Raw genomic sequence first — 230686 nt, 5'->3', positions numbered from 1 at the left:
TAAAGACGGCGTAGGATTATCTGGAGACGCATTGACGAAATTAGATGGGCGTTTTGTATTGGCAGCTACCCAGGAACTTTATGTCAGTGATGGTGAAGCATCTACACTCTATTTATCGGGCTGTTCAACCATGAGCAATTTCCAGCTGACCTTTGACAGTGCGGCCACCAATGATTACAGCAACTACCAGATAATGGCAAATTTATTAGATAAGACGAATCAGTTACAGATTACGCCTATTAAGGAAGTTCAGGATGCCGGTGAGGGCGAGCGGTTTGTGATCGAAGGAATCGCTACATCCAATGCTTCAGGTTATGATAAAGATACTGCTTTCTTTGATAGCATCTATGTGCAGGATCAAACCGGCGGAATTAATCTATTTCCCGTATCCGGAGATATAAGAACGGGCCAGACCATCAGAGTGTTTGGAAAAACTTCTTCTTATCAGGGAGAGAGACAGCTGGCAGTAGAAAAACTTATGGTAATTGATGCGGATAGAAAGGAACTTCCAGAGCCTGTTAAGGAAACCACCCAAGAAGCTTATGAGGGCAAAAACCTGGGCAGTCTGGTCACGGTAAGCGGCAAGGTTATTTCCGTTGATGCACCGAATAATCTGGTAGAAACGATTATGCTCCAGGATCAGTCAGGGAAACCTGCAAGAATCTTTATCGACGGATATATTACGAAGGATAAGGTAATAAAGGATCTGAAAATCGGTGCCTATATGTCTGCGGTAGGACTTTCATCCAGAACTGTCATAGGTGATTCTGAGGATTCTGTTCCCCGTATACGAGTTCGTGACCGAGACGATGTGAAACTTGCAGAAGAACCAAACATCCCCGAAAAGCCAGAGATTCCTGAAAAGCCGGAAATTCCTGAAAAACCAGAAATTCCCGAAAAACCAGACCGTCCCGGCAGCAAAGACAGAGAGGAAGATTCCGGCAGAACGGTTACAAAGTCCCGTGAAACCAATCCCAACGTAGAATGGAAGCAGAATACCAGAGGCTGGCAGGCGGTTAAGAAAGATGGAACATACGCAAAAAATGAATGGTATCAGTGTTCCTATCAAGGTCAGGTGTCATGGTACCGTTTCGACACAGAAGGATATATGATTACCGGCTGGTACCTGGATGGAGACGGCAGCTGGTACTACATGAGCGAAAATCATGATGGCTCATACGGTGCTATGGCTATGGGCTGGAAATGGATTAACGGAAAATGCTATTATCTCAATCCGGATCTTCAGACAACGCAATACAAATATGGCGCTATGCTTAAGGGGACCATTACCCCGGACGGTTATGCTGTCAATGCAAATGGAGAGTGGGTCGTAGATGGAGTAGTGCAAATCAGGTAAAACAAAGCTTGGCGGACTAATACCAAGGTTTACAGAACTCATTGCTTTTGCAGGTCAGAAATGTAGTATATTTCCATACTTTCTGACCTGCTTATTTTATGGAACGACAAAACCAGCAGGAGAAGAAGGATCAGGTGCTGATGAAAATAGATTTTTTTCAGAGTGTAATGATTAAAAAGCGTAAGTAGAATGTAGAATTGTATAAAAATATAAGGAAAAATGTCGAATATAATGTCAAAATTTGACACATTATTTCAAGGTGTGAAAAAATAATTCGTAATAAATGAAATTCTTTGACAAAAAGAGTTCATAAATATATAATGGAAACAGCTTTGGAGGAAAGGAAAATGGAAACCAGGAAGAAAATAAGTAAGACATAAATGAAAGAGAAAGGTATGTCTTAGGAAAGGAGAATACGGATGATTGATCTGTCTAATATGGTCACGGAAGCCAGAAATCCAAAAACCATGAATCTTGATGAAATGCTTCCTCTGGATTTAATCCGTATTATGAATGAAGAAGACAAAGAGGTAATTCAGGCAGTAAAATCCCAGCTTGATAAAATCGCCAGGATCGTAGAATGGTGCACGAAAAGTCTGGAAGGAACCGGCCGGCTGATCTATATGGGAGCCGGTACAAGCGGAAGGCTGGGACTCTTAGATGCGGCAGAATGTCCGCCGACATTTGGCGTGGAACCGGGAAAAGTGATAGGGCTGATTGCCGGAGGAGAAGGTGCTTTTATAAAAGCCGTGGAAGGTGCGGAAGACAGCGAAACCCTGGGAGAGGAAGATTTAAGAAACATTCATCTGACAGCAGATGATGTGGTCATCGGCATTGCCGCAAGCGGCAGGACTCCTTATGTATTAGGCGGACTGCGGTATGCAGGAAAAACCGGATGCAGGACGGGGGCCATTGTATGCAACAACGGTTCCGCTATGGCGGAAGCAGCGGAGATCACCGTTGAACTGGTGGTGGGCCCGGAAATCCTGACCGGTTCTACCAGGCTGAAGGCAGGTACGGCAGAAAAGATGGTCTGTAATATGATATCCACTGCTGCCATGGTGGGTGTAGGGAAAGCATACCAGAACCTGATGGTGGATGTGGTACAGACAAATACAAAGCTGATAAAAAGGGCGGAGAACATCGTAATGGAGGCCACGGGATGCAGCCGGAATGAGGCCAAGGAAGCACTGGCTTGTGCAGACGGCCATGCAAAGACAGCGATTGTATCCATTTTATCGGGATGCAGGGCACAGGAGGCGAGGGAGAAGCTGGCAAAGGCACGTGGACATGTGCGTTATGCGATAGACCAGATATAAAAATAATGGAGGGGAAAACATGAAAAAAAGAAAACTATCCGTACTATTGACAGCAGCCATCATGGCCAGTACACTGGCTGGCTGCCAAACTGCCGCAAAGGGCACTGCGGTACAGCAGAGCAATGGAAAAGACATTGTCAAGGCATTGCTTCCGCCTGTTTCTGCATCCTATCAGGATAAACTGGTGGAATATGCAAAGGAATTCAACGAAGCCAATCCCGAAATGGAGCTGCAGATCACAACGGCAAGCTGGGAAGATATTACGCAAAAGCTGGATGTTCAGGTAAACGCAGGATCTCCGCCTGATATCGCATTCATCGGTTCTAACGGAGTCACGAAATATCTGGACACGGAAATGCTGGTAGACATTTCCCAATATGCGGATAAGGAAATGATAGAAGATTACAATGCGGATATTATAAACTATTTCAAAAACGGCGACGGGCTTTATGGATTCCCGGCCTATGTGGAGGTACAGGCGATCGGCGGAAACAAGGCCATGCTGGAGGAAGCAGGAATTGACTGGAAGGGAATCCAGGAAAATGGCTGGACCTATGATGAATTCCGGGAAGCCGTCAAAAAGGGCGTTGTAAAAGACGGAGACAGCTATTCCCGGTACGGCTTTGTTTTTGCCTGCTCAGGCGTAGCGGCAAAGGATTATTTTTCGATTTTTGTTAAAAATGCAGGTATGCCTTCCGCCTTTAATAAGGATTTGAAGTATACATACACCAGCAGTCAACTGGTTCCGTTCTTAAAAGACATCAGGGCCTTAATCGATGATGGCTCCATGCCGAAAGAACTAAGCTCCGTTGATGCGGGAAAACGATGGAACATGTTCTTAACCGGGCAGACCATGATCACCGGCAAGGGGCTGTCGGTTTTTGAAAAGTCTGCTACCGATAATAATAAAAAGCTGGCTGCAAAGGACGGAAGTGCAGTAGAAGGAAGCCAGGAGGTGGAATACATTGTATTGCCGGTTCCTACGTTCCAGGGAAATATCCAGCAGGCGCAGGGTGCGGTAGACGGATATGTGTGCTTCCGCGGAAAAGATGAACCAAGTCCGGAGCATTTAAAGAACGTGGCAAAGGCCGCCTATTTCCTGGCAAGCGGAAAAAGAGCGGCAGAAACCTGTCAGGAACTTTATATCAGCCCCATATGCAAATCCGGAGAGGAAGCATTTGCAGCCCTTCCGCCCATGGAAGGCAAAAATGAGAACAATACAAAAGCAGTTAAAAATCTTGCTACCCAGGTTGCGGAAGCCAGACCTGACATTCCGGCTGATTTAGGGGCAAAGGCCATAAAAATTGAGGAAGAGGTTATTCTGCCAAAATTCCAGGGTTTGTTAGCTGGAGAAATCACTCCGGAGGAGATGCATGAAGCCATTAAAAAGGCTGCTGTGGAAGCCTTTGGCGAGGAAGGCTGTGTCATGGATTAATGAAAAATGAGTTTCATAGAATCTCATGATTTTTCGGGCATTGGTAATCGTAACAGGTGCCAATGCCCATTTCTTATCCGCAGGATCATTGTGTTTTTAGAGAGAAGGGAGAGGGTAATGGGTATGCAGGCAGCAAAGAAAAAAAAACGATTAAACAATGACGCCAAATGGGGGTATGTCTTCGTGCTCGTGCCCATTTTGTCATTTATTATTTTTACGTTATATCCGGTTGTACAGGCAGCGATTGTAAGCTTTCAAACTTATAAGCCTTTAAAAACAGAGTTTGTGGGATTTGCCAATTACAGTAACACATTAAAGAACGGACTTTTCTTTAAATCCATCTGGAACACTGTGGTGTATACGGCCGTAACGGTACCCGTCTCCATCCTCGTGGCGTTCATCATCTCTATTCTGTTAGTCCCCTTTAAGAAAAGGAGCCAGTCATTTTTTAAAGCAGTATTTTATCTGCCCGGGATTGCATCGGGAGTAGCCCTCTCCTTTGTGTGGAAATGGATATTTGATCCTCTGCCGAGCGGTCTGTTAAATTCCGTGATCCGGTCATTTGGAATCCAGAACCAGAACTGGCTTGGCAGTTCTCAAACAGCCATGCTGTCGCTGATCATCATGACGATATTCTCAGGCATCGGTCCTACCGTTATTATTTATGTGGCCGCATTGCTTGGGATTGATCCCACCTATTATGAGGTTGCCAATATTGATGGAGCGACTTTTTTACAGAGAATCAAGTACGTTGTATGGCCTATGGTCAAGCCGACCACCGTTTTTCTCACCATAACAGGAGTGATCAATGCGTTTCAGACATTTCAGACGGCGTTTTTAATGACAGGGGGCGGGCCGGATAATGCCACTACCATGGTGGGATTATTGATATTTAACAATGCCTTCAAATATTTTAATTATGGAGAGGCATGTGCCCAGGCATTATTATTGGCAGGAATCATCGCAGTCTTTGCAGTTTTCCAGTTTAAGGTAATGGCTGCAGACGTAGAGTACTAGGAGGGCTGGTATGGGTTTATTCAGACAATATGGAAACGATCAAAAATATAAATTAGTGTTCAGAACTGTGATAATGACAGCCATCCTGCTTATCTTAGGTCTCCTGACCCTGTTTCCGATTTATTACATGATTATCTCTTCCTTTGGGGCGCCAAATGAGATAGGGGCAGCCAGTTACACTCTGATCCCCAAATATTATACATTGGATTCCTATAAATTCTTTTTTGGATTCAGCAAAAGCTCGTTCCGGTGGATTGTAAATTCCATGATCGTTGCAAGCACCGTCACATTAAGCAATGTGGTTTTTGCCGGAATGGCAGGGTATGCGTTTGCAAAAATAAGATTTCCCGGAAGTAAAATATTATTTTTCCTGCTGCTGTTTGCGATGATGGTACCCTATCAGGTCACACAGGTCCCTCTTTATATCCTGGTAGCCAATGTACTGAAGCTGACAGATACTTATACCGCATTGATCGTGCCGTCCCTGGTCACCTGCTACAATGTGTTTATGGCGAAGCAGTTCTTTTCATCCCTTCCCACCTCCATTTTGGAAGCGGCAAGAACAGAAGGCTGCAATCAGTTTCAGATCCTGATAAAAATCGTCATGCCTATTTCAAAAACAATTTTATCCGTTATGGCAATCATGACTTTTATGGGAAACTGGAATACCTTTTTCTGGCCGTTTCTGGTATGCAACAACGAGCAGATGCAGACCATCCAGGTGGGGCTTAAAAATTTCAGTTTTGCAAATACCACTTACTTTTCCCCTATGATGGCAGGCGCAACCATCTCGGCATTGCCCATGTTTATTCTGTTCTTTGCCTTGCAGAAATATTTTCTGGAAGGAGTAACGGTGGGCGCGGTAAAGGGATAAGAGAAGGAAGAATGGAGGAAATAAGTTGAAAGAACCATTTGTGATAGGAATGGATGGAGGCGGGACCGCCACCACCGTAATGGCAGCAGGACTTCATGGCGGCCTTATAAAAAAATTCCGGTTAGGGCCTTTAAACATCAATGGACAGTCCCGGGAATCGGTAGAACATACTTTGACGGACTTAAAGAAAGAACTGGAACAATCAGGTCTGAATCTGAGGGACTGCAAAGGGATCTGCATTGGAGCCGCCGGAATCAGCAACCGGGATACGGCAGAGCTGCTGACCGGGAAATTGAAAGAACAGGGGATGCAGGGAGTCATCAGGCTGGTGGGAGACCATGAAACAGCTCTGGCAGGCGCTCTGGAGGAACCGGAAGGCGTTATTTTAATTGCCGGGACCGGTTCCATCTGCTGCGGGATCCATGAGTCCGGGGTTAAGTTCCGGGCCGGCGGCTACGGTCACATCATCGATGACGCCGGAAGTGCCTATGCCATTGGAAGAGATATATTAAAAGCAGTGGTGAGGGCAGAAGACGGCAGAGCAGGCCGGACCTTATTGAAGGAAAAAGCATTCCGCTTCCTTAATGCGGAATCCGTGGAAGATTTAATCACCTGGCTGTATCAGACTGGAAGAAGCAAAAAAGAGATCGCTGCCCTGGCCCCTCTGCTGGAAGAAGGGATCCGGGAAAAGGATGAGGCTTCCATTGAGATTTTGGACCATTGTGCCGGGGACCTGGCGGAGCTGGCCGGAGCCGTACTGATTCATTTTGATTATCCGGTCTCTCTGGTGGTGAGCGGAAGCGTATTGATGAAAAATAAAGAAATATACCACCTGTTCCGTGAAAAGGCTCAAAAAAGATTTCCACTGCTGGAAATTATGAAGATGAGGGGAGAGGCCGCCCAGGGAGCTGTCAGGATCATATTACGGGAGATGGAAGAAAGGAACGGATATGGAACAATACCTGGGAATTGATATAGGCGGTACTTACATAAAGTACAGTCTTATGGACCCGGAATACCGGGTCCTTCATGAAGGAAGCGCACCAACGGAAAAACAGCCGGCCAGGTTTCTCCGGCAGTTCATGGAGATCGTGGAAACCTATGTGGATCAGATAAGCGGCATTGCTATCTGCATGGGCGGCTTTATCCATCCGGTGACAGGAGAAAATACGGATTTCAGTGTTGGAGCCAATTTCAGGGCATATCGTTTAAACGATGAGATAAACAGGAAATATCCGATTCCCGTAGCACTTGAAAATGACAGCAATTGTGCCGCATTGGGAGAAATGGTCCGGGGAGCAGGAAGGGGCTATGAGGATATATGTATGGTCACCTTTGGGACCGGGATCGGCGGCGCCATCATCATAAACCGGAAATTGCACCGGGGCAGCCACTTTAAATCCGGTGAGGTGGGCTTTACCGGAGTCGGCCTTCGGGAGGCGGACGGAAAGCCGGCGGCAGAAGGGGCAGGAGCCACCTCTCTTCTGGTGAGAAAAGGATCGGAAATCCTTGGCAGGGAAGTGGACGGATCGTATATTTTCAGCCATTTAGACCACCCGGATATTAACCGGATATACCGGGAATGGCTATACAAGGGTGCAATGGTAATCGGTAACTTTGCAGTTACGGTGGATCCCCAGATCCTTTTAATCGGCGGGGGAATCAGTGAAAATGAGATATTTATAAGGGATATGAAAGAAGCGGTATATACCCTGTATCCCCATCTGGAACCGTATACGGCCATAGAGGCCTGTGAACAGGGAAACATGGCAGGGAGAATCGGAGCCCTGTATTTATTGCTGCAAAGCAAAGAAGGAGGCGTTCAGTCATGAAAAAAGGTGTGAAGATCGTGGCAATCGGAGGAGGGTCCAGTTACACACCGGAGCTGGTGGACGGATTTTTAAAACGGTACGAATCATTGCCTGTGGAGGAACTATGGCTGGTGGACATCCCGGAGGGCCAGGAGAAGTTAGGGATTGTAGCTGAATTTGCAAAGCGCATGGTAAAAAAAGCAGGAGTTCCAATGGAAATCCATACAACCCTGGACCGGAGAAAGGCTCTTTCCGGAGCTGATTTTGTAGTTACCCAGCTGCGGGTCGGACTGCTCCAGGCCAGAGTGAAGGACGAAAGAATCCCCTTAAAGCACGGACTCCTTGGCCAGGAAACCAATGGGGCTGGAGGTTTGTTCAAAGGGATGAGAACCATACCGGTCCTGTTGGATATCTGCAAAGACATGGAGGAGCTGTGCCCGGAAGCATGGCTGATTAATTTTACGAACCCGGTGGGCATGGTCATGGAGGGATTGAACCGATACAGCAGCTTTCGGAGGTTCATCGGACTGTGCAACATACCTTACGGCATGCATAAAGCAGTGGCGGATCAGCTTGGAAAGTCCATGGAAGAGGTGAAAATTACCATGGGCGGCTTAAATCATATGGTTTACGTGACCAGAGTGGAAGCGGATGGAAAGGACATGACGGAAGATGTGATCAGCCATTGGGGCGAAGGCGGCACTGTGAAGAATATCAAGGCAGTCACCTGGGACAATGATTTTGTAAAAGAGCTTGGAGTGCTGCCATGCTCCTATCACAGATATTACTATATGGCAAAAGATTATCTGGAAGAAGCCCTGGAAAAGTATGAAAAACATGAGACCAGAGCCGAGCTTGTGGAACAGGTGGAAAAAAAGCTGTTTGAGCTGTATCAGGATCCGGAATTGAATGAAAAACCGGAATTGCTGTCACAGCGGGGCGGTGCCCATTATAGTGATTCGGCATGCAATCTGATCCATTCCATTTATAATGACAAGGGAGATATTCAGGTGGTAAACACCGTAAACAGAGGTGCCATTAAAAATTTTAGGGACGATGAGATCGTGGAAGTAAGCTGCAGGATCACAAAGGAAGGACCGGTTCCGGTAAATGGCGTGGAACTGCCGTGGACGGTCAATGGTCTTTTGCAGCAGATCAAATCCTTTGAAATTGCAGGCTGCCAGGCGGCCGTAACAGGAAGCCGGCAGAAGGCCCTGCTGGCCCTAATGATCAATCCCCTGGTTGGCTCCCAGAAAGAAGCAAAGGCCGTGCTTTCTGAGCTGTTGGAAGCACATAAGGAATATCTGCCTCAGTTTTTTGAGGATAAGGAGCGGTCGGAATGAAATTTTTGGATTTGAACCAAGAGAATGCAGGAATCGCTTTTGAATTGTTTGAAGATGCGGTCAAGGCAAAAGAAGTATTGTTCCGGCCATTGGAAAACCAGAGTGCCTTTTCCGGATTTTTTATGGAAAACCAGGCAGATGAGGTACATAAGATCACCATTTTAGAGGAGCATGGCTGGGGATTTGCTTCCGGCTGCTTCTTAAACGGTGAGGACCGGGCTTATCTGTCCGTGATTGTTGTAAAAAAGGAAATGCAGGGCCGGGGAATCGGAAAAGCAATGCTCGCCTGTCTGGAAGACAGACTTCGGAAGGAAAGCAAAGTTTCAAGGATCGAAATTGTTTTCTTTAATCCCATGATGTTTTCCTGGTATATTCCAGGGAAAAAGAAGGCGGATCATCCCAATGCTCCGGGAGTGGATGTGGGGAGCAATGCCTATCTTTTCTTTAAAAATTGTAAGTACCGTGATTTTGCCATGCAGAACAGCTATTATCTGGACCTTAATGATTATCTGGTGCCGGATTTTGCGGCAGACCTCATAGAAGAACTGGAAAAAGAGGGCATTACAATAGAAGTCTATGATTCTGGCAGGCATTACGGTATGGAGGAAATGATACATAAGTTCCATAATCCTTTGTGGGAAAGAGATATTCTGGGAGAAACGGCAAAGGGAGAACACAGCCGTCCCATTCTGATCGCAGCACACAATGGCAAAGTGATCGGCTTTACAGGGCCTTTGGATGTGGAAAAGAGCGGGAGGGGATTTTTTTGCGGAATCGGCGTGGATCCGGATTACCGGGGGAAAAAGATATCAACGGCCCTGTTTTGCAGGCTATGCACAAGTCTGAAGGAAATGGGTGCAGATTTTATGAGTCTTTTTACCGGAGAAAATAATCCCGCAAGAAATATTTATGAAGCCGCAGGATTCCGTATTGTAAGGACCTGGGCGGATATGAGGAAGGAATGGAAGGACCGATGAACGGGGAAAGAAAGTGCATCATGGCAATCGGCGGTCATGTGGGGGATGCAGAGCTGACAAGCGGCGGATTCCTGGCGACTATGGCATTAAAGGGCTGTCAGATCGTTACCGTAGCATTGACCGGCGGGGAAAGAGGGAATCCGCCTGGTATGCCGGTGGAAGAATACAGAATACAAAAGGAACAGGAAGCCCATTCCTTTGCCGAAATGCTGGGAGGGGAGGCTGTGGTATTGCCTTACACAGATGGAGAATTGCCGGACAATGATGAGGTGCGGTTTCAGCTCTGCGATATAATCCGCCAATACCGGCCCGCTGCATTGCTGACCCATTGGAAGAACAGCATGCATAAGGACCATGAAACAACCCACAGGATCGTAAAGGATGCCCAGTTTTTTGCAGGACTTCCCGGGCTTGAGAGGAAATACAGTGCTCATTTCGCAAAAGGACCCTATTATGCGGAAAACTGGGAAGATTCGGCTGGCTTTGAAAAATATATTTACCTGGAAGTTTCAAAAGAAGGATTTGAGCTATGGAAAAAGGCCATTGACACCCATTGGTTTGCCGTGCACAGCCCGTCTTTTCCCTATAAAGAGTATTATGAGCATCTCATGAGGGTAAACGGCTGTCTGGCAAGAACCGGATATGCGGAGGCTTTTGATTTGGATCAGGAACAAAAAAAGGTTATATTATCGGAAGTGTAAAACCACTTCCGATAATCGTATGGATGGCAGTGATTAACTGGATATGCAGGCATATCCGTTTAATCCGGCAGGAGGCAGGTTATGGTAAAAAACGGGATCGATTGTGTGGACCGCTGGCATAAGGTCTTTGACGGGAAACGTCTGGGTCTGATCACTTCTATTTCAGGCGTTGACAGGAATTTGAATTCTACCATTGACATACTTCATAAAAAATTCCGGCTCACGGCCCTGTTTGGACCGGAGCACGGCGTCAGGGGAAATATAGGAGCAGGCGGAGATGTTGAGGATTACAAGGACCCGGATACCGGATTGCCGGTATACAGCCTGTACCGGAGAAATTCAAAGAGGCTGACCAGGGAAATGCTGGATCTGGTAGACGCCGTTGTATATGATATCCAGGATCTGGGGGTCAGATATTACACCTACATATCAACGATGATCTATGCACTGGAAGAGTGCGCAAGGTTTCATAAGGAGCTGATTATCCTGGACCGTTATAATCCTCTGGGAGATCTGGTGGAGGGAAACTGCTTAAAGCCCGGATTTGAAAGCTTTGTAGGGGCATATCCTCTGTGTATGCGCTATGGGTTAACCGTGGGAGAACTGGCCCTTATGGTAAATGCGGAGAAGAACCTTGGCTGCCGGCTGACAATAATTCCCTGTGAAGGTTTAAGCAGGCATACCATGCATCCGGATACCGGCCATGTGTGGGTCATGCCAAGTCCGGCAATGCCAAGATATGAGACTGCACTGGTGTATGCAGGAGCCTGTCTTTTTGAAGGAACAAATATTTCGGAAGGAAGGGGAACTGCAGCACCTTTTGAAATAATCGGTGCGCCATTTATAAATGCAGGTAAGCTTGTGAAATATATGACAGAGAAAAAGCTTCCCGGCGTGTTGTTTTCGACCGCTTATTTCACCCCATTTTTTTCAAAGTTTCAGGGAGAAGCCTGCGAAGGAGTCCATATCCACGTTACGGACTGCCGGGCCTTCCGGTCCACGGTCTGCGGTCTGGAGCTTCTTGATGCAATAAGGACCATTTATGAAGACCGCTTTGCTTTCCTTGATCCTTATGAGGGAAGTACCAGACCAATGGAAGATCTTTTGTTCGGCTCAGACCAGCTTACAGGGAAAACAGCTTCAAAGGAAGAATTGCTGGCTGGTTTCGAACGGGATTCAAAAGCATTTTCAGAACGCAAAAAGGCATATCATCTTTATGGATGAAAGGGGTGACGTGAGTATGGGGGAAATGACATTAAAACAGAAGATCGGACAGATGATGGTGGCAGGTTTTCCAGCCGGGGAATTAAGGGAAGAAATGACAGGGCTGGTAAGAGAGCATAAAGTGGGGAACGTTATTTTGTTTTCCCATAATATTAAAAGCAGGGATCAGCTGAGGGCACTTTGTGATTCCATTCAAAGGCTGGTGAAAGAAGAAACCGGAGAATATGCTTTTATCACCATCGACCAGGAGGGCGGAGTTGTAAGAAGACTTCCGGAAGAATCGGTCAACATACCGGGAGCAATGGCTCTTGCACAGACCGGAGATAAGAAAAATGCATATGAGGCGGCACTGCTTACGGGGCAGGAATTGAGAGAGCTGGGGATCAATTTCAATCTGGCTCCGGTTCTGGATATTAATAACAATCCCCATAATCCGGTAATCGGTGTACGAAGCTTTGGTCCGGACAGCACCGTAGTTACCGAATACGGCTGTGAAATGGTGAAAGGATATTTAGATTCCGGAATCATGTGTTCGGTAAAGCATTTTCCGGGACATGGGGATACGGCAGTGGATTCCCATCTTTCCCTGCCCTGTATCGGAAAATTCTATGAAGAACTGGAGAAAGAGGAACTGGTTCCGTTTAAAGAAGCTTTCCGTAAGGGGGTTCCGGCGGTAACTCTTGCTCACATATTGTTTCCAAGAATTGAAAAGGAAAATTTACCGGTCACCATGTCAGAAACCATGATCCAGGGAATACTGAGAAAAAAACTGGGCTTTCAGGGACTGGTGATTTCGGATTGCCTGGAAATGAATGCCATCAAAGAATATTTTGGTACTGCTTTCGGAGCGAAAAAGGCCATTAAGGCAGGTGCTGATTTGATATTCATTTCCCATACGGCAGGCCTTGCGGCGGAAGCGGCAAGGGAAATAGAAAAAGCAGTGGAAACCGGCGAGATTCCCATGTCCCGGATCGACGATGCCGTGGAGCGGATCCTTGCATACAAGAAAAGGTATGCTTCCCCCCATGCAGATACGGGAAAAAAATCGGGAAAAGAACCGGAGCAGTTTGTAAAGTCGCTGTTTCGCGAAAGCATACGGTTTACAAACCGGGAAAGGGGATACTGCCATCTGCTGGGAGATAATCCTGTATTTTTAAGCTGTTACGCCGATCGTTCCACTTTGGCCTCCAGCCGATTCATGGATGATCTGCTGTTTGCAGCATATATGCAGGAAAGGTTTGGAGGAGATGCATACTCTTTTTCCATAGATCCCGATCCCGGTGAAATCGGCGAAATACTGAAAAAGGTAGAAAGTAAGGGATATACGAATCTGGTGCTCGGCACCTATAATGGGCATTTAAACCGTGGACAGAGTTCCCTTGCTAAAGAACTGGAACAATTAAAGATCCCCATGGTTATGGCAGCATTCCGGAATCCCTATGATCTGGATGAAGTTGGTAACGGAGTGGATAAAATAGCGGCATATGAATACAGCAGGCAATCCTTTGAGGCGGTATTGCCTTTGTTTAAGCAGTGCGTCTGTAATTGAATCATACCATGAAACGTCATATGGCACCCTGATGAAATATCCTCCGTCTGCTGGTAGGTTTTCGTAATTACCCTGATACACCGCGGCGGAGGATTTTCCGGTCTATCCGGTCTTGTATCATCCTGGAATAAAATATATATTTCCGGACCATTCATTTCTGAACAGTAAATCAATCCTGATTTTATCACAATTCCTGTCTTATGATTTCTGAAAGAATCCCCTGGTATGGCCAGCCGTAAAACCTATGCTTGACAGGCTGGCAGAAAGCAAAATGAAATAATTGTTACTTTTCCCGTAGTATGATAAAATGTTTTCATTAGTATAGAAGGAGGGATCGTTATGAAACGATTGGAAACAGACCTCCATCTGCATTTGGATGGCTCCTTATCCATTGATACGGTAAGGCTGCTTTCTGCGCAGATTGGATATGATTTTGAAGGGCAGGGCGGAAGAAAGAGCCTTGTTGCAGGAGATAACTGTGAAAGCCTGGTGGATTATTTAAAGTGCTTTGATCTGCCGGGGAGGCTGCTTCAGACCGAAGAAGCTCTGGAACTGGCTTCCTGGCATTTGACGGAGGAACTGGCTTCCCAGGGACTGATCCTCAGTGAGATACGCTTTGCCCCCCAGCTTCATACGGGTAAAGGACTGTCCAAGGAAAAAGTATTGGAAGCGGTCATAAGAGGCGTTAAGAAGGGGACAGAAAAGTCACGGATGAAAGCAGGCATTCTTCTTTGCGCCATGGTAAACGGGCCGGACCGGGAAAATGAGGAAACCTTTGAACTGGCCCAGGCCTACTTAGGGAAGGGAGTCGTGGGAGTGGATCTTGCAGGACCGGAAGGGATGATCCCCATGGAGCATTTTGAGCCGCTCTTTCTGGCGGCCGGGCAAAAGGACATTCCATTTACCATCCATGCAGGAGAGTGCGGAGATTATGAAAATATCATAAAGGCGGTCCATTATGGGGCAAAACGGATCGGACACGGATGCGCGGCAATCCGTTCGGAGGCATGTATGGACCTTCTAAAAAAGGAAAAGATTACCTTAGAGATGTGTGTGGTCAGCAACCTTCAGACAAAGGCGGTACCCTCCATTGAGGACCATCCCTTAAAGGCCTTTTATGACCGGGGGATCCGGGTTACCTATAACACGGATAACATGACCGTTTCTGATACTACCCTGGAAAAGGAAGGGGAACTTATTAAGAAATACATGGGCTTTACAGAAGCAGATTTAAGACAGATGAACCGGTACGCCCTGGAAGGGGCCTTCCTTGAAGAAGGGGAAAAAGAAAAATTAATTGCATTTTTCGACAAAAATAATTATAATGAATGTTAACTACGTTTAAAAAACAGGTGAAAACCAGGAATGCTACAAAAAAAGGTGACGGCATATGGCAGATAATCCGAAAATGGAACAGAATAATTTGGCAGCTTTGGAGATGGAACGTCCGGAGAAGCGGAAGGTAGATATCGATCTGGAAGCTCCGGCTGATTTTACCAGCCCGGACGTGCTTTATGAAGAATTGGTCCACAGCATAAGGAGATATCATCCTTCTGATGATATCACGATGATAGAAAAAGCATATCATATTGCGGAAGAAGCGCATAAGGACCAAAGACGCAAATCGGGTGAACCCTATATCATTCACCCTCTTTGTGTTGCCATTATTCTGGCTGACTTGGAGATGGATAAGGAGACCATAGCCGCCGGGATCCTCCATGATGTGGTAGAGGATACCATCATGTCCTTGGATGAGCTGAAAGCTGAATTCGGAGAAGAGGTAGCCCTTTTGGTAGACGGCGTCACCAAGCTGACCCAGATCTCCTGGTCCATGGATAAGATGGAGATCCAGGCTGAAAACTTACGGAAAATGTTTCTGGCCATGGCAAAGGATATTCGTGTCATTATCATCAAGCTGGCGGACCGCCTGCATAACATGCGGACCCTTCAGTACATGAAACCGGAAAAACAAAAGGAAAAGGCAAAGGAGACCATGGAAATCTATGCCCCCATTGCCCACCGCCTTGGTATTTCCAAGATCAAGATCGAGCTTGATGACCTGTCCTTAAGATATTTACAGCCGGAAATCTATTATGAGCTGGCAGAAAAAATATCCTTAAAAAAAGATGCCAGGGAAACCTTTGTAAAGAGCATTGTGGATGAAGTGCAGGACCACTTAAGGTCCGGAGGGATCGAAGCCAGGGTAGACGGCCGTGTAAAGCATTTTTTCAGCATCTATAAAAAAATGGTGAACCAGAACAAGACCCTGGACCAGATTTATGATCTGTTTGCAGTACGAATCATCGTAGACAGCGTCAAGGACTGCTACGCTGCCCTTGGGGTGATCCATGAAATGTATAAGCCCATTCCCGGCCGTTTCAAGGATTATATAGCAATGCCCAAGCCCAATATGTACCAGTCCCTCCATACCACTCTCATTGGAAATAACGGGCAGCCCTTTGAGATACAGATTCGTACTTACGAGATGCACCGCACTGCAGAATACGGAATTGCCGCCCACTGGAAATACAAGGAAAGCGGAAGCGGACAGGTGGCGGCAGGCAAAGAGGAAGAGAAGCTAAGCTGGCTGCGCCAGATCCTGGAATGGCAGAAGGACATGTCCGATAACAAGGAATTCCTGAATATGGTAAAGGGAGATCTGGATCTGTTCTCCGACAGTGTTTACTGCTTTACTCCCTCAGGAGACGTGAAAAATCTTCCCGCCGGTTCCACGCCCATTGATTTTGCATACTCCATCCACAGCGCGGTAGGCAATAAAATGGTGGGAGCCAGGGTCAATGGAAAATTAGTGAACATAGAATATGTGATCGAGAATGGGGACCAGGTGGAGGTCATTACATCCCAGAACAGCAGAGGCCCCAGCCGGGACTGGCTGAATATGGTAAAAAGCACCCAGGCCAAGAACAAGATCAATCAGTGGTTTAAAACGGAGCTGAAAGAAGATAACATCCTTCGCGGCAAGGAAATGGTGGACCGGTACTGCAAGACAAAGGGAATCAATTACCCTGAGATCAACAAGCCGGAATACCAGGAAAAGGTCATGAAACGCTATGCCTTCCGTGACTGGGAATCCGTCCTTGCTTCCATCGGACACGGAGGCCTAAAAGAGGGCCAGGTCATCAATAAGATGGTGGATGAGCGGAATAAAAAGCTTAAAAAGGATGTGACGGACAACAGCATTTTAAATGATATAGAAGATATGAGCAGCAGGCTGCCTGTGAAGCGGCGTTCCGGCAGCGGAATCGTGGTAAAGGGGATCCATGATCTTGCAGTCCGTTTTTCCAAGTGCTGCAGTCCGGTTCCCGGAGATGAGATCGTGGGCTTTGTTACCCGGGGACGGGGGATCTCCATCCACAGGACAGATTGCGTCAATGTCTTAAACCTGCCGGAGGATGAACGAAACCGTCTCATTGACGCGGAATGGCAGCAGGCAGAGGGCGATGACACCAAGGAACGGTATTCTACGGAAATCAAAATCTTTGCAAATAACCGGATCGGTATGTTTGTTGATATATCCAAGGTGTTCACGGAAAGACAGATCGATATCACCTCCATGAACTCCAGGACCAACAAGCAGGGAAAGGCCACCATTACCATGACCTTTGATATCCACGGCGTGGAAGAGCTGAGAAAGCTGGTAGATAAGCTAAGACAAATCGAAGGGGTCATAGACATTGAGAGGACTGCGGGATAACGCAGTTTTTCTCATTTTGCGCAAGCCATGAGCCGAACGAATAAGCAGCAGAGTTCTATAAAGATAATTTGAGTTAGGAGATAAAGACATGAGTGATTTCAGAATAAGGACCTATCCTGTAGGCCAGCTTGGAACCAACTGCTATGTGATGTACCGTGAATCATTAAAAAAAGCGGTAATCGTGGATCCTGGCGGTGACGGGACATATATTCTGGATATGTGCAGACAGCTTTCCCTGATCCCGGAGGTTGTTTTATTAACCCATGGGCATTTTGATCATATTCTGGCGGTGAAAGACATTAAAGAAGCGTTTCCTGAGGTGAAGATTTTGGCCGGAGAACAGGAAAAAGCACTGCTGAAGGATCCGGCGGTCAATTTGTCATCCGCTTTCGGCAGGGCCTGCACGGTCAATGCAGATGAATATGTACGGGACGGAGCCATTCTTTCCTTTGGTGGAATAACCTTCCAAGTTTTGTTTACTCCCGGCCATACCGCAGGCTCAGTCTGTTACCTGATCCAAGCAGAAAGTGTTCTTATAAGCGGAGATACTCTTTTTTCGGGGTCATTGGGAAGAACGGACTTTCCTACAGGCAGCCAGTCCATGATCTTAAGTTCCATTAGAGAGCGGCTTTTTGTCCTGCCTGAGGAAACTCTTGTCTATCCGGGCCATGGGGACATAACCAGTATCGGTCACGAGAAGGTGTACAACCCGGCGGCTGGAAATCGAGAATAAGAGACGCCGTACCGGTATCTCACCATGTCCAACATCTACGGACGGATAAAGAGGAAACAATATGATAGGATTATTATTAGACGACCAATCCTTTGAACAGGATATCAGGGAGCTTCTGATGGCTTTTTATCCCGGAGAGGGTTTTGTCCATGAGGAAAGCCCGGGGGAAGCATACCGCCTTCTTGTACGGGGGAGGAAATGGAAAGATGCTTTTGAGCTGACGATTCAGGATTTTGAGAATGAGATCACAAAATCGTCATCCACAGAGGCAGATTTTTCCGACCGTTTTGACACCAAGAACCGGATCAAGCGGATGCTATACGGCATGGTACAGGAACTTACGGGAATGGCCCTTCCCTGGGGTACTTTAACCGGAATCCGGCCTACTAAGATAGCCATGACAAAGCTTTCCCTGGGTTATACGGAGGATGAAGTCCGCAAATACATGAAAAACACTTATTTGACCAGCGATGGAAAAATAGATTTGAGCCTGGAGATCGCCGGCCGGGAGATGGAACTGCTTTCCTCCATTGATTACCACCGGGGATACAGCCTGTATATCGGAATCCCTTTCTGCCCGACCACCTGCCTTTATTGCTCTTTCACTTCTTTTCCCATCGGACAATGGGAAAAGCGCATGGAACAGTACCTGGAAGCCTTATTTAAGGAAATGGATGATACGGCGGAGAAAATGGCTGGCAGGACCCTTGATACGGTTTATATCGGCGGAGGGACGCCTACTTCCCTTTCCTCCCTTCATTTAGAGATGCTCATAAGCAGACTGAAAACCACCTTTGATTTTACCAGGGTGAAGGAATTTACTGTGGAAGCCGGACGGCCGGACAGCATCACACTGGAAAAGCTTCAGGTTTTAAAAAGCCACGGAGTGACCCGCATATCCATTAATCCCCAGACCATGAAGCAGGAAACCCTGGATCTGATTGGACGCCGCCACACCGTAGATATGGTAAAGGACCGGTTTCACATGGCCAGGTCTTTGGGCTTTGATAACATCAACATGGACTTAATCATCGGCCTGCCGGAAGAGGATATGGAGGATGTAGTACGCACCATGGAGGAAATTCAGGCTCTTGGGCCTGATGGCATTACCGTTCATTCCCTTGCCATTAAGCGTGCGGCACGCCTTAACATGTTTAAGGATAAGTATGGAGATTTAAAGATCACAAACACGGAGGAAATGATCGGCCTGACTGCTTCCTATGCCAGAAACATGGGGCAGGAGCCTTATTACCTGTACCGCCAGAAGAACATGGCCGGCAATTTTGAAAATGTTGGTTATTCCCTTCCGGGCAAAGCCTGTATCTATAATATTTTAATTATGGAAGAAAAACAGACCATTGCAGCCTGCGGGGCAGGAACCACCACCAAGGTGGTATTTCCTTCAGAAAACCGTCTGGAACGGGTGGAAAATGTTAAGGATGTAGAACAGTATATTGCCAGAATCGACGAAATGCTGGCAAGAAAAGAAAAAATGCTTGCAAATTTAGAAATGTAATTTACAATAGAGGCATGATTTGATGAAGAAAGTCCAATGGGACTTCCATAAAATTTAAAAAATAACGGAGAGAACGAAATGGCATTAAAAAAGAAACCGGTTACCGGAATGAAGGATATTCTTCCTGCCGAGATGCAGGTACGGGAATATGTAATGAACCAGATACGTGAAACCTATGGCGGCTTCGGCTTTCATTCCATTGAAACTCCCTGTGTGGAGCACATCGAGAACCTTACCAGCAAACAGGGCGGGGACAATGAAAAGCTGATTTTCAAAATCATGAAGCGGGGAGAAAAGCTTAATTTAGAGAGCGCTCAGGCGGAAAACGATCTGGTAGACAGCGGTCTCCGGTATGATCTGACCGTTCCCTTGTCAAGATATTATTCCAACAATGCGGCGTCTCTTCCTGCGCCCTTTAAATCCCTTCAGATGGGGAGTGTATGGAGGGCAGACCGTCCCCAGAAAGGACGTTTCAGACAGTTTGTCCAGTGCGACATTGACATACTGGGAGATTCCACCAGGCTTGCGGAAACGGAACTCATCCTGGCAACTACAACCTTGCTTGGAAAGATCGGCTTTAAAGGATATACCGTAAGGATCAATGACCGGAATATTTTAAAGGGAATGGCGGCTTTCTGTGGTTTTCCGGAAGAAGCTTACGACCAGGTATTCATTATACTGGATAAGATGGACAAGATCGGCAGCGATGGCGTGGCCAGGGAACTGGCGGAAGCCGGGTATGACCAGGATAAAATCAATAAATATTTATCCCTTTTTGAAACGGTGGCTCCCGATGCTTCCGGAGTGCGCAGCCTGGGGGAAGCCTTAAAGGATTCCATGGATCAGCAGCAGGCGGAGAATCTGGCAGCCATTATGGACAGCGTAAGCCAGATTTCCACCAGCCAGTTTCATATTGTTTTTGATCCCACTTTGGTGAGAGGGATGTCCTATTACACCGGAACTATTTTTGAGATCCAGGTGGACGGCTTCCCCGGCTCTGTAGGAGGCGGCGGCCGTTATGATAAGATGATCGGCAAATTCACGGGCATGGATACCCCTGCCTGCGGATTTTCCATTGGATTTGAACGGATCATCACCATCCTGATGGATGAGGGCTTTACAGTTCCCGGAAAAGAAGATAAGGTGGCGTTCCTGATAGAAAAGGGCGTCAGCGATGAAGTGCTGAACGGGGCCATGAAAGAAGCGATGGAAAAACGGGCAAAAGGTGGGACCGTTCTGGTTTCTCAGATGAATAAAAATAAAAAATTCCAGAAAGACAGCCTTCAGAAGGAAGGGTATACACAGTTTAAGGAATTCTATAAAGACGCACTGAAGTAAAGATCAGAAGGAAAGCCCTGAGGCATACCAATATGTGGTAAAAGACACGGGCAGGAAAGAGGAACGCCCAAGGGCATACCTATATGCCCCAAAAAAACGGGCAGGAAAGAGGAACGCCCAAGGGCATACCTATATGCCCAAAAACATGGGCAGGAAAGAGGAAATTATGGCAGAATCAATGTTAGGCTTAAAAAGATCCCATAGATGTACAGAGGTTACAAAAGACAATGTGGGCAGTGAAGTCACGGTTATGGGCTGGGTCCAGAAAAGCAGGAATAAGGGAGGAATCATTTTTGTTGATTTAAGAGACCGTTCCGGGATCCTGCAGATCATATTTGAAGAGAGCAACTGCGGAGCGGAAAGCTTTGCAAAGGCTGAAAAATTAAGGAGTGAGTTTGTCATTGCGGTGGCAGGTGAAGTGGAAAGCAGGGCAGGCGGCGTGAATGAGAACCTGGCAACAGGCGAAATTGAAGTGCGGGCAAAGAGCTTAAGAATCCTTTCCGAATCCGAAACACCTCCCTTCCCCATTGAAGAGAACAGCAAGACAAAGGAAGAACTACGATTAAAATACCGTTACCTGGATCTTAGAAGACCGGATATCCAGAGGAACATCAGAGTGAGAAGCCAGGTGGCTACCTTAACAAGGGCATTTTTAGCGGAAGAGGGTTTTTTGGAGATCGAAACCCCCACTCTTATTAAGAGCACGCCGGAGGGTGCCAGGGATTATCTGGTTCCAAGCCGTGTCCATCCAGGCTCTTTCTACGCCCTGCCCCAGTCTCCCCAGCTTTATAAGCAGCTTCTTATGTGTTCCGGCTATGACCGCTATTTCCAGTTGGCAAGATGCTATCGTGACGAGGACTTACGTGCCGACAGACAGCCGGAATTCACCCAGATTGATATGGAGCTTTCCTTTGTGGATGTGGAGGATGTGCTTGAGGTGAATGAACGGCTGTTAAAGAAATTATTTAAAGAAATCTGCAATTTAGATATTGAGCTTCCCCTTACGAGAATGACCTGGAGAGAAGCAATGGACCGCTTTGGTTCTGACAAACCGGATATGCGTTTCGGAATGGAGCTTAAGAATGTTTCTCAGGTGGTAAAGGATACGGAATTTGCCGTATTCAAAAGCGCCCTGGAAAACGGCGGTTCTGTCCGGGGAATTAATGCTGAGGGACAGGGAGCCATGCCGCGTAAAAAGATCGATGCACTGGTAGAATATGCAAAGGGCTTTGGAGCAAAAGGGCTGGCTTATCTGGCCGTCAATGAAGATGGGACCTATAAATGTTCATTTGCAAAATTCATGACAGAAGAAGAGCTTCACACTCTGGCAGAGGCAATGGGAGCAAAGCCGGGAGATTTACTTTTATTTGCAGCAGACCGGGACAAGGTAGTATTTGACGTACTTGGCAACTTAAGACTGGAGCTGGCAAGACAGCTTGATCTTCTGAAAAAGGATCACTTTAAGTTCTTATGGGTAACAGAATTTCCGCTGCTTGAATATTCCGAGGAGCAGGGACGCTTTACTGCCATGCATCATCCGTTTACGATGCCGATGGATGAGGACTGGGCGCTGATTGACCGTGATCCAGGCGCTGTCCGGGCAAAGGCATACGACATTGTGTTAAACGGCACAGAGCTTGGCGGGGGTTCCGTCCGTATCCACCAGAGCGATATCCAGTCCAAGATGTTTGAAGTGCTGGGCTTTACAAAGGAACAGGCGAAGGATCAGTTTGGCTTCCTCTTAGACGCGTTTAAATACGGTGTTCCGCCTCATGCAGGTCTTGCTTACGGCCTGGACCGGGTGGTCATGCTCATGGTGGGCGCAGACAGCATCCGTGATGTAATTGCATTCCCCAAGGTAAAGGACGCCTCCTGCCTGATGACAGAAGCACCGGCTCAGGTGGATACAAAACAGCTTGTGGAGCTTGGAATAGAAATCAGTGACGAAAAGGAATAATTGAATCAAGAGGGATGTCCCTCTGCCGAAAATGTCAGTTTAAGGCGGAAGGACATCCTTTTTTTGTATTTATGTCACCTGAATCCATGGAAAAGCCTGAGAAAGAAATGAAATTATTGAAAAATATCGAAATAATTATATACTAATTTTACATTTATCTGATATAATAGAGGAAAACGTAATTTAAAAAGGAGGGTTTCAAAAATGAAAGGAAGTAAGAAAAGAAAGTTTCTGTCACTATGGCTGGCTCTGCTCATGGTCATGTCCCTGACAACGGGCATATCCTTCTCCTCGCTGGCGGCAGACCGGGATATCGTGGTCCTCTACACCAACGATGTCCACTGCGGCGTTGACGGCAACATAGGATATGCGGGACTGGCTCTCTATAAAAAAGAGATGCAGGCCCAGACTCCTTACGTGACACTGGTTGACGCAGGGGATGCCATTCAGGGTGCGCCCATTGGAACACTGTCAGACGGAGGATATTTAATCGACATTATGAATAAGGTCGGTTATGATTTTGCAGTTCCGGGCAACCATGAATACGATTATGGGATGCCCCGCTTTCTGGAGCTGGCTGGTAAATTAAGCTGCGGCTACTATTCCAGCAATTTCATGGATTTGAGGACAGGCACCACAGTATTTGCTCCCTATAAAATTTTTACATATGGTGATACGAAAGTAGCCTTTGTGGGAGCTAGCACACCGGAAAGCTTCACCAAATCCACACCGGCTTATTTCCAGGATGGTAACGGAAATTACATTTACGGTTTTTGTGAAGATGAAAATGGACAGAAGCTTTACACGCAGGTCCAGTCTGCTGTAAACAGTGCAAAAGCGGAAGGGGCGAATTATGTAGTCCTGGTAGGCCATTTGGGAGAGAACGGCACAACAGACCGTTGGACCTCTGACAGTGTGATCAAGAATACCACGGGGATTGATGTGCTGATTGACGGCCATTCCCATGAAGCATATGGAAAGTACGTAAAGAATAAGGACGGCAAGGACGTGCTTCTTACCCAGACCGGTACCAAGTTAGAAAATATCGGAAAACTGACGCTCCGCACCGATGGAACGATCACCAGTGAGCTGGTTTCACAGGTTCCGGCAGGAGCAGGCACCAGCGCTTATACGGTAAAAACCGGTGATTCCTTAAGCAGGATCGCAAAGAGGGAATTAGGCTCTTATAACCGTTGGAAAGAAATTTATGATGCAAACAGAGACAAGATCAAGGATCCCAATGTCCTGACTGTTGGAATTCAGCTTGTGATTCCGGGCAAGAGTGCGGTGACGGCTGACGGAAAAGCAATTGACTATGATACAGACAAATTTGTAAAGGCCATTCAGGCCCAGTATAATGAGACATTAAAGACGGTGATCGGACACACGGATGTGGAACTTACGGTGAATGATCCTGCCACAGGAAACCGTGCGGTCAGAAGTGCAGAAACAAACCTTGGTGATCTGTGTGCAGATGCATACCGTTACGTACTTGGAGCAGATATCGGATTGTCCAACGGCGGCGGTGTGAGAGCCAGCATAAAGGCCGGCAACATCACTTACAATGATACGCTTACCGTGTTCCCATTCGGCAATATGGGCTGTGTTGCGGAAGTTACCGGCCAGCAGATCAAGGATGCCCTGGAGATGGCTTCCCGCAACTGCCCCAAAGAAAACGGCGGTTTCCTGCAGGTATCCGGTCTTACCTATACCATTGATACTTCCAAGACTTCCAATGTCCAGGTGGATGATAAAGGTAACTTTATAAAGGTAAACGGAGCATACCGAGTAACTGATATCTTGGTAGGAGGTGCTGCTCTTGATGTGAACAAGACCTATACCGTTGCCTCCCATAACTACATGTTAAAGTCTGCAGGTGACGGCTTGACCATGTTTAAGGGAAGCAAGGTGATCCGGGACGAGGTCATGACAGATGTAGATTTACTTTCCGCATATATCCGCAGCAATTTAGGCGGCAATGTAGGTGCTGATTACGCAAATCCGGCAGGTCAGGGCAGAATTACCATAAAATAACCATATAAAAGGAAGACCAGCCTGCTCCGGAAACATGGGGCAGGCTTTCCCATTGCTTCTTTTGACAGAAGATGATACACTGATAGACAGAAACAATTATAGATAAAGGATTAGGAGATTGATATTATGTTGTTAAAAAACCCGCAGACCCGTTTTGAGGAAATATACCCGATTTATAAGGAGTCATTTCCTGACATTGAGCGCCGGACGAAAGACGATCAGAAAAGGGTTTTCGGAAATCCCTGCTACGGAGTGCGAGCCATTGAAGAGGAAGGAAAAATTCTGGCGTTTCTTGGATACTGGAACTTGCCCTCCTGTGTTTTTTTGGAGCATCTGGCCACGGCGGAAGCGTGCAGGGGCAAAGGATATGGAAAACAACTGGTGCAGGAGGTCATGAACGAAACAGAAAAGCCTGTGTTTTTGGAAATAGAGCCAGTCACTGAGAAGGATCCAATGACCAGGAGCAGGGCGAGCTTTTACAGCAGGCTGGGATTTCATGCCAATACGTTTCCTTATGAGCAGATGCCCTTAAAACCTGTGGACAGACCCACTCCATTGTGGATCATGAGCTATGGAAAGCCTGTGACGGAAAAGGAGTTCTGGCCCTATAAGAAAGAAATATATGAATTGGTATATGGTGTGGAGATCGCGTAAAAACAGAAGGCGTGAAAACAGAATGCCCCAAACGCCGGTATCATGCCGGCTTCGAACGGCGATAACCCCAGATTAAAATGCCGGAGGTTCAAATGAAGAACATTCCCAACTTGATTACTATGACGAGGATATTAGGAACCTTGGCTTTGCTGATTTTAAAACCGTTCTCAGGACAATTTCTTTTGATCTATTTTCTTTGTGGTATCAGCGATGTTTTAGATGGGATGATAGCACGGAAGATGCATATCATAAGCCAGAAAGGTCAGATTCTGGACAGCATTGCCGATGCGTTTATGGTCACTGTTGTACTTCTTCTCTTTTTTCCGGGTTTTAAACTGCCTTTATGGGGGGTATATTGGATCGTTTTGATTGCCGCCATTCGTCTGGCTTCCTTAGGCATTGGCTTTATACGATACAAACAGTTGGCTTTTTTACATACCTATGGGAATAAAGCGGCGGGGATCGTTTTATTTTGTTTTCCACTTCTCTATATATGGTTAGGATTATATACAGCAACCATTTTGGTTTGTTTTATTGCAAGCATTTCGGCGGTAGAAGAATTGATCATCAATATTATTTCTAAAAGGTTACGGAGAGATATTAAATCTATCTTTTCATTATGCTTATAGCACAGATTCATTTGGAATTAAAAGGTGATTTGGATATGGAAGAGAATTTATTTGTAGAAATCATAAAAGAACAGACATACCGTGCCTTATGGGAGGTAAAAAATGTGATCGATTGTGTTCCGGATGAGTTATGGAGCAAAGCCTATTGTGAAATGCCATGTTGGAAACACATTTATCATATGCTTCATTCCTTAGATCTTTGGTTTATAAATCCAAGAGATAAAGGGTTTACAGAGCCTGATATACATGAAAAGGATTTAAACAGCTTAGAGGTAAGTCCAGGCAAATATCTCTCAAGAGAAGAAATAAATCATTATTTTTTTGATATTGATATAAAAATAAAGGTTTATCTTTCAATATTAACGGATAACCAGCTATTGGATACTCCACCGGATTGCGAATATAATAGATTTACTTTGATTTTAGCACAGTTCAGGCATTTGCATACCCATATGGGAATGATCATGGGCTTTATTATTGATGACACAGGCTTATGGCCAAGAGTATTGGGGTTAGAGAGCGGTTTTCCGATTGGAGAGTACAGTAAATATTTTTAATAAGTCATGTTGCCAGTAAGACTTAGAAAACTTACGAAGCTGATGAAACACCCATACAATTAATGAATAGAAATATAGGGGGTGGTCAGAAAATGGCTGGACATGGATTCTGTAATGGCTTTTTACTATGTGCCTATAAATATATGTCTCAAAAAGATATTGAATTAGTATATAAAATACCGAGAATATAATATAAAAATATAGCACTGAATATTTATAACCCATATTCAATGCTATATCTAAAATTATTTATCTGCAGTCCGTAGCCGGCATCATGCCGGCTTTTTTCTTTGCTTATTTCTAAGTTATTCTACACGGAAATCATATTGTCTGACTTCCATTATTTTGCCAGCTCTAAGATATCCATCACCTGCTCTTTCCCCAGAGGAACATAATGTCCGATTGTACCGTTTGAAGTCGCCCGGTCTGCCATTTCTTCAAAATGTTCTCTGGTGATTCCCATCTCTGTCAGAGAGGTTCTTAAATTGAGAATTCTGAAAAATTCCGTAAAACGGCGGCGGAGTATCAGGGCCATTTCGGATATGGAATGGTCATGGTAATCTGCGTGGAAGATACGGTTTGCAAGTTGTGCCGGTTTTTCCGGCTTTACTTTTTCCATGTATTTTAACCATGCCAGAAGCACCACTGCCATGCCTTCCCCGTGTGTAATACCGTATTGAGCGCTTATCTCGTGTTCGATGCGGTGGGAACCCCAGTCAGCTACCCGTCCGGTATCCAGAAGATTGTTATGGGCAATGGAGGCGAGCCACTGAATCTCAGCCCGTGCATGATAATCGTCCGGATGGGCCATTAAGCGTTCTCCGTTTAACAAAAGGGCCTGTACCGCTCCTTCAATCAGGAAATCCGTGGTATCCACAAAGGGGACGTCGGTAAAATACCGTTCCAGCAGATGGGACAGGATATCCGCAATTCCGCAGCTGGTCTGATACGGTGGAAGGGTTAAAGTAAAGGCTGGATTCATAATGGCAAAGCGTGGAATGATGACGTCACTTTCAATTCCAAGCTTGTGAAGTCCGTTTGAAAGAATGGAACAGTTGGAAGTTTCGCTTCCGCTTGAAGGAAGGGTGCTGATAACGCCCATGGGAAGAGCAGTACAAAGAGTGGCCCTGCCTTCGAAGAAGTCCCAGACATCTCCGTCATATGGGATGCCTGCGGCCACAGCTTTTGCTGTATCGATAGCACTGCCTCCTCCAACCGCAAGAATAAAGTCGATATTTTTCTCTTTTCCAAGGGCGGTAAGCTGGCGGACCAGTTCTATTTTCGGATTTGGAACAACCGATCCATTTTCAAAAAACACGATGTTTTCCTTTCTGCAGGCATCTTTGACCGTGTCAAAGATACCCAGGGTTTTGATGAAATCTCCGCTGTAAACAAGCAGGAGTGAATGAACGTTTAAATCGTGCAGAAGAGCTTGGATTTCTTTTTCCGAATCTTTGCCAAAAATAATTTTTGCCGGGTTGTGATAATTAAAGTTTTGCATAATCAGTCTCCTTTTTGATAGGCAACTTACAAATACTCTAAATGAATTTTTTTATTTATGCATTCAGTTTCCCATCTTGACGGCAGAGGCTTGTCTGTAATGATTGTATCCACCACCGACAGACCGGCGATCAAAACAGAGGCATTGCTATAGAACTTGGTATGATCGGCAATCAAAAAACGTTTTCTGGAGTGATCGATCATCCCTTTCCGCACCATGGCCGATGCCAGATTGTTGTCGGTCAGTCCAAAGGTCATGTCGATGGCGGGGCAGCTTATGAAAGACTTGTCTGCAATGTATTCGTTAAGCTCATTGGTGGTTTTATAGCCGATGAAGGAGTTGGTCTTTGCATGAAGTTCTCCTCCTAAGCAGATGATGCGGGGAGCAGCATTGGGCTGCTCGTTGAAAATATAACATATTCTTAAGGAATTGGTGATTATGGTAATGGGAAGCCCTGCTTCCAGAATTGCCTGGGAAAGCTTTAAGCAGGTCGTGCTGGCATCCAGCATGATGACATCTCCTTTTGAAATAAAGCTGAGAGCATGCTCTGCCATTTGCCGCTTTTCCATCGGAAAAAAGGTTTCCCTTAATTTTGCGGGAACTCCTAAATCATTTTCTTCTGGTAGAAAAGCTCCACCGTATATGCGTTGTGCTTTTCCCGCCGCTTCCAATTCTTTTAAATCCCGCCGTATGGTTTCCATGCTGCAGTCAAGAGCCTGGCATAAATCAGAAATAAGAACGCTTTTATTTTTCTTTAATTCATTTTCAATATAAGCTTGTCGCTCAATTTTAAACATATTAATCTCCGGTCTTTTTTAATAAAGGGCAATGCCCTTGTAAAAAACGCTACATAAAGTTTGTTATCATTTTTTTATTATAGCATCTATACAAATAGAACGCAAGCAAAATGTGATGTTTTGAAGTATTTCGAGGTTTTTAGACGTATTATGACGTATTAAAAGAAGGTTTAATGACAATATGTATAAAAAAATAACATTAAAATAAAAAAATATATGCAAATATTATTGACATATGTGGTTTTGTGATGTATCTTTAGAAAGACAAGCAACATCCCACACAAAAACGGTCTTTTTATCAGATGCGGAAAATTAGCATCTGAATTAGAGAAAATGTATGGGAAGGCTGATCAAAAAAGCGTACGCATAAAGTTGACAATCATTAATACGTTAGGAGGAAAAGTTATGTCTGAAAAGAAAAAAGGAAGTATTATAGGTTTGATGCCATTGATTGTATTTTTAACACTGTATCTGGCCACAGGTTTTGTCTCCGGCAGTTTTGATAATATGCCGCTCATGATAGGCATTTCCATTGCATGTTTTGTGGCATTTCTTCTGCAGAAGCCAGGGGAAGAAAAAGTGAGCTTTACAGATAAGGTTACCATATTCTGTAAAGGCGGGGGAGATGATACCCTGATATTGATGGTGATCATTTTCCTTCTTGCCGGCGCTTTTTACAGCGTGGCGAATAATATGCATGCGGTGGATTCCATTGTAAACATCGGCCTTACCATATTGCCGACCAGAATGCTGCTTCCCGGATTATTTTTGATAGGCTGTGTCTTGAGTTTTTCCATGGGAACCTCCATGGGAACTGTTTCGGCCCTGATGCCGGTGGCGGTTGACCTTGCTGCTAAAACCGGTGTCAATGTTGCACTGATTGGCGGTGTAGTGGTTGGAAGTGCTATGTTCGGCGACAATTTATCCTTTATTTCTGATACTACAATCGCCGCCACCCGTACGCAGGAGGTCAGTATGAAGGACAAGTTCAGGGCCAATTTCCTTATGGTACTTCCTGCTGTCATCATTAACCTGGTCTTATTGAGTTTTGTTCCCATGGGGAAGGAGGTTGCGGCCCAGGTATATGATTTTAATGTTATTAATATTCTTCCATATGCGGTTATCATTGTTTTGTCTCTGATTGGTATGAACGTTATACCGGTTATGGGCCTGGGGATTTTAAGCGGCCTTGTTATTGGCATGATGCACGGTGATTTTAATCTCTTAGAGTCTCTGGGTATTCTGCATGAAGGCATGACCTGGATGGAAGATATGTCCTTGATTGCAGTATTGGTTGGAGGCATGGTGGCACTGATGAAGTATTTCGGCGGTATTGATTATCTGCTGGAAAAATTAACGAATAAAACAAAAAGTGCCCGTGGCGGGGAACTGAGCATAGCAGCATTGGTTTCACTGCTTGATATATCAACAACCAACAATACGATTTCCATTATTGCTGCCGGTCCGATTGCCAGGAATATTGCGGATGCCCAGGGAATCGACCGCCGCCGTGTAGCCAGTATTCTGGATCTGTTTTCTTCTGCTTTTAATGGTTTGCTTCCTTATGCGGGACAGTTGCTGGTAGCCGGAGGTCTGGCCGGGATCAGTCCCACCGCCATCATGCCATATGTATGGTATTGCCTGTTGATGCTTGCTTCTGGTGTGCTGTTTATTGTAATCGGATTTCCAAAACAGTTTGGCAGCAGCAAATAATTTGCAAGGAGAATAGGAATGAATACAAAATATACGGAACATTTTTTGATGAAGCTTGAAGACGTTAAGAAGTATGCAGCCGAGGTTATCTGTTTTTTCGGACCGGAAGCAGAGCTTACAGTGTCTGAGATTGGCGATGGCAATATTAATTATGTTTTTCGGGTATCTGAGAAAGCCACAGGCCGTTCCCTGGTCATTAAGCAGGCGGATAAGGTGTTAAGGGCATCAGGCCGTCCCCTGGATTTACACCGTAATAAAATAGAAGCGGAAATATTGAAAATACAAGGCAAGCTGGCACCTGATTATGTGCCCGGGGTCTATCAGTATGATGAAATCATGTGTGCTTTGTCCATGGAAGATATTTCTTCTTATAAAAATCTTCGCAAAGAAATGCTTTTAGGGAAAACATTTCCCCGCCTGGCGGAAGATATTTCTTCATTTTTGGTGGATACACTTCTTCCTACAACGGACCTTGTTATGGAGAGAGGGTTAAAAAAGGAATGGGTTAAATTGTTTACCAATGTGGAATTGTGTGATATCTCGGAGGATCTTGTTTTTACTCAGCCTTATTATGATTTGAAAGGACGCAACTGCAATATTGTTACACCGGGAAATGAAACGTTTGTGGAATCCTGCCTGTATTCTGATGAGGAATTAAAAGGAGAGGTGGGGAAATTACGGGATGACTTTATGAACCATGCTCAGGCATTGATTCATGGGGATCTTCATTCAGGCTCCATCTTTATAAATAATGAAGGAATAAAAGTCATTGACCCGGAATTTGCATTTTATGGTCCTATGGGTTATGACATTGGAAATGTGATTGGCAATCTATTCTTTGCATGGACGAACAGGGCTTATCTTGAACCGGAAAACAGCGAATTTTTAAAGTGGATTGAAGAAACGGTCATCCAGTGCTACGATATGGTAAGAGATAAAATAGATAAAAAGTATGATAAGATTGTTACATTTGATATGTACAGAAAATCCGGCTTTAAAGATCATTATATTCATAAGATAATGGCTGATACCCTGGGATATGCAGGTACAGAAATAATCCGCCGCGTTGTGGGAGATTCGAAGGTAGAGGAAGTAAGCGGCGTGGAAAATGCAGAAAAACGAATTGAAATAGAAAGGGCCTTGATTTTAACCGGGATTGTCCTGATTAAGGAGAGGGAAAAGCTTTCGCAGGGAAAGGAAATTGCCGATCGGTTTCATGAAATCATGGAACATCAGGTAATTGGAAAGATGTAGCCTTTGTGACGTTTTTGCTGACAGGAAGGCGTGTACCGGTAGTAGAAAGGAGTAAGTAATGAAAAGAGGAGACGAAGGCTTGGCATTTATGCTGCGCTATGAAAATGTTGCATGGTATGAAGACGGAAAGGTACGAATATTAGACCGGCGCATTTATCCGGTGAGAGCGGAATATGTAGTGTGCAGAAAGCATGAAGAGGTGGCTCAGGCCATTGCAGATATGGTTACCCAGAGTGCGGGTCCTTATACTGCAGCTGCCATGGGAATGGCACTTGCCGCTTATGAAGTTATGAAGAGCGGCAGGGCAGATGTGGAAGAATATATGGAACATGCTGCTTATACGCTTTCTCATGCCCGTCCGACAACCGTGAACGCTATGGTGAAAATCACGGATGGAGCCATGACAATCGTAAGGGAGAAAGTCAGGGCCGGGGAAACCGGGCAGAAGCTTGTGGATGCCATGCAGGAATATGCGTTTCATTATATAAACAATAACTATTTGAAATACTGTAAGGTAGGTTCTTATCTGGCTGACCAGATACCAAAGAATGGAACTGTTATGACCATCTGTTTTGCAGAAACAGTCATTGGAACAGCCCTTCGGGAATGTCGTAACAGAGGGAATGAAATTAAGATGATATGTGCAGAGACACGTCCATATTTTCAGGGAGCACGCTTGACGGCCAGTGTTGCCTGTGATATGGGGTTTGATGTAACAGTTGTGTCTGATAACATGCCAGGATATGCCATGAAGGAGAAAAAGGTTGATGTATTTACTTCCGCTGCGGATGTTATTACCATGGATGGCTATGTAGTCAACAAGGTGGGTACATTTCAGATGGCACTTATGGCAAATTACTGGGGGATTCCTTATTATGCAACAGGAGAACCTAACGAAGCTCATAAGACCATAGATACGGTCAGAATCGAAGAACGTGATCCGGACCAGGTCCTGGAGGCCATGGGGACCAGGGTAACTATGCCGGGTGTGAAGGGATATTATCCGGCTTTTGATATCACTCCGCCCAAGCTTTGTGATGGTGTGGTAACGGACAAGGGGATTTTTGCTCCGTTGAATTTAAATGCATATTTTAACCAAATCAAGTAGGGTTGCGGATTGCGAAGATCCGCCAGACATAAAGGTTCCATAAAGACCGGGGAGAGGGCTGATTTTAGGAGGATAAAAATGTTATTACAAGATGAAAGAAAATTAATTGTTGAATATGGAAAGAGAATGAGCCAGGAGAAACTTTCGCCGGGAACAAGTGGTAATTTAAGCATTTATAATGAGGAGAAAAAATTGATGGCTATTACGCCTTCCGGAATAAATTATATGGACCTTCGTCCGGAAGACGTGGTGATTACGGATCTGGAAGCTAATATCGTTGATGGAAGCCGTAAGCCATCCAGCGAGTGGGCGCTTCACTCGGTTTTTTACAGAGATAAACCGGAAGCCCGCGCGGTAGTCCATTCCCATTCCATGTATTGTACGGTCCTGGCGGCTTTAAATCTGCCTGTAAAGGCGGTTCATTACGTCATAGGCGATGCCGGAGCGGCTGAAGTGCCATGCGTGCCGTATCACACATTCGGGACGGTGAAGCTGGCGGAAGAGTCTATAAAGTACTGTGGAAACGGCAAGGCAGTACTTCTTGGAAATCATGGACAGATTGTATGCGGCAGTGATCTTAAGAGCGCTTATGGTCTTGCATGCAATCTGGAGTTTCTGGCAGAAGTCCAATATAAAGCAATGTGTCTGGGAAACCCTGTCATCTTAAATGACGAACAGATGAAGGAAGTGATGGAGAAGTTCAAGACCTATGGCCAGGCGAATCATTAAAAGCAATTACTTAGGGGGGGATGCAGTGATGCAGCCCCCCTTCTTCACAAGATAAGCAACAAGATGCATATACTGAATTTAGTATAGTAAATATAGCAATTAAAAATGTCTAAAGGAGCCGGTGGAAGTGAACCAATATAAAATTTGCGTATATGCAATCAGTAAAAACGAGGAACAGTTTGTAGACCGCTGGATGGATGCTGTATGCGAAGCCGATGCCGTCATTGTGACGGATACAGGCTCAACCGATCATACGGTTGAACGGCTTCGGGAAAGAGGAGCCATTGTTTATGAAGAGACCATATCGCCGTGGAGATTTGACACGGCCCGTAACGTGGCATTAAGTCATGTCCCTGAGGATGCGGATATCTGTGTTTCAAACGACTTAGATGAGGTCTTTGAGCCGGGCTGGAGACAAAAGCTGGAATCCATATGGAAACCGGGACACACTCGTGCACGGTACTTATTTACATTTGCCTGCAATCCTGACGGCACACCCCAAAAGCAGTATCCCATGGAAAAGATTCACAACCGCCATGATTACCGCTGGGTACATCCGGTACACGAGATCCTGGAATATACCGGTGCAGATTCAGAAAAGATCACATGGATCAAAGGGCTGGTTCTGAATCATTATCCTGATTTGTCAAAACCCAGAAGCCAATATCTGCCTCTATTGGAGTTATCGGTCCAGGAGAATCCACTTGATGACAGATCAATGTTCTGGCTTGGAAGAGAATATATGTATCATAAAAAGTTTGATAAGGGGATTGAAATGCTGAAAAAGCATCTATCCCTTCCAACCGCTAAATGGAGTGAGGAACGAAGTGCTTCCATGCGGTTTATCGCGCGGTGCTATGAAGAAACGGGAAACATGAAAGAGGCCAGGTCGTGGCTTTTCCGCGCTCTGGCAGAATGCCCGGATGTGCGGGAACCTTATCTTGCATTGGTAAAATCAGGTTATAAGGAAAAAAACTGGCCGATGGCCTATGCCATGGCAGAAAAGGGTTTAACGATCACAGAAAACACAGGGAGCTATCTGGTAGATCCTGAAAGCTGGGGATATGCCCTATATGATTATGGCTCCATCAGTGCTTTTAATATGGGACTGTACGAGAAAGCCAGGGATTATGCCAAGAAAGCCCTTGCCATAGATCCATCCAACCAAAGGCTGCAAAATAATCTGCTGCTTATTGAAGAGAGGATAAAAAAACAGGAACAAGCGGAGGAATACTCATGAAGCTAAAAGTTTGTGTCTATACCATTTGTAAAAATGAGGTTCAATTTGTCGATAAATGGATGGACTCCATGAGTGAGGCTGATTTGATTGTGGTCACAGATACCGGCTCTGAAGATGGGACTGTTGAAAAGCTGAAAGAACGGGGCGCGGTTGTATATGTGGACATAGTAAAGCCGTGGAGGTTTGATGTGGCGCGGAATCTTTCCCTGGATCATGTGCCTGAGGACGTGGACATCTGCGTCTGTACGGATCTGGATGAATTATTTGAGCCGGGCTGGCGTAAAAAGCTTGAAGAAGCGTGGCTTAGCAAAAAGCCGGGAGCGTCCATACCCACCGCAAGAACAGGAAGGTACTTATATAACTGGAGCCTTAAGGAAGATGGGACTCCCAATATTCAATTTTATTATTTTAAAGTGCACAGCCGGAAGGGGTTCATCTGGAAATGCCCGGTCCATGAATATCTCCAGTATATAGGAAAATTGCCCCTTGAAACCGTATATATCGAAGGTATGGTTCTCAGCCATTATCCGGACCCTGAAAAATCCCGTGGTTCTTATCTTCCCCTTTTGGAGCTTGCTGTAGAAGAAGCCCCGGAGGATGAGAGGATGCGGTATTATCTTGGCAGAGAATATATGTACAAGAGCCAATGGAAAAAAAGCATTGATACCCTTAAGGAATATCTTGCTTTGCCGTCTGCTGTTTGGAGTGATGAACGATGTGCCGCAATGCGCTGGATTGCCAATTCCTGTTATAAAATTGGAGATTTCAAAGGGGCATATACCTGGTATTATAAAGCCATTGCAGAAGTACCGGATATACGAGATCCCTATGTGGAGTTTTCTAAAATGTGCTATGAATTAAAAGACTGGGCAATGGCGTATTTTTTAACGAAAGAAGCCTTGAAGATTAAAGATAAGTCGAAAACCTTTGTCAACATGGGATATTCCTGGGACTATACTCCGGATGATTATTGCTCCATAGCTGCTTTTTGGCTGGGTATGCCAAAGGAGTCCCTGGAACATGCAAAGTGTGCTCTTCAATATGCGCCCGATAATGAGCGGTTAAAAAGCAATTATAATATTATTGCTGCTGCGCAGAAATCAAATTGTCCTTAAAAACCGGAACGTGTTAATTCTGATATTATAATATGTTCCTGTAAGGATTTCAGAAAGGGTGTCAAAATATGCAAAATCACAGTGATGGTTATGAAAGGGACCCGGCAGTGACAAGACAGGAGTGTTCAGAAAAATATAGTGGTTGTAGACGGAGCTGTTGTTCCGGCCCAACAGGCCCTACAGGGCCGCCGGGACCACAGGGCCGGCAGGGTCCTCAAGGTCCGCAAGGTCCGCAAGGTATAAGAGGTTCTCAGGGAGTACGAGGTGACGTGGGGCCGGAAGGTCCATCTGGCTGCCGGGGGCCCATGGGTCCAAGAGGTTGTCCAGGCCCGACCGGCCCCCAAGGCCCCATGGGCCCCCGTGGCTGTCCAGGCCCCACCGGCCCCTTGGGCCCAACGGGTCCGACCGGTCCGAGGGGAGATACCGGTCCAACGGGTCCCCAGGGAGTTACCGGGCCTACCGGACCTCAAGGACTAATCGGTCCGACGGGCCCAACGGGTCCCCACGGAGAAACGGGTCCAACGGGCCCGCAGGGATTAATCGGTCCAACAGGTCCGACCGGTCCGCAAGGAATAATCGGCCCAACGGGTGCAGCGGGTCCCCAGGGAGCTATCGGTCCAACCGGCCCAACGGGTCCCCAGGGAGAAACCGGCCCGACCGGCCCGCAAGGACTAATCGGCCCAACGGGTCCGACGGGTCTCCAGGGAGATACTGGCCCAACGGGCCCTCAAGGATTAATCGGCCCGACCGGTCCGACGGGTCCCCAGGGAGATATTGGCCCAACGGGTCCGACCGGTGACTCTGTTATAATTGGACTAAGTAAGTGAAAGCCGCTATATCAAAGGGTTTTCGCTAATCTTAGTCCAATTTTTTTACCCTATTTACCCATTATCCAAAATCTTTTTACCCAAGAAAGGAGCGCGCCGATGGCAAAAATCATTGCAATTATCAACGAGAAAGGCGGAGTGGGCAAAACAGCCACGGCTACCACCCTTGCCTATCTCCTATCCAAGAGAGGACACCGTACCGCCCTGCTTGACTTTGACGGTCAGGGGCATTCCAGTATTATCTTTGGCGTGAAGAACCCCAATAAACTGGAGGTGACAATTAACACCCTGTTACGCAAACTGGTTGAGGACGAGCCTTTACCCGAACCCGAAAGCTATATCATCAAGACCGGGTGTGGTGTTGACCTGATCCCATCCAATACCCAGCTTTTCACCCTTGAACGCAATCTCTGCAATGTAGATTTCAGAGAGAGGATTCTGACCCAATATATTGACACCATCAAGGATAGCTATGAGTACATCATCATCGACTGTATGCCGCAAATGGGTACTCCGATGATTAACGTGATGATGTGTGCCGACAGCATTATCATCCCAACGCAGGCGGAGCTTTTGTCCGCCCAAGGACTTGCGGAACTGCTAAAGCACCATCAGGCCATTCAGAGGAACAGTAACCACCGCTTGCGTATTGAAGGAATTTTGATTACCATGGATTCCCCCAACACGATACTTTCGGCACAGGTAAACGAACTGATTCAGCGTGGTTTTGCGGACAAGGTTCCTATTTTCAAGACCCATATTCCAAGATCCATCAAGGTTGCGGAAGCCGTGCTTCACCATCAGACCATTTGTGAATTTCTGCCGGGAAACCCTGCGGCAATCGCCTATGGGCAATTTGCGGACGAACTGCTTTCGGGTGGACATGGTAAAATTGCGGAAAGGAGCGTTTAACCTATGGCGATACCAAAACCCAAGGCGCCCTTAATTGATTTTGATGAAATGCTGGGTATAGAAACTCAGCACGATACCGCCCCTGCTCCTGTGCAGGTCGGTATCGTGGATATGGATTTCAGTTTGATGGAGTCCTTTCCAAATCACAGGTTTAAGCTCTATGAGGGACAGCAGCTCACAGATATGGTGGACAGTATCTGCCAGTTTGGAATTCTGCTCCCCATTATCCTGTGGTACACTGAGGATGGGAGATATATCATTCTCAGCGGACACAATCGTAAAAATGCCGCCCAGCTTGCCGGGTTTGCAAAAGGTCCCGTTATCATCAGAGAAAATCTGACCTATGAGGATGCCGTCCTGATCGTGACGGAAACCAATCTGCGCCAGCGTTCTTTCTCCGATATGAGCCATTCGGAACGTGCCTACTGTCTTGCACAGCATTATGAAGCCATGAAATGCCAAGGCAAAAGAAACGATCTTTTGGCAGAGATTGAAATGCTCTTAAACCCGCAGGATACCAGCGAAAATGAAACCTTGGCTGAACCTCAGACGAGGTTTAGAACAGACGCAAAACTTGGTCAGGATTATGGGCTTTCAAGGGACAAAGTGGCGAAATACATCCGTATTTCAAACCTGATTGAACCTCTCATTTTCCGTGTTGATAGTGGTGAGATTGCCTTTCTTGCCGCCTATGACCTCTCTTTTGTAGAGGACGAGGCACAACAGCAGAGAATTGCCGACCTCATGGAGTCCGACAGCTTCAAGTTAGATACGAAAAAGGCGGAGTTGTTCCACGGCTACTACAAGGCTGGAAAGCTAACTGACACCGCCATTGTGCAAATCCTTTCAGGGGAAAAAACACGCAAACCCAAAAGCAACAAGCCACAGCCGGTCAAAATCAAGCCTGCGGTCATCTCCAAATATTTTACCGCACAACAGACCCAAAAGGAAATTGAGGAAGTCATTGATAAGGCTTTGGCACTGTACTTTGAAAATCAAGAATCGGAGGTGACAGCTTGAGTAAGGCGACCCTACTTGCCGACCTATATAAAAAGTCGGTACAGGAATACACGAAAAATCCTGTGGAGTGGAAAGGTCTGCTGTCCTGTGTGGCGAGGTATTACAAGCGTTCCTTTGATAATGCGGTACTCGTTTACGCACAGCGGCCTGATGTAACCCAGCTTGCCACCTTTGACGAATGGCATGACAAGCGAATTGACCGAAATATCAATGCAGGAGCAAAAGGCATTGCGGTCATCGACATGACAAACCCCACAGCAAGTTTGAAGTATCTCTTTGATTTCATGGACACCAATGGCAGTGAGCAGAGTTTCAAAAAGGTTATGAGCTACCTTTGGGAGTTGGAAGATCAGTATAAACCCAGCGTAATGGCGAGATTTCACGAAAAGTACAATACCCCAGCCTCCAGCATCGAAATGTGCCTGTATAAGATGGTACAGCAACGGGTTCGTCAGGTTTTACCGCAGAACATGGAAAATTTCAAGGTGCGTGACGAAAGCAGCGTACTCTACGATGCGCCTATTGAAGCGGTAAAAGCGGAATTTGTGGAGCTTATCACCGACAGCGTAGCTTATACCATGTTTTGCAAATGTGGGCTTTCCACTGAGATGTTTGATGAACACACCTTTGAGAACATCAGCCACTTTAACAGCATGGAGCTGTTTATGACTATGGGAAGCTGCACGGTTTCCCTTGCAAGACCCATATTGAGAGAAATCCATCAGGAAATCCAACAAATTAAAATCGAAAGGAGCCAAATTTATGAGAACCGAACCGTTAATGAACCTCAGTTACCGGCAGGCCGAGGACGGTCTGCTCTACCCCGAACTGCAAATCTCGGAGAACGAGAAAACCGATCAGATGCCGGTGGGCAGATTCGGGAACCTGTGGAAGAACTTCATGCTGGAGAACCACCCGCACCGCCTGTCGGAGCTGGTAGCACAGGGCAAAATCAACGAGATGATTTTGAAAGTGGACGAGGAAGCCGAGAGCCGCAAGGAACGGCTGATACAGGAGCTTCTGACCGCACAGCCGATGCCGGACACCGAGGACACGATGGAGAGAGCCGCCCACATGGGCATGATAACCGACACAGCGGAGGAAATCGTGATCGGCGAATTGATACTGCAACCCCGATAACACAAAGAACAGAGCCGCCCACAGATGGTAAACAGCCGTCTGTGGGCGGCTTTTTTTCTGTCCCGCCTACATCGAAACCACCTGAACCTGTTTCCGTGCAGGAAGCCCCTGAACAGGTTCCTGCACTGGACGAGGAAGAAATCTCCGATCTCATTGATGTGGTGCTGTGTGCCGATGATATTACCCCTGACACAAGGGAATGGGCAGCGGAAATCCATAAATTCTTTGAGGGTGGGCACAAGCAGACTACGAAAGCCAAAATCCTGAAAGCCTTTTATGGCAAGCTGGATACCGACTACATCACGGAAACTGGAGAGCATCTATATCTCACCGCAGGCGATGATGGATTAACCCTTGAAATCAAGGGTCAGCAATTCACCGAGGACTATGGCACGCTCGTCAGCCGGATTGACCGTTTGATTCTGACCGGGGCATATCCGTTTAGCTCCGCAGACACCGTGATTGACGATTATGCCATCCCCGATGAACAGGAGGAAATGCAGGGCTTTACAAACGAGGATGAAAATAGTCCTGATAAACCGCTTGCGTCTGTCGAGTTGTCTGAAACGGATAGACAAAAAATCATTGACGAATACCTCCAGTATGGCAGCGGCACACAAGGCGGCAGACAACGAATTTTTCAGATTATGCTGTCCATGCCTACTAAAAAGGATCGTGTGTCATTTATTCGGAAGGAATACAATTCCTACGGCAGTTACAGTAAATCTCCCAATGGCGACCAATGGCATTTGGAATCTACCCCCAAGGGGCTGGCGATTGATTATCGACTTGGTTCGCTGGAACTGCACGAAGTCCTTTCATGGAATCAGGTGGAAAGCGGCATTTCCGACCTGATTCGCCAAGACCGCTACCTGACAGAAAAAGATAGAGTAGAGATGGAAGCCGAGGGGCAAACGGTGTACTTGCCCGCTCCCGAAGTGTCAGAGCAGGAGGCTCCCGACAGGCAGATTACCCTATTCGATACAATCCCTGTCATGCAGGACAGCTATGAGGACGCCGCCGAGGACAGCAACGACGACCTGATTGATGGAAACTCCATGGAGCTGGTGCAACTGCCTTTTCAGGAGGGTGACCGCATTTATTACCATGACCGTGTGTTTGAAATCGTTAAATTCCTGCACGATGGGCGCACGGTAGAGATCGGAGATATTGCACAGCTTAAAAATCTGAATGGGCTAAAAATTACCGAGCGTGTGCCGCTTTCAGCTATTGCGGACTGTAAGCCGTTAAAAGACCATTACACAAATGGCGAGATTGCTACCATGGTGGTAGAAAGCGTACAGAGTGGTGATTTCTCGGAAGAAACAAAGGCTGCCATCCAAGCCGCCACCCTTGTCAACCAGTCCAATGATGAGTACAACCGTACCATTATGGATGATTTCCATGCCCGTGCTTGGGGTGAAGGCTTTAATTACCGTTATTCCCCCGACCATCATCTTTACGATGGCGGCCCGAAAACCAAATTCAAAAACAACATTGCAGCCATTCGGCTTCTCAAGGAGCTGCAAGCACAAGGGCGCCCGGCAACTGCGGAGGAACAGATTACCCTTGCCCGGTTTGTGGGCTGGGGCGGCCTTGCAAATGCGCTGACACCGGATAAAAACGGCTGGGAAACAGAATACTCGGAAATTAAAGAACTGCTGACCGACGAGGAGTTGCAGGCGGCACAGAAAAGTACCCTGACCTCCTATTATACGGAGCAGAGCATCGTCAGCCATATCTATAAAGGGTTGGAGCGCATGGGGTTTCGGGGCGGTAATATCTTAGACCCCGCCCTTGGTACGGGCAACTTCTTTTCCGTATTGCCGGACAGCATGGAGTCCTCCAAGCTCTACGGCTGTGAAATCGACCCCATCCCCGGACAGATCGCAAAACATCTTTATCCCAATGCGGATATTCAGGTGATGGGCTTTGAAAAGACGGCTTTCCCTGACCATTTTTTCGATATGATGGTGGGCAACGTGCCGTTTAACTCCATCAAGGTGGATGACCCCCGATACAATAAACACAACTTCCACATTCACGACTATTTTATCGCAAAATCACTGGATAAGGTCCGTCCGGGCGGCATGATGGCGCTGGTTACCTCCAAATTTACCATGGATAAAGCAAATTCCAGTATGCGCCGTTATATTGCCGGGAAAGCAGAGTTGATTGGAGCAGTCCGCCTGCCGAACAATGCGTTCAAGCAGGTCGCCGGAACCGAAGCCACCACAGACATTCTCCTTCTGAAAAAGCGGGAACGGGAAATTGTGCCGGACGAGGAAAGCAGTCCTTGGCTGACCGTAGAGCAAGACCAAAACGGCGTTCCCGTGAACACCTATTTTATTGACCACCCGGAAATGGTGCTGGGTGAGATGGTGTTTGACGAGTCCATGTTCGGCAACGAAAAGACCACCGCCTGCCACCCGATAGCCGGAGAGGACTTGAATGAACGGTTGGAGCGCGCCATTTCCTATCTGGACGGCGAATATACCGAGGCCACCTCCGAATATGAGGGCGAAAAGGAAGTGCTGCCCGAATCCATTCCCGCCGACCCCAATGTGCGCAATTTCAGCTATGGGCTGGTAGACGGAGAACTGTACTACCGTGAAAACTCTCGGATGTATAAGCAAAACATCACCGGCCGGAAAGCCGAGCGTATTCGTGGCATGGTGGAGGTTACGGCAGCCATCCGCAGTCTGATTGACTTCCAAAACAGCGAATATGCAGACCTCCATGAACTGCCCACCATGGAATATGAAAAGCAGCTTCAGGAGCATATCGCCCATCTCAACCATGTTTATGATGCCTTTATCAAAAAGCAGGGGTATCTCAATTCATATGCCAATGTGATTGCATTTTCAAGGGATTCCAATGCCCCTCTGCTCCGTTCCATTGAGGCGGAGAAGAAAGACCAGAAGGATGTATGGGAAAAGACTGCTATCTTCTACAAAGCGACCATCAAGCCCAAGGTCATGCCCAAAACGGTGTTTTCGGCGGAGGAAGCCCTGATGGTATCTCTCAACGTAAAGGGCAAGGTTGACCTTGCCTATATGTCCTGGCTCTATCAGTATCCCGATCACCGCAAGGCTACACCGGAGGAAATCATTGATGAGCTGGGGGATAAGATTTACCAAGACCCCGATGATTACACCGGCAACCCGCACACCGGCTGGAAAACCGCTGACGAGTATCTAAGCGGCTATGTCAAGGATAAGCTGATGACGGCAATCTTGAAAGCGGATGAAGAACCGGAACGGTTCAGCCGAAATGCAGAGGCATTGAAGCTGGTGCAGCCGGTTCCCCTGACTCCGCAGGACATCAGCTTCACCCTTGGCTCCACATGGATTCCCCCGGAGATTTACCAGCAATTCATGTATGACACCTTTCAGACTGCGCCCAGCAATCAGGGTGGGCGTTTTAGTATCTCCCTTGAGTTTTCCAAATACAGCGGTGCCTATTACATTTCTAATAAAAGCGCAGAAAGCAATTCCGTAACAGTCAACCGGTCTTACGGTACGGAACGGCTGGGCGCCTACGAAATACTGGAAACCACCCTCAACCTCCGACCTGTGGAGGTCAAAGACCCGGTTGATTATATTGACCCGAATACCGGGGAGGAAAAAACGAAGTACGTTCTTAATAAAAAGGAAACCATTCTGGCCCGTGAAAAACAGGCGGAAATCAAGATGGCCTTTGAAAGCTGGCTGTTTGCCGATCCAGAGCGTGGAGCAAGCCTGACAAAGCTCTACAATGACCGTTTCAATAACATCCGTCCCCGTGAATATAGCGGTGATGCCCTGCTCATGCCGGATATGGCGGAGGGCATCAAGCTCCGTAAGCATCAGAGTGATGTCATTGCCCATGGGCTTTACAGTGACGGCAATCTGCTGATGGCACACGAGGTTGGCGCTGGGAAAACCTACGCCGCTGTCGGCCTTGGCTATGAAATGAAACGGCTGGGGGCAGTCCACAAGCCCCTGTATGCCGTACCAAATCATCTTGTTGGCGAATGGGCGGCTCACTATATGAAGATGTACCCTAACGCCAATATTTTGGTGGCCGAAAAAAAGGATTTTGAGCGAAAGAACCGCCGCCGCTTTGTCAGCAGGATTGCCACCGGTGAGCATGACGCCATTATCATGGGGCATAGCAGCTTTGAACTGATTGGCTTATCCAGAGAACGCCAGCTTGCGGCTATGGAATCGGAAATGGCGGCTATCACAGCGGCGATAGCGGAGGTAAAAGCCCGTGACGGCAAGGACTGGACGCTCAAACAGATGCAGATTTTCAAGTCCAACCTCCAGTTTCGCTATGACAGGCTGTTTAATGCAGAGAAAAAAGACGGTGTTATCAACTTTGAGGAATTGGGTGTAGACGCTCTGATTGTGGATGAAGCCCATGCCTATAAAAATAACTTTTCCTATACGAAAATGCGGAATGTGGCCGGAGTTACCGGGGTCAGCAGCCAGCGCGCCATGGATATGCACCAAAAATGCCAGTATATCAATGACCTGAACAATGGCAAAGGTGTGATTTACCTGACCGGTACTCCCATCTCCAACACGATGGCGGAGTTGTATGTCCTGCAAAAGACCTTGCAGCCATGGGAGCTGGAAAAGCGTGGCCTACTGATGTTTGACGCATGGGCAAGTACCTTTGGCGTGGTGGAGTCCTCCTTGGAAATCAAGCCGGAGGGCAACGGCTACCAGATGAAGAACCGTTTTGCAAGGTTTCACAACTTGCCTGAGCTGATGGCTATGTTCCACATGATTGCAGACATCAAAACCGCTGATATGCTGGACTTGCCTACTCCAAAGCTGAAAACCGGCGGTCCACAGGTTATCAAAACGGAATGTACCCCGGAGCAGAAACGCCTTGTAATGGAGTTGGGAGAACGGGCGGAGAAAATCCGCAACGGCCAAGTGGACAGCTCTGAGGATAATTTCCTGAAGCTCACGCTGGAAGCCCGCCTGCTGTCCACCGATCCGAGAGCCGTTGACCCGAATTTACCGGATGACCCCAATACGAAGCTCAATGTCTGCGTCCGGAAAGCGGCTGAAATCTACCATGAAACCGCTGAGAACCGCTTGACCCAGCTTATTTTCTGCGATCAAGGCACGCCCAAGGGTGACGGCAGCTTTAATTTTTACGAGGCTACCAAGGCGGTGCTGATTGCACAGGGGGTAAAACCGGAGGAAATTGCCTTTATCCACGATGCCAAGACGGACGTACAGCGGGAGCAGCTTTTTGAAAAGGTACGAACCGGTGAAATCCGCATACTGATGGGCAGCACCGGGAAGATGGGCACCGGCATGAATGTTCAAAATAAGCTGGTGGCGCTCCATCATCTCGATGTGCCGTGGCGCCCCTCCGACCTCATTCAGCGCAACGGCCGCATTCTCCGTCAGGGCAACGACAACGAGGAAATTTCCATCTTCAACTACATCACAGAGAATACCTTCGATGCGTACCTGTGGCAGATTTTAGAGCAGAAACAGCGGTATATCAGTCAGATTATGACCGGTCGCTCTACCCTCAGAACCTGTGAGGATGTGGACAGCACGATGCTTCAGTATGCCGAATTTAAGGCCCTTGCAACCTCCGACCCAAGAATTAAGGAGAAGATGGAAACGGATAACGAGATCAGCCGCCTGACGGTGCTGAAATCCGCATGGCAGAGCCAGCGCAATGACCTTCAGTACAAAATCGGAAAACACTATCCAAGCAAGATTGCCGCAACCGAGCGTAAAATAGCAGGAATGGAAGCTGACCTTGCCGACTATACAGGAAACAAGCCGTCCGAGTTTCAAATGACCATTGACGGCAGGCTCCATGATGAGCGAACCAAGGCTGCCGAACACTTCATGGTCCGTTCCCGCAAGCTGGGGCGAAGCACCGGGGACACTCTTGATATGGGCAGCTATGCAGGCTTTCCGGTCCGGCTAGTACGCCGTATGGGAGATGGTGTTGGCATCCAGCTCTGTGGCAAATGCACTTATACCACAGAATTGGGTGAGTCGGAGCTGGGAAACATCACCCGCATCGAGAACCTTGCGGAACGCATTGCATCAGAATTGGAAGTCGCCAAGAATGAGCTTGCGGATTTGCACCGCCAGCTTGAGGCGGCAAAGCTGGAGAGTGAAAAGCCCTTTACCAGTGAAGAAAAATTGGTGCAGTTACAACGGAAAAAGGTTGAGCTTGACCTTGCTTTAGAATTTAAGGATACCCCTGACCCTGTTTTAGAGCCGGATGAGGATAATACGGATGTAATGAATTATGAGCAGGACGGTGAAGAAGGTGTGCCCGTCAGAACTACACCGCCCTCTGCACAGCTCACTTTGGAACAGCGGCTGTATCGGAAGCTGGCGGTTTTCGCAAGTCCTATCCTTGAAGGAGAAGCCTATTATATGAAGCTCAAAAGCGAAGGCTTTGAGGATTTGGTGCTGGAAGCCATAGGCGGTGATGAGTACAGTATTGCCCATTATTACAGACAAAATGGTGATTCCATGCGTGACCCTGAGATTACCTATACCATTGACAAACAAACCTGTTCCATTCACCCTACATCGTTCTTACAGGACGATATAGGGCTTTTTTATGATACGGACAACGTGCCGCCGTCAAGGGTGCGTGATTTGAAGGATTTCATGTCACAGTGGTTTACCAACATCAAGGAGCAGGGGTTTGAGCCTGAGAAGGTATCCGTATATTCATCGGAAAATGAAGATGAAAGCGAATTTGAAAGATAGGAGGGATTTTTTTGAAACACGATATTTCACCGGAACTGGCCGAGCTTTTCAAGAAAAAAGCATCAGTCTTAGGGTATTCTGTTCGTGAAGAAGCTGCGGAGCATGACCCGCAGCTTCTTTTGTCTGCTTTTCGGAATCAGGAGGAAATCTGCAAATTTGAAAAGACCGGCGCCATGCGTTTCAGGCGGGACAGCCCTTTTGTGACGGAACGTAAGGAACTGCACAATCTGCTGTTAGACCTAAAAGAGCGTTATGATTTATACCTGAACGCAAAACCGCTTGATTGTGAAGGGGTCCGTGATTTTCGGCTGATTTCAGAGTTTGGAAATCATCTTCTTGCCGCCAAGCAGTCCAAGGATAATGAAATCCGCTTTGTCACATGGCAGTACGACTATGACCGCACCGGAGTGAACCTTGGGCATTACTATGAAACCAATTATCAGGGGGCGCTGGGGGATTTTACCGTGCGTTCCGGTCTGCTTGACGAAAACCGGCTTTTCTCAGAGGATGAAATGGCGGTCTTATATGCCTCCTGCGTATTTCGTGGACGGCATGACGATGACCTGACTTTTGAAAGCGAAAAGGAATTGCAGGCCGTCATAGAAAAACTGGAAAGCAATCTGCCCCAGCAGAGTATGGCGCAAGAAGCCGCGCCGGAACAGGAGGTTGAACATGGAATATAGCCAAATCAATACCATTACCAAATTCGGCCCGGACGATTATTCCCTGTGGACGCTCACCATGCCCCGTGACCAGTTAGGGCAAATCCGGCAAGGTACACCTGTTGTGGAAGGCGATATGCGCCGGGTTTTTGAGGAAATCCGTTCCGTCGATTATCAGCCGGAATCGGTATGCAACTTTGTCCTCCCCCAAAGCAAGGGTTTACGCCTGTTTCGGGTTGATATGGGTGAAGATTTTGCAGACAGAAACCGGCATAACGGCTGCTCTGTCCGTGGCTCCAGAGAACAAATCATGGCGGATCTGCGTGAGGTACTCAAGGGGCAAGGCTACCACCTGTATGGGAACGCCCATTTTTTGAATGTGGATGTGCTGGAAACTCTCCAAAAAATTGTGGAGCATAACACCGACTATTATCAAACGGACTTCAATTACGATATGGAAAAACTGCGGGCGGCCGCCAATGACCGTAATGCCCAACGGCATTTTCTATGGATGAGCCGGGGCAGCGGAACATGGTGCTTTGCAGAACCAGAGGTCTATATCCGCAGAACCAATGCGCATAACACATGGAATTATTACGGCGCCGGGAATAGGAGCGAACACGTTAAAACCTTTTGGATTGAACTGAAAGGTATGCGGGATGAAATGGTTATGGGCGATATTGTGGAGATAGATTATCAGAAGCACTTGGACTATCTCTGCACCCATTCCTTTGAACCGGCGGCCGTAGAAGTAGTGTTCAAGAACCCCAACGGTTTGCGCACCTTTTCTTATCAGGAATATGACGAGAATTATCAATCTATCGCCCAGCGCTACGGTACAGTGGAACGAATTGCATTTCAGGTGGAAAACTCCGTTCAGTTTGCCCGTGCGGTCATAGAAGCACACGGACTGTTTTGGGACGCCACCGAGCCGATGGGGATTGATGATTATGTGAAACGGCTGGATCGTGACCGGCTCCATGATTATGGCTATACCGCCGATGATTTGGTTCTAACCGGTCCTTTGGATGCGGAAAAGGCGGTGAAAAACGGTCTTTCCTGCTATGCCCTTTCCCCGGATTGCTCCAAGGAGCTGATTGCCGACCGAGAAAATTATCAAGAACACCATTACAGGGGCGCTTTGTTCGGCATGACAGCCGAGGAGCGGGACACCTTGCAATATTTCAAGCAGGACTGCACCCCGCTGTTTTCCCATGAGGAAATGCGGGAAATCTGCTCTCTTGCGGTACAGGCAGGGATGGAGAACCATCCTGAAAAGTCTCCCCTGCTGGATCGCATTATCCATAAAGCAGAGTGCGCCATGTCAAAGGCGGAAATCTCGCCTGCTTTGGAGCAGGAACATCAAATTGAGATGGAGGATAGAGAATGAAAAAGAAGATGAATCCCAAAACCAAACGGGCGGTGGTGGTGCTTTCCATCATCGCCCTGATTATTTTTATTATCGGGCTGGTAAGCTGCTCTATTCAGCTTTCGCAGAAAAACCCGTCACTTCCTGCTGTGACGGACAGCGGCAATCCGGTTCCCACCCCTGACGATAAAATTGTAATCCCCAAAATCGACCAAGGGAACCCCGGCAATCTGATTGATGATGCACCCCCGGAGGAAATCGAGAACGGTGGCAAAGATATGGAACAGGGAAAGGCTAAGCCTTCCCCTGCAAAACCCACGGAGAAACCGCCAGTATCCCCCAAGCCGGTAAAGCCTGCCGACCCTACCATGCCACCGGTTACTCCAACCCCTAAACCAAGTGAGCCTGTGAAGCCGACAAAGCCCACTGAGCCACCGAAGCAGGAAGAAAAGCCAAGTACGCCCGACAAACCGGGCGGTGGCGGTTCAGGCGGCGGCAGTACCAGTTATCCCGCCGCTGTGGTAGAAATCCTTATCCCTGAGTACAGTCACGCGGATATGGAGTTTGAGGTAAAGACCACGCTGCGCAACGTGAAGTCGCTGGATTGGACTATTACCGAGGACGGAAAAGATACCCCGCAGGGGGATTTTCTGAAAGGCACGCTTGATAAGAATGGCGGGAACATCACCATTACCCAGCCGGGGCAGTATCTATTGACCGCTGCCGCTAAAAATCATGGAAACCGTACCTATACCTTTACCAAGACCATTACCATACATCCCACTTTTGAAATCAAGGTGGGGGCAGACAAAACCGCCCATACGGATCAATCCTTTGTGGTAAAAACTACGCTTTCTGACAATGTGAAGCAGCAATTAAACTGGCATATCTACAAGGATGGCAGCGAGGTGAAATGGCAGGAAGCCGTAACAGGCTCCCTTGCCAATGATGGCGGCTCCATTCAAATCAAGGATAAGGGCAGTTATATCCTGAAGGCTACCGCCTACGATGAAACCAGCCGGGAATTTTTCGGAAAAGCTGATGTGACGGTTTATCCCATTGTAGAAATCGGCGTACAGGTTCCTGTCGCCGCCCACACCGATACCCCCGTCACCGTTGCTGTGAACACCAAGGAGTTGGGAGATCTCACACTTGTATGGACTGCAACCAAGGATGGGGAGGAAATCCCCCTGGCCGACTGTATGGAGGGCAAGCTGGACAATTCGGGCGGAACAGTGCGTTTCCTCGGCAAAGGAGATTACAGCCTGATCGCCACAGCTACCGATAAGGCTGGCAGGGTGTTCAGCGGAAAAGCGGATATTAAAATCTACCCTGTGGCAGCCTTTGCGTTTGAACTTCCCACCACTACCCACACCGATAAACCCATTGAAATAAAGGTAGTGTCCTCTGAATTGCAGGACATGACCGCTGACTGGACGGTACTTTACAATGGAGAGATTACCCCTGCCACCTCCGTGCTGGAGGGCAAGCTGACCAATGCGGGCGGTACGGTACGGTTTAAGCAGAAAGGCGCCTATACGCTGAAAGCTACCCTGATTGATGCCCTCGGACGAGAATACAGCCATTTGTCTAGCATTGTTGTCTATCCTGTTGCGGAAACAGGTTTTTATATCCCCCCTCAGGCCCACACCGACACAGCCGTGGAAGTCAAGACCAGCTTTCAGGAAGCAGACGGCTTGACTGCTGAATGGAGCTTGGCGAAGGACGGCAAGCCAATCACACTGGAAGACGGCTTTGACGGAACCCTCACCAATGAGGGGGGCAAAATCCGCTTTAACAAGATTGGCGAATATATTTTACAGGCGGCTGTTACCGACAGCACCGGCCGCAGCTTTACCTATACCGCCCCTGTTAAGGTTTATCCCGTCATCACGGTTGCAATGGAACTTACCAAGGAAACCCACACGGATAAGGGGGCAACGGCTTCTGTCAAGCTGTCAAACGCCGGTTCCCTGCCTGTGGCTTGGAGCATGGCGAAAGGCAATGTGCCGGTACAGCCGGAGCATGAACTGACCGACAAGGGTGGTTCTATCCGTTTTTTAGAAAAGGGCAGTTACACAGTGAACGCAGCCGTAACCGATGAGGCCGGGAGGACTTTTGAGGACAGCAAGACTGTCAAGGTTTATCCTATCCCCGGCATGGCGTTCAATCTGCCTGCCGCCGTTCATACCGATGATATGGTGACGGTTGATACTGCCCTTACCGATATGGAGGGGCTGACAGCGGTATGGTATGTTGACAATACTTATGGCTTTCAGGATTGGGCGGTTTACATCGACGGCCAACTCAGCAATCAGGGCGGCTCCATTCACTTCAAACGTGCGGGAGTATATGATTTGCAGGCACGGGTGACAGACGCCACAGGACGAGTATTCCACTTTAACAGCGGAAAAATCGAAGTCCTGCCGGTGCTTTCCCTCTCCTTTGAACTTCCTGCCACCGGGCATACCGATACGCAGATCGAGGTCAGAACGAGGGGAAACAATAACGTGCTGCCGGTAGAATGGTCGCTGATGAAAAACGGTACGGTCATTCCTTTGGAGCAGGCTGTCAGCGGCTCTCTCAATGCACAGGGCGGTAAAATCCGCTTTATCGGGAATGGTGAATACCGTCTGACCGCAACCATGATGGATGCGCTGGGCAGGATGTTTACCGCCAGCAGACAGATCAGTATTTTCCCCCTTTACAACTGCGATTTCTCTATGCCAGCGGCAATTCATACAGGGCAAAACTTTGTTGTCAACATGAGCAGCTCCATCAATCTGAACGGCAAGAGTATTGTATGGACGGCAACGAAGGATGGCGCAGCCGTGGCAGTTTCCGACTTCTTTAAGGGGACGCTGGGCAACGGCGGCGGTACGGTTCATGTGAATACAGCCGGAAGCTATCAGCTCACCGCATCTATCACAGATGAACTGGACAGAGTGTTTGCCTGCACCCAAACTATCACGATTACCAATACCGCACCCAGCAAGCCGACCCTGACCGCTGGTGTGACAAGGACATATGCAGACGGCAAATTTTTGGTGAACCTCACTGCCGCCAGCACCGACCCGGATGGGGATACGGTCATTTATGAGTTTGAGGGTAAGACCGCCGATAATTATTACCCCATTGGAACGCATACCGTCAAAGTAAGAGCAAAAGACAGCTATGGCGGTATTTCTGATTGGACATCAGCAACCTTTACTGTCGCCAATGCCGCGCCCGGCAAGCCTGCTTTTTCTGCCAGCGTGACGAGAACAGCCAAGGGTGGAAGTTTCCTTGTGAATTTCTCCGTAAGCAGCACCGACCCGGACGGCGATACTGTTATTTACGAGTATCAGAACATGACCGCTGACCGTTATTATCCTGTTGGTACGCATACTGTCAAGGTAAGAGCGAAAGACAATTATGGCGGTGTTTCCGATTGGGCAGCCGTGACCTTCAGCATTTCCAGTTCTGCGCCGACCCGTCCTGAAATCACGAGAACACCGGGCGGAAATAGCGTTGTACCAGGAACGCCTGTTACCATCACCGCAAGCAGTGTTGACCCGGACGGAGATAGTATCACCTATGTTTGGGAGGGCAGACCGTCACAGACGGCTACCTACCCCCTCGGCAAAAACACTGTAAGAGTAAAAGCCGTTGATAGCACTGGTACAGAATCGCCATGGGCAGCTATTGTTTTCTTTGTCATGGATGCAAATGGCAGCGGTGGTATGATGTTGACTGGTCCCGATTCTACCATCAACGAGAACGGGATTGAGGGGGCGACCATTGCAAATTATACCTTTAATGTACCTCCCGTTTCCGGTCACAGTGGGCAAGACTATGGTAGAGTGCGTGGATACAATGTAATGACCGGCGCGTGGGATCAGCTTGACTATGGGACGACCAGCAATGGCATATCCTTCAGCCGGAATTTAACACCCGGCGTATATTCCAAGCTGGAATTTTACTATTATACCAACCACTCGTGTATGTATAACAAATCCAATATTACCTATACGGTGGAATATCACTTTGAATAAGTAAAACATTTGCTTCGGGGCATCGCCAGCCATGGTGATGCCCCTATACTTTTTGGGAAAAGGAGGTCACAATGCAGGGATTTTTGAAACCTTATCAGGTGGAGCAGATTAAAAAGAAATACCCGCCCGACACACGCATCCAGCTTGACCACATGGAAGGAGAGCGTGATATGCCTGACGGCTTGCAGGGCGTGGTGAAGCACGTTGATGACCAAGGGCAGCTACACATGGCATGGCAGAATGGGCGTTCACTTGCGCTTATACCAAATGAAGATCAGTTTCATATCATCCAGCCTGAACAGAAACCGGAGGGAAATAAAATCCGTGTGCTGGTGGTGGAGCCGGGGAAAGCCCCTTATACCCAGCAAATTGAAAATGATTATCGGGCTATGCAGAAATTGGTGGACGGCTGTATTGAATTTGTTCCCTTGCCGGAACTGAGTTGCCACCTCTACTGCAATGAGGAAGGCAAGCTGATTGGTATGCCCGGAAACCGTCGCCTTGACAACAAAGATATTATCTGCGGTTCGTTTTTCATCTGCGCTGGAGATGAAAACGGAAACGATATTTCTCTGAATGATGAGCAGCTCCGCTACTACACCGAGCGTTTTCGGGAGCCGGAGCAATACACCGATGAGGAAGCCCACCATGTTGAATGTGAAATCAAGATTATGCCCTCCGCAAGCGACAGTATTGAGGATGTTATGCGTATGCTTGGGCTTTTGCGGGACGGCAATGACGGAATGGAGAGATAGTATGGAAGAAAATCAAAGTAAGCTGGATAGCTATATTGACTATATCAATGCACATATCCTACCTTTTATCGACTACGACGAGCTTGACCGTTCCTACCAAACGGAGGAAAAAGCGTATGCGAAAGGGATTTTGAACCGCCTGCATACGGCTATGCTGGAGCAGTATGGAGATACCCGGCTTGTTTGCGGCCATGGCGATATACAGGAGGATTATGCCGTGGTTCCCGGCGTGATACAGGGAAAGAAAACCGGAGAAATTGCCCTTGCTCTGCTGGGCATAGACCTCTCATCCTCCGGCGAACACTGCCAGACAGAATTTCTCTGTAAGTATGGCGTGATCTCACAGGGGAATAACGACTTGCCGAAAGCTCTTGCCGGTGAAATTACCGTAAGGTATCTTCCCTATGACTATTGTTATACTGCCGATATTTCCGGTGACATTCATATTTCTAAGGGTAGGCTGCCGGAGGGTATCAAGGAGATTCTGCAAACCTTTCAGGAGCATACTACGGAGCTTTTGTTTGAAGAAAACAAGGATATGGATATGGAACGCTGATCGTCCTGCTTGCAGGGCGGTTTTATTATGGAGGTGAATGAGATTGAGAACACAGTCAAGGCCCATGCCATTTACTGAAGAACAGATGAAACAGGTCTTTGACACAAACCTGATTGATTTTGCCGTTCAGAACGGCTTTCAGATTGAAAAGGGCGACCGACACTCTGTTCATGTAAAAAACAGCGGCGGTCTTTACCTTTTCAATCATGGGCGGGGATATTATTGCTTCACCACTGAAAAAAAGGGCAATATCGTTGACTTTGTGAAAGACTATTTTGGGCAAGATTTCAAGGGCGCCGTGAAAATGATTTTGGGTTGCCGTGCTTATGAAATGACCGAACACTATGTCCCCCCCAGCGAAAAAAAGCCCAAGGGAGATTTGGTTCTGCCACCCAAGGACAAGAATTTCAACCGCACCATTGCCTACCTGACGGGGACTCGTGGCATTGACAAGGAAATCGTCTATGCCATGATAAACGCCGGTAAGGTTTACGGCGCAAGGACAGAGAAAAGCGGCTATTCGTTTCATAACTGTGCCTTTGTCGGATATGATGAAGCCGGTAAACCACGGTATTGTGCTCTGCGGGCGCCAAGTGCAGACAGCAGCTTTCGGCAGGATGTGGAAAATTCGGATAAGACCTATGGTTTTTGCATGGAGGGAAAATCAAATCGGGTGTACGCCTTTGAAGCCCCCATTGACGCCATGAGCCATGCCACCCTTTGCAAATTTCACGGCATTGACTGGAGGGAGGATCACCGGGTAGCCGAGGGCTGTCTGTCGGATAAGGCACTATACCGTTACCTTCAGCACCATCCTGAAATCACCGAGATTGTTTTTTGCTATGACAACGACATGGATGGCAAGCTAAAGGACGGTACACCACACAATCATGGTCAGGTGCAGGCGGAGCTTTCCGCTGAAACCTTTGCGGATTTGGGGTATAACACCTTTATCCAGACCTCGAAAAGCAAGGATTTTAACCTTGATCTCCTTGCTTTTCGAGAAGTTGCTGACCATATACAGCCGTTAAAGCTGGAATCGGAGCTGGAGCGGTAAAAGTAGCGAAACAGGCTAAAGCGGAAAATACCATGCAGGTATTTTCCGCTCTTTACTGATGCTCTAATTGTGGTCAGAATGCAAGTGCTGCTAATTCGTTCACCTTTGATTCAATGGTTCTTATGACTTTAATAAATTCTTCATCACTTTTGCCTGTCGGATCGTCCAGTCCCCAATCTTCTCGGTGCTTGCAGGGGAGGAACGGACACTGAACATTACAGCCCATCGTCACCACAATATCCACAGGAGGAATATCAGACAAGAGCTTACTATATTGTGTTTGCTCCATATCTATACCGTAAAGTTGTTTCATCAGTCGTACAGCGTCCCCATTGATTTGCGGTTTGGTTTCTGTTCCGGCTGAATAACACTCCAAAACATCACCTGCAAAATGGCGGCCCAACGCTTCAGCAATCTGACTGCGACAGGAATTATGGACACAAATAAATGCGACTTTTTCCATCTGATCTCCTTTCTTACAATGCGAGCAATTTATCATCTTTAATTTCTTCGGCGTTCCACCTGATAACGGCAAAGTTATCATGGGAGATTTCGCCCACTTTATTTATCCACTCAATTTCATGACTGGCTTTGGCTTTCAAAAGCTGATTGCTTGTTTCGGTAGCGTAAAGAGAGGAATTGATAACCCACCATTTTGTTGCGATCTCGGCGCGCTTCAAATCTTCCTCCAACCGCATGGCTTCAAAGACAGGCGTCGTTTCTGCAAGGGTTACGATGATAACCTCTGTTTCATCGGTATTGCGGAGACGGGGCAGCAGCTTTTTGACCGCTTCGGGGATGTCCCCCTGTGTACGTTTTACCTCGCGGTGATAGCTCTGCGTGGAATCAAGCAACAGCAGTGTATGGCCTGTAGGTGCAGTATCAATGACAACAATCTCATTTTCAGCCCGCTCCACAATCTCGGCAAAAGCACGGAATACGGCGATTTCCTGTGTACAGGGGGAGCGCAAATCTTCCTCCACATAAGCAACATCATCTGCCGACATGGTTTCACGCGCTTTAGAAAGTACTTCTTCCTGATAACGCCGAAGTTCTTCTTTTTCATCAATATGGCTCATGGTAATGCCACTTGTTTCGTCCATGACAAATTTAAGATGGGCGGCGGGATCGGTAGTTGTCAGATGGACCTTTTTCCCTCTGGACGATAGGCCAAGCGCGATGGAAGCGGCAATCGTCGTTTTCCCAACACCGCCTTTGCCCATCGTAAAAATGACTTTTTTCCCGCTTGTATCCAAATCATCAATGACCTTACGAAGCGTGGGAATATCAGCGGCATTTAAGGTATTGCCACTCACGAAAAGGCTGTCTTTGACAAGCAGATTGCGGACATTTTCTATGCCAGTAATATTGTAGGCGCGTAGCGGTACAAAGTAGGCAGCAATATCTTTCAGTCCAGCGGGCATACCGGCAAGTGCCTTTTGCTGCTTATTATACAGGCTTTCAGATATGTTGTCGTCATAGGCAGGCAAGACACCATTCACAGCCAGAAGCTGATTGTGTACACCCAAATCGGCAAGTTCCTTTGAAGCCCGCTCCGCTTCTTTGAGAGGGGAGCTTTCAGGCCGGGATACGAGGACGAGGGTGGTTAATTTGCTGTCGGCCAAGGTGTCTACCGCTTCTTTGTACATTTCTTTGCGTTCTTCCAAGCCAGAGAGCTGTCCTAAGCAGGATGCGCCGTGTGTGCTTTCGCTGATGAAATTGCTCCATGCGCTCGGCAGTTGCAACATCCGCAGAGTGTGGCCGGTGGGGGCAGTATCAAAAATAATGTGGTCATATTCCTTTGCGGCAGCTTGATCTGTAATAAAGTTTGTGAACTCATTGAAAGCAGCAATTTCAACCGTGCAGGAACCGGAAAGCTGTTCTTCCATGTTTAAAATCACCGCATCGGGCAACTTACCACGGTAAGGGGCAACAACGCTTTCGCGGTATTCGACCGCTGCCTGTATTGGGTCGAGGTTTGCAACTACAAGCCCCGGCACTTCCGCAATCGATACACCTTTACCATCAAGATCGGTATTAAACACATCCTGCAAATTGGATGCGGGGTCGGTGCTGACAAGCAGCACCTTCTTCCCGCTGTCAGCGAGGGTCACAGCGGTAGCACAGGCAATAGAGGTTTTTCCAACGCCGCCCTTGCCTGTATAGAACAGGTATTTTGTAAGGTTTAGATGTTGCAAGTCAAACTGTTTCATTAGCAGCAACCCTCCGAACAGCAGCACCCGCCATCTGCTTTTTTGTTTTCAGTCGCTTCCAGATACGATGCTGGGATTTCAAGCCATGCTGCAATTTCCTCATTAGTGGGGTATGCCTTGGTTTTGACAATTTTACCGTCAATGACCGTGGCAGGTAAAGACTCGACGCCATCGCCCATAATCAGTCTGTTGATATCGGTGTTGTTAATAAACGCTTGCGGGGCGCTATTCAAATTAAAGCGAGCGGCGGTAATGCCGTTCTTTTGTAGATTATTGAACACTGTGGAAATACGGAGCAGTTCGGGATCAACACCGACACCGCAGATACCGGTTTCACAGCACATGGCTGGTTCATAGATGGACATTGTTTTCATAACAGCACTCTCCTTATAATAATTGAATGTTTCTACTATATCAGGGTAACAGCATACACCCTTGGGATTGTTGGCGGCGCAGTTGCTATCTTTCATTGCGCCTGTCAGTTTGATAACTTCATCAACAGTTCTTGCTCCCTTGTTCCGAATAGCATTGATGATGTCATTCTTTGTAACGTGATTGCAATAACAAATGTACGCCTGCGATACTTCTGCTTTCTCATCCTTCACTAAGTTATTGCTTGACGGTGTATCACCACAGCAACAGTTGCTATCACAGCAGCTATTTTTACCGCTAAAAAACTTATCGAGATTGTCTGGAAGCTTATAGGTTTCTGTTCCTTGAGATTGCCCACCGTAGATGGCCTTTAAGATGCCGTCCACAATCATCGGTACAGGCGGCTGCTCGTAGTTTTTACCCTCGTAGACGAACACCCGACAGTCAACGCTATCACCGCATAGGTCACCGCAATCCGCGCATTCGCTTTCTACAAGCTCATTGCAGATATCCACGCCGTTCACGCGGATGGTCGGAGAGCTTATAAAGCGATATTCCTCCGCAAGCTCCCTCGATGTAATGTTAACCGAGTTGATCTTGACTTCAAGACCGAGTGTATCAAATACGCCGGACAGGATTTTAAGCGCCTGTTTGAGCGTTTCATCTGTTGCCATGCACCGCTCGCAGGTATTCAAATCGAGATAGAGAAAATCAATAAGAAGCTGCTTCATTTGGCAAACCACCCTTTCGTCCGATTGACTACATTCACAAGGATCAACATAACAGGCACCTCTGTCAGCACTCCAACTGTGCAGACAAGAACCACGGGTGAGGTCGGGCCGTACAAAGCAATCGCCACGGCAACGGATAATTCAAAGAAGTCCGATGCGCCGATTAGCGCGGCGGGTGCGGCTATGTTATGCGGTTGTTTGCATACTTTGCACATGAAATAGGCAAAAGCGGCTGTAATGACGTTTTGCAGGACTAAGGGTACAGCAATGAGCAGCACATGAAGCGGATTGCTTAAAATGGCGTCGCCCTGAAAAGTGAATATGATAATGAGGGTTAGCAGCAATCCAATGGTGGTAATGCCATCAAACTTAGGAATAAAATTTTCATTAAAGTGCTGTATGCCTTTTTTCTTGACTACGATATTCCTTGTCAAAGCTCCGCCAACGAGTGGTATTACTACAAACAAGACAATGGACAGAAACAGGGTATCCCACGGCACGAACATATCATTTACGCCCAGCAGGAATGAGACGATGGGCACAAACGCCACAAGAATAATGAGATCATTGACAGCCACTTGCACAAGCGTATGTGCAGGGTCGCCCTTTGTCAGATTACTCCATACAAATACCATCGCCGTGCAGGGGGCGGCCCCTAAGAGTACGGCTCCGGCCACATAGCTTTTAGCGAGGTCTGCGGGGATCAGATTTTTGAACACCACATAAAAAAAGAACGCCGCCAATCCGAACATCAAAAACGGCTTAATAAGCCAACTTGTTCCGCTTGAAATGATCAGTCCCTGCGGGTTGTTGCGGACATTTTTAATCGACTGAAAATCCACCTTCATCATCATAGGATAAATCATAATCCATATCAGCACGGCGATGGGGATGGATATTTGTGCATACTCAAAGCGTCCCAAAAAGACTGGAACGGCAGGCAGAAATTTGCCTATTAAAATACCTGTCGCCATGCAAATGAGTACCCATACCGTCAGATATTTTTCAAAAAAGCCGATACTTTGATTTTGTTTATTCTTTTCCACAATTACACTCTCCTTCCTTACAAATGCAGTCCTCTTTGTCAATGGTAATGGCGCATAAAAAATTTTTGAAATCTTGCACCTTTTCACTGTTCAGTGAGTAGTACATCCACTTACCCTCTTTACGCCCACTCACCAAGCCGCAATCGCAAAGGATTTTCATGTGGTGAGAAAGGGTTGGCTGCGTAATATGGAACTTCTCTAAAATGTTGCAGGCACATAGCTCACCGCAGGACAGCATATCCACGATCATAAGCCGGTTCATGTCTGCAAGGGCTTTGAACAACCCAACATTTTCAGCGTATTTATTGCTCAATTAAATCACCTCACATAGATAATAGTCTATGTGTATTATATGCCAACACATAGATGGATGTCAATGTATTGGGAGATTTTATTTTAATGAAATAAGAAAGGTGGCAATAGAGTAGTTCAAATTAAAAGTTAACCATGTTGTCTAATAGAAACCACATGGGAGCAACTTCCTTTTCGCTCTTTTCGGGAGCGAAGCAACCCACGCCCCCACCGCTTGCCGGTGGGGGCTACTTAATGCCAAAATCTTAGATTTTGGAGTTAAGGCAGGAATAGGCGGGTTCCACCCGCCAAGAAAACAGCTTACAGGCAAAGCCTGTAACGGGGTTCCCCATCAGATAGAAGTGTTCCAAACGGAACACCGTAGAAAGGAGGCTGTGATGCCTGAAAAAAGCCTGAAACGGTCTATCAATTTTTCGCCCGAAACCTTGAAAGCATTGGACACACTTGCGGCGAAAAACAACACTACCACCTCGGAACTGGTCCGTCAGTTTGTCGAAAAGGGGCTTTCCATTGAGGGATACACGCAGGACATTGATTTCATCGCAAGGATTATCCGGCAGGAGCTGATGGCAGTTTATCACCTTGAGGATATTAAGTCCGTGGTGGAACAGCAGACAAACCGCATTGCCAAAATGCACATGAAGTCCGGTAAAATTGACGCCGCTGCCTTCTTCCTGCTTATCAAGGTTTTAATGAACATTGCCCATGAGGGTACGGAGGATCAGTTTGACCAGATGCTGAATGAGGCCATCACGCTGGGCGTTGACTATATGCAGAAAAAAGATTTTCAAATCAACAGCTTTTTGCAAGACACAGACAATCTGCGTAGACTTGCAGAGAAACTGTAATGAGAGGAAGGGAACATGACGAACATTTATATTCTGTCAGCCTGTGACGCATGGGCAGGCACAGACAGTATGCGTACATTAGGTGTTACCACCGATGAAACCATGCTTTATGCCATGCTTGCCGCCAAAATCAAAGCCGGTGACATGGAATATGGCGGTTTTGGTGATGAGAAAGCATGGCTCTGTTTTCAAGAGGATTTCAAAAAAGAGGAAGTCAATTTTAACAAGCTCAAATACGGCTTTGTACAGACTTATGAGGATATGCAGATCACAGAGCCGGTTTCCCTTGCACAGTTCCCTGAAGCGGGCGCAGCTTATGAGGAGATTACCGGAGAAAAAGCCAAATTAGAGCTTGAAAAGTTGGAGCTTGATCGCCGCAGTTTGATTTATTCTGAGGTGGAGATCCGCACGGACTTCGGCTATACCTGTTTTCTGATGGCGGGTTTTTGCGACCGTGATAGGCTGGAGGCAGACGAAAACTTTCAGGCGTTTATGGAGGGCACTACTGATTCAGAGGTAAATGCCAGTGTGTATTCCTACTCTGTGGGAACCGGGGAAAGTGTGTCGCCCAATGAGGACGAGCTTGCCATCATCAAGCAGTATGCAGATGAACTGGGCGAGGAATATGATGTTGACTCCATCCAAAGAGATTTTATCAGCTTCTATTACGAAGCAGAACAGGAGTATTGAGCACATGACACAGGCAAACCGATACAAAGAACTTGCCGTACTGACAAAGCGGGTTGACAACCTCGACCCTGCTTATCATGCGGCTTTTTATCTTCTATCCTATGACCCAGAGCTTTACGAAACCGCCCGCAGATTTGTGAACGTGGACGGCATCGGCTTCTCCGGCATGAAACGGGCGGCCCGTGACTTTGACGAGCGCACACGCTTTGTCGTTGACATTGCCCACAACCTGTTTTCCTACAACAGCCCTTGCAAGGCTACTCCCTTTGAAATCTCACGGCTGGGCTATCCCTACTTGGAACTGGTGTGCAATTCCTTTTATATTGCTACCGGGGAGGTTAAGGTTGTTTTGGAGCCGGGACGGAACGGACAGCTTGGAATCAAGCTGGATGACAACCATTATCAGCAAAGTAAGCGTATCCAGCAGAAAATTGAACAGCTTCAAAATGCTATGACTGCGGACATGGTGCAGGACGAGGCCACAGAGCCGGAAAGGTAAGGTGAATTTATTATGATTACAGGAGTTATCCGTTATCAGGGCGGCACGCTGGTGGTGGAGCTGCCCTGCGGAGCTTATGAGCTGGCGGAGCATTTGGGCAGTATCGGCATTCGTTCCCCGGCTTCGGAGATTTTAGCCCATGGCACGGAACAGGTTGAGGTAAAGCTGGCAGCCGATGAGCCAATCGGAGCATTCATTCTTGCCAACCTTCGGGACAGCGACACTCTCTCCGGTGTGAACCTTGCCTGTCAGGAGGTAAACCGTGTTTGCCCCTTTGGATATGAGGAATTTCTGGATATGCTCGATCCCGACCCGCAAGCCGGTTTCAACCGCTATGCGTTTTACAAGCCCTACGAAACCCTGCCGCCCAGCACCGCAGGGGGCATGAAATTCATTTTGGAGGAAAGCAGGCGCTATCACTCCACAATGGAGAATTACCGCACTGTATGCGAAGCGGAGGCCGCGGAGGACGACCGCAATATCAGGGAAGTAAACCGCATAATGGAGTCCGGCGAGGATGAATGGGAACGCTGACGGGAGGTGATGGGCAATCTCCCTTTTAGTCTATAAGCAGAGATTCAAAAATCCCAATTATAAAAGCACCGCTGGCAAGAATTATGCTCATGTGCGCTATATTGCCACCAGACCGAGGGTTTCTAAAAATGAGGGCATGAATCATGGATTGTTCGGGAAGCTCTCCCCTGGTCCTGTTACCGAGTTTGAGGACTGGCGTGATGTGGCAAGGCTGGTCTATGTCAATTCCAAAAAGCATATCACCATGTACCGCAGCGTGATTTCGTTTGACGAGGAAACAGCCGCCGAACTGAACCTGACCGACCAAAAGGCATGGCAGCGGTATATTGAAAACCACATTATGACGATTGCCGAAAAAAACAATATCCGGCGTGAGCATTTGCAATGGGCCTGCGCGCTCCACAAAGAAAAACACCACCCCCATATCCATGTGGTATTTTGGGATACCTCATCACGGGTCAAAAATCCCTTTACCCCGCCTGCCGTTCCCAATGCCATCAGAAAGCAGCTCATTAAAGATACCTTTGCGGAGCGCATCCGTGCCTATGGGGAGCAGAAAAATAAGTCCACCGCCGAACTGCGCAGTATCAGCAATGAACTGGTAGACGAGTTTGAACAGCATCTGCGGCGGCTGGGCAAGGATCAGTATAAGCGGCTCCGTGATGACTATGATGAGGAAAATGAACTATCCGGCAGCTTTGATTTTGACGATGAGGTTCTGAATGAAACCGCCGACCGTGTATTTCGTCTTAAATCCGCGCTCCCGCCCACCGGCCGCATTGCCTATCAGCTTTTGACCCCGGAGATCAAGGCCAAGGTGGATGAGCTGGTATCATATCTTCTTGAAAATGTCCCTGCACTTAGGGAGCAGAAAGAACGCTACATAGACAGCAAAATGAAGATGACCCTGCTATATGGCGGCAGTGATGAATACCTCGGCAGCCTGCGGAACCGCTTTGCCGGGGAAGCGGACAAAATTATTGCAAACCGTGTGCTGGGTATGGTAAAGACCTTGAACCGGCTGGACTATGAAATAAAGTCCGAGGAATACCAAAGCGCCCGCCGTTCCTATTTTGCTGAACAGATGTTAATGGAAGCGTTGGATATGCTTTCCGGTCTGACCCGTGATAATGACAGCCGATTTGATGATTGGGAGAAGAAAAACGGCCGGGAGCTGTCAAAGGACGCGAAAAAGGAACTGTTTTTGAAGCTGCAGGATAAAGGCTATGAACATTAACCTTCAGGGAGGAATGTAGATTGAAAACAAGAAAAGAATTTTTTGAGGACTTCTTTGCACGGCTAACCAAAATGGGTTTCCGTGTGGAAAGCATTATGGAAAGCGATATAGCTGCCGAAGTCTATGATGAAGGCTCCCTGTTCTGTGTGGTTACACAGGATGGGGAGCTTATTTTTGAAACCTATGGCGGCGATAAAGTCCGGGCTTTGGAACAGGCGGCCGGAGAAACCCGCACCGACCTTTCCTGCTGTATGCGACCGCCTTTTGCGGATATGGAACGGACGGAAACGGTCCTGCTGACAGGCGGCTCCTACATCAAGGTGTTTGAGAGTGCCGGGGTGGTGTTGCTCTGCCGCCGCACAACGCTGTTTGGATATGAGTTTGTTACCTGTCAGAAAGCCATGCCAAAGCACAACACCAAACGCTTTTACAGGGAACATTTCTTCTATGATCCCGTATTGGCGCAGGATGATTTTTTGGAACGCAGCGGCTTAAAAATACCGGCTCCGCTTTCCTTTTCTCACGATGAGCTTCGGGCGCTGGTATCTTGCTGTGCAAGGTGCGTCATGCTGGATAATGAGATGGACGGCGGACAGGAAAGCTGTATCCGTGAACTGATGGCAAGGATTGAGGAAAGCCTGCCGGGGCAGCTTGACCTCTCCCCCCGCCATTATTTTCAGAATGAAATGTAAGGAGATTGCCTATGAAAACCAAAACCGAGTTTTATCAAAGCTATTTTGAAACCCTGCAAAAGAAAGGGTTTACCGTACAGCCCTCCACTTCGCCGGACTATGTGGCGGATATTTATCACAGGGATAAGCTGATCGCCTTTTTCACCAAGAATGACATGGTGATGAAAAATCCCTTTGTGGAGGTACAGGATAAGCTCATGGACAGGATACAGACCCTTGCCAAATCTACGGCGGTAGCTTGTGGGGTCTGCTCGGATAAGCCCTTTGACGAGGAAAACGCCGTGAAGCTGCCCAACAACCTGTATCGGATCAATGAACATAACGGCGTGGTGCTGGCCTGCAAGCATCATCCCCTGTTTGAGTATGTGCTTTCCACCTATCGCTGTGACGAAAATAAAAACCCTATCCAGCGCCAGTATTTCTATAACAAAGAGGATGCCTTTGAGAGCTTCGCTACCAGAAGCGGCTTGATTGATGAAAAACGGCTGTTCTCCGAAACGGACTTGAAAGTAATCTATGCGGGGCTTGTCAAAATGCGCACCATTGACAATGACATGACACAGGACGATTTTAACTCTGTGGAACGGCTGGTGGATAAAATTGAGGACATTATGCCGGAGTTGCAAAAAAGAGAAAAGGCGCTGGATTTCTCTTGGCTCTTTGGCAGCATGGAACGAGGGATTGAACGAGAATAAAAAAGTGGCTGCCTTGTTAGGGCAGCCGTTTACTTTGCCATCAGCTTTGCGAAATGGAGAACCGCATCAGCCTTTTCTTGATTCAGCACACGGACACTTTCTATAAGTTCCCGTTCGTATGCAGTGGGGTACAGCACATCGTTACTTTCGTTATAGAATTCCGAAATCGTTGTGCCAAGGCGTTTCAATAGCTTTTCAAGCACAAGCACAGACGGCTGGCTTTCGCCTTTCTCAATTTTGCGAATATAATTTTCCGATATGTCAGTTTCCTTTGACAGCTTATAAACACTAATGCCCCTTTGCGTTCGGAGCTGTTTGAATTTTTGAGCTAAATCCATCGTTATCCTCCTATATTCTATACTTCTTTTATTATGCTGTATAACACAACAAAATATAAGATAACGATAGTGGTTGATTATACGGATATATAGTTGTATTATCTAGGTGTAGTTGAGCAACCCATCAGATAAGGAGAGTGATTTTATGAACCATCCAAGTGGAGAGTCGATTTGGGGCAACATCAATACTGCCCTTGAAATCGCACTGAATATTTATGTTATTGTAGCAACAGATGAAAACGGCATTGAGCGTGAGGGGATTATGGTCCCGAAAGATAAGGCCAAGGAGGTATTGTCGGACAAAGCCATTTCCATGGCAGAGCAGGACGGGGATTGGCTCTGCTACGGCGAGGACATCAAAGATGTTCCCATGTATGAAATGCTTCAGCGGCGTGTGGCCGCCTGCAAGCGCATGGAGGCCAAGGCGGTGGAGATGATGGAGGAAATCAGGCGTGACGGCAAACTGCGTCTGACCGATTACTTTGGCGAGTGCGCCCCGCCTGCCCAGCAAGAAAAAGACAGCACCCCTCCTGTTCAGGTGAGAAACGGTATCTATTTCGTACAGTCAGGCGGACAGGATTTCTTTGCTGTCCATGAGGCAGTGGCTGATAATTTCATGTCTGATATGGCTGTAGCCTTTGGAACCCGTCAGGGCGAATATCTGCTTTACGATCTGACCACCGCCGTTGTCCCTCTTTTTGAACTGCGCCAGCTTTATGAGGAAGTGAGTGACCTGATTGTTTCCGAGGACAGCCTGCTGTCTACGCTGAACACAAACTTCAAAACCTATGTTTTGTACTATAACGAGCTGATTCAGGAGGAGGCGAAAATCCCGCCTGTGAACGCTCCTGCCAGCCTATTCCTGCAAAAGCAGCTTGACCGGTCAGCCAATGAGCCGGAACACACGGATTTCGAGGAAAATGTCGCGAAGGAATCCCATGATCATAGCGAGGAATCCGAGGACTTCGGCTATGAGCCTTAAAATTTGAATTACCAATAGAATAACGGCAACCGCCCCCCTGCACCGCATTGATGGTGCAGGGGGGCATTTTTTTGTTTTTCAGGAGGTGAACAACTTGAACATGGTGTATATCGCAAGTCCCCTGCGTGGGGACTATAACACCAATATTAAAAATGCTGTGGAGTATTGCAGCCTTGCAGGGGAGCAGGGTGTCCTTCCCCTTGCCCCTCACATCATTTTCAGCCAATGGTGCAACGATACCATTCCTGAACAGCGTGAAAAAGGCTTGCAGCTTGGCCTTGCCCTGCTGGAAAAGGTCGATGAACTTTGGGTCATGGGAACTGAATTCAGCCAAGGGATGCAGGGAGAGGTTGAATTTGCTCTGAATCACAAGATACCGATATTTTTCGTGACCCACCCCCATGACCCAGCTTACTACCCTGTCAGTGCCGATGAAAACAGGCTTTTAACTTCAGTTGACTGTACCCCCGAAAGCAACCGGGAAAACTACGAGGGGCAGCTTGTGGTACTTCGGCATGAACATCTAAAGCCGGAGTATAGGACACCCCGCAATCAGATATGGACTGTCACCCATGGCCCCGGCTGTCGCCCGGATTATGTCCACAGTGATACCATTCACCTAACGCACCCCGTGGACGGGGATCGTATGGCTGTTGGACGAGGTGAGGTATGGGGAGTTGCGGCGCCGGAGGCTTTGGCGTGGATTAGCAATGCTTACTCTGAGTTTGACGCCACCCTGCTCCCCGGTGCTACACCGGAAGGGGAGCTTTGCCGATGAAGAAAAAGGAAAAGCTCATTTTAGGCTCCATCATCATTGGCCTTGGCACAATTTTCAACCTGTTCTTTACTGCGGCTCTGCATGGGCTGCTGTCGCATCGGGTCCGCACCTTGACTTTACTCCCGTTATGGGATTGTATCACAGGGCTGTTTACCCAGCGCCAGCAGCTTTTGTTGTTCTTATCCTTTGAGGGATTTCTGTGCCTATGCTGTGTCCTGTTTTGGGTGCAGAACAACCGACCCTATCAAAGTGAGCTTGTGCGGGTAGCCGAGGACATTTTTACTCCTGCCCCGGTAGGACAGTATCAGCACGGTTCGGCCCGGTGGCTGCGGGAAGAAGAAAAAGGCAAGGTGTTTGGAACACAGGTCATCCATCCGGCGCATCCCATTATTCGCAAGCTGCTGGACACAGGATTTGATGATCTGCCGTTTGTGAAGAAAAGCGAAAATGAAGGTATGCTTTTAGAGCAAGTGGAAACCGGGCAAGGTACGGCGGCACAGGACGAATCCGTCACACTGCCTGTTCCTATAAATCCAAAGGAAGAAAAGGAGGACATGATACAGGATGAGGACTTTGAAACGGTGGATTATGACCTTGCGGCTGCGCATTTAACCAAGGGACAGCCGCAGGATACCCCGGCTGTCCCACAGAATAAACCGGAGAAAGAGAAAGCAGACCCCTACAAGCTGTTTAATGAGGGCGGCATCGTGGTAGGCACGGAGAAAATCAGAGCGAAAGAGCTTGGAGAGCCGTCCGAACGGCTTTACTACATTCCCGATGATACCCATACCCTGACCATCGGCGCTACCCGTTCCGGCAAGACCCGGTGCCTTGTCATCCAGTCCATCTGCCTGCTGGGGCTTGCCGGGGAAAGCCTTGTCATCAGCGACCCCAAGGCCGAACTGTTTCATTACACCTCGGTATTCCTTAAAAAGCTGGGCTTTGAGGTAATCTGTCTGGATTTTAAGAACCCTGAAAAGAGCACCCGTTACAATCTCCTTCAGCCGGTCATTGATGCGGTCAACAAGGGTGACATGGAGCGTGCGGAAATGTATGCGTGGGATATTACCAACATCCTTGTGGGCAATGATGTTTCCAACGAGAAGATTTGGGAAAACGGTGAGAAATCCACCATAGCAGCGGCGATTCTCTGTGTGGTAGTGGACAACAAAAAGCGGCCAGAGTATCAGAACCTGACCAATGTGTACTGGTTTATCGCGGAGATGAGTAAATCCGTGGGCGGCAAAACTCCTATGAGTGAGTACATGAAAAAGCTACCCAGCAGCCACCCGGCACGGGCGCTCATGTCCATTGCCGAGGTTGCGCCAAGCCGCACCAAGGGCAGCTTTGATACCTCGGCACTGACTACCCTACGCCTGTTTACCAGCCGTTCGGTCTACTCTGTCACCCATAAGAGCGACTACAACATTTCGGAGATCGGGCAGAAAAAGCAGGCGCTGTTTATGATTCTGCCGGACGAGAAAACAACCTATTACCCTATTGCCAGTCTAATGGTATCCCAGCTCTATGAGTTGCTGGTCCGTCAATCCGATCAGCGGGGCGGCAGGCTGGAACGCCGGGTCAACTTTGTGCTGGATGAATTTGGAAATTTTACAAAATTGAATGATTTTCCAAATAAATTGACAGTGGCGGGCGGACGAGGGTGCAGATTTAACCTCTATCTGCAATCTTTTGAACAACTTTCCCTAAAATACGACAAAGAAACGGCGGCTATCGTTAAATCCAACTGCCAGACATGGATTTATCTGCAAGCGGATGATAAGGAAACCTTGCAGGAGGTATGCGACAAGCTGGGTAAGTACACCACCAGCGCCTATCAGCTTTCCAGCCAACATGGAAGGTATGTCAATCCATCCAGCTCCCACAGCATCAGCCTTGTGGCAAGGGAGCTTTTGACAACGGACGAAATCCGTAGAATCCAGCGACCGGCACAAATTGTCATCAGCCGTTCCCATCCGGCTATGATGAACGCTCCCGACCTGTCACAGTGGTATTTTAATCAGATGTGCGGATTGGGCGGCAAGGAGCATAACCGCATGGTGCGGGAAGTAAGGGAAGCAGCCCGGCCGGTTCTATCTGACATGACAGGCGATATTCCCCTGTGGAACATTTGGGTGTATTACGCCAAGGATTTGCAGATGAAAGAAGCCCAGCAGAAGTCACAGGCGTTTGCTTCTCAGATGGGTGCAATTTTTTCAGAAAAAGGGTTTCGGAAAGGAGGTTCCAAACACAGTGAAAGTGAAGATGGAACAGATGATTAAAAAAATCAGAGCCAAAGGTAAGGCGGTGAGTGCAGTAGCGCTCACCGCTTTTCTCATGCTTCAAAACAGCACGGTGGCCTATGCCGCCGGGATTGGCGACAGCCAGATAGCCAAGGGTACGGAAAAGCTCATTCAGGACGCCACCACATGGCTGATGATTCTGGCTCCCGTGGTGGCGGGTCTGCTCATTATCTATTTCTGTATCAGGCGAAGCGCAGCGGACGAGATGGATCAGAAAAAATGGAACAACCGCATTGTGGTTGCGATTGTGTCCTGCATCGGTGCGGTGCTGGGCAGCGCCACCCTCAATATCATCATCGGCTATTACCAGTAAGCCGATGAACCCTTCGGTATAAGGCCGGGAAACCTCTCCCGGCGTTATCATAACTCAAAATCTATCAATGAAAAGGAGAGCAAACACGATGAAAAACTTTATGAACAAGGTCATTTCCAAGGTAAACGATGTGAAAGAAAAGGCGAAGGACACCGCCATGGCGGTCGTTTGGAAGCTCCAGCAACTCAAAGCAAAATCCGGTGCGGTTCTTGCCCAGCAGTCCGGCGAGGGCTTTGTGGACACTGCCCTCAAGATTTTGATTTCTGTGGTGATCGGCGCCCTCCTTCTGGCCGGGCTTTATATGCTGTTCAACGACACTGTACTGCCTACGCTGGTTGAGCGCGTCAAAGAGCTTTTCAATTACAGAGGGTAAGACCCACAATGACCCATGCTGCCGTTATGATGCGGCGGCACGGGATTTTTATAAAGGTAAAGGAGAAATTGAAGATGAAAGTAACCGCTAAAATCGTTGCGCATTTGAGTGACGAAGGCAGACTCAAGGCCATTGCCACGGTCTGCTTGAACAACGAGTTTCTGATTACCGGGGTGCGCATTGTCGAATGCGAAAAAGGCCCCTGCGTATTTATGCCCAGCAGGAAAACCAATGCCGGGGATTACCGGGACATTTGCTTTCCCATCACGCCGGAGCTGCATGGTCAAATCAAAGACACCGTGCTGGAGGTTTACCATAGCCAAGGGGAAGAAACGGTCCCGGCAGAGTAAGCCGCACGGAATTTATGCCCTGCGGGAGATCCCGCAGGGCAAGGAGGTGATGTTCGATTGGAAGTAATTCTTGTACTGCTGATTGTTGCGATTCTAAACGGCGCGGTGATATTCATTGATGAAATGCTCTCCGGTCTTGTTCCCATGACATTAAACGCCGACCAGTACATGACGGCGGTAGGCGGCGGCAGTATGGTGAGCGTGCTGTTTGATATTCTGCTGGGCTTTGGCGTGTCCCTCATTATCCTCAAATTTCTGAAAAAAGGATTTGAGTGCTATGTCATGTGGACGGACGGCGACCCGGACGCAGAACCGGCCTATTTGGTCATTCGTTTTATCCAGGCCATTGCCGTGGCGGTCTGCTTTCCGGTCATGTACGGCTGGCTTGCCGAGATCACGCAAAGCCTGACGGATGAACTGATGGCGGCAATCAGCGCAAGCACAGGCTATAACTGGCAGGCTTGGGTAAACGGGATCAGCTCACTCGGACTGGTGACAGCCATTTTCGGGTTGGTTTTCGTGATATGCTACTTTGTGCTGTATTTCCAATTCCTGATGAGAGGGCTGGAAATTATGATTCTGCGCATTGGCCTGCCTCTTGCCTGCGTCGGCTTACTGGACAGCGACAAGGGCATTTTCAAGACCTATATCAATAAATTCTTTCAGACCACCTTTGCGGTGGTGGTGCAGATATGCCTTTGCAAGCTGGGTGTCGGCATGATGATGAATGTAAGCATAATGAATATCTTTTGGGGCATTGCCTGCATCGTGCTTGCCATCAAGACCCCTCGTTTCCTCAGTGAGTTTATGGTTCCCACCGGCGGAGGCGGCGCAGGTGTCATCAACAATATGTATCATTCCGTCCGCCTTGTGGGTATGGCAAAGGGTATGGTCAAGTAAAGGCGGTGATGAAATGATAACCCTCGACGATATTTCCACGGCGGTCATTTCCCTTATCCGCTTGGGTGCGGTGTTCCGCTTTATTTACTGCATGATCTGCCTGCAATCGGCAGAGGAAGAACAGGCGCGGTATAGGAAGCGGGCGAAAAACACCGTAGTTTTCTATGTGATCGCCGAATGTATCTGGCAGATCAAAGAGATTGTGTTCTACTATTACAATATATAGGTACAACTCATCTTTTTCCGAACAAAATATAACTTGACAAACAAATAAAACTTTGTATTGACAAAGGCAATAATGTGAGGCAATATAAACATAGCAAACAAAAAATAATTTGTTCGTCGAAGGAGGAAGATTGAAGTATGTATAACTATATTGTGAAACTAGAAATTGCAAATGACAAAAAAAGAGAGGAGTTTGATTTAAGAACTATCAAATCAGAAATCCAGAAAGCAATCGACAAGTACCATGCGTTGAAAACAGTCCGCAACAAAAAAAGTCTAACATTTAGCGTTGAGCAGAAGGTTCTCGAAATAAAAATTGAGTCCCCAGTACAACTTGATGTTCCTAGTAAAGCGTTGGCAAAGTTCACACGACTGTTACTCGAACTATCACCGGCTCTTGCTGGCACAATTAACAATGGGCGTGTATTTCAGTCAGTGCAAACAAGCATTCCCCCCAGCGATATAGATCGAATATCGTCATGTGATACGTTAAAAAAGATAATTGATTTATTCTGCGGGGAATTGCAAACAAACGCAAACTTGGAATTACAACGGAAGATTAAAGCCTTACTTTTTAATGTCGAAGAAGTGATAGACTAAGTTATACCCTCACAGCACTCTCAAAGTATTTTTGACTTTGAGAGTGCTGTTTTTATAAATGAATTTTTCGTGAAGGAGGTTCTCTATGTGTTAAACGATATCAATCTGTACATTCCCACCGGCGTAAAAGCCGAAAATGAACTGTTTAACGGCTTCGGAAAAAGGGAGCTTTTTCAGAGCATCATCGGCTCTTTGTTCGGCGGTGCTGTGGCGGCTCTTTTGTGGCTGATTGCCGGAAATGTGGCGCTGACCGTAGTGGCAGTCCTGTCCGGCATTTTCGGTTCGGTGATGATGTGTACCAAAGACCAGAACAATCAAAGCGTGGTTGACCAAATCGGGGATATGCTCCGGTTTCGGCGCAGCCAGCAGATTTACCCCTACCGTATGCAGGATGAATGGGGTATGAGATAGGAGGAAGCATTTTGACGTTTCTTGACCTTTTTGCAGGAATCGGCGGATTCCGTAGAGGTCTCGAAAGAAGCGGACATACCTGTGTCGGTCATGTCGAAATTGATAAATATGCAAATAAAAGCTATATGGCAATGTACGAGCTTGCACCTTGTCCTTATCGGGAAGATGCAGGCTCTAATTTTTCTATGATGTGTAAACCGGAGGTGAGAAAAAACTGTGATGGGAAAAACTGCACAGGCGAATGGTACGCCAAAGACATTAAACAAATCCGAGCAGGAGAAATTCCAAAAGCTGAAATCTGGACTTTTGGATTTCCTTGCACTGACATTTCCATCGCAGGACGCATGGAAGGTCTTAGAGGAAGCCGAAGCGGACTGTTTTTTACAGTCGTTGGCCTGCTCAAAAGCGCGAGTCCCGAAAATCGACCCCAGCGGCTTATCGTTGAGAATGTTAAGCATCTGCTGTCAAGCGAGAATGGCGGGGCATTTACCACCGTTCTCGCTGAACTATGGGAAGCTGGGTATGACTGCGAATGGCAGGCCGTCAATTCAAAGCATTTCGGCGTTCCCCAGCACAGGGAGCGAGTGTACCTTGTTGGACATTTTGGAGGAATCCGTGGACGAAAGGTATTTCCTATCGGCGGAGCAAACACGGCGCCTGTTAAGCAGCTTATCGGCGGAAGCCAAGGAAAACGGGTCTACGACATAAACGGTGTTTCCGTGACTCTGACAGCGGAGGGCGGCGGTTTTGCCGGACGTACAGGGCTTTATGCCGTGTCCGTCAACCGCAAAGAAGGAATTATCGAGGCTATCAATCAGGCCCATACCCTGACCGCCAGCGACACCCGTGGTCTAAACCGCAATCAGGATCAAAATGCTGTGCTGTCAGAGATTGCACCCTGTGCGGCGTTCACCGCCTTCAATCAAGATATCAAGCAGAGCGATCATGCGGGAGGTATTGTCTGCTTGGGCAATACCAATCCGAGCGGCAATGGTATGAATGGAAACGTATACGGTACGCAAGGCCTTTCACCAACACTCACGACGAATAAGGGAGAGGGATTAAATGTCGCCGTTCCTGCACAAATCCATACTTGTGCCGCTTTTATTGATATGAATGAGGATGCGGAGCTGACGCAAAACGCCCGGTGTATCCGGGCAAGGCAATATTCAGGCATTGGCAACCACCGGGGGGAAACCTCCGGTGTCTTTTTATGCCACGGACACCCGGACTGCGTGATGGCAGTTATCACTCCCGACCGCATGGAAAAGCGGCAGAACGGCAGACGGTTCAAAGAGCCGGGAGAACCCAGCTTTACACTGACAACGCAGGATCAGCACGGCATCCTGCTGTGCTGCTGTGAGGGGTGGAAAGACGGTCTGCCTATCAGAGAGGATAAAAAAGACGGCTGCACAATGGCGTATCCCGGCGACGGAATCAATCTGGCCTATCCCAACAGCCATAGGAGCAGAGGGCGTGTCGGCCGCCAGTGTTCCCAAACCCTGATGACAGGCGGGAGCATGGGCGTTCTCCTATGCTGCCGTATCCGCAGGCTGACGCCGAGAGAGTGCTGGCGGCTGCAAGCCTTTGAGGACTACCTGTTTGAACGTGCAAAAGCGGCAGGCATCAGCGATGCCCAGCTTTACCGACAGGCTGGAAATGCCGTTACGGTCAATATTGTCTATGAGATTGGGGTGCGCCTGCCGGGTGGCTGCCTATGAGGTTTTCTGTTCTTTATGTAGACCCACCGTGGTCTTATAAGGTTTATTCCCAAAAGGGACAGGGGCGCAGCGCCGAAAACCATTACCATACCATGAGCGCCGAGGATATTTTTAACCTTGATGTGGCAGGGATTGCAGATAAGGACTGTGTGCTGTTTCTGTGGGTGACATTCCCTTGTCTGCTGGAGGGGCTGAAAGCCATTGAGCGTTGGGGGTTTACTTACAAAACCCTCGGCTTTTGCTGGGTCAAGCGGTGCAAAAAACAGCAGAAAAATGGTTTTGGGGACTTGGCTTTTGGACGAGAGCCAACCCCGAACTGTGCCTGATCGCATCGAGGGGCAAGCCGAAACGCTTATCCAAAGCGGTTCACTGCATTGTAGATACGCCGGTGGAATACCATAGTAAGAAACCGGATGAGGTGCGCCGCCGTATTAAACAGCTTATGGGGGATGTTCCCCGTGCAGAGCTGTTTGCGAGGCAGCAGTATGACGGCTGGGTGTGCCTTGGCGATGAAATCGACGGCCTTGATATACGGGAAGCTATTAAGCAAGTCAAAGAAATGGAGGGATGATATGGCATTTGAAGAACGGCTTTCGCTGCTTCTTTCTAAAGCTCATGACGATTACAATGAAATGGTACGAACCGCCAATTTTATGGACGGCGATGTGGAAGAACTGGCGGAAATGATTACTACGGCAAGGCAGCTTCTGACCCATATGGAGTCCTCACTTTCGGGATGTTATTCCGATGTGGAGGCTCTTTTGTTTTATGGCAGACCCTTGACGGCAGCCTGTGAGCAGATTAAGGAAAATGGCGGTTTCCTGTGGGACGGCCTAATAGAATATTTCGACCGTTTTATTCTGGATACCAAACAGCATATCGGAGAAGTATTGGCACAATGGGACGCGCTGCCCATGGATGAAATGGAACGGGCAGAAAACTACCGTGCCATGGTACAGCGGATCACCAGCTATCAGCAGGAAGAAGAACCGAGGCTTATACAAAGAGAATACTGGCAAAGTGAGTATGATGACAAGCTGAAGAATGACTACGCAGATTGTCAGGAGTACCTGAAACGCTATGAGGAAATCCGGGGTAAGCCGAACATCGAGTTTGAACACTTGATTACCGTCCTGTATCAGCATATGAAAGAATTTAATCGCTTCACGGATACACAACTACAGGCTATGAGTAGATTAGATGATCCGCTTACATCTACTTACCGTTGTCTGGTCTGCTTTGGAGAAAAAGCTACCGACAAGGAAACTCTCGACCGAATTATCTTAGGAATGGCCAATGCGCGCACGACAATCTTAGCACAGAAGCAGAAAATGCAGGAGCAGACCGATGAACTGGAACGCTGACGGCTGGAGTCTTTTTCTTGCCTGCCTGCTCCTTGCCCTGTTTGCAGGAAGCCTGTGCGACATGGCCATCAGCAGAATACTAAAGCAATCCGCACCGAAAACCGCCGTTCTCAGTATGACTGTGACGGCGGTTTTTCTCTGCTTGTACGGATTTACCCCAACGGCTCTGCGCTGTGTCCTGCTGTGCCAGGTCCTGATGGTGGCCGGGGTCTTTGACCTTATGACCTATGAAATCCCCGACTGTCTGCATTTGATGATTGCCATGGCAGGGCTGATTCACTTTCAGCCCCTGCCTGCGCTTTTGGGTTTTCTAATCGTCCCCTTGCCATTCCTGATTGCCGCACTGAAAACGGAAAAAATCGGCGGCGGTGATGTAAAGCTCATGGCCGCCAGCGGCTTTTCCCTCGGCGTAACAGGCGGTATCTGGATGATGATATGGGGGCTTGCAATCGCCCTGCTTTGGAACCGTGCATTTTGCAGGGAGCAAAAAAGCCTGCCCCTTGCGCCGTTTTTAGCTTTCGGGGCATTCCTGACCCTTTTCCCAACTTAATAACGATATGGAGGATAACAACAATATGAAAGATTTACTTAAAAACAGAATTGTGGTGGGGCTGCTGTGCATTATCACAGCCCTCATCATTTGCTTCGGCTTGACACCCATGTTCAATAATGCGCTCCAGTCCAAAGTGGAGCTGGTGCGTGTCACCACTGAAATTAAAAAAGGCGATGAAATTACGGCAGGCATGATTACCGCCGTGGAAACCGGCGGCTACAATCTGCCCTCTGATGTGATCTATAAAAAAGAGGATGTCATCGGCAAATTCGCCAATGCCGACCTCTACAAAGGCGATTACATTTTGAAAAGCAAGCTCTCCGATACGCCCCAACTAAAAAATGAATATCTCAGCGGACTGGACGGCACGAATAGAGCTATTTCCGTCACCATCAAGAGCTTTGCGGCCGGTTTGTCCGGCAAGCTGGAGCGTGGGGATATTGTCTCCCTGATTGCCAGTGATGTGGGCGAGGCCCGAAAAACCCTTATCCTTGATGAATTGCAATATGTTGAGATTATCGCCACCACCGACAGCAGCGGCAACGACCGCAATATTCAAGAGCAACCCAAGGACAACGAGGATACCGAGCTTGCCAGCACCATCACCGTTCTTGTCACACCGCAGCAGGCAAGGCTTCTTGCGGAGCTTGAGCAGACGGGAAAACTTCACGCCGCCCTGGTCTATCGTGGCGGTGCTGAGAACGCACAGAAGTTTTTGACCGAGCAAGCCAAGCTGCTGGAGGCCCTGTATCCTGTAAAAAGCGAGGGCTTAACCTATGAAACCGAAAATAATGACAGCACCGGGGCACCGGCTCCCGACAGTGTGGCCGGGGGTGTGTCTGCAAACGGCAATATTCCAGATACACAGGACTAAGAAAGGGAGGCCAAAACCATGGAAGAAAGCAAAGTAATTGCCGTCATGGGAAGTCAGGGCAGCGGTAAAACCACCGCTGCCCTAAAACTTGCCCTTGCGCTTTCGGCGGCGAAGAAGAATGTGATTGTGGTATTTTGCGACCCCTTTACGCCGGTGATCCCTGCCGTACTTCCCGCCCATGTTCCGCATGATACCTCGCTGGGAAACCTTTTGACGGCTCCTGCGCTTACACAGACCACTATCCTGAACGCCTGTGTGCCTACGGAAAAAAGCGATTATATCAGTCTGCTGGGGTATTGCGCAGGAGAAAGCCTGATGCACTATCCGCAGATCACAAGGGAAAAAGCAGTGGAGTTTTTTGTCCTGCTCCGCTATCTGGCAGATTACATCATCGTTGACTGCACATCAACCTTTGAAGCAGACCCGGCATCCATCGTAGCCATTGAACTGGCGGACAGGGTGCTGAAGCTGGGAACCGCCAACCTGAAAGGTGTTTCCTATTATCTGACCCACAATCCCATGCTGGCGGACAGCCGGTTCCGTAAGGATACCCATAGCACCGTTATCGGAAATCTCAAAACAGGACAGGATTGGGAGGCTGCGGCACAACAGCTCGGCGGCGCGGATTTTGTGCTGCCCTATGCACCTGAGCTGGAACAGCAGTTTGACGAACTTGCCCTGCTGATGCCACTGACACAGACGGAAAGCGCAGGGTATTCGGCGGCAATCCAACGAATTTTGGGGATACAGCCGGAGAAATCCAAACCCAAGGTCACATCTGAAGCTGCCCCGGCATCACAATCCCCCAAAAAAGCAAAGAGCAAGATAGCCTTTCGACTTCCCTTCGCCAAAGGCCGGGGGGAGTTTTGATGCTCTCCACCGGGCATATAGAGCTAAAGGACGCCAATGCCTATGTGACGCAGCACCACCGCCACCATAAAGCCGTAAGAGGACACCGCTTTTCTCTTGCCTGCTATGAAAATTACAGGCTCTGCGGTGTTGCCATTGTAGGCAGACCTCGATCACGCCGCATTGACCAGCACATGACCGTGGAGGTACTGCGGCTTTGTACGGACGGAACACGCAATGCCTGCTCCAAACTGTACGGAGCCTGCCGCCGTGCGGCGAGGGCATTGGGTTATGGCAGGCTCATCACTTATATTTTGGATGGAGAAACCGGAAAAAGCCTTTTGGCAAGCGGCTTTTCCTATTGCTACACCAATAAAGGCGGAAGCTGGAACCAACCGGGCAGACCGAGAACCGATAAGGCTCCGGTCTGCCCGAAACATTTATATGAAATCATCCTGAATCGAAGGGAGGACGTAAATTGCAAAATGTCTTAAATATTCATAACAATGCGGGATTGATGGGCGGAGAAATCCGCCTGCGCCCCTTTGCCGAGGTCTTGAAGGATGTGCAGGAGTACATCACCAAGAACTATGCAGACCAGTTAAAAGATGACCCGGAGCAGAGCCGGACGCTGATCGGCAGCTACATCCGCAAATATCTTGAGGAAAAGCAGCTCGGCGTGGACGGCACGGAACCGGAGGAGCTTGCCGAACTCCTGTATGGAGAAATGACCGGCTTTTCCTTTCTCTCTAAGTACCTCTATCGTGATGATGTAGAGGAAGTGAACATCAACCAATGGGACGATGTGAAGGTCATCTATGCAAGCGGCGAGGTACTCCCCACCAAGGAGTCCTTTACCTCACCCCAGCACGCCCTTGATGTCATCAAGCGTATGCTGCACAAGTCCGGCATGATACTGGATAATGCCAAGCCCTATGTGATTGGCCATCTTTCCAATAAAATCCGTATTACCGCCACATCCCCCGGCATTGTGGACGAGGACAAGGGGCTGTCCGTGTCTATCCGTATCGTCAACCCCCGAAAGCTCAAAAAAGAGGAATTTGTCAGCTATGGAACTGCCACCGCCGAAATGCTGGATATGCTTTCGGTGTTTTTTAATTATGGCGTTTCCATGTGCATGACCGGGGCGACTTCCTCCGGCAAAACGACGCTGATGAGCTGGATACTCGATCAGATACCCAACGACAAGCGCCTGATTACCATTGAAAAAGGCTGCCGTGAGTTTGACAGCGTAAAGCGTGATGAATTGGGCAGGGTCCTTAATAATGTCATTCACTTCATTACCAAGGAGTCCGACGATCCCAAACAGGTGGTGTCCATGGTGAAGCTCTTGGAGCTTGCCCTTACCATGCACCCTGATTTTCTTGTGGTGGCGGAAATGAAAAGCGAGGAAAGCCTGCAAGCCATTAAAGCGGCAAACACCGGCCATACCTCCCTGACCACCATTCACGCCAACGGCTGCGAGGATACCTATTACCGCATGGCGGCGCTGTGCAAAGAAAGCAGCTCCATGGATGACGCTACCTTGATGGGACTTGCCACAAGGGGCTTTCCCGTGGTGGCCTTTGCCAAGAAGCTGGAGGACAACAGCCGCCGCCTGATGGAGATTGCCGAATGTGTGAGTGTAAAGGCGGGCGCGCCCATGATGCGTACCCTGTACCGCTTCAATATTACCGATACACTCACGGAGAATGGAAAGCCCAAAATCATCGGTCACTATGAAAAGGTTCACGAACCGTCTGAGAGCCTGTGCAAGCGGCTCCGAGAGAATGGTATGCCGCTGAAATTACAGCAGCGGCTTTTAAGTGCGTAAGGGAGGTGCATTTGATGAGTATGGTAGCCTATAAAGCGCCCTATCTTCTGCAAATTATGATGGATGATGAACCGCTGAACCCCCGCACCGACTACGATAATTTCGGGCATATGATTTGCTGGCACAGCCGGTATAACCTTGGCGATCAGCATAATTTCGAGGACACCAACGATTTGCTAAAGACTTTGGTGCGTGACAGTGTTTCGCCCGATACCCTCATTGCCTATGTGAAATCCGGCAAGACAGACAAGGTGAAGCTGGAATATGACCGTTCGGCGGCAAGCTGGGAAATCAGCAGCTATGATACCTATTTTAAGAAATGGTATCACGAGGCTTCTATTGAGGGCAGGCTGGAAGTAAATCGGCAGGAGATTTTTGAAAGCCTTGTGGACGCCCTGTCAAACGCTGACCTCTATACGCTGGCTGTGGAGAGAAACATCATTCTGCCCCTGAACCTGTACGACCACTCCATGCTCAGTATGTCGGTCAGCTCTTTTATCAGAAGGTCGCAGCACGCCGAATGGGATTCCGGTCAGGTAGGCTGGATTTACGCCACACCGGAGGATATTGAAAAGGAATACGGCAGCCTGACGCCGGAGAGCTACGAGAAAGCCAACGCGCTTTTGAAATCCGAGGTGGAATGTTATGACTACTATCTCTCCGGTCAGTGCTACGGCTTCCGCCTTTATGAAAATGGTGAGGAAACCGATAGCTGCTGGGGCTTCTTGGGCAGCTTTTCGGATATGGTAAAGGAGATTGCGTCCCAAAGCCTGCCTAAAACCCATCAGGATATGGTGGATGATTTGCAGGAAGTGTCCGATACCGTGACGAGGTATAAAGGCTATGAGGACTTGATGGAAGATTTAGAGGAAATGGAGGTTTAGCACAGTGACAATACTCATAACGATTGCGTTTTTACTGGCGATAACGGGCAGCTTTATCCTGCTTTCGTTATCGCCCTTTTCTTTTTTGGAGGGGCTTGCGGAATATGTGAGGCCCCGAAACACCACACTCAAAAGCAGGATCGCTAAGAGCAGGAAGAATAAGCAGCCCAAAGGATTGAAGCTGCTTTTTATTGAAACCAAGGAGATTTTGCGTATCACCGGAAAAAGCGGGCAATTTACGGCACTCTGTATTTTGTCCATGTTTCTGTTTGTGGTGGGGGCTATGATTGCCATCACCATGAAAAACAGCTTTCTTGTGCCGGTACTGGCGGTGGGATTTGCGCTTTTGCCGTTCTATTTTGTGAAGCTGACCGCAGGCAGGCATAAGAAGCAGATCAACACCGAACTGGAAACGGCGCTGTCCATCATTACTACCAGCTACCTTCGGGGTAAAAACACGATTATCCGTGCCATTGAGGAAAACCAGCCGTACCTAAATCCCCCGGTGGCCGAGGTGTTCCGGGGTTTCTTGTTGCAGGCAAAGCTCATCAACTCCAATACCAAGGAAGCCTTAGAGGGATTGAAAGCAGGAATTGACAACAGCGTTTTTCATGAATGGGTGGACGCGGTAATAGCGTGTCAGGATGATTATAACTTGAAAAACATTCTGCCGCCTATTGTCGCCAAATTGTCGGATATGCGTGTGGTATCGGCTGAATTGGACTTACTTTTGTTTGAGCCGGTCAAGGAGTATATCACGATGGTGGTACTCCTTTTGGGCAGTATTCCTCTGATGTATTTTCTCAATCAGGAATGGTATCACACCTTGATGTTTACGGACTTCGGGAAGATACTGCTGGCAATCTGCGCTGGGATGATTTTTGTATCAGTGGCGGCCGTTGCGAAACACACACGCCCCATTGAATACAAGCGATAAGGAGGCGCTATACAATGCACAGTATGATTTTAATTTTCTTCGCCCTGTTTCTGATAGCAGGGCTTTATCTTATTATGGCGGAGCTTCTCAGTGTACCGACCTATAAGGCGACCAAGGCGATTCTCGGCATGGGTAAAAAGACGAAAAAACAGGCACGGGATTCCGACGCCTTTATTATGGAACTGGCGGTCAAACTGTCAAAAGTCCTGCCTATGGATGACTACAAAAAACGCAAGTTGACCGCCATTCTGAAATCTGCTGAAATCCCCATGACTGCCGAGGTCTATGCGGCACAGGCAATCGTAAAAGCAGGACTGATTTTTTCAGGGGTCATTCCATGTCTGCTGTTTCTGCCAATCCTGTCGCCGGTGTTCGTGATTATTGGGATTGCCGTGTACTTTACGGAAAGCACCAAGGCGGAAAAGCTCATTACAGCAAGGCGGCAGGACATTGAATATGAGCTGCCCCGCTTTGTGTCTACGCTGGTGCAGGAGCTGAAAGCAAGCCGTGATGTGCTTTCCATTTTGGAGCATTATCAGAAGAACGCAGGAAAAGCCATGAAAAACGAACTTGCCATCACCACTTCGGATATGCGTACCGGCAATTATGAGGGAGCATTGGCCCGGTTTGAGGCCAGAGTGTCCAGTGCCATGCTGTCAGACATTGTGCGGGGATTGATCGGTGTACTCCGGGGTGATGACGGTGTGGTATTTTTTCAAATGCTCTCCCATGACCTCAAGCAACTGGAATTGCAAAGGCTGAAACGGCTGGCTATGGAACGCCCGCCCAAAATCCGCAAGTTTTCCTTCCTGCTCCTTGGCTGTATGCTGCTCCTGTATATGGGGGTCATGGGGTATCAGATTCTCGGCGCTATGTCGGGAATGTTTTAGGGGGTGCGGCTATGCTTAGAAAAGTATTGAAATCAAAACGAGGCGAGGGTTATTTAGATGTGGCCGTGGGTATTCTCTGCCTGCTGCTGGTGGTATCTTTCGCCGTTTCCCTGTTTCCGATCTTTACCACAAAACAGCAGCTTGATATTTTCGCCGCGGAGATTGTGCGTGAAGCGGAAATCAAGGGAAGCACCAGCGTGGAATCTCGTATTTCCGATATGCGTGAGCAGACCGGCCTTGACCCGAACATCCGCTGGGATTGTGACTATTATAGCGGACGAAAAGTACAGCTCAACGGCGATATTGAGGTGGTTCTGACTGATACGGTGGACATTGGCTTTTTCATCTTTGGTCCGTTCCCCATTGAGCTTCAGGCCAAGGCAACCGGAAAATCCGAAGTCTATTACAAGTAAAGGGGGCGGAGCTTATGCGACTAAAAAAAATTATAAAAGATAAAAATGGCGGTTCAACGCCCCTGACGGTTGCCCTGATTTTAGGGCTGCTGCTTCTGATCTGTGCCATCTCGGAGTTTTTCAGGCTGGGTATCATCGTGCAGGGTGTCCGTGACGGACTCCAGCAGGCGGTCATCACGGTAGTCACCACCAATTATGACGAAGCCTACAACGGACTGCGTGAGGGGTATTCCGGCGGTTATATCCTGTCCGGCGATAGCTGGCAGGAGAACCTTGACTATGATGATGTGTATTACCGCCTTGATAATCTGCTTGGCACGGATGAGCAGGACGGCTACCACATCAAGCGGCAGGACGAGGGCTACGAATACCGCCTGTCAGGGCTTTCCGTGGAATTGTCCAACGCACCCCTGACGCCGGGGAACGCCGACAACAATCTGGAAGCGGACGCCCGAATCACCATTGAAATTCCTCTGTCCTTCGGCTGGGGGCAGCTCCCGCCGTTACAGATGGAATTGCGTACACGGTCAGCCTATATGCCTAAATTCTAAAATGACAGTTTCTGCCCCCTGAAATGTCTGGACGCGCAGGAAGATTCAGGATATAATGAAGTTGGGTAAAAACAGCGATATGGGTAAATAGGGCTGAACCATTCATAACAATATGAAAGTGAGGCCATCATATGAAAAAGAGTTATACAGCCAAGAAAAAAGCGGTTATCACCGCATTGTCCCTTGTGGCAGTCTGCCTTGCAGGAGGACTTTTCTATTACATCAGCAATATGGGCGGTCAACCGCCGGAAACCCCTGCGGAAAGTACGCCCCCTGCCGAGGTTGAGGTTTTTGTGCCGGAAATTAAGCCGGAAACAGCGCCGGAGGTCAAACAGGACGGTAATACATCTGAGGCTCCACCGTCGGAAACGCCATCCACAGCACCGGAACAGACGGCACCGCCTGCCAGCAATGAACCACAGGGACAAGTAAGCAAGCCGTCTGATGGGAAACCGAAATCGCCGTCAGAGGCCGTTCCTCCGTCCAGCCCTCCGCCAGCCAATTCTCCTAAGACTGAACCGAAACAGGAGCAGCCGCAGGGTGGAGAAAAGAAAGACGGTAAAATCTTCGTGCCGGGATTTGGATGGATTGACGATGAGGGCGGTGGGTCTGATGTGCATGAGGCCCCCAACGCCGGAACCGGTGATCCGGTTGGTGATATGTAAAAACGGAATACCCTATCCAAAGGGATACAGCGATTGATGGCTGTATCCCTTTTTACTTTGGAGGTGAAAACTTGAAACGATTGATTTGTGCATTGCTTTTATTGGCAATGCTTTTTTCTTTGTCTGTTCCCGCTTTTGCCGCAGACCCCAACATTGACGGTGGCGGTGGTGGCATGAATCAGGGAACCAGTCAGAACTCATGGACGCCGGGGCGCGATGGTGTCCGTATCACCATAGTCCGTGACAGCGACAATACACCCGTATCGGTCCCGATTGATTTGTCGAATGGGACAAATGGGGATATGGCTGTTCACTTTGGAAAGGTAAGCAAAATCTCTTATCGCAGTGGCATAGGATTGACCCCACATACAAGCAGCTATGTTTGCTACAAACCGAGTCAGTCCATGCCCCGCATTATCAGCTCAAACGGCTCCAGCAATATTGCGGCTATCCGAAGCTACTTCTGCCGTGAAGGAACTATTCGGGACATAGCAAATGCCACAGGATTTGATTATGATACGCTGATCGGCGGGAAGTATAAAATTCTTTTAGAGCCGATAGCGTATTTTAAGTACAACGGTGTGATGTTTGCCATGACTGCTACCGAAGCAGCCCTTTATAACAAACAGGTTGGAAACGGTTTGCGGAGTAAGATGGTATCCCTATCTCACAAAAATCTGCCACTGTCTATGTTCCTTGAAACCCCGGATTTAGGGTTTCCGGCATGGGGTGGGTCTACTACACAGGCACAGAATGATGAAACCATTATTGCAAACTTAGGGCTGGGTATTATACGCTTTTCCGAGCCTGACCCTGAGCCACCAAAGGAAAGCAATGTGATTTACCGCTGTGATACCGAGGTGGTAACGGCGGTTACGCTTTCGACCGGTTCACAAAAAACACCGGATAATCCTGCATACGCAAGGTTTACCATCAACGGCAGAACCTATTCCCATAATAGTATCTATATCCCGGAGGGCGGCTCACAACTTGCATGGGTGAAATGGCGTACCCCCAAAGAACCGGGATATATCACAATCTCCGTTTCCAGCAACTGCTCTGTGAGCAGCAGCGAGATTGTGGCACAAATTGTAGACCTCGATAAGAATCCTCCGCCCGATCCGCAGGCCAATGACCGCAACGATGGATTTTCTATCCCATCCAAGCCTAACAAGCCGAACGTGACTTCCCTGACATGGGGGGAATGGGACTGCTGGTGGCATGAGTATTGGGTATGGCACAGCGGCGGCGAGGATGAGGATGGTTGGTGGGAAGATGAGGGATGGTGGGAATACGCCTGGCTCTCTTATTCGGCCAGCCTGACCGCAGAGATGCAGACCAAGCCGGATGCAAAATCGCCTACGGCTTCTGGCAAGACAATGAAAAGCGGATATGGACTAAATGCCAACGTGTCGGCACAGGTCCGTTCCTCCGCACCCAGCAGCCACATCACTGGTGCGCAGAACGTGGTGGCATACTTCCCTGAGTTTAACTATACGACTTATTGGAGGTTGCTCAAACGGCTGAATACCGGATATTCCAGTACCTTTGAATTTCAGAAAAACAAGTACAGCACCTATGGCCGCCCCTGCCACTTTTCCCCGGTTTGGTTTCCTGACGGACGATACACGACCTATGCGGAATGTATCGACGCATGGACACCGGCCGGAATGCTGCAAATCAACCTGACGGATGACTTGACCATTCGAGATTCACTTTTCAGTGATTGGCATATTCGTCCGATAAAGTGAGGTGCCTATGGGAAACCGAGCAATTTACATCATTCGAGAAAATGGTGAGAATAACTACTTTTCGGCTCACTATGGGGCTAATGCCTTATCCCCGCTATTGCGTATGCTTCAGGCGCAGGAGCTTCAAAAGACATTTTTTCCGCCACAGCCCATACACCGGGTTTTTGAACATTTGGACTATGCTGGACAATATCAGAATCCCCGGCTGGGTGATGCGGATATGTTCTGCCAAAGGATTGCTCCCACAGAAATATCCGAATACAATAAGTCTTATGCGGAGCGCAGCGAACTTGAAATGCGTATGGTATTCGACCTCGATCAGAATTGCTTTATGATGGAATACAATCCAAACTGCCCATGGTATCACACCATGGGCAGTTTTTCCATCGACCTTGATGTGGGGCTGGATAACGTGCGAAAGCTCCTTGCCCATGCGGAAGAACGAGGAATCGAGGATTTTGGCAGGATGCTTACCATCTATCAGCGCAGTACCGGCCTTGAGGAAAAGCTGGAGTCTGCCCGTGGAGATATGAGGCTGACGGAATACCTAAATTCACCGCAGGCACAGCAGGATAGAGAACGCTACCGGCGGCTGCTCGATCAGGAGGCTTTTGACGAGGAAGCCGCCGAAGAAATGGAGGAACGATAAATGGAGGGACTTTTATTCCCGATTATTATGCTGACCGTCACCCTTGTGGGTGGCGGTCTTTTGCTTTTGTTCTTAAAAACGGCGAAGAAACGGCCGGTGTCAGACGAAACAGCAATCGCTATTCAGACCGCACAGCAGTTTATCAACGTGCGGGATGTAAAAGACAAATACCTATACACCAAGGATGGCTTGGTATTGGTTTATCTGCGTGTCCATGCAATCAGCATTGATTTATACAGCAAAGCCGAAAAAAACAATCTAATCAAGCAGATCACCGCCGAGCTATCGGACATTCAGTACCCGTTCAAATTTATGGCGGTAAGCCGCCCTGTAGATATTTCACCTTTGATTTCCGATATGCAGGGAATGTTAAAAACCGCTGATGATAAGCGGAAAGAGCTTTTACGGCAGGAAATTTTGCAGATGAGCAGTTTTGCCCTGTCCGGCGAAATTGTAGAACGCCAGTTTTATATTTCCCTGTGGGATCGCTATGAGGATGGCGTGGAAAAGGATTTGCTCAAACGGGCATCCCTGCTGGCGGAGAAGTTTACCACCAATGGAGTCGGCTGCGACATACTGACGGAAAAGGAAATCGTGCGGCTTTTGAACCTTGTCAACAACCCCTCCTATACCCATTTGGAGGATACGGACTTTGAGGCCAGCATCCCCATGCTAAAGGAGGACATTTATGCCTAAAAAACAAGCAGTACAGGAACGGGATATTATAAATGCCGCCCTGCTCAACGTGATTACCCCCATGGGGCTGGAATTTACCAAGAACAGCCTTTCCGTGGGGGAAAACCTCGGTAAGATTTACGGCCTGATCCGTTATCCGCAAAAGGTGGAAACGGAGTGGCTTTCTAAAATAACCAATATCCCCTCAACCATTGCATCCATTGGCTTTAAGCCGGTGGACAATGCCACCCTCATCAATGCCATCTCCCGAAGTGTGGTCCAGCAGAGAGGACTTGCGGAAGGAGCCAAAGACCCACTATCTCGTCAGCGTGCCGAAAAAGCCGCCGAGGACGGCGAAAAAATCATCATGCAGATCGACCGTGAGGGGGAAACCGTGGGGCTGATGAGTGTATCCGTCATGCCGATTTCTAAGGACGAGCGTACATTCAAAAAGGTATGCCGCCGTGCGGAGAGTATCATCAGTGTTCTCAAATGCAAAATGCGGGTCATTCCCAATCTGCAAAAAGAGTGCTTCCAGCACATTTCTCCGTCTTTTCCCACCAATGGAAAGATTGAAAGTATCCTGCAAAAAATCGTACCGCTTTCCACCTTCGTAGGCGGCTTTCCCTTTGCCAGCTCCGGTTTCAATGATGGAGAGGGTTACTATCTTGCACTGGACGCCAGCGGCAGCCTTGTTATAGTGGACATCTGGCGGCGCGGCAGCGATAGGACAAACAGCAATTTTGTCATTATGGGCAATTCCGGGGTAGGCAAAAGCACCGCCATCAAGCATATTATCATGTCGGAATACATGAAAGGTACAAAAATTATTGTAATAGACCCTGAAAGCGAATATAAAGACCTCTGTTATAATCTTGGCTGCGGCGGTGATTGGGTCAATGCTGTGGGCGGCGCTGGTGGCCGTTTTAATCCCCTTCAGGTCCGTCCGTCCCCCCGTGATGATGAGCAGGAAAATGAGGCCGACCGACTGTATCGTGATGAAGGTTATGGTATGAATGACCTGGCTCTCCACATGAAGAATCTTGAAATTTTCTTCAGCCTTTACATTCCGTCACTGACCGATATGCAAAAGGCGGTTCTCAAAAAGAGCCTTGTGGAGTTGTACCGCAATTTCAATATCACATGGGACACCGATGTGGCGGCACTTTCGCCAGAGGACTTTCCCATCTTTTCCGATCTGTATAAGCTGGTAAAAGAAAAAGCGGATACCGAACAGGACAGGCAGGCTTATGCTGACCTTTCCTTGCTGCTTTATGACATTGCCGAAGGCTCAGACAGCTTTATTTGGAACGGACACACTACCATAAAAAGTGAAAGCCGGTTCGTTTGTCTGGACACTAATGCCCTCCAAGGAACCAGCGATAACATCAAGCGAACACAGTATTTTAACCTCTTGACCTACTGCTGGGAGCAGATGAGCCGGAACCGGGATGAACGGGTGCTTTTAATTTGCGATGAGGCTTATTTGATGATCGACCAAAAAGTGCCGCAATCCCTTGTGTATCTCCGAAACGCCATGAAGCGTGCCAGAAAGTATGAAGCAGCCTTGGCTATTATCTCCCACAGTGTTATTGACTTCCTCTCTGAGAGCATCAGGCAGTATGGGCAGGCGCTCCTTGATATTCCTTGCTACAAGCTCCTGATGGGAACAGACGGCCCCAATCTAAAAGAAACGGCCAAGCTATACGACCTCACCGAAGCCGAACAGGAGCTGTTATTGGCTCGGAAGCGTGGACACGCTCTATTTATGGTGGGAGCGAAACGCCTGCACATCAACTTTGAGATTCCGGATTACAAGATGATGTATATGGGTAAGGCGGGTGGGCGCTGATGGCAGTAGACCCATTGACCGTAAAAATATTGACACAGATAGCGGCTCAGGTCGCAACTGATGAGCAGGCACGGAAGCGCCTGCTCATCATTATTTTGGCCCCGACAGTTACCTTTTTAATGCTCATTGCCTTAATCCTCTACCTAATTACCAGTCCATTTTCCGTATTGGCGCAGTGGCTGATCGGTGATGAATTGTCGGTGGTGGAGGATTTTCAAAAGGAGTATGGCTACAATCAGACGTTGGGTATTCACGAACAGGATTATATGGATGGCATCGGGCAGTCCTACGAAGGAATTGTGTTTGCAGACGGCGGCATGGAGGTGGTTTATTACAACCAGCTTGATGAACGCTGGTCGAGCACCATGTATGGAACATCCGGCACCATCGGGGAGGGCGGCTGCGGTCCAACAGCTATGTCGATTATCATATCCACCTTGACAGGAGAACCCCATGATCCCGTGGAACTGGCAAACTGGTCCGTGACAAACGGACACCGCTGCGAAGGTAACGGCTCCTATCACAGCCTGATACCAGCCGCCGCCGAGGGATATGGTCTATCCAGCAAAGGGAATTTGTCCGCACAGGATATTGTAGATACCCTCTCATCCGGCAAGCTGGTGGTTGCCATTATGAGCAAGGGGTATTTTACGAACAGCGGACACTTTATCGTCCTCCGGGGTGTTACCAGTGAGGGGAAAATCCTTGTGGCTGACCCTGCCAGCCACAAACGCAGCCAACAGGAGTGGGATCTGTCACTGATATTAAACGAGGCTCGGAAAGGCGCCGCCGCAGGAGGCCCATTTTGGGCGATTGGAAACTGACAAGGAGGCTAAACATGATTTTATATCTTTCATCTACGCAGCACACCAATCTGCTGGATTTTACCGGCTTGTATAATGCCGACAGTGAAATGCCCATAAAAAAAATGGTGGGCAATTTTGTTCTGAAACAATTTATCGTCTATGATATGCGAAACTTTTCCCATGTCACCGAAGTTGTTCTGGATCGTGTTGCCTTTGGGGACAGCGATGAAGAATTTGCCGAGGCCATAGAGGAATTTCTGACCATGTATAACCCCCGTATCAGTGTAATTTGTGAGGGGCTTTTACAGGATAACCCTCTGTTTCGTTCTTTATTGGAAAGCGGTGTGGGCAATATCGTCTGCTCCACTGATATTGCGGAAATCCAGCTTGAGATTTTAGAGTGCCTGAGTAAACAGGGCATGGTGCGTTACGCTGCCAAGGAGAGAACAAAAAAAACAGGAGGCAGGAAAACCTATCGCTTTGACTGTGAGAATGTCCATATCGCCGTGCTTTCCTCACAGCCGAGGATGGGAGCAACCACAACAGCAATCGGTCTTTGTGCGTGGCTGGCAGCGGTGGGGGCTTCTGTCTGCTATGTGGAGGAAAATGAAAGCGGTATTTTAACCGCCATGGCGGCCGCCTACGAAATGGAACCGGCTGGCGAGGACTGGCGGCTGGATGGAGTCCGGTACGGTATGGAACCAGCGGCAGAGCCTGTGAACTTTATCGTCCATGATTTTGGCTGTCAGCCAAATCCAAATGAAAAGGCGAATGATGCGGGTCTGCTGCTTATCGTATGCGGCACAAAGCCTTATGAACTGCCCAATTCTATGCGGCTTTTGAAACGATTGGATACCGTAGATGCCTATGTACTCTGCCCCTTTACCCATGAAGCCGTCAGGAGTGACTATGCGGCAATTCTGCAAAGCAATTTTCATAAGGTGCTGTTTTTGGAATACCAGCCTGAACCTACGGACGGTATGAGCAATTCCAAACAGTACAAAACGATGATGACAAAATATATCGCCGGGGCATAACGCCCCGGCGTAAGGAGGATTTTGATGATGACCAAGCAAGCGGAGCTGAAACAACAAGCGTATGCCAGCGATTTGAAAAGCCGTGCGCTTTCTGTATTGATTTACCTGATCGACCGATCCAATAAAGACCTGACCTGTTTTCCGGCTATTCCTACAATGGCCGAGCAGCTTCATATATCTGTATCTACGGTAAAGCGTGCCTTAAAGGAGCTGGCTGACGCAGGCTACATTCAAAAGGAAGCACGTTTCCGCGAAAGAAACCGTGGGCAAAGTGCTAACCTGTATACTTTGCTTTTTGTGGAGCAGTCCCCGGCACCTGATAATGATAATACCTCTGGTAAAGAACACGGAGATGATATAAATACACCTGACGAAGAAAAACAGGCAAAAGGCTACGTTGTAAAACATATCACATTCGATATGCTCTCTGAAAAGGCAAAAACAGAGCAGAACCCAAGCCCATCTGAAATAGTGCAAGAAGATGAGATAGGGCGCTCCGATTGTTATGACAGACCAATGCGGTCTGTTTTTTGCACCCCCGTTCAAACTGGTACTCTGTCAAAGTATATGAAACTTCAAAGAATGTTTGATAAATATGATTTTCCTATTTTATCGCTACCTATTCACCCTCCCTTTTTACGGTGGACGGGGGCGGAGTCCATTTTGGTGCCCCCTTGAACTATTCAAGTGAACTAATCGAAATAGCGAAAAGGAAGTTAAATGGGGGATTCAATTATGAGCAAGAGGCTTTCATTCCCTCTATTAGCAGCCGGGTATGCTCTATTGCTTGCTCTTTCAAATCAAAGTGGGGATAGCGGACACACCATTCATAGCTAACACCCCGTATCGCCATTACAAAATGCCGGGAAAGCGTTTCCAGCGGCAAGGAAGATGTAAATTCCCCGCTACGAAGGCCTTTTTCTAAAATGCTGTAAACCAATGCATAAAGCTCCCGGCCGTACCCCTTTACCGCTTCTGTACCTGCTGTTCCAGAGAGTAGCATCTGATAAATCTTAGTCATATTTTTGCAGCCGAACGTGTTGGCAAGCGTATCTGCAATTCTTTCTGCTAAAGCAAACAGCACCAATGAAGCTGGCATATCATCGGGCAGTGATTCCAAAAAAGTTTTGTAATCCGCATCAGTCTTCGCGGCATGGTCTGCAACCAAAATAGCAATCAGCGCATCCTTGGACTCGAAGTGTACATAAAAGGCGCCCTTGGTGATACCCGCTTCATCGGTGATGTCCTCTACGTTCACATCGGAGAAATTGCGTTCTGTAAATAACCTTTCCGCAATCTCATACAGCTTCTTTTTCGTTTCCGCTCCCTGCACCTTTCTTTTGTCAGGCTTTTTCTCTCTCATATTTTCTCTCCTCTATTGAATTTTCTCAAAAAGTAAAGTATAATAAAACAAGTAAGTGACTAAGTTCACTAATTTGGGTTATTTTTAATTTTAGTATAGCACCTGACAGCCTTTAATTCAAGCGGTCTATCTAAAATGGTTACAATTTTTCGTATTTTTCCTGACAAAAGTGTATGGGATCATTTGAAGATTCAATAGGAATTTTAGGATGCGAAGTGGAGGAAACGGTATGAGTAAAAGGAAACCAATTCAAAGGCTCACGGCTATGGTGTTGTCCGTCATCATGGTTATGGGTATGTCGCCTGTCTCGGCGCTGGCTGAAACAGGCGCATTTCCCATTGGCGCAAGCGGTGAGGTAACCGCTTTTGAGGCGCTGGAATCGGACATTGCGGTTCAGAATGTGCCGATTGGTACATCACAGGCGGATTTGGAACTGCCAAATACCCTGACGGCAACGGTACGGCTTGCGGCTTCGGGGGAAGAACCGGTTCTGGATTCCGGTGATGCTGATTCGGATTCAGGTAGCGCCGATACGGTAAGCGGGTCAGCGATTGGCATTGACAATATGGAGGATTCCGAAAGCGGCGAGGAAGCTGAAATCGCCTCCCCTTCCGATGCGGAGGAGACCGGGGGCAACATGGAAGCCGAGCCTGTAGAGAAACCTGTGGGCAGTACAGGTATACTCACTGCTCCCATGCCTGTCACATGGACTTCGTCCCCGGAGTACGACAGCGAAACAGCGGGCGAATACATATTCACGCCTGAGCTGCCGGAGGGTATTACCACTGCAAGCGGCGTGAAAGCACCGACTATCACGGTGACGGTAGGCACAGCGGCAATTACCGACACAGTTACGGCCTTTGACGATTTGCCCGATGAAATCCGCTGGCAGAACACCACCGAGCCGGAATTCCCGAAAACGCTGGACGGCACGGTGGATGGCAAAGCGGCACAAATTTCTGTGAAATGGGAGACGGAGCAGGAATTTGATGAGGAATACCCTGTTCGTGGTATATATGTGTTCACTGCCGTTTTGGGCAAAGGGTATGGCCTTGCGGACGGCGTGGAGCTGCCGCATATCACAGTGTATATTCCGCAGACGGTCGGCGGAAGAATGTCCCGCATGGCGGGTGGCGGCACAACGGACAGCCCGCTTGAAATCACCACGGCGGCGCAGCTTGCCGAAATCGCCGCGTTGGTGAACTCCCGCTCTAGCGGGCTCGAACTTTTCCTGTTCAACGATGCAGGCGCAAAGGTTAGCCTTAAAATGACGAACGACATCGACCTCTCGGCCTACTCCACCGGCGAGGGTTGGGTGCCAATCGGCACGGCCACGAATCATTTCAAAGGAACCTTCGATGGCGGCGGCCATCAAATCACCGGGCTGTATATCAACCGCAGCGCCGTTTATCAGGGTCTATTCGGCTGGGTGGAAAGCGGTGGCACAGTGAAAGACCTCGGCGTGACAAACGTCAATATCTCAGGCGGCGTTGGCGTTGGCGGTGTGGCGGCAGTGGCTGAAGGTGCGGTGGAAAACTGCTATGTCAGCGGTAGTCTCAGAGGCGGCGCCAATATCGGAGGCGTGGCGGGATGGGTTCGGGACACGATGGAAACCTGCTATTTTTCCGGGAGCGTGGAGGGCAGCTCCCCTGCCGGCGGCGTGGCGAGCGTTGTTTCCGGTGTGATGAGAAACTGTTACAGCACGGGCAGCGTCACCGTCGATTACGTGACTGTCGGCGGCGTGACGGGGCTTGTTTTCGGAGGCCGGATGGAGAACTGCTACTCAACCTGCAAGGTCAGTGTCACCATCAACTACGGCACTGCCGGCGGCGTGGCGGGAAGTGTTTCCGACGGCACGGTGCAAAACTGCGCCGCGCTGAACCCCTCGGTCTCCGGCACAAGCAATGCGGGACGCGTGGCCGGAAGTGTTTTCAGCGGCACGCTCACAAACAACTATGCCTATACCGGCATGACGTGCACCAGCGTCGGCACTACCCATAACGACGGCACAGCCCTGACCGCCGCCGACATCGGATCCGCAGGCTTCTTTGAAGCGCTGTTTGGCGATGACCCGGCATGGACATACGAAAAAGGCAAGCTGCCCGGCTTCGGCGCGGCGGTGGATATGCCGGGGCATATCGTGGACGGCAGCGACCCAAACTTCCGCGGCGCGGGCACAAGCGGGAATCCTTTTCAGATTTACACACCCGCCGACCTCGCCAAGCTCGCGGAGCTTGTAAACGCGGGGAACGCAAGCTATACCACCGCACACTATAAGCTGATGAACGACCTCGACCTTTCCGGCTATGCCGCCGGGGAGGGCTGGACGCCTATCGGCAAATCTGCATATGCGCAAGCATTTAAGGGTATCTTCGACGGCGGCGGACACACGATAAGCAACCTGACTATCAACCGCGTCGGCGGTGAGTATCAAGGCCTGTTTGGGCATCTCAGTAACGTCGGCAGCGTCCGCGCGGTGGTGAAAAATCTCGGCGTCGAAAATGCGGATGTCCTGGCGAAAAAGTATGTTGGCGGCGTGGCAGGCTATGTTTTTGGCAGTACGGTGCAAAACTGCTACAGCACCGGCAGCATCAGAGGCACCGCTTCAACCAGCTATGATGTCGGCGGTGTGGCAGGGCGCGTCAACTCTGGCACGGTGGAAAACTGCTACAGCATCGGCAGCATCAGCGGCACAAACAACATCGGCGGCGTAGCGGGCGCGGTCGTCGGTAGCGGCACGGTGCAGCACTGCTACAGTACCGCCACTGTCAGCGCCTCTGCCTACAGCGGTGGCGGCGTAGCGGGGTATCTTGTCAACAGCACGGTGAAAAACTGCTATAGCACAGGCAATGTGAGCGGTAACAACGATATTGGCGGCGTGGCGGGTTCCATTACCACTTCCAGTACACTCAAAGACTGCGCCGCGCTGAATCCCTCGGGCAGCGGTTCAAGCAATGTCGGACGTGTGGTTGGGAGCAATAGTGGCAGCACTCCTTCGGGCAATATCGCCTTTGACGGCATGACGGTCAATGGAAGCACGGTATCCGATGGCACGCTGATAAATACAAACGGCGCATCCAAAACAGCCGACGAAATCAACGCGGCGGGCTTTTGGACGATTGCAACCGACTTCACAGCCGATTGGGATACCAGCATATGGGATAAAGAACCCGGCAAGCTGCCCATACTCAAGGGCATGGCGGGGCAGGACGCTTCCATGCCCGCTCATCTGCGCCCGGCGGGCGCAAGCCCCTTTGAGGGCGCGGGCACCAGCGAGGGCGATCCCTACCTCATCAAAACCGCCGCGGACCTTGCCAAGCTGGCGGAGCTTGTGAATGCGGGAATCTCGCCTTATGCGGATGCAGGAAGGTATTATAAGCTTGTGAATAACCTCGACCTTTCCGACTATGGCGCAGGCTACGATGGCGGCAAGGGGTGGATTCCCATCGGTACGGATACCAAACCATTTAATGGAGTCCTCAACGGCGGAGACCACCAAATCACAGGGCTTTACATCAAGCGCAGCGCCCATTATCAGGGCCTGTTTGGCTGTATCAATATTGGCAGTGTGAAAAATCTCGGCGTGGCAAACGTAAATATCTCCGGTATCTTCAGCGGCGGCGGTTTGGCGGGGCTGATTTACGGCACGGTGCAAAACTGCTATGTCAGCGGCAGTGTCAGCGGCGTAAGCAACATCGGCGGCATGGCGGGATGGATTTATGGCACGATGCAAAGCTGCTATGTTAGCGGCAATGTTTCCGCAACCAATCCGGCCGCCGCCGTCGGCGGCGTGGCGAGCGTTGTTAGGAAGGGCGGCACAATGCAAAACTGCTACAGCACCGGCAGCGTCAGCGTCAGCTCTGTGGAACATTACAACTATATTGGCGGCGTGGTGGGAATTGTTTCTGGCACGGTGCAAAACTGCTACAGCACCAGCAACGTCAGCTCTACAAAAAATGCTGACTCTATTGGCGGCGTAATGGGGACTCTTCTCGAAGGCACGCTGCAAAACTGCGCCGCACTGAACCCCTCGGTCAGTAGTTCAAGTTATAGCGGGCGCGTGGTGGGAAATTGCTTCGCCCCCTATTTCTTATATAACAACTACGCCTTCAGCCGCATACCCGGCACATGGGCAAATGAGGGTCTAAATGCAAAAGACGGCATGGACGTAACCTCAGATACACTATTTGGCGGCAGCTTTTGGACGACTGCGAGCAATTGGAATACTGCCGCGTGGGACAGCAATGTTTGGACATTCGAAGACGGCAAGCTGCCCACTCTAAAAGGGCTTGCGGGGCAAAACGGCGACGGCGGGCTGTACATGAGCGCGCGGGACATTCAGTACGCCACGGTGGGCACGAGCGCCCCCCTCACCTATAACGGCAGTGAGCAAATCCCAACCCTGACCGTCACCTTTGACGGCGAAACGCTGACGAAGAACACGGATTATACCGTTTCAATCACCAGCACGGACGGCGGCGGCGCTAGCGCAGGGATAAACGCCGGAGAGGTGACGCTGACCCTGACCGGCATCGGCAGCTTCAAAGGTATAAAAACGGCGACTTATACCATCGGCAAGGCGCCTCTAACGATTGTGAGTGCATCGATCAATCCTAAATTCTACGACAGTACCATCACCGCGGAGGTTGCCAACGTGAGCTTTGACGGTTTACAGCCCACCGAAACGCTGGCGATCAGCGTAGATTACACCGTCACAGGTGCGCGGTATAACAGCGCCGACGCAGGCGACAACAAGACTGTAACCGCTACAGTTACGCTTGCAAACAGCGCCACAGCGAAGAACTACTCCCTGTTGAGTGATGTGCTGTCCATTTCAGGCATGACCATCGGAAAAGCTGACTTTTCATCGGTGGACCCTGTCAACAAGAGCCTGCTTTACAGCGCGGCGCACACCAATGCGACCGTAAACATCACCGGTTTACCCGACGACCGTGGAACAACGACCTTTACCGCCGGGACGGTGACAGGTGACACTGCCATCATCAGCGGCACAGTGCAGGGTACTGCCACTGGCATCAAATTCTCCACGAATGCCGGTGACATAGGGCAAACCGCCATCATTCCGGTGACTGCCACCATGCAGAACTACAAAGATGTCGTTGTTGACGTGGTGGTGACACTGGTTAATAAAACGCCCGTGACCATCACCGGCGTGATGGTGGCGAATAAGGTCTATGACGGCACAGCAATCGCCTATACCGGTACACCCGCCAATGGGCAGGGGTACATTGGCACCTATCAATATGTTTGGTCGAGCGGTTCTGCGCCCAAAGATGCCGGGAACTATACTCTGACCGTTAAAATTCCAGACAGCAATGCGGATTTTATGGGCGAGATTGAAATTCCGTTCATCATCAGTCCTGCAACAGTTACCATAACTGCAAAAGACAAGATCGCCTATGTGGGTGGTACAGCCCCTGCACTTGGCGAATCGGATTACACCGTGACCGGGCTTGCAAGTGGTGAAACACTAAATACTACCCCGACGCTTGCCTATACCACAACTCCGGATATGAGCAAGACCGGAACCTACACGATAATCGCCACCGATGCGGTTGCGCCCGATAGCAGTAACTACAATAGCACCATCACTTATATCACAGGGACACTGACAATTAGAAATAGGCCATCTGGTGGCGGAAACTCCTCAGACAGCAGCCCCATCATCATCACTCCTCCAGCAGCCGACAAGCCCAATTCTCCTACACAAGGGGAAATCAAGGTTACCGGCACAGGAGACGGCAAGGGCAACATCACAGTAAACATCACTAACAAAATTGTGACGGATGCTTTTGACAAGGCACTGGCGGAGGCCAAGAAAAACGGCAACGAGCAAAATGGAATCACGGTGGTTCTCCGTGTGGATACTGGCAGCAAGACCGGCTCCAATGTTACGGTCAATCTGCCAAAGGCCGTGCAGAACACCATCATTGCGAAAAAAATCGTGAACATCATCATTGTGGTAGACAATCCCGACATCAGAATCGGTATAGATTTGGCGGCTGTGCAGGAAATAAACAAGCAAGCAAAGTCTGATGTGAATATCACCGCCATCCGCATGGATAGCGGCAAGCTGACTGGAGATGCGAAAAAAGCCATTGGCAGCCGCCCGGTATTCGACTTCAAGGTGAACTACGGCAGCGGCAAACAGGTGCAGAGCTTTGGCGCAGGCAACGTATTGGTCACCATCCCGTACACCCTCGGTGCAAATGAAAAGGCTGGAAATGTGCAGGCGGTCTATGTGGACGCCAAGGGCAAGGTACACTGGGTCGTAAACTCGGTCTATGACAGTGTGGAACAGGTACTGCGCTTCAGCACCGATCATTTTTCCACCTACGGCATCGGCTATAAACAGACCAATACTACATTTACGGACATTGCAGGCCATTGGGCAAAGGAAGATATCGAGTTTGTGGCAAGCCGCGGATTGTTCAGCGGCACTTCCACCACCACCTTCAGTCCGAACACCGCCATGACAAGAGGAATGTTCGTCACGGCCCTCGGACGGCTTGCAAACGCCGATGTGAGCGGCTACACAAAAAGCAGCTTCACCGATGTGAAAGGCGACGCCTACTATATGGGCTACATTGAGTGGGCAAGCAAAAACAACATTGTAAACGGGGTTGGCAATGGAAGGTTTGCCCCGGACCAGTCCATCACCCGTGAGCAGATGGCGGTCATTATGCAGAACTATGCCAAGGTCATCGGATTTACATTACCGAAGGTTCATGTGGAAAATACCTTTGCCGACAGCACCAAAATCAATACCTACGCCAAGGAGGCAGTAAAGCAGATGCAGATGGCAGGTGTGATCAGCGGCAAGAATAGCAATTTGTTCGACCCGCAGGGTACAGCTACCCGCGCCGAGGTTTCGGCAGTGCTGCGCCGCTTCGTGGAGCTGGCGATTTCCAGCGATACCATGCAGGGCTGGACAATGAACGATTCCGGCAAATGGATGTACTACGAAAACGGCAAGGCCGTCACCGGGAAAAAGGAGATTGATGGCTCGGCCTATACCTTTGACCAGTATGGTGTGACATCGGATGTACCCAAGAACCTCCGATATACCGCCTACACCATACAAAAGGGCGACAGCTTCTGGAGCATCGCCCGCAAGCTAAACTGCACTATGGATGAACTAGAGAGGCTGAACAATAAAAGCCAGTTCTCTATCATTCACCCCGGTGATGTACTGCGGGTGCCGGAGAAGTAAAGAGCAAGAAACCAAAAGGAATAAGCGAGGTGCATCGGCACTTCGCTTATTCCTTTTTCCGTTGTAGCTTTAGCAGCGGTTCTAACTGAACAAAGTGAAGGCAGAACAATAAACTACCGGCTATGCCGGTAAGCTTAAAGAGCTTTAGCTTCAAGTAAAAAAACCTCCTATGGTAATGCCCCGGCGTAAGGAGTATTTTGACGATAACCAAGCACGCTGAACTAAAAAAACAGGCATATGCCAGCAGTCTGAAAAGCCGCGCGCTTTCCGTTTTGATTTATCTGATCGACCGATCCAATAAAGACCTCAGTCATGAACCTGCGTAACAGAGTACACCAAAAGGCGAATACAAGGCAGAGTGTATTACATTTGTAACGATAGCTTCTAAGCAGAACCAGTGTAATCATCAGCCAGAGGAAATAGCTGGCGACCAACTAGCTGATGTATTTACCATATTCCTTCCCCCGTTCACCCTGTATTTATCTATGGGCTGAAACTTCCCCAATTTTTCTCTACGGGCAAAGAAAACGCAGAGCAATTTCTGCCCTGCGTTGCTGATTTTTTTATATGGTCGGGGGTGGGGTGGGGGTCAATTTGCAGCCCCCTTGAACTACCCAATCTAACTGGTTATAAAAGTGAAAAAGTAAGTAATAGACTTCGGTTATACCGGTGAAGGTATTCTTTTTTCTACCCCTGTCGACAGGGATAACTCTGCATGAAAGCCTTTTTCATCGGCGTACAGATTGATTACACCGTTATACCGCTCCACGGTTTCCAAGACGGATGAAACTCCAAGGCCAAAGCCGCTTCGCTTAGAGGATAGATATTTCCCCCCTCTGGTTTTGAGTTCTCCGGCAAAGCTGTTGTCCACAACAAATTCAAGCTGGCCGTCCTGTACCCGTCCGGCGATAAAAATGGTCTTATCCCCGGTTTGCTGGCGCTGGCAGGCTTCCACTGCATTTTCCATCAGGTTTCCAAGAAGACCGCACAGATCCACAATCGGAAAATTCAGCACTGCGGGAAGCGAAAGCCTTGCGCGGAACTGGATACCGGCAGACTGCGCAAGATTACTGTAATACTGCACCAGTGCGTCCAGCTCGATGTTGTCAGTGAGACGCCCAAGCCGGGTACCCTCGTTGATTTCCGTGATACCACGGATATAGTTTTCAAGTTCCTCACAGTGTCCTTCTCCGGCCAGTGTCATCAGGGTGCGCAGATGATGGCGGAAGTCATGGCGCAGCTTTGCACTTTCTTCCACCTTCTGATTCATCTGCCGCAGATGTTCCACCTGCATGGTAAGCTGTCGTTTCATCTGCCGCTGTTCCTCGGCGTATACAAGGCTGTGGCGGTAACCCATGGTAATATCATACCCCAGCACCACGCCGGTTGCGATGACAAGGCTTAAGCTGCCCCATTCCTGAAACCAGCCGCTAAGGATTGGCTCGTAGTTTGGGAGAAGGCGATCCCAGACAAAGGCGCAGGCATAGATAATATCCGCATAGAGCAGTATGGTCGCTTTTTCTATCGTTCGGCGTACCGCCATAGCGGCGGTAAACAGAAGATAAACAGCGGTAAGTAACTTGAAACCGAAAACCAGATTGGAAAAGGCAAGCATCACCGGCAGTGTAAGATGCGCAGCAAATACCCCGTAAAGAAGCACCAACACACAGACAACTCCGGAGGTGGCACCGCTGATTACCTGCATAGTTCTATTTGTGCCGCAGATGCGATTGTGGAGAATGATCACAAGCAGCGTTACCAGATATCCGCTGACCAGTTCCACCGTGTACCATGGCTGGATCGGCAGCGGCAGGATACCATGCACCACGCAGTAGGAAGTAAACACTGCGGTCGAAAGACACAAAAGGAAAAAGATCCAGATATTGTTCCCCCGACGGGTACGGATGGCAAGATAAAAGCTAAAAATGGCAAGCATCAGTGTTACCGTGACCAAAATGAGGCAAATCCCGAACCGCAGTCCCCGGATTGTGTAAGTATTCAGAGGTTCGCCAAAGGAAGGCGGATAAACAAGGCCGCTGTATAAAAAGGAGTGGTCACTGACCGCAAGCAGAAGTGTCACCTTGCCGGAGGCTTCAAAGGTAATGACACGGCATTGGGTCTGGTCCTGATAATCGTCTGGGTCCGGTTCGCCCATTTGCAGCTTCAATTTATCATCAATGTAAAAGCGGTAAGCGGAATAGATTTCGGGCAGTTCAAGGGCATAGGTATGTTCCTCCTCCGGCAGGTACAGCGTTAAGGCGTAGCTGGCACTTCCATGAGGGGAGCGGCGGGAGTCGCCCATGGCAAAATTAGACTTTTCTCCAATGGACAGGTACTGATAATTGTCACCTTGTTGTTTTAAGGTTTCCGGTGTCAGCAGGCGGTCTGCATAGAAACGCCAACCGTCCCGCAGATAGCGGATGGGTATGTCCGTCCAGTCCGCTTCTGAAACATACAGCGCGCCGTTAATAGCCTGAGGTGCAGCTTTTGTGTACTTGTTGTCAAAATGGTATAGGGCGAGAAACAGAGCGGAGGAAAGGGCAACCATCAGAAGCAGTGCCAAAGACCGCCGTAATACAAAAGGTTTTTTATCCATGGCGTTTCCTCCTGAAAAGTGTAATTCCTCCCGCAGCTAAAAGCAAGCCGCCGGATACAGGAATCAGAGGCGATGTACTTTTCCCAGTCTCCTGCGTAGTTGATAGATCTGTAATGGTATAAGTTCCTGCCGCATCCGCTGCAAAGCGTAGAAGCTCCCCATCGTAGGAAACATCTGTAATTTGTTCCCCAGCTTCATTTTGAATGGTGATATCAGTATGTTTAGACTGTGGCATATATCGAAGCCGCAATACTGTTCCTGAAAGCTGCGTAACCGGTTTGCCTGAAACCTCCACTGCAAGCACAATCTGATTGCTTTCCAGCTGGGTCAGCCTAACAGTCAGAGTATCCGTATCCGACAGGTTCAGTGCTAAAAGCAGCTTGCTTGGAATACTGACGGTTACATCGCCGGAACCAAATACGACGCTTTCTTCCTCTTTACAGAGATCCTTTAGACGCAGACCGGAAATGACCGTTTGGGTAGGAGAATAGGATTCTGTAACAGTGGCAGATACCTGAGATTCTAAGCTTTTCTCCGACTGTGTAGTGTTATCGTCCGGTACTGGGTTGCCTACTGTTTGGGTATCGGAAAACACTGGTACCGCTGATTCAGTCGGAGTGGCAGGAGTCACGGCTGCCGATTTCTCTGTTACAGGAACCTGAGCCTGTGAATTGCCTTCGCTGTTATGACTGTCATTACTTTGAGAGTCACTGGGTGATTGTGGCGCAGATGGAGACGGCTCATCTTCATCTGTTGAGGAATTCTGTCCTCCCTGCGGTTTCTGTTGTTCTACTGATGAAGAGCCTGAATCCTGTGAGGGCTCATCTGTATCTGAGGAGGAATCGCTCGTATCAGGCGAATCATTATCATTACCTGAATTGTTATCCTCATTGGAATTATCGGGCGGATTGGTTGGGGGTGGAGCAGGTTGTGTACCGGTTCCTGAACCTCCTCCATTTACATCGCCGCCATCCCGGTCACCACCGGAATAATCAAGAATACTAAGCTCCCCGTCATATTGAAAGGTCAGAACACCGGTCTGACCGCCGGGATAGGTCACCTTAAGCTCATAAGTGCTTCCATAGGTAAGCACTCGCTGAGAAAGGTGGAGACCATCGGAGACAGACAGGAAGCCATCATTTAGGCTTGTCCATTCTCCGCCATCTTGCCGTAGCCATACAGCAAACTCAACCAGCTGTTCCTCCTGTGCGGCAGAAAGCACCCACGGAAAGTGCAGAAAGCCACGTCCCGCTACACAGCAATTAATATCCGGTTCACCGGGAACCTGAATGGAAACCGCGCAAAGCTGCCGGGGCAGAGAAACACCGTCTGCCAGAGTATATTCTGTTCCAAGGTCAGGTGATGTAAAAGCATAGTACACGCCAGCCGTAACAGTATCCACGGTATCCAAAGACCATGCACCTGAGATTAAGTCATAGGGATTGCCCTCTGCGTCATAGCCGATGAAGCCTGCGATGGAATCGGCAAACCAATTGGAAAGCTCCTCCTGCGTGGTTCCTACGGGGAATGCCACGGCATCCGTCCGATCTGGTTCATCAAAGCTGGTCAGAGTGATTGCAGCAGGCGTTACGGTAAGTAGCGGGGCAGTTACCTGTACGGAAATGGAGACCGTATTTTCTAGTCCTTCCAAAAGCGTTGTTCGGGCTGGAACAGAAATGTTTCCGATCACAGTGTAAGTACCGGGTGTTTCTGCATCCACTGTGCTGAAATCCCATGTAACAGACAATGTAAGCGGATAAGAAGAACCATCCTTTTGTGCTGTGGCGGGAATACTGATAAAATCCAGTTCATTCTGTAACTGTGTAAAGTCGGTATCTCCGCAATCCGTATTGAACGTGCCTGTGAAAGCATCTGGGGCAGTATAGGAAATGATGTTGCTAGTATAGTCAAAGCTGCCAGGAACGGAGCTGTCGTCAGTTCCGTCCGCTCCGACAGTGCTGTTGTCTGTATCGCTAGTTTCCTCATCATCCGTGATCATTCCTGCATCGGAAGGAGTCGAGGTGTCTATACTGTCATCCGAAACAGTCCCGCCACCGGAATCGGTAGAAGTATCCGTGGTTTCGGCAGGTATAATCGGTCCCTCCACCGCCAGTACAGGCGATGCAAGTGCTGTACAAAACAGAAAAGCGGTTAAAATCAGTGCAAGTATCTGCTTCATATTCCCTCCCCCCGCAGCGAGCCTGCGGAGAGACTCAGCCGCTTCTGCTGAACCTGTTTTTGCAGGCGGCGGCTGACCGGCAGCTGCTCCTCATTTTTCAGGATGAGATAATCAGCTTCTAGCTCCCGCACTTCCTTTAGGTTAATAACAATGCCCTTAAAGCAGGACATAAACTGCGGATAGGTGCATAGCTGCTCAGAAAGCTCCGAGAAGCTGCCGGATACCGGAACGAGACAGTCCTTTAAATGGATACAAGCACAGCGGTTCTGATAATCAGCATAGAGAATCCTGTCCAGCGTGATTTCCAGAAGCTGATTCCTTGTGGTAACCGTAACAGAGGGAACGCTCTGCGGCTCTGCAATCTTGCAATAGTGCAGTGCCCTTGAGAGTTTGTCCAATGTGGCTGGTTTTACGATGTAATCCGCAGCACGGACATCGTAGCTTTTTACACCAAATTCTGAGCTGGTAGTAAGGAAAATAAGATTCAGATTCTCGTCCAGCTGCCGCAGTTTCAAGGCGCAGTCCACGCCGTTTTCGTTGTTCAGATAAATATCCATAAAGACAACGTCATAGCTGCCCGGTATGTAATCGGCAAGAAATTCCCTGCCACTGTGGAATTCTGTAATTTGCATTGGTTGATGCTGATTGGTTTCATATTGCTTCAAAAGGCTGCGGAGTATTTCACACTCAGTAGCCATATCATCTACGATTGCCGCATTCATTTGAAATCCCTCCTTCTGTACATAATTATCCAGTTAACATTATACCATATATTTCAGAAAAAAAATAACCGCTTGTGCAGATTTTCGACCGCTTGATCATAACCCATTGAAAAACACTTGACAAAATGATACCCTAATAAAAACTATCATACTTCTTCGGTGGAAGAGGTGTGGTAGTTTTTTATTTGCATTTTAAGGAAGGAGGAGGTCGCGTGAATGTCGCATTGTGCGCGGCGTTCTTGGAAGAGGACGTCTGGGAAAACCGTCTGGTAACGGCGGCTCTCCCACAAAGGATTGAAATTACGGAGTGTAATAGCGCAGGGGCACTTCTAAAGATACTGGAATTAAAGCCGTTTTCGCTGCTCATTGTCGTGTTAAACGGTGTGGCGGGACTGGAAGCGGTACGTCGTCTCAGAGAAAAAGCACCGGACGTTCCTCTTCTTTGGATTTCCGATGAGGATTACAGCCTGTTCGGCTATCAGTACCGTGTAACCTGTTTTCTGCGCCGGACGGTATCCGAAGTTCAGCTTCGGGAAGCAGTGGCAGGCTGTTTGAAGATTTCGGGAAACGGAGAGGAGGAAACCGCAAAATGACAAAAAACATTGCGCTGTGCGGGATAGAGGAAGAACTTGTCAGTACACTGGAACACTGCGGCGAATTCCGTCTCTTACGCTTTGGTGACGAACCGGAGCGACGCGGTGATGTAAAGCTGGCCTACTTTCTGCGGGACGGTCCACCTGTAGCGCTTGCCATCGTGGGCTATCCCGGAGCAAAGGGACTTGCCGCCTGCGATTATCTGCGGACACAGAACCGCGCGTTACCCATCCTTTGGCTGTGCAGCCGCAGGGAATTTGAACCGGAGGCAAAGCGGATTGGTGTCGCTTTTTGCGGTACTGATTCCAAGGACACGAGGGTGGTTGTCTGCATTTGCGCAGCCTGCCACAGCGAGAGAAGTGACACGGGATGAGTTTTTGCCGTCCCCAAGCAGATGAAACATAAGTAAGACAAAGCTTAAAATAACGCAAAACGAACAAGGAGGAACACCTATGAACACACACAAACCAGCCCATAGGCTGACAGCACTTGCGCTGTCTTTCCTGATGGTATTTGGCATGACGCCGATTTCGGTGGCGGCACAGACCGCAGAAAGTAATAGTCCAAAGGGCGAAATCATCGCCTTTGGGACATTATCAGAGGAGATTATAACCCATCAGGTTGCCCTTGGCACCTCGCTGGAGGATTTGGATTTGCCCCAAAGCCTGAACGTGACCGTTCGGGTGGCGACAGCAGCCGATGAACCGGAACCGGATGAGCCTGTTCTGGATTCCGGCGAACCGACACAGGAAGATGATAACGGCACACAGGAGAGTGAGGAATCCTCCGGCGATGCAGATGGCGAAGATGCGTCCGCCCCTGCTGACGATGAACCGCAGGAAGGCACACCGTCTGACGCACAGGAGCCGTCCGCAGAGGAACCGTCCTATATGGAAATGAATATTCCCGTACCGGCAGAGTGGACTTCTTCCCCGGATTATGACGGCGATACAGCGGGAGTTTATATCTTCACCGCTGAATTTGAGGACTTTGCCGTCAGTGCGGAGCCTCCTGTTATCACCGTAACGGTGGGCACACCCACAGGGGTGGTTACCGCCTTTGATGCGCTTGCGGACGAGATTCGCTGGCAGTCGGTGGAGTATGGCACGGCGCAGGAGCAGCTAAACCTGCCCGCAAGCCTTGCCGCCACGGTGGCGGGGAAATCCGCTGAGGTGCCGGTCACATGGCAAGCGGAGCCTGCCTACGACGGAGACACCAAGGGACTGTATCTTTTCACGGCACAGCTTGAGGGGGTCTTGAGCACCACGGAAGAACTTCCCCACCTTGCGGTGGTGGTACGCGCTGGAGAGCCTCGCGTTGCCATGTTCTCTTTTGGCGGCGGCGCAACCGACACCGACCCGTTTTTGATTGGATCGGCGGCGCAGCTTGCCGAAATTGCCGCGCTGACCAATGCGGGTCAGCTTGAAACGATCTTCCTTGGTACGGCAAGCGGCAAGGTATACTTAAAGCTGGACAATGATATCGACCTTTCCGGCTACAATGCCGACGGCGGCTGGACACCCATCGGTAATTTTTCAAAAAACTTCAAGGGAAACTTTGACGGCGGAAATCACGTGATTACCGGACTGGCCATTAACCGCTCCCAAGACGTTCAGGGACTGTTTGGGTGTATTGAAGGAGGCTCGGTGCAAAACCTCGGTGTGGTGAATGCCAACATTACTGTCACCGGCGATTATGTCGGCGGCGTGGCGGGGTATGTTGATAGCAGCACGGCGGAAAACTGCTATGTCACCGGAAATGTAAGCGGCTCTGAGTATGTCGGCGGCGTGGCGGGGCAGATTAGCGGTAGCAGCACCATGAAAAACTGCTACAACACCGGCAGCGTCAGCGGCACAAGCAATGTCGGCGGCGTGGCGGGACGGGTTTACGGCAGTACGGTACAAAGCTGCTACAACACCGGCAGTGTCACCGGCACCGGTCAATATGTCGGCGGCGTAGCGGGAGATATTATCGGCGGCGGCAGGGTGCAAAGCTGCTACAGCACCGGCAGTGTCAGCGGCGCAGGCTTTGTCGGCGGTGTGACAGGACTTCTTGACGGTGGCGCCGCGCAAAACTGCTATAGCACCGGCAGCGTCACCGGCACCGGTCAATATGTCGGCGGTGTGGCGGGTCGGTCTGTGACCAGCACTCTGCAAAACTGCGCCGCGCTGAACCCTTCTGTTTCCGATGGCAGCAATGCGGGCCGTGTAGCGGGGGGTATTATCGGCGGTACTGCCTCCGGCAACATCGCCTTTAGCGGTATGACGGTAAACGGCAGTATGGTGACAGGCGGTGCGGCAAACAATAACAGCGGCGCAGACACAACCGCTGCCGCCCTCAAGGAAGATACAGGTGGTGTGCTGTCTAATCTCTTCACCTCAGCAGACGGCTGGACATACACGGCAGGCAAACTGCCCATCCTCGCCGATTTTGCCGCAGGTGTGCAGGATGATACCATGCCTACCCATATTGCAGACGGCACCGACCTGAATTTCCGTGGCGAGGGCACATTAGCAAACCCCTACCAAGTCAGCACACCTGCCCAGCTTGCCAAGCTGGCGGAGCTTGTGAATGCGGGGAATACAGACTATGACAGCAAATATTATAAGCTGATGAACAATCTCGACCTTTCGGGCTATGCAAGCGGTGAGGGCTGGGTGCCCATCGGGGCTGATTCACTAAAGCCATTTAAGGGTATTTTTTACGGTAACGGCAAGCAGATCACAGGACTGACCATCAACCGTACCGGCAGCACTTGCCAGGGACTTTTCGGATATATTGGTGCTGGTATGGTGGAAAACCTCGGTGTGGTGACTGTCGGCGTCAGCGGGAATGAATATGTTGGCGGCGTGGCGGGATATGTTGGTGGCGGCACAGTGGATAATTGCTATGTCACCGGCAGCATCAGCGGTAATGACTATGTCGGTGGCGTGACGGGAAATGTCAATAACGGCGGTAGTGTGAGATACTGCTATGCCACAGGGCAGGTAACCGCCACAGGAAGCAACGTTAATGCCGGCGGCTTGGTGGGACGTGTACAAAATGGCACGGTAACAAACTGCGCCGCGCTAAACTCCGGCGTAACAGCAACATCTACCGCCAATGGCATCGGTCGCATAACGGGGCGCCTACAAAGCGGAGCTCTCTCCGGCAACATCGCCTTTAGCGGCATGACAGTGACGGTGGGCGGCAGTCCCAAAGGCTCGCTGGCGGAGGGCGGCAATGAAATAGACGGCGAGGGCAAAGACAAAGCCGCCCTGCAAACAGCGGGCGCTTTCCCCTCAGCTTTTAAAACTACCCCGTGGACATACACAGCAGGCAAGCTGCCCGGCTTGGGTGGCACAGCGGCGGATATGCCCGCTTACTTACAGGCGGAGGGCGCAGCCCCCTTTGAGGGTTCGGGACTTACCAAAGACGACCCTTACCTCATCAAAACCGCCGCAGACCTTGCCAAGCTGGCGGAGCTTGTAAATGCGGGGAATAATTTTGCCGACAAGTACTTTTGGCTGGAAAATAATCTTGACCTTTTGGGCATTGACCCCAATGGAGATAATACCGGTTGGGTGCCCATCGGAAGTGATACAAAGCTTTTTAACGGTAAATTTAACGGCAACGATAAAACCATCGCCAACCTTACAATCAACCGCCCGAGCGTCGATTACCAAGGGCTGTTTGGGGCCATCGGCTCCAACGGTATGGTGCAAAACCTTGGTGTGGTAAATGCCAGTGTCAGCGGCAAAAGCTATGTCGGCGGCATGGCGGGGCAGCTTGCCGGCACTGTGCAAAACTGCTACAGCACCGGTAGCGTCAGCGGCACAAACACTATCGGCGGAGTGGTAGGGTATGCTCCCGGTACAGTGGAAAACTGCTATAGCACCGCCAGCGTCAGCGGTGCCGGAAACCAAGTCGGCGGTGTGGCGGGGTTCATTTTTGGCACCGTGCAAAACTGCTATAGCACCGGCAGCGTCAGCGGCAAAAATGACGTCGGCGGTGTGGTGGGGCAGGTTACTAGCTCCTCTGCCATGGTACAATACTGCTATACCTCCGGCAGCGTCACTGGCAACCAGTATGTCGGCGGCGTAGCGGGGAGAGTTTACGGCAGCAAAGTGCAAAACTGTACTGCATTAAATCCCTCCATTTCCGGTACAAGCAGCGTAGGGCGTGTGGTCGGTAGTGTTGAAAGCAGCGGCACGCTCAAGAGCAACTACGCCTACACCGGCATCCCCGGCACATGGGCTAATAAAGGGTTAGATGCCAAAGACGGCGCGGATTTAACCTCCGCCACGCTGTTTGGCGGCAGCTTCTGGACGACTGCGGCAAACTGGGATACCGCAGTGTGGGACCTTGCGGAGGGCAAGCTACCTACCCTAAAGAATATTTCCGGGCAAAGCGGCGCGCCTGAGCGGTATCTGCTGAATCTTTCCACCGATGAACTGTCCGTGGTTCTTTCGGGAACGGATGTAAGCGGCAGCGGCAGTGCCTACACCACCCTTGCGAGCGCTAACCCGCAGACGGTCACGGTAACCGTTGCCGGTATGGAGAGCTGGACGAACCCGGACATTACGGTGAAATGGCAGCAGGGTGCAGACATAAGCACCCTCACGGAAATTTCCATGACAGACGGCAGCGGCACATTCAATATTCCCGCCGAGTTTACGGGTAATATCACCGTTGCCGCCCAATCGGTCAGCAATCCTAATAATAAAACATCCGTCACTCTCGCGGTGAGCAAGCGGGACTTGACAGCGGCGGATTTTACAATTGAAGAAAGCGATAGAACCAAAACCTATAACGGATCGGCGCAGTCGCTTCCCGTCATCGCACCCGGCGGAGCGGGCACCTTAACGCTGAATTATGGCGGATCAACGACCCCTCCGACAAATGTCGGTACCTATGCGGTGACAGCAGATGTAACCGCCGGAACGGTGTACAACGCAGCAACGGACATTTCGCTGGGTAACTTCACCATTGGGTCAAAGTCAGTTACCATCAACGGCATAATCGCATTACCCCGTGTCTATGACGGCACCATCGCCGTTGCGCTTATCGATGGCATTCTTTCCGGCGTGGAAGACGGCGATGTCGGAGACGTGGGCTTCACTTTGGGGACAGGCACCACATCGGACGCAAATGCGGGAGAAAACAAGCCGGTTACGATAACCGGCTGTGCCCTCACCGGCGCGGCCGCGGGCAACTACACCCTAACCCAGCCTACCGATGTAACGGTGAACATCACCACAAAGTTGCTTGGCTTCGCCTCCGCCACGGCAACAAACAAGGAGTATGACGGTAATGCTATCGCTGCGGTTACAGCCGTCGTGTTCAGCGGCTTGGTTGACCGCGAGAGCCTGGTTCTTGGCACCGACTATACCGCCACAGGTATGTTTGACAGTGCAAATGTCGGCACGGGAAAAACCGTCACCGTAACACCCGTGCTCAATTCCACGGAAAGGGCGAATAATTACACCCTTTTCGGCACAGTAGATGCAACCGCTAATATTACCGCCAAACAGATTGACGGCACGGTTTCGATTGTCGTGACCCAAGGCGGCGGTGATGCGAGCAGAATTGACGAGGGCGATACCCTCACAGCGAATATAAGCGGCATTACACCGAACGGCGCAACCCTTTCCTACCAGTGGTATCGAAATGGTGTGGCAATCAGCGGCGCAACAAATCAGACTTATATAGTAGCAGACAGTGCCAGCGACACCATTGGCTCCCTCCTTGCCGTCAAAGTAACGGGAACGGGTAACTATGTGGGAACTTTGGAAAGCAACACGGTGGAAATCGGCAGAATCCCACTGGGGGGCAGCGTTTCCATCGACGGAACAACTGCATTAGGCGATACACTCACACTGAACACCGCTTCCCTGATCCCAAGCGACGCAACCACTTCCATAGTGTGGCTTCGTGAGGGTAGCATTATCAGTGGTGTGGACGGCAGCAGTTATACCATCACCGGAAGTGATATTGGAAAAGCAATCTCCGTACAGGTGACCGGCACAGGTAATTACAGCGGCATAATAATCGCCGAAAAGACAGTCCCCGCCGTCGTACCCGATGCGCCGGTGCTGACTGCCACAGCGGGCAACGCGCAAATCACACTGAACTGGACAGTGCCCTTTAACGGTGGCAGTACAATTACAAAATATCAAATTTCCAACAATAACGGCACAAATTGGACGGATGTCGATCTTGTGAATACCCATACCGTTACCGGGCTTACCAATGGCACGGCCTATACCTTTAAGCTTCGGGCAGTCAATGGAATCGGCAACGGTGCAGAAGCTTCGGCAGTGGGTACGCCTGCTGCGCCGCACTCGGGTGGCGGTTCTTCTTCAGGCAGAAGCTCCGGCTCCGGCAGTACCCCAACAACACCGGAAAAGACACCAAATCAGCCGGTAACGGCGGCCACTCCTGTCACAGCGACCGCAGGAACAAACGGCTCTGCAAGCGCATCTATCCCGGATAAATCGGTAACGGATGCCATTGCCAAAGCGCAGGCGGATGCAAAGGCACAGGGCAAAACAGCAAACGGCATCACCGTTGCGCTGGATGTAACCATGCCAAAAGGCACAGATTCCCTGACGGCAACGCTGACACGCAACTCTCTGGACAGCCTTGTGAGCGCTGGGGTAAGCAGCCTTGAAATCAATGGCTCCCTTGTCTCGGTAAGCTTTGACAAAAAGGCACTGGCAGAAATCCAAAAGCAGAGCACCGGCAATATCAACATCGCCATTGCACCAAAAACAAATCTTTCCGCTGGAGCAAAAAAAATGATCGGCACAAGACCGATATATGACATTACGGTAGGCTATGGAAGCGGAAAAACAGTGTCCAGCTTTGGTGGTGGAGTTGCAACAGTATCTATTCCATATACGCTGGGCAAGAATGAAGCAGTCGGTGGTCTATATGCGGTCTATGTAGACGCAAATGGTAATGCTACTCGCATTGCAGGCTCTGCCTATGATGCAAACAGCGGCTGTGTTATTTTCACAACCACCCACTTCTCGCAGTACGGCATCGGCTACACTGCGCCGACAGCAAAGTTTACAGATATCAGAACCCATTGGGCAAAGGAATCCATTGACTACGTGGTAGGCAGAGGGCTGATGTCCGGAACCTCGGACACAGCATTTTCACCCAATTCCGCTATGACGCGGGGAATGCTGGTAACAGCCCTTGGCAGACTGGCAGGAGTGGATACAAAAGCCTATACAAAGAACAGCTTCACGGATGTAAAAGCAGACAGTGCCTATCGTCCGTATATTGAGTGGGCGTACAGTAAGGGCATCATTCAGGGCATCGGCAACAGCCAGTTTGCTCCGGACAGGGCGATTACCCGTGAGGAAATCGCAGTAATATTTACAAACTATGCAAAGGCAACCGGCTATACGCTGCCAATCACCCGTGAAGCGAGCGTCTACGCTGATGCTTCCAGTATTGGAAGTGCATACAAAGACGCTGTAAAAGCCATGCAGCAGGCAGGAATTATGATGGGCGGCAGTGACAATAAGTTCAATCCAAAGGGAAATGCCACCCGTGCCGAGGTTTCCTCCATGTTAGGCCGTTATATCAAGCTGACCATCAACCCTGCCACAGCGCAGGGCTGGGCGCAAAACGATGCCGGACAGTACCTGTACTACAAGGATGGCAAAGCTCTAACCGGCACACAGACCATCGACGGTGTGAAGTATTTCTTCAATACCGATGGTACGCTGAAAACCGGCTGGGTCAAGGACGGCGATAACTGGCGTTTTTATTCCGGTAAGACAATGTTAGTCGGCTTTTGGGATCTTGGTGCAAACGGAAACAATAAGACCTATTACTTTACTAAGGACGGTCTGATGATATCCGGTAAGTGGCTTGAGATTGACGGCAAATGGTACTACTTCTACACTGATGGCTCCCTTGCCAGAAGCACCAAAATCGACGGCTATGAGGTGGACAAAAATGGAGTGAGAAAGACAAAGTAACCGATATTTCTAAGAAACAGAATTGAATTAAGGGCAAACCCATCAAAAGATGGGGACGCAAAGCCGAGGGTCTAAGGCGCACATTGTGCTATGATAGTCTGGCTGCAAAAAAACTGCAAAGAGCCTGCTCTCTATCATAAGGGCAGGCTCTTGTCATAAGCAGTTTTAGCTGAATTATTTGAAGTACAGACCTCTTTCGCTGTGCGCCATAGCGAAAGGGGTAACCACATGAGCATTCCAAACTTCCATCCTTTTCGGGGGTGGAAATAGAGACGGCGCACGACAAATTCATATAGGTAAATATAAAAAGACAGCATTTTGCTTTTACAGGCAGAGTGCTGTCTTTTTGTATTTGACAAAGTTCCTTTTGATACGACATTTTTCGGCTTTTCACTGCCGTGGTCCTCCCTCCGATTTGTTTCGCATTTTAGCAAAACAGATCGGAGGAAAGGAATATGAAGAATTATAAAGAGAGTGATTATGCACTGAATAAGTTCAGTGAGGGCATTGTGTACCGCTTTGCCGACCGTATTGTGGAAATTACATTGGAGGATTACCTTGCGGAGAATCCCGGCAAAACAGCAGAGGACTTTATGGAACTAAAAGCCCTGTCGGACGAAATCTATCATCAGCAGGTCATAGACGAAAATCGGACAAGCCGTTTGGATGTCAGTATCAATGGCTTAGAGGATACGGAGGCGCTTGCTACGGCTTCTCTTGATGTAGAGCTGATACATAAAAAAGATACTGAAAAGGCCATAGAAGCCGCCAGACAGCTTCTTGACAGCGGTGGATTAACAGAAGTTCAGCGGCGGCGGTTCCTGTTACATTTCTTTCAAGGATTATCCTATCGGCAAATTGCAAGCTGCGAAGGAGTGCATTTTACTTCTGTACATGAAAGTATAAAAGCAGCTACGGCAAAGTTGCAAAGGTTTTTTGACATTGGGTAACCTAAACGGTAAACAGCGAATAATTATTGTCTGTTGATACATGTTGCCCACTTCACCACGGTTTAAAAATGTCCTTATGATACCGTGGTGAAAGTCGAGGGGTTAAGGTCATTAGGAGGCTATGGTAGTCTAACTACAAAAATCACAAGAGCCTGATCTCAAAATAGTGAGCAGGTTCTTGCTGCCTTTTACAAATATCTCTGATATCAGGCAGAGCTTTTGCTATGAACGATGGCCAAAAAGCACAATGTGAGGACTTAATAGATAAAACAATCTCCTATGCAGTAGCCTGAAAAATAAACCAGCCATCCTTAACCGAAAACTGAAATACACCGCCATGCTTTTCCACGATATGAGCTATGCTTTTTGTGCCAAAGCCATGCCCCTGCTCTTGTGATATTGGAAGCCCTTGGTGAAATATCGGCTCTATCTGATAACTATTGTGTAGATCAATGCACAGCTTATTATTTTTGGAATACATACGCAGCCGGATGATGCGTTTGTTGCTGTCAGGTATCTGTTCACAGGCATGGATAGCATTTTCCATGGCGTTTGACAAGAGCGAGCAAAGCTCAGTATCGCTGAATGGAAGCTCATTCGGCAGTTTCGCATCCACCGTCAGCAGGATTGACCCTTGTTTCGCTTTCGTAGCGAAAGCGGACAAAATCAGGTTGACGGTTTCGTTTTCGCAAAAGCGTGTGGGCGTGATGGCATCCATATCAGACTGGGCAGTTCGTAGGTACTCTTTGATTCCCTCTATGTGTTCCTTGGAGGCCAACCCTTGCAAAAAAGCAAAATGGTGGCGCATATCATGCCGATAGGATGCGGCGTTCTGTTGTAACTGCCGCAGAGAAGCAAACTCTGTCTGCGCCAATCTAAACTGTGCATCCAACATATCCTTTTCTCTTTGAAGGCTTGCCTGTTTTTGTGTCTCAGCATAGTAAAGGATAACAAACACAAAATAGAAAACAGAGATTGTTGAGGGCATGAACTGTACCGCCCATTCGGTGCCGCTGTAAAGCACATCGGTGTAGATGGCGGTCACATAGTCAAACAGATAGTAAAAAAGCGGTACTCCGCCTAAGAATAAGCAAGATTTTGTGGACTTCTCCATCAACTGCCGAACAGATCCGGCTACATATCTTTTCAAGAAATAATAGGCCAAAAACACGGATGCTATGTAAAAAATATGATCTGCAAGCCTGCTGTCCAAAGCGGCTCCTGCAAGGAAACCAAACCAGCGTGGTGCTTGACAGCAAAGATAACCGGAAAGCACGCTGACAACGGAGATGAGCCACGGACGTTTATAGTATAAAGAGAATATCACAATCAGCGGCAGATGGATAATCAGCGGATACAGCTTTGATGTCAAATCTAAGCCCAAAAGCCACCAACTGGCGGTTTGAACGAAAAGGAAAATGACACAGAGCAAGCCCGTGACGAGCCTGTTTTTCTTTGTAAGTTCTATTCCCGCAAAGAGAACGGACACCGTGATGCCAAAGATCAAAGAAACCCCAAATCGCAAGAGTCCTATCACTGTTACTGCCATTTTAAGCGCCCCCCTCCATTTGATAATTCAGATATTGCTGCTTCATCTCCTTTGCCTTGCCCTGTGCAATAGGAACAGAGGAAAGGGTCTGCAAGGTGATCTGATGGTTTTCAATAGTATCCACATACTGCATATTCACAAGATAGGAGCGGTGGGGCTTCATAAAACACCCATATTTCATCAGATTATCGCAGACAGGGGAAAAGGCTTCCGTACATTCGATGACCTTACCGGAGCGAAGATGATAGAGCACGTTTCTGCCGATGACCTCGGTAAAGATCAAATTGGAGATCAATATTTTTTGAATACCCTCATTGCTCTTTATGATAACCGCATCCTCATCCTTTTCCATTTTAATCTGCTCCAGCAGCTCATCAAAGGTGAAGAATAGTTTCTCCTTTGAAATTGGCTTGAGTACATAGTTGATAGCCTTCACCGAATAGCTTTCCAAAGCAAACTCAGGCGATGAGGTAAAGAATAAAATCGGGGCGGTTTTGTCAAAGGTGCGAATTTCCTTTGCCGCATCAATGCCGGTAAAGCCCGGCATCATAATATCCAGACAGTATATATCAAACCGCTTTCCTTTTTCCAAGGCCGAAATCAATTCAAATCCGTTTGGAAATACGGCGTGTTCACAGTTTAGATGTCTTGATGTTCGATACAGGTCTATCAGCTGTACCATATTGGATAGCTCGTCAATATTGTCGTCACAGACCGCAATTTGCAGCATAAACACCCCTCCATGTTCTATTAGACTTCTTCGGATACTCTCGCAGGCTCTCCCTCCTGCAAATCGGGTCGTTGCCGATTACCGGGTTCAGATTTTATAACGGAATTTTCATCAGGAACATACTCCATGATGTCGCCGAAATCGCAGCCCAAAACACCGCATATCCGAACCAAAATATCAACGTATATGTTTTCATCTTTTGATATTTTCAGAAGCGAACCGCTGCTGATGCCCGCCGCCCTGCATAGCTCGCCTTTTCTTATTTTTTTGTCGATCATCAGTTTGAATAATTTGTTATAACTGACACCCATAACACGCCTCACGTCCCTCTAAAAGTCGAAAATCGTTTATACAAGTAATGGATTACAGTATATCATCAAATCATGGTAAAAACAAGATAAAAATCGTGCGTACTCATCGATTTTCGTGTGATATTGTGTTTTTTTACATCTAAAAGCAAAAAAGACAGGAGCCTACTTTCCTCCAAAATCATATTTCATGTCGAAAAAATCATATTTCATGCAGCGGACGGTTTTGCAGAAAGATTTCTGATAGATTGAACGTGGATAAATAAATGTTATTTCGTTCAATCAAAAAGGAGGAAAAACTATGAAAAAGCAATTTATGGGCATACTGCTCACTCTGTGTATGGCGCTTACCTTACTGCCGACAACGGCGTTTGCGGCGGAAGCTGTGACCATACTGTCTTACCCCGCAAAGACCGAATATACGGTTGGCGAGGGATTTGACCGAACCGGGATTAAAGCGGTGGTCACGATAGGCGGCGAAAAAAAGGACATCTCTGACGAAATCAGTTTCAGAAACTCCGGCAATGTGACGCTCAATCAAGGTACGGTATTTGCGTACATCGCAGGAAAGCAGGAGATTACCCTGCGGTGGACTGCTCCGGGCGAAAAAACAAGCCAAATCGTGGGAAAATATACCGTCACCGTCACCGGCGAATATGTTGCCCCTGAGAAGACGGCGCCCGCACCAACTGAGACTACTCATAAACTGTATGATGCGATAGACAACGGCTGGTACAGCATCCGCCTTGGCTCCATAGCCTCTGGTGCCGCCGGTTTGTGGTATGGCGCTGGAGATGACACTTTTATCAATATCGACGCCGCAGGCAACGCGGTGCTGCGCACAGGAGGCAGAGACACGAAATTCTATGTTGAAAAAAAGCGCATTGTAGACGCTAACACGGCTGAAATAACCATAAAGATGGCGGATGGACGTTATCTGGGAGTTGCGGGCGAAATTGATGACAGAGCGATGTATAAGGTCGGTACGAACCCGGTCTACCGATCAAAGCCGGATGGCGACATTGTCGGGGAGCTTCCGACAGGCACCATTCTGGAAGTGACCGAGCTCAAGGGCGACTGGGCAAAGGTAAACTATGAAGGTAAGGCGTATTATATGTGGGCTGCCAGACTGACAAAAGTGAGTGCGGGCGAGACACAGGTGGCGGCTGTGGATAAGCCTTATTTATGGCAGATAGAAATCAAGGATAGTGCTGTGGCGGCTAATGTTGTAATGCGCCCCTCCGAGAACCCCAAAATGATGGTGTTCACTCCTGAAAAAAGCTATAAGGACGGTGCGAGGGTTACCCTAACTCAACTTGTTGCGAATGTTTCTAACGTGCGTTTTGAGGACTGGGGAGTACCCGTTAGCAACACGGAAATGGCACAACTCTTCTCTGGTGTGTTCAATAATTTAAGTAAATACTATCCTGAAGAGAGCCCGGTGAAATGGACTAACGAAAGAATCACAACCCACGGACAAGCCGCTATAGATCAGTGTTACGGCTGGCGGGTCTTTACCAATCCCAATATGAATTGGAGCACGAATCCCACCTATGGGGAATTTACATCGTACCTGATCAAACTCATGGACTATAACAAAGGCCAGGTTAGCCGCAAGGTGGCTCCCTTTACCAAGGACACCATCAGGAGCTTTGCCATCGGTGGCGACACGAGCGCCAACGCAAAAATTACATGGGAGCAGGCAGCGACCCTCCAATATAAAACCATCTGGTGGGAAGAAAAAGAAAATGTGAGGTTAGGTGAAGTAAGCGGCGTGAGAGACAAAGTAGAGATTCTTCGGTTGGCCGTGCCGCCGCGGAACCTGAAGTCTTCCGGGGGGACGCCCGGACAGACACCTGCTCCGGCACCGACACCCATCAACACCGTTACGGCAACGCCTACCAACACTAAGTTTATGTTAAACGGTGCGGAGGCTGCGCTGCCCGCATACAGCATCGGCGGCAACAACTACGTTAAACTCCGGGATGTGGGCGCACTCCTGAAAACACGCTTTGAAGTGCGCTGGGAGGACGGCAAGGCGAAGCTGTATAACCATGCGGCGTACACCAAGACGAGCGGCGAGCTTACTGCAATCGGCAAAGACGGTAAAAGTGCGACACTAAGCACCACAGGCTTCGTATGGGGTGACACCGGCGCAGCAGTGACGGGGCTGACCGCCTACACCATCGGGGGTAACAACTATATCAAACTGCGGGACATCGCAAAGCTGTTTGACTTCGATGTGGACTGGCGTGACAGTAAGGCGTGGATCGAGCCTGATGTGTCGCCGTACACGGAGGACTAATTGCACCGCCTACACTTTACACTTACACTTTACAAACCAACCTCCAAAATCATGTTTCATGTCGAAAAAATCATGTTTCATGCAGCAGACGGTTTTCTGTGGCAGGGTTTTGATAGAGTGAACGCATGGGACTTTGCCCGATACAACCCAACAGAAAACGGAGGATTTAGAAATGAAAAGGTTACTGGTACTTATCATGGCGCTTGCCATGACGCTGAGCCTTGCAGCCTGCGGAGGAAACAATGCTGCTCCCGCAGAGTCTCCTTCCACACCCACACAAGTCGAGAAAACGGAATTTACAGCAGAGCAACAAGCACTTGCGCAGGATTTTATGAGCATGGCAGAGGAATTTGATGCAATTGCTGACAGGGTAAATGCAAGCCCTGAACTTCTGGAAAATGAAGAGCTTGTCACTGCTATGAATGACCTTTCCAGTGAAATTATCAAGGCGGACGAATACTTTGCCAGTCCTGAAACGCTCACGCCTGAGATTATGGGCGCCTTGACAGTAGCCATTGAGGTAGGCCGTTCATTCATCGCTGAAGCCGGTGCCGCTTTAGAAGAAATCGGCCATTGATATTCCCTGAACACCACAAAATTAAACGAAAGAAAATGGAGGAATTTATAATGAAAAAGTTACTGGTACTTATGATGGCGCTTGCCATGACACTGAGCCTTGCAGCCTGCGGCGGCAATGCCGAACCCCCTGCATCCACACCGGAATCCACCCCCGCCGCTGCGGAACGGAAAGACAATGTAACCCCCGAGCAGGCAACGGCAATTGTAGACATCATGGCGAAGATGGGTCCGCTGTACGAAGAAGCGGCGGCAGCGGCCACGGCAAACGGCTGGGATCAAGACGAGCTGGCGGTTCAGGAGCTGAACGCGGTATATGCTATTATGGACTCCGCAAGGGTTGGACTTGGAGAACTTGACGGATACGGAGACACCAGCACAGAGGATATTGACGCCGTTATAGAACAGTATCAGGCAATGCTGGACGAAATGCCCAACTTAGTCACTAAGTACAGCGAGCCCTACAGCAACTAATCATTGCGTTTTATCAAATGGATAAAACATAAAAAAATAATCTCATGGCAAAAGCGGATGCGGAACACCCGCATCCGCTTTTGCAAAAAGGAGGAAATGACTATGCTGCCAACTTTCATCACAATCGCCGTAATTGCTGCGGTCATTGTTCTATGGATCATCTCCACCCAGCGCAGACTGGTGGTGCTGGATGAGAATATCAGTAATGCCATGAGCCAGATCGGGGTGCAGCTTTCCAGCCGCTTTGATGCGCTGACGGCCCTTTTGGATTTGACAAAGGGCTACGCCAAGCACGAAAGCGAAACGCTGATTGAAACTATCAAATCCAGAAGAAGCGTCATCACGGCAAAATCCACGCCGGATGATGTGATGCGTCAGGAAGGGGTTATTTCTGAAGCCCTTGGCAGGATTGCCATGGTAACGGAGCAGTATCCTGACCTGAAAGCCAATCAAAGCTATATCAAAACCATGGATGCGGTGCAGACCTTTGAAAATATGGTGCGCACCAGCCGTCTGATCTACAACGACAGTGTAACAAAGCTGAACCGTGAAATCCGAATGTTTCCGGTCTCCATGGTCGCCGGGATGCTGGGTTTTGGGCAAAGAGAGTATCTTGTGGAGCAGGCTGATAAGGCGGATATGCCCAGCATGAAATGAGGTGCCCGATGCGCAAAAAAGTAAGCGGACTGATTCTATGCTTTGCCTTATTATTTGCCCTCCCTTTCCCGGCTTTTGCGGCAAATCAAGTCAATACCATGGATATACAGGCGGTCATTTACGAGGACGGCTCCATGTATGTGACACAGGTATGGGAGGGAAATTTTAACGAGGGAACCGAAAGCTACATTCCCATGAACGCACCTGATTATCTGACTATCAGCCAGCTTACAGTCTCCGACCAAAACGGTGCTTATGAAACCGTGCCGGATTGGAATATTGATTGGAGCTTTGAAGAAAAGGCGAGAAAATGCGGCATCCATGATACGGACAGCGGGTATGAAATTTGCTTTGGCATCAGCCGGTATGGGCAAAACCGCTATGCCATTGAATACAAGCTGGGCAATGCAGTGGGCGGTTACAGCGACAGGGATGGAGTCAATTTTCAATTTGTCAATGACGGCATGAACACCATCCCCACCGATGTGAAGGTGGAAATCCGATTGGCGGACGGTACGCCCATAACCGAGGAAAACGCCGCAGTATGGGGATTCGGCTATGACGGACAGGTGGAATTTTCAGACGGCGCTATTCTGGCCTACACGGAAAGCCCCATTGCTCCCGAAAACCATGTGGCGGTACTGTTTTCTCTGGAGAAAGGAATCCTGTACCCCTCACGGCAAGAACAGGGCAGCTTTGAGGAAGTAAAAGAAACTGCCTTTTCAGGCAGCGATTACGATGATACCGGCGAAGAAGTATCCACATTTGAAGCGATTGTCACGATGCTTTTGTCCATGGGACTTCCCATCGGGTTGATGATTTGGTCTTTCAGAATAAAAAAGAAACGTGCGGAGAAAAAAAGGCAACGATTTGCAGAGCGGTTCGGGTATTTCAGGGACATTCCCAACGACGGCAATCTGAGTGCCACCTATGCGCTGGGACGGATGTTTGATGTGTGTGAGGACGGTGCGATTCTTTCCACAGGAATGCTGCGGCTGATTCAGCTTGGCTGCCTGTCCCCCGTGGAAACGCAGCAGATCGGTTTGATGGGACAAACCCGCGAAACAGTGAGCCTGCGGCTGGTGGGCAGCAATCATAGCAGTATGAACGAATATGACGAGTACCTTTATACGGTGCTCGAAAGCGCGGCCGGTTCGGATTCCACTTTGCAGGCAAAGGAGCTGGAACGCTTTGTAAGTCAAAACGACAAGCTGCTGCGTACCTACATACAGAAATGCGACAGTGCGGGCAGAACCTATTTGAACCAAAAGCATTGTCTGAAACGGTGGAATACACCGGTAAAGCTCACCGACCTGACCCCTGCCGGGGAGCAGGAGCTGGGCGAGCTGATGGGGCTGAAACGGTATTTGACGGATTTTTCATTGATTGCCGAACGAGGTGTCAAGGAAATGCCGATTTGGCGGGAGCTTTTGACCTATGCCATGCTCTTTGGTATCGCCGATCAGGTGGCGGAGCAGATGAAAGAGCTGTACCCACAAATTTCTGCCGAGCTGACCGATTATAGTCAAAGTATGGCGACCGCCTATTCCTACCACTACTTGCTTTACAGCAGTATGAAGAACACTGAGGAACAGCGTGAGCAGGAAAAGCGCAGCGGCGGAGGCGGCGGATTTGCTTCCCTTGGCGGAGGCTGCGGCTCTATCGGCGGCGGTTCGGGCGGAGGAACAAGATAATGAGAACAAATGGAGGAAATGATGATGGGTCTATTTTCTAAAAAACCCCCTTGCCCCATCTGCGGCGGCAAGATTCCACTGATTCTGCCATCGAAAATTGAGGGCGAATATATTTGTAACAACTGTTATAACAAGATTGATATGGACGCCGACAAGGAAAGCAATCTGACAATGCAGGGCTTTCGGGAGTATCTGGCATTCTACGATCAAAACCAAATACTGAAAGGCCAGTTCGTGGTTTCTGAGCGGATTGACTTCGGCCTTTGGGATACCAAAATCATCTTTGATTACCAGAACAAGCTGTTCTGTATGAGCAAAAACCCGGATAAAACCGTGTTTGAAGGAAGGCAATTGAAATCCTTTACCATCAGGGAGGACAGTACCCCTCTGTTTGAGGGTTCAGCGGCAGGCATACGCCGTTATACCAGCACCGTAACCGAGCGGGCTATGGCGATGGCGCCGCAAATCGCACAGATTGCAGCGAGCAAGCGGATGGCACGAACCCTTGACAGGCTGGACGACGGCAAGGTAAATAACTCCACACCGGTGCAGTATTTTGATATTCCTGAACCCTTTCAGGCGTTTCACGTGGAGCTGCATTTCGACCACTCCTACTGGACGGTGCTCAAATGTGATATGGACGGTCCCCGGTTTAATAACACCCTCCCGGATGTGAACAACTACCTCCGCTCCTACCAGCAAAGCATAGAAGAAATTGAAAAGCTGGTGGCTGCACTCAGGATGGTGGCTTTTCCCGACGCAGCCGAGCAATCTATTGGCCCCGGTATGGTGGGAATGGGGGTGTTACAGACCAACATGGCTCCGCCTGCTGATGCCATTGAAGAAATCAAAAAATACAAGGCGCTCATGGAGGACGGTGTGATTTCCCAGCAGGAGTTTGAGGCAAAGAAAAAGCAGCTCCTTGGGATTTGAAGAAAATCAACTTGTCTATGCGGAAGGAGGGCATGACATGACCTACGCCTGCGAGGACTGCGGCTTTTTATTCTACCGAGCAGGAGAGGTAAAGGAATGCCCTTCCTGTGAAAAACCCCATATTCGCTCTGCCACCGAGGAAGAAATCGGGAGGCTGGAAAAACTTTTGGAACAAGGAAAAACAAGTTTAGAAATCAAGGAGGGACAGACCTTATGAACAAACGACTATTCAGTATGTTTCTTGCGCTGTGCATGATTGTGACCATGCTGCCGGTATCGGCAATGGCGGAAGAAATACATACGACCATTGGCGGGAGCGGAGAAATCATTAGCTTTGCACCGCTGACAGAAACAGCAAAAGCGGTATCACTGGGAACATCCATTGAAGATTTGGAATTGCCCGAAACGCTGACCGCCACAGTGCGGACAGCCGTGCCTGCCGATGAAGATTCCACACAGGATTCCGGCAGCCCGGAAACGGCAACTCCCACAACGGCCGCCGAGCCTAAATGGAAAGAAACCACCGGGGATATTCCGGTGGAATGGGCCTCGCCCGACTATGACATGGATACCGAGGGCGTTTATGTCTTTACGCCGGTGATAGAGGGTTACACGGTCTCTGCCCCGCTACCGGAGCTTACCGTGACGGTGGGTGAAATGCCGCCAATTGCGGCGGCGCGCGGGGAGGTTGCTCTCCTGTCTGAGACAATCCCCGAACTATGGGTGGGCGGCGTGCAGGTGACCAGCGCCAACGCAAGCGATGTACTGGGCGAAGCAGACGGCGATGGCGCAACCGTCATCTATGACCCTGCCAGCGGCACCCTTACCCTTGACAATGCGAATATCACCAATGGATACAACACGACAATAGACGACCGAAATGTACAATTCGGCATATGTTCTACTCTTAATGCCCTAAAGTTGGTCGTGGTGGGAACCAACACCATAACCTGCCCCAATGCATCTGTCAAAGACAGTTATGCCATCTACACCACAGGCACGCTGGAGATTTCCGAAAGCGGCAGCGGCAACTTGACTGCCACCGGTGGCACGGCAAGCGATATAAGTGCCGGTATGTATGTTTCCGATGGCCTGACCATAGAGAGCGGCAGCCTGACCGCCACCGGTGGCACAGCAATCTATTTGCAAAGCAAAAGCTACGGCGTGTATGCTGATAGCCTGACCATAGAGGGGGGCAGCCTGACCGCCAACGGCGGTGCGGTAACATATCAAAGCGGCGAAAGCTACGGCGCGTATGCTGATAGCCTGACCATAGAGAGCGGCAGCCTGATTGCCAAAGGCGGTGCGGCAACCGGGACGTTCGGCAAAAGCTACGGCGTGTATGCCGGCAACAGCGTGAGTGTTTCTAATGACGGCACCCTGACCGCTACCGGCGGTATGGCAAGCAACAGCGGCACAAGTGCAGGTGTGTATTTAAACAACGGCGACAGCACTGACAGCAACGGCAGCGTGAGCGTTTCTGATGGCGGCATCCTGACTGCTACCGGCGGTATGGCAAGCACCACAAGCGTCGGCGTGTATGTAAACAACATCAGCAGCAACGGCAGCACCGTCAGCGTGAGCGTTTCCGATGACGGCGAACTGACCGCCAAGGGCGGCACGGCAAGCGGGACGTTCGGCACAAGCGTCGGCGTGTATTTTGACAACAGATCCAGCACTGACAGCACCGGCAGTGTGAGCGTTTCCGGCAGTGGCAAACTGACCGCCACCGGCGATGCGGCAAGCGGGACGTTCGGCACAAGCGCCGGCGTGTATTTTGACAACAGATCCAGCACCGGCAGCACCGGCAGCGTGAGCGTTTCTGATGACGGCAAACTGACCGCCACCGGCGATGCGGCAAGCGGTTCGCAAGGCACAAGCGCCGGCGTGTATGTAAACAACAACAGCACTGACAGCACCGGCAGAGTGAGCGTTTCCGGCCACGGCGAACTGACCGCCACCGGTGGTATGGCAAGCGCCACAAGCGCCGGTGTGTTTTCTAATGGTTCCGGCAGCAGCGTGAGTGTTTCTGATGACGGCAGCCTGACCGCCACCGGCAACGCAGCAAGCGCCAGCTACGGCGTATCCGCAGAAAACGGCAGCATGAGCATTTTCGATGGAACGATAACGGCACAAAGTGGCGCGGCAAGTAGCACAAGTGCAGGCGTGTATTCCGGCAGCCTGAGCGTTGGGGGCGGAATGGTGACCGCCACCGGCGGCACGGCAAGCGACATAAGCGGCAAAAGCGCAGGCGTGTATGCTACCAGCGTAAGTGTTTTCGGCAGCGGCGAACTGACCGCCACCGGCGATGCGGCAAGCGAGACTAACGGCACAAGCGCCGGTGTGTTTTCTAATGGTTCCGGCAGCAGCGTGAGTGTTTCTGATGACGGCAGCCTGACCGCCACTGGCGATGAGGCAAGCGGATTCGTCGGCACAAGCGCTGGCGTGTATTTCCAATCTTCCAACGGTAGCATGACCGTTTCCGGCGGCACGGTGGAAGCAACCGGTGGCACGGCAAGCGCCATAAGCGGCGGTGTATATTTCCAATATTCCGGCAGCATGACCATTTCCGGCGGCACGGTAACGGCACAAAGCGGCACGGCTGCAACCTCACAGGCAATGAATACCCCCCCCCCCCGACCTTGACCACCACACTTCTGACTCCAGCATCATGGTGGGTGACGTAGCCCCGGGTACTGTGTGGGATAACAGCACGGCACTGTCCACCTACAAATATGTTCAGCTTGTGGTTGTTCCGGTCGCACCCACCCCCAATCTTTCCGTTGCCGATGTCACCCTTGACGCCGTAACCGTGGGCTATGATCGGACAACCTACAAGTCCATCGTCATCACCAACAGCGGCGATGCGCAGGCGACCATCACCAATGTGACAACTGACCACCCATTCGTATTTTCGATACACCGCGGTCAAGACTTCGTTGCCGCCGGCAGCAGCATCAACTCGTGGGATATAAGGGCTGCAACGGGTCTTGCAGTGGGCACATATACCACCACCATCACCGTCACTTATGACGGCGGACGCACCGCAACGGCAACAGTTTCCATCACCGTAAACGCAGTGGGCAACTACACTGTCACTTTCAACCCGAACGGCGGCACGGTCAGTGAAACTTCACGCTCGGTTGCACCCGGTACGGCGGTAGGAGCACTCCCGACACCGACACGCTCTGGCAGTTACAGCTTTGACGGCTGGTACACGGCGGCAAGCGGCGGAACTCAGATTTCCGCAAGCACGACAGTCAGTGCCAATGTGACCTACTATGCACATTGGAGTAACACCGGTGGCGGTGGCTCTGGAAGCGGCGGCGGAAGCTCCTCAAACGACAACAGTAGCCCTGTCATCGTCACCCCACCCGCACCGGACAAGCCGAATTCACCCACACAGGGGGAAATCAAGGTTTCCGGCACAGTGGACAGTAAGGGCAATGTCACAGTGAACATTTCTGACAAAACTGTGACCGATGCCTTTGAGAAGGCTCTGGCGGACGCCAAGAAAAACGGCAACGAGCAAAATGGAATCACGGTGATCCTCCGTGTTGATACCAGCAGCAAGACCGGCTCTAATGTTACGGTTAATCTGCCTAAGACGGTACAGGACACCATCATTGCGAAGAAAATCGTCAACACCATTGTGGTGGTGGACAACCCCGACATCCGAATCGGCATGAATTTGGCTACCGTGCAGGAAATTAACAAACAGGCAAAATCGGATGTCAACATCACTGCCACCCGTGGGGACAGTAGCAAGCTGACCGGTGATGCGAAAAAAGCCATCGGTAGCCGCTCGGTATTCGACCTCAAGGTGAACTACGGCAACGGCAAGGAAGTTAGCAGCTTCGGCACAGGCAGCGTATCGGTAACCATCCCATATACCCTCGGCGCAAATGAAAAGGCCGGGAATGTGCAGGCGGTCTATGTGGACGCCAAGGGCAAGGTACACTGGCTCACAAACTCAGTCTATGACAGTGTGGCACAGGTACTGCGTTTCAGCACCGATCATTTTTCCACCTATGGCATCGGCTATAAACAGACTAACACCGCATTTACGGACATTGCGGCTCATTGGGCAAAGGAAGATATTGAGTTTGTGGTGAGCCGTGGATTGTTTAGCGGCACTTCCAACACTACCTTCAGCCCGAACACGGCTATGACAAGAGGAATGTTCGTCACCGCCCTTGGACGGCTGGCAAACGCCGATGTGAACGGCTACACAAAAAGCAGCTTCACCGATGTGAAGAACGATGCTTACTATATGAACTACATTGAGTGGGCAAGCAATAATAACATTATAAACGGGGTTGGAAATGGAAAGTTTGCCCCGGATCAGTCCATCACCCGTGAGCAGATGGCGGTCATTATGAGCAACTATGCCAAGACCATCGGTTATACTCTGCCGAAGGTTCATATCGAAAATATCTTTACAGATAACGCTAAAATCAGCACCTACGCCAAGGAAGACGTGAAGCAGATGCAAATGGCAGGCGTAATCAGCGGCAAAAACGGCAATCTCTTTGATCCGCAGGGTACAGCCACAAGAGCCGAGGTGTCTGCTGTACTGCGCCGCTTTGTGGAGCTGGTAATTTCCAGCTCCACGGCGCAGGGCTGGTCCATGAACGATTCCGGCAAATGGATGTACTTCAAGGATGGCAAGCCCCTCACCGGCAAGCAGGACATCGACGGAGCGACCTATACCTTTGACCAGTACGGCGTGACAGCGGATGTGCCGAAGAATTTGCGGTACACCACCTACACCGTGCAAAAGGGCGATAGCTTCTGGAGCATATCTCGCAAGCTGGGCTGCCCCATGAGTGAGCTGGAACGGCTGAACAACAAGAGCCGGTTTTCTCTCATCATTCCCGGCGATGTACTCAGAGTACCAGAGAAGTAAAAAAACAAATCAATAAGCTATGGGCAAACCCGGCAAAAGCCGGGGACGCAAAGCCGAGGGTCTAAGGTGTCTTAGGACGCTATGATAGTCTGGCTGCTGACAGTTAAGCAAAAGCCTGTCCTTCATACTCGGAGGGCAGGCTTTTGCGGTTTTTAACGGATGCTTTGGACTTCGTGATACCGGCTTTCGCTATGGCTATGGCGAGAGAGGTATCCATATGAAGATATTCCGCTTTTATCCCTTTTCGAGGTGTAAATAGAGCAAGAACATTCGATACATACTCCTATTCAAACCTGCAATTTAATAGTGTATACCTAAAAAAGTCAGTATTTTGCCATGGGCATAGTGCTGACTTATTTTTTCCGACAAAATCTCTGCTTGTTTTACAATATATTCCATTCTCAGGCTCTTACAGTAGCCTTTCTGCACAACCACGATGCCGTTCCCCACCCTCCGATCTGTTTTCGCATTTCAGCAAAACAGATCGGAGGAAAGGAATTTGAAAAATTATAAAGACAGTGATTATGCCCTAAATAAATTCAGCGAGGGCATTGTTTACCGCTTCGCAGACCGCATTGTAGAAATCACACTGGAGGACTACCTTGCGGAGAACCCCGGCAAGACAGCGCAGGACTTTTTGGAGCTGAAAGCCTTGTCGGATGAAATTTATCATGAGCAAGTCACACATGAAAATCGGACAAGCCGTTTGGATGTGAGCATCAATGGGCTGGAGGAAACAGAGCAGCTTGCCGCACCACCCCTTGATTTGGACTTGATACATAAAAACGATACCCAAAAAGCCAAGGAAGCCGCAAGGCGGCTGCTGGACAGTGGAGAATTGACAGAAATCCAGCGGCGGCGCTTTCTCCTGCATTTCGTGGAGGGCTTATCCTATCGCCAGATTGCCGGTCGTGAAGGGGTACCTTTTACCTCTGTCCATGAAAGCATAGAGGCGGCTACGGCAAAGTTGCAAAAGTTTTTCAAAAGTTTAATTTTATATTTGTGAAAATATAATAAACCTGAGAGTGATGCCTTTTGGACTTCTCATGTAAACCGCTATAATATAGAAGGAGATAAGGGGCAACTGATAGGAAGTTATGGACTTCCCAATATGGGAGTAGACACTTTAACATATCGGTTGCCCTGTTTATGATAAAAATTCGCACCATCCGCAGCTATAATTTTATTTGTTGAAAATATACGGATATTCGCATATAATATATGTTGTATCTTTATATTCATATAGGAGAGGAATGGGATGAGTAATTTGCAGGAATATATCTCAGCGCGGGAAGCGTCGTACAAATGGGGCGTATCAGAACGGCGCGTACATCAATACTGCCAAGCCGGACGCATTCCGGGGGTTTACCGCTTCGGGCGTTCTTGGGCTATTCCCGCTGATGCCCAAAAACCTACTGATCCCCGAAAAGAAAATACCATAAGGAAGTGACCGCTATGCTGCGTATTGCCATCTGTGACGACCAGCCGAGAGAGTTGGAAGTCATCAACGAATACATAACAGAATACCTTGATACTCATATATTGGAAGCAGAGATTAAAGAATTCTCTCATCCTGATAAATTACTGACCGCGATTGAAACCGAGAGCTTTCATTTCTACATACTGGATATTGTCATGCCCATGGTGAGCGGTTTGGAGTTAGGCAAGGAAATTCGCCGCTTTGACCGTGAGGCGCAAATTATCTATGCCACCACGGAACCGCAGTTTGCTCTACAGGCATATGCGGCAAGCCCTATCAATTATCTGATTAAACCGATTGAAAAACAGCAGCTATTTGATACACTGACCCTCGCCATTTCTAAAACAGACCTTGCGGAGGATCAGACTTTTGCCGTCAAAACAGCAGAGAGCCTGCGGGTAATGAAGCTGTCAGATATCATCTGCTGTGAATACCGCAGCCACGCTGTCATCTTCAGCTTGGCAAACGGCGAAGAAGTATCCAGCCGCACCTTTCGTGAGAATTTTTCAGAATACTGTGCATCTATTTTGAAGGACAGGCACTTTCTGCAATGCCACACCTCCTTTATTATCAATATGCGCCGGGTGGAGCGTTTCGCCAAGGATAACTTCACGTTATACGGCGGCAAGATTGTACCTATTGCGGCAAAGCAATATCCTGTGGCAAGAGATGCCTATATGGACTATCTGATGGCAAAGGAGGTATGCAGATGAGTGAACATTTTCCAGATTTCCTACGGGCGGTGATCTCTACCACTGCCAATGTTCTGCTGATGATGACGCTTTTGCAGCCGAAATACTCCAAAAAGGTCACATTGCTGACGATGTTGGGCATTCTCGCCGCTGATTTAGGTACGGCGGTTTACTGCTATCTCAGTGGAAACCTGACCCTGCTTGCAAAGTTGGATATTGTTCTGTTTGCGGTGCTTTGCTTTGCGGTGCGGCCGATATTCAAAGATACCTTTATGCAGTGGCTGTTTTCCTATATCACCGTTCAGAACATCAGCGACGCTGTGATTATCCTCAGCTTTGTCGGCTCAAGGCATTTGCCTTATCCCCCCTATGCCAACTCGCTGCTGCGTCTCCTCCTGTTTGGCGTTTTTCTGCTGGTTTTGGTTCGGCATGTGCGCCCATTATATCGGCAGGCGGTTGAGCATTGGACGGCGTACTTTGCCGTGGCACTGGGGCTTTATATCACGTTTACCTACTATGTACTGTCCACCGATGACATTGTCGTAATGCTGACGGAGCAGGCAGTTCCACTGCTTCTAGTTATTTTCATCGGCCTTGCTGCCTACGGCTCCATTTTCCTCTCACTCAAAAACCTTCAGCGGGAGTATCGGGTCAGAGAGGAAAACCAAAGGATGCAGGCGGAGCGAGAATACCTGCAACTGGCCGCAGGCAATATGTCCCAGCGGCTGGCGTTGATGGAGGAGGTATCAGCGCAGAACAGTCGTGCCGCCCATGACCGTCGCCACTTCAACAACGTGCTTCAGGAACTTTTAGAGCAAGGTGAAACGGTTGAGGCTTTCGCCTTGCTGCAAAGCCAAAATCAAGTGAAGCACAAAATCAGCAAGGTCTACTGCGAAAACCCAGCCGTCAACGCCGCTGTTTGCCACTACGCAGAGCGTGCAGAGCAGTCGGGCATTCTCACGGAGATAGAACTGGATATCCCACGGGAGCTAACGGTGAATTCCTTGGAGCTTTCTATGGTGGTGTCAAACCTTTTGGAAAATGCCATTGCGGCTTGCATAAAACAATCAGGCAGTAAGCCGCTTTTCATCCATTTTATCTGCCGCAATATGGGACGCCTGCTTTTAGAGATCGAAAATTCTTGTACAGAAGATACTGCCCTTGACGAAGATAGTTACCCCGTCTCCATGGAAGAAGGCCACGGAATCGGCAGCAAAAGCGTCATCGCCTTTGCAAAGAAATATGACGGTGAGCTGATTTATAACATCGAAAACGGTGTTTTTCGGGTGCGCCTGTTGGTATGAAATAACGAAGATTTCCGTTTGTCAAGAGCGAATTTTAATTAAATTTGAGTTTTTTAAGTGTAAAAATGAGTCTTTTAAGTGCAAAGGCTCATTTTTCTTTTTCTCATGGTACTCTCAGAGCGTAACTTTGCAAAATATTATGGAGTTATTGGAGGAAATGAACATGAGAAAAAGAATACTCTCCTTCCTGCTGGCATCCTGTATGGTGCTTTCTTTGGCGCTGCTCGCCACCGGATGCTCGAACAAGGCCGGTCCATTGGCTTTGTGGGATGCGGGCAAAAAAAGAGACAAGATCGTTGTCATAAGCGATCTCCATATTGGGATTGATGACAACTATGCCGAAACGGTACAAAACCGTCCGCTGCTGATTGAGTTTTTACAGCGACTGCAACGCACAACCGATGTGCGGGAGCTGGTCATTGACGGTGATTTTCTGGATGAGTGGTTTCTGCCGGTCTATTATCCCAGCTACACAGATGAAAAACAGTTTTACAAGGCTGTAATCGCAAACAATCAGGGCGTGATCGACGAGTTGAACAACGTGATCAAAAGTGGTATCAAACTGGTCTACGTGATCGGGAACCACGACATGACGCTGGAAGCCGACGTTCTGAAAGAAGCAATCCCTAAGATCGTACAGGCCAGAGACGCCGAAGGGCTTGGAACGTATTACACGGGCGACCGCAACGAAATTGCAATCGAGCACGGTCACCGTTACGATGTGTTTTCCGCCCCGGACACGGTGACCAATGCAAAGCTGTGCGGCAATGAGGACACCATCTTTCCTGCCGGATATTTCTATGCCCGCTATGCCGCAACATGGGTGCTGGAGGGTCGTCCAAAAGTAGAAAAGAACTTGCCGGTGGTAACAAATGTGCCGGATAAGACTAATGTGGATCAGTACGGCGCTTATATTTATTACTCGATTCTTAAAAATGTCTCCGAGCGGATGACGCCCAATGAGAACCTTGACGAGAAGATATTCGATATGCACATCGCTGGATTTGACTACGCCTACACTTATCTGGATTTCTATCCGGTACAGCAGGCGGATGGAACCATTTCTGCACCAGTGCTGTTCCAGAACATTCAGCGCACATGGGACGAGCGTCAGAAAATTAATCAAGTCAAAGTTCCCAACAGCTTTCTTGAAGCGGTTGCCGGAACCTTGGACTGGGAGTATTTTTTCAGACAGGCAAAGGTGCAATATCTGGAAAACCCCAACGAAAATGTGGATGTAGTGGTATTCGGCCATACCCATGTGCCCTCCTATCGGGATATGGGCAATGGAAAATACTACATCAATGAGGGAACATGGATCGACCATAACACCGACTATCCGGAGGCCACCCGCACCTTTGCTGTCATCACCACTGGCGAGAAAACTATCCCCGCACTGTATATGTACAATGAGGATGGCTCTGTGACCGATATTGCCGCAAGCGTCAGCGGAGAAAAAGGCGAAGCCGCTCCTGCGGCAAATCCCTTAGACAATGTATCCTTTGACACCAAAGCACTTGAAAACTATGGTGATACCGACACACAGGCACGTTATGTGGAGGTAAGCGGCTTAGCGGATGGTGGTGTACAGGCAAAACTGAATAAAGGATTAAAAGCATTCTGCCTCGCACCCACTTCTTCTGCCGAAAAAGATACCACTTACGATATTATGCCTATTTTTGAAGTGGTAGGCGGGGATTTGCTGAGTATCAGGACATACAATACCGCCTATACCGCAGGCGCGGCTTATCCTGTCAATTCCATACAGACACAGCTCTTCAGCTTGACCACGGGCGGTCAGGATGCGGGTAACCTGTGGGATTTCATAAAGGATAAGGGTGCGTTCAAACAACTGATCCTTGACGGCAAATTCGGTTTTGCGGCTGCGGGAGTTGACGGTGCATTGCCCGAAGAACTCAAAGCGGCGGCATATAAAAAGCTCGCGGAGAGCATAGATACTCCCGAATTTGGGATGCGTTTTTACTTTGGTGACGGAGGCAACCTGAACCTATGGTGCGACGGTGACAATCACGCAACTGGGGATTATTGGCTGTTCGACATCCCTGTCATGGACTTGGCAAGTGTTGCAACAGACCGATTGCTCCCCATTATTGATGCCATGAAGAATCTTGGCAATTGAAAGCGGGTATGCGTATTTGAACATAAGAGGCATCCCGAATCATTTGGGATGCCTCTGTATCCTCGCCGGAAGGAGCGTGATGGAATGGAAAAGCGTAGGCGTGAGGATGCGCCGCTTTCCGCCCCCAATGCGGAGGGTAACGTATGGCCAAAACAGGTTTGCCCGGCTTTTGAGCCGAGAGCCGATACACCGGAAGGGATGCGGCAATGCTGGTACTGCCGGTGTGCCGACTTTCATCTGGACAAGCCACGCTCACTGGATGTGGGCGTGTGCTATTGGCCAAGAAAGATACTGAAATAGGAGGAGCGAAACAAGAATATGAAAAAAAGAATTTTAAGTATTTGGCTATCGGTGTGCATGGTTCTGACTATGTTGCCGATTTCGGCTATGGCGGAACAATCAGGTACGCCAATAGGCGCAAAGGGCGAAATCATTGCATTTGCACCGCTTGATGAAACAGAAAGGTCGGTATCAACCGGCACAGCTATGGAGGATTTAGGGCTTCCAGAAAGCCTGACGGCAACGGTGCGGACAGCGGTGACTGCCGACAGCGGCACATCGGAGGATGCTGTCCACGATTCAGGAAACCCGGACAAGGGCTCCGTATCGGGTAATTTGGCAGAAGCAACCCCCGGTTCCGCCGCCCCTACAGATTCCGATGGGCAGTCGGAGACAGACAAAGTGACCGGAGTCGAATGGAAAGAAACAACCGTAGACATTCCAGTCACATGGACATCCGAGCCGGAATATGACATGGATACTGAGGGCGTTTATGTATTCGCACCGGTGATAGAAGGCTATGCGGTGAGCGCCGAGCTGCCGGAAATTACCGTTACGGTAAGTACGCAACCACTTATGATGGCTCTTCGCGGGGGTACTCCCACTACCTACGGCGACTTTTCGGTTACCGTAGATGAAGATGGAGCTGCGCCGATATTTGCAAACGGAATTTTGACGTTTGGCACGGCGGGAGAATATACCATAGGCATGATCGAGGGAAAAACCTCCACCTCCAATGTTATCGTAGTCAGTGCGTCGGATGTGATGCTGAACCTTGACGGTGTGACAATCGAAGCCCCGGATGGGTCAGCAGCGAAGGTTGACGGTGGTAACGCACTTACGGTAACAAGCGATAGCGTTATCCTGAATCTTCTAAATGATAGCTCTTTTACCGGCGGAATCGGTGGAATTGTTGATCCTATGAATGCCTGCAACGGCGGCAGCGGAATCAGCGGAAATGTCACGCTTACCGGCACAGCGACGCTCACCGCCACCGGCGGCATAGGTGGAGCGGCTGCACTGGGTACCAGCGGTACCGGCGGGGCTGGTATCAGCGGGAATGTCACGGTTACAGGAGCGGCAGCACTCACTGCTACCGGCGGCATAGGTGGAGCGGCTGCACTGGGTACCAGCGGTATCGGCGGCCCCGGTATCAGCGGGAATGTCGCCGCTACAGACAGTGCATCGCTCATAGCCATTGGCGGTCAGTACGGAGGCGGTATAGCAAATGGCGGCAGCGGCATCAGCGGTAGCCTTACCGTCACAGATTACGCCACAGTAAGCTTAGAAGGCGGCTTATCTTTGTCTACTCCCGGCAGCGCGCTGACCGGAACATTGACCGCCACGGGCTTTATCATCAAGGGCGGATATTTTAGTGAAATGGATGTTATAACCAGCGACGACTATCGTCTCAATCAATTTCGTTATCTCTCCGTTGCACCTGCGCCGAACGTCGCCGAAATCGGCAGCACAGGTTACCCCACCCTGCAAGCGGCGGTAGATGCGGTTGATGAGGGGCAGACCATTAAACTTACAGATGCTATTACGATCACGGATTCGTCTTCGATTACCATCAACGGCGCAAACAGCTTCACTCTTGACTTAAACGGCAAAACGCTGGCTGACGATGGTAGCGGGAGTACTTCCCTGATCAAGCACAATGGCTCCGGTACGCTGACCATCCAGGACAGCGGCACCGGCGGAAAAATGACAAGCAGCCGGTCTGTTGGCAGCAACGGTGGAACTGTTGAACTGTCCGGCGGAAACGGTGCCCTAACTCTCCTCAGCGGCACAATTGAAAACACCTCCGCCAGCGGTGCAGGTATCTTTAACAACGGCACGGGCACAGTGAGTATTCAAGACGGGATCGTAAGAGCTGAGGCGTGTAGTGTTAACAACAAGAGCGGCAACGTAAGTGTTTCCGGCGGTGTGGTATCAGCCAATAAATACCTTTCTGCTGCGATTTTAAGCAGCGCTGGTAAGGTAACGCTTTCCGGCGGTAGCATTTATAATCCTACTTATGTTGGCGTTGGCCTGTCTAACAGTAGCCTTGTCGTTTCCAGCGGTTCGCCCATTATTCAGGGAGGGGTTGCTGCGATGAATGCCGCTCCAACCGTAGACAGCGATACCATTGCAAAAGTGATTGCAAGCACCAACTACGATGGAAACAACCCTGTGGAAAACTACAATGCGTCTCAAATCACATCGTACAAGTACCTTACCTTTGCGGTGAAAATACCTCCTGCTACTTTCGATTTCTGCAATGGCATAGCCACCGTAAGCGTGAAACCCAGCTCTGACCCTGCATGGGGCGGCACAGGCTATGCCTTTGCGGGCTGGTACACTGCGCCCAACGGCGAAGGAACGGCACTTACCGGCGACGGCGACAGTGGCATTACTTATTACGCTAAATGGACCTATAACGGTCACACCGTCCGCACTACGGCGCTAAATTTGACGGACATCAGCACATCCAAGCTCTACGGTTCAACCCAAAACGGCAATGTTTACACCAACACCGCCGAGGGATGGACATGGTACGCCGTCCAAACCACAGTCGGCAGTGAAATATACGCCGCCAACACCCTCGTTCTCTCCGATCTGACCCTTAATACCACCGCGCCTACTGCCCTAAAGGTTCCAAGCAGCGCAACCGTTGTGCTGGGTGACGGTACGACAAGCACCATTCAGAGCGGCAATGTCACCGCAGGAGCTGTCTACGGCATTTACGGCGCAGGCGATCTGACTGTGAGCGGCGGCGGCGCCCTAAGCGTCACCGCAGGCGATAGCGGTTTTGATGAGGACGATCAAAGCATAGGAATTCTTAGCAGCGGTGCGCTGACCGTGAACGGAGGCACCGTTACGAGTATCAGCGGGAAAGCTGTTGAAAGCTATGGCATGATGAGCGTTGGCACTCTGACCATTGACAGCGACGCTGTTACAGGTGCTGGTGGACTTTCAGTAGCCGGTGCCGGCATCTTCAGCCTTGATAATCTGACGATTACCGGCGGTACCATTGCAGGGTCCAGTGATGGTATGTTGGCGGGCTACGGCATCTTTGCCACAGGTGAAATCGCAATCACCGGCGATACCGTTACAGGCAATGGCGGCGGTATTATGGGCTGCGGTATCTCCGCAGACGAAATCTCAATTACCGGCGGTACGGTTACTGCTAAAAACAACGCGATAGACGGAGATGGGAATCCGCTATCAGCGGCAACGGCAATTGAGACCACCACAACGCTCACCATAGGTAGCTCCGCAAAGTCTGCCGCGATTGCAAACGCCACCGACGGCACAAGCGCAATTACAGCAAGCGGCGGCACAGTTGCCAGCAAAAAGCTCGTCATGTCCGGCAGTGATGCCGTGGTCATCAGCTTCGCCCTGCCTACTGCGGCGCAATATGCGGCGGCATCCCCGGCGGCGGCACCCGACACCGACTATGTGCTGGACACCAGCGGAAAAACTCTCACCATCAAAACCGCCAAGGGTGCGGCGTGGTGGAGTGCAAACGGATCGACTTATCGGGATTACACCATCAAGTTGGACGCCGACATCGACGTCTCCGGCTTCCTCTGGACGCCGGTGGGAAATGACGCCGGTGTGTTCGGCGGCACCTTCGACGGGCAGGGGCACAGCCTTTCGGGACTGACCATCACAGCAGCAAACGGAGGCTACACCGGTCTGTTCGGAAGCGCGTTGAGCGCGACCATCCAAAATCTCTGCGTTTCCGGCACCATAAATGTGACAGAAACAGGCGGCTCACTGTACATGGGCGGCATTGCCGGCGGTATTGGCGGCAACAGTACCATCCGTAACTGTGGCAGCCATGTGAATATCCGCGGCACTGCGTCCAATGGAGATGAAGTCAATGCGGGCGGTATCGTGGGATATCTGAGCAGCGGCACAATAGAAAACTGCTTTAACACCGGAGATGTGTTCGGCACCGGCGCTGCAATGGTGATAGCAGGCGGTATCTACGGTGCAAACAGCCAATATACCTCCAATATTGGAACGGTTAAGAACAGCTATAATACCGGTAGCGTAACAGGTAGCGGTAGCTCAATAAATTGGATTGGCGCACTGGCTGGTAGTGTGGACAGCAACACCGTGTTCGAGCATAGCTATTATTTGGTCGGCACGGCAACCGCAGCTTCTGGACATGGCAGTGGAACAGGCTACAGCAGCTTTGCGGCAGGGACAGCGGATGGGCTGATCACCGCCCTCAACGGCTGGGTCAGCGAAAAAGCCAGCACTGCTTATTCCACATGGCAGGCTGACAACGCAGACAGCCCTGTAAACGGCGGCTGGCCGGTGTTCGGCGCGGCATGGACTGCACCGCCTGCGCCCACCATCGGCACACTGACCATTTCCGACTCCTTTACAGCGGGGAATGGTATCCAGCCGAGCGGCCTTACAAGCTACAAGCCCACCGTAACGAGCAATGGCGTGGATCTTACGGCGGAGGGTTGGCAGAGTTCCATCACCTTTAGCGGCGACAGCGATGATTGGGAGAATTGGCCGGATGGCACCATTCTTTCCCCTACCACCACACGGATTTATAAACTGCGCTATTATGTGACGTATGACAGTACGACGATCTACTCCAATGCGGTAACCCTGGATGTGGTCGGACACACGACCACCCTTGCGCTGGCGGCATCTCCCGAAAGCCCGCAAATCGTGGGCAGTTCCATCACCCTGACCGCAACCCTCACAGGTTACTTTACCGGTCCCGGTGTAAATGGGCAGGCGATTACTTTTAAGAACGGTAGCACAGATCTGGGTACGGCAAACCTGAATGCCAGTGGTGTGGCTGTCTTTACATGGACACCCGGCGGCACAGGAACCTGTGTCTTGACCGCCGAGTACGCCGCCACTGCTTATAACACCGCCGCCGCCTCAAGCACGGTCAACTACATAGTGATTGTTGACCCGGATATTGCAATCGTCGCTGCGGCGAAAACCGCTGCACAGGGTACAAGCTATGCTGACATGACTCAGACTGCGGCAACCGATGAGGACGCTATTAAAGCGGCTCTGAAAAATACTGCGGAAACGGCGGTCAATAACAGCGATATTACGGTCACCATAAACAAGGTAAGCTACATCGCACCGATTGCGGGAACTCCTGCAAATCCCAGCGGTACAAACGGCAGCTACACCTTTACCGTTACGGTATCCAAAGGCAGTCAAAGTGATACCACTGTGCAGAAAACCATTGTTATTACGGCAACGCCTTATACCGGTGTTACCGATGCACAGGCAGTCTCCGCGGCAAAAACGGCTTTGGTTGACGGAACGGTCAATGTCGCATTCGGCGCAGATCAGACGGCAAAAACAGCCGCCGTGCAGGCTTATGTGAATGGTCTGCTTTCCGGGAATGCCGCAGGGGTGACCGCAACTGTTACCTACAACAGCGGAACCGGGAAGTATGACGTTGCACTCTCCAAGGGCAGCGTGAATGACAGTAAAAGCCTTTCCATGACCGTGAATGTTGCTCCTGACCCGGATATTGCAATCGTCGCTGCGGCGAAAACCGCCGCCGAGAGCGCAAGCTATGCCAACATGACCCAAGCGGCGGCACCCAATGAGAGCACAATCAAGACCGCTTTGAAGTCAACCGCAGAAACGGCGGTGAGTAACGGTAGCGTTGCAGTCACCATAAATCAAATCAGTTACATCGCACCGATTGCGGGAACCTCCGCAAATCCCAGCGGCACAAATGGCAGCTACACCTTTACCATCACGGTGTCTAAGGGTAGTCAAAGCGAAACCACCGCGCAGAAAACCATCATCATCACGGCAACTCCCTATACGGGAGGAACTGGCGGTGGTGGGGGTAATGGCGGCGGATCCGGCAGTGGTTCCAATACACCTGCTCCGTCCACTAAGCCCACCGAGCCGGTCACAGGCAATACGGAGAACAAGGCCACAGTGGACGGTAAGGGCAACGCCAACGTCAGCTTGACTGATAAGAATATCACCGACGCCATTGCGGATGCAAAGGCCGAGGCGGCAAAAAAAGGCGTGAATGCGGGCGACATCACGGCGGTGATCCATGTTACCACCGGCGGGAAGGACGCAAACACAGTCACAGTCAATCTGCCTAAGACCACACAGGAGCAGGTCATCGACAACAAGATTTCCAGCGTTCAGCTTGTCATTGACCGTCCCGACCTTACCATAGGCATCAACCTTGCGGCGGTAACCGAGATTAACCGTCAGGCGAAGGCCGATGTACAGCTTTCCGCCACCCGCATGGACAACGCCAAGCTATCCGGCGATGCAAAGGCCGCCATTGGCAACCGACCAGCTTTTGACCTCAAGGCAACCTACGGCAGCGGAAAATCCGTGACTGATTTTGGCAAGGGCAGCGTCAGTGTAGAGATTCCTTATACCTTACAAAAAGGCGAAATTGCGGGCAATGTCTATGCCGTGTATGTGGACGCAAAAGGCAAAGTGACCTATCTCACCGATTCCAGTTATGATGCAAGGCGCGGAACGGTGGTGTTTTCCACCAGCCATTTCTCTACATACGGTATAGCCTACAAAGCTAGCTTCAACTTTACAGACATCAATGGCCATTGGGCAAAGGATGATATTCTCTTTGTCGCAAACCGTGGCCTCATGACCGGCACCAGCGCCACCACGTTCAACCCCAACGGTTCCATGACACGGGGTATGTTTGTAACAGCGCTCGGACGTTTGGCAGACGCCGACGTGAGCGGCTATACAAAGAGCAGCTTTACCGATGTGAAAGCCAATGCCTATTACATGGGCTATATCGAATGGGGCGTAAAAAACAACATACTGGTCGGCATCGGCGGCGGCAAATTCGACCCGGACGGTCTTGTGACCCGTGAACAGATGGCGGTTATTATGGACAGGTATGCCACGGCTATCGGGTTTAAGCTGCCGGAAGTTCATGCACAGAATACCTTTGCCGATAACGCCAAAATTGGTGCATGGGCGGCTCCTTCCGTAAAGCGCATCCAGATGGCAGGCATCATCCAAGGTAAGAGCAATAATCTCTACGACCCGCAGGGAACGGCCACTCGCGCCGAGGTATCGGCGGTGTTGAAGCGTTTCGTGGAGTTGGCAATTTTTAACGACACGGCCCAAGGCTGGTCGATGAACGACAGCGGCCAATGGATGTATTATGAAAATGGCAAGCCCATTATTGGGAAAAAGGACATCGGCGGCACGACCTATACTTTCGACCAGTACGGTGTGACGGCGGATGTGCCGAAAGACCGGGCTTATTCCACCTACACGGTACAGCGAGGCGACAGTTTCTGGACGATTGCCCGTAAGTTTAACTGTACGATGGCCGAGCTGGAGAGACTGAACAATAAAAGCCGATTCTCTATTATCTTCCCCGGTGATGTACTCCGAGTGCCGAAGAAGTAAATAAAAACAACAAATCAATAAGCCAAGGGCAAACCCGGCAAAAGCCGGGGACGCAAAGCCGAGGGTCTAAGGTGTCTTAGGACGCTATGATAGTCTGGCTGCTGACAGTTAAGCAAAGCCTGCCCTCTTTATACCGGAGGGCAGGCATTTGCGGCTTTTAACGGATGCTTTAGACTTCGTGATACCGACTTTCGCTATGGCTATGGCGAGAGAGGTATCCACATGAAAATATTCCGCTTTTATCCCTTTTCGAGGTGTAAATAAAGAAAGAACATCTTATATAAATTCCTATTCAAACTTATCATTTAATCATGTAAATCTAAAAAAGTCAGTATTTTGCCAAGGGCGAAGTGCTGACTTATTTTTTTCGACAAAATTCCCGCATATATTACAAATTATACCAAATCGGAGATTTTGCAGTAACCTTTCGGCCGAGCCACGCTGCCGTTCCCCACCCTCCAATCTGTTTTCGCATTTCGCAAAACAGATTGGAGGAAAGGAACATGAAGAATTATAAAGACAGTGATTATGCCCTAAATAAATTCAGCGAGGGCATTGTTTACCGTTTCGCAGACCGCATTGTAGAAATCACACTGGAGGACTACCTTGCAGAGAACCCCGGCAAGACGGCACAGGACTTTTTAGAGCTGAAAGCCTTGTCGGATGAAATCTATCATGAGCAAGTCATACACGAAAACCGGACAAGCCGTTTGGATGTGACCATCAATGGACTGGAGGAAACAGAGCAGCTCGCCGCACCGCCCCTTGATTTGGACTTGATACATAAAAGCGATACCACAAAAGCCAAGGAAGCTGCAAGGCGGCTGCTGGACAGCGGAGAATTGACGGAAATCCAGCGACGCCGGTTTATTCTGCATTTTGTGGAGGGCTTATCCTACCGGCAGATCGCTAGCCGTGAAGGGGTACATTTTACCTCTGTCCACGAAAGCATAGAGGCGGCTGCGACAAAGCTGCAAAAGTTTTTCAAAAAAATTTAATTTCGTACCCCTACACCCCCCTGTTTTTTTGACATTGGGTGAAAGGATTTTCCAATTTCCTTTCGCCTGAACATTGAAAACAGAATATGGGTGTGATGGGTACATCACCGGCAGGGAGAGCGACACGCCGGGACACGCCAAGACGAGGGCAAATGCCCTCCGAGCGATTATGTCTGCGGCAGTTACGCCCTGTGGTGGGACGGATTGCGACGATCCCTGCCGGTCATCATGGTACTTCTACTTTGAACGCCTCACCGCATTGAGTAGCCCGGCAGACGGCCGGGAAAACGCATCACCCTCGTTTGAGATAGAATGAGGGGCGGCTTTTATGGAGTCCGGCAACACCAGCCGGATCGCCTGTCACACCTTTGCTTTGATATAAAAATCTATCGTGCTCTATCGGAGCGATAGAAACCATGCGGCGGAACAGGCTTTTTGAGTCATCAAACTTTCAACATCTTTCCTGATTCCGCCGCATTCTTGTGTCGCTCCTTTAGGCAAGCAAAGGAGGCAAAACGATATGAATCAACCTGTCTATATGGCAGATATTCAAAATAAGATTTATGAAGCAGGCTTAATTCGGCAAGAGGAACGCATTGTACTGACAGCCGAAAATTGCGTGCTTTTGGAATACTACACCGGAAAAACATACAGCTACCGCATGGTGGAGCTTACCACCTTAAAGGTAAAGCGGCTCTTTTCCAAAGCGGCGCCGCTGAATGAAGGCGGCTATCAAAAAGCGATGGACAAAATGCTTTCGCAGGCAGTATCGGAACCGGAAAGCACCTTTTCCATCAAGCCTGCCATAAGAGCAAGAAATCTTCTGGAACACATCTTTTCAAACATACTGCCGGAACATGGTATGGACTTTCGGGAAAATCAGGCGACTCTTGCATTGGAAATGCTGGAGTCCTTGCAGGAAAACAGGCTGGCGCTCTGCGAGGCCGAGGTAGGTACAGGCAAAACCCATGCCTACATACTGGCCGTAACGGTCCACAACTTATTCAGCAACAATAAACTGCCGACAATTATCTCTACTTCCACCATTGCGCTGCAAAAGGCATTGACGGAAGAATATATCCCTCAGATTTCCGATATTCTGATGGAACACCGTATCATTGACAAGCCCCTGTCCTTTGTAGTGCGCAAGGGGAAATCCCATTATGCCTGCGATAGCCGTGTAAAGGGGTATCGTTCCTCTATCGCACACAATGACCGCCATGAGGACAAGGAGCTGCTTTCTGTTCTGACCGGGCTTTTCACAGGAGCCTGCCCCCTTGATTTGGATACGCTCCCCTTAACGGACTATGTGAAATCCTGTATCAATGTGGAACGCTGCCATCTGAACTGCCCGCTGTCCTCGGTCTGCCGATACCGTGATTTTATCCGCAAAGCGCAGTCCCTTGGATATGATTTTCAGATTGCCAACCACAATCTTGTGCTGGCTGATGTACTTGGCAGGAAGAACGGGAGAAGGTCCCTGTTCCCGCCCCGTGGAGTGGTGATTTTTGACGAAGCTCACAAGCTCCTTGATGCCGCCCGACAGATGTACGGCATGACATTGGAAAATGTGGAGCTGGAACGGTTGGTGGCAAGCATTTACCATGCCATAGGCGGAGGCAATCCCGACAAAGCGGAGATCGTCAGGCTGTGCGGAACCATACAGGAACAGAATGTCTTGCTCTTTGAGGCCCTGCGATATGCCGCAGGCACAGGCTATGATAAGAACTGCTATGCCGTACAAATTAACTTAAATTGCATACGGGCTTTGAAAACACTGATGGCTGTGCTGCGCAGACTGTCGGTGCTTTTTTATACGACCTCCCGTGAGAAAAGGGAGCGTTACGACCGGCTGGTAAACCGCATGGAACAGCAGGAAGTGAAGCTGTCCATCCTGTTTCACCATGCAGGGTCTATTCTCTGGCTGGAAATGACTGGGGCAACGGCCTGCCGGGTCTGCGCCCTGCCAAAGCAGCTTGATTACCTATTGTCGGAGGATATTTGGCAGGAAGAAATTCCGTATATCCTGACCTCCGGTACGATCTCTGTGGGGGGCGATTTTTCACATTTCAAGCGAAATAACGGAATTATACTGGCAGAGAAACGCCGCATCTTTGAAACCAGCAAGGCTTCTCCCTTTGATTATCCAAACCACGCTTTGTTGTATCTTCCGCAGGATATGCCGTTGCCTTCAGACAAAGACAGCAGTTATTTTCAAGCGGTGGTCAATCGGCTGGTGGAGATGATTGAAGCGACCCATGGGCATACCCTAATTCTGTTTACTTCTTACCGCATGATGGAGCAGGTATATGACGAACTATGCGGACGAATCACTTCATTTCCCTTGTTCCGTATGGGCAAAAGCCGTCTGGACGCTATCGACGCTTTTCGTAAAAGCGGAAAAGGTGTCCTCTGCGCCAGCGACAGTGCCGGGGAGGGCATTGACCTTGCCGGGGATATTTTATCTTCCCTCATTGTGGTACGGCTGCCGTTCCCTGCTCCTGACCCGGTGCTGGAATATGAAAAGACCCTGTACCCTGACTTCTACGGCTATCTGAACAAAGTCATTGTGCCGGGTATGCTCATCAAACTGCGCCAGTGGTTTGGCCGGGGCATCCGCAGAGAAACGGATACCTGTGTTTTTTCTATTCTCGACAGTCGGGCGAGCAGACGCTACCGGAATGATATATTGGCGGCCTTACCTGATATGCCCGTTACGCACCAGCTTTCTGATGTGAACCGCTTTATTGCGGCTAAGAAGTCGGGCACCTACTTTGAATGAGTGGGCGCCCGTCTTTTCTCCAAGAAAAAGGACGGAGCCTATTCATTGCTTTTTCCGCTCGACTGTCACCTGACAAGCTGAACCGGAATACACTGTATCAGGGCGGTAAGGCAGGGAGCCTTATCGCCCTATGCCCCGAAAGGAGTGATTGGGTGGACTCTTTACCAGATATAGACTTTGAAACGATGAAAAACATAGACATCCGAACGGTCAACCCGGATACTCTGGTTGACATTAATGATACGAAAGTCAATGCAAAACTGCCCATGGAAGAACGGATACTGGATTTTATCCAGCAAATAAGAAATCCATATTGCTACAAGTGCGGAAAAGTAGTAGTCAAAATCAGCTTTAATGATAGCGGCGCCACACTGGAGGATAGGATGGAAAGTTTTTTGAGGATGATGTGATATGGGTAGTTTGCTTCGGGCGGAGCCTGACCGTATGGGTTCGGAGAAATAGCAATATTGTCTGGACGCATCCTGAGAGGGGTGCTATAATTATACATGGACTAATATTAGCGAACGCCCATTGATTAGGTCAGGTTTTGCTTCTTGACTTTTTCAATCGGGAGGTTTTGTTATGCCATTAAATAAGGATACAATCATATACAATGCTGTAGACTATTTGCGCCTGTCTAAAGAGGATGGCGATAAAGCAGAAAGCGACAGCATTGCCAATCAAAGAGATTTAATAACCAATTTTGTGAAGTCAATGCCCGAAATCCGCCTCTGTTCGGAAAGAATAGATGACGGATTTAGTGGTGTTGACTTTAATCGTCCTGCGTTCAATTTGATGATGGAGGATGTAAGAGCCGGACGGATCAACTGCATCATCGTCAAAGACCTGTCCCGTTTCGGCAGAAACTACATCGAAGCAGGACGATACATTGAACGGATTTTTCCGTTTTTAGGTGTGCGTTTCATTGCTATCAACGACGGTTACGACAGTGCAAAGGAAAAATCACCGTCAGACGATATTATCATTCCTTTTAAGAACCTTGTCAACGATGCGTATTGCAGGGACATCTCCGTTAAAATTAGGAGTCAGCTTGATGTAAAGCGTAAAAATGGCGAGTTTATCGGTTCCTTTGCCGTTTACGGCTACATGAAATCAGACGAGAACAAAAATCAACTGGTGATAGACTCCTATGCCGCAAAGATTGTGCGGGATATTTTTGCATGGAAGCTGGACGGACTCAGCCAGCAAGGGATAGCCGACAGGCTGAATGAGATCAGCGAGCCATCCCCCATGGAATATAAACGCTTTTTAGGACTTAACTTTGCCACCAGCTTTCAGGTAAACCCCAAGGCAAAATGGACTGCGGTGGCGGTTGGCCGCATTTTGAAAAACCCTATCTACGCAGGGCATCTTGTGCAGGGTAAGGAAAGCACTCCAAACTATAAAATTAAGCAGCGGTTTATGAAACCGGAGGATAAATGGGTTCGGGTGGAAAACACCCATGAGCCTATTATCCCACAGGAGATTTTTGACACTGTGAACCGTGTGCTGGCACAGGATACCCGTATCGCTCCAGACGGAGAAGCTGTCTATCCGTTTTCCGGCCTGCTTTTTTGTGCTGACTGCAAAAGCGGTATGGTGCGAAAGATTGTACCCGCAGGCGGAAAGAAGTACGCCTACTATTATTGTTCAAAGAATAAGGCTGGGGATGGCTGTACCACTCACTGCATCAGCGAAAAGGTATTAGAAAAGGCAGTCCTGCAAGCACTTCAAAATCACATCGCTTCTATTCTCGACATTGAACGGATTCTCCGTTATATCGACACCCTTCCTATGCAGCAGGAGGAAATCCGAAAAATTGATACTCAACTGCTGATGAAACAGGAGGAAATCGAAAAGTATAAAAACCTCAAAGTGTCTATCTATGAGGACTTGAAAAGCGGTGTCATTGATGCAGATGAGTACCGGGAATTTAAGGTCATATACGGAAAAAAGTGTGAGGAAGCGGAGAAAGCTGCCGAACGGCTGAAACAGGATATTGCCCTGATCCTTGCGGGTAAGGGAGCAAACAGCGTTTGGATTGAAGCCTTTAAGAAGAATCGGAATATCACCGAGCTGTCCCGAAAGGTAGTTGTTTCCCTGATTGAGTGGGTCAATATCTATTCCGGCAGCCGGGTGGAAATCCGATTCCGCTATCAGTATGAATATGAAAGAGCTTTGTTCTTTGCCGAGAACGCAAAAGACCTAATTGCAACAGCTTCACCGGCTCCCATAAAGGGGGTGGTGTAAGATGGCGAGAACAAGCAGAAAACAAATAGATCATGTTGCCCAGGTCCCTCTTGAAACGATATGGAACACCTGTGTTTATGGGCGGCTGTCGGAGGAAGATGAGCGAAAAAAAGAAAGTGATTCCATCGGCAATCAAATCTCCATGTTGGAACGCTATATCGCTGAAAGGCCGTACCTGAAGCTCATATCTGTTTTTAAGGATGTCAATCAGACAGGAACGAACTTCGACCGTCCCGGTTTCAATGAAATGATGGACGCCATCAAGGGTGGAAAAATCAACTGCATTGTGGTCAAAGACCTGTCCCGTTTCGGCAGAAACTACATTGAAACCGGAACTTATCTTGAAAAAATACTGCCATTCTTTCATGTTCGCTTTATCTCCGTGAACGATGGATATGACAGTCTAAATGCCAGCAGTCAGGATGATGGGTATGCCGTTCCTCTGAAAAACCTGATCCATGATGTGTACGCCAGAGATATATCAAAAAAGATAAAGTCGGGGCTTGCAGTCAAGAGAGGCAGAGGGGAATTTACCGGCTGTGTCGCAGCCTACGGCTATCAAAAGGCGGATAATGGCAAGCTGGTGATTGACGAAGAAACCGCACCGGTTGTCAGGGATATTTTTAAGTGGGCGAGTAATGGTATGGGTGATATGCGTATCGCCCAAAAACTCAATGAGTTGGGCATTCCCTCCCCAAGCCAGTACCGCTATGAAAAGGGCATCTTGAAAAGTGAGCGTTATGCTAATATGCGGTATTGGTATAAAAGCGCCGTCCGCAGGATTTTGGTTAACCCGGTTTACCTCGGTCATATGGTGCAGGGAAAAACAAAATCTGACCTATGGGGCAAGGGTGGCTGTGTGGAGCAGCCGCAGGATCAGTGGGTAGAAATAAAGAACACCCATGAACCCTTGATTGATGAAGAAACCTTTTTGGCGGTACGGTACATCAAGCAGGAACGGGAGTCCATCGAGAGAAAAGAAATGGAGCCGCAACGGTCAAATATCTTAAAAGGGCTTGTGTTCTGTGGTGATTGCAAACGGAGCATGAAATGGCGTAAAATGCCCAAATCAAAGGGTTCGGCACTCTATTACTTTAGCTGTGCCACATACGAGGATATTGCCAAGAATGACTGCATCAGAAAGCGTATGGACGAACCGGATTTGCTCTCCATTCTTTATACGGCTATCCGCAAGCAGATTGACCTTGCCGTTGACATAGACCGAATGGTGTCTAAGCTCAATGCAAAAGAAGGCTTCTGCCAGCAGCAGAGTGAGGTGGACACGGAGATTTCCGAAACGGAAAAGAAGCTGTCCAGACTGTCCATGCTCAGAAGTTCCTTGTATGAGGATTATCAGGAAAAGCTCCTTGATGAAGCGGAATATCTCTTTACAAAAGCAAAGTATGAGAAAGATGTTACCCTTTTGCGGAGCCGACTTGATGAACTATCCATGCAAAAGCACCGTCTTGATACCATGCTGACACCTCAAAACCCATGGATAACAGCCTTGAAGAAATGGGGAAAGAATAAAGCCATAACGGGAGAAATGATTTCCGAGCTGATAGAACGGGTGGAGATATTCAGCGATCAAACGGTATCCATCTGTTTCAGGTATCGGGATGAGTTTGAAAGTTTGCTCGGCTTTATTGAGGCGGAGAGTGAGGTGAGGGTTTCGTGAGTATCAAGAAAATCCTTGCCGAGTATACCCGCTTATCCCAAGAGGACGAGAACGAGGGTGAAAGCAACAGTATCATAAACCAGCGGGAGCTTCTGAACGCCTTTGTGAAAAGCTCCCCTGACCTCTCACAGTATGAAGTGGTTGAGTTTTGCGATGATGGTTACAGTGGTACGAATTTTGACCGTCCGGGCGTGAAAGCCTTGCTGGAAGAAGTGCGCGCCGGAAACATAAGCTGTATCATCGTGAAAGACCTATCCCGTTTCGGAAGAAACTACATTGACATTGGAGATTATTTGGAGCAGATATTTCCCTTTTTAGGGGTACGTTTTATCTCCGTCAATGACCGTTTTGACAGCAACGACTTTGACGGTACGACTGGCGGACTTGATGTGGGTTTCAGAAACTTGATTTACTCCCTTTACAGCAAAGACCTGTCACAAAAGGTACGGAGTGCGAAGAAGATCCGAATGGAAAAGGGTGAATTCATCAGCAGTCACGCACCCTATGGCTATACAAAATCTCCAGAAAACCGCAAGAAACTTGTGGTTGATGAAGAGGCTGTTGCCATTGTCAGACGTATTTTTTCGATGGCGGGCGAGGGCAAAAATGCCGTGCAAATTGCCGCCATCCTGAACGCAGAAAATATTCCGACGCCATATATCTATAAACGGCTTATGGGCTGTGACCGTAAATACAATGTTGTTGGAAATACAAACCACTGGATGAACACGACCGTCCTGACCATTATCCGTGACGAACGCTACACAGGAAAAATGGTAAACGGAAAAAATCGTAGCCCTTTTGTCGGGAGTAAGCACGGTAAACGCATTCCAAAATGCGAGTGGATTGTCGTACCGAATACCCATGAAGCCATTGTTTCGGAGGAATTATTTGCTTCGGTTCAGGAGCGTTTCTCTGCGCCCCAAAGGATACAGAAGCACACAGAAGTCAGACCTCTGATGGGTAAAGTGAAGTGTGGGGTTTGTCAGCATGTTATGCGAAGAAGCAATAGTCCCTCGGCTACGGCATATTATTATTGTGAAAGCCACCAGTATGTGGCTAACAGCACTTGCACAAAGGATAGGATTTCCGAAGTCAGTTTGATACAGACCGTCCTATCTGTGATACATAAGCAGATAGAGGTCATGCTTGATATGGAACAGCTTATTGACAGAGTAAAAACCCAAAGTCATAGTGATATAACCACTCTGACAGAGCAGATTAGGCAGATTCAAACTGCCCTTTCCAAGCTGAGAGCATCCAAGGTTAAGGCATATGAAAAATACAAAGATGGTACTTTGGACAGGGAAAGCTACATCAGCTGTAAGAAAGAGATTGGAAAGCAGATTGCGGAAACAGATGCCCAAATCGCTGATCTTGAAACGGCATTGCAAAGTCGTTATCAGGAAAACGGACAGCCAATCTCCATCATTGCGAGCTTCAAGCGATATGAGGGATTTACGGTGCTTTCAAAAGAAATGGCAGATGAGCTGATTGACAGCATCTATGTCTACGGAAGTGAAGCGATTGAAATTGTATGGAACCGTATGGATGAGTATATGAGGTTGGTTCAGTATGTTGAAAAAGGAGTAAATACAAATATTGAACTTACTGATCCCTAAGGAAATTCAGGATTCATGAGACCGTCAAATTCGCCGAGACATAGATTTATGCTAAGAGTTGAAAATCCTTTGTTTTCAAAGCTTCATGCAACAAAAAATAGAGCATATAATTGAATGACCATACCAAACGCTGTCCGAAAGTTCAACAAGCCTAAGGATGGCGTTTTTAATTTTCCTTATTGGCTATAATAATATTTTGTATCTAGCAGAACAGGACTTATGTTATTATGGGCAATTATTATTCAAGTAATATTGGATTTTGCTCAAAGCGAAGTTTTTCTTTTACTCTCAGTCTATAAAAATTAGAGTTTGGATACAAGAAGATATTTTTAATCGCTTTTAGGGAAATTAATCATAAATATTACGAAAAAGAGACCATCATCAATGACAAATATTGTGAAAAATGTTATACTGTAGGAAATAAATATGTATGTATAAAAATTTTTGTCTTTGATGGAGGAAAATTATGAAGCTGGCTAAACTTAAATTATACAATTATCGTTCATTTGGAGAATCTGAGCAGATTATTAACTTTGATGAATTAACTGCATTGATAGGGAATAATAGTTCAGGAAAAACTGCTGCACTTAATGCATTAAATACCATTTTTTCAGAAAATTCTAGTGATCGTATTTTGGAGCGAGGTGATTTTTTCCTTCCCAAAGATAAGGCACCCGAAGATCTTGAAGAACAAAGTTTATATGTGGAAGCAGTCTTTCATTTTAACGAGCTCCAAAAAGAAAAAGAATCTACTACATATGCAATACCAACTTTTTTTGATAGTTTTGTTGTAGAATCCCCAGGAAGTGTACCCTATTTACGTATTCGCTTGGAGGCAACTTGGGAAAAAAGTAGTAATATTGAAGGATCTATTGAGAGTAAGGTTTATTATATTACTTGTCCTGAATCAGAAGAAATAGGAGAGGAAAATAAAAGGATTGCAAGTAGACATGATATAAATAGAATTCGTATGATTTATGTACCAGCAGTTCGTGACCCTTCTAAGCAGTTGAAAAATGCATCAGGAAGTATGATGTATCAAATAATGAATAGCATTAATTGGAAAGACTCTACCAAAGAAAGTGTTAAAGGATTAATTCAAGATTTAAATGATGAATTTTTAAAAGAAAGTGGAGTCTCTATACTTAAAAATGCTGTTCACGACGAATGGGAAGAATACCATTCGGACAGTAGATATTCAAATGCGCAACTTAGATTTAATTCTACCAATATAGAATCTGCAATTAAAAAGGCAGAAGTTCTTTTTTCTCCAACTGTTACAGAACGAGAATTTTCTATTGATGAAATGGGTGATGGATTGAGGTCGTTATTTTATATTTCCATGGTTGATAGTATGTTAGATGTTGAAAATAAAATAAGAGAAGAAATAGAAAAGGGTAAAGAGCTATCTTTTAGTAGAACACCACCAATATTAACTATTGTTGCGGTTGAAGAACCGGAAAATCATATTGCGCCACATCTTTTAGGAAAACTTATTGGAAAGTTGAGAGATATTTCTAAAAAATGTAATGCTCAAACACTTCTAACATCTCATTCTCCTGCAATTGTTAAAAGAATTTCACCTGAAGAATTACGATATTTTAGATTGATACCAGACATGTTGTCAACAGAAATACGCCATATAACCTTACCTGACAAAGAAAAGCTTTCAGATCAATATAAATATGTAAAGGAAGCAGTAAAGGCATACCCTGAACTTTACTTTGCAAAATTAGTTATACTTGGAGAGGGTGATAGTGAAGAAATTCTGCTTCCAAAGTTTTTAGAAACAAATGGAGATGGTGTTGATAGTTCCGGTATTTCTATTATTCCCTTAGGTGGAAGACATGTAAATCATTTTTGGCGTCTGCTTAATGACTTGAAGATACCACATATAACATTACTCGATTTGGATAGAGAACGAGATGGAGGTGGATGGGGACGTATAAAATATGTATTAAAGCAATTGATTGAAAATGGATATAACAAGAAAGAAATTTTAAAAGTAGAAGGTGGAGTTTTAACAAATAAAGAATTAGATAAAATGAATGATTGGGATGTTAACCTCATTGAAGATATGAATTCATGGATTGAATTTTTAGAAAGTTACAATATTTTCTTTTCATCTCCTCTTGATATTGATTTTCTCATGCTTGAAAATTTTGAGGAAGAATACAAAGCTATTCTTTCGAAAAAAGAAGGTCCTCGTATTAGCAAGAAAGATGAAGAGGACGAAAATACAACTATAAGAATTCAAGATATAGAAAACGAACTATCAATCTCTCCTGAATATCAAGAAAGAATAACATGCGATGTTCAAAATACGCTTAAAGAATGTGGTGGTAAGGGAATAACGTATTCAGATAAACAAAAAAGATTAATGGTTTGGTACAATTATTTCTTTTTAAATCGCGGTAAACCTAGTACACATATTTCTGCACTTTCACAACTTGATGATTCCGATTTAGCTTGGAATATTCCAAGTGTAATTAGTAGGTTGATAGATACAGCAAAGAAGCTCTTAATTTAATGTATGGAGGTTTTATATGCAGGAAAGAATCCCACCTTTACAATGGACACCGAGTGGTGGAATAATATTGGAAGAAAATGCAACAACATCTGTAAAAGCTGAAAAAAATGTACTGGTCGTTGCAGGGCCAGGTGCTGGAAAAACCGAATTACTCGCACAAAAAACAGGATATTTATTTCAAACAAATATCTGTACATATCCCAAAAAAATACTTGCTATCAGTTTTAAAACTGACGCTGCTGCAAACTTAAAAGAGAGAATAGAAAGTAGATATGGAAAAGAATATGCTATCAGATTTTCTTCTCTCACTTACGATGCGTTTGCAAAAAAGATTCTGGATCAATTTAGAAATGCTTTACCAGAAGAACTTTGTCCTAGCAAGGATTATATTATAGGAGACAAGAAAACTATTGATGCAGCATTCAAGAAATCTGGTTATTTGAATCCTAGAGGTTTAACACCTAGTAGATTGGCAGTGTATTATGAAAATGTGATTGCAACAACTCCTTTACCCGTATGCGGAGATTCTATTGGTAGTAATGTATGGAGATTACTAATTAGAGGTTTTGATGATAATCCTTCGTGCTTAACTTTTAAAATGATAAGTATGTTGACAATATATATTTTTTCAACGAATCCATATGTATTAAGAGGTTTACAAGCGACATATTCCCATGTATTTTTAGATGAATTTCAGGATACAACCAGCTTGCAATATGATTTGGTTAAAATGGGTTTTCAAAATTCTAATTCTAAGATCACTGCTGTGGGGGATAATAAACAGCGAATCATGGTGTGGGCAGGTGCGAGGAAAACTATCTTTGAAGATTTTCAGCAGGATTTCAACGCTATGAAGATTCCACTATTGATGAATCATAGATCTGCGCCACGACTAGTTGATTTACAGAAATTAATGTACACCTCTTTACAGGTGGATCTTATTGATTTACAAACTTCAAAAAAATGGGAGAAGAATGATGGGGATATAAAACTGTATATATCAGAAAATGAAGATCTGGAAGCAAAATATCTGGTTGCAGATATAACCGAGAAAATATCTAATGGAGTTTCATTAAAAGATATTTGTATTTTAGTTAAACAATTACCGGGAAACTACATAGATACTCTTGTAACAGTACTTTCTTCTTTTGGTATTAAGGCAAGAATAGAAACGGAGTATCAAGACATATTAAAGGAATTTATTGTTGTACTCGTTTTGAATACATTAAAAGTTTCAATCAATCGACGCTCACCTACAGAATGGGAATATGTTAATAACGCAATGGAAGGACTGAAAGGATTTGATTCAACCGAAAGATCTGACGCATATGATCAGGAGCATATTAATTTAATAAACCTTCTGAATGCGACATCTGAGAAATTAGCTTTAGATATTACGGAAACCGAATTTCACGAAGTAATAAATAACATTATTCAATTCTTTGATATTGAGAAAATAAAAGCGTTATATCCAACATATGCACAAGGAAATTTCTTTGAAGATATTGTTAATAAAATGATTGATCTATTATGGAAAGAATTTGAAGAATGTAATAATTGGAATCTATCCTTTGAAAATTTTCAAGGATTATATTCTATACCAATTATGACTATACATAAAAGTAAGGGGCTTGAGTATACAGCTGTTTACTTTGTAGGGCTTGAAGATGGTGCTTTTTGGAGTTTTAGAAATCAACCTGAAGAAGATAGGTGTGCTTTTTTTGTCGCTCTTTCGAGGGCAAAAGAATTTTTGTCTTTTTCATTTTGTGCATATCGTCACAAGTTAAGGAATCCAAATCAAAAACATACAGAAATAAACGAATTTTTTGAACTATTAAAGTTGCCAGGTATCTCTACTGTTATTAACTGTGATTAAATGAGCATCAAATATATTAAACCTTTTGCGATAGGGAAACTTAAGGCCTTCTTCATTCCGTTTTTGCTTTAGCATAAAGGGAGTCTGCCTAGACAATGCAACGGGGCAGTGTGAAGAAATCCAAAATACACGTGAACCACTGGTTGATGTAGATACATTTCTAGCCCTGCGGCAAATCAAACAGAGATAGGAGTCTGGTGAGAGAAATTAAATGAAACTGCGAACGGAAAACAACCTGAAAAAGCGTGTTTTTTGTGGCATTTACCAACTAATAAATATTTTTTAGTCCTGTCTTGACACCAGCAGGTCCGACGGGTCCCCAGGGAGAAACCGGCCCGACCGGCCCGCAAGGATTAATCGGTCCGACCGGTCCGACGGGTCCCCAGGGAGAAATCGGCCCGACTGGCCCCCAAGGACTAATCGGCCCAACGGGTCCGACCGGCCCCCAGGGAGAAACGGGCCCAACGGGCCCCCAAGGACTAATCGGCCCAACGGGTCCGACGGGTCCCCAGGGAGAAACCGGCCCGACCGGCCCGCAAGGATTAATCGGTCCAACGGGTCCGATCGGCCCCCAGGGAGAAACCGGCCCAACGGGCCCGCAAGGATTAATCGGTCCGACCGGTCCGACGGGTCCCCAGGGAGAAACCGGCCCGACCGGCCCGCAAGGATTAATCGGTCCGACCGGTCCGACGGGTCCCCAGGGAGAAACGGGCCCAACCGGCCCACAAGGATTAATCGGTCCGACCGGTCCGACGGGTCCCCAGGGAGAAACCGGCCCGACCGGCCCGCAAGGATTAATCGGCCCAACGGGTCCGACGGGTCCCCAGGGAGAAACGGGCCCAACGGGCCCGCAAGGACTAATCGGTCCAACGGGTCCGACGGGTCTCCAGGGAGAAACCGGCCCGACCGGCCCGCAAGGACTAATCGGCCCAACGGGCCCAACCGGTCCAACGGGTCCTGTTTTTGCCACAACAGGATTTTCCGCATTCAAATCTACCTTGGCGGTATCTTCAGACACACAAATAACAAACTGGACCACAACTGCTCCTTACTATGGGGATGCCGGCTTTAATGCTGCAACAGGTAACTTTACGGTTCCTGAAACGGGAAGATATTCTATAAAGGCAACCATTAACTATTCCACGACAGCAGCAATTACAGGTTCTATTGGAAATGCTGTAAATCCATCTTTTGCGGTATCAAGGACATCGCCTACAACCGATACGCTAGTAAGCGGGTTATTCCCGATTCTAAACGTCAGCTTGATAGCTCTGACTTTAAGGGCTATATTAGGTAACGGAACGGTTACTTTGGCTGGTGATGCATTATTAAACAGCGGTGACGTTGTTGGATTGTTTTATGTATCAAGCGGTATGTCCTTAAATCTTAATCTTGGTGGAGCCAATTCGGGTGGAATCATATGGTCAATTCACAGGATCGCATAGCATAAAAAGAATGGATGGCAGTATCAGGTGATATAACGGTTATTCCGAAGTTGAAGCAAATGCTTTGTTACATAAAAGTATGGCAGAAACTTCGGAATAACTTTATGTCCTTATTTGAATGGTATTCTTGATGGCAGTGACAGGAACAAGAAGGCGATATAAGAAGGAAACTATAGTTATTTCAGAAAACTCATTTGTTTATTTAAGTATTTCAAGGAAATAAAGGGGGAAGTACCGAAATAGTTTTACACAATTCTGAACAAAGTTGCATTGCACAAATTCCCGGGGCGAGGTATGATATTGCATGAAAGAAAAGTTTATGCAATCACGGAGGAAGCACAGCATGGAAAAACAGAAAAGATACAGATTGCAGGTAAGAGGCAAACTTATTTTATTTGTAAGTGTTTTGGTTTTCAGTACGATTTTCCTATTAACAGCAATCTTTTACGTCAGCCTAAACCGGGTGTATCAGAATTGGATTGACTCAAGCTATCAAAGCTTCGATGCAAATATTAAAACAGCGGTTGAAAGTATTGTAAGCGTGTTGGATGCCAATTATAAACGTTATGAAAACGGCGAAATCACAGAGCAGGAAGCCCGTAAAAATGCAGAAGCTATTGTTCGTGATACCCGCTACGGGGATGGAAAAGGTTATTTCTGGGCAGATACATCTACAGGATTATGTGCCGTACATAGGAACCCCGATTACGAGGGGAAGGAACGGTATGATGAACAGGATCTGGCCGGTAATTATTATATCCGCAAGCTGCTCGAAAACGGTTCCAATCAGGGAGGCGGGTATACGAATTTTTATTTTACCAAACCCGGACAGGATGGCGTATTTGCAAAGAGAGCCTATACCTTAAAGTTTGAACCCTATGACTGGTATATCAGTACAGGGAATTATATTGACGATATAGACGGCGCTGTTGCTAATTACCAAAAGCAAAAGATTTTTGAAATTTTGCTGCTGCTTGGAGTCTCCTTAAGTATCTGTATAATCGGTCTTTTCGTGCTTGCCGTCCTGCTGAACCGGATTACAGCACCTCTTGGTCCCATTGCAGGCCGTCTGAAGCTTTTGTCAGCAGGAGATGTACATACACCACCCGTGCCAGTCAGCCAGACAAAGGACGAGATGGAGGTACTTTCCTATGCGACCGATGAGCTGATCACTCAGATGCGCGATGTAGTAGATGATATTACCATACATTTGCAGCATATGGCACAGGGAGATATGACTCTTCCGGTGGAAAAAGAATTTACCGGTGATTTTGAACCCATTCACGATTCCCTTCTGCTGATTTACCGGCAGCTTAACCAGACACTGCAGGCGATCCACCAGTCAGCGGATCAGGTGAGTGCAGGTTCTTCCCAGGTGGCAGACGCCGCCCAGGCCCTTGCATCAGGAGCGGCTGAACAGGCCGGAACCATTGAGCGGCTTTCGTTATCTATCACTGAAGTCTCCACAAAGGTAGAGCAAAGCTCTGCCAATATTGAAAAAGCAACCGGATATGTGGAGCAGACCGTAGGACGGGTAGAAGAAAGCAACGCAAAAATGAAGCAGATGCTGAATGCGATGGACGAGATAAAAACTACATCAGATGAAATTGGAAAGGTTACCCAGGATATCGATGGAATTGCTTCTCAGACAAACCTTCTGGCCCTGAATGCGGCTGTGGAGGCTGCCCGGGCAGGAGAAGCGGGTAAGGGATTTGCTATTGTAGCGGATGAAGTCCGCAGCCTTGCAGCCAAAGCAGCCCAGGCTGCAAGACAGACGGCTGTGCTGGTTGATAATGCTTCCAAGGCTGTAAAGGATGGAATGGATACCGCACGGGACAATGCGGACCTTCTCATGGATGTTATCAATCAGGCAAGGCATATGCGTGAACTGATGGAAACGGTGGAAAGGGCATCCCGGGAACAGACGATTGCCATGAATGAAGTGACCTGCGGTATTTCCCAGATATCTGCAGTGGTACAGAGCAATGCGGCAACAGCCGAACAAAGTTCTGCCTCCAGTGAAGAACTGTCTGCGCAGGCAGATTTGCTGCGGGAAGAAGTGAGCAAATTTAAAATTGTATCACAGGAAGTGCTGGGGCATTCATCTGGTATTAAATGAATTTCCGAGTAATAATCAGGCTGCTATGTTCTTTTTAAGGATATATTCAAGAAAATATTGAATTAAAAATCTCATTATGATACGATGAAGCAGGTCAGTTATTTCAAATCTAATTAAATAAGGAGGTTTTTAATAAATGGATATCCGCTATTCAGCAAATCAGAAAGATTTTAAACGTTATACCACGGAAGAAACAAGAAATGAATTTTTAATTGAAAACTTATACATTGCCAATGAGGTAGTTGCCGTATATTCTCACGTTGACCGCATGGTAACCTTAGGCTGTATGCCTACAACGGAGACTGTTTCTATTGACAAAGGGATTGATATCTGGAAAAATTTTGGGACAAGTTATTTCCTTGAGAGACGTGAAATCGGTATCTTTAACATTGGAGGTGCCGGAAAGATCGTAGCTGATGGGGAAGAGTTCAAAATGGGATATAAGGATTGCTTATATATTACCAAGGGAACAAAAGAGGTGACCTTTACAAGCGAGGATAGTTCAAACCCGGCAAAATTCTATATGGTAAGTGCGCCGGCTCATAAGTCCTGCAAAACCACCTTCATTCCGATTGAAAAAGCGGCAAAGAAGCCGCTTGGAGCGATGGAGACATCCAATAAGCGTGTAATCAACCAGTTCATTCATCCGGATGTGCTGGAGACCTGCCAGCTTTCCATGGGTATGACCGTTCTGGATCCCGGCAGTGTATGGAATACCATGCCATCCCATACCCATGAAAGACGTATGGAGGTCTACATGTATTTCGAAATTCCGGAGAACAACGTAGTATTCCATATGATGGGCGAAGGCAATGAGACAAGACACATTGTTATGCAGAATGAGCAGGCAGTGATCAGTCCATCCTGGAGCATCCATTCCGGTGCAGGTACAAGCAATTATACTTTCATTTGGGCAATGGGCGGAGAGAACCAGGCATTTGACGATATGGACACCATTCCTACAACTGAATTAAGATAGTATTTATTTGAGATAAGGCAGATGCGCTCCTTCCGGCGCATCTGCCTTTTGCATTCAGGAAAAGGGAATATGGTTTCGGTGCAGGGGGAATAATCTGGTGATCAGCTATTTCTATTCAAACCGTGTGAAATCTCTGTGAAAATGTAGAAATCTGCCTTTCAATTTGATACAATATGGCTGATAAATACTTTGTGGTGTAAAGATCTGATTTCAGGAGGTTATAATGGAACCGTTAAAGATATTGGTAGTGGACGATGAGGCCAGAATGAGAAAGCTAGTAAAGGACTTTTTAAGCGTAAAGGGTTTTTCTGTAGTGGAGGCTTCCAATGGAGAAGAAGCTGTGGATCTCTTTTTTGAACAAAAGGACATTGTACTGATTATTCTGGATGTGATGATGCCCAAAATGGATGGCTGGGAGACCTGCAAAACCATCCGCAAATATTCCCAGGTGCCCATCATCATGCTGACTGCAAGAAGCGAAGAGCGTGACGAACTTCAGGGCTTTGACTTAGGAGTGGATGAGTACATTTCAAAACCCTTCAGCCCCAAGATTTTAGTTGCCCGGGTGGAAGCCATATTAAGGCGCAGCAATGCCGTAACTGCAGACGCTGTGGAAATAGGGGGGATCTGCATTGACAAGGCAGCCCATCAGGTCACCATTGACGGAAAAGACATAGATTTAAGCTACAAAGAGTTTGAGCTTTTGGCTTATTTCCTGGAAAACCAGGGGATCGCCCTGTCCAGAGAGAAGATACTGAATAATGTATGGAATTACGATTACTTTGGGGATGCACGCACCATAGATACTCATGTGAAAAAACTTAGGAATAAGATGGGGGAAAAGGGCGATTATATAAAAACCATTTGGGGAATGGGATACAAATTTGAAGTATAGGGAAAGGATATCAGTTAAGGTGAGTAAATGAAGCATTCCATCAAGGCGCGTTTTGCCGTAATATTTGTATGTCTGATGGCCTTTGTCCTTGTTTCCACATGGTGTGTAAACAACTGGTTTCTGGAGAGCTTTTACACTAGTGATAAGGTGCATACTCTGGAAAAAGCCTATATGCAGATCGACAGGGTAGTAGAACAGGCCAATGAGAGCGGGAAAGGAATCATCGAATATTACAAGGATACCTATGACCCGGACTTTAAAAATGAAGGCCCGGCCCAGAAGATGTTCCGGACCATGGGGGAAAAATACAATCTGATGATGGTTCTCATTGACAGCACTACAGACGAGGTCCTTATGTTAACAAACGGAGACCAGCAGTTTTTAAAAAACAGGGTGGAGGCCTATATATTCGGGAAAAACGTGCCTGAAGCCAGCATTTTAAAAAAGCATGACAATTATATTGTTCAGAAAACCTATGACAGGCGTTCTGATTCATATTATCTGGAAAGCTGGGGGTATTTTTCCGATAATAAAACCATTTTTCTCATTTCTGTTCCTCTGGCCAGCATCAGGGAAAGTGTGGATCTTGCCAACCGGTTTCTGGCCTATGTGGGCGTTGCCGCTCTGTTTGTAGGCAGTATGTTTATATATCTTGCGACAAAAAGAATAGTATCTCCTATTCTTCAGCTTGCCAATTTGTCAGAAAAAATGTCGGCCCTTGACTTTGAAGCCAAATATACCGGCAAAGAGGAAGATGAGGTGGGAGTGCTGGGCAACAGCATGAACCAGTTATCCGATACCTTAAAAGATACCATCGGACAGCTGCGGGCTGCGAATGAAAAATTGCAGAAGGATATTGACGAAAAGATAAAAATAGATGAGATGCGGAAGGATTTTATTGCCAATGTTTCCCACGAATTAAAGACTCCTATTGCATTGATCCAGGGGTATGCTGAGGGCTTGACGGAGGGGATGGCAGAGGATCCGGACAGCAGGGATTATTACTGCGGGGTCATCATGGATGAAGCGGGTAAAATGAATACCATGGTTCGCCAGCTTCTCAATCTTACTGCCCTTGAATTCGGCAATGACAGCATTCAGCCGGAACGCTTCGATTTGACGGAACTGATCCGTGGCGTCATTGGTTCTGCCGGTATCTTAATCCAGCAAAAGGCTGCAGAGGTAAAGCTGGAAGAGGGCGGTCCAATCTATGTATTCGCCGATGAATTTAAAATAGAAGAGGTCATTACAAACTATTTAAACAATGCACTCAACCATTTAGAGGGAGAACGAAAGATCGTGATTACCGCAGAAGAAAACGGAGAGGAAGCCTTAGTCACCGTATTCAACACCGGACAGAATATTCCGGAAGAGGATTTGCCAAATCTCTGGACCAAGTTTTTTAAGGTAGATAAGGCACATACCAGGGAGTATGGAGGAAGTGGTATCGGACTCTCTATAGTTAAGGCGATTATGGATTCCCATGGGAAGTCCTGCGGTGTCCGGAATGTAAAAGGCGGCGTGGAATTTTGGTTTACCCTGGACTGCGAGAAAGAAAATCTTTGATCGGTTATATTCAGGAGGTAGATGGCCGATATAACTATAGAAGATGAATAGTAATAGAATCACCTTGAACTGTGTTTTTGAAAGGAGATGAAACGTATGGATATTGCTGCTATGAGCATGGATATGAGTCTTGCAAGAGTACAGCAGAGTGCAGGAATCAGTGTTGCAAAAAAGGCGATGGACGCTCAGGAGGCTGTGGCGGATGGATTGCTGAAGATGGCAGAAACTGCAGTTCCCAGACAGATGCCTGCAAATGGGACCGGGCAGATTGTGGATACGACAGCTTAGATGGGAAGGGGATATGCAGTAGCGTATCCTCTTTTTTCTTTTGTTTTATCTTTAGATCTTTTTTCTATAAAGTCAAGGGATCTTTTTTTCTGGAATGAGGGAATAAAAATAACACCTATAAAGCCTCTCGGAATTTTGCAAACAAACAATAAACAATTAATGAAGGAATGAAGAGGATAAATATAATGGTTTTCCATTCATTTAAGAGTATCAAAACATGAGAAAATGTATAAAGAAACGGTCAGTTGCCAGAAGATAAAACAGAGCAAATGACAAAGCATTTTATGAAAATTACATGTTCGACAAATTATTTAAAAATATTAAAAAAAAGACTTATCTTTTCGTTCCGTTGATACGATATTGTAGATGAAAGGAAGATACATAAACGCATAGTTCAATTCATCAGAATATTATGTTGGTAAGCTTCCGAAAGACACAAGTGTCAAAGTTAGGAATCGATAAAACGGCTGGTACCCCGTTTGATTCCGCCAATATTTTTTACTTATTTTCCTGTTTCAGGAAAACATATCACGCAGGGAAAAGGAATTCCCTGTAACATAGTCAAGGAGGAAATATCTATGAGAATTCAACACAACATCGCAGCTTTAAATTCCTACAGACAGTTAGGAAACAACAATAACACAGTAGGCAAGAACCTTGAGAAATTATCTTCTGGTTACAGAATCAACCGTGCAGGCGATGACGCTGCAGGTCTTGCTATTTCTGAGAAGATGAGAGCTCAGATCACAGGTCTTGAGACCGCTCAGAAGAACGCAAATGACGGTATCTCTTTAGTACAGACCGCTGAAGGTGCATTAACAGAAGTTCATTCCATGTTAAACCGTATGGTAGAGCTGGCTGGCCAGTCTGCTAACGGAACTTACCAGAATGAAGTTGACCGTGAGAACCTTCAGAAGGAAGTTGTATCCTTAAAGTCTGAAATTGACCGTATTGCGGACAGCACAAACTTTAATGGTATTAAACTGCTTGACGGTACTATGGGATCTGGCAAATATAAACTTAATGCAGGCAGCTTGGCTATCGGATCAACTGTAGCAACTAATTTTGTTGTTACTGATATCAAGGGATCAAGCATTGATAAAGATGGCCTTACATTTGCATTTGACGTTGGTGCATTAGATGCAAACGGTACATTTACCACTGCAGGTGCCAGCGATGTATTAAATGTAAAAATGACAGATAAAGAGGGTAACGTATCTGTTGTAAACCTCAAGCTTACTGATATCATTAAGAAGGCAGACGGAACTGCTATGGCAAGCAACACTGCTATTGCTGCAGGAGATAATGTAGTGCTTGATTTAAGCGCAGTTGGTATTGGCAAAATTGACCTTACAGCGACTGCAGCTGGCCCTACTGCTAATGATCTGCTTAAAGGACTTGACGTAGCTGGCTTTGTAGCACCTTCTGCAGGTGCCGCAATAACCACAGGTACAACAGGCAGCTCCTTACGCTTACAGATTGGTGATACTTCTGATACATTTAATCAGATCAGTGTATCCGTAGGCGATATGCATGTAAAAGCACTTCAGATTGATACGGTTGATATCAGCACACAGTCTGGCGCTGCAGATGCAGTGAAGAAATTAAAAGATGCAATTAACTCTGTATCTTCCACCAGAGGTGATCTTGGTGCGATCCAGAATCGTCTTGAGCATACGATCAACAACTTAAGCGTAACCTCTGAGAACATGACTGCTGCAGAGAGCCGCATCCGTGACGTAGACATGGCAAAAGAGATGATGACTTATACAAAGAATAATATTCTTGTACAGTCCTCTCAGGCTATGCTTGCACAGGCAAATCAGCTTCCTCAGGGAGTTTTACAGTTACTTCGGTAAGAATTAGCTAAAACATTTAGAAAAGTAATGAATGGCAGATGCCCCTGCCCCATGCGGTTACAGGGGCATCTGTTTTGTATAATATACAATATTAATGGAGAAACGCACATGAAGAAAAAAGCACGGTTGTCTCAATGCATGATAGTGAAAAATGAAGAAAAGAATATTGCCAGGGCTTTAACATGGGGAAAGAATATTGTATATGAGCAAATTGTCGTTGATACTGGTTCCACGGACCGTACAGTTGAGATTGCCAAAAGCATGGGGGCAAAAGTATTTCATTTTACCTGGGTCGATGATTTTTCCGCTGCAAAAAATTTTGCCATAGAAAAAGCTGCCGGCGACTGGATTGCATTTTTGGATGCAGATGAATATTTGCTGGATAAGGATGCGAAAAGGATTAAGGAGATTCTGATTCAGCTTGAATCTGCGGATCCCAAATTAAAACCTCATATTTTAAGAACTTCTCTTGTTGATTTAAAGGAAGACGGTACGACAAACGGAATCACGGTCCAGGACCGTTTTTTTCAAAACCTTCCCAAGTTAAGATATCAAAACCGAATCCATGAAATGATAGCCATTACATCCGGTAAGTTAATTATCTGCGACTTGACAAAGGAGATTTCTGTTCTTCATACCGGATATACAGAAGCGGTTTATAAAGAGACGAATAAGGTTGAGAGAAACATCCGGTTATTGAAGAAAGAAGTAGAGGATAATCCTGAAAATTATGATGCGGTTGCGTATTTGGCAGAAACTCTGAAGGTATCAGGAAATGCCGATGAAGCAGAGGTACTTTACCGTGATATCCTGAAAAACGGTGTTTCGCATATTAATTCTGCAAGATTGATCACTACATATTATGGATTGATGCACACCATACTGATGCGTGATAAGGCGGAGGAAGAGGATGAGTTTTTCCTGCTGTATGAAGATGCTGTGAAATTCTCTCCTGAGTATCCTGATTATGATTATTTTATGGGAGTCTGGCATTTTCGTAAAGAGTGTTATGGGGAGACCGTTACATATCTGGAAAATTGCTTGAAGAAACTGGAGGATTATCAGGGCATTAATGTCACCCATGTTCCTGATGTCTTAACTGATATATATACAGCCTTGGTAAGGGCTTATGTAGAAATTTCAAACTTTTCCCAGGCTGTCAGATATTGCGTTTTGATACTACGTATTGACCGTTACCGGGAAATCATCACGAATACGCTCGTTGATATGTTAAAGCAGGAGGGCGATTCTGCTGGGGCAATAGCGGCAATCATTGGATTTTTACAAAAAATCTATGATTTAAATTCCCTTAAAGATCGGCTTTTTGTTATCAGATCTGCAAAAAAAACAGGTTATAAGGCTCTGGAAGACGCTTTGATTGAAACCATGAGTGATGAAGATAAGTCATGGTATTTCAGTGAGTAATTAGTCGGTAAGAATTAAGTTTGGTGTATTTGTAAAACAGTTCCTACTATTTTATGGTATTACTGTGGTATGATTGAAATTTAAGCAAATCCCTTTATTTTTCAGATTTTCTTCAATTTTTAATTACCGGATTTTTTCTATTTATTTTTTTGTTTAGAGCAGTTTTTGTATCAACGATTTTGGAGTGAAAGGTTTGAGCTAATTAGTTATAAGGTACATACCGTGATGAGACAGGAAAGGGAGCGGGTAACGTGACAGAGAATCTAATTACTTATATTGATAATACCCAGAATACGATAAAGCTATCTGGAGATACGCTTTTCGAAGCAAGAAAATCTATGTCAGATATTCATTACCAGGTGAATAAGTCCTATGTTAGTATTATGGTAATCGCATATAATCGCTTGGAGAAGACAAAAAGATGTATAGAAAGTATTATTGAAAACACTATAGATATTGATTATGAATTGGTTTTAATTGATAATGGTTCAACAGATGGAACAATGGATTATCTTAAAGGCATTAAATATGAAAATAAGAAGATAATTAGCATTAACAAGAATGCAGGGCTTCCATTTGCTCTTACTATAAATAGCATAATAGAATTAGGGAAATATTTTATTCTTGTCCCTAATGACGTAATAGTTACTCCAAACTGGCTTAAGAACATGTTATTATGCGCCCAGTCGGATGATAAGATAGGAATGGTTTGTGCAACTTCTTCTAATGTAAGTAATTTTCAGGAAGTAAAAATGGATTTTGTCGATTATAACGATATGATGGAAAAGGCTCGTAATTATAATCAATCAGATCCTTCTAAATGGCAGGAGAGGCTCCGCCTTATTACAATCCTTACGTTACTAAAAAAAGAAGCGATTCTTGCAGTGGGCTATCCTTTTTTTGATTGCGGTTTTTACCATGATTTTGGCGACGATGATCTTTCCTTTCGCATAAGAAGGGCGGGTTATAAAGCTGTTTTGGCAGGAGATGTCTGGATTTATCACGATCATGATTATAGAAACTTTGAAGATAAGAAGGAAGAGGATTATCTACATGCATTAGAAGTTGGTAGTAAAAATTTTCAAGAAAAATACCATAGTATTGATGCATGGGAAGATGTCAACAACTACTTACTAGATACGACTGACTTTATTAGGAAAACAAGAGAGAAAAAAAATATCAAAATATTGGGGATTGATGTAAAATGCGGAACCCCTATTTTAGATATAAAAAATAAAATCAGAAAGTTTGGGCGTTATGATGCCAAGCTGTCGGCTTTTACACAAGATGCAAGATATCAAACGGATTTAAAGACCATATGTGAAGATATTGTAGTTTGTGATAGGCAAGAATTCCTGCGCGATAATCTCCCAGAAAACTTTTATGATTACATTGTCATGGGGCATCCTGTCAACATGTATAATGAGCCACAAAAAATACTTAACGATGTGTTTTGCCTTGCAAAAAAGGGAGCTCAGATTATAATTCCACTTTATAATACATTTAGTTTATATGAATATCTGAATATTTTAGGTGATAGAAGCATTTATAATACTAGTCTTGCTTATAATATCTCAATGGAATTTATGAAAACTATGCTTGAAAAGCATTGTCAGATAGATGGGATAACCATGAAACAGTACAAGTTAAGTGCATCAGATATTGCATATATCAGAAACAGTGTGGAAAAGAATAAGTTAACCAACGAATGCCTGCAGCGGCTGATGACAGAAATATTTTGGTTTGTAATAACTAAAAATTATTGAGATGGAAAGGCAAGAAAATTGAAAGAACGCATGATTTCACAAGCTGTAATATTGGCGGGTGGTTATGGAACTCGTTTACAGCCCTTTACTGATACGAAACCAAAGCCAATGTATGAGTTTGAGGGGCGTCCATTTTTGGAATATCTTTTGTATCAAATAAAAGAATTCGGCATAAAAGAAGTGGTGCTTCTTCTTGGTTATCTGCCTCAGATAATACAGGAATTTGTGGGTGATGGTTCCGCGTATGGACTAAATGTTACATATGATATCACACCACCGGAATATGATACCGGTACCAGATTAAAACATGCCGGACCAATGATAAAAGATTGTTTCTTGCTTATGTACTGTGATAATTATTGCCCTATGGATTTGGAGGAAGCGGAAAAAAAGTTTTTTTCCTCTAACGCTTTGGTACAAGTTACTGCTTATGCCAATAGGGATTTCTATACTAAGAATAATCTATGCGCAGATGAAAATGGGAAGGTGACCATTTACGATAAAAGCAGATTCCAAGAAGGCCTTTCAATGGTTGACATCGGTTATGCTCTGGTTCGCAAAGAAGTATTGAGTATGCTGCCGGATACCAATGTCAATTTTGAAAAGGCCATTTATTCCGCTTTAGCTGACAAGGGACTTTTATACGCATTTAAAGTGGAACATCGTTACTACAGCGTAGGTTCCTGGGACCGCATCCGTTTGACAAAGGAGTTTTTCCGGCCTAAGAAAATTGCTTTTCTGGACCGTGACGGCACACTAAATGTAAGGGCGCCAAAAGGGGAATATATAGTTAAACCAGATCAGTTTGTCTGGCTGGAGGGAGCTATAGATGCACTTAAATTATTGAAAGAGAATGGATATACCCTTATTATAGTTACCAATCAGCCGGGAATTGCACGGGGATATCTGACGTTAGATACATTAGAACAGATTCACGAAAAAATGCAGAAAGATTTATCCGTTGAGGGAATTTTGATAGATGGCATATATGTCTGCACTCATGGCTGGAATGACGGTTGTTTCTGCAGAAAACCAAAGCCGGGGTTATTGTTTCAGGCTCAGAAGGATTTATCCCTGGATCTATCGGAATGTGTATTATTTGGGGATGATGAAAGAGATCTGGAAGCGGGAAAGGCTGCCGGCTGCCATAAGGTAATTCAAGTGACAGAGGAAAATTGCTTGAAAAAACAGGTTGTTCAGTATCTGCAGGAAGCTACCAAATTACGCTTTTAACTCCAGGTAGTCCAATATATAAGTGAAGGAGCAGAAAAAATGAGTTTAATCAGAGCAAAAACACTGGATTTAAAAGATATCGGAGAATTGACAGAGGTACAGAGAGAAAACAGCAGGATAAACAGAGAAGAAGCACTTGCAGGTAAAACAATATTACAATCCTATCCCAGACGGATTGTATTGGAGATGACAAGTGCCTGCAACATTCATTGCAAAATGTGCGGGCGCAGTTCCGTAGAATTTAAACCCACATTATTCCACAAGGATTGGCTGCCTCTATTGGAACCAGCAGCAGATAAAATTGAAGAAGTGACTTTACTTGGATGGGGAGAGCCTACGCTGCATCCTCATTTCAGGGAATTTCTAAAATGGGCGAAGGAACATAGACTAAGAAAGTTTTTCTGTACCAATGGTACAAGGCTTAGAGAGTTAAAAGAGGATATATTCAACAATGAGGTAGAGCTATTGACTGTGAGTTTGGATGGGGCATGTGCGGAAACAAATAACCAGATCCGGGCAGGAGCAGACTTTGACTCCATTACCAGCGCATTAAAAGATATTGCAGATGAAAAGAAAAGAAGAGGGGTAGAGTTCCCCTATTTAAGCATAGTAATGACCATGATGGAAAGTAATTACAGAGAATTTCCCCAATACGTCCGTTTAGGCCATGAACTGGGACTTCAGGAAGTAAAAGGAGTTTATTTAACGGCATTTGATGAAAGAATGCTGGACGAAAGCCTGTATGGTAAACAACAGGAACTTCAGGAGATTTTTGGAGAAGCAGAAAGACTTGGAGAAAAATTGGGGATTGCGGTAAAGCTGCCGTGTATTCAGGGGGAGGATTCTGCAGGAGATTTTCTGCATAAGGATTGCTATACCGGATGGCGCGATTTCTTCCTTGGATCCGATGGATATGTGCGTTCCTGTATGTCCACTTCCAGAAAATTATTTCATATCAGTAAATATGCCTCTTTTAATGAGATGTGGAATTCAGAAGAGTATCAGGATTTTCGCAAGCGGGTAAACGGATCTGATATGGATCTGCCATGTAAAAATTGCTATCAGGCATCCTTTGCCAACTGGAATAAGAAAAGTGCATTTATTCAGACCGGAAATGATTTTGCACCGAAATGGGAGGAATAATTATGGCATTTACGTTTGAAGAAACTCAGATTTCTGGACTTTTTATTGTAAGACCTCATTATTATCAGGATGATAGAGGGAGCAATATGAAGACGTTTCACAAGGAAACATTTCTGGAAAAAGGGCTAAAATGTGATTTTGGTGAAACCATGATTACGACCAACCTTCATAAAAATGTTATCCGTGGTTTTCATTATCAAAGACCTCCCTATACCCAGTGTAAATTATATTATTGTCTCTGCGGGGAATGGAATAATTACTCTGTAGATTTAAGAAAAGGCTCTCCCACTTATGGGAAGGTAATTTGTATTTCTATGAATGAAGAGGAAAGAAAACTTCTTTACATACCAGAAGGCATTGCAAATGCTCATTTGATTAAGCGTGACAATACGAAGGTGCTGTATCAGTTGGGTTCTAAATATATGCCGGATCATGATGAAGGGGTCCGCTGGAACAGCCTTGGAATCAATTTTTCTGTAACAAATCCTATTATAACGGATAAGGATGCCGGCCTGCCCTCCTTTGAAGAATTTGAAAGTCCATTTATATATGGAGTAAATTGTTAAGATATGGGGAGGTAATAACTAATGATAATTTCGAGAACACCCATGCGGGCGTCTCTATTTGGCGGCGGAACAGATTTGGCAGGTTATTATGAGAATAGCAGTTTAGGATATGGTGCAGTAATAAGTACATCCATTAATATGTACACATACATCACAGTCAATAAGAAGTTTGATGATATGATACGTGTCAGTTACTGGAAAACAGAGATTGTAGATGATGTGGAAAAGCTGGAGCATAATATTATAAGAGAAGCTCTAAAAATTGTAGGAATCAGCAAAGGGATTGAAATTGTTTATATGGCAGATATTCCCCTGGGATCAGTAGGGGTTGGACTTGCTTCCTCAAGCTCACTTGCTGTGGGAGTGCTGAATGCACTTTACGCTTTTGCCGGTAAACATGTGTCTGCCGAACAACTGGCCAGGGAAGCGTGTCAAATAGAAATAGACATTTTAAAAAATCCCATAGGGAAACAGGATCAGTATGCCGTAGCGTATGGTGGTCTGAGCCGATATCAGTTTAACAGGGATGATTCGGTTTTTGTAGAGCCAATCATCTGTCAAAAAGAGACAAAAAAGAAATTAGAGGACAGCCTTTTATTTTTCTATACAGGTGTAACCCGCCAATCTTCCACGGTACTTGCAGAGCAGAAGGAAAACATTCCTGCCCGTGAAAAGATTTTGGATCAAATGGTGGAATTGGCAGACCGGGTTCAGGGCATGCTGAATACCAACAATCTTGAAGAGATAGGTGCCTTACTCAATGTATCCTGGAATATGAAAAAGCAATTAGCCAGTAAAATCAGTAATTCTGATATTGATGATATGTATCAAAAAGCCATTGAGGCCGGAGCATTGGGAGGTAAAATTTTGGGAGCAGGTGGCGGTGGTTTTCTAATGCTGCTTGTACCAGAAATACGTAAGGAAGAAGTTCGGAGAGCGCTGTCGGATTATAAAGAAGTACCTATTTGTTTTGAGCCCCAGGGCAGTAAAATTATTTATGTCAGTGATTGATTAAAGTATAAGGTTCGTATGAAAAATATGAGGATCTGTTTATTATAAGCCGTTATATAACAAAAGGAGATTTCTGATGTACAAAGAATACCTGGAGAAATTTTATGAAGTGTTGCAAAACACGGAGTATACTGTAATGAAGAATGAGAAAATGGAAACGGTGGAATATGAAACAGCCTTCTCTCAATTGTTGGACCTGTTTCAAAATGCGAAGAAAAATAGGAAGCAAATATTTTTCATAGGGAATGGCGGAAGCTGTGCCATTGCTGAACATGCAACGGCAGATTTTTTGAAAAATGGCAGGATGTGTACCGTGAATCTCCTTCATGCCCCTCTTCTTACTTGTATGGGAAATGATTTTGGTTATGATCATACATTTTCTAATCCCATTGAATTACTGGGTAATAAGAATGATTTGTTAGTTACCATCAGCAGCTCAGGAAATTCTCCTAACATTATTCATGCGATCCACATCGCTAAGGAAAAGGAAATGAAAGTTTTGACCTTATCGGGTTTTGCAATGGATAATCAAAGCAGGCAGCTGGGAGATATAAATATATATGCTCCTATTCATCACTATGGGATAGTGGAATCCATACATAATCTTTTGCTCCAGCAGATCGTTGATTTTATTATGGAGAGGGAAAACAGAGAATGAAAAATGTATTACTTACAGGAGCCTCCGGCTTTATTGGGAGTCATGTCAGAAAATGCCTCCATGAAAGTGGATATGGAATTATTTCTTTGTGTAAGAATCCCGGAGAGGATTTTCAGACATACGATAATGAAAAGGTTGTTAAGGGAAACTTATCTGAACCGGAATTACTTAAACAGGCACTTACCGGCTGTCAAATAGAAGCATGCATTCATTTAGCCTGGGAGGGGATTCCGGACTATTCCTTTGAAATGTCTCAAAGAAATTTGACATATGGAATCAATGTATTGGAATTATGCCGTCATCTGGGAATAGGGCAGTTGGTTGTTTCTGGTAGCTGCTGGGAGTATCGATCACCTCATGGAAAGGTGGCTGAAGATTGGGAACTGGATGATTCCAACCATTTTAAAGCCGCTAAAAATGCTTATCGTATGATTGCCCACGCGTTTTGCAGAGAGGCCGGTATCCGTTTTAACTGGCTGCGGCTTTTTTACGTCTATGGACCAGGTCAAAGAGAAGGTTCTTTAATTCCTTTTATAAAAAAGGAACTTTCAGAAGGACGGGTTCCTGAATTAAGAGGGGCTGGTAACCGGAATGATTTTGTCCATGTATGGGATGTGGCTAGGGCATTTGTAAAAGCGGTTAAAGTAAAAACGGAAGTAGAAATACTGAATATTGGATATGGAATGACAGTATCTGTTTCTGACGTTTTAAAATATATTGCAGAAGCAATGGATAAGAAAAATCTGATTCCGCAGGATACGCCATATGATAATCCACAAACTTCTGTTGATTTTTATGCGGATATTGCGAATAGCCGAGATTTATTAGGCTGGGAGCCTAATATTTCATTAAAAGAGTGGCTACAAAAGGGAGGATCCTATGAAGATTAATTACGAAAATGCTTTAAAACAAAAAGAATATAGAAGTCAGATTATTTCTGAGATTAATACATCAAAGAATCCAACAGTTTTATTTGGCTGGAATAAGATACAAGTACTAGAGCCATTCTTTGATAAATTGGACGTAAAACCTGAATATTTATGTGATAATGATACAAATAAGCAGGGAGAGACTTTCTTTGGATATAAAGTTATTTCCCCAAATGACGTTACAAAAATATATACTAATTACAATGTACTTATTTTAGCTGCTAGTCACTTTGAAGAGATATCAGTGCAATTAAAGAGCTTAACAATTCCTCCCCAAAAGATTTACTGCCTGGATATTTATAATGAGAGAAGTGATACTGCTGAATATTATAAGTCACAGGAAGAAAATATACGGTATATATATGATCATCTGGCAGATGATCTGTCAAAAAAGACATTTGAAGCAGTCATTAATTATCGAATGTATAGGAATTCAAGTTTACTTTCAGATATCGTACAGCCTATTGAGAGTACATATTTTCCAGATTCGGAGGATATTCCGCTCCATATAAGCCAAGAAGAAGTATTCGTAGATGGAGGTGCCTTTTGCGGCGATACAGTAGAGAACTTACTTGTGAAATGCCAAGGAGGTGTATGCAAAGCAATTCATTCTTTTGAGCCGGACCCGAAGAATTATTCATTACTCAGAGAATCTACAAAATACTTACCATTTGTTCACTGCTATCAATTGGGGCTTAGTGATGGTGCTGCTACATTAAACTTTTCTAGTGCCTTAGGACCATCATCGTATGTTGATGACAACGGAACAATTAGTGTAAAAGTAGATTCTATTGATAATGTATTAAAAGATGTTCCGGTAACATATATTAAGTTGGATGTTGAAGGAGCGGAATGTGCTGCATTACGAGGAGCGAAACATATTATTCAAAAGTATAATCCTAAACTTGCAATCTGCACGTACCATTCTGATCAGGATATGGTGGAGGTTCCACTTTTGCTTTGGAAGTTAAATCCTAACTATGTACTTTATTTCAGGCATTATACTGATATCTCAATCGAAACAGTTTGCTATGGGATTTTACCCGAATAAATAAGTGAAACTAATATCACAGATTTTGGAGGAAAGTTTTTTATGAAGATTTTGATATTCGGGGCAGGTGTTCTTGGAAAAAGGTATTGTGATGTATTCCTAAAATCCTCTGTAGAAAATGAGGTTGTTTGTTTCATTGACAATGATACAAACAAGCATGGTACATCATTAGAAGGTATTCCTATAATGGGACCGGAAGCAATTAAGGACCTTTATTTTGATAAGGTGGTTATTGCTAATGCATCGGCAAATGAAGTAAAGTGTCAGGTTGAAGAGATATTAGGTGATGATAAATATAAAATAGAGACTCTCTCCGTTCCCCATGTACAGGCAAGAGATAACTGGCTTAAGGATTATGCAGGTCTTATTTACGATCGGAATATCCAAGGCAATATTGCAGAAGCAGGTGTTTTCAGGGGAGATTTTGCTGCAGTCATTAACCGAAATTTTCCTGATAGAATGTTATATCTTTTTGATACTTTTGAAGGTTTTCCACCAACTGACGTGGAGATAGACAATCAGAAAGAAAAATCAGTAGCTGTAAGCGGGCATTACAGCGCTACCTCCGAAGCACTTGTTATGAGTAAAATGAGTCATTCAGAAAACTGCATTATACGAAAAGGCTATTTTCCTGAAACTGGAAAAGGTATTGAAGATAAATTTTGTTTTGTGAACTTGGATCTTGATCTGTATCAACCGACACTAGAAGGATTAAAATATTTCTGGGATAAAATGGTCCCGGGAAGCATTATATTAATACATGACTTTTTTGCACAAGACTATCCGAATGTAAAAACAGCAGTTTATGATTTTGAAGAATACATAGGGAAACAATTAACAATGACACCAATTGGAGATTCTCTTAGTATTGCTGTCGCAGTGGATATTTGAAAAGTAATTATTACCTCATAATAAATTATGTATTTTTAACTGCTGTTTCGGTTTCTTTGATCCGAAATCTGACAGAATTTTTTAATTTTTTTTAACTAATTCCGGCTGAGATTGATATATATTTCAGCCGGCTTTTATTTTTACCAGTGGAGACAAAGGCAAATGCACTTTTATTTGTCAAAACAACCATTATTCAAGTCAATAGATTTCAGATATAGGACAGTGATAAACTGAGTATATTATAATAAATGTTTGGTTTTTCCGGCATACATTATTATTGTACGTTTTTTACATATCTCCATACATCATGTATCACCCTCCCCCTTGAACATCATTTGAAAAATTCAGTTATAAAAAATCCTCGCAACCCCTTTCAATGATTTCTTCTTCTCCCTCTTCTATTTTCTTTACAAACCCCATACTTACTTGTATAATGGAAAACGACACCAATCAACAAATTTCGATATTTTTAGCGTTTCGTTTCAATATAAGTTACAAAGTTTAACAATAGGAGGAAATATAACCGAAAACAATAAGCGTCATTGATTATTCCCGGATTAAGACATAGAAGACGAAGAAAAAGGCTTCAGAAAGACATGAAAACTCTACCGGTTAAAGATCCAACTGGTAATTTTTTACACCTTTTTTCCGGCAAAAGGCAGTTTTATCAGGTATCAGTGGCTGCTGAGCGAAAAATAGTCAAATATTCTTCTTTATAATGACAGAACTTTCTTGACAATTTTTGTAATAAAATGTAAAATAAAGTAGAAAAAATTACAAAAAAAAAACGAATTTGGGAAAAGCTGTCAATATTTAACTGAAATTCAATGGATGAACGGCAAAAATAAGCTTCCCATGCATGATTCAGGAAGTGATAAAAGTGAGGGACAGAGTATGAATTCAATATTTGGAAATAACATTTCCATGGCGGAAAAAACTTTGGATTATCTTTGGTCAAAGCAGAAGATAACCATGAATAATATTGCCAATGGAGATACTCCTGGATATAAAGCCCAATATGTAACCTTTGAAGATGAGTTTCGCAAGCGTCTCATGTCAGGAAGACAGGGAACTTCCAGGGATATCGGCAATATCATAAATAGTTCCAGACACTTTGTCCGGAATACGCAAGATGAGTCAGCCAGAATGGATGGTAATAATGTCAATACGGATGTGGAAAGTGTGGAGCTGGCGAGAACCACCCTTCAATACCAATATGAGCTGAGTGCTTTAAACAGTGAGATAACCAGGCTTCGTACAATGATAAAAGGCTAAAAAGGGAGGTACATAAGATGCAGCAGATGTTTATAACGCCAATGGTTCCCATAAATTCCATAGCGGATATAGGAAGTGAAAAGAAGGTAACGTCCGGACAGACCGGAAGTTCCATGTTTCAGGATATATTTAAAGAGGCGATTCAGAACGTAAAGAGTACAGATGAGAATCTGACTATGCAGGAGTATTTATTATCCACAGGACAGATCGATGATGCACACACGGTACCAGCAGCAGCGGCAAAAGCCCAGTTATCGGCAGAGCTTCTGACAGCCCTTAGGAATAAGGCGCTGGAAGCTTACAATGAGATGATAAGAATTAATATATAAGATAGATAACGGGGCGGACAGGCACGATGGAAAATATTAAAGGATTTTTAAGTAAATTTAGTGACAAAGCAAAAAAGATTATTATTGCTGCTGTTGTAGGCGTGGCTGTTGTGGCCGGCGCGGTAATTATGGCACTGTCCATGCGGGAAAAGCCGTATGAGGTCATGTTTACCAGCGTTGGCAATGAAGAAGCGAAACAAATAATAGGTAAGCTGCAGGAAGAAAAGGTTGATTATCAATATCTAAATGGTGATATTCTGGTGCCGGCAGCCCAGATGGATGTAACCAAGGCTAGGCTGGTATCTGAAGGATATCCCAAAAGTGGCTTTACATATGATGTATTCAAAAACAATGTAAACCTTATGACAACGGACTCAGACCGTCAGACTTTTAAGCTTTATGATTTGGAAACCAGAATCGGGTCTACGATCCAGTTGTTCGATGGGGTAAAGGAAGCATATGTTACCATAGCCCTGGGAGAGACTTCCAAATATGCGTTATCTGAGGATGATGCTCAGGAAGCGAGTGCCCAGGCTGTTGTCGTTATGAAGGATGGAGGGTCTCCCACGGAGGAACAGGCAAAATCCATCCAGCTTCTTATATCAAGAAGCATACCGGGAATGGTTATCAGCAATGTTTCCGTTTTTGACGGCAATGGAAAAGAAGTCTCCACCGATTCCGGAGAAGAGGATATAAATTCCGGGAAGACTGCGGAAGAGATTTCAAAGCTTATTGAAGACCAGATTGCAGCAAAAGTTATGAATGTCCTCGGACCCGTGTATGGAAACGGAAACGTACGGGTATCCGTAAAGGGCACTGTAAATATGGATAAACTGATCCGGGAGAGCACGGTATATAATGTGCCTGAAAAGATCGATGAAAATGACAAGACAGGCCTTACCTCCGAAGAGTCCATATACCGGGAATATTCAGGGAATGGGCAGACTGCTTCCGGTGTGGCCGGGTCAGAAGCGAATGCGGATATCCCTCAGTATAACGCAGGAGGAGCCGCCGGAGATAATAGTGCGTACGGTTCCAGCAGCTTAAACAGAAAGTATCTTTTAAACCAGATCAAGGAACAGGGACAGATAAATCCGGGCAGTCTGGAAAATTTAACGGTCTCCGTAGTCGTAAATGGAAACGGTTTTGGGACCATGACAATCGATGATATCCGGAATCTGGCAGGTAATGCGGCAGGAATTGCCCAGGCAGACCGGGCGGAGAAAATCACTGCCGTTGCAGCACCCTTCTATACCATCGATGTTCCCAAGCAGCCGGATGAACCTGTGGAAACTGGAGCTAATGGCATACTTGTCAATCAATGGATTTTAATCGCTGCTTTGGCCGGAGTATTCCTTCTCCTGTTAATCATTATCCTGGTAGTGAGACATAGGCGTAAGAAAAAAGCTCTTATGGAGAATATGGAAGATCTGGAGGACAGCCAGGAGGATGTACCTATTATTCCGGAATTCACCAAAGAACCGGATGAAGAAAGAGAAATTCTGGTTCCTGAAGAGGACAGAGGTGCGGAACTGCGTGAAAGCGTTCGCGAATTCGCGGAACAGAATCCCGAGATATCGGCCCAGTTGTTAAAAACATGGTTGAACGGAGGAAACAATAATGACAACTAACTTAACGCCTGAGCAAAAAGCGGCAATAGTTATTGTTTCACTCGGTGTGGATAAGGCTTCCAAAATATATAAGTACCTGAGTGAGGAAGATATTGAAAAATTAACCGTCGAAGTGGCTAAGCTGGGACATGTGGAAGCAGACGCTACGGAAGCGGTGTTGGATGATTTTTATAAAACCTGTCTGACACAGAAGGTGGTTACTGACGGCGGCCTGGAATATGCAAGAACAGTTTTGGAAAAGGCGTTTGGAGAAAGCACTGCAAACAGCCTGCTTCAAAAGGTGACTCAGTCCTTAAAATCCAGATCTTTTGGTTTCATCAGAAAGAGCGATTCAAAGAACTTGTTTTCTGTGCTGCAGCATGAGAGGGCTCAGACGATTGCTCTGGTTCTTTCCTATACAAATGAAGAGATGACTGCGCAGCTCATTGCAGAGCTTCCGCCTGAAAAACGTCTACAGGTAGTAGAATCCATAGCCAGGATGGAGAGCGCCTCGCCAGAGGCCATCCGGATTGTGGAAAATGAGATAAAAAAGAAATTCTCCGGCATTCTTACCACCGATTACACCACAGTGGGCGGTATCGACTATATTGCAAACGTTATGAACCATATGGACAGAGGAAACGAAAAGCTTATCTTCGACGAGCTGGGCAGAAAGGATGCAGAGCTGGCAGATACCATCCGCAAGAAGATGTTCGTATTCGAGGACATCATTACGATGGACGACCGTTCGATTCAGCGTTTTATCCGCGAGTGCGATATGAAGGATATGGTATATGCGCTTAAGAATGCGAATAAGCAGATTGAAGATGTGATATTCAACAATATGTCAACCCGTATGAAGGAAAGCATTCAGTCCGATATGGAAGTTACAGTTAATGTCCGCTTAAGAGATGTTGAAGAGGCTCAGCAGAGAATTGTTGGCATTATCAGGCGTCTGGAGGAAGAAGGCGAGCTGATTATCAGCAAGGGCGGAAAGGATGATATCATTGTCTAATATTATTAAAGGCACTCAGCTTTCGGACCGGGTTATGGAGTATGGATTTCATCTGGCGTTTGAAGATATTATGGTAAAGGCGGAACCGGAAGAGCTGATCAATCCCATGGAAGAATCCTTTCAGAAGGAAGCGGAAGAAGAATATCTTCGGGCAGACGAGATATATGAAAATGCGGTAAAGATGGCCAGTGAGATTACGGAAAAAGCCAGGGAAGAGGCAGAAAGAATCCGTGCTGAGGCAAAGGAAGCGGGATATCAGGAAGGATATGAGGAAGGTTTTTCCGAAGGGTCCGAAAAAGCTTATAAAGATCATAAGGCAGAACTGGATCTTCGGATAGAAGAATTCCAGACAACCATGAAAACCACCATTGAACGGGTTACGGAAGAGAAAGACAGAATTCTGGAACGATACATAGATGATTTGAAGAAAATCACTTTGACCATAGCAGAAAAGATCATTCAAACCAGTTTAAAATCCAGCGGAGAGATCATCAAGCGGATGATCGCCGCCGCCGGAAAATTGAAAAAGACTCAATGGGTGAAAATCTATGTTTCCCAAACGGATGCAGGGATGATGATACAAGGTGATGTGGGTCTGTTAAATGAACTGTCTCACATATCGGGGAATATCAAGATCATTGCCATGGATCATGCAGAGGATGGTACCTGTATCATTGAGCTGCCGGAAGAGATCATTGATGTCAGCGTGAATACCCAGATAGAAAATATAAAGGGGATTCTCAATAACGCAAGACTGTAGCAGGAGGTGTCCCCATGTTTAAAGAACTGTCAGATCTCATCATGAAAACTGAGACCATTGATCATATTGGAAAGATTGAAAATATTGTGGGGATGTCGATGGAAGCCTCCGGCGGAAAGGCCAGTATCGGGGACATTGCCTATATTTATAACGAAGACAGGAAAGAGCAGATTCCGGTGGAAGTAGTGGGCTTTAAAGATGATAAAATACAGCTTATGGCCTATGAAAATATGAATGGGATTGCTGCCGGCAGCTTTGTACGCAATACGAAACGCCGATTGAAGATTCCGGTAGGAGATTTTTTAAGAGGCCGGATCATCGATGCAAAGGGAGAACCCATGGATGGAAAGGGTCCCTTTGATTCTTCCCGGTATTATTATGTGGAAAATCCCTATATTAACCCATTGACCCGTCCCCCCATTACGGACAGGCTGGAGTTTGGAGTCAAGGCCATCGATGGTATGAATACCATCGGAAAAGGACAGCGTATCGGAATCTTTGCGGGAAGCGGTGTGGGGAAGAGTACCTTGCTGGGAATGATTGCAAGAAATGTCAAGGCTGACATTAATGTGGTAGCGCTTGTAGGCGAGCGAGGACGAGAGGTCAGGGAATTTATAGAAAAGGATTTAGGACCGGAAGGGATGGAACGTTCTGTCCTGGTGGTGGCTACATCGGACCAGCCGGCCATGCTTCGCATGAAGTGCCCCCTGGTAGCAACCACCATAGCAGAATATTTTAAGAACCAGGGCAAGGATGTGCTTTTGATGATGGACTCTCTGACTCGTTTTGCCATGGCACAGAGAGAAATAGGACTTGCGATAGGCGAGCCGCCGGTGGCAAGGGGCTATACTCCCTCCATTTATGCGGAGTTTCCCAAGCTTCTGGAACGAAGCGGTAATTTTGGTGAAGGTTCCATTACCGGAATTTATACGGTTCTCGTGGAGGGCGATGATACCAATGAACCCATTGCAGATACCGTAAGAGGTATTGTGGATGGGCACATCGTTTTAAGCAGAAAACTGGCAAATGCCAATCATTTCCCAGCCATTGATGTAAGTGCCAGCATATCCCGTCTGATGACGAACATCGTGTCTGAGGAGCATCGAAGGCTGGCATCGGAAATCAGGGACATTTTAAGCATTTATGAAAAAAATGAGGATTTGATTTCCATCGGCGCATACAAAAGCGGTACGAACCCCAAGCTGGATCAGGCCATTGCCAGAATCGACAAGGTAAACCAGTTCCTGTGCCAGGGAATCCAGGAAAACGACAGCTATGAAGATATACTGGTTAAGATGAAAGCAATCTTAGAATAAGCTCTGGAAAGTAGGTTGAAGATGAAAAAGTTTAACTTCCCTCTTGATACGGTTTTAAACTATAAGGACCAGGCGCTGGATAATTTAAAAAGTGAACACGCTCAAATCCTGGCCAGGGTAACCCAGCAGGAGAATAAAATCAATCGGATGGCTGACCAGAGGAATACTGCCTGTGCGAGATTTAAGGAAGAGGCACAGACAGGGATCTCCATCAATGCCATGCGGGAATATGAAACCTATATCACCCATATGGAGAAGAAGATACTCACGGAACAGGGCGTTCTGCTGACCCTTAAAAAGAAAGAGGAACAGAAACGGGCCCAGGTGGTAGAGGCCAGGAAAGAGAAGGTCTCAATAGAAAAATTAAAAGAGAAAAAGCTGATGCTGTATAACAAAGAGGTGCAGCGCAGCGAAGAACTGTTCATTGAGGAATTCGTTTCCAATACCATGTCGGTCCGTAACAGCAGGTGATCCTGACGGAGCAACAAGCTTCGCCAGTTTCCCATATAAATCAGATGCCAGATGGCATAAAAGAAAGGAGGGAAAAAATGGCAGAACTTAAAAACAGCAGCGTAGATTTATTGGTCAGACAGATGCCTGCCGCCCGGAAAAAGGAAGAAAAACCAGTTGATGGATGTTCCGGCTTTAAGACATTGCTCAAAGACAGGAATCAGAAGAAAGAAGACGGAAATGAAGAGGCTAAGGAGTCTGGAAACCTGTCAGAAGGTGCAGCGGCTGAGGCGGCAGCTCTGGTTGCCGCAGGAGCAGTGGAGACACAGAATCCGGCAGACATGCTCCGGCTGATGGGGCAGGGACTGGCCCAGAAGCTGGGGGAAGGTCCTGCGACCGGCAACGTCCAGGGAGTGGCAGAGGAAAAGGGTGAAAAGGAACTGGTCCTGGATCCGTTCCAGACGGTAAACCAGCTCAGATTTCAGAATCTGACAGAAATATCCGGACAGGAGGCTGTATCTGCGGAAGCTGTTACAATCGCTGTTTTACCGGAAGCAAAGGAAAAGATGCCTGGTGCAGATTTGCCAGATAAGATTGGAATGCCGGGAACAACAGACCTTAAAGAATCCTCTGGCCATAAAGAAGCTGCAGACCAGGAAATCTTAGGAAAGACTGATATGCCGGTTTCTGACCAGGAAGGCGGAAAAAAAGTATCGGATATGCAGAGGAAGGGGTTGCCTGAAGCGGTACCAGTGAGAAAAGAGGAAGAGGCAATTCCGCCTGTACAGAGAGAGAAAGTAAAGGTAAATACGGTGTCTGCGGAAAAAGACGATAAAAAGCTGGAAGCAGATCCGGGGATTTTACGGGAAAACTCCTATGAACCCAATCGGCTGCTGCATATTCAGCCCAAAACAGAGGAAGCCGCCTATACAACGGTCAAAGCTGAGAACCTGGATGGTTTGGAGGCAAAGCTGTCCCAACAGATTATAAAACAGATTCATGAAGGCAGAGGAGAGCTGGATGTACAGTTGGAGCCTCATAATCTGGGAAAGATCCGAATCAAGGTATCTTATGAGGATAGTCAGGTCAGCGTATCTGTTCTGTGCTCAGAAAGCAGAACACTAAAGCTGTTATCCCAGTCAGCCGGAGAGTTAGGGTCGATTCTGGAAAACAACCTGGAACGTCCGGTTCAGATTCTGGTGGACAAGCAGGGAGCGGACTACCTGAACAATCAGAAGGAACAGGGGGGCGGACAGGGACAGAACCAGCCTCAGCACGAAAACAGGAAGGAAGAAAGCCATGAGGATTTCATCCAGAAACTGAGACTTGGTATTTTTGAAACAAGTAATACAGAAGACAGTGAAACACGATAGATAAGGAGAGAATAAATGTCAAATGTAGGTTCAGTGAACAACTATAGTTCTCTTATAAACTCGCTCACAGACAACTCAAGCAGCGGTGGGTTGACTACAGACGGTTTTTTCAAGCTTCTGGCGGCGCAGCTTCAGAACCAGGACATGTCAAGTCCCATGGACAACTCGGAAATGATGACTCAGATGACCCAGATCGCCATGATGCAGGCAATGAATAATTTCTCCACTGCCATGGAAGATTTTTCCCAGATCAATACGATAAACTATGGAACTTCCATGATGGGAAAAGAAGTAATGATTGCCGCAGCAGATAAAACCGGACAGATAAAAAAGATCAACGGAACAGTAACCAGAGTGGATATTTTCAGCGGAATTCCGACCATTTACATTAATGATGATGATAAAACAGGTTATTCCATTGCCAATATCATGTCTGTGTATGAAAAGGGACATGCTCCTGCTGAGGATGTTGATAAGGATAAGGATAAGGGCACGGAAACAGGTACAAATACCGATACAAAAACGGAAACCAAGACGGATACCAAGACGGATACAAACGTCGATCCTAATAATGGCACGGATAAGAATCCGTAGTATGGTGCTGAGGGATATGGAGGTGAGGAACTATGATAAACAAAGTCAACCAATATGAAGATGTCAGACAGCTGAAACTGCGGAGTGCGGCGGCAGTATCCCAGTGCGGCAACTGTTTCGGCGATGTACTGAAGAATCGTATTGAAAGTAATCACCAGCTTCAATTTTCACGCCATGCGACAGAGCGTGTCAGTCAGCGCGGAATTGAGATGTCAGAGCCATTTTTAAATGATTTGCAGTCTGCTGTGGAAAAGGCCCGGTCAAAAGGCGCAAAGGATGTGGTTATTATCAGCGAAAAGGGAGCGTTTATCGTGAATGTTCCCAATAACACGGTTGTAACCACCATGTCTGGAAGCGAAATGAAGGAGAATATTTTTACTAATATTGACAGCGCCATCTTACTATAGCTGGACCATTTATGGAGGCTTATCCCGCATGTCCGATTGACTGGGGAAGGATGGCAATTACACAAAAGAAAGGAAAACATATTGTATGGTCAAATCAATGTTCGCTGGTGTGGCAGGTCTCAGGACTCACCAGTCAAAAATGGATATTATCGGTAACAATATAGCAAACGTTAATACATGGGGATATAAGGCTGCAAGTATGTCTTTTAAGGATACCATGTACCAGACCACATCTTCCAGTTCGGGCGGAAGCACCAAGACCGGAGGCTACGGCGGAACCAATGCAGGCCAGGTGGGATATGGAGTTACCACAGGTTCCATTTCTTATGACTTTGGCAAAGGTGGTATGGCTCCATCTGCCAATGGTCTGGATTGTATGATTGATGGAACCGGATTTTTTATCGTTGGTCCTATGATCAATGGAGGCTCACTTCCTCTTGGTGAAGAAGATGCCCTCAAATCAAGCGGTCTGTATCTTTCCAGGGTTGGTAAGTTTCAGGTGGATGGCAACGGATATCTGACGGATGATTCAGGTAATTATGTATACGGCTTTACAAGAACCGGAGACTTGACCGATAGCACCAGCTTCGATACCACCGCCCTGACTCCTCTGAAAATCCCAACGAAGTCTGATATGTCAAAAGTAAGTGATAAGAATGCTACGGATAAAATAGCAGACGCTAAAAAGAAGCTGGAAGAGGCAAGAGCATTATTTAATGCCATGGACGCAGAGCTGGGGAATGCAAGAGATGCTTATATTGCAGCCAATGATAATTATAAGACCAAATATACAGCTGCTGGTGTAGATACAGCTAAGGCAGATATGGATGCAAAAAAGACTGCCATGGATGATGCATACCGGTTATGGCTGGAGGATAAGGATAACGCGGCTGCAAAGACTGATTATCTAGCCAAAAAGACAGATTATGACAAGGCAAACAGTGAATTTATTGTAGCCCAGGCTAATGTTAGGAAGGTGACTGCCCTGGCTGCGGCGAAAGTAACGGAATTAAATGATGCTGTGACGGCTTACACAACGGCGTATTCCGCTTATATCATGTCCGATGCCTCCACAGACCCTAATTATGAGACAAAAAAGACGGCTTATACCACAGCTAAGGCTGCATTGGATAAAATTCAGACAGAACTGTCAAAAATTGAGGATAAATCCCCGGAAGGTCTGCGGGATTCTGCAAAACAGGTAGTTGATGCTGCAACGGCAAAGTTAGCTGCGGCTAAAACAGCGGTAGAAAATGCAGAGAAAACTTTGACAACCGCCCAGAATTCTGCCACTTCCATAGCAGTAGGCAACGCTGGTGCAGATGATACCCTGGCAACCCTCACCAATTATAAGATCCAAACGGATGGTACGGTGGTTGGTACCTCTGAAGAAGGAGTTACCATTGTAGTTGGTAAAATCGCCCTGGCTGGTGTACAGAATACAGGCGGTCTTGAAAAGGACAGCGGCTACTATTACACCCTTGGCGCCAATACTGGGAATGTAAGCGTTTATGAGGGCGGCGGCACAGACGGGCGTATCCTTGGCAATTATTTAGAGCAGGCAAAGGTTGATCTTGCGACAGAAATGACCGAAATGATTACCACCCAGAGAGGGTTCCAGGCGAACTCTAAAATCATTACGGTAACGGATCAGATGCTGGATGAACTGGTTAATATGAAACGGTAATAATATGCTTTTACAGTAATACGGGGAGGCGTCAGCCGCCTCCCCGGACTTAAGGAGAGAAAGCTATGATTCGTTTAACAAGGCTGAATGACGAGGAATTTGTTATTAACTGCGGACAGATTGAAAGGGTTGAATCCATTCCGGAATCAAATATAATATTGGTCAGCGGAAAGCACTATGTGGTAAAAGAAAGTATAGATGAGATCATAAACCGAGTGATCGAATATAATGCCCGAATATATGCATGCGCGCAGAGAATGAAAGTTTAATCCAGGCAGTGCCTGGGCTATGGGAGGTTATTCATGGATATATCATTGATTGTTGGATGGGTATTGGGAATTGTTTTGATTATTTACGGAATAGGGCTTCAGAAGATGGGAAATTTCATCGACATACCCAGTGTAATTATCGTTGTCGGAGGAACAATCGCAGCTTTGATCGCCAGTTACCCATTCAAGGTTCTCGCACAGGTTCCGAAACATATCGGGATCATGCTCAGTCCTAAAAAGTACAATGCGGAAAAAGTCATTGACACCTTGGTGGAGATGGCTAAGACGGCCAGAAAGAAAGGACTCCTGGTTCTGGAGGAACAGGCGAATGGTATCAAGGATCCCTTTCTCAAGCAAAGCATTATGCTGATCGTGGATGCAATGGATGCAGAAAAGATCCGGGAAATGCTGGAAAGTGAAGTAGCAGCCATGTCTGAACGTCATGACCAGGATGTGAGCATGTATGAAAAAGGCACATCAGTAGCACCTGCCTTTGGTATGATCGGAACCCTGGTAGGACTGGTAAACATGCTGAAGAGTATGAATATGGATAGCGGGAGTGCAAACAGCCTGGGCGCTGACATGTCGGTTGCTTTGATCACTACTTTTTATGGCTGTGTTCTGGCTCACCTTTTGTTTGGACCAATGGCTAAAAAGCTTCGTATCCGGAATGATGAAGAACTTTTGTACAAGCAGATCATTATCGAAGGAGTCCTGTCCATTCAGGCAGGCGACAATCCGAAGTATTTGGAAGAGAAGCTTTTATCCTATCTCTCCCAGGGGCAGCAGAATAAGATCATGAAAAAGAAATCCGGCAATACCGGAAGAGAAGACGCAGCAGCGTCATAAGCCCTTTGGATTTCGGGCAGTTACTTAAAACAGGGAAACAGGTGGTTGTATGATAAAGAAAGATAAGAAGCCGGAAGAGCTTGGAAGCTGGATGGATACATATGGAGACATGGTTACATTGTTGCTGTGCTTCTTTGTCCTTCTGTATTCTATGTCCTCCGTTGACCAGAGCAAATGGAAGCTGTTGGTGCAGAGTTTTAATCCCAGCGCCTTAGAAGAATCGGATCAGGTTGTATTGGATGCCAAGGTGACGGAAGGTGAGGGAAAGCTGACCGGCGGCATTCCCGATGACGGCGGAGGAGCTACTGATTTCGATGAACTGTATCTGGTCTTAAAGCAAATCGTTGAGGACCGGAATATGCAGGACAGTGTAGAAATTACCCGTGGGGACGGCTTCACATTTATATCATTTCGTGATAAAGTATTTTTTGACGGAGACAGTTCGGTTCTCCGCCAGGAAGGAAAAGATGTTCTGACTCAGTTTGCCGCTGCCATGTCGCAGGCAAATAAATCAATAAAAGAAGTTCAGGTATTGGGGCATACATCCCAGGGGGACCCGCAAAGGCCGAATAATATTCGTAATGACAGAATGCTGTCTGCCCAGCGTTCCGCGGAAGTTATTATCTATCTCCAAAGCCAGAATGCAGTTTCACCGGAAAAGCTGGTGGGAATGAGTTTTGGTCAGTTCCGTCCGATTGCCCAGTTTGATACGGAAGAAGGACGGGCCCAGAACCGCCGTGTGGAGATCCTGATCACCAAAAATGATACAGTAGAGAAATCCCTGGAGGAGTACTACAACCAGGTTTACCATAACAATCAGGAAAATACCGGCAATTAAATAATAAGCGGGAGTGAAACAGATGGCTGAAATATTATCTCAAAGTCAGATTGATGCGCTGCTCAATTCCCTGCAGGGAAACAGCGAGCCCATCGAAGAGATTGAAAAGAAAGAAAGCGAAACAAAATACAGGAAGTATGACTTTTACAGTCCGAAGAAATTCACAAAAGATAAACTAAAGATTCTGAAAAGTATCTTTGATAATTATTCCAGAATAGCAGGCTCCCAGATCAATAGTTTATTCCGTACATCCAGTGAACTGTCAGTCGTTACTGTGGAGGAGCAGAGGTATTATGAATTCGGTAATGCCTTAAGTGATAATGATGTACTGACCTTGGTCAATGTAACGCTGCCGGACAGCTCCAAGAATCCGCCTCTTTTGATCAATGCCAGCATGACACTGATGCTGAGTCTTATTGACCGCATGCTGGGAGGCGTGGGAGATGATACGGCTGTTGACACATCCTATACCTATACGGAAATTGAGATGGCCTTGTATCGCAGGGTGATCCAATATATCATCGGTGCATTAAAGGATTCATGGTCCAGCTATATTAACCTGAATTTTGAATTGTCCAGGCTGGAAGAAAACCCAAGCATGTTTCAGGAAATCGGCGTTGATGAAACGATTGTGATCGTTGTCCTTGATGTGGATATGAAAGAGTGCTCTGGAAGACTCAATGTTTGTATTCCGGGAAATTTACTCATGAACATCTTTGATATCATGGATAAACGGAAGCACAGTGCAATGGGAGACGAAGCCAACAGTCAGGACAATAAGCAGGAGATCATGAACAGCATTAAGGCTTCCGACCTGCTGGTTCGCGCTCAGGTAGGAGAATCGATGATTACTCTCGATGACGTATATAACCTTCATGTGGGAGATGTGATTAACCTGGGCACACCCAAGGATTCTGACGTACAGTTGTATGTAGAGGGCCAGCCATGGTTCAGGGGTCAGTTAGGCGTCCATAAGCGAAATGTGGCGGTACGGATCGAAGATCATGTTGAAACAGGAAATTACCAGACCGGTGAAAGCTGAGTCAGGGATTACATAAAGAATTAAGGATGATAAAAGGAGATGCAAAGAAATGGCGAAAATATTATTGGTAGATGATGCGGCGTTTATGAGAATGATGATTAAGGATACCTTGACAAAGAACGGATATACCGATCTTTACGAGGCTGCCGACGGAGCACAGGCAGTTCAGATGTTTTCTGAAATCAATCCGGATCTTGTAATCATGGATATCACCATGCCCAACATGGATGGACTGGAAGCTTTAAAGGCTATTAAGGCAAAAGCGCCCAATGCAGCAGTTGTTATGTGTTCTGCTATGGGTCAGGAGAGTATGGTAATCGAAGCAATCAAATCCGGGGCAAAGGACTTTATTGTGAAACCTTTCAAACCAGACAGAATACTGAAAACGGTCTCTGGTATTATCGGCTAGGCCCTGCGTTAAAGGAGAGTGCGTATGTCGTTTTTAAGTTCTATGAACATTAGTGCGTCAGCAATGACAGCACAGCGTCTTCGGCTGGATATTGCATCGGAGAACATTGCGAATATTGATACTACAAGGACAGAAGCCGGTGGCCCTTACCGGAGAAAGATGGTAGTTCTTGAAGCCAGAAGTGAAAATAATTTCCGGAGGACCCTGATGAATGCCGCTGGTTTAGGCCGGCAGCAAAGTACCGGGGGCATCAGGGTTTCACAGATCGTGGAAGATGCCAGTCCCTTCAAGTCCGTCTACAGCCCGGAACATCCGGATGCAGATGAAAATGGCTATGTGCAGATGCCCAATGTGGATCTGATTAAGGAGACTGTGGACAGTATGTCTGCAACCAGGTCTTATGAAGCCAACATAACTGCATTTAATGCGATAAAGTTTATGGCTTCCAAGGCATTGGAAATCGGGAAATAAGGCGTGATATGGCATAGAGGGCTAAATGAGTATAGAGGGAGAAGAGTTGTATGGATTCGATGAATTTTAGCGCATTTGAGATTGATGCCATAGGTGAAATACTGAATATAAGCCTGGGTGCCTCCGCCACTGCAGTATCTACCATGCTCAATGCCAGAGTTGATATTACCACACCAGTGGTCAGGGTGTTGACAAAGGATGAATTTGAAATTTCAAACCTGGAACCGGCAATAGGGGTGGAGATTACCTATATATCAGGACTCAGCGGAAGTAATCTCATGCTCTTAAAAAGGCATGATGTAAAAGTAATTGTAGATATGCTGATGGGGATGGAAACACCGGAGGAAGAATTCGAGTTAAATGAACTGAACATCAGTGCGATTTGTGAGGTCATGAATCAAATGATGGGTTCGTCTGCAACGGCTTTGTCTGAATTTTTAAGCAAGACCGTTAATATTTCAACCCCTACATCCTTTGAGGTTGGGAATATCAATGATTTTAAAGATAAATACTATCATGATGAGAATCTTATGGTAGTTGTGGGATTCACATTAAAGATTGCGGACCAACTGGAAAGTGAATTCATTAATGTAATGCCTCCAAGTCTTGCAAAGGAATTGGTTGGAGGATTTTTTCCTCAGGAGAACGAGGTGCAGGAACCGGAACCTGCTCCCATACCTGCTCCGGCTCCAGAGCCGGCACCTTCCATGTCAGGAGGCGGAATTCTCTCTCAGGAAGAGATCGAAAAGCTTTTAGCGGGCAGCGCCCAGACAGAGCCGGTCCCAGAGCCGCAAAAGACGCCGGAACCAGTTCATTCTACGGGGGGAATCCTGTCTCAGGAGGAGATCGAAAAACTTTTGGCAGGCAGTATGGCTCCGGAGCTTCCCAAAAAAGAACCTCAAAAAACAGAGCTTCCTAAAGCAGAGCAGCCGCTGGCTCCGGCGGTCCCCACGGCGGGACAGACGTCTGAAACAGACCGGATGGCAATGGAGCAGATGATGCAGCAAATGCAGATGCAGCAGCAAATGATGCAGCAGATGCAGCAGATGATCCTGCAGCTTCAGGGCGGGCAGCAAAACGCTCCTAAAAAGGAAGTTCAGGAGCCAAAGACCATAAATGTAAAGCCGATTCCTCAGAACAGCCTGCGGGAAGGGGAGGCCAACTACGAGGAGCAGGAGGAAAACAGAGAACTGATCATGGGCGTGCCCCTGGAAGTCTCTGTAGAAATCGGCAGAACCAGAAAGCTGGTAAAGGAAATTCTTGAATTTACCAAGGGCTCTTTGGTCATCCTGGATAAGCTGGCTGGCGAACAGGTGGATTTATATGTAAACGGCCGGTGCATTGCCAAGGGCGATGTGGTCGTAGTTGATGATAATTTTGGCATCCGTATCACGGAAATTACCAAGAGGAACGCGGAGTAGAGAGGAAGTGGCTGTATTTGGACAATATAATAAGTCTGGCATCGGTGCTGATTTTTACCGTTTTGATTCTATACTTAAGTCATTTATTTACGAAAAGTCTTGGAAACAGAATGGGAATGAAGCGAAGCGGAAGCTGTATGCAGATGCTGGACAGGCTTCCCCTGGGACAAGATAAAGCAGTAGCGATTATCCGTACGGGAAGCCGTTATTATCTGATTGGTATTGCTTCCTCTCAAATAACTCTTCTTGCGGAGCTTTCCGAAGAAGAAGTTCCAAAAGAAACAGCTGCTCCGTCTGCTTTTGGAGCAGAGAGTTACGAAAACTTTAAAAATGTTATAAAGAAATATACAGACAAACACAGGAAAGATGTGTAAGGAGGAATGGAATGAATACAGATGCCTTGGTTAATATAAACGGCGGAAGGGTGCCTACCCTGGAGCTTTTTCTCATTCTGACTATCATTTCATTGCTGCCTTCCATACTAGTGATGATGACATCCTTTACCAGGATTGTCATTATCTTGTCTTTTACCAGAAATGCCATGGGAATCCAGCAGACGCCTCCCAATATGGTACTTGTAGGAATTGCGTTGTTCTTGACCCTGTTTATCATGGACCCGGTCATTAAAGATGTGAATACCAACGCCTACCAGCCCTATATAAAAGAGGAAATCAGCCAGGGAGAGGCATTGAAACGGGCACAGGTTCCTATGAAGCGGTTTATGCTGAAGCAGACAGAGAAAACAACCCTGACCCTTTTTACTGACATGTCAAATACGGATATGCCGGAAAATATAGAAGACCTGCCAATGACAGTGGTGATTCCGTCATTCATGACTTCTGAGTTGAAAAGAGCATTTACGGCCGGTTTTATGATTTTTCTGCCTTTTATGCTGGTGGATATTGTGGTATCAAGTACACTTATGTCCATGGGTATGGTTATGCTTCCTCCGGCTATGATTTCCCTTCCGTTTAAGCTGCTTTTATTTGTCACGGTGAATGGCTGGGAGCTTTTGTTTACAAATCTGGTTAAAAGTTTTCACTACTGACGGGAGGATAGAATATGACGGAAGTTGCGCTTAGCAGTTTGATGTATGAGATGTTTGGGCTGGCCGTGAAGCTGGCCGGTCCGGTATTGGTGGTGAGTATGGTGGTGGGCGTTGTTATTTCTATCCTGCAGGCTGCAACGCAGATCCACGAGCAAACCATTACCTTTGTACCTAAGCTGATTGTCATAGGACTGGTCCTTTTGATTATGGGGAGCAATATGATGGAGTCGCTTCGGGATTTTACCATACATATTTTTAATACCATGCTGGGATAAGAGGGAAAGGGAGAGTTAAATGCCGGATATTGGACAAATGATGCTTTTTTCCCTGATTTTCATGAGGATGTCTGGCTTTATTCTGTTGAATCCGATTCTGGGCAGAAGGAATACCCCCAATGTTGTAAAGGGCGGAATGATTATGGTGTTCACCCTCCTGGTCTATTCCTTTTCAGCAGCCCAGGTGCCGGAGCCGGTTAATTCCATAGAATTTGCAGTGCTGATGATAAAAGAGTTTATAATGGGTTATACCATTGGCTTTGTCATGGATTTGTTTCTCATGGTCATCACCTTTGCAGGCCACATCATAGATTTCCAGATGGGATTGTCCATGGCTACGATTTATGACCCTCAGAGCAACACTCAGATCGCGATTACGGGAAGTCTCTGGAATGCCTATTTCATGTTACTTTTCTTTGCGGTGGATGGGCATCTGGCTCTGATCAAGCTGCTTATAAAATCAGCGGAGACCGTTCCCTACGGGCAGGTGGTTATTGGAACAAAGGTTGCGTGGGCGATGATAGAAGTGTTTATTCAATGCATCATCATGGCCATTAAATTTTCGCTTCCGATTGTAGCAATCGAATTTATCACGGAGATAGCCGTGGGAATCCTGATGAAAATGATCCCTCAGATCAATGTATTCGTTGTAAATATACAAGCCAAGCTGGTGATCGGTCTGCTCATGCTGATTTTCCTGTTTTCTCCTATGTCAGATTATTTGGGCGATGTAATAAACCAAATGCTTCTTACGGTGCAGAGTGTCATGCGATTATTGTAAGCGTTTCGCGAGCACCCTGCGGGTATCCCTTAACGCCCGGCAAGCGGGGCCGGCCCTGTCCGGAAAGCATGTCCGGAAAAGAGGAAAGGATGTGATGAACGGCAATGGCAGGTGATTCAAAAACCGAGAAAGCCACACCCAAAAAGCGAAGGGATGAACGAAAGAAAGGCCATGTCGCCGTCAGTAAGGATGTGGTAATGGTTGCATCTCTTCTTGGTATATTCATGATGCTGAAGCTGCTGTTTCCCTTCATGTACAAAACCTTACGGAATTATATGATAAAGTATATAAGCCTTGCCCCGGCGGCAGAGACGCTGTCCGATTATACGACTAAGGCCTATATGGATACGGTGATTGCCGTGTTAAAGGCTTGCTTTCCGATACTTCTGGCTGCTGTTTTGCTGGCAGTGATTGCCACGGGAGTACAAACAAGGTTTCTTTTTACAAAAAGCAATTTGGCCCCTAAATTCGACCGGCTGAACCCGCTGCAGGGAATCAAGAATATCCTGTCGGTCAAAAGTCTTGTGGAGCTGATAAAGAGCCTCATAAAAATCATTATTTTGATCCTGATCCTTTACCAGATCATCAAAGGGGATTTAAGAGCGGTTGCAAGGACCATTGATATGGAACTTCAGGATTCGGCAGTTTATGTTTTGAATGCCATTCTTGAAATGATCATAAAGGTTTCCATTGTATTTCTGGCAATCGCAGGATTCGACTTTTTTTACCAGTGGTGGGATTTTGAACGCCAGATCCGGATGTCAAAACAGGAATTAAAGGAAGAATACAAGCAGACCGAAGGAAACCCTGAAATTAAAGGAAGGATCCGTAACATACAGAGAGAACGTGCACGTTCCAGGATGATGCAGGCGGTACCTACTGCAGATGTGATCGTGCGTAATCCTACCCATTATGCGGTGGCGCTGCGGTACAATATTGAAAAGGACAACGCGCCTGTACTGGTGGCAAAAGGCCAGGATGAGCTTGCCCTTAGAATTGTTGCGGTAGGCGAGGAAAACGGGGTGTATGTGCTGGAGAATAAACCCTTAGCCAGAGGGATTTATGCCGGTACCCAGGTGGGGGCGGAGATTCCACCGGAATATTACGGCATGGTAGCCGAAATTCTTGTATACGTTTACCGTATGAATAACAAGATTATTGAGTAGATAAAAGCGGCAGAGATACTTGAAAGAAATGGTGTAAAAGAATGAAGAATTTACTGAAAAATTCCGTAGTAGTTTTTGTTATTACGATTGTACTTCTGTTGATTATCCCATTGCCTCCATTTTTATTGGATGTAATGATTATCATAAATATTTCCCTTTCCATGATAATCTTATTGATAACCATGAACATAAAGGAGCCATTGGAATTTTCCATCTTTCCGGCACTGCTCCTGGTTACCACCCTTTTGCGATTAGGATTGAACGTTTCTACCACACGTAACATCTTATCCAATCAGGGATCATCAGGCCAGGTGATCAGAGCCTTTGGTGATTTCGTATTACAGGGAAATGTAGTTGTTGGATTTATTATATTCCTGATCATCGTATTGGTAAACTTCCTTGTTATTACAAAAGGAACGGAGCGTGTATCTGAGGTTGCAGCCAGGTTTACCCTGGATGCCATGCCAGGTAAGCAGATGGCCATTGATGCGGATCTAAGCTCTGGCCTGATCAATGAACAGGAAGCAAAAATAAGACGGTACAAGATTCAGAAAGAGGCAGATTTCTATGGAGCCATGGATGGTGCGACCAAGTTTGTAAAGGGAGATGCCATTATTTCCATCATTGTTACTGCCATTAACTTTATTGGCGGAACCATCATCGGTATGGTACAGTCCAATATGGCTTTTAATCAGGTGTTAGCCGTTTACTCCATAGCAACCGTAGGTGACGGACTTGTTTCCCAGGTTCCGGCTCTTTTGATCTCCACTGCCACAGGTATGATCGTTACCAGAGCTGTTTCGGAAGGCAGCTTAAATGAAGACGTATCTGCCCAGTTCCTGGCTCAGCCGAAGGCAATTATGATCACGGGCTTTGTCATGATTATCCTCATGCTGGTACCGGGAATGCCAAAGCTCCAGCTGGCAATTATGGCGGTCGCACTTGTGGCTGCAGGATTCCGTTTGGAGCAGAAGGTAAAACTGGCGGCAGTGAGAAACCAGGAGATTGCGGCTACGGCCATGATGGAAGAGAGTACTCAGCCTGCGGCAGATGAAGAGTCTTATTACCGGGATGTAAACAATGTATATTCTCTCATTAACGTTGAACCTATTGAAATGGAATTCGGCTACAGCCTGATCCCATTAATTGATGAAAACAGCGGCGGCAAGATGATTAACCGCATCGTTATTTTCAGAAGGCAGTATGCCCAGGATATGGGATTTGTCATTCCTTCCGTCAGACTGAGGGACAGCTCAAGCTTAAATACCAATCAGTATATTATTAAGATCAGAGGGGAAGAAGTGGCCAGAGGCGAGATCCTGGTGGATTATTACCTGGCATTGGAGCCTCCCGCACTTTCCGGGGAAGTTGACGGGATCGAAACGGTGGAACCGGCATATGGAATCCCAAGCAAATGGATCCGCCCTGAGAACAAGGAAATGGCGGAAATTTACGGTTATACGGTCATTGACCCTCTTTCCGTTATGCTGACCCACTTGTCTGAAACCATCAGGCAGCACGCCTATGAATTGTTAGGGCGTCAGGAGGTTATGCAGCTATTGGAAAATGTCAGGAAACATTCTGCAGAACTGGTTGATGAACTGTTTCCAAATCAGTTTACATACAGCAGCTTTCAGAAGATTCTCAACAATCTTTTAAAGGAAGGTGTACCGGTTAAGGATATGGAGACCATACTGGGAACCATTGTAGACTCAATTCCAACCACCAGAGATATGGATGTAATTACTGAAAATATCAGAATTGCCTTAAAGAGAACCATAACCAGAATGTTCTGTGACGGAGGGCAAATGAAGGTACTTACGCTGGATGCAGAGCTGGAAAAAAATATTATCGGAAGCATGGCAAAGGGAGAGCAGGGAGTTTATCTGGCTCTCAGCCCGGATGTGATGCAGTCTGTGATCGGTCAGCTGGGTGAGCAGATCAAGAAATTCAGTGACTTAGACCAAAAGCCGGTGATTCTTACCAGCCAGGTTGTCAGACTGTATTTTTACCGTTTGATTGAACAGTTCTATCCCAATGTATATGTCCTTTCATTTAACGAGATTGCAAATAATATTCAGATTCAGGCAGTTGGAAATATCACCATTTGACAGGATATTGTGTCAGAAAGGCGGTGTTAGTCGGAATGGAACAGGATTTCACCCAATATACCAATGAAGATTTACTAATTAAATATAAGCGGACAAAAGATATACATATAAAGCATGAACTGGTCATGCGCTATATGTATATGGTCAGAAGTATTTCCATTCAGATGAGGGATGTGTATTTAAGCTTTGCCCAGGTGGAGGATATTGTCAATGAAGGCGTGCTGACCATAATGAGCGGAATCGAGAAGTTTGACCCGGAAATGAACGTTAAATTTGAAACCTATATTTCCAAGAGAATCCGGGGCATGATCATTGATATGGCGCGAAAACAGGACTGGATTCCAAGAAGCGTAAGGAAGAATGCCAAGGAACTGGATAATGCTGTCATGGAGCTTTGCAACCGGCTGGGCCGTTTTCCATCCCCCAGGGAAACGGCAGAATATATGAACATCAGCCTGGAGAAGTACCAGGAGGCTCTTGGAAAAACCAATGTTTACAGTGTCCTGTCTCTGGATATGGTTCTTGAAGCAGGAAACGACAATAAAAAAACAGTGCAGCTTCCGGCGGTCAATGAAAATGAACAGCCAGAGGATCATTATCTGCAGGAGGAATTTAAGCAGATTCTGGTTCAGGCAATAAATAATTTAAAAGAAAATGAGCAAAAGGTTATTTCGCTGTATTATATGGACGAATTAAATATGAAGGAGATTGCACAGGTCATGAATGTCAGCGAGCCGAGAATCTCACAGATTCATTCCAATGCGATTCAAAAGCTGAAGCTGTATCTGACTGGCTTTATAAATGGTAAATAGGAAACACCTTACAGGTATACCTTTATGCCCAAAGTGCACGGGCAGCTAAATAGGAAAGGGGCAAAACGTTATGTTTCATGGATTTTACAATCTGGCATCAGGAATGCTGTACCAGAATCGGAATTTAAATGTCATCAGCAACAATATGGTCAATGTCAGCACCCCTGGTTACAAATCGGACAAGCTGGTCAGCACTACGTTTAAGGAAGAGATGCTTTACCGAAATGGGAACCGGAACAAAAGCAACCCCGTGGAGATCGGTACGGTTTCCATGATTCGTGCTGCCAGAAACACGAATACGTCTTACGATCAGGGGACTCTGGAGGAGACCGGAGGAAACCTGGACTTTGCTCTTACAAAGCCTGGTTTTTTTACCATTGAGGATACAAACGGGAACCGCCTTTATACAAGAAATGGTTCCTTCCGTCTGGATGATGAGGGATATCTCTGCTTATCTTCCATGGGCAGAGTTTTGGGAGAGGACGGAAATCCCATTGAGCTTCCCTCAGACCATATTACCGTTGACAAATCAGGCAATATTTACGAGGTGCCTTTAAAGGGCCTGGGAACCGACGAGGATGGTGGGGATTCCGAAGATACGGAGCCAACGCTTTTAGGAAAGATCGGGGTAGCGGACTTTGCGGATTACACCCAGCTTGTGAAAGGTGATAACGGCACTTTTACAACCACGGCGGAAGCGACTGCAGCAAATGGCGGAATCCAATGGAAAACCATCGAACGATCCAATATCGATCCCATTGAAGAGATGACCTCCATGATGAGCAGCCAAAGAGCTTCTCAAAGTGCTGCGCAGGTTCTTAAAATGTATGATCAGCTTATGAGCAGGATTGTCAGCGACATAGGCAGAGTATAAAGGAGGTAGATCGATGGAACAGTCATTTTACATAGGTGCTTTGGGAGCCTTGGGCCAGCAGACAAAGCTTGGTATCGTTTCCAATAATGTGGCAAATGTGAATACTGTGGGCTTTAAAGCCCAGTACAGTGTTTTTTCTGATCTGGTTCATGCTGAGATGAGAAATACCCAGGGAAATAACGGAGCGAAATCCGGAAGCGGAACTAAGGTTGACCAGACAAAGACAGATTTTTCTGCAATGCCCTATAAGGAAACCGGCCTTGAACATGATTATGCCATTGCAGGAGAAGGTTTTTTCATGTTAAAGGATCCTGTCACAGGAGAAGTTTCCTATTCCCGTGACGGACGTTTTCAGTTGTCCCGAATGGAGGATAAGTTCTATCTTGTGAATTCAGACAATAAAAGAGTCCTGAATATGGATCAGGAAGAGATATCCTATGATGTAAAACCAGCTACATATCCGGGAAGTGAGGAGGAGACAGAAGAGGAAGAAACAGAACTGGAAGAGGGAGAGCATGATCCCCGGGCAATCGGAGTGTATACCTTCGCAAGAAGGGATGGCATGGAAAGCCAGGGAGACAATGTCTTTTCTGTAACTGAAAAAAATGGAGAACCGATTCTGCTTGAAAATGCAAAAGTGGTAAAGAGAGCCTTAGAGGAGTCAGGCGTGGATTTTGCCCAGGAAATGACCAGAATGATCGAGGCGCAGAGGGCCTATTCCTATGCGCTTAAAATGGTACAGACTTCCGATGAGGTTGAGGCGACAATAAATACTCTGAGGTAAAAACCATAAGTAGTAAGGAAAGAGGGCGATATCATGAAAATAACGCGTTACGATGAAATGAATAGTTTAGGTCTGGATCTCATCAGGGAAATCGGTAGTATTGGAACAGGAAATGCGGCCACGGCACTGTCATCCTTGTTAGGGAAAACGGTTCGTATGACACTACCGGATGTGAAGATCCTGGGCTATAACGAAGCCATTAAGTATCTGGGTGATCCGGAAGAAATTGTAGCTGCTATTCTGGTCAAGATGACTGGTGAGATCAATGGTCTGATGCTGTTTATTCTGAAGCTGGATTTTATCAATGAAGTCTTAACCAGCGTCATGCAGCAGAACATTGAAGATTATTACCAGCTGAATGTTTTGGAAACCTCAGCATTGGAGGAGATCGGAAATATCATTATCTCCTCTTATGTGAATGCCATGTCCTCCCTTAGTGATGTTACCATTAATTTGTCGGTTCCGGATATAGCCGTCAATATGCTGGGCGGGATATTAAGCGTACCAATGGTGGAATTTGGTTATCAGACAGATAAAATGATGATGATCAGCGGACAATTTGTGATAGGGGGGAAGGTGCTCCATAGTGATCTGCTGATGATGCCGGATATACAGTCATTGAACTTTTTAATGGAAAAGCTGGGGATAACCAATGGATAAACAATTAACGGTTGGAATTGCAGACATGAAGTTTGCCAGGCAAGAGGGGATTCTGATCACTTATGCCCTTGGGTCCTGTATCGGAATCAGCCTGTATGATCCCATGATCAAGCTGGGAGCTCTTGTACATATTATGCTTCCTGAGGTATTTGGTCTGGGAGACGGCAATATATTTAAGTATGCAGATACAGGGCTTGCGGAAACATTTCGTAAAATCGAGATCATGGGAGCCAGGAAACCCAGACTGATCGCTAAAATTGCCGGGGGGGCCAAAATGTTCGAATTGCAGGGTAACAGCACCCTTGGAAATATCGGTGCCCGTAACATTGTCAGCGTGAAGCAGATTCTTCATTCAGAGGGAATCCGTCTTGCTGCGGCGGACGTGGGAGAAAATTATGCCCGCACCATGACCTTTGATGTGAGCACCGGACAGGTGAAAATTCGAACTTACGGCAGAGCGGAAATTGTTTTGTAAACATTATGAACCGGCAGAAGTATGCCGATATTTTATTAGGCAGATGTTTTTGCTGGATTATTTTGGGATAAAGGAGAAGAGTTATGGCAGAAACAGATATTTTATTAGAATCAGGAACCAATGAGATTGAAATAATGGAATTTACCATTTACGGTGAATTGTATGGAATTAATGTTGCCAAAGTACGTGAAATTATGATGTCAGATAAGGTGAAACCCATCCCCCATGCTCACCCTTCTGTGGAAGGTATTTTTAAGCCGAGGGACTTACTTCTTACCGTAATTGATCTTCCTCTGTATCTGACCGGAAAAGCAACGGAAAAACAGGGCAAGGATTTATTCATTATCACCAACTTTAACAAGCTGCACATTGCGTTCCGGGTTCACAGCGTGGTTGGAATCAGCCGTATCTCTTGGAAGAATATACAGAAGCCGGATGATACCATAAGCCGGGGAGAGGAAGGCGTAGCAACCGGCATTGCTCAGTGCGGCTCTGATCTGGTTACCATTCTTGATTTTGAAAAGATCGTAGCTGACATAGCTCCGGAAACGGGGATTCAGTTGGATGAAATCAACAAGCTGGGTCAAAGAGAAAGAATTGATTACCCGATCCTCATTGCAGAGGATTCCATCCTTCTGACAAAGATGATAGAAGCAGCCTTGAAGAAAGCCGGTTATGAGAATCTCACCTTTAAAAATAACGGACAAGAAGCATGGGATTATCTGGTTAAGATCCGGACCGATTCGGATTTGGATAAAAAGGTAGGCCTGATCATTACGGACATTGAAATGCCGGAAATGGATGGGCACCGTCTGACCAAGCTGGTAAAAGAAGATAAGTATTTAAAGCATATACCTCTGGTTATTTTCTCTTCCATGATCAATCAGGAATTGATGATCAAAGGAAAGCAGTTAGGAGCTGACGAGCAGTTAAGCAAACCAGAGATCGGCCATTTGGTAGAAGTAATCGATCATTTGCTTCATAGGAGGGAAAAGAATGGATAAGTATGTCACCCGGCAGCCCATAAAGGCACTGAAGGAGGACAGGATTATCGGCTATGAGATATTGTTCCAGAAGGACTATGACTCGCTTTACAGTAGTTCGGATGTCGCGGCAGCTGATACCATTGCAGGCTTTCTGATGCAAAATACGGAAAGCATTTTTCGTGATAAACTCACTTTTGTAACATTTACTCCTTCTTTGTTATTCCGGAACACGCCAAAGATTTTCGACAAGGAAAAAATGGTAATTCAAATTGAAGACCATGTGATGATCCATCCCCTGTCGCCTACCATAATCAGAAAATACCGGGCAGAAGGCTATGTCTTTGCCATCAACGATTTCCAGTTTTCTCCCAAGTACTTTTCCATGCTGGATTTCGTCACTTACGTAAAAATTGATATTAGAGATAAAAACAGTGTAAAAGAACGTACTTCCTTGATCAATCTAGTCAATACCATGAAAGGCTTCGACAAGAAATGTGTTGCGACCGGTGTAAACACAAAGGAAGAATATGAACTGGCCCTGGAAATCGGTGCGGACTTTGCGGAAGGAAGCTATGTGGCAGAGGCAATGGCAAAAAAGGTGAACCGCATGGAGTTCCTGGAAGGAAACTTCTTCCAGCTGGTTGTTGAGGTTTCAAAGGATGAGCCTGATATTGAGCAGATAGAAGAGATCATAAAACGTGATGCTGCCTTAAGCTACTCGCTTCTTAAAATTGTCAATTCCGCCTATTTCGCTCTGCGGAGAAGAGTATCCTCCATTCGTCAGGCATTGGTGACCATGGGGATCAGCCAGTTAAAGCAGTGGGTATATCTCCTTAGCTTTAACAATGACTTTGATAATGATGAATCCCTGGAAGCCACCATGAAAATGTCTTTCCTGCGGGCCAATTATGCCATGGCTCTTTCCGACTATGTGCAAGACCTTCCCATTATCCGGTCCGAAGTCTACATGATGGGAATGTTCTCTACCCTTCAATTTATGATTGATGCTCCTTTGGAGGAAATACTGGAAGAGGTGCCGGTGGCACAGGAAATCAAGGATGCGCTCATCAGACAGGAAGGTATCTGCGGAACTCTTTACAAGCTCATTCTAAGCTATGAAAACGCGGAATGGAAGAACGTGAGGGTTTTGGCAGATCAGCTAGGTATTCCTTCCGGCTTGCTGGCTCAGACATACATGGATTGTGTTGAGGCTGTAAATGAAATATGGAGCGGTCTTACAAGCAGTAATGAATCGGAGAATGAAGAGGAAAAAACCCACGCCTAATGGTGTGGGTTTTCTTTTACCGCTGAGCAGGCTTTTGTCAGCTCTACAATAATATGCTGAGAATAACGATTGGAGTAAAAATTCAATAGCGGAGATGCAGAAGGGGGCTCCACTACAATATATTTAGGAGGAAGATTGGTCAGGGCAAGTGCAGTCACATCGGCAATGCACCGGCCGCACAGGCATACATCAAATTTTTCCATATAATCTTTCACCCTGTTTTTTACCACATATTCCATGACATTTAAATACTCATAGTCCAAAGGTTTGGATTCGGGCGCTTCAGACACGGGTACTTCCGCTTCCGGATCTTCCTTTTTCTGTTCTTCCGCGATGGGAGTCTCCATGATAGGATCTTCCGCGATAGGAGTCTCTATGATAAGTTCTTCCGAGTCAGGAGCCTCCAAAATAAAAGTTTCCTCTTTGGGAACTTCCTTCTTTGGGCTGTCTTCTACAGGAGTTTCCTCTTTTAATTCTCCCTCTTTTGTATCCGCATGAAATGTTTCTTTCCTTGGTTCTTCCTCTTTAGAAGAAGGTGATGGCAGATCCTGGGGCATCTCCTGTTCTGACGGTAATAACCCTTCCTCGCTGCCTTCCTCTTCCTCCAGGCGCTGCTTGATCAATTCTGCTACAGGATCCGGTGCTGAGGATGACATATCAATTATGGATATAGGCGATGGGGTTAATGGTCCGTCCTGTGTTTGGATTGAGGCCTGCTGGGCCATAACTGTCAACTCTTTTATGCTTCCTCCCAATTCTGTTGTGAGGCTGGCAGCAATGTTTTCCTTTGCTGCTTCTGACTTTGGAGACTCGGAATCATCACCGGCCAACAGGTTCATAACGTGGGCTGTTTTACTGCTCTTTCTTGCCATTGCTTAAGCTCCTCTCGATGTAATTAAATCTTGCGCAGTTTAATCCGTTCCAATACTTCTGCTACCAGTGCTTTATAGTCTATAGCAGGGTTGGATCGGGGCGCATAATCCAGAAGGCTTTCTCCCTGAGCAGGTGCTTCCGCAACGGAAACACTTGACCGGATATGGGTATTAAACACGGTAGTGCCGATCTGGGCGGCAATGTTTTGTGCCATTTCCTTCACTTCTCTGGAAAGGAGTGTTCTGGCGTTATATTTATTAAGCAGGATTCCCAGGACAACCAGATCCGGATTCACGGAAGAACGGACGGTATTGATCGTGTCTTTGATCTGGGAGACCCCTAACAGGCTCAGGATTTCCGGAACCATGGGAATGATCAGGAAGTTTGCTGCTGCATAGGCATTGACGGTCAGAATGTTCAGTGCAGGAGGAGTATCAATAATAATATAATCATAATAACCGGCAACGGTTGACAGGATGTTTTTCAGCATGCATTCTCTCTGCTTTCCTGTAAACTCCAGCTCAGCACTGCTTAAGAGAATGTTGGAAGATATCACATCACAGTATTTAGAAGACCGGATTGCCTCCTGCAGGGTGGCGGTTCCTTTAAAGACTTCATATATGGTGGCGCAGGATTCTATTTCTAGGCCGAGGCTGAAGCCTAAGTTACCCTGGGGATCCAGATCCACTGCCAAAACTCTTTTATGATTCATGGCCAGACCGCAGGCAAGGGAGCAGGAAGTGGTTGTTTTGCCTACGCCGCCTTTTTGATTTGTAATAGCTATTACAGTTGACAACTTCGTTTCCTCCATTCATAAATTGAGATAATACTATTATCTTAAGTATACAATATGTCGATAAATAAGTATAGCGAAAACAAGAAAAAAACCGATTTTTGACGAAAAATGGTTTATGTACATAATTAGAAAGGAGTTCTATATGGCATCGATTTCAAGCAGTGTCAGCAGTGTATCTTCTATCAGAGGCTACGGGGGCCTTGTCAGCGGCCTGGACAGGGACGGTCTGATCCAGGGTATGACTTCTGCCACAAGGGCTAAGATTGCAAAGCAGCAGAAGCAAAAACAGACTTATGTATGGAAGCAGGAGGCCTATCGCTCCATCAGCTCCAAGCTTGTGGAGTTTTCACAAAAGTATACATCTTATGTTAACCAATCCACCAATATTTCCAGCCCCAGCTTTTGGGCAAAAAGCAGCATTACGGCAATCGGTGATTACAGCAAGTATATCAGTGTATCAGGAAGCTCTTCCCTCGTGGATTCCATGTCCATTGTAGGCGTAAAACAGCTGGCCAAGGATGCCAGCATGTCTTCCATCGGAAACGCATCCGACCAGTCTCTTACCACAGGCAGCATCAAATTAGGACCAGAGGATGTGAGCACCTTAGAGGGACAGAGTCTTTATTTCAAATATGGAACCAAGACCTTTGGAGTTTCCTTAAGCAGCGGTACCACAAAGGATGGCTTCACCTACGATTATTCCAATGGAGCGAAGGCTCAGGAATCCATCACCAGGGCACTTAAGAATGTTTCCATTGGAGATGGAAAGACACTGGCAGATGTGATTAAGGTGACGGCAAATCCTTCCAATCCGGGAGACCCGTCAGGCACTGCTTTTAAGCTGGATTTCCAATCCACCGATAAAGCCGGAAATACAATTCAGATTGCCGGAGGAAGCAAGGAAGCACTGAAAGCTCTTGGCATAGCGGATTTTGACACCCTGTCAGAAGAGGACAAGACGATCACTTCCTCGGGTTTGTCGGCGGAGCTGGCAGGAAGAACTCAGACCTTTTTTGAATCAAAATCTTTTGCAGACCGGGTAGGCGGAAAGAATATCAGCTTTACTTACAACGGAACGACTAAAACCATACAATTTGCCAGTGCAGAGGCTATTCAGGCAATGATTGGCGGCAATGATCAAACGTCCTTAGAATCCATTGCGGCTGATTTGGAAACAAAGCTTGGGAAGGAATTTGGATCAGGAAGAATTAAGGTGGGTGTCCAGGAGGATACGAAGAACGGCGGCTATCAGTTAAAGTTTGAAACCATGAATCCTGCCACCAAAACGGTGGATAATTCTTCCATACTGGCAATATCCTCAGCTGACACAGGTGTGATCGGTAAGTCCGGAGCCTTAAAAGTGGAGTATGGAGAATCAAACCGGATAAATCTTAATTCTACTCTTTCCCAATCAGGATTGAAGGGAATTGCTGACGGTATTGAACAAAAATTAGCTGATTATAAATTGGCCAATGGTGAAGATTATGAAACCACTTATTTTTCAGGATCAGTAAAGGCAATGGAGCTGATTGGTAAATTGGGAAGTAAGGTAACGGCCGATACTAAAGTCTCAGATTTAAAGCAGTTAATTTCCACCAATTATTCCCAGCTGTCCGATACAGTTTTAAGCAGCGTTTATGAGGCCATCGACCATTTTAAGACAGATGATACTACAAAGGTCAGCGACTTAAATAACGCTATGAAGGATTATGTAGACAAAAGAGAACTGAAGCTTACGATCAATGACATAGAGATTGAGGGACTTTCCTACAACAGCACTCTCAATGATATAATCAGCAAGGTAAATGCCTCCGACGCAGGTGTTACCATGAGCTATATGGTAAATTCTGATAAATTTTCCATCGTTTCCACAGCAGGCGGAGCGGCAGGAAGAATTGATTTTACCGGCAGCGGAGACGCAGAGCTTCTGTTTGGCCAAAAAGATGTAAATTATACGGTTACCAAGGGCCAGGATGCGGTAATCGGAGTAAAATATGCCGGATCTGATGATGTAGTCGATCTGGTGCGGGGCAGTAACTCCTTTAATCTGGATGGACTGAACGTGACTGTCAACGGAACCTTTGGATATAATTATGTCAAAGATGATACAAATGGAAAATATGTAAAGGATGGGAGCGGTAATTATTTTAAAGTGGAAGACACTGCGGCCCGCTATACTCAGGCAGGAGTGGCGGATCCCAGCGGAGAGTATGTAAAAACAACGGAAGGTACATTTGTAAATGCCTCCGGCGGTTTTTATTCCATGGACACCACCAACTCTGTCACCTTTAATGCCAAAACAGACGCTGATAAGATTGTATCTGCTATAACGGATATGATCAAGGATTATAATGAAATCATTAAATTAGTGAATACTGAGGTTACTACAAAGCCAAACAGGAATTATGAGCCTCTGTCCGAAGAGCAGAAAGCGGATTTGAAGGAAGATCAGATTACGAAATGGGAAGAAAAGGCTAAGGCAGGAATGCTGTTCAATGACACGGACTTAAGAGGTCTTTCTGACAGCATGCGTTTCATTTTTGAAAGCGGTTCTGATGACAAGGCCATGCTGGAATCCTTCGGTATTTCCACAAGCTCCAACTACGGCGATAACGGTAAGCTGGTACTCGATGAAACAAAGTTCCGGGCGGCGCTTGAATCCAATGCAGGAGATCTGCAAAAATTATTTACAAGGACCGCCGATGCAACTACAGGAGATAAGGGCGGAGTTATGGCCCGCATTTCTGCAACAACAGAAAAATATGCGTCCATTACAGGCGCAACCAAGGGGATACTGATTGAAAAGGCCGGTTCCGTTTACGCACCGACCAGCATTCTGAACAATAACCTTCAGAAGACTGTGAACAGTATTAACGATTACATAAGCCGCTTGACGGGGCAGTTAAAAACAGAAACAGACCGGTATATAAAACAGTTCACTACTTTGGAATCATTAATTTCACAAATGAATTCCCAAAGCAGTTGGCTGAGTTCATTCGGTTCATAAGAAATGGCGGTGTAGATCATGGCTTCATACGGATACCAGCATTATAAAGAGCAGACAGTGAATACAATGACTCCCGGGGAAATGCTCAATCTTCTTTATGATGAATTGCTTAAACGGCTGACCCGTGCAGAGCTTGCATTAGAGAAAGAAGATTTTGAACTTTTCGAACAGTCTGTTCAGCGGGCAGTGGATATCGTCACCTATTTAAAGGATACCTTAAATTATAATTATGAAATCAGTGCTGAACTGAGACGGATGTATGATTTTTTTCTGTATGAGTTTAGCCGGATAAGGGCAGGAAGAAATACTGATGTAATAGAAGAGATCAGACCCTTGATCATTGATCTGCGAGAAGCGTTTAAAGAAGCGGAGCGGTTAAACAGCTAGATGACCGGCCTGGAGGGGAGGAAGCATTCCTCTCCGGCCGTTTTATTTTTTCAATATGTGAATAGGGGAATGACATGGAAGATTCGATGCTGATTGAGATTCTAAAGGAAATGCAGAATAAATATCAATGTATTGTAGAAATTGAGCGCATGACCCAGGAAATTGGGGAATCCCTGTCCCGGAATGACCGGACCTCCGTGCAGCTCCTTCTTGGAATGCGCCAGGAAGTAATGGATAAGGCGGATATTCATGAAAGAAATATGAACTGCCTTATTTCAGCCCTGCCTCCGGTAGAAGCCGCCCAGGTCAGGGATTGGTCAAAAGGAAATGATGACTACAAGCCTGCCAGCCCGGTGGCTGAGAGGCTTGTGGAAAGAGGAAGGAACTTCCAGTTTGTGCGGAAAAGGGTGATTGAGATGGATCGTCATATTAGTACCCGCTTGGCTGGAAAGGACTCCTACTACAATCGTTAAGAAACTGGATCCGGGAGACCGATGGTCCATAAAGGCCCCCCGTTTCCGGAACGGTAGTTTAATTCTTGGAAAATCAAAGAAGAATCCCAGTCAAATTTTGTATTATCGTAATTATTCGGGTCGGCGATCCGGAATTTGCCCTCTCCCATAGAGCGGGTGATAATAATAAAATGTCCCTGCTGGGTAAAATGTCCTTTTTTCATCAGGGCTACAACCAGATGTCCGGAATCCAGTGCATTCTGCAGACCCTGAGCGGTATAATCCTTCAGCGGTACGGCTTTCAGTCCATAGGCAGAAGCACTATCAACGATTAATCTGTGATAGGAACCTTGGCCAGGACACCAGCCGTTATTTTGAGCGGCCCAAGCGGCCACGTCAGAGGGAAGCACCTGATTGCCTGTAAAACTGGTGATCAGCATAGCCATGACCGTAGGGCCGCATCCATAGGTGGAAAGGGGATCTTTTCCTCCATAAAGAAAATTACCCCATCTGGAATCCCCTTGATTATAATAGGTAAGAGGACCGGATACACTGTCAAGCATGACATCGTATTTCCCTTCCTGGGGAATTTCGGCGGCAGCAGGCTGGAAGCTTATTTCTATGGGTGTCTGAGAAACAGCCGCAGCTTCTCCGCTGATTCGACCGCTGAATGAAAAAAAAGTAGCAAAGGGGACAGCAGCAATGAATAGGGTTTTAAATAGGATAGAATAAAATCTGCTCACTTAATTCACCTTTTCTATATAAAGATATTAGTTTCATGTCTACCATAATTATCGTACAGATATCCGGTAAAGTTAAGATTATTATTAAAAAACCGATGTATAAAACTGGAAATACAGATTTTCCCATGTTTTGTACGGGAAGAACTATGGCAATTGGAAGAATCGCCTGGATTTATTGCCTCGCATAACCGTTAATTGGATAGTAAATTGCCGGCGGTTCTCTAGGTCCGGTTGATTGAGGATGGAAAATGAATGAGTAAAGGATATGAAGAGCGGTATTTAATATTATTACTGTCGTCGATATTGAACCAAAAGCCTTCCCCGGAGCCGCTGCGCCAACCGGATTGGGAAAAGATGTATCGTCTGGCTGATTATCATAATGTGGCTCATGCCGTATATTATGGAATCATGGGACTGGAGGAGAATATCCCCCAGGCCATTCGTCAGCGCTTCTTTGATAAATACCTGGAAGCAGTCCATCGAACTGGCAGGCTGAGAGCAGGGGAAAAGCAGGTGCTTGCCCTTTTGGAACGAAATAAGGTCAATTGCTTTCTATTAAGATATTCTGATACAGTCAAATATTATCCCATTGAAGAGATGTGTTGCAGAGAATCGATAGAGATTGGCACCGATAAAAAATATGGACGGTTAATTGGAGAGATTCTGGAGAAGGCTGATTTTGAGGAACGCCATACGGAGGAACGGGGACGTTTCTATTACCGGGTACCTGGAATCCGAATTTTGTATTATACTCACAGCATGTTTTTCAGCAAGCCTATGAGAAAATATTTTAAAGGCTTGCTAACCACATTGCCCACCAGGAAAGGGTATCAGTATGTAAGGGAAATGACTCCTGATGACCAATATCTCTTTCTTATGAGCAGACTGACTGACTGCTATGCCAGAGGCGAGATCAGCTTAAACCAAATCATGGACTTTTGGGTATTTTACAAGAAGTATGCGGAAGTTTTTTCATGGCCGTATATTTATGAAAAATTAAAAAAACTTAAAATTGCTGAATTTGCAGAAAAATTAGAGTATCTCATACTTCGTTGGTTTAATACCGGGGCTGGTATTGAGAATACGGAAATTTATGATGCCATGGAGTCTTATATCCTGACGAAGGGATCAGAAGGGCGGGAGATCAGCTCTCAGTTCCTTCCCTTGATTAAAACCGTTGCAGACTGTTATGCAAGAGACCGCAGAGCGGAAAGAATTCGAAAAATAATAAAATGGTTGTTTCCTGACAGAAGATATATGGAGACCATTTACCCAACCCTGGAAAATCTGGGGGGGCTCCTGCCGCTTTTCTGGTTCCTGCGTTTAGGGCGGTATTCTTTAAGAACTGTTTGCCGCGGAGTAAAAGAAAAGATACTGATTCAGCTTCGTGAGATGTTCCCTTTTTTAAAAAGAGTTGATGTCTGGGTTAAAAATAAGAGGTTAAATAAACAGAAAAAAGATAGGGAGCATATGGCTGACCAGCCAATGGAAACAGGAGATCAGAAACAGGCAGAAGATAAAACAGCGGAAATACCAAAGTAAATCAGGTATCTCCGCTGTTTTTATGGTCATTGATCAGATCTTTGATTTTAGATATTGAACCGGCGCTCAGAGAAACAGAGACTGCTTCCTGATTGGCAGAGGCGGCTTCTATTAACTCTGTACGCAAAATTGATACATCTCTTGGCGCATCAATGGCCAGCTTTACCCAGTCATTCCCAATGTCCAAAACGGTTATGCAGATATTGTCTCCAATGGTGAGCGACTGTTCTTTTTTTCTTTGAAGTATAAGCATCCTAATCCCCCTTTTTTACGAAATCTTTAATCAGATGTCGAAATTGATACAATGGGTTATCCAGGATTACCTGTCTGGCTTCACGATTTTCAACATTTACAGCAATAGGACACTTTAAATTCACGGTGCTTTGATCCATGGAATCATGGATTACGCATATCACGTAATAAGAAATTCCATCTTCATCCTGGGATACATTTAGAAATTTTCTGTCCTCCTCGGATAATACCGGGGCATAATCGGCATATAGCTGGAATGGGTTCATAAGGATAAAGGACACATGAAAATCTTCTACGGATTGAAGGCAGATCAATGCATCGCTGTTATCCTGGAACGCCAGGGGAACATAATTTTTCAAATGAGTAAAACCAAATAATCCGTCGGAAAAATGTATTAATTCATTTTCAGAACAGGAAATATTACCAAAGTATTGTGTTTGGATTTCCATGAGTACCTCCCAGAGGATTGGATTTTAAGCAAGGACATCTAGTGGAGTGTGGTTGAAGAAATTAGCGGCGCTGGGGGGAACATAAATCGGTTTGCCGATATATTCAATTTCTACATCAGGCATCTGGGTGATTGACAGTTCTACCTTGCCTGGAATAAATTCGTAATCGCCCTTTGCCACTTTTAATTCAAAACTTAACTTATCCATTTGATATTTAATATTTAAATCAGGTTCGGACCATTCAATATCAGGACCTGTATTAGGGAGAAATTGCAGACCAAAATCTCCGGAAGGCATTTGAGCACGCTGGCTGATAATCTGATCAAGCGGATTAGAAATTCTGGGATCTAACAAGAGCGCACCCTCCTCTGCATAATTTGCGGTAGCCTCTGCCGCAGCAGCTTTTCCATAAGAAGCCGCCTGGCGAACGCTCTCCATCGTGGTCGGACAAACGGAATTACGCGCATTGTACGTATCAATGCTCACCTTGATGGGGTGATTTTCGATAGACATTTCTCCTTTTTGTCTGTTCATCTGAAGTTCCGCAGTAGAACGTTTGTATTCCAACCTGGCTTTTTGAATTTTTAATTCATATTTAAGAGGTACGGTTGTGATTCTTAGCAACGGTTCCATAATAGACACCTCCAATTATACTTAACGCATAAAATCAATAAAAGACGGTGACAGGATACTGGTTCCAACTTTCAAGGCCGCATTATAGGCATACTGATTCCACATATAATCGGTAATTGCAGCTGCAGGGTCAATTCCTTCCACCTTTTGCATCTGCTCCTGAATGGATATATCAGCATCTTCCAATCGGTCCTTTGTCGTAGTAAGGAATTCTGACTTGACTCCCAGGTCAGTGATTCCGTTCAGTATGTTTGTGCTTAAATCCTTAAATTTATTCATAAGCTTTCCATAAGCATCTGCATCAAAGTTTTTTGCTTCTAATGCCTCAACCAACTGACCGGCCAAAACAACGACATTGTTGCTCATTCCATTCTTATCCTGGCCATATCCGATTGCCTTTATTCCGGGAAGGGAAATGTTAAATGCGCTGGAGGGTACTACCTGGTCAGCCTCATCAAGGGACAGTCCCATGCCTAAATCTACATAAAGCTTTTCATTGGACAGATTGGTTAGACTGGCGTAATCTGAGGTATTCATAGGTGCATCTACGTTGATCCCCCGGTAGGTAAGAGTTTTGCCATCGGCAGACAGTTCAAAAGGAGCATTCTTTCCATCGGATCCTGCGAACAAAAAGGTGTCCTCATATGTGGAATTAAGGCTTAAAACCATGGATTTCTGGTATTGGCGGATTGCAGCAGCAAAGGTTTGCCTTGTTTCCGGTGTCTGCTTATCCCCGCTCATGGCCTGAACATTATAATCCTCACTGATTGTCTTAACCATGTTGGAGACCTGGGTAAGTGCACCCTCCTGTCCATCCTGACGGGACTGTATATCTGTCAGCATACTTAAGTTATCCTGGATTTTATAATATTTACGGTGAAGCTGGGAAGCCCTGGCTGCTGAACCAGGATCCTCTGCTACACTGTTAAAACTGCGCTGGGTCATAACACGGGTTCTGGACAGATTCAAATTATCTATTGTGGCAGCAAGATTGCTTTTATAATCTCTTAATATTGCATTGGTTGTGATTCTCAATTTTATCCCTCCTATCTGCCGACTATACCTGTATTGTTAATTAAAACGTTCAGTACTTCATCAAGAGTGGTCATAAGACGTGCGGCAGCCGTATAAGACCTTTGAAACTGCATCAGGTTGATCCCCTCTTCATCTAAGGAAACTCCGGATACGGCATCCTTGCTGTTGGCCGTCTGCTTAAGAACCGATATATGATTGCTCAGTATTGCCTTATTAGCGGAGCTGTCAATTCCCTGTATATTCTCCAGGTTGGAGTAGCACTGGGAGAAATTGCCGTTGTAGTAAGTAATCGTTCCGGTCTGAGGGATGCCGTTTTTATCTTTATAAGTGTATTCATATTTAAAATCTCTTTCCTCGGTCAGAGATTTTATCATTCGGATAATATTATCATTGGCAGTTGAACCGGCATTTTCATCGTGAGAGGAAATAATATGGATGGTGTTGTTCATCCAGTCATCGGAGATTTTAATATTACTTGCCGTAAAGATCTTACTGCCGTCAGAAGTCTTAAATAAATCAAAGTTTTTGATATTAAGAGGATCTGCTTTATAAGTAAGGGAAAACTTTGTACCATCCCCTGCTTGAATGCTGGTGCTGTTAATTTCTGTTCCTGCGGTCAAAGGAGCTGTGCTGGTCCATATAAGCTTTCCAGTGCTGGCCTGATAATTCCAGGAGCCTGGGGTAGATGCCCCGTTTACCGTCATATTGGGTGCGTCAGTATTCAGCTTGTCTACCAGCTTTACCAGGCTTCCTTCAAGACTGGGGCCGATTTCAACAGTACCGCCTGTTCCGTCTCCAAAGGTATAGGTCTGGCCGTTTATGTTTATTTTTTCCTTATTTAAGAAATTTCCCGTGGAATTTAAAAAGCTAATACTGTATTCTGCCTTTTCAGAACCGGTACTGGTCAATTCCTTGGGGACACCGTTGGCAGGAACGCCGGTTACGCCCGTGTAAGGGAACGTATTTGTGTTCAGCTTGTTGAATGTCTCGGCAAAGGTCTGTACAAAGGCATCAAAGGATTTTTCATAATAGCCGATTCCTCTGTAATCAGTCGCCGGATTATCCAGCTCACCGGACTTATTTAATACATCTACCAGGCCTTTTAAAGATCCTTCCTTCAGATAACCGGTAATATCCGTTTTTAAAGGAGAGACATCAGTATTGGAAGGAAAATCACTGGCAGGAATAAGAGAAATTGAAATATGTCCATTATAATTTCCGTCTATACCTTTGTTCCGCTCAGAGGAAAGAGAAGCAGTATTTTCCCCGTGCTCGCCTGCGGTAAGATTATAGGTCATACCGTCCGAGCCGATGAATTTCACAACCGGATAACTAAGCCTGGTATCACTGGATATGGTCACTTCCTTATAGGAAACACTGATGGGAAGATAGGAGGCCAGTTCATCCAGCTTCAAATTCCTTTGATCCTGAAGCTCGAGGGCAGGATTGCCGAGAACCTGGCTTTTCCAGATGGCGTCATTTAATTCCCCAATGTCGGAAAGAAGACCGTTTACTGTTGGAATATCTGTTTTTTCCAGACCACTGATGGTTTCCTCCCGGACGCTGGTTAACTCTGATGATTTCTGATGGATATAATTAAGCAGAACCTGACATCTGGAACGAACGATGCTGTCAAATTCGCCGTTATTTGCGTTAGAGGACAGCTTGTCCAGGCTGCTGCTTAAATCACTGAGGGCTTTCTTCAAAGCATCTTTATCTGTTTCGTCAAAAATATCTGCCAGCTGATCCAGGGTTCCCTGGTGAGCATCGGCAGTACCTACCTTGGCGATCTGGTTGCGGTACTGGACATCAAGAAAAGGATCACGTATCTGGGAGATTCCTGTGATTTCAACACCGTAGCCGATTTTAGAAGCAGGGCCGGTGCTTACCACTTCGCCGCCTCTTAAATTTAGGCTTACAAGATCCAGCTGCTGCTTGGTGTAACCTTTTGTGTTAATGTTTGCTATATTTTGTCCGGTTACATCAAGAGCACGCTGGCTGGCACTCATGGCAAGCTGGGCGATAGTAAAACCGGAGAAAGTGGATCGTGTCATAATAGTCCCTCCCATTTCGCTTTATCTTTTGTTTTTACCTTTTGGGAATTGTTAAGTTCTTTGTTTATCATATGAAGATTTATTTCAATCATGGAGCGGGCGCTTTCATTGGTTTCCTGAAACAGCCGCACCTCGTAAGTGAGTGAATCAAACAACTGCTTTAGCTGGTTATGCTCCGCACCTGAAGTTTTTAACAGGATCTGCTGAAAGGTATCGTTTTTATAGCCAAGCTGTTCCTGGCAGGTTTCCCGTTTTTTATCAAGGCCTCTTAGCTTTAAAATGGCGGCCTGCTCCTGATTCATACATTCTTCCACATGAGTAATCCTGTTTTTTGCCGCAGCCTCCAGCTTTGATTGCTCAATGTGAATCAGTTCCTGAAACAGTTGGATCATATCCTCAATAACAGCAATAAAGTCATTCATGGAAATCTGCTCCTTTGTATAAAAGAATCTTTTCAGCAATCTTATTGGCATCTACCTGGTAAGTTCCATCTTCGATTCTTTTCTTTAAGCTGTCCAGCTTATCTCCGGAAGAGGGCTGCTTCACTTCTTTCATGAGAAGATTTTTGATTTCGGCTGCAAACTTAGAATCCATTGTCTCCAAAGAAGCAGAACGAATGGTGATTTCATCATACTTGTTTTTTGCAGATTCTGAAGCATTGGTTCCGGTCTGATCCTGATTTTGTCGTATCATGGATGTATTATACAGCGTATTGAAAAAGTTCGATGAAATACGCATGGATTTACTCCTTTCTGAGAGCTGAAAAATGCAGCTGTTTCTTTGCTACATTTATAATATCGTCAGTTTGAAAAAAATATTAACTTTGTAATGTGTAATTTCTTAAATTAAAGCGTATATAAATGCTTTAACAGTACATTGGAAATATTGGAGCAGGCAGTCTGAACGGTAACGGCTCCGATATTATAGGCCACCATGGGCATTCCATAGACAACGCAGCTTTCCGCATCCTGACCGATGGTAAAGGCGCCCTTTTTCTTCATTTTGAGGAGTCCGTCCGCACCGTCTCTTCCCATGCCGGTCATGATGATCCCAACAGAAGATGCTCCCGCCGCATCGGCCACGGATTGAAAAAGAACATCAACAGAAGGACGGTGTCCGCTGACCTTTTCCCCGGAAAAGCAGCTTACGGTGTAGCGGCTTCCCGAGCGGATTACTTTCATTTGCAAGTCTCCCGGGGCGATAAGTACCTGACCTCTTTCCACCACATCCCCGGTTTGGGCTTCTTTTACGTTCATCTGGCATAAGTGGTTTAAGCGGTCTGCATACATTTTTGTAAAGCCTTCCGGCATATGCTGGGTGACCACAATGCCGGGAGTATCCGGTGGAAGGTTCTTTAAGACCTGGAGCGTAGCTTCTGTTCCGCCGGTAGAAGCGCCTATGGCAATCACCGTATTGCCGGCATTAAGGCTGAATGGTCTCCCGGTACCAACCGGCTTTTGGGAAACTATGGGAGAAGGCACCCCAGGCACCCTGATTCTGGCCCGGGAGGCGATGAATATTTTGCTTATTAATGTATTGATAAAGGTACTGGCAGTGTTGCTGGCTGACATATCGGGCTTTCTGACAAAATCCACAGCTCCGGCAGAAAGGGCTTCAAATACATTTAAATTAAGGGAGGATACCAGAATAACGGGAACCGGATAATTGGGCAAAAGCTTTTTTACAAAGTCAATGCCGTTTAACCGTGGCATTTCCACATCCACTGTAACCACATCAGGCTTTATGACCGGTATTTTTCGTTCGGCATCAAAGGCATCAATGGCATATCCAACAACTTCAATATTGGGATTTTGGGATAGGTTATCAATCAGCACCTTGCGAAACAGCAGGGAATCATCTACTACAAAAACTCGGATTTTTTCGTTCATAATCTACTCCATTCTATGCGGATCATAAAAACGCATACAGGCAGATGTAAAAAGGGTTTACATATTCCTGATATTTAATTATAAATCTGTGTAATATAAAATCCATTTGCGGAAAGTTTAATTGCCGGCAAATAGATTTTATATTACACAGATTATTCTTTTCGGTATGTTGCGGGCATTAAGTATTTATAAGGTGTTTTCTCCTTATTTATCGTTTCTGAATGTCCAATGAGAAGATAGCCTCCCGGCGCGGTTGCATCATAAAAACGCTGAATCAAGGCATCCTTGGTGCCCTGGTCAAAATAAATCATTACATTTCTGCAAAAAATTACGTCAAATTTTAGCCGGAAGTGAATGGGGTCCATCAGATTGAAGGTTTGGAAAATTACGTTTGATTTTATTGCAGGGGCTACGGAATAGACACCCTGTTCCGAGGTTTTAACAAAATATTTGGATTTCCAGGCAGAAGACAGATTTTTAAGGGAGTCTTCATCATAGACCGCTTCCCTTGCAGCCTTTAAAGCATTCTGGGAGATGTCGGTAGCCAGGACCCGGGTATCCCAGAGGGCGGCTTGCGCCCCCAGGGTTTCCTTGATGATCATTGAAATTGTATAAGGCTCCTCTCCGGAAGAGCAGCCGGCGCTCCATATGCTTAAAACCTTATTTTTCTTTGTGTTTAGCAGATAAGGGAGTATGGTGTCACGGAAAAAATTAAAATGAGCTTCCTCCCTCATAAAATAGGTGTAATTCGTTGTAAGCTTGTTTAACATGACTTCTAAGTCGGCCGGGTTCTTGGATGAGATGATATGGTCGATGTAATCCGTAAAGGAAGTGTATCCCAGGGATATGATGGTATTTGACAACCGCCCCATAATCAGCTGCATCTTTTTAGACAGATCAATTCCATAATTTTTTTTCACGAACTGAACCAGCCGCGTAAAGTCTTGCTGCGAAAGTGTTAGCATAAAAAGCCGTCCTTTATGAGTTATTAACTAAAGTTTCACAATCCAGAAGCAGGACAACGTGATTGTCCGGCAGGGAGATCATACCGCTTACCAGCTCTTCCCGGTTATTGGCAGGAACAGGGGAAATGCTGGAATAGTCTATGTCAAGAACCTGGTCAACGGCATCCACGATGACTCCGATAAATACCGAATCCACATTCAGAACGATGACGCAGGTGGTGTTGGTGTATTCAATGGCTGGTTTGCCAAGTCTTAAACGGATGTCGATGATCGGTACGATCTGACCTCTTAAGTTGATGATTCCCTTTACATAGCCCGGCATCATGGGCATGGGGGTGATCGCATGGTTGGTAATGATCTCAATGATATAATTGGTGCTTACACCAAAAATCAGGTTATCGGTGCGAAAGGTCAGGTACCGTTCCATGGTTTCTGTCCCGCCGGAAATAAAATCTTCGTCTGCATAATTATCTGCACCAGACATGGCTGTTTTTGTATTCTCTGCTGACATTTGTATTCCTCCAATTCCCAAATTAGTATTGATTATGTGCTGCAGCATACAGATTTAAAACGTCTAATATGATGCTGATATTGCCGTCGCCCAATATGGTACATCCGCTGATTCCAGAATCCTTGATATTGAAGCTGTTTAAGTAAACAGGAAGAGGTTTTACAACCACCTGCTGTTCTCCCAGAAGGTCATCTACAAAAAGGCAATAGGACTTGTCTCCGGATTCCACCCATACAAGGATTCCATCCTCAATGCTGGTGATTTCCGTTTCAATGTTGTAGAGCCTGTGAATTCGGATAATGGGGTAGAACTGGTTCATGCATTTGATGATCTCATTGCCCTCTGTATCATAGATCACCTCTTCGTTCTTCACCTTAAAGGACTGGCGGATATTGGCAATGGGGATCGTAAAGACGGATTTTCCCACTGCGATTTCCATACCATCCACAATAGCCATGGTAAGAGGGATTTTTAAGGTGGTGCACATTCCTTTTCCTAATTCGCTGGTAATGGTGATGGTACCGCCGATGTTCTCCACGTTTTTCTTCACCACATCCATGCCGACTCCGCGTCCGGAAAATTCAGTTACCACTTCGTTGGTGGAAAAACCGGGAGCAAGCAGGAGGGCCAGGATTTCTTTATGAGTGTATTCGCTTTCAGGCTTTGTAAGAATGCCGTTTTTCTTTGCTTTTGCCAGAACTCCCGCAGGGTTGACTCCACGCCCGTCATCGCTGATGGAAATGATCACTTCGTTGGTCGTATGGCTTGCGGAAAGAATCAGCTCTCCCTGAGGATTTTTTCCGGCGGCAATCCGTTCTTCGGCAGTTTCTTCAATTCCATGATCCATGGAGTTGCGGACAATATGCATGATGGGATCGCCGATGCTGTCCACAATGGATTTATCCACTTCAGTGTTCTCACCGATGATGGTCAGGCGCACATCCTTTTTAAGCTTTTGCTTCATATCCCGGACGATCCGGTTCATTTTCTGGAATACGCCGGATATCGGCACCATGCGCAGGGACATGACAATATCCTGAAGGTCATCGGTCAGTTTGCGGAGCTGTCTCGTAGCTTTTAAAAAGCTGTCTAAGTTTTTCAGATTCTGGATCTCCGGAGAGGAGGTCACCATGGATTCCGTAATGACGATTTCCCCTACAATGGCAACCAGATTATCCAGTTTTGTTAAGTTCACGCTGATTAAGTTCTGCTTGCTGGGCATCTGGTGTCCGGCACTGGCGGCAGGAGTGTTTGCAGCTGCGGTGTTTTCATGGTCAGCTGCGGTAGAAGATGCCTGCACGTTCTGGGTTTCTGCAGTTTTGGAAGTTGCTGCGTGCACATTTTCAATAAGCTCATAGGAGCGGATATTGTTTAGGTTATTGATCTGGGAGATTGCCATATCTGCATCCTTGCGGCTGCCAAAGGTTAAGAAAAAGCCCTTTTCAACAATGATTCCGCAGGTTTGGCTGTTGGTCTCCACATCCTTCGGATAAAAACCGAATTCCAGCCCGGATTCTTTTAACGAGCTTATCAGCATAAATGCACGAAGGTTTTCCATCCCGCAGCCTTCGTCATAGAAGATCCTCAGGAAAAATGGAGCCTTGTCATCGGGACAGTCCGCCAGCTCCATCCGAATTTCTTCCAGGTTGACTGCAGGAGCTGCAGGGGCCGGGGCGGCAGCGGGCGTTTGTGCTTCCTGCGGCTCAGGAGCCTTCACGCTTTTTTCCTTATTCCCGGTTTCGTTATTATCCTTACTGATTTTTTTCAGGAAACTATTAATTTCCTGAGTCAGATGGTCGACATTATCACTAAGTGGTTCATTGTTTTCTACTTTTGATACTTCAGCACGAAGCATATCGGTAGAACGGAACATTAAGTCAAAAAGGGTGCTTTTGTGAGAAATGTCAAGAGATTCCAGACCGTTCTCACGGATAAAAAAGAATAGATCTTCAATGTGGTGGGCGATCTGCATCAGGGAAGTGAACTCCATCATAGCGGAAGAACCCTTGACGGTGTGCATGATACGAAAGATTTCGTTCACATCATCCACCGTAAAATCTCCAGCCTTTTCGGCTTCTATCAGCAGTTCATCCAGTTGCTCCAGAAGAGAATTGGTTTCAAAGAGATACATATCAAGCATATTTTCCATGCCGTTATCCATAATATTTACACCGCCTTGTTTAGTTTAGTATATATCTATTTATCGGTATGGTTGGATAAAAAATAATAGTAAATTAAATAACCTTTGGAAAAAATATGTAAAATACCAGATAAATGGAGGCATAGTATGGCAGATATTTTGAAAGTTACAACACCGCTTTCCGGTTACGATAATTCGACGATAAAAAACAACCCCCAGGCCGGACAGGGAATCCATATCCAGAATCCGATAGACCCTTCAAAAGTCATGAGAGGGGATAACCGCACGGATTCCGGAGGAACCGGGGATCAGCAGCTGGCATTCCAGTATGGATCAAATTTCGGCGCGTTTCTCAACCTGGTAAAAAACATACCGGATCTTTCCAAAATATTTGCCGATATCTTTTTTCAGGGAGAAGAAGTACTGACAGGTGGAATTATGGGAGAGGAAGCTGCACAGAAGATTGCTTCCTTTTTTGAGGCAACCCAGATGCAGGCAGAAGAGATCCTGCCCTTTATAAAGGAACAGACGGAATCAGCTGTCCGCTTTAACGGAGGTATTTTTGACCAGCTCCGTCAAGTGATGGCGGAAACAACATCTGTGGATCTAAAAGCAGAAGTTTTAAATTTTATTAGAAAATTCAATGATATGTCTTCCGGAAAACACATACTTCATGATATATTTAATACAGTGAAGGATATGGAGGCATATGTATTCAAGCAGACGAGAGAGCAGATTGAGTCTTTCTTAAAGGAACTGGACTTATCAGCGCCTGAAGGGCAGACCTCTCCAAACAGTGCGCTCTTAAAGGAAAAGCTCCTTCCCTTTCTGGGCCGTTACATTGCCATGAATCACGATATGGGCACCATACGGGATAAAATATCCCTGTTAACGGTACTGATAGCCAGATATGAAAATGGGGACAGGGGAGAGGTTTTGCAGTCCTTTTCCAGGCTGACGGGCTATCAGGGATTCCGTAAATTCTTTGGATCCATGACGATGGAACAGTTCGGCGAACTGCTTCATCAGGTGGATATGGAGCAGGCAGCAGGGAAAAACCAATGGGCGGATAAGTTTATTGATTTTCTGAAAGCCGGTGTCAATGGGGACGCAGGCCTGGAGAATAAGCAGATGTTCCAGAACATACTCCAATCCATGGTTTTGAATGAAAGTGTTTATATGCCTCTTATACATCTGGCATTCCCTATGAATGTAGACGGACGGAAACTGTTTTCCGAGATGTGGATCGATCCTGATGAGGAGGGCAGCAGTACCCAGGCCGGAGCAAAGCATACGGCCAGAATTTTCGTTAAGTTCGATATCAGGGAATTGGGGCAGTTTAAGCTGCTGCTTTTATATGGGGACAATGCGGCAACCCTTCAGCTTTATTACCCGGAAAAAATGCAAAAGTCAGAAGCTGATATCCATAAGGGTATTAAGAATATTCTTGACCGGCACCACTTTCGGGCGGACAACATCTATCTTCAGGCAGGGGGCGGACCGTCCTCTCCGGTAGAGGTATTTCCCAAAATCCATGAAAGGAAAAATTCAGTTGATGTCAGAATTTAGAAACACGTTAAATAAAAAGGCAGTTGCATTAAAGTATGACGATGCGAAGAATTCTGCTCCGGTTATTGTAGCCTCTGGTATGGGGTATATGGCAGAGAAGATAATTGAAACTGCCAATGAAAACGGTGTACCCGTTTATGAGGATAATTCCCTGGCGACGATTCTGACCCAGCTAGAGCTTGGGAGCCAGGTGCCGGAAGAATTGTATCAGGCAATCGTGGAGATCTATCTTTATTTCCTGGATTTTGCGCCTGGTCCGGTCGAAAAAATCCAACCGGAGCATATAGAGGAAATAGAGGAAGAAGAAATAATAAATGAGGAAACGGTGGAGTAGGTTATGTTTATTGAATGTGAGAAAGCATGTGTTTATACGATGGATGGTGTTTTTATCGCAGAAGTAAAGGTAGTTGATTCCCATAAGGACAGCATGGGTCTTATCTTTGAAGAGGAAGATATGGATATGGTAAACACGGAATCCGTGATCGTTTTTTATGACGGTGTGCAGGGTCTTGTTACATGCAGATGCCGATTATCCGGAAGGGTAAAGATCAGTGGAGACGAAAGCGGGGAAATCGGAAATGCGATCTATAAGGTTCCCTGCCTGGTTGATGAGTTGATCGGAATAGAACAAAGACGCCGTGATCTTAAGGTCAGAATTTCGATGCCAGTGACCCTGGAGACCGCAGATGCAGACGGAAAGGTTACACACATAGCAGCAAAGGCAAAAGACATAAGTGCAGGAGGAATCGGGCTGGAAGCAGCTGTTGAATTAAAGGAATCTCAGGTTTTCTCTTTTCTGTTTGATACTGACAGCGACTGTACCCGGCTAAAGGCAAGTATTTTATGGGTGAAAAAAATATCAGAGGAGAATGAGCCGCCCCGATACCGGTACGGCAGCCGTTTCTTTGATATGACGACTTATCAGGAATCCATGGTCAGAAAATTCACCTTCCTGGAGCAGCTTAAAAGAAGAAAGACACAATGAATGCTACGGCCAGAGCCACAAAGATTTTACCTTTTTACATAAACCGGAGTATGGAGGAGCTGCCTGCAAATGACGCTGTATGAAAGGGCAAAGCGGTAGGAAACTTCTGGAGCAGGAAAGGTTATAAAATATAGCATTTGTTAATAGACAATGATAAACCGCAGGATAACGATGTGATGTGTTTTTTAAAAGGAGCGATTTCATGAAACAACAAAAGAGGGGATTGGCAGTTGCTGTTCTTGCAGCTTTTTGCCTGTGTTTGTTCCCTGAAAAAGCGATGGCAACAGAGGCCATCAATTCCATCAGCATTAAAGTAGTACTTAATATTGAGGCAGGAGACCGGTTGCCTGATATAAAGATTGACAAAACCGAAGGGGAGTGCTATGTGACTTCCGGCGATAAAAAATACACGGTAAGGGACGCAGAATGGGTCACCTCCACTTCAAAGGACATGACGGTAGGTGAGGAACCCAGGATGAACGTGACCTTAACCCCTTCCGACGAATACGATGCTTATTTCAAATCCTCTTATGAGGCTTCCAAGATGAAAATTACGGGAGGTTCCTATGTCAGTGCAAAACGCAAGGGAAGCGATCTGATTGTGACCTTAAGAACAAAAGCCGTCAAAGGCCTGTATGCGGAACCGGAAGATGTGGGCTGGAAGGATACAAGGCTTGGTCAGGCCGTCTGGTCCAAGGGAGATAATACTTCAGGAGCTTATGAATTGTGGCTATACTGCGGGAAAAAGATTATTTTAAAAAAGGAGCAGGTAAAAGCCACCTCTTACAATTTCTACCCCTACATGACTGAGGAAGGAACTTATTCTTATAAGATCCGCTCCGTTCCCTTTAAACAGGAAGAACTGAAGAACGGAAAGAAAAGCGGCTGGGTGGAGTCTGATGAACTGGTAATCAGGGACCGGGATGTGTCCGATGGAACCGGGAAAGAATCAGATACCGTTTCAGGCGGTGCCAATAGCTCGGGAGTAAAGGAGGGCTGGGATCAGCAGTCGGGAGTATGGTACTACCGGTATGCGGATGGAACGGTTCAGGCCAATTCCTGGCTGGTGCTTGATAATGTATGGTACCGTTTTGACCAGGAAGGAAAGATGGTGACCGGCTGGCTGATCCTGGATTCTGATATTTATTATATGAATTCCAAGGGAGTCATGGTGACCGGCTGGAATAAAATTAATGGTACATGGTATTATTTTTACCCTGACAACGGCTATGAGGCTCCCATGGGAGCGGCTGCTACCAACTGGCAGGTCATAGATGGCTATTATTACTATTTTAACAGCCAGGGAGCCATGCAAAAGGATTGGATTAACCAGGCAGGGAGATGGTATTATCTAAATACCATTCAGGGAAACCTGGAGGGAGCGATGCTAAAGGGGTGGATCACCCGGAACGGAAATACATATTTCACCGGAGAGGATGGGGTCATGGTAACCGGCTGGCAAAAGATCGACGGAATGTGGCGATATTTTAATCAGAATGGCACCATGGCTGTTAATACGGTGATCGAAGGATTTCCGGTGAATGAGGATGGAGTATGGGTACAATGATGAATGAGAAAAGAAGAACGCTGTATACTGTGTTCCTGGCTGTATTCACAGCGGTGCTGACATGTCTGCCGGCAGTAAAAACCTATGGTGCCGATTCCATAGTGATCCGTAGCGTGAATCTTAAATTTGACAGCCAGTATGGAAGTGAAGAAATACTGATGCCGGGGATTACTACAACAACTACCGGAATATCGGTCAAGGAGGTTATCTGGAAACGGGATATCAGCAAATGGAAAGCAGGGAAAAATGAACGGGTCAGTGTAATTTTAACGTCAGACTCCACCATATTTGCAGATGCCTACAACCGTTCTGAGTGCAAGATTACAGGAGCCAAGTTTGTTTCCGCAAAAGCACTGGATAATAATACCCTGGAAGTAAAGGCGGATTATGTTCCTGTGGTAATTTTAGGAAAAACGGCAAGGGCCGGCTGGAGCGACAGCAAAAAGACAAAGGCTGTGTGGGAAAAGGTAGAATTTGCCACAGGGTATCAGGTTGCTCTGTATGCAGATGACAAACTGAAAAAGCGTATTTCTGTGGAAACCAATACGATAGACTTATCTGAATATATGGACAAGGATGCGGTTTATTATTATGAAGTCCGGGCAATCGGATATTCCGCCGATGACCGAAAATATATGAAGGAAGGGGATTATGTCACTTCCGAAGATACCATTATGGAATATGATGGGGACACTACAGGTGTCTGGAAGGGGAATACGTACAAGCAGGAAGATGGAGGGGTTCCCAGGAACTCCTGGAAGCAGATATTAAACGACTGGTATTATTTCGATGGAAATGGGATACGCCAGACAGGGTGGCTCCAATCAGGCCAAAGATGGTATTACTTAAATCCCAAAGATGGGAAATTACTCATGGGCTGGCAGTTTGTCAATGGAAAATGGTATTATTTGAATCCGGGAGGCGGAGAGATGCTGACAGGGTGGATACAACCTCAGCCCGGAGTCTGGTATTTCCTGAATTCAGACGGCAGTATGGCAAGCAGTACCCATGTAGGCAGCTATTGGGTGGATGCCTCTGGAAAATGGATACCTTAATAGTCAAAAACTGACGGGAGGATTGAATTTTGGCAACGATAGACCAGTTAAAGCTGTCTGCCCTTGCAAATGCAAGGATCGGGCAGGCAGGATATACGGCAGCTTCATCTGCTAAGGGTAGTTTTAAACAGATTTTAAAATCAGTGGTAAAGGCACCGGAGAGTCTGGAAGCTATATTTTCAGAGGCTTCTGAAAAATATGGCGTTTCCGAAAAACTGCTGAAGGCGGTTGCCAAGGCGGAATCGAATTTTAATCCATCTGCCACCTCAAAGAAGGGGGCAGCCGGAGTGATGCAGTTAATGCCGGCGACTGCCAGATCTTTGGGAGTGGACGACCCCTATGATGCAAGAAGCAATATCATGGGAGGAGCGAAATATCTAAGAGAAAATCTGGAACGGTATAATGGAAACGTGGATCTCACTTTGGCAGCCTATAATGCTGGCAGCAACAATGTAAGCAAATATGGAGGTATCCCTCCGTTTAAGGAAACTCAGGAGTATGTAAAGAAGGTTAAGAATTACATGGGCGCAGGTGATACCGAAACGGCAGGGTACTCCTTGAATGCAACAAATCCATTGGAATACCTGACAGGCCGGTTCCGGGAAGAAGAAAATGAAAGCCTTGTTCCGGAGAAATCCGATTATCTCTATTTGATCGAGCTGATGAAGCTTCGGATGCAGATGGCTTCTTACCGTATTTCCAGTCCTCTTGATTCTGAAGATACATCAGCCGGATCAATGTATCATGTATAATTTTTTATAGGAAAAGCCTAATGGAAATCTAAACCATAGATTTCATTAGGCTTTTTTCATATAAGTTGGAAAAACATTTTATTCCAGTAATATACAAGCAGATGCCGGCTATTTACTTTTTGGATATCGCATCACTGACTTTTATCAAGGCCTCAATAAAATATGATTTTTTAATGGGCTTGAAAACAAAAGGAACAGAAGGACCTAATTTCTGCACCATCTGCAGTGTTTTATCATAGACAAGAGAACTGATAATGATAATTCCTGCTTCCGGATGATGCTCCAACAGTCGTTTGGAAGCTTCAATACCATCGATTCCGGGCATTATGATATCCATGGTCACAATATCGGGTTTTTCTCGTTCATAGGCTTCCAGAGCCTCTTCCCCGCTTCTGCACTGATAGATCACATCAAAATTTGTGTCTTTTAGTAATTGCTCGATCTCGTTACGTGTAACAATTGAATCATCGACAATCATAATTGTTTTTTTCATAGTAGCTTCCCTCCTTCTGATCTAATTACTTCCGATCGTAATTTCCCCTTCATTGTTTTTATAAATAATACTTCTGGAATACTCTTCCTGGACCAGCAGGCTGGAGGAGCCAATTCTGATGCGCACCACGGGTAGCAGTTGCTGGCATTGAATCAATCCGGACTGTTCCCTGTCGACCGCAGCTATTTCATCCAGACGGCTTGTGATCTCCTGTTCCCGCAGGTTTAAATACGTGGTAGCCTGCTTTAAACTATCCAGCAGCTGCTGCTTATCCGGTCTTTGCGTGGTTTCAAGATAGATGATATTCTTTCTTACTTCCGTCATGTTATGACGGAGCTGCTCCAGTTCTCTGGAAAGACGGGAGGATTCTTCCACGTTTTTAGGAACATTGGCAATGATCAATTCCGTAATCAGCCGCCGCACTTTAGATCCAATGATGCGTGCATTGATGCTGTTGGAGGCCAGAAGGGATCCGCCGATAATCACGCCCATGCCGGAGGTTACCAAAATATCCTGCCCGCTTTCAATTTTGGAGTTAATAATGCTTTCTGCATATACATTTCCCCCGGCGGAGACGGTGCAGTGCTCCAGATAACGGCATTTAACGTCAGAGTCAGAGGTTAAAACGCCGCGGCCGTTTCCTGACATGCCGCTGGCAATGGTTATGGATCCCTGGGCTGTAATCTGGGCACCTTCAACGGAACCTCGAATGTCAATATTTCCGGTGGCCTTCACGGAAAATCCATTTCTTACGTCTCCTGTGATTAAGATGTCCCCGTCATAGTCTAAGTTTCCTGTACTATTATCAATGTTGCCGTTTATCTTAAGGATAGGATCTACCTGGAATTTTCCATTGGCAAATGTCACATGGCCCGTTCTCTGAGAAATAAGGAGAGTCCGGTCTTCTGTCAGCACGGTATTGCGGCCTCCTGGTATGGGAACATCGGTGCCCTTTATGGTACAGGGATAGGGTTTGCCGGTTATGGTCATACCATTTTCTCCGGGAACGGCAAGGGTAATGGTACTGATCACTTCCCCTTCCTTGACGGATTGAATGTTATTTAACTTTTTATAGTCCACAGACCCGTTTTCTTCTTCCTTAAATTCAATATTTAGTGTACGTTGAAAGTGGTCCCTAATAGAACCGTCGATTCCGTTGCGTGCCAGCACTCCCTTCGCAACCAATACGGTCTGGTCATAAACCTGATTCTCTACGATTGATTTCAAAGCATCCTCTAAGATACCGGTGGATATACGTTCCTGGTTAAGAATGGTTTTCAAATCTTCCATTTTTATATCTTCACCGCCATTAAATGGAGGTATGACATAAATCCATGCGGCCATCTGGTTATTTGACATATGAAGATGAGCCTTGGCCGCCTTTGGCTGAGGTTCCTGCTCCTGGGAGGCTTCGGATGTTCTCCGGAAGACATTGGACAATGAGCGCATTTTACTGGAGAACTGCGTGCATTCACTGTATAAGGCTTCTTCGTCCAACCGTACGATAAGCGGATCATCGGTCAGCTCCCATATAAAAGAAGGGGAGGGAGTGTTTTGTTCAATTTCGGAAGGTATGGATGCTGGATCAGAGTAACTATCTTCGGCTGGATCAGAGCTATTTTGTTCGGCAGGATCTGAAACTGTGTTTTCAAAATCCTCTTTTTCGGCTTCTTCAGGTAAAATGACAGCAGTGGCAACGGATTCTTCCGAAGATTCTGCAGAACGCTTTACATTTTGAAAAAGGCTAAAGAACCCTTTTTTTGTTTTCTCTTTCATTTTCTTCCCCTAACATTAAAATTACCTGCTACTTTTCCCTGTATGCAAGTAATTGGCTGATTTTCCATGGTTTCTCTGGCTGTGGCCGGCAGGTGTCAGTTTCTGACAGTGTCTGGTTCCCCAATCCAAGAAATGATGGCTCGGTTTCTGGTCAATCTATTCCTATGTATATATAATCGGATAAAATTCGTCTAGTACCTTTATAAACCAGATCACCTGGGCCGGGCCATGAATATCTGTTTTGCTGGACATGGGATTTCGTCCTTCCCAGTCTTTTTAAGGCCACATACTTTGGATAATCCACGGCAGAAAATGATCTGTCATGCGGATTGCCTGATCTTGATTTACAGGCTAGCGGAATCTTTACTCCAAGACGCGTCATAGGAACACCTCCTTCTTCTATAGCAAATCGGCTATATATTTATATCGGCAAATCATAGCATAATTATAACATAATAGTTGCCCTTTTGGTTACTTTATTTAAAAAAAACATTATTGGTTACATAAAATAGTTACTAAAATTAAAAACGTAAAACCAGGTTTGGCTGAATAAGGTGATTTAGGTTATTTCTGAGCATGTTTCTACGTATGTAAGGTACATACCGCCTTTTTGTTTCCTGGTGTTTCTTGAGCAATGCAATTTCCGCAGGGGATTTGGCACTTGCGGGAAGACGCTTGTTTGGATTCCTACGTTAACGGTCTAGCGTAATCCATCATTGATTGTTTAAATTCCTGTGTTTCCAGTGGGGGAGTTCTGTCTTCGATTTCATGAAGTCCTTTTTTCATTACAAATTAGAAAAATTATATAAAATAAATGTTGACATTTGCCGAATGCTTTGGTATGATGTAACTCGCCGCTGAAAACGGCGGCAAAACTTCTTCCAAAACACATCAATGACCGATGAAAAAGTTTTGAAGAAAAATAAAAAAATGGTTGACAAAAACAATCAGCTATGATAAACTTTAAAAGTTGCTGCTGAGACAGCAAAGCAAAATCAGCACCTTGAAAACAGAAGATTGAACAGTATGTAAAACCCTGAAAATTCTAATAAAACAAGCCATGTTTGATGGCTTTGAATGAGAAAATTTCAGAACGAATACAAGTAATTGTATACGAACCAAACAACAAGTAAAACGGGAAATAAATTAGCTAGTTAGTTGATTTTGACCGTGGATTGAACTGGATGGCTAGTCCGGGCGGTAGGCTCATGAAGCTTTGCTTCATTCGCTACCATTTGCTTCGCAAATGTTCGCAGCTTTCCCATAACTCCCTTATGGAAGTAAACTTCCAACGGGATTTCTGGCAAATCTACGACCGCTTTCAAAGACTATCTGCTTAAATTTGAGAGTTCGATCCTGGCTCAGGATGAACGCTGGCGGCGTGCTTAACACATGCAAGTCGAGCGAAGCACTTTTAAGGAAGTTTTCGGATGGAATTAAAAGTGACTGAGCGGCGGACGGGTGAGTAACGCGTGGGTAACCTGCCTCATACAGGGGGATAACAGTTGGAAACGACTGCTAATACCGCATAAGCACACAGTGCCGCATGGTACGGTGTGAAAAACTCCGGTGGTATGAGATGGACCCGCGTCTGATTAGGTAGTTGGTGAGGTAACGGCCCACCAAGCCGACGATCAGTAGCCGACCTGAGAGGGTGACCGGCCACATTGGGACTGAGACACGGCCCAAACTCCTACGGGAGGCAGCAGTGGGGAATATTGGACAATGGGGGAAACCC

At 46.9% G+C, this 230686-nt stretch carries 194 protein-coding genes, 1 rRNA gene, 2 pseudogenes and 3 riboswitches (2 of these 200 running past the window's edge); of the genes and pseudogenes, 164 read left to right on the top strand and 33 right to left on the bottom strand.

Annotation, left to right across the window (positions count from 1 at the left end; translation table 11 throughout):
• From CLOSA_RS18155 to CLOSA_RS18050, 22 genes are all read left to right on the top strand, one after another.
• Positions 1–1357, top strand: partial view of a CehA/McbA family metallohydrolase gene (locus tag CLOSA_RS18155; protein ID WP_013274198.1) — the 3' portion only. Its footprint begins 4445 nt before the window's first position; only the last 1357 of its 5802 coding nucleotides appear in the window; the start codon falls outside the window, past its left edge; its stop codon occupies positions 1355–1357.
• Between the two features lie 419 nt (positions 1358–1776).
• Positions 1777–2676 carry an N-acetylmuramic acid 6-phosphate etherase gene (murQ, locus tag CLOSA_RS18150; protein WP_013274197.1) on the top strand — a complete coding sequence of 300 codons (900 nt, stop codon included), beginning with the start codon at positions 1777–1779 and terminating at the stop codon, positions 2674–2676.
• A 19-nt stretch (positions 2677–2695) separates the two neighbouring features.
• On the top strand, positions 2696–4111 hold the full coding sequence (locus tag CLOSA_RS18145) for an ABC transporter substrate-binding protein (protein WP_013274196.1): 1416 nt from the start codon (positions 2696–2698) through the stop codon (positions 4109–4111).
• A gap of 117 nt (positions 4112–4228) precedes the next feature.
• Positions 4229–5128, top strand: coding sequence for a carbohydrate ABC transporter permease (locus CLOSA_RS18140; protein ID WP_013274195.1), 900 nt, complete (start codon positions 4229–4231; stop codon positions 5126–5128).
• Between the two features lie 10 nt (positions 5129–5138).
• A complete protein-coding gene (locus CLOSA_RS18135) occupies positions 5139–6002 on the top strand; it encodes a carbohydrate ABC transporter permease (protein WP_013274194.1) in 864 nt (287 codons plus the stop codon).
• Between the two features lie 25 nt (positions 6003–6027).
• On the top strand, positions 6028–6975 hold the full coding sequence (locus CLOSA_RS18130) for a BadF/BadG/BcrA/BcrD ATPase family protein (protein ID WP_013274193.1): 948 nt from the start codon (positions 6028–6030) through the stop codon (positions 6973–6975).
• A complete protein-coding gene (locus tag CLOSA_RS18125) occupies positions 6953–7834 on the top strand; it encodes an ROK family protein (protein ID WP_013274192.1) in 882 nt (293 codons plus the stop codon). The genes CLOSA_RS18130 and CLOSA_RS18125 overlap by 23 nt, the downstream gene beginning before the upstream one ends.
• A complete protein-coding gene (locus tag CLOSA_RS18120) occupies positions 7831–9156 on the top strand; it encodes a 6-phospho-beta-glucosidase (protein WP_013274191.1) in 1326 nt (441 codons plus the stop codon). The genes CLOSA_RS18125 and CLOSA_RS18120 overlap by 4 nt, the downstream gene beginning before the upstream one ends.
• Complete coding sequence (locus CLOSA_RS18115) at positions 9153–10133, top strand: GNAT family N-acetyltransferase (protein ID WP_013274190.1); 981 nt, start codon at positions 9153–9155, stop codon at positions 10131–10133. Before CLOSA_RS18120 ends, CLOSA_RS18115 begins: the two co-directional genes overlap by 4 nt.
• Positions 10118–10834, top strand: coding sequence for a PIG-L deacetylase family protein (locus CLOSA_RS18110; RefSeq protein ID WP_013274189.1), 717 nt, complete (start codon positions 10118–10120; stop codon positions 10832–10834). The genes CLOSA_RS18115 and CLOSA_RS18110 overlap by 16 nt, the downstream gene beginning before the upstream one ends.
• Before the next feature lie 81 nt (positions 10835–10915).
• A complete protein-coding gene (locus tag CLOSA_RS18105; RefSeq protein WP_013274188.1) occupies positions 10916–12058 on the top strand; it encodes a DUF1343 domain-containing protein in 1143 nt (380 codons plus the stop codon).
• Positions 12059–12074: 16 nt separating this feature from the next.
• Complete coding sequence (nagZ, locus tag CLOSA_RS18100; RefSeq protein ID WP_041708695.1) at positions 12075–13607, top strand: beta-N-acetylhexosaminidase; 1533 nt, start codon at positions 12075–12077, stop codon at positions 13605–13607.
• A gap of 339 nt (positions 13608–13946) precedes the next feature.
• A complete protein-coding gene (gene add / locus CLOSA_RS18095) occupies positions 13947–14942 on the top strand; it encodes an adenosine deaminase (RefSeq protein ID WP_013274186.1) in 996 nt (331 codons plus the stop codon).
• Positions 14943–15045: 103 nt separating this feature from the next.
• A complete protein-coding gene (locus CLOSA_RS18090) occupies positions 15046–17322 on the top strand; it encodes a RelA/SpoT family protein (protein ID WP_041709449.1) in 2277 nt (758 codons plus the stop codon).
• A gap of 88 nt (positions 17323–17410) precedes the next feature.
• The gene (locus CLOSA_RS18085) at positions 17411–18055 is read left to right on the top strand and encodes an MBL fold metallo-hydrolase (protein WP_013274184.1); all 645 of its coding nucleotides are present in this window, start codon (positions 17411–17413) and stop codon (positions 18053–18055) included.
• Between the two features lie 61 nt (positions 18056–18116).
• Positions 18117–19571 carry a coproporphyrinogen dehydrogenase HemZ gene (gene hemZ, locus CLOSA_RS18080; RefSeq protein WP_013274183.1) on the top strand — a complete coding sequence of 485 codons (1455 nt, stop codon included), beginning with the start codon at positions 18117–18119 and terminating at the stop codon, positions 19569–19571.
• Between the two features lie 78 nt (positions 19572–19649).
• Positions 19650–20909 (top strand): histidine--tRNA ligase, encoded by a 1260-nt coding sequence (gene hisS / locus CLOSA_RS18075; protein ID WP_013274182.1) that lies wholly within the window; start codon positions 19650–19652, stop codon positions 20907–20909.
• A gap of 166 nt (positions 20910–21075) precedes the next feature.
• Positions 21076–22866 carry an aspartate--tRNA ligase gene (gene aspS / locus CLOSA_RS18070; RefSeq protein WP_041709448.1) on the top strand — a complete coding sequence of 597 codons (1791 nt, stop codon included), beginning with the start codon at positions 21076–21078 and terminating at the stop codon, positions 22864–22866.
• 204 nt (positions 22867–23070) lie between these two features.
• Positions 23071–24900, top strand: a complete 1830-nt coding sequence (locus tag CLOSA_RS18065; protein WP_013274180.1) for a bifunctional metallophosphatase/5'-nucleotidase — start codon at positions 23071–23073, stop codon at positions 24898–24900.
• Between the two features lie 126 nt (positions 24901–25026).
• Positions 25027–25554, top strand: coding sequence for a GNAT family N-acetyltransferase (locus CLOSA_RS18060; protein WP_013274179.1), 528 nt, complete (start codon positions 25027–25029; stop codon positions 25552–25554).
• Positions 25555–25646: 92 nt separating this feature from the next.
• Complete coding sequence (locus CLOSA_RS18055; RefSeq protein WP_013274178.1) at positions 25647–26183, top strand: CDP-alcohol phosphatidyltransferase family protein; 537 nt, start codon at positions 25647–25649, stop codon at positions 26181–26183.
• Between the two features lie 35 nt (positions 26184–26218).
• Positions 26219–26740 carry a hypothetical protein gene (locus tag CLOSA_RS18050; RefSeq protein ID WP_041709447.1) on the top strand — a complete coding sequence of 174 codons (522 nt, stop codon included), beginning with the start codon at positions 26219–26221 and terminating at the stop codon, positions 26738–26740.
• 340 nt (positions 26741–27080) lie between these two features.
• Here CLOSA_RS18050 and CLOSA_RS18045 read toward each other — a convergent pair whose 3' ends face one another.
• On the bottom strand, positions 27081–28241 hold the full coding sequence (locus CLOSA_RS18045; protein WP_013274176.1) for an iron-containing alcohol dehydrogenase: 1161 nt from the start codon (positions 28239–28241) through the stop codon (positions 27081–27083).
• Between the two features lie 26 nt (positions 28242–28267).
• On the bottom strand, positions 28268–29038 hold the full coding sequence (locus CLOSA_RS18040) for a DeoR/GlpR family DNA-binding transcription regulator (RefSeq protein ID WP_013274175.1): 771 nt from the start codon (positions 29036–29038) through the stop codon (positions 28268–28270).
• Positions 29039–29443: 405 nt separating this feature from the next.
• Between CLOSA_RS18040 and CLOSA_RS18035 the strand changes: the two genes are divergently transcribed.
• From CLOSA_RS18035 to CLOSA_RS17960, 15 genes are all read left to right on the top strand, one after another.
• Positions 29444–30751 (top strand): Na+/H+ antiporter NhaC family protein, encoded by a 1308-nt coding sequence (locus CLOSA_RS18035; RefSeq protein WP_013274174.1) that lies wholly within the window; start codon positions 29444–29446, stop codon positions 30749–30751.
• A gap of 18 nt (positions 30752–30769) precedes the next feature.
• Positions 30770–32005: an S-methyl-5-thioribose kinase gene (gene mtnK, locus CLOSA_RS18030; protein ID WP_013274173.1), complete on the top strand. Its 1236-nt coding sequence runs from the start codon at positions 30770–30772 to the stop codon at positions 32003–32005.
• Positions 32006–32063: 58 nt separating this feature from the next.
• Positions 32064–33113, top strand: a complete 1050-nt coding sequence (locus CLOSA_RS18025; RefSeq protein WP_013274172.1) for an S-methyl-5-thioribose-1-phosphate isomerase — start codon at positions 32064–32066, stop codon at positions 33111–33113.
• Positions 33114–33191: 78 nt separating this feature from the next.
• Positions 33192–33842 carry a class II aldolase/adducin family protein gene (locus tag CLOSA_RS18020; protein WP_013274171.1) on the top strand — a complete coding sequence of 217 codons (651 nt, stop codon included), beginning with the start codon at positions 33192–33194 and terminating at the stop codon, positions 33840–33842.
• A 127-nt stretch (positions 33843–33969) separates the two neighbouring features.
• On the top strand, positions 33970–35082 hold the full coding sequence (locus tag CLOSA_RS18015) for a tetratricopeptide repeat-containing glycosyltransferase (RefSeq protein ID WP_013274170.1): 1113 nt from the start codon (positions 33970–33972) through the stop codon (positions 35080–35082).
• A complete protein-coding gene (locus tag CLOSA_RS18010) occupies positions 35079–36197 on the top strand; it encodes a tetratricopeptide repeat-containing glycosyltransferase (RefSeq protein ID WP_013274169.1) in 1119 nt (372 codons plus the stop codon). Before CLOSA_RS18015 ends, CLOSA_RS18010 begins: the two co-directional genes overlap by 4 nt.
• A 926-nt stretch (positions 36198–37123) precedes the next feature.
• The gene (locus CLOSA_RS18000; RefSeq protein ID WP_013274167.1) at positions 37124–37936 is read left to right on the top strand and encodes a ParA family protein; all 813 of its coding nucleotides are present in this window, start codon (positions 37124–37126) and stop codon (positions 37934–37936) included.
• A 3-nt stretch (positions 37937–37939) separates the two neighbouring features.
• On the top strand, positions 37940–38956 hold the full coding sequence (locus CLOSA_RS17995; protein ID WP_013274166.1) for a ParB N-terminal domain-containing protein: 1017 nt from the start codon (positions 37940–37942) through the stop codon (positions 38954–38956).
• Positions 38953–46851, top strand: coding sequence for a DUF6908 domain-containing protein (locus tag CLOSA_RS21945; protein WP_013274165.1), 7899 nt, complete (start codon positions 38953–38955; stop codon positions 46849–46851). The genes CLOSA_RS17995 and CLOSA_RS21945 overlap by 4 nt, the downstream gene beginning before the upstream one ends.
• A gap of 11 nt (positions 46852–46862) precedes the next feature.
• Positions 46863–47534: a hypothetical protein gene (locus CLOSA_RS21940; RefSeq protein WP_013274164.1), complete on the top strand. Its 672-nt coding sequence runs from the start codon at positions 46863–46865 to the stop codon at positions 47532–47534.
• A complete protein-coding gene (locus CLOSA_RS21935; RefSeq protein ID WP_013274163.1) occupies positions 47524–48903 on the top strand; it encodes a hypothetical protein in 1380 nt (459 codons plus the stop codon). The genes CLOSA_RS21940 and CLOSA_RS21935 overlap by 11 nt, the downstream gene beginning before the upstream one ends.
• Complete coding sequence (locus CLOSA_RS17975) at positions 48900–52916, top strand: hypothetical protein (protein WP_013274162.1); 4017 nt, start codon at positions 48900–48902, stop codon at positions 52914–52916. The genes CLOSA_RS21935 and CLOSA_RS17975 overlap by 4 nt, the downstream gene beginning before the upstream one ends.
• 71 nt (positions 52917–52987) lie before the next feature.
• Positions 52988–53671: a DUF3846 domain-containing protein gene (locus CLOSA_RS21930; RefSeq protein ID WP_013274161.1), complete on the top strand. Its 684-nt coding sequence runs from the start codon at positions 52988–52990 to the stop codon at positions 53669–53671.
• Position 53672: 1 nt separating this feature from the next.
• Entirely contained in the window at positions 53673–54227 is a 555-nt protein-coding gene (locus CLOSA_RS17965) for a hypothetical protein (protein ID WP_013274160.1), read from the top strand.
• 37 nt (positions 54228–54264) lie between these two features.
• Positions 54265–55284 (top strand): DUF3991 and TOPRIM domain-containing protein, encoded by a 1020-nt coding sequence (locus tag CLOSA_RS17960; RefSeq protein ID WP_157669035.1) that lies wholly within the window; start codon positions 54265–54267, stop codon positions 55282–55284.
• Between the two features lie 73 nt (positions 55285–55357).
• Here CLOSA_RS17960 and CLOSA_RS17955 read toward each other — a convergent pair whose 3' ends face one another.
• The 5 genes from CLOSA_RS17955 to CLOSA_RS17930 are packed head-to-tail and all read right to left on the bottom strand — an operon-like array spanning position 55358 to position 59959.
• Positions 55358–55747: an arsenate reductase ArsC gene (locus tag CLOSA_RS17955; RefSeq protein ID WP_013274158.1), complete on the bottom strand. Its 390-nt coding sequence runs from the start codon at positions 55745–55747 to the stop codon at positions 55358–55360.
• Positions 55748–55760: 13 nt separating this feature from the next.
• Positions 55761–57497, bottom strand: a complete 1737-nt coding sequence (arsA, locus tag CLOSA_RS17950; protein WP_013274157.1) for an arsenical pump-driving ATPase — start codon at positions 57495–57497, stop codon at positions 55761–55763.
• Positions 57497–58600, bottom strand: coding sequence for an arsenite efflux transporter metallochaperone ArsD (arsD, locus tag CLOSA_RS23505; protein WP_013274156.1), 1104 nt, complete (start codon positions 58598–58600; stop codon positions 57497–57499). Before arsD ends, arsA begins: the two co-directional genes overlap by 1 nt.
• On the bottom strand, positions 58597–59646 hold the full coding sequence (arsB, locus tag CLOSA_RS17935; RefSeq protein WP_013274155.1) for an ACR3 family arsenite efflux transporter: 1050 nt from the start codon (positions 59644–59646) through the stop codon (positions 58597–58599). Before arsB ends, arsD begins: the two co-directional genes overlap by 4 nt.
• Positions 59633–59959, bottom strand: a complete 327-nt coding sequence (locus CLOSA_RS17930) for an ArsR/SmtB family transcription factor (RefSeq protein WP_013274154.1) — start codon at positions 59957–59959, stop codon at positions 59633–59635. Before CLOSA_RS17930 ends, arsB begins: the two co-directional genes overlap by 14 nt.
• A gap of 376 nt (positions 59960–60335) precedes the next feature.
• Here CLOSA_RS17930 and CLOSA_RS17925 point away from each other — a divergent pair, with 376 nt between their 5' ends.
• The 7 genes from CLOSA_RS17925 to CLOSA_RS17895 are packed head-to-tail and all read left to right on the top strand — an operon-like array spanning position 60336 to position 65153.
• Positions 60336–60806 carry a ribbon-helix-helix domain-containing protein gene (locus tag CLOSA_RS17925; protein ID WP_013274153.1) on the top strand — a complete coding sequence of 157 codons (471 nt, stop codon included), beginning with the start codon at positions 60336–60338 and terminating at the stop codon, positions 60804–60806.
• A gap of 15 nt (positions 60807–60821) precedes the next feature.
• The gene (locus CLOSA_RS17920) at positions 60822–61496 is read left to right on the top strand and encodes a hypothetical protein (protein WP_013274152.1); all 675 of its coding nucleotides are present in this window, start codon (positions 60822–60824) and stop codon (positions 61494–61496) included.
• A 4-nt stretch (positions 61497–61500) separates the two neighbouring features.
• Positions 61501–61995, top strand: a complete 495-nt coding sequence (locus CLOSA_RS17915; RefSeq protein WP_013274151.1) for a hypothetical protein — start codon at positions 61501–61503, stop codon at positions 61993–61995.
• A gap of 12 nt (positions 61996–62007) precedes the next feature.
• The gene (locus CLOSA_RS17910; RefSeq protein WP_013274150.1) at positions 62008–62529 is read left to right on the top strand and encodes a hypothetical protein; all 522 of its coding nucleotides are present in this window, start codon (positions 62008–62010) and stop codon (positions 62527–62529) included.
• A gap of 16 nt (positions 62530–62545) precedes the next feature.
• Complete coding sequence (mobP3, locus tag CLOSA_RS17905; RefSeq protein ID WP_013274149.1) at positions 62546–63766, top strand: MobP3 family relaxase; 1221 nt, start codon at positions 62546–62548, stop codon at positions 63764–63766.
• A 20-nt stretch (positions 63767–63786) separates the two neighbouring features.
• Positions 63787–64458, top strand: coding sequence for a hypothetical protein (locus CLOSA_RS17900; RefSeq protein WP_013274148.1), 672 nt, complete (start codon positions 63787–63789; stop codon positions 64456–64458).
• 11 nt (positions 64459–64469) lie between these two features.
• Positions 64470–65153 (top strand): hypothetical protein, encoded by a 684-nt coding sequence (locus tag CLOSA_RS17895; protein ID WP_013274147.1) that lies wholly within the window; start codon positions 64470–64472, stop codon positions 65151–65153.
• A 29-nt stretch (positions 65154–65182) separates the two neighbouring features.
• Here the strand turns inward: CLOSA_RS17895 and CLOSA_RS17890 are convergent, their stop codons facing one another.
• The gene (locus CLOSA_RS17890; RefSeq protein WP_013274146.1) at positions 65183–65491 is read right to left on the bottom strand and encodes a helix-turn-helix domain-containing protein; all 309 of its coding nucleotides are present in this window, start codon (positions 65489–65491) and stop codon (positions 65183–65185) included.
• Between the two features lie 145 nt (positions 65492–65636).
• Here CLOSA_RS17890 and CLOSA_RS17885 point away from each other — a divergent pair, with 145 nt between their 5' ends.
• The 32 genes from CLOSA_RS17885 (at position 65637) to CLOSA_RS23285 (ending at position 91709) form a co-directional block, all read left to right on the top strand.
• Positions 65637–66473, top strand: coding sequence for a hypothetical protein (locus CLOSA_RS17885; protein ID WP_013274145.1), 837 nt, complete (start codon positions 65637–65639; stop codon positions 66471–66473).
• A gap of 100 nt (positions 66474–66573) precedes the next feature.
• Positions 66574–67251, top strand: a complete 678-nt coding sequence (locus tag CLOSA_RS21925; protein ID WP_330362229.1) for a DUF7768 domain-containing protein — start codon at positions 66574–66576, stop codon at positions 67249–67251.
• A complete protein-coding gene (locus tag CLOSA_RS17875; RefSeq protein WP_013274143.1) occupies positions 67248–69533 on the top strand; it encodes a VirD4-like conjugal transfer protein, CD1115 family in 2286 nt (761 codons plus the stop codon). Before CLOSA_RS21925 ends, CLOSA_RS17875 begins: the two co-directional genes overlap by 4 nt.
• A complete protein-coding gene (locus CLOSA_RS17870; protein WP_013274142.1) occupies positions 69505–69867 on the top strand; it encodes an Mbov_0395 family pilin-like conjugal transfer protein in 363 nt (120 codons plus the stop codon). Before CLOSA_RS17875 ends, CLOSA_RS17870 begins: the two co-directional genes overlap by 29 nt.
• Before the next feature lie 157 nt (positions 69868–70024).
• On the top strand, positions 70025–70240 hold the full coding sequence (locus CLOSA_RS17865; RefSeq protein WP_242647820.1) for a DUF6133 family protein: 216 nt from the start codon (positions 70025–70027) through the stop codon (positions 70238–70240).
• 74 nt (positions 70241–70314) lie between these two features.
• Positions 70315–70590, top strand: a complete 276-nt coding sequence (locus CLOSA_RS17860; protein ID WP_013274140.1) for a SpoVG family protein — start codon at positions 70315–70317, stop codon at positions 70588–70590.
• A 57-nt stretch (positions 70591–70647) separates the two neighbouring features.
• A complete protein-coding gene (locus CLOSA_RS17855) occupies positions 70648–71490 on the top strand; it encodes a conjugal transfer protein TrbL family protein (protein ID WP_013274139.1) in 843 nt (280 codons plus the stop codon).
• 13 nt (positions 71491–71503) lie between these two features.
• Entirely contained in the window at positions 71504–71716 is a 213-nt protein-coding gene (locus CLOSA_RS17850) for a hypothetical protein (RefSeq protein WP_013274138.1), read from the top strand.
• A gap of 137 nt (positions 71717–71853) precedes the next feature.
• Positions 71854–72315 (top strand): hypothetical protein, encoded by a 462-nt coding sequence (locus CLOSA_RS17845; RefSeq protein ID WP_013274137.1) that lies wholly within the window; start codon positions 71854–71856, stop codon positions 72313–72315.
• An 87-nt stretch (positions 72316–72402) separates the two neighbouring features.
• Entirely contained in the window at positions 72403–72726 is a 324-nt protein-coding gene (locus CLOSA_RS17840) for a hypothetical protein (RefSeq protein ID WP_013274136.1), read from the top strand.
• An 11-nt stretch (positions 72727–72737) separates the two neighbouring features.
• Entirely contained in the window at positions 72738–74447 is a 1710-nt protein-coding gene (gene dcm, locus CLOSA_RS17835) for a DNA cytosine methyltransferase (RefSeq protein WP_013274135.1), read from the top strand.
• The gene (locus CLOSA_RS23795) at positions 74444–74773 is read left to right on the top strand and encodes an MT-A70 family methyltransferase (RefSeq protein WP_456300572.1); all 330 of its coding nucleotides are present in this window, start codon (positions 74444–74446) and stop codon (positions 74771–74773) included. The genes dcm and CLOSA_RS23795 overlap by 4 nt, the downstream gene beginning before the upstream one ends.
• On the top strand, positions 74701–75018 hold the full coding sequence (locus tag CLOSA_RS23790) for an MT-A70 family methyltransferase (RefSeq protein ID WP_456300571.1): 318 nt from the start codon (positions 74701–74703) through the stop codon (positions 75016–75018). The genes CLOSA_RS23795 and CLOSA_RS23790 overlap by 73 nt, the downstream gene beginning before the upstream one ends.
• A 1-nt stretch (position 75019) precedes the next feature.
• Positions 75020–75811: a hypothetical protein gene (locus tag CLOSA_RS17825; protein ID WP_013274134.1), complete on the top strand. Its 792-nt coding sequence runs from the start codon at positions 75020–75022 to the stop codon at positions 75809–75811.
• Complete coding sequence (locus CLOSA_RS17820; RefSeq protein WP_013274133.1) at positions 75795–76361, top strand: prepilin peptidase; 567 nt, start codon at positions 75795–75797, stop codon at positions 76359–76361. The genes CLOSA_RS17825 and CLOSA_RS17820 overlap by 17 nt, the downstream gene beginning before the upstream one ends.
• A 25-nt stretch (positions 76362–76386) precedes the next feature.
• Positions 76387–77238: a Flp pilus assembly protein CpaB gene (gene cpaB / locus CLOSA_RS17815; protein ID WP_013274132.1), complete on the top strand. Its 852-nt coding sequence runs from the start codon at positions 76387–76389 to the stop codon at positions 77236–77238.
• Between the two features lie 18 nt (positions 77239–77256).
• Positions 77257–78108 carry a hypothetical protein gene (locus CLOSA_RS17810; protein WP_013274131.1) on the top strand — a complete coding sequence of 284 codons (852 nt, stop codon included), beginning with the start codon at positions 77257–77259 and terminating at the stop codon, positions 78106–78108.
• A complete protein-coding gene (locus CLOSA_RS17805; protein ID WP_013274130.1) occupies positions 78108–78581 on the top strand; it encodes an XF1762 family protein in 474 nt (157 codons plus the stop codon). The genes CLOSA_RS17810 and CLOSA_RS17805 overlap by 1 nt, the downstream gene beginning before the upstream one ends.
• On the top strand, positions 78566–79921 hold the full coding sequence (locus tag CLOSA_RS17800) for an ATPase, T2SS/T4P/T4SS family (protein ID WP_013274129.1): 1356 nt from the start codon (positions 78566–78568) through the stop codon (positions 79919–79921). Before CLOSA_RS17805 ends, CLOSA_RS17800 begins: the two co-directional genes overlap by 16 nt.
• Before the next feature lie 14 nt (positions 79922–79935).
• On the top strand, positions 79936–80805 hold the full coding sequence (locus tag CLOSA_RS17795) for a hypothetical protein (protein WP_013274128.1): 870 nt from the start codon (positions 79936–79938) through the stop codon (positions 80803–80805).
• A 4-nt stretch (positions 80806–80809) separates the two neighbouring features.
• On the top strand, positions 80810–81742 hold the full coding sequence (locus tag CLOSA_RS17790) for a type II secretion system F family protein (protein WP_013274127.1): 933 nt from the start codon (positions 80810–80812) through the stop codon (positions 81740–81742).
• Positions 81743–81756: 14 nt separating this feature from the next.
• Positions 81757–82632, top strand: coding sequence for a hypothetical protein (locus CLOSA_RS17785; RefSeq protein WP_013274126.1), 876 nt, complete (start codon positions 81757–81759; stop codon positions 82630–82632).
• 11 nt (positions 82633–82643) lie between these two features.
• Positions 82644–83045 (top strand): DUF4320 family protein, encoded by a 402-nt coding sequence (locus tag CLOSA_RS17780; RefSeq protein ID WP_013274125.1) that lies wholly within the window; start codon positions 82644–82646, stop codon positions 83043–83045.
• Positions 83046–83059: 14 nt separating this feature from the next.
• The gene (locus tag CLOSA_RS17775; protein WP_013274124.1) at positions 83060–83596 is read left to right on the top strand and encodes a hypothetical protein; all 537 of its coding nucleotides are present in this window, start codon (positions 83060–83062) and stop codon (positions 83594–83596) included.
• 131 nt (positions 83597–83727) lie between these two features.
• Entirely contained in the window at positions 83728–84261 is a 534-nt protein-coding gene (locus CLOSA_RS21920; protein ID WP_013274123.1) for a DUF6550 family protein, read from the top strand.
• A gap of 71 nt (positions 84262–84332) precedes the next feature.
• Positions 84333–86012: a hypothetical protein gene (locus tag CLOSA_RS17765; protein ID WP_013274122.1), complete on the top strand. Its 1680-nt coding sequence runs from the start codon at positions 84333–84335 to the stop codon at positions 86010–86012.
• Positions 86013–86019: 7 nt separating this feature from the next.
• On the top strand, positions 86020–86661 hold the full coding sequence (locus CLOSA_RS17760; protein WP_013274121.1) for a hypothetical protein: 642 nt from the start codon (positions 86020–86022) through the stop codon (positions 86659–86661).
• The gene (locus CLOSA_RS17755) at positions 86662–87357 is read left to right on the top strand and encodes a hypothetical protein (protein ID WP_013274120.1); all 696 of its coding nucleotides are present in this window, start codon (positions 86662–86664) and stop codon (positions 87355–87357) included. It abuts the gene before it with no gap.
• Positions 87350–89188 carry a VirB4 family type IV secretion system protein gene (locus tag CLOSA_RS17750; RefSeq protein ID WP_013274119.1) on the top strand — a complete coding sequence of 613 codons (1839 nt, stop codon included), beginning with the start codon at positions 87350–87352 and terminating at the stop codon, positions 89186–89188. Before CLOSA_RS17755 ends, CLOSA_RS17750 begins: the two co-directional genes overlap by 8 nt.
• Positions 89188–90012: a C39 family peptidase gene (locus CLOSA_RS17745; RefSeq protein WP_013274118.1), complete on the top strand. Its 825-nt coding sequence runs from the start codon at positions 89188–89190 to the stop codon at positions 90010–90012. The genes CLOSA_RS17750 and CLOSA_RS17745 overlap by 1 nt, the downstream gene beginning before the upstream one ends.
• A 14-nt stretch (positions 90013–90026) precedes the next feature.
• Entirely contained in the window at positions 90027–91031 is a 1005-nt protein-coding gene (locus CLOSA_RS17740; RefSeq protein WP_013274117.1) for a hypothetical protein, read from the top strand.
• A 24-nt stretch (positions 91032–91055) separates the two neighbouring features.
• A complete protein-coding gene (locus tag CLOSA_RS23285; RefSeq protein WP_242647757.1) occupies positions 91056–91709 on the top strand; it encodes a helix-turn-helix domain-containing protein in 654 nt (217 codons plus the stop codon).
• Between the two features lie 55 nt (positions 91710–91764).
• Here the strand turns inward: CLOSA_RS23285 and CLOSA_RS17730 are convergent, their stop codons facing one another.
• Positions 91765–92394, bottom strand: a complete 630-nt coding sequence (locus tag CLOSA_RS17730) for a TetR/AcrR family transcriptional regulator (protein ID WP_013274115.1) — start codon at positions 92392–92394, stop codon at positions 91765–91767.
• A gap of 229 nt (positions 92395–92623) precedes the next feature.
• Here CLOSA_RS17730 and CLOSA_RS17725 point away from each other — a divergent pair, with 229 nt between their 5' ends.
• The gene (locus CLOSA_RS17725; RefSeq protein WP_013274114.1) at positions 92624–99628 is read left to right on the top strand and encodes an S-layer homology domain-containing protein; all 7005 of its coding nucleotides are present in this window, start codon (positions 92624–92626) and stop codon (positions 99626–99628) included.
• 661 nt (positions 99629–100289) lie between these two features.
• Here the strand turns inward: CLOSA_RS17725 and CLOSA_RS17720 are convergent.
• The 3 genes from CLOSA_RS17720 to CLOSA_RS17710 are packed head-to-tail and all read right to left on the bottom strand — an operon-like array spanning position 100290 to position 105125.
• A complete protein-coding gene (locus tag CLOSA_RS17720) occupies positions 100290–102224 on the bottom strand; it encodes an ATP-binding protein (RefSeq protein ID WP_013274113.1) in 1935 nt (644 codons plus the stop codon).
• Entirely contained in the window at positions 102217–104403 is a 2187-nt protein-coding gene (locus tag CLOSA_RS17715) for an LPXTG cell wall anchor domain-containing protein (RefSeq protein ID WP_013274112.1), read from the bottom strand. The genes CLOSA_RS17720 and CLOSA_RS17715 overlap by 8 nt, the downstream gene beginning before the upstream one ends.
• Complete coding sequence (locus tag CLOSA_RS17710; protein WP_013274111.1) at positions 104400–105125, bottom strand: LytR/AlgR family response regulator transcription factor; 726 nt, start codon at positions 105123–105125, stop codon at positions 104400–104402. The genes CLOSA_RS17715 and CLOSA_RS17710 overlap by 4 nt, the downstream gene beginning before the upstream one ends.
• A 212-nt stretch (positions 105126–105337) precedes the next feature.
• Here CLOSA_RS17710 and CLOSA_RS17705 point away from each other — a divergent pair, with 212 nt between their 5' ends.
• The 3 genes and pseudogenes from CLOSA_RS17705 to CLOSA_RS23715 all read left to right on the top strand — a co-directional run.
• Complete coding sequence (locus CLOSA_RS17705; protein ID WP_013274110.1) at positions 105338–105718, top strand: response regulator; 381 nt, start codon at positions 105338–105340, stop codon at positions 105716–105718.
• Positions 105715–106092, top strand: a complete 378-nt coding sequence (locus CLOSA_RS17700; protein WP_013274109.1) for a response regulator — start codon at positions 105715–105717, stop codon at positions 106090–106092. The genes CLOSA_RS17705 and CLOSA_RS17700 overlap by 4 nt, the downstream gene beginning before the upstream one ends.
• 79 nt (positions 106093–106171) lie before the next feature.
• Positions 106172–106963: pseudogene (locus CLOSA_RS23715) on the top strand (hypothetical protein); the annotation flags it as partial.
• 291 nt (positions 106964–107254) lie between these two features.
• Here the strand turns inward: CLOSA_RS23715 and CLOSA_RS23280 are convergent.
• Positions 107255–107791: a hypothetical protein gene (locus tag CLOSA_RS23280; protein ID WP_242647756.1), complete on the bottom strand. Its 537-nt coding sequence runs from the start codon at positions 107789–107791 to the stop codon at positions 107255–107257.
• Between the two features lie 66 nt (positions 107792–107857).
• Between CLOSA_RS23280 and CLOSA_RS17695 the strand changes: the two genes are divergently transcribed.
• Both CLOSA_RS17695 and CLOSA_RS17690 read left to right on the top strand, forming a co-directional pair.
• A complete protein-coding gene (locus CLOSA_RS17695) occupies positions 107858–113698 on the top strand; it encodes an S-layer homology domain-containing protein (RefSeq protein ID WP_242647755.1) in 5841 nt (1946 codons plus the stop codon).
• Positions 113699–113720: 22 nt separating this feature from the next.
• Positions 113721–113808, top strand: a riboswitch (cyclic di-GMP riboswitch).
• Positions 113809–114153: 345 nt separating this feature from the next.
• On the top strand, positions 114154–114648 hold the full coding sequence (locus tag CLOSA_RS17690; RefSeq protein ID WP_013274107.1) for an RNA polymerase sigma24 factor: 495 nt from the start codon (positions 114154–114156) through the stop codon (positions 114646–114648).
• Positions 114649–114925: 277 nt separating this feature from the next.
• On the opposite strand, the gene CLOSA_RS17685 is transcribed toward CLOSA_RS17690, so the two are convergent.
• From CLOSA_RS17685 to CLOSA_RS17675, 3 genes and pseudogenes are all read right to left on the bottom strand, one after another.
• The gene (locus CLOSA_RS17685) at positions 114926–116197 is read right to left on the bottom strand and encodes a sensor histidine kinase (protein WP_013274106.1); all 1272 of its coding nucleotides are present in this window, start codon (positions 116195–116197) and stop codon (positions 114926–114928) included.
• A gap of 1 nt (position 116198) precedes the next feature.
• Positions 116199–116927 (bottom strand): LytR/AlgR family response regulator transcription factor, encoded by a 729-nt coding sequence (locus CLOSA_RS17680; protein ID WP_013274105.1) that lies wholly within the window; start codon positions 116925–116927, stop codon positions 116199–116201.
• A gap of 110 nt (positions 116928–117037) precedes the next feature.
• Positions 117038–117238, bottom strand: a pseudogene (locus CLOSA_RS17675) (helix-turn-helix domain-containing protein); the annotation flags it as partial.
• 298 nt (positions 117239–117536) lie between these two features.
• On the opposite strand from CLOSA_RS17675, the gene CLOSA_RS21915 reads away from it, so the two are divergent.
• The 71 genes from CLOSA_RS21915 (at position 117537) to CLOSA_RS17310 (ending at position 203023) form a co-directional block, all read left to right on the top strand.
• Positions 117537–119540, top strand: coding sequence for an SH3 domain-containing protein (locus CLOSA_RS21915; RefSeq protein WP_013274103.1), 2004 nt, complete (start codon positions 117537–117539; stop codon positions 119538–119540).
• A gap of 172 nt (positions 119541–119712) precedes the next feature.
• Complete coding sequence (locus CLOSA_RS17665; protein ID WP_013274102.1) at positions 119713–120117, top strand: hypothetical protein; 405 nt, start codon at positions 119713–119715, stop codon at positions 120115–120117.
• A 50-nt stretch (positions 120118–120167) separates the two neighbouring features.
• Positions 120168–120590 (top strand): acid shock protein, encoded by a 423-nt coding sequence (locus CLOSA_RS17660; RefSeq protein WP_013274101.1) that lies wholly within the window; start codon positions 120168–120170, stop codon positions 120588–120590.
• Between the two features lie 102 nt (positions 120591–120692).
• Positions 120693–121247, top strand: a complete 555-nt coding sequence (locus tag CLOSA_RS17655; protein WP_013274100.1) for a LemA family protein — start codon at positions 120693–120695, stop codon at positions 121245–121247.
• Between the two features lie 8 nt (positions 121248–121255).
• Entirely contained in the window at positions 121256–122941 is a 1686-nt protein-coding gene (locus CLOSA_RS17650) for a DUF2207 family protein (protein ID WP_013274099.1), read from the top strand.
• Positions 122942–122959: 18 nt separating this feature from the next.
• Positions 122960–123874: a DUF4428 domain-containing protein gene (locus tag CLOSA_RS17645; RefSeq protein ID WP_242647754.1), complete on the top strand. Its 915-nt coding sequence runs from the start codon at positions 122960–122962 to the stop codon at positions 123872–123874.
• A gap of 37 nt (positions 123875–123911) precedes the next feature.
• Positions 123912–124091, top strand: coding sequence for a hypothetical protein (locus CLOSA_RS17640; protein ID WP_013274097.1), 180 nt, complete (start codon positions 123912–123914; stop codon positions 124089–124091).
• Positions 124088–126520, top strand: coding sequence for a beta strand repeat-containing protein (locus tag CLOSA_RS17635; RefSeq protein ID WP_013274096.1), 2433 nt, complete (start codon positions 124088–124090; stop codon positions 126518–126520). Before CLOSA_RS17640 ends, CLOSA_RS17635 begins: the two co-directional genes overlap by 4 nt.
• A 25-nt stretch (positions 126521–126545) precedes the next feature.
• Positions 126546–128783 carry an S-layer homology domain-containing protein gene (locus CLOSA_RS17630; protein WP_013274095.1) on the top strand — a complete coding sequence of 746 codons (2238 nt, stop codon included), beginning with the start codon at positions 126546–126548 and terminating at the stop codon, positions 128781–128783.
• A gap of 12 nt (positions 128784–128795) precedes the next feature.
• Positions 128796–128884, top strand: a riboswitch (cyclic di-GMP riboswitch).
• A 398-nt stretch (positions 128885–129282) separates the two neighbouring features.
• Complete coding sequence (locus CLOSA_RS17625) at positions 129283–129789, top strand: sigma factor-like helix-turn-helix DNA-binding protein (protein ID WP_041708691.1); 507 nt, start codon at positions 129283–129285, stop codon at positions 129787–129789.
• A gap of 449 nt (positions 129790–130238) precedes the next feature.
• On the top strand, positions 130239–130976 hold the full coding sequence (locus CLOSA_RS17615) for a LytR/AlgR family response regulator transcription factor (RefSeq protein ID WP_013274093.1): 738 nt from the start codon (positions 130239–130241) through the stop codon (positions 130974–130976).
• Positions 130973–132259 carry a sensor histidine kinase gene (locus CLOSA_RS17610; RefSeq protein WP_013274092.1) on the top strand — a complete coding sequence of 429 codons (1287 nt, stop codon included), beginning with the start codon at positions 130973–130975 and terminating at the stop codon, positions 132257–132259. The genes CLOSA_RS17615 and CLOSA_RS17610 overlap by 4 nt, the downstream gene beginning before the upstream one ends.
• Before the next feature lie 139 nt (positions 132260–132398).
• On the top strand, positions 132399–134399 hold the full coding sequence (locus CLOSA_RS17605) for a metallophosphoesterase (protein WP_242647752.1): 2001 nt from the start codon (positions 132399–132401) through the stop codon (positions 134397–134399).
• 84 nt (positions 134400–134483) lie between these two features.
• Positions 134484–134699 (top strand): hypothetical protein, encoded by a 216-nt coding sequence (locus CLOSA_RS17600; protein ID WP_013274090.1) that lies wholly within the window; start codon positions 134484–134486, stop codon positions 134697–134699.
• An 18-nt stretch (positions 134700–134717) separates the two neighbouring features.
• Complete coding sequence (locus tag CLOSA_RS17595) at positions 134718–142091, top strand: S-layer homology domain-containing protein (RefSeq protein ID WP_013274089.1); 7374 nt, start codon at positions 134718–134720, stop codon at positions 142089–142091.
• A 17-nt stretch (positions 142092–142108) separates the two neighbouring features.
• Positions 142109–142197: riboswitch (cyclic di-GMP riboswitch) on the top strand.
• 397 nt (positions 142198–142594) lie between these two features.
• Entirely contained in the window at positions 142595–143089 is a 495-nt protein-coding gene (locus CLOSA_RS17590) for a sigma factor-like helix-turn-helix DNA-binding protein (protein WP_013274088.1), read from the top strand.
• A 520-nt stretch (positions 143090–143609) separates the two neighbouring features.
• Positions 143610–145871, top strand: a complete 2262-nt coding sequence (locus tag CLOSA_RS17585; RefSeq protein ID WP_013274087.1) for an ATP-dependent DNA helicase — start codon at positions 143610–143612, stop codon at positions 145869–145871.
• Between the two features lie 152 nt (positions 145872–146023).
• Positions 146024–146281 (top strand): DUF6870 family protein, encoded by a 258-nt coding sequence (locus CLOSA_RS17580; protein WP_242647751.1) that lies wholly within the window; start codon positions 146024–146026, stop codon positions 146279–146281.
• 172 nt (positions 146282–146453) lie between these two features.
• A complete protein-coding gene (locus CLOSA_RS17575; protein WP_013274085.1) occupies positions 146454–148121 on the top strand; it encodes a recombinase family protein in 1668 nt (555 codons plus the stop codon).
• Position 148122: 1 nt separating this feature from the next.
• Positions 148123–149799, top strand: a complete 1677-nt coding sequence (locus tag CLOSA_RS17570) for a recombinase family protein (RefSeq protein ID WP_013274084.1) — start codon at positions 148123–148125, stop codon at positions 149797–149799.
• Positions 149796–151421, top strand: a complete 1626-nt coding sequence (locus CLOSA_RS17565; RefSeq protein ID WP_013274083.1) for a recombinase family protein — start codon at positions 149796–149798, stop codon at positions 151419–151421. Before CLOSA_RS17570 ends, CLOSA_RS17565 begins: the two co-directional genes overlap by 4 nt.
• Before the next feature lie 466 nt (positions 151422–151887).
• On the top strand, positions 151888–153951 hold the full coding sequence (locus CLOSA_RS17560; RefSeq protein ID WP_013274082.1) for an AAA family ATPase: 2064 nt from the start codon (positions 151888–151890) through the stop codon (positions 153949–153951).
• 16 nt (positions 153952–153967) lie between these two features.
• Positions 153968–155827 carry a UvrD-helicase domain-containing protein gene (locus tag CLOSA_RS17555; RefSeq protein WP_013274081.1) on the top strand — a complete coding sequence of 620 codons (1860 nt, stop codon included), beginning with the start codon at positions 153968–153970 and terminating at the stop codon, positions 155825–155827.
• A 998-nt stretch (positions 155828–156825) separates the two neighbouring features.
• Positions 156826–157272, top strand: a complete 447-nt coding sequence (locus tag CLOSA_RS23265; RefSeq protein WP_242647828.1) for a hypothetical protein — start codon at positions 156826–156828, stop codon at positions 157270–157272.
• A gap of 343 nt (positions 157273–157615) precedes the next feature.
• On the top strand, positions 157616–159391 hold the full coding sequence (locus CLOSA_RS17545) for a methyl-accepting chemotaxis protein (protein ID WP_013274079.1): 1776 nt from the start codon (positions 157616–157618) through the stop codon (positions 159389–159391).
• A gap of 136 nt (positions 159392–159527) precedes the next feature.
• Positions 159528–160370, top strand: a complete 843-nt coding sequence (gene kduI, locus CLOSA_RS17540; protein ID WP_013274078.1) for a 5-dehydro-4-deoxy-D-glucuronate isomerase — start codon at positions 159528–159530, stop codon at positions 160368–160370.
• Between the two features lie 223 nt (positions 160371–160593).
• Positions 160594–161265, top strand: a complete 672-nt coding sequence (locus CLOSA_RS17535) for a response regulator transcription factor (protein WP_013274077.1) — start codon at positions 160594–160596, stop codon at positions 161263–161265.
• Between the two features lie 27 nt (positions 161266–161292).
• Positions 161293–162831, top strand: coding sequence for a sensor histidine kinase (locus CLOSA_RS17530; RefSeq protein ID WP_013274076.1), 1539 nt, complete (start codon positions 161293–161295; stop codon positions 162829–162831).
• A gap of 96 nt (positions 162832–162927) precedes the next feature.
• Positions 162928–163119, top strand: a complete 192-nt coding sequence (locus CLOSA_RS17525; RefSeq protein WP_013274075.1) for a YjfB family protein — start codon at positions 162928–162930, stop codon at positions 163117–163119.
• A gap of 578 nt (positions 163120–163697) precedes the next feature.
• Positions 163698–164978 (top strand): flagellin N-terminal helical domain-containing protein, encoded by a 1281-nt coding sequence (locus CLOSA_RS17520; protein WP_013274074.1) that lies wholly within the window; start codon positions 163698–163700, stop codon positions 164976–164978.
• Positions 164979–165086: 108 nt separating this feature from the next.
• The gene (locus CLOSA_RS21910) at positions 165087–166403 is read left to right on the top strand and encodes a tetratricopeptide repeat-containing glycosyltransferase family 2 protein (protein ID WP_013274073.1); all 1317 of its coding nucleotides are present in this window, start codon (positions 165087–165089) and stop codon (positions 166401–166403) included.
• A 251-nt stretch (positions 166404–166654) separates the two neighbouring features.
• Positions 166655–168169 (top strand): glycosyltransferase family 2 protein, encoded by a 1515-nt coding sequence (locus CLOSA_RS17510; RefSeq protein WP_013274072.1) that lies wholly within the window; start codon positions 166655–166657, stop codon positions 168167–168169.
• 30 nt (positions 168170–168199) lie between these two features.
• The gene (locus CLOSA_RS17505) at positions 168200–169402 is read left to right on the top strand and encodes an HAD-IIIA family hydrolase (protein ID WP_157669110.1); all 1203 of its coding nucleotides are present in this window, start codon (positions 168200–168202) and stop codon (positions 169400–169402) included.
• A gap of 39 nt (positions 169403–169441) precedes the next feature.
• Positions 169442–170545 (top strand): radical SAM protein, encoded by a 1104-nt coding sequence (locus CLOSA_RS17500; RefSeq protein WP_013274070.1) that lies wholly within the window; start codon positions 169442–169444, stop codon positions 170543–170545.
• 2 nt (positions 170546–170547) lie between these two features.
• A complete protein-coding gene (rfbC, locus tag CLOSA_RS17495; protein ID WP_013274069.1) occupies positions 170548–171111 on the top strand; it encodes a dTDP-4-dehydrorhamnose 3,5-epimerase in 564 nt (187 codons plus the stop codon).
• A 21-nt stretch (positions 171112–171132) separates the two neighbouring features.
• A complete protein-coding gene (locus CLOSA_RS17490; RefSeq protein ID WP_013274068.1) occupies positions 171133–172122 on the top strand; it encodes a GHMP family kinase ATP-binding protein in 990 nt (329 codons plus the stop codon).
• 76 nt (positions 172123–172198) lie between these two features.
• The gene (locus CLOSA_RS17485) at positions 172199–172780 is read left to right on the top strand and encodes an SIS domain-containing protein (protein WP_013274067.1); all 582 of its coding nucleotides are present in this window, start codon (positions 172199–172201) and stop codon (positions 172778–172780) included.
• Entirely contained in the window at positions 172777–173670 is an 894-nt protein-coding gene (locus tag CLOSA_RS17480) for an NAD-dependent epimerase/dehydratase family protein (protein ID WP_013274066.1), read from the top strand. Before CLOSA_RS17485 ends, CLOSA_RS17480 begins: the two co-directional genes overlap by 4 nt.
• Positions 173660–174760: an FkbM family methyltransferase gene (locus tag CLOSA_RS17475; protein WP_013274065.1), complete on the top strand. Its 1101-nt coding sequence runs from the start codon at positions 173660–173662 to the stop codon at positions 174758–174760. The genes CLOSA_RS17480 and CLOSA_RS17475 overlap by 11 nt, the downstream gene beginning before the upstream one ends.
• A 42-nt stretch (positions 174761–174802) precedes the next feature.
• Complete coding sequence (locus CLOSA_RS17470) at positions 174803–175651, top strand: TylF/MycF/NovP-related O-methyltransferase (protein ID WP_013274064.1); 849 nt, start codon at positions 174803–174805, stop codon at positions 175649–175651.
• An 894-nt stretch (positions 175652–176545) separates the two neighbouring features.
• Positions 176546–176926: a flagellar basal body rod protein FlgB gene (gene flgB, locus CLOSA_RS17465; protein WP_013274063.1), complete on the top strand. Its 381-nt coding sequence runs from the start codon at positions 176546–176548 to the stop codon at positions 176924–176926.
• A gap of 17 nt (positions 176927–176943) precedes the next feature.
• Positions 176944–177255 (top strand): flagellar hook-basal body complex protein FliE, encoded by a 312-nt coding sequence (locus CLOSA_RS17460; RefSeq protein WP_013274062.1) that lies wholly within the window; start codon positions 176944–176946, stop codon positions 177253–177255.
• Between the two features lie 26 nt (positions 177256–177281).
• On the top strand, positions 177282–178886 hold the full coding sequence (fliF, locus tag CLOSA_RS17455; RefSeq protein ID WP_013274061.1) for a flagellar basal-body MS-ring/collar protein FliF: 1605 nt from the start codon (positions 177282–177284) through the stop codon (positions 178884–178886).
• Positions 178876–179880 carry a flagellar motor switch protein FliG gene (gene fliG, locus CLOSA_RS17450; RefSeq protein WP_013274060.1) on the top strand — a complete coding sequence of 335 codons (1005 nt, stop codon included), beginning with the start codon at positions 178876–178878 and terminating at the stop codon, positions 179878–179880. The genes fliF and fliG overlap by 11 nt, the downstream gene beginning before the upstream one ends.
• Positions 179873–180640: a FliH/SctL family protein gene (locus tag CLOSA_RS17445; RefSeq protein ID WP_049791682.1), complete on the top strand. Its 768-nt coding sequence runs from the start codon at positions 179873–179875 to the stop codon at positions 180638–180640. The genes fliG and CLOSA_RS17445 overlap by 8 nt, the downstream gene beginning before the upstream one ends.
• A gap of 14 nt (positions 180641–180654) precedes the next feature.
• Positions 180655–181956, top strand: coding sequence for a flagellar protein export ATPase FliI (gene fliI, locus CLOSA_RS17440; RefSeq protein ID WP_013274058.1), 1302 nt, complete (start codon positions 180655–180657; stop codon positions 181954–181956).
• A gap of 21 nt (positions 181957–181977) precedes the next feature.
• On the top strand, positions 181978–182427 hold the full coding sequence (gene fliJ, locus CLOSA_RS17435) for a flagellar export protein FliJ (protein ID WP_013274057.1): 450 nt from the start codon (positions 181978–181980) through the stop codon (positions 182425–182427).
• A gap of 77 nt (positions 182428–182504) precedes the next feature.
• Entirely contained in the window at positions 182505–183779 is a 1275-nt protein-coding gene (locus CLOSA_RS21905) for a flagellar hook-length control protein FliK (protein WP_013274056.1), read from the top strand.
• Positions 183780–183794: 15 nt separating this feature from the next.
• The gene (locus tag CLOSA_RS21900) at positions 183795–184373 is read left to right on the top strand and encodes a flagellar hook assembly protein FlgD (RefSeq protein ID WP_013274055.1); all 579 of its coding nucleotides are present in this window, start codon (positions 183795–183797) and stop codon (positions 184371–184373) included.
• A 32-nt stretch (positions 184374–184405) separates the two neighbouring features.
• Positions 184406–184780, top strand: a complete 375-nt coding sequence (locus CLOSA_RS17420) for a TIGR02530 family flagellar biosynthesis protein (protein WP_013274054.1) — start codon at positions 184406–184408, stop codon at positions 184778–184780.
• Positions 184781–184865: 85 nt separating this feature from the next.
• Positions 184866–186467: a flagellar hook-basal body complex protein gene (locus CLOSA_RS22740; protein WP_013274053.1), complete on the top strand. Its 1602-nt coding sequence runs from the start codon at positions 184866–184868 to the stop codon at positions 186465–186467.
• Between the two features lie 65 nt (positions 186468–186532).
• On the top strand, positions 186533–186736 hold the full coding sequence (locus CLOSA_RS17405; RefSeq protein WP_013274052.1) for a flagellar FlbD family protein: 204 nt from the start codon (positions 186533–186535) through the stop codon (positions 186734–186736).
• A gap of 33 nt (positions 186737–186769) precedes the next feature.
• Positions 186770–187585 carry a motility protein A gene (locus CLOSA_RS17400; protein WP_013274051.1) on the top strand — a complete coding sequence of 272 codons (816 nt, stop codon included), beginning with the start codon at positions 186770–186772 and terminating at the stop codon, positions 187583–187585.
• 49 nt (positions 187586–187634) lie between these two features.
• The gene (locus CLOSA_RS17395; protein ID WP_013274050.1) at positions 187635–188423 is read left to right on the top strand and encodes an OmpA/MotB family protein; all 789 of its coding nucleotides are present in this window, start codon (positions 187635–187637) and stop codon (positions 188421–188423) included.
• A 22-nt stretch (positions 188424–188445) separates the two neighbouring features.
• Positions 188446–189465 carry a flagellar motor switch protein FliM gene (fliM, locus tag CLOSA_RS17390; protein ID WP_013274049.1) on the top strand — a complete coding sequence of 340 codons (1020 nt, stop codon included), beginning with the start codon at positions 188446–188448 and terminating at the stop codon, positions 189463–189465.
• A gap of 49 nt (positions 189466–189514) precedes the next feature.
• Positions 189515–189874, top strand: a complete 360-nt coding sequence (locus CLOSA_RS17385; RefSeq protein WP_013274048.1) for a response regulator — start codon at positions 189515–189517, stop codon at positions 189872–189874.
• A gap of 24 nt (positions 189875–189898) precedes the next feature.
• Complete coding sequence (gene flgC / locus CLOSA_RS17380; protein WP_013274047.1) at positions 189899–190345, top strand: flagellar basal body rod protein FlgC; 447 nt, start codon at positions 189899–189901, stop codon at positions 190343–190345.
• Between the two features lie 50 nt (positions 190346–190395).
• Positions 190396–191766: a flagellar motor switch protein FliN gene (gene fliN, locus CLOSA_RS17375; protein WP_013274046.1), complete on the top strand. Its 1371-nt coding sequence runs from the start codon at positions 190396–190398 to the stop codon at positions 191764–191766.
• 17 nt (positions 191767–191783) lie between these two features.
• Positions 191784–192140, top strand: coding sequence for a flagellar biosynthetic protein FliO (locus CLOSA_RS17370; RefSeq protein ID WP_013274045.1), 357 nt, complete (start codon positions 191784–191786; stop codon positions 192138–192140).
• Between the two features lie 11 nt (positions 192141–192151).
• Complete coding sequence (fliP, locus tag CLOSA_RS17365; RefSeq protein WP_013274044.1) at positions 192152–192814, top strand: flagellar type III secretion system pore protein FliP; 663 nt, start codon at positions 192152–192154, stop codon at positions 192812–192814.
• Positions 192815–192828: 14 nt separating this feature from the next.
• Positions 192829–193089: a flagellar biosynthetic protein FliQ gene (locus CLOSA_RS17360; RefSeq protein WP_013274043.1), complete on the top strand. Its 261-nt coding sequence runs from the start codon at positions 192829–192831 to the stop codon at positions 193087–193089.
• 19 nt (positions 193090–193108) lie between these two features.
• Entirely contained in the window at positions 193109–193870 is a 762-nt protein-coding gene (gene fliR / locus CLOSA_RS17355; protein ID WP_013274042.1) for a flagellar biosynthetic protein FliR, read from the top strand.
• Positions 193871–193974: 104 nt separating this feature from the next.
• Entirely contained in the window at positions 193975–195036 is a 1062-nt protein-coding gene (flhB, locus tag CLOSA_RS17350; RefSeq protein ID WP_013274041.1) for a flagellar biosynthesis protein FlhB, read from the top strand.
• A gap of 41 nt (positions 195037–195077) precedes the next feature.
• The gene (gene flhA / locus CLOSA_RS17345) at positions 195078–197147 is read left to right on the top strand and encodes a flagellar biosynthesis protein FlhA (RefSeq protein ID WP_013274040.1); all 2070 of its coding nucleotides are present in this window, start codon (positions 195078–195080) and stop codon (positions 197145–197147) included.
• A gap of 35 nt (positions 197148–197182) precedes the next feature.
• Positions 197183–197959, top strand: coding sequence for a sigma-70 family RNA polymerase sigma factor (locus tag CLOSA_RS17340; protein WP_013274039.1), 777 nt, complete (start codon positions 197183–197185; stop codon positions 197957–197959).
• 70 nt (positions 197960–198029) lie between these two features.
• A complete protein-coding gene (locus CLOSA_RS17335; protein ID WP_013274038.1) occupies positions 198030–198833 on the top strand; it encodes a flagellar hook-basal body protein in 804 nt (267 codons plus the stop codon).
• A 13-nt stretch (positions 198834–198846) separates the two neighbouring features.
• A complete protein-coding gene (locus CLOSA_RS17330) occupies positions 198847–199617 on the top strand; it encodes a flagellar hook-basal body protein (protein WP_013274037.1) in 771 nt (256 codons plus the stop codon).
• Between the two features lie 33 nt (positions 199618–199650).
• A complete protein-coding gene (locus tag CLOSA_RS17325; RefSeq protein ID WP_013274036.1) occupies positions 199651–200277 on the top strand; it encodes a chemotaxis protein CheC in 627 nt (208 codons plus the stop codon).
• Positions 200270–200752 (top strand): chemotaxis protein CheD, encoded by a 483-nt coding sequence (locus CLOSA_RS17320; RefSeq protein WP_013274035.1) that lies wholly within the window; start codon positions 200270–200272, stop codon positions 200750–200752. The genes CLOSA_RS17325 and CLOSA_RS17320 overlap by 8 nt, the downstream gene beginning before the upstream one ends.
• 83 nt (positions 200753–200835) lie before the next feature.
• Positions 200836–201756 (top strand): chemotaxis protein, encoded by a 921-nt coding sequence (locus tag CLOSA_RS17315; protein ID WP_013274034.1) that lies wholly within the window; start codon positions 200836–200838, stop codon positions 201754–201756.
• Positions 201749–203023, top strand: coding sequence for an EAL and HDOD domain-containing protein (locus tag CLOSA_RS17310; protein ID WP_013274033.1), 1275 nt, complete (start codon positions 201749–201751; stop codon positions 203021–203023). Before CLOSA_RS17315 ends, CLOSA_RS17310 begins: the two co-directional genes overlap by 8 nt.
• On the opposite strand, the gene CLOSA_RS21890 is transcribed toward CLOSA_RS17310, so the two are convergent.
• Positions 203020–203895, bottom strand: coding sequence for a late competence development ComFB family protein (locus tag CLOSA_RS21890; protein WP_013274032.1), 876 nt, complete (start codon positions 203893–203895; stop codon positions 203020–203022). The two genes, CLOSA_RS17310 and CLOSA_RS21890, sit on opposite strands and share 4 nt — an antisense overlap.
• A 23-nt stretch (positions 203896–203918) precedes the next feature.
• Positions 203919–204692 carry a ParA family protein gene (locus CLOSA_RS17300; RefSeq protein ID WP_013274031.1) on the bottom strand — a complete coding sequence of 258 codons (774 nt, stop codon included), beginning with the start codon at positions 204690–204692 and terminating at the stop codon, positions 203919–203921.
• A gap of 142 nt (positions 204693–204834) precedes the next feature.
• Here CLOSA_RS17300 and fliD point away from each other — a divergent pair, with 142 nt between their 5' ends.
• The 3 genes from fliD (at position 204835) to CLOSA_RS17285 (ending at position 208559) form a co-directional block, all read left to right on the top strand.
• Positions 204835–207699, top strand: coding sequence for a flagellar filament capping protein FliD (gene fliD / locus CLOSA_RS17295; RefSeq protein ID WP_013274030.1), 2865 nt, complete (start codon positions 204835–204837; stop codon positions 207697–207699).
• Positions 207700–207717: 18 nt separating this feature from the next.
• On the top strand, positions 207718–208086 hold the full coding sequence (fliS, locus tag CLOSA_RS17290) for a flagellar export chaperone FliS (protein WP_013274029.1): 369 nt from the start codon (positions 207718–207720) through the stop codon (positions 208084–208086).
• 74 nt (positions 208087–208160) lie between these two features.
• Entirely contained in the window at positions 208161–208559 is a 399-nt protein-coding gene (locus CLOSA_RS17285) for a hypothetical protein (RefSeq protein ID WP_041708690.1), read from the top strand.
• Here the strand turns inward: CLOSA_RS17285 and CLOSA_RS17280 are convergent.
• Positions 208556–209281: a C39 family peptidase gene (locus CLOSA_RS17280; RefSeq protein WP_013274027.1), complete on the bottom strand. Its 726-nt coding sequence runs from the start codon at positions 209279–209281 to the stop codon at positions 208556–208558. The genes CLOSA_RS17285 and CLOSA_RS17280 overlap by 4 nt on opposite strands.
• 252 nt (positions 209282–209533) lie before the next feature.
• Between CLOSA_RS17280 and CLOSA_RS17275 the strand changes: the two genes are divergently transcribed.
• The gene (locus CLOSA_RS17275) at positions 209534–210823 is read left to right on the top strand and encodes a nucleotidyltransferase domain-containing protein (RefSeq protein ID WP_013274026.1); all 1290 of its coding nucleotides are present in this window, start codon (positions 209534–209536) and stop codon (positions 210821–210823) included.
• Position 210824: 1 nt separating this feature from the next.
• On the opposite strand, the gene CLOSA_RS17270 is transcribed toward CLOSA_RS17275, so the two are convergent.
• The 11 genes from CLOSA_RS17270 to CLOSA_RS17220 form a co-directional block, all read right to left on the bottom strand.
• On the bottom strand, positions 210825–211076 hold the full coding sequence (locus CLOSA_RS17270) for a carbon storage regulator (RefSeq protein WP_013274025.1): 252 nt from the start codon (positions 211074–211076) through the stop codon (positions 210825–210827).
• 1 nt (position 211077) lies between these two features.
• Positions 211078–211524, bottom strand: coding sequence for a flagellar assembly protein FliW (gene fliW, locus CLOSA_RS17265; protein ID WP_013274024.1), 447 nt, complete (start codon positions 211522–211524; stop codon positions 211078–211080).
• Positions 211525–211548: 24 nt separating this feature from the next.
• On the bottom strand, positions 211549–212157 hold the full coding sequence (locus CLOSA_RS17260) for a DUF6470 family protein (RefSeq protein WP_013274023.1): 609 nt from the start codon (positions 212155–212157) through the stop codon (positions 211549–211551).
• Positions 212158–212178: 21 nt separating this feature from the next.
• On the bottom strand, positions 212179–213192 hold the full coding sequence (locus CLOSA_RS17255) for a flagellin N-terminal helical domain-containing protein (RefSeq protein WP_013274022.1): 1014 nt from the start codon (positions 213190–213192) through the stop codon (positions 212179–212181).
• Positions 213193–213203: 11 nt separating this feature from the next.
• The gene (flgK, locus tag CLOSA_RS21885; protein ID WP_013274021.1) at positions 213204–215246 is read right to left on the bottom strand and encodes a flagellar hook-associated protein FlgK; all 2043 of its coding nucleotides are present in this window, start codon (positions 215244–215246) and stop codon (positions 213204–213206) included.
• Positions 215243–215668 carry a flagellar export chaperone FlgN gene (gene flgN / locus CLOSA_RS17245; RefSeq protein WP_013274020.1) on the bottom strand — a complete coding sequence of 142 codons (426 nt, stop codon included), beginning with the start codon at positions 215666–215668 and terminating at the stop codon, positions 215243–215245. The genes flgK and flgN overlap by 4 nt, the downstream gene beginning before the upstream one ends.
• Positions 215661–215984, bottom strand: coding sequence for a flagellar biosynthesis anti-sigma factor FlgM (locus CLOSA_RS17240; protein WP_013274019.1), 324 nt, complete (start codon positions 215982–215984; stop codon positions 215661–215663). Before CLOSA_RS17240 ends, flgN begins: the two co-directional genes overlap by 8 nt.
• A gap of 107 nt (positions 215985–216091) precedes the next feature.
• Entirely contained in the window at positions 216092–217135 is a 1044-nt protein-coding gene (locus tag CLOSA_RS17235; protein ID WP_013274018.1) for a protein-glutamate methylesterase/protein-glutamine glutaminase, read from the bottom strand.
• 152 nt (positions 217136–217287) lie between these two features.
• Entirely contained in the window at positions 217288–218100 is an 813-nt protein-coding gene (locus tag CLOSA_RS17230; RefSeq protein ID WP_013274017.1) for a CheR family methyltransferase, read from the bottom strand.
• A gap of 13 nt (positions 218101–218113) precedes the next feature.
• Positions 218114–218611 carry a chemotaxis protein CheW gene (locus CLOSA_RS17225; RefSeq protein WP_013274016.1) on the bottom strand — a complete coding sequence of 166 codons (498 nt, stop codon included), beginning with the start codon at positions 218609–218611 and terminating at the stop codon, positions 218114–218116.
• Positions 218612–218633: 22 nt separating this feature from the next.
• Positions 218634–220772: a chemotaxis protein CheA gene (locus CLOSA_RS17220; protein ID WP_013274015.1), complete on the bottom strand. Its 2139-nt coding sequence runs from the start codon at positions 220770–220772 to the stop codon at positions 218634–218636.
• Between the two features lie 126 nt (positions 220773–220898).
• Here CLOSA_RS17220 and CLOSA_RS17215 point away from each other — a divergent pair, with 126 nt between their 5' ends.
• The 6 genes from CLOSA_RS17215 to CLOSA_RS17190 all read left to right on the top strand — a co-directional run bounded on the left by CLOSA_RS17215 (position 220899) and on the right by CLOSA_RS17190 (position 226679).
• Complete coding sequence (locus tag CLOSA_RS17215; RefSeq protein ID WP_013274014.1) at positions 220899–222320, top strand: hypothetical protein; 1422 nt, start codon at positions 220899–220901, stop codon at positions 222318–222320.
• A complete protein-coding gene (locus CLOSA_RS17210) occupies positions 222307–222654 on the top strand; it encodes an EscU/YscU/HrcU family type III secretion system export apparatus switch protein (RefSeq protein ID WP_013274013.1) in 348 nt (115 codons plus the stop codon). Before CLOSA_RS17215 ends, CLOSA_RS17210 begins: the two co-directional genes overlap by 14 nt.
• Before the next feature lie 3 nt (positions 222655–222657).
• Positions 222658–223305, top strand: a complete 648-nt coding sequence (locus CLOSA_RS17205) for a PilZ domain-containing protein (protein WP_013274012.1) — start codon at positions 222658–222660, stop codon at positions 223303–223305.
• Between the two features lie 202 nt (positions 223306–223507).
• Positions 223508–224872, top strand: coding sequence for an N-acetylmuramoyl-L-alanine amidase family protein (locus CLOSA_RS17200; RefSeq protein ID WP_013274011.1), 1365 nt, complete (start codon positions 223508–223510; stop codon positions 224870–224872).
• A complete protein-coding gene (locus CLOSA_RS17195; protein ID WP_049791681.1) occupies positions 224860–225927 on the top strand; it encodes an N-acetylmuramoyl-L-alanine amidase family protein in 1068 nt (355 codons plus the stop codon). The genes CLOSA_RS17200 and CLOSA_RS17195 overlap by 13 nt, the downstream gene beginning before the upstream one ends.
• 29 nt (positions 225928–225956) lie before the next feature.
• Positions 225957–226679 (top strand): lytic transglycosylase domain-containing protein, encoded by a 723-nt coding sequence (locus CLOSA_RS17190; RefSeq protein WP_013274009.1) that lies wholly within the window; start codon positions 225957–225959, stop codon positions 226677–226679.
• 112 nt (positions 226680–226791) lie between these two features.
• Here CLOSA_RS17190 and CLOSA_RS17185 read toward each other — a convergent pair whose 3' ends face one another.
• From CLOSA_RS17185 to CLOSA_RS17175, 3 genes are all read right to left on the bottom strand, one after another.
• Entirely contained in the window at positions 226792–227172 is a 381-nt protein-coding gene (locus CLOSA_RS17185; protein ID WP_013274008.1) for a response regulator transcription factor, read from the bottom strand.
• Positions 227173–227193: 21 nt separating this feature from the next.
• Entirely contained in the window at positions 227194–228948 is a 1755-nt protein-coding gene (locus tag CLOSA_RS17180; RefSeq protein ID WP_013274007.1) for a DUF342 domain-containing protein, read from the bottom strand.
• Between the two features lie 151 nt (positions 228949–229099).
• Positions 229100–229330 (bottom strand): hypothetical protein, encoded by a 231-nt coding sequence (locus tag CLOSA_RS17175; protein ID WP_013274006.1) that lies wholly within the window; start codon positions 229328–229330, stop codon positions 229100–229102.
• Positions 229331–230286: 956 nt separating this feature from the next.
• On the opposite strand from CLOSA_RS17175, the gene CLOSA_RS17170 reads away from it, so the two are divergent.
• Positions 230287–230686 (top strand): 16S ribosomal RNA (locus CLOSA_RS17170) (it continues 1131 nt past the right edge of the window).

It is taken from the genome of [Clostridium] saccharolyticum WM1, from assembly GCF_000144625.1.
GTDB lineage: Bacteria > Bacillota > Clostridia > Lachnospirales > Lachnospiraceae > Lacrimispora > Lacrimispora saccharolytica.
The sequence above is the reverse complement of the archived record's forward strand: the minus strand, read 5'-3'. Positions and strand labels throughout refer to the sequence as shown.

Excerpts from the sequence above, each read along its gene's own strand:
- flhB (WP_013274041.1), top strand. The coding sequence starts at position 193,975 with ATGGCAGGTGATTCAAAAACCGAGAAAGCCACACCCAAAAAGCGAAGG.
- mtnK (WP_013274173.1), top strand. The coding sequence starts at position 30,770 with ATGAATACAAAATATACGGAACATTTTTTGATGAAGCTTGAAGACGTT.
- CLOSA_RS17485 (WP_013274067.1), top strand. The coding sequence starts at position 172,199 with ATGTACAAAGAATACCTGGAGAAATTTTATGAAGTGTTGCAAAACACG.
- CLOSA_RS17570 (WP_013274084.1), top strand. The coding sequence starts at position 148,123 with ATGGCGAGAACAAGCAGAAAACAAATAGATCATGTTGCCCAGGTCCCT.
- CLOSA_RS21915 (WP_013274103.1), top strand. The coding sequence starts at position 117,537 with ATGAAAAAGCAATTTATGGGCATACTGCTCACTCTGTGTATGGCGCTT.
- CLOSA_RS21925 (WP_330362229.1), top strand. The coding sequence starts at position 66,574 with ATGGTGTATATCGCAAGTCCCCTGCGTGGGGACTATAACACCAATATT.
- CLOSA_RS17335 (WP_013274038.1), top strand. The coding sequence starts at position 198,030 with ATGTTTCATGGATTTTACAATCTGGCATCAGGAATGCTGTACCAGAAT.
- CLOSA_RS17955 (WP_013274158.1), bottom strand. The coding sequence starts at position 55,747 with ATGGAAAAAGTCGCATTTATTTGTGTCCATAATTCCTGTCGCAGTCAG.
- CLOSA_RS17520 (WP_013274074.1), top strand. The coding sequence starts at position 163,698 with ATGAGAATTCAACACAACATCGCAGCTTTAAATTCCTACAGACAGTTA.
- CLOSA_RS17910 (WP_013274150.1), top strand. The coding sequence starts at position 62,008 with ATGATTACAGGAGTTATCCGTTATCAGGGCGGCACGCTGGTGGTGGAG.
- CLOSA_RS18055 (WP_013274178.1), top strand. The coding sequence starts at position 25,647 with ATGAAGAACATTCCCAACTTGATTACTATGACGAGGATATTAGGAACC.
- CLOSA_RS21935 (WP_013274163.1), top strand. The coding sequence starts at position 47,524 with ATGGAATATAGCCAAATCAATACCATTACCAAATTCGGCCCGGACGAT.
- aspS (WP_041709448.1), top strand. The coding sequence starts at position 21,076 with ATGGCAGAATCAATGTTAGGCTTAAAAAGATCCCATAGATGTACAGAG.
- CLOSA_RS17820 (WP_013274133.1), top strand. The coding sequence starts at position 75,795 with ATGAACTGGAACGCTGACGGCTGGAGTCTTTTTCTTGCCTGCCTGCTC.
- CLOSA_RS17630 (WP_013274095.1), top strand. The coding sequence starts at position 126,546 with ATGGTGGGTGACGTAGCCCCGGGTACTGTGTGGGATAACAGCACGGCA.
- CLOSA_RS17825 (WP_013274134.1), top strand. The coding sequence starts at position 75,020 with ATGGCATTTGAAGAACGGCTTTCGCTGCTTCTTTCTAAAGCTCATGAC.
- CLOSA_RS17590 (WP_013274088.1), top strand. The coding sequence starts at position 142,595 with ATGAAGAATTATAAAGACAGTGATTATGCCCTAAATAAATTCAGCGAG.
- CLOSA_RS17530 (WP_013274076.1), top strand. The coding sequence starts at position 161,293 with ATGAAGCATTCCATCAAGGCGCGTTTTGCCGTAATATTTGTATGTCTG.
- CLOSA_RS17315 (WP_013274034.1), top strand. The coding sequence starts at position 200,836 with ATGGCAGAAACAGATATTTTATTAGAATCAGGAACCAATGAGATTGAA.
- fliS (WP_013274029.1), top strand. The coding sequence starts at position 207,718 with ATGGCTTCATACGGATACCAGCATTATAAAGAGCAGACAGTGAATACA.
- CLOSA_RS17470 (WP_013274064.1), top strand. The coding sequence starts at position 174,803 with ATGAAGATTTTGATATTCGGGGCAGGTGTTCTTGGAAAAAGGTATTGT.
- CLOSA_RS17725 (WP_013274114.1), top strand. The coding sequence starts at position 92,624 with ATGAGTAAAAGGAAACCAATTCAAAGGCTCACGGCTATGGTGTTGTCC.
- CLOSA_RS21900 (WP_013274055.1), top strand. The coding sequence starts at position 183,795 with ATGTCAAATGTAGGTTCAGTGAACAACTATAGTTCTCTTATAAACTCG.
- flgN (WP_013274020.1), bottom strand. The coding sequence starts at position 215,668 with ATGAATGACTTTATTGCTGTTATTGAGGATATGATCCAACTGTTTCAG.
- CLOSA_RS21930 (WP_013274161.1), top strand. The coding sequence starts at position 52,988 with ATGCAGGGATTTTTGAAACCTTATCAGGTGGAGCAGATTAAAAAGAAA.
- CLOSA_RS17595 (WP_013274089.1), top strand. The coding sequence starts at position 134,718 with ATGAAAAAAAGAATTTTAAGTATTTGGCTATCGGTGTGCATGGTTCTG.
- CLOSA_RS17805 (WP_013274130.1), top strand. The coding sequence starts at position 78,108 with ATGCTCTCCACCGGGCATATAGAGCTAAAGGACGCCAATGCCTATGTG.
- CLOSA_RS17700 (WP_013274109.1), top strand. The coding sequence starts at position 105,715 with ATGACAAAAAACATTGCGCTGTGCGGGATAGAGGAAGAACTTGTCAGT.
- CLOSA_RS17850 (WP_013274138.1), top strand. The coding sequence starts at position 71,504 with ATGATAACCCTCGACGATATTTCCACGGCGGTCATTTCCCTTATCCGC.
- nagZ (WP_041708695.1), top strand. The coding sequence starts at position 12,075 with ATGGGGGAAATGACATTAAAACAGAAGATCGGACAGATGATGGTGGCA.
- flhA (WP_013274040.1), top strand. The coding sequence starts at position 195,078 with ATGAAGAATTTACTGAAAAATTCCGTAGTAGTTTTTGTTATTACGATT.
- CLOSA_RS17240 (WP_013274019.1), bottom strand. The coding sequence starts at position 215,984 with ATGCGTATTTCATCGAACTTTTTCAATACGCTGTATAATACATCCATG.
- CLOSA_RS17925 (WP_013274153.1), top strand. The coding sequence starts at position 60,336 with ATGCCTGAAAAAAGCCTGAAACGGTCTATCAATTTTTCGCCCGAAACC.
- CLOSA_RS21920 (WP_013274123.1), top strand. The coding sequence starts at position 83,728 with ATGAAAAAGAGTTATACAGCCAAGAAAAAAGCGGTTATCACCGCATTG.
- CLOSA_RS18135 (WP_013274194.1), top strand. The coding sequence starts at position 5,139 with ATGGGTTTATTCAGACAATATGGAAACGATCAAAAATATAAATTAGTG.
- flgC (WP_013274047.1), top strand. The coding sequence starts at position 189,899 with ATGTCGTTTTTAAGTTCTATGAACATTAGTGCGTCAGCAATGACAGCA.
- CLOSA_RS17875 (WP_013274143.1), top strand. The coding sequence starts at position 67,248 with ATGAAGAAAAAGGAAAAGCTCATTTTAGGCTCCATCATCATTGGCCTT.
- CLOSA_RS17745 (WP_013274118.1), top strand. The coding sequence starts at position 89,188 with ATGGCAGTAGACCCATTGACCGTAAAAATATTGACACAGATAGCGGCT.
- CLOSA_RS17995 (WP_013274166.1), top strand. The coding sequence starts at position 37,940 with ATGGCGATACCAAAACCCAAGGCGCCCTTAATTGATTTTGATGAAATG.
- CLOSA_RS17460 (WP_013274062.1), top strand. The coding sequence starts at position 176,944 with ATGCAGCAGATGTTTATAACGCCAATGGTTCCCATAAATTCCATAGCG.
- kduI (WP_013274078.1), top strand. The coding sequence starts at position 159,528 with ATGGATATCCGCTATTCAGCAAATCAGAAAGATTTTAAACGTTATACC.
- CLOSA_RS18145 (WP_013274196.1), top strand. The coding sequence starts at position 2,696 with ATGAAAAAAAGAAAACTATCCGTACTATTGACAGCAGCCATCATGGCC.
- CLOSA_RS17285 (WP_041708690.1), top strand. The coding sequence starts at position 208,161 with ATGGAAGATTCGATGCTGATTGAGATTCTAAAGGAAATGCAGAATAAA.
- CLOSA_RS17680 (WP_013274105.1), bottom strand. The coding sequence starts at position 116,927 with ATGCTGCAAATTGCGGTCTGTGACGACAATATTGACGAGCTATCCAAT.
- CLOSA_RS17475 (WP_013274065.1), top strand. The coding sequence starts at position 173,660 with ATGAAGATTAATTACGAAAATGCTTTAAAACAAAAAGAATATAGAAGT.
- CLOSA_RS17965 (WP_013274160.1), top strand. The coding sequence starts at position 53,673 with ATGGAAGAAAATCAAAGTAAGCTGGATAGCTATATTGACTATATCAAT.
- CLOSA_RS18085 (WP_013274184.1), top strand. The coding sequence starts at position 17,411 with ATGAGTGATTTCAGAATAAGGACCTATCCTGTAGGCCAGCTTGGAACC.
- murQ (WP_013274197.1), top strand. The coding sequence starts at position 1,777 with ATGATTGATCTGTCTAATATGGTCACGGAAGCCAGAAATCCAAAAACC.
- CLOSA_RS17605 (WP_242647752.1), top strand. The coding sequence starts at position 132,399 with ATGGAGTTATTGGAGGAAATGAACATGAGAAAAAGAATACTCTCCTTC.
- CLOSA_RS18090 (WP_041709449.1), top strand. The coding sequence starts at position 15,046 with ATGGAACGTCCGGAGAAGCGGAAGGTAGATATCGATCTGGAAGCTCCG.
- CLOSA_RS17330 (WP_013274037.1), top strand. The coding sequence starts at position 198,847 with ATGGAACAGTCATTTTACATAGGTGCTTTGGGAGCCTTGGGCCAGCAG.
- CLOSA_RS17650 (WP_013274099.1), top strand. The coding sequence starts at position 121,256 with ATGCGCAAAAAAGTAAGCGGACTGATTCTATGCTTTGCCTTATTATTT.
- CLOSA_RS17860 (WP_013274140.1), top strand. The coding sequence starts at position 70,315 with ATGAAAGTAACCGCTAAAATCGTTGCGCATTTGAGTGACGAAGGCAGA.
- cpaB (WP_013274132.1), top strand. The coding sequence starts at position 76,387 with ATGAAAGATTTACTTAAAAACAGAATTGTGGTGGGGCTGCTGTGCATT.
- CLOSA_RS18120 (WP_013274191.1), top strand. The coding sequence starts at position 7,831 with ATGAAAAAAGGTGTGAAGATCGTGGCAATCGGAGGAGGGTCCAGTTAC.
- arsA (WP_013274157.1), bottom strand. The coding sequence starts at position 57,497 with ATGAAACAGTTTGACTTGCAACATCTAAACCTTACAAAATACCTGTTC.
- CLOSA_RS17500 (WP_013274070.1), top strand. The coding sequence starts at position 169,442 with ATGAGTTTAATCAGAGCAAAAACACTGGATTTAAAAGATATCGGAGAA.
- CLOSA_RS17525 (WP_013274075.1), top strand. The coding sequence starts at position 162,928 with ATGGATATTGCTGCTATGAGCATGGATATGAGTCTTGCAAGAGTACAG.
- CLOSA_RS17640 (WP_013274097.1), top strand. The coding sequence starts at position 123,912 with ATGACCTACGCCTGCGAGGACTGCGGCTTTTTATTCTACCGAGCAGGA.
- CLOSA_RS18025 (WP_013274172.1), top strand. The coding sequence starts at position 32,064 with ATGAAAAGAGGAGACGAAGGCTTGGCATTTATGCTGCGCTATGAAAAT.
- CLOSA_RS17600 (WP_013274090.1), top strand. The coding sequence starts at position 134,484 with ATGGAAAAGCGTAGGCGTGAGGATGCGCCGCTTTCCGCCCCCAATGCG.
- CLOSA_RS18040 (WP_013274175.1), bottom strand. The coding sequence starts at position 29,038 with ATGTTTAAAATTGAGCGACAAGCTTATATTGAAAATGAATTAAAGAAA.
- flgK (WP_013274021.1), bottom strand. The coding sequence starts at position 215,246 with ATGACACGATCCACTTTCTCCGGTTTTACTATCGCCCAGCTTGCCATG.
- CLOSA_RS17760 (WP_013274121.1), top strand. The coding sequence starts at position 86,020 with ATGGGAAACCGAGCAATTTACATCATTCGAGAAAATGGTGAGAATAAC.
- CLOSA_RS17795 (WP_013274128.1), top strand. The coding sequence starts at position 79,936 with ATGAGTATGGTAGCCTATAAAGCGCCCTATCTTCTGCAAATTATGATG.
- CLOSA_RS17720 (WP_013274113.1), bottom strand. The coding sequence starts at position 102,224 with ATGGATAAAAAACCTTTTGTATTACGGCGGTCTTTGGCACTGCTTCTG.
- CLOSA_RS18050 (WP_041709447.1), top strand. The coding sequence starts at position 26,219 with ATGGAAGAGAATTTATTTGTAGAAATCATAAAAGAACAGACATACCGT.
- CLOSA_RS17810 (WP_013274131.1), top strand. The coding sequence starts at position 77,257 with ATGGAAGAAAGCAAAGTAATTGCCGTCATGGGAAGTCAGGGCAGCGGT.
- CLOSA_RS17275 (WP_013274026.1), top strand. The coding sequence starts at position 209,534 with ATGAGTAAAGGATATGAAGAGCGGTATTTAATATTATTACTGTCGTCG.
- CLOSA_RS17615 (WP_013274093.1), top strand. The coding sequence starts at position 130,239 with ATGCTGCGTATTGCCATCTGTGACGACCAGCCGAGAGAGTTGGAAGTC.
- CLOSA_RS18060 (WP_013274179.1), top strand. The coding sequence starts at position 25,027 with ATGTTGTTAAAAAACCCGCAGACCCGTTTTGAGGAAATATACCCGATT.
- CLOSA_RS17610 (WP_013274092.1), top strand. The coding sequence starts at position 130,973 with ATGAGTGAACATTTTCCAGATTTCCTACGGGCGGTGATCTCTACCACT.
- CLOSA_RS18010 (WP_013274169.1), top strand. The coding sequence starts at position 35,079 with ATGAAGCTAAAAGTTTGTGTCTATACCATTTGTAAAAATGAGGTTCAA.
- CLOSA_RS17585 (WP_013274087.1), top strand. The coding sequence starts at position 143,610 with ATGAATCAACCTGTCTATATGGCAGATATTCAAAATAAGATTTATGAA.
- CLOSA_RS17210 (WP_013274013.1), top strand. The coding sequence starts at position 222,307 with ATGTCAGAATTTAGAAACACGTTAAATAAAAAGGCAGTTGCATTAAAG.
- CLOSA_RS18045 (WP_013274176.1), bottom strand. The coding sequence starts at position 28,241 with ATGCAAAACTTTAATTATCACAACCCGGCAAAAATTATTTTTGGCAAA.
- arsD (WP_013274156.1), bottom strand. The coding sequence starts at position 58,600 with ATGAAGCAGCTTCTTATTGATTTTCTCTATCTCGATTTGAATACCTGC.
- fliR (WP_013274042.1), top strand. The coding sequence starts at position 193,109 with ATGCCGGATATTGGACAAATGATGCTTTTTTCCCTGATTTTCATGAGG.
- CLOSA_RS17235 (WP_013274018.1), bottom strand. The coding sequence starts at position 217,135 with ATGAACGAAAAAATCCGAGTTTTTGTAGTAGATGATTCCCTGCTGTTT.
- CLOSA_RS17195 (WP_049791681.1), top strand. The coding sequence starts at position 224,860 with ATGGGTACAATGATGAATGAGAAAAGAAGAACGCTGTATACTGTGTTC.
- CLOSA_RS17755 (WP_013274120.1), top strand. The coding sequence starts at position 86,662 with ATGGAGGGACTTTTATTCCCGATTATTATGCTGACCGTCACCCTTGTG.
- CLOSA_RS17655 (WP_013274100.1), top strand. The coding sequence starts at position 120,693 with ATGCTGCCAACTTTCATCACAATCGCCGTAATTGCTGCGGTCATTGTT.
- CLOSA_RS17320 (WP_013274035.1), top strand. The coding sequence starts at position 200,270 with ATGGATAAACAATTAACGGTTGGAATTGCAGACATGAAGTTTGCCAGG.
- CLOSA_RS17685 (WP_013274106.1), bottom strand. The coding sequence starts at position 116,197 with ATGGCAGTAACAGTGATAGGACTCTTGCGATTTGGGGTTTCTTTGATC.
- CLOSA_RS17405 (WP_013274052.1), top strand. The coding sequence starts at position 186,533 with ATGATTCGTTTAACAAGGCTGAATGACGAGGAATTTGTTATTAACTGC.
- CLOSA_RS17645 (WP_242647754.1), top strand. The coding sequence starts at position 122,960 with ATGATGATGGGTCTATTTTCTAAAAAACCCCCTTGCCCCATCTGCGGC.
- CLOSA_RS17750 (WP_013274119.1), top strand. The coding sequence starts at position 87,350 with ATGCCTAAAAAACAAGCAGTACAGGAACGGGATATTATAAATGCCGCC.
- fliF (WP_013274061.1), top strand. The coding sequence starts at position 177,282 with ATGGAAAATATTAAAGGATTTTTAAGTAAATTTAGTGACAAAGCAAAA.
- CLOSA_RS17215 (WP_013274014.1), top strand. The coding sequence starts at position 220,899 with ATGGCAGATATTTTGAAAGTTACAACACCGCTTTCCGGTTACGATAAT.
- CLOSA_RS17865 (WP_242647820.1), top strand. The coding sequence starts at position 70,025 with ATGGCGGTCGTTTGGAAGCTCCAGCAACTCAAAGCAAAATCCGGTGCG.
- CLOSA_RS17920 (WP_013274152.1), top strand. The coding sequence starts at position 60,822 with ATGACGAACATTTATATTCTGTCAGCCTGTGACGCATGGGCAGGCACA.
- CLOSA_RS17310 (WP_013274033.1), top strand. The coding sequence starts at position 201,749 with ATGGATAAGTATGTCACCCGGCAGCCCATAAAGGCACTGAAGGAGGAC.
- CLOSA_RS17480 (WP_013274066.1), top strand. The coding sequence starts at position 172,777 with ATGAAAAATGTATTACTTACAGGAGCCTCCGGCTTTATTGGGAGTCAT.
- CLOSA_RS21905 (WP_013274056.1), top strand. The coding sequence starts at position 182,505 with ATGGCAGAACTTAAAAACAGCAGCGTAGATTTATTGGTCAGACAGATG.
- fliG (WP_013274060.1), top strand. The coding sequence starts at position 178,876 with ATGACAACTAACTTAACGCCTGAGCAAAAAGCGGCAATAGTTATTGTT.
- CLOSA_RS17490 (WP_013274068.1), top strand. The coding sequence starts at position 171,133 with ATGATAATTTCGAGAACACCCATGCGGGCGTCTCTATTTGGCGGCGGA.
- CLOSA_RS17360 (WP_013274043.1), top strand. The coding sequence starts at position 192,829 with ATGACGGAAGTTGCGCTTAGCAGTTTGATGTATGAGATGTTTGGGCTG.
- CLOSA_RS18035 (WP_013274174.1), top strand. The coding sequence starts at position 29,444 with ATGTCTGAAAAGAAAAAAGGAAGTATTATAGGTTTGATGCCATTGATT.
- CLOSA_RS17740 (WP_013274117.1), top strand. The coding sequence starts at position 90,027 with ATGATTTTATATCTTTCATCTACGCAGCACACCAATCTGCTGGATTTT.
- CLOSA_RS18105 (WP_013274188.1), top strand. The coding sequence starts at position 10,916 with ATGGTAAAAAACGGGATCGATTGTGTGGACCGCTGGCATAAGGTCTTT.
- hisS (WP_013274182.1), top strand. The coding sequence starts at position 19,650 with ATGGCATTAAAAAAGAAACCGGTTACCGGAATGAAGGATATTCTTCCT.
- flgB (WP_013274063.1), top strand. The coding sequence starts at position 176,546 with ATGAATTCAATATTTGGAAATAACATTTCCATGGCGGAAAAAACTTTG.
- CLOSA_RS17555 (WP_013274081.1), top strand. The coding sequence starts at position 153,968 with ATGCAGGAAAGAATCCCACCTTTACAATGGACACCGAGTGGTGGAATA.
- CLOSA_RS17505 (WP_157669110.1), top strand. The coding sequence starts at position 168,200 with ATGATTTCACAAGCTGTAATATTGGCGGGTGGTTATGGAACTCGTTTA.
- CLOSA_RS17635 (WP_013274096.1), top strand. The coding sequence starts at position 124,088 with ATGAACAAACGACTATTCAGTATGTTTCTTGCGCTGTGCATGATTGTG.
- CLOSA_RS18065 (WP_013274180.1), top strand. The coding sequence starts at position 23,071 with ATGAAAGGAAGTAAGAAAAGAAAGTTTCTGTCACTATGGCTGGCTCTG.
- CLOSA_RS17200 (WP_013274011.1), top strand. The coding sequence starts at position 223,508 with ATGAAACAACAAAAGAGGGGATTGGCAGTTGCTGTTCTTGCAGCTTTT.
- CLOSA_RS17710 (WP_013274111.1), bottom strand. The coding sequence starts at position 105,125 with ATGAATGCGGCAATCGTAGATGATATGGCTACTGAGTGTGAAATACTC.
- CLOSA_RS21910 (WP_013274073.1), top strand. The coding sequence starts at position 165,087 with ATGAAGAAAAAAGCACGGTTGTCTCAATGCATGATAGTGAAAAATGAA.
- CLOSA_RS17175 (WP_013274006.1), bottom strand. The coding sequence starts at position 229,330 with ATGACGCGTCTTGGAGTAAAGATTCCGCTAGCCTGTAAATCAAGATCA.
- CLOSA_RS17400 (WP_013274051.1), top strand. The coding sequence starts at position 186,770 with ATGGATATATCATTGATTGTTGGATGGGTATTGGGAATTGTTTTGATT.
- fliP (WP_013274044.1), top strand. The coding sequence starts at position 192,152 with ATGAATACAGATGCCTTGGTTAATATAAACGGCGGAAGGGTGCCTACC.
- CLOSA_RS21890 (WP_013274032.1), bottom strand. The coding sequence starts at position 203,895 with ATGGCAAGAAAGAGCAGTAAAACAGCCCACGTTATGAACCTGTTGGCC.
- CLOSA_RS18110 (WP_013274189.1), top strand. The coding sequence starts at position 10,118 with ATGGAAGGACCGATGAACGGGGAAAGAAAGTGCATCATGGCAATCGGC.
- CLOSA_RS17660 (WP_013274101.1), top strand. The coding sequence starts at position 120,168 with ATGAAAAAGTTACTGGTACTTATGATGGCGCTTGCCATGACACTGAGC.
- CLOSA_RS17780 (WP_013274125.1), top strand. The coding sequence starts at position 82,644 with ATGCTTAGAAAAGTATTGAAATCAAAACGAGGCGAGGGTTATTTAGAT.
- fliN (WP_013274046.1), top strand. The coding sequence starts at position 190,396 with ATGGATTCGATGAATTTTAGCGCATTTGAGATTGATGCCATAGGTGAA.
- CLOSA_RS17205 (WP_013274012.1), top strand. The coding sequence starts at position 222,658 with ATGTTTATTGAATGTGAGAAAGCATGTGTTTATACGATGGATGGTGTT.
- CLOSA_RS18000 (WP_013274167.1), top strand. The coding sequence starts at position 37,124 with ATGGCAAAAATCATTGCAATTATCAACGAGAAAGGCGGAGTGGGCAAA.
- CLOSA_RS18115 (WP_013274190.1), top strand. The coding sequence starts at position 9,153 with ATGAAATTTTTGGATTTGAACCAAGAGAATGCAGGAATCGCTTTTGAA.
- CLOSA_RS17230 (WP_013274017.1), bottom strand. The coding sequence starts at position 218,100 with ATGCTAACACTTTCGCAGCAAGACTTTACGCGGCTGGTTCAGTTCGTG.
- CLOSA_RS17340 (WP_013274039.1), top strand. The coding sequence starts at position 197,183 with ATGGAACAGGATTTCACCCAATATACCAATGAAGATTTACTAATTAAA.
- fliD (WP_013274030.1), top strand. The coding sequence starts at position 204,835 with ATGGCATCGATTTCAAGCAGTGTCAGCAGTGTATCTTCTATCAGAGGC.
- CLOSA_RS17845 (WP_013274137.1), top strand. The coding sequence starts at position 71,854 with ATGTATAACTATATTGTGAAACTAGAAATTGCAAATGACAAAAAAAGA.
- CLOSA_RS17420 (WP_013274054.1), top strand. The coding sequence starts at position 184,406 with ATGATAAACAAAGTCAACCAATATGAAGATGTCAGACAGCTGAAACTG.
- fliI (WP_013274058.1), top strand. The coding sequence starts at position 180,655 with ATGTTTAAAGAACTGTCAGATCTCATCATGAAAACTGAGACCATTGAT.
- CLOSA_RS17325 (WP_013274036.1), top strand. The coding sequence starts at position 199,651 with ATGAAAATAACGCGTTACGATGAAATGAATAGTTTAGGTCTGGATCTC.
- CLOSA_RS22740 (WP_013274053.1), top strand. The coding sequence starts at position 184,866 with ATGGTCAAATCAATGTTCGCTGGTGTGGCAGGTCTCAGGACTCACCAG.
- CLOSA_RS17690 (WP_013274107.1), top strand. The coding sequence starts at position 114,154 with ATGAAGAATTATAAAGAGAGTGATTATGCACTGAATAAGTTCAGTGAG.
- CLOSA_RS17545 (WP_013274079.1), top strand. The coding sequence starts at position 157,616 with ATGGAAAAACAGAAAAGATACAGATTGCAGGTAAGAGGCAAACTTATT.
- CLOSA_RS17730 (WP_013274115.1), bottom strand. The coding sequence starts at position 92,394 with ATGAGAGAGAAAAAGCCTGACAAAAGAAAGGTGCAGGGAGCGGAAACG.
- CLOSA_RS17180 (WP_013274007.1), bottom strand. The coding sequence starts at position 228,948 with ATGAAAGAGAAAACAAAAAAAGGGTTCTTTAGCCTTTTTCAAAATGTA.
- fliM (WP_013274049.1), top strand. The coding sequence starts at position 188,446 with ATGGCTGAAATATTATCTCAAAGTCAGATTGATGCGCTGCTCAATTCC.
- CLOSA_RS17895 (WP_013274147.1), top strand. The coding sequence starts at position 64,470 with ATGAAAACCAAAACCGAGTTTTATCAAAGCTATTTTGAAACCCTGCAA.
- CLOSA_RS17260 (WP_013274023.1), bottom strand. The coding sequence starts at position 212,157 with ATGGAACCGTTGCTAAGAATCACAACCGTACCTCTTAAATATGAATTA.
- CLOSA_RS17225 (WP_013274016.1), bottom strand. The coding sequence starts at position 218,611 with ATGTCAGCAGAGAATACAAAAACAGCCATGTCTGGTGCAGATAATTAT.
- CLOSA_RS17665 (WP_013274102.1), top strand. The coding sequence starts at position 119,713 with ATGAAAAGGTTACTGGTACTTATCATGGCGCTTGCCATGACGCTGAGC.
- rfbC (WP_013274069.1), top strand. The coding sequence starts at position 170,548 with ATGGCATTTACGTTTGAAGAAACTCAGATTTCTGGACTTTTTATTGTA.
- CLOSA_RS17185 (WP_013274008.1), bottom strand. The coding sequence starts at position 227,172 with ATGAAAAAAACAATTATGATTGTCGATGATTCAATTGTTACACGTAAC.
- fliJ (WP_013274057.1), top strand. The coding sequence starts at position 181,978 with ATGAAAAAGTTTAACTTCCCTCTTGATACGGTTTTAAACTATAAGGAC.
- CLOSA_RS17270 (WP_013274025.1), bottom strand. The coding sequence starts at position 211,076 with ATGCTTATACTTCAAAGAAAAAAAGAACAGTCGCTCACCATTGGAGAC.
- CLOSA_RS18125 (WP_013274192.1), top strand. The coding sequence starts at position 6,953 with ATGGAACAATACCTGGGAATTGATATAGGCGGTACTTACATAAAGTAC.
- CLOSA_RS17220 (WP_013274015.1), bottom strand. The coding sequence starts at position 220,772 with ATGGATAACGGCATGGAAAATATGCTTGATATGTATCTCTTTGAAACC.
- CLOSA_RS17775 (WP_013274124.1), top strand. The coding sequence starts at position 83,060 with ATGCGACTAAAAAAAATTATAAAAGATAAAAATGGCGGTTCAACGCCC.
- CLOSA_RS17395 (WP_013274050.1), top strand. The coding sequence starts at position 187,635 with ATGATAAAGAAAGATAAGAAGCCGGAAGAGCTTGGAAGCTGGATGGAT.
- CLOSA_RS23285 (WP_242647757.1), top strand. The coding sequence starts at position 91,056 with ATGATGACCAAGCAAGCGGAGCTGAAACAACAAGCGTATGCCAGCGAT.
- CLOSA_RS17915 (WP_013274151.1), top strand. The coding sequence starts at position 61,501 with ATGACACAGGCAAACCGATACAAAGAACTTGCCGTACTGACAAAGCGG.
- add (WP_013274186.1), top strand. The coding sequence starts at position 13,947 with ATGAAACGATTGGAAACAGACCTCCATCTGCATTTGGATGGCTCCTTA.
- CLOSA_RS17715 (WP_013274112.1), bottom strand. The coding sequence starts at position 104,403 with ATGAAGCAGATACTTGCACTGATTTTAACCGCTTTTCTGTTTTGTACA.
- CLOSA_RS23795 (WP_456300572.1), top strand. The coding sequence starts at position 74,444 with ATGAGGTTTTCTGTTCTTTATGTAGACCCACCGTGGTCTTATAAGGTT.
- CLOSA_RS17560 (WP_013274082.1), top strand. The coding sequence starts at position 151,888 with ATGAAGCTGGCTAAACTTAAATTATACAATTATCGTTCATTTGGAGAA.
- CLOSA_RS17975 (WP_013274162.1), top strand. The coding sequence starts at position 48,900 with ATGAAAAAGAAGATGAATCCCAAAACCAAACGGGCGGTGGTGGTGCTT.
- CLOSA_RS17890 (WP_013274146.1), bottom strand. The coding sequence starts at position 65,491 with ATGGATTTAGCTCAAAAATTCAAACAGCTCCGAACGCAAAGGGGCATT.
- CLOSA_RS18020 (WP_013274171.1), top strand. The coding sequence starts at position 33,192 with ATGTTATTACAAGATGAAAGAAAATTAATTGTTGAATATGGAAAGAGA.
- CLOSA_RS17535 (WP_013274077.1), top strand. The coding sequence starts at position 160,594 with ATGGAACCGTTAAAGATATTGGTAGTGGACGATGAGGCCAGAATGAGA.
- CLOSA_RS17575 (WP_013274085.1), top strand. The coding sequence starts at position 146,454 with ATGCCATTAAATAAGGATACAATCATATACAATGCTGTAGACTATTTG.
- CLOSA_RS17385 (WP_013274048.1), top strand. The coding sequence starts at position 189,515 with ATGGCGAAAATATTATTGGTAGATGATGCGGCGTTTATGAGAATGATG.
- CLOSA_RS17885 (WP_013274145.1), top strand. The coding sequence starts at position 65,637 with ATGAACCATCCAAGTGGAGAGTCGATTTGGGGCAACATCAATACTGCC.
- CLOSA_RS17785 (WP_013274126.1), top strand. The coding sequence starts at position 81,757 with ATGCACAGTATGATTTTAATTTTCTTCGCCCTGTTTCTGATAGCAGGG.
- hemZ (WP_013274183.1), top strand. The coding sequence starts at position 18,117 with ATGATAGGATTATTATTAGACGACCAATCCTTTGAACAGGATATCAGG.
- CLOSA_RS18140 (WP_013274195.1), top strand. The coding sequence starts at position 4,229 with ATGGGTATGCAGGCAGCAAAGAAAAAAAAACGATTAAACAATGACGCC.
- fliW (WP_013274024.1), bottom strand. The coding sequence starts at position 211,524 with ATGGAAATCCAAACACAATACTTTGGTAATATTTCCTGTTCTGAAAAT.
- CLOSA_RS17960 (WP_157669035.1), top strand. The coding sequence starts at position 54,265 with ATGAGATTGAGAACACAGTCAAGGCCCATGCCATTTACTGAAGAACAG.